Source organism: Achromobacter sp. D10, assembly GCF_035282245.1.
Classification (GTDB): Bacteria; Pseudomonadota; Gammaproteobacteria; order Burkholderiales; family Burkholderiaceae_B; genus Achromobacter; species Achromobacter insolitus.
In genome coordinates this window covers 1-228662 of record NZ_JAYJLE010000002.1, presented here as the reverse complement: position 1 = coordinate 228662, position 228662 = coordinate 1, and the positions used below count along the sequence as shown (strand labels likewise).

Sequence of the window (228662 nt, the reverse complement as noted above, 5' to 3'; positions counted from 1 at the left end):
GTCGTACCAGACGGGATAGAAGCGCACCGCGCAGAACAGGCTGATGAGCGCCAACGCGGTCACCAGCCAGGCGTGGCGCCGACCCAGATACCACCAGTGCGCGCCTACCGCGCCGAACAGGCAGGCCAGCAGGCCCACCGTGACTTTGCCGCGCGGACGGCGGGCGGGTGCGGCGGACAGCGGGGAGGAAGCCTGGAGCTGCGTCATGTCGGTCGACCGGAAAAAGGACCACGGCGCCAAGAAGCGCCGGCTGCTGCGGATTGTAGTGGACGGTTAAAATCCGGTCATGACTTCATCCGCCTTCGACATAGCGATACTAGGCGCCGGCCCGGTGGGCCGCGTGCTGGCCCTGATGCTGGCCCGTGTGGCGCCGGACCCGGCGCGCATCGCGCTGCTTGCGGGCAGCCCGCCCGCCCCGGTCGCGCCGTCGGCGGCGGCGCCGGCCACGGATCCCCGCGTGCTGGCCATGAACCACGGCAGCCGGGTATTGCTGGAAGCGCTGCATGCCTGGCCCGACCGCTCGGCCGACATCCGCAACATCCATGTATCGCAACGCGGCCGGCTGGGCCGCACCCTGATCCAGAATACCGATTTCGGCGTGCCGCAGCTGGGCAGCGTGGTCGCGTATTCCGGGCTGCACGCGAAGCTGGACGAATGCGTGGCCGCCTGTGGGGTTACTGTCCTGCCGGGTCCGCCCGCCAGGATCGGCCTGCAGGATGCCGATGGCGTGCGCGTCCACCAAGGCGATACGACGCTGCTGTGCCGGGTCGCTGTGCAGTCCGATGGCGCGGGCGCGAACGACGTGCGGCGCGACTACGACCAGCACGCCGTGCTGACCACGGCCCATGCCACCCTGCCCCGCCGCGGCTGGGCGTGGGAACGCTTCACCGCCGAAGGTCCGCTGGCGCTGCTGCCGCACCCGCAGACCCCGGACGCCTATTCCGTGGTCTGGTGCTGCACCCCCGAGCGAGCCGCCGAAGTGGCCGCGTTGGACAATGCCGCCTTTTCGCGGGCGCTGTCGCAGGCTTTCGGCGACCGCCTGGGCCGGCTTTCCAGCCAGGCGCCGCGGCATGTCTTTCCGCTGGCGCTCAGCGCCCGCCGCGCCCAGGTGCATGGCCGCGTGGCGGCGATCGGCAATGCCGCGCAAACGCTGCATCCGGTCGCCGGCCAAGGCCTGAACCTGGGGCTGCGTGACGCGGCCCGCCTCGCCCAGACGCTGGGCGGCTGGCTGCCCCATCCCGAGGTCAACCCGGCGTTCGCCCTCGCGGAATTCGCCGGGGCTCGCCATGTGGACCGGCTCATCACCGCTGGCCTGACGGATCTGATGCCCCGAATCTTCTCGACCGGCCTGGCTCCCGTGGAGCATGCTTGCGGCCTGGCCTTATTGGGGATGGATCTGGCTTCTCCTCTGCGCGCGCCACTGGCGCAGCATCTGCTGCAAGGTTTCCGCGCCTGATTTCCCCTGAATCCGTCCCCGAACAAGGGCTGGATTGTCTGTTTTCGCCTTCCCTTGTTACGAAGTGTTCTCCAGGTGACAAAGGGGGCACGATTGAGCCGGTTAAAATGTGAGCATGCGCATAGGTCAATGGACCCTTCCCAACAACGTGCTGGTCGCGCCCATGGCGGGCGTGACCGACCGTCCTTTCCGCCAGCTTTGCAAGAAGCTGGGGGCGGGCTACGCCGTGTCGGAAATGGCCGCAAGCAACCCGAGGCTGTGGGATAGCGTCAAGACTTCCCGCCGCCTGAACCATGACGGCGAAATCGCCCCCATTTCCGTGCAGATTGCCGGCGCCGACCCCGCCATGATGGCGGAGGCGGCGGCGTTCAATGCCGGAAAGGGTGCGCGGATCATCGACATCAACATGGGCTGCCCGGTCAAAAAGGTCTGCAACGTGGCGTCCGGGTCGGCGCTGCTGCGCCACGAAGACCAGATCGCCCGCATCCTGGACGCCGTCGTATCGGCCTGCGCGCCCCTGGGCGTGCCGGTAACGCTGAAGACCCGGACCGGCTGGGACCGCGAAAGCCGCAACGCCTTGCGGGTGGCGAAAATGGCGGAAAACGCCGGCATCGCCGCCCTGACCTTGCACGGACGCACCCGCGCCGACCTCTATACGGGCGAGGCGGAATATGACACTATCCGCGCCGTCAAGGCCGAGCTGAAAATCCCCGTTGTCGCCAACGGGGACATCACCTCGCCAGAAAAAGCCAAGTACGTCCTGGATTACACTGGCGCCGACGCGGTCATGATCGGCCGGGCGGCACAAGGCCGTCCCTGGATTTTCCGCGAAATCGACCACTACCTGCGCACGGGCGAAACACTGGCCCCTCCCTCCTATGGGGAAATGCGCGAGCTGCTGCTCGAACATCTCGACGACCACTACCGGTTCTATGGCGAGCACACTGGCGTACGCACAGCGCGCAAGCACATAGGCTGGTATCTGGACGGCCTGCCGGGCGCAGACTCGTTCTGTGCCCGCATGAATCTGATCGACAATACCCGCGACCAGTGGCGGGCCGTGTCGGACTGGTTCGATCTCATCTCGCGCGACGGCGGATCCCATCCGGCGCCGGTCGCAGAAGCCCTGCTGGCGGCATAACCGCCTCAACACCAACATAAAAATATCTGTACTCAAATGAGCAAGAAAGATGTCCTGGAAGAATGCGTGCGCGCCAGCCTGGAGCGCTATTTCGAAGACTTGGGCGAATCCGAGCCCCACGACATGTGGGACATGGTGATGCGCTGCGTGGAGCGCCCGGTGCTTGAAGTAGCGTTGGAACGGTCGGGCGGCAATCAGTCGCGGGCATCCGAAATGCTGGGCATCACCCGCAACACCCTGCGCAAGAAGTTGCTGGCGCACAATATCCAGGTATAGCTTTCGCGCGCGGGCGGCGTGCGTATCGCCTCGCCCGCACCCCAGATTTCCCATCAGACCTGAACGAGAAAGGCGCCCCCGCCCCACTCCCGTCCCTCACCATGAAAATCGAAACCGCCCTGCTTTCGGTGTCCGACAAGACCGGCATCGTTGAATTTGCCCGCGCCCTCGCCACGCGTGGCGTGCGCCTGCTGTCCACCGGCGGCACCGCCAAGCTGCTGGCCGACTCCGGCCTGACCGTCACCGAAGTGGCGGCCCACACGGGTTCGCCTGAAATTCTCGATGGCCGCGTCAAGACGCTGCATCCGAAGATCCACGGCGGCCTGCTGGCGCGCCGCGACAGCGCCGAACACATGGACACCATCAAGGCGGCGGGCATCGACCGCATCGACATGCTGGTGGTGAACCTGTACCCGTTCCGCGAAACCGTGGCCAAGCCGGACTGCACCTTCGCCGACGCCGTTGAGAACATCGACATCGGCGGCCCGGCCATGCTGCGCGCGGCGGCCAAGAACCACGGCACCGAAGCCGGCGGCGTGACGGTGGTGATCGACCCCGTCGATTACTCCCGCGTGCTGGCTGAAATGGACAAGGGCGGCAACACCTCGTACGGGCTGCGCCTGGAACTGGCCTCCAAGGTCTACGCCCATACCGCCGCATACGATGGCGCCATCGCTGCCTACCTGACCAGCTTGGCGGAAGCCGAGCCCAAGCAGGAAGCCGTACCCGCCCGCAATGAATGGCCGGGCACCCTGACCCTGCAGGTCAAGCAGGAACAAGCGCTGCGCTACGGCGAGAACCCGCACCAGACCGCCGCCTTCTACGTGGATGCGCAGCGTCCGGCCGGCCTGTTGGGCAACTACCGCCAATTGCAGGGCAAGGAACTGTCCTACAACAACATCGCGGACGCCGACGCCGCCTGGGAATGCGCGCGCAGCTTCGAAGCGCCCGCCTGCGTCATCGTCAAGCACGCCAACCCCTGCGGCGTGGCGGTCGCAGCCGACACGCTGGGCGCCTACCAACAAGCCTTCAAGACCGATCCCACTTCGGCTTTCGGCGGCATCATCGCTTTCAACCGCCCGGTGGACGCCGCCACGGCCGAAGCCGTGAGCGCCCAGTTCCTGGAAGTGCTGCTGGCTCCCGCCTATGACGGCGCCGCGCTGGCCATCCTGGCCGCCAAGAAGAACGTGCGCGTCCTGGAAGTGCCGATGGGCACGGGCCAGAACGCTTTTGACGTCAAGCGCGTGGGCGGCGGCTGGCTGGTGCAGAGCCCGGACGCCTACAACGTGCCGCGCGACGCGCTCAAGGTGGTCACCAAGCGCCAGCCCACCGAAGAGGAAATGAACGATCTGGCCTTCGCCTGGAAGGTCGCCAAGTACGTCAAGTCCAACGCCATCGTGTTCGTCGGCGGCGGCATGACCCTGGGCGTGGGCGCCGGCCAGATGAGCCGCATCGACTCGGCCCGCATCGCCTCGATCAAGGCCGAGAACGCCGGATTGACCCTGAAGGGCTCGGCCGTGGCGTCCGACGCCTTCTTCCCGTTCCGCGACGGCCTGGACGTGGTGGTGGCCGCGGGCGCGACCTGCGTGATCCAGCCTGGCGGCAGCGTGCGCGATGACGAAGTGATTGCCGCGGCCGACGAGCACGGCATCGCCATGGTGCTGACCGGCACCCGCCACTTCCGCCACTGATGCGCGTCCTCGGCATCGATCCCGGCTTGCGCCGCACCGGCTTTGGTGTGATCGATGCCGACGGCCCGCGCCTGCGCTACGTGGCCAGCGGGACCATCGTGGTTCCGCCCGCGCTTACGCTGCCCGAACGTCTCAAAGTCATCCTGGACAATCTGCGCCAGGTGGCGCGCGACACCCAACCGGACGTGGCGGCGCTGGAAATCATCTTCCTGAACACCAACCCCGCGTCCACGCTGCTGCTGGGCCAGGCGCGCGGCGCCGCGCTGTGCGCGCTGGCCGACAGCTCGCTGCCCGTGCACGAGTACACCGCGCTGCAAATCAAGAAGGCCGTGGTCGGCACGGGCCGCGCCGCCAAGGAACAGGTGCAGATGATGGTGCAGCATCTGCTGGCGCTGGACGGCTCGCCCGCGCCCGATTCGGCGGACGCCCTGGCCTGCGCCATCTGTCATGCCCATGCCGGACCATTGCAGGACAAGCTGGAGCGCCTGGGCGCCTCCTTGCGCATGAGCGGCAAGACCCGCATCCGCAACGGGCGCCTGATCGGCTGACGCGCTGCTGCGCGACGGTTTGCCGCCAGGCGGGCCGGGTTCCCGCCGATTGCACGCCCGCGCGTATAGAATCCCCGCATCCGCCGCGCTTTCAGCGGCCTCACTCTTGCCAAGCCTACCTCGCCATGATCGGACGCATCACAGGAACCCTGATCGAAAAACTCCCGCCCACCATCTGCGTGGATGTGGGTGGTCTGGGTTATGACATCGACGTGCCCATGAGCACGCTGTACTCGCTGCCCGACACGGGCGCCCGCGTCACGCTATACACGCACCTGACGGTGCGCGAAGACGCCCATATCCTTTATGGATTCGCCACGGCCGGCGAACGCAGCGCTTTCCGCGAATTGATCAAGGTCAGCGGCATCGGCGCGCGCACCGCCCTGTCGGTGCTGTCGGGGCTGTCGGTGGCGGACCTGGCGCAAGCCATCACCTTGCAGGAATCTGGCCGCCTTACGCGCGTGCCCGGCATCGGCAAGAAAACCGCCGAACGCCTGCTGCTGGAAATGCGGGGCAAACTGGGCGCGGACATCGGCGCATCGCCGCATGCGGCGCCCGACAACCAGTCGGACATCCTCAATGCGCTGCTGGCGCTGGGCTACTCCGAGAAGGAATCGCTGTCGGCACTGAAGACGCTGCCGGAAGGCGTAGGCGTGTCCGACGGCATCAAGCAGGCATTGAAGGCGCTGGTGCGCTGAGCGGGCCTACAAATAACGGGGCGCCACGGCTTCCAGGCCCGTCGGCACCACGTGCAGTTCGGGCGCGATCGGCCCGGTACAGATGTTGTCGCGCCGCAGGGAATCCAGGTTGTCGCGAGACATCAGCGGCGTGCCGGGCAAGCATTCGAACAGCCTTGCCTGCATGCGGCCCACCCCCATCGGCATGTTGATCACGGGCCTGGGATGCCCGCCCCAGGCGGCGCACAGGCGGGCGATCTCACCCAGGGTGTAGACCTGGGGCCCCCCCAATTCATAGGTCTTGCCGCAAGTGTGCGTATTACCGAGCGCCGCCACGATGGCGGCGACCACGTCGCCCACATAGACCGGCTGCATGCGCACGTGCGCGCCCGCCAGCGGCAACACCGGCAGCCAGCGCGCCAGGCCGGCAAACATATTGGTGAAGCGGTCGTCGGGCCCGAACACCACGGACGGACGGAAAATGGTCCAGCCGCCCTCCTGCCGGCCTTGGAATTCCTGCTTGATGGCGGCTTCACCATCGCCCTTGGAACGTTGGTACATGCTGTCGCCATTGGAGTCGGCGCCGAGCGCGCTGACGTGCAGCAGCCGCTGCGTGCCCCGCCGCAGGCAGGCTTGCGCGATACGCTGCGGCAACAGCACGTGTGCCCGAGCGAAATCCGAGCCATAGGGCCGGCCAAAATTGCCGTGCAGAATGCCGACCAGATTGATGACGGCAGTGCAGCCATCCAGCAGGCCGTCCAGCGTGGCATCGTCATGCACATCGCATTCGAGCAAGGTGACCGTGGGAAGAATCTGCAAATCGCGCCCGCGGCTGTAGAGCCGGGTGGGAACGACGATCTGATGCTGATCGGCGGAAAGCCGCGCTACCAGATGGCGGCCGATGAAACCGGTGCCGCCGATGACAAGGATACGCATGTCGCAGCCCCTGTTCGTCAGGATTCAGTCCCGATTCTGCCTTGCACGCGCTACATCCGCAAGCGCGTATCGGCGGCCCCGAAAAGGGGCCGCCTGCGGTATCAGGCCGCCAACAGCTTGGCGTAGTTCGGAAGGTCGACGTTGCCGCCGCTGATGATGACACCCACCCGCGCGCCGCGCACCGGCACCACGTTCTGCATGACAGCGGCCGCGCCCAGGCAGCCGGTGGGTTCCACCACCATCTTCATGCGCTCGGCAAAAAAGCGCATGGTGCTGACCAATTGCTCGTCCGTCACCGTGACGATGTCGCGCACATGCTTCTGGATGAGCGGGAAGGTGAGGTTGCCCAGGTGCGTCGTGGCAGCGCCATCGGCCAAGGTCTTGGGAGCGGGAATACGGACGATTTCACCCTTGCGCAGGGACTGCTGGCCGTCGTTGCCGGCTTCCGGCTCGACGCCATAGACCAGGCAGCGCGGGCTCAGCGCGAAGGCGGACAGGGCCGATCCCGACAGCAGGCCGCCGCCGCCCAGGCATACGAACAGGTAATCCAGTTCGCCCACTTCCTCGAACAGTTCCTTGGCGGCCGTGCCCTGGCCAGCGATCACGTCTTCGTGGTCGTAGGGCGGGATCAGCGTGGCACCGGTTTCCGCCTGGATACGGCGGGCGATCGCCTCGCGGTCTTCGGTGTAGCGGTCATACGTGACGATCTTGCCGCCATAGCCTTCCGTGGCGGCGCGCTTGGCGGCCGGCGCGTCCAGCGGCATGATGATGGTAGCCTGCACGCCCTGCAGCTTGGAAGCCAGGGCGATGGCCTGCGCGTGGTTGCCCGATGAGAACGTCACGACGCCAGCGGCGCGCTGCTCCGGCGTCAAGCGCGCGATGGCGTTATAGCCGCCCCGGAACTTGAAAGCGCCCATGCGCTGGAAGTTCTCGCACTTGAAGAAGACCGACGCGCCGCTGATCGCATCGGCGGTGGCCGAGGTCAGTACGGGCGTGCGGTGCGCGTTGCCGGCCAGGCGCTCGCTGGCGCGCACGATGTCGTCATAGGTGGGCAATTCGGGCTGCATGGGGTGAGGTCCTTTGATCGCGGAGAAGAATCAAAACCTCCGGATGATAAACCCGCGGCGCCCGGGGCGCGCGCCGCCTACTTGCCGAAAAGGTCGCCCGACCCGGCCGTGGCGCCGGCCGGCGGGGTCAGGCCCAGGTGGCGCCAGGTAGTCAGCGTGGCGGTACGGCCGCGCGGCGTGCGCTGCAGATAGCCATGCTGGATCAGGTAGGGTTCGATCACGTCCTCGATCGTGTCGCGCTCTTCGCCTATGGCCGCCGCCAGGCTGTCCACGCCGACGGGGCCGCCGTCGAACTTGTGGATGATGGCCTCGAGCAGCTTGCGGTCCATCAGGTCCAGGCCTTGCGGATCCACTTCCAGCATGGCCAGCGCGCGGCCCGCGACCTCGGCGTCGATAGTGCCGCCGGCCTTGACCTCGGCATAGTCGCGCACCCGGCGCAACAGCCGATTGGCGATGCGCGGCGTCCCGCGGGCGCGCCGCGCCACCTCGGCCGCGCCATCCGGCGTGATGCCTGCGTTGAGCAGACCGGCGCTGCGCGTAACAATGTGGCCGAGATCGGTGGCGTTGTAGAACTCCAGCCGCGACACGATGCCGAAGCGGTCACGCAGGGGATTGGTCAGCATGCCGGCGCGGGTGGTGGCGCCAACGAGGGTAAAGGGTTGCAGGTCCAGCTTCACGCTGCGCGCGGCCGGCCCTTCCCCGATCAGGATGTCGATCTGGAAATCCTCCAGCGCCGGGTAGAGGATTTCCTCGACCACAGGCGACAGGCGGTGGATTTCGTCGATGAACAGGACGTCGTTCTTTTCCAGGTTGGTCAAGAGCGCCGCCAGGTCGCCAGGGCGTTCCAGCACCGGCCCGGAGGTCTGGCGCAGCTGCACGCCCATTTCATGGGCAATGATGTGGGCCAGCGTGGTCTTGCCCAGGCCCGGCGGCCCGAACAGCAGCACGTGGTCCAGCGCTTCGCCGCGCTTCCTCGCGGCGGCGATGAAGATCTCCAACTGTTCGCGGGCGCGCTGCTGGCCAACGTACTCGTCCAGCGCCTTGGGCCGCAAGGCGCGTTCGATCGACTCCTCGTTGGGCGACACCGGCTGCGGCGCCACGATACGGGGGGCGTCGGGACGGGAGGAAAGTGAATCGGACTGGATGGCCATGGTGCGGAAACGACAAAGTACTGAGCAGGATGCATCGTACCGTAGCGCGGCCCGCCCCGGGGGGCGGGCACGCCGGCGCGGGGCGCCCTAGGGCGTTTCGGACAGCGGCAGCCTGACCCGCACGCACAGCCCGCCTGACGCCGCCTCGAGCAGCTCCAGCGAACCGCCATGCGCGCGCGCGATGGCCTCGGCCAGCGCAAGGCCCAATCCCACGCTGCCGGTGCGCGTACGCGCGTCGTCCAGGCGGCTGAACGGGCGCAATGCCTCCAGGCGCCGTTCCGGCACGATGCCCGGGCCATGGTCGGCCACGTCCAGCACCGCATGCCGTCCCTCGTGCCGCAGACTGACCTCGACTGGCGGGGCGCCATGGTTCAAGGCATTGCCGATCAGGTTGTCCAGCAAGCGGCCCAGCGCCACCGCGTCCGCCTGTACCACCAGGGCTGCGGCGTCATCGCCGGATCTCAGGCTGATGTCGGTGCCGGCCCCCTGCCATGCGCCCACGCGCTCGGTCAGCCAATCGGAAAGATTCATGGAGGCGTAGCGGTAGGCGGCAGGGTCGGTACCGCGCACGAAGCCGATGAACTGATCAACCATGTGCTGCATATCCTGCAGGTCCGCGCGCAGCCCTTCCTTCAGCTTGGAATCATCCGCCAACTCGATCCGCAGCCACATCCGCGACAGCGGCCCCTTCAAGTCGTGCGGCAGGCCCGACAGCAGGGTGCGGCGCACCGAGTCGGATTCCGACAGCGCGTCCAACATGGCGTTGAAGCGTTCGCCCAGCACCCGGGTCTCATGTGGCCCCGAGGGTTCGACCCGCTGAGGTTGCCCGGCGGCCAGGCGGTCGGCCGCATCGGCCAGCCGGGTAATGGGACGCGTGATGTGCCACGAAAAGCCCACCGCCAGCAATAGCAGCAAGCCCAGGCCGCCCAGCCAGGCGGCGATGAACGGCGTGGCAACCGGCGGATCCAGGCGCTCCAGCGGGATGACCAGCCACTCGCGCAAGCGCGGCACGTCTTCGCTGGCGGAATTGGGCGCCAGCGAAATGAAGATCTCCGGCGTGGGACCGCGAGACAGCGCCACCCGCGTGCCATCGTTCAGGCGTTCATTGAGCTGCTGGACCAGCACCCGCAGATCGCGGCGGATGTCGTCCGGTTCGGGTTGGTAGCGGCGGCCGTGTTCCTCGCGGTCGCGGGCTCGCTCGCCTTCGCGCGCGCTCGCGCGCTCATCGCGTCCATTTCCGTGATCGTCGTCGCGCACTTCGGGCGGGGGTGGTGCCGGCGGACCGTGGATCTGCGTTTCCGACGCGGGCGGCGGCGGGGGCCGCGGAGCCGCCTTGGGCGGAGGACGGCGGCCATTGAAGCGCTGCAGCTTGGCCTCGGCCGGCAGCACCCGCGACCAAAGCCGCCATTGGTTCTGCGAGGCCGTGCGCACAAACTCCGCACGTTCTTCCGCAGGCACCTGCGACACGGCGGCGCGCAGCGTGCGGATGGTCGTGACGATGTAGCCGATGGCTACGTCTTCCATGAACTTGTGCCGAAAGTACGACACCGTCACCAAGGTGGCCGCCTGCGTCAGCAGGACCGAGCCCAGGATCAGCAGGATCAGCCTTGCCCGCAGCGATCGCGGTACCAGAAAACCGGGGGAAAGGCGCATCAGGGCGAGAACCGGTAGCCGATGCCCCAGACGGTCTGGATCCAGCGCGGCTGCTTGGGATCGTCTTCGATGACCCGGCGCAGGCGCAGGATGGCGATGTCGATGGCGCGGTCATTGCGCTCGCCCGCATCGTCGTCGCGCGCCAGCGCCAGCAGGCGTTCGCGCGACAGCGGCTTGCCGGCGTTGCGCACCAGCGCCTCGAGCAGGTTGATCTCGCCTCCGGTCAGCTTGACCACCGTGCCATCGCGCGACAGTTGGCGGGTGGAGGGATCGAAAATGAAGGGACCGAACGCGACCGGCGCGTCCTTGGTCAGCGCGGAGGGACCGCGCTTGCGGCGCAGCACGGCCTCGATGCGGGCCAGCAGCTCGCGCGGGTCGAACGGCTTGCCGACGTAATCGTCCGCGCCGGCTTCCAGGCCGATGATGCGGTCTACCGCTTCGTCGCGCGCCGTCAACAGGATGACGGGGATGTCCTCGCCCTGCTCACGCAGGCGGCGGCAGGCGTCCGCACCATCGCCGCCCGGCAACATGCGGTCCAGCACCAGGAGGTCGGGCGCGTAGCGGGTAATGCGGGACGACAGGTCGGTGGCGTCCGGCGCCAGCAGCGTGTCGTAACCGTGGCGGTTGAGGTAGTCGGCCAGCAATTGCCGTAAGGCGGGGTCGTCGTCGACGACCAGCAGCTTGGTGTGGGGATTGTCCATGGATGCCATAGTGCGGCCCGTCGCGCCCTGCCGCAAGAGGCAGGAAATCAACTGAAATATACCTGTTGCACGATGTTGGACCCGTTTTCCAGCGCTTTCCGGCCAGGGCCCGCCGCCCGCGCCGCGTGGCTCTAAAATGGAAGCCGCCCCGTCTTCTGTCCGAGTTGCTAAAAATCGTTTACAGGCAAGGCGGCGCTCCCTTTCTACACTGTGTCTATGATCGCCCCTGCAATCATCTGGCGAAACCGGCTGTTGCGCGCCGCGCTGGCGGCGGCCCTGGCCTGCCCGCTCGCCCCGGCCGTGGGCGACCCACTTGCTACGTCCCCATATATGCCAGCATTGTCCGCGGGGCGCGGCATCGGGGTGCTGTCCTCGGTCCAGCCCATTCCCGTGCGCCCTGCCCCGTCCATGGAATCGCGCGCGGTGCCACTGGACCCGGCCCCCTGCGAGATGCAGACCATGGAACCGGCGTTGGATACCAGCGTGCGCGGCACGGGCGCGCGCGAAGCCGACCTGATCCCCGGCACCGGCCTGGGCCTGTCGGGCGACGCCCAGCCCGCCCCGGTACCGCTGGATTGCGGCGTGCTCGCGACGCCCGAGGAACCCACGCCCGATTACGTTTTCGCCCTCCAGGACGGCGACCTGCCCCGCGTGCCGGTGGTCGTGATTTCTGGCGTGTCGCGCGCTTCGCGGCCCTGGTTCGCCTCGGCCAGCAGCCAGGAAGGCCTGCGCTACGGCGGCAACCGCAACTGGGTCTACCGCAACACTTCGGGTCCGTCCGTCGCCGTCGGCAATGTCGACGCCCGGGCCCCGGCCTGGGGCAGCAGCGCGCCAGTGGGCGGCCTGCAGATCTCGAACTGGGCCGGATCCGGCGCCACCGCCCCCGAAGGCAGCTTCGGCTATTCGTCATCGCTCGGCAGGCTGAACCGCATGGATCCCGCCGCCAGTTCCGGAGCCGTGGACTACGGCGAGGCGGTGGGCAGCGGCAGCGTGCGTTACGGGCTGACTCCGGCGCTGACGCTGGAAGGCCAGATGCAGAGCGCGCCTTCGCTCACCACACGTGGCATGGGCACCACCTATGCCGCCGGCGAGTACGGCACGTTCCGGGCGGGCGCCACGCAAAGTTCGTTCGACGCCGCCAGCGCCTGGCGTTATCGCTTCGACTACAACGTGGACGTGGCCGACAGCGTGAACCTGGGCTACTCCAACGAGCAGGTCGGGGCGGGTTATGGCGACCTGTCCAGCTACTCGGGCGGCGCGGCCTCGACGGCGCATACCCGCAACACGCTGTCGGCCGGCGTCCCCATCACCGGCTGGGGCGTGCTCAGCGGCACCTACTCGGGCTTGCGCGAGGGTTCGGAGCTGGCCGAGCAGCGCGTGGGCCTGTCCCACAGCATGTTCGTCGCACCCAAGGTCAAGCTGGCGGTGGGCGCCGACCGCGACATCCTCTCGGGCAATTATGAATGGCGCGCCAACCTCAGCATGCCGGTGGACACGTTCATGCGCGGGACCTGGCTGAGCTGGTAGGCGCACTGCGGCAAGGACGGAAATCTCCCCTCGGAAGGGGCCGGCCAAAATTGCGGCTTAAAATCCCTGCCATGATGCTCCCGGCCTACCCCCATGTCTGACGCGCGCGCCCTCGGCGTGTTGCAGCGCGTTTTCGGTTACGAATCCTTCCGCGGCGACCAGCAAGCCATTGTCGAACAGGTGATCGACGGCGGCGACGCGCTGGTCCTCATGCCCACTGGCGGCGGCAAGTCGCTCTGTTACCAGATCCCGTCGCTCGTCCGCGAAGGCACCGGCATCGTCGTGTCGCCGCTCATCGCGCTGATGCAGGACCAAGTCGACGCCCTGACCGAACTGGGCGTGCGCGCGGCCTTCCTGAACTCGACGCAGGAGTGGCGCGTTGCCCGCGGCGTAGAGCAGGCTTTCCTGGCTGGCGAGCTGGACCTGCTGTATGTCGCGCCCGAACGCCTGTTGACCGACCGCTGCCTGCAGCTGCTCGAACGCGGCCGTATCGCACTGTTCGCTATCGACGAGGCGCACTGCGTGTCCCAATGGGGCCATGACTTCCGTCCCGAATACCTGGGGCTGTCGATGCTGCACGAGCGCTGGCCAGACGTGCCGCGCATTGCGCTGACGGCGACCGCCACCGCCGATACCCGTCGCGAGATCGCCCAACGCCTGTCGCTGGACGACGCGCGCCACTTCGTTTCCAGCTTCGACCGTCCCAATATCCGCTATCGGATCATTGAAAAGAACGAGGTGCGCAAGCAGTTGCTGGAGATGATCCAGGCCGAGCACGAAGGCGAATCGGGCGTGGTGTATTGCCTGTCGCGAGCCCGCGTGGAAGAAACCGCGGAGTTCCTGTGCAACCAGGGCATCGACGCCATGCCCTATCACGCGGGCCTCAGCGCACAGGTGCGCGCCGCCAACCAGGCGCGCTTCCTGCGCGAGGACGGCGTGGTCATGGTCGCCACCATCGCGTTCGGCATGGGCATCGACAAGCCCGACGTGCGCTTCGTGGCGCACATAGATCTGCCCAAGTCCGTGGAAGGCTATTACCAGGAAACCGGCCGCGCCGGCCGTGACGGACTGCCGGCCACTGCCTGGCTGGCCTACGGACTGCAAGACGTGGTGCAGCAGCGCCGCATGATCGACGAATCCCCGGGCGAAGAGTCCTACCGGCGGCGCCTGGGCCAGCAGCTGGATGCCATGCTGGGTCTGTGCGAAACCGTGGAATGCCGCCGCGTGCGCCTGTTGGCCTACTTCGGCCAGCAGATCACGGCCTGCGGCAATTGCGACGTCTGCCTGGATCCGCCCCAGGCCTGGGATGGCACGGTCGCCGCGCAGAAAGTGCTGTCCGCCGTCTATCGCCTGTGGAAAGAACGCGGCCAGCGCTACGGCGCGGGCCACATCATCGACATCCTGCGCGGCAAGGTCACCGACCGCACCAAACAGCACGGCCACGACACGCTCAGCGTGTTCGGCGTAGGGGCGGACCTGAGCGACACCGCGTGGCGCGGCGTGCTGCGCCAATTGCTGGCGCAAGGCTTGCTGACGGTGGACCACGAAGGCTATGGCACCCTGGCCCTGACCGAAGGCAGCCGGGCCGTGCTCAAGGGCGAGCGTCAATTGATGCTGCGCCGGGAATCCGAGAAAAAGCCGCGCTCTGGCAAGAGCGGCACCGGTCGTCCCAAAGCGGCGACGATCGACCTGCCGGCCGAACTGCAGCCCGTGTTCGAGGCCTTGCGCGCCTGGCGCGGCGAGGTCGCCAAGAGCCATGGCGTGCCCGCATACGTCATTTTCCATGACGCCACGCTGCGCGAGATTGCGCTGGCCCAGCCCGAATCAATGGACGAGCTGAGCCACATCAGCGGCGTGGGTGCACGCAAGCTGGAAGCGTACGGCGAAGAAATCCTGCAGCGCGTGAGCAAGCCGGTCTTGTGATGGCTGCCCTTCGGGGCAGCCACGGCCAAATCAGCCCGGTGGCGGCAGCAGCGGCACCGGGGCGCGCTCCTTGCCGAACACCGAGCGGTAGGCCAGGATGTTGAACACCAGCACCACTGGAATGCCCACGACGGCGCCTGCCAACACCAGACGCATGGAGCCCAGCGCGCCCGCGCCGTCCCACAAGGTCATGTCGTCCAGGATCAGGTAGGGAAACAGGCTGTAGGCCAGCCCGCTAAGCATCAGCAGGAACAGCGCTACGCACAGCACGAAGGGCAGCCAGCTGAAGCGGTCGGCCTTCCCGGGCAAGCGGGCCAGCAGCATTTCAGCCGCCACGAAGCCCGCCAGCATCATGACCCAGACCGTGGCGGCCAGGCTCAGATGGGCGATGTTGCTCCATTTGTAGAAAATGCCTGCGTTGGCCAGGCCCAGCGTAACGGCGATCGCCACCATGCCCACCGCCGTCCAGCGGATGGCATGGCGGGCCCAGTTTGCGGCGCGGCGCTGCAAGTCGCCGTCCACTCGCATGACAAGCCAGGATGCGCCCAGCAGCACATAGGCGGCCACCGCGCACAAGCCCACGAACATGGAGAACCAGCCGTAGCCGGCGTCGGACTGGTAGCCGGTCGCGATGCGGCCCAGCAGCATGCCCTGGCCAAAGGCGGTGATCAGCGACCCTGCCCAGAAACCGAAAATCCAGCGCGGCTTCATTTCGTTGCGCGCGCGGATGCGGAATTCGAAGGACACGCTGCGCAGCACCACGCCCAGCACCATGCAAGTCAGCGGCCCGTAAAGCTTGCCCAGCACCGCGCCCCAGGCGAAGGGGAACGCGGCCGCGAACAGCCCCATGCCCAGCAGCAGCCAGAATTCGTTGGCGTCGCGCCATGGGCTCAGCAGGCTCATCATGCGGCCGCGCTCGTGTTCGGGCGCCAGTTGCAGCAGGATCCCGACGCCAAGGTCGAAACCGTCCAGCACCATGCCCGCGGCAATCACCACGAACAGCAGCGCCATGAAGGCCAGCGGCATCCAGAATGAAGGATCGTCGGGATTGAGGCCTTGGGAGGCGGCGAGCATGGCGATCATGGCGTACCTCCGCCCAGTTTGCGCACAGGCACCACGCCGTAGCGCGCCGCGTGGAACAGCATGCCAACGAACGCCGCGAGCAGCAGCACGTACAGCACGCCGTAGCCGATCAGGCCGTACAGCACAGTGCTGGAAGCCACGATGCCCAGCACTTCGGATTGCGTGATGGTGCCGTTCACCGCGAACGGCTGCAGGCCGAGTATGGACACCCACCACCCGGCCACGACGGCGATGGCGCCCGAAAACATCATGCCGCACAGGACCCGCTGCCACCAATGCGGCAACGTGGACGGGTCCAAGCCGCGCCGGAAGGTCCACAGGAAGGTCACGCAGGCCACGGCCAGCATCAACAGCCCCAGGCCGGCCGCCACGCGCAGCGACCAGAATGTCAGCGCCACGGGGGGCAACATGCCGGAATACTTGTCCAGGCCGCGGTAGGTACCGTCCTGGTTGCGGTGCAGCCACATGCCGCCCATGTTGCGCAGGGTGAGGTCGGCTACATTCGTATGGGAGCGCGCGTCGGGCCACGCAAACAGCACCAGTTGCGGTTCGGTGCCGCTTTCCCAGTAGCCCGCGGCGGCGGCGGCCTTGGCGGGCTGCAGCTTGGCGATCATCTGGCCGGCGCCGGTGGCGACCGGCAATTGCATGAAGGCCGCTACGACGGCCACCACCAAGGCGGTCTTGAACGCATTGCGCTCGCCATCGCCCAAGGGGCGCCGCAAGGCCTGCAACGCTGTCACGCCCATCATCAGGAACGAGGCGGCCAGGGCCGCGCCCACCACCACCACCGCCATGCGCCAGCCCACCGACGGATTCAGCACCACGGCCATCCAGTCATAGACCTGGTAGCGCCCATCCACCAGCAGCGCGCCGTCCGGCGTCTGCATCCAGGATTGCAATGCCAGCACCCAGAACACCGCCACCAACTGCCCCACCGCCACCATCAGCACGGCCAGCGTATGGGCGCCGTCCGACACGCGGCGCTGGCCGAACAGCATGACGCCGAGAAAACAGGACTTGAGGATGAAAACCGAAAGAATGCCGTAGCCGAGCAAGGGACCGGCGACATTGCCGATCTTGTCCATGAGGCCCGCCCACAGGCTGCCCAGCTGGATCAGCACGGGCACGCTGGCCGCGAGAGTCAGCACGAAGGCCAGGGCGAATATCCGCACCCAGAAGCGGTAGGCGGCTGTCCAGCCGCCATGGCCCGACCAGCGCGCCCGGATCTTGAAGAACAGCAGCACCCAGGCAAGCGCCAGGGAGAAGGCCAGGAAAAACGCCAGGAAGCTCAGACTGGCCACGAACTGCGCGCGGGCCAGGGATAACGTGGATATGTCCATGATGGCCCGTAGTGTAGAGCCAGTTACATGACCGTGGGGACAGTTTGAAACCGGTTGCACCGGCCGCTAAAAGGCCTCGCCTGCGGAACGTGGCAAAATTGACTCTTTGTCGCTGCTTTTTCCTATTCTTTCAAGAATGACCTCCGCCACGACGCCGACCCCTGCCGCATCCAATTTCCTGCTCAACATCGTTCAAGACGACCTCGAAGCCCAGCGCTTCGCAGGCAAGCGTTGGGCGGGCAAGCCTGGCCCGGCGGCCCTGCAACAACAAGGCGGAATGGATCCGGCCCGCATCCGCACGCGCTTTCCGCCGGAGCCCAATGGCTACCTGCACCTCGGCCACGCCAAGAGCATCTGCGTGAACTTCGGGCTGGCGCGCGACTTCGGCGGCGTCTGCCACCTGCGCTTTGACGACACCAATCCGGAAAAGGAAGACCAGGAATACGTCGACGCCATCATCGAGGCCGTGCACTGGCTGGGCTTCGACTGGAAGGCCGACGGCAATGACAACCTGTACTTCGCCAGCGACTACTTCGGCTACATGTACGAGTTCGCCGAGGCGCTGGTCGAGGCCGGCCACGCCTACGTGGACGAACAAAGCCCCGAAGAAATCCGCGCCAACCGCGGCACGCTGACGGAACCCGGCACCGACTCGCCCTGGCGCAACCGCCCCGCCGCCGAGTCGTTGACGCTGCTGCGCGAAATGCGCGACGGCAAGCATCCCGACGGCAGTCTGGTGCTGCGCGCGAAGATCAACATGGCTTCGCCCAACATCAACCTGCGCGACCCGGTCATGTACCGCGTGCGCCATGCCCACCACCACCGCACCGGCGACCAGTGGTGCATTTACCCGATGTACAGCTGGGCGCACCCGGTCGAAGACGCGCTCGAAGGCATCACGCACAGTGTCTGCACGCTGGAATTCGAAGACCAGCGCCCGTTCTACGACTGGATCCTGGCGCGCCTGGCCGAACTCGGCAAGCTGGCCCAGCCGCTGCCGCACCAGTATGAATTCGCCCGCCTGAACGTCAGCTACGTCGTCACCAGCAAGCGCAAGCTGCTGCAGCTGGTGCGCGAAGGCCACGTGGACGGCTGGGACGATCCCCGCATGCCGACCATCTTCGGCCTGCGCCGGCGCGGCTACACGCCCTCTTCGATCCGCCTGTTCTGCGACCGCACCGCCGTGTCCAAGTCCGATTCCCGCATCGACTACAGCCTGCTCGAGCAGGCGGTGCGCGACGACCTGGACCCCGTCGCGCCGCGCTCGGTGGCCGTGCTGGATCCGCTCAAGCTGGTCATCACCAACTACCCGGAAGGCCAGACCGAGATCTGCACCGCGCCGCGCAACCCGCACGACCCCGAAGCCGGCGTGCGCGAGTTCCCGCTGTCGCGCGAGCTCTGGATCGAACGCGACGACTTCCGCGAAGAAGCGCCCAAGAAATACTTCCGCCTCTTCCCGGGCAACACCGTGCGCCTGAAATACGGCTACGTGGTCCGCTGCACCGGTTTCACCAAGAACGAGGCCGGCGAGGTCGTCGAGGTCCAGGCCGAATACCTGCCGGAAACCAAGAGCGGCACGCCCGGCGCCGACAGCGTCAAGGTCAAGGGCAACATCACCTGGGTCAGCGCGGCCCACGCGGTGCCCGCCCAGATCCACCTGTACGACCGCCTGTTCGCCGACCCGCGTCCCGACGGCGGCGACAAGGACTTCCTGGCCTGCCTGAACCCGAACTCCAAGCAGACCGTCACGGCCTGGCTGGAACCCGGCACCGTGGCCACGCCGGGCGCCACCTGGCAGTTCGAACGCCTGGGCTACTTCACGGCCGACCTGAAGGAATCCACCGCGGAGAGCCCGGTGCTCAACCGCATCGTGACCCTGCGCGACTCCTGGGCGCAAGGCTGACGCGCCGCGTCCGCATTGCAGGGAAAAGGCGCCGAAAGGCGCCTTTTTCTTTGGGTCCGCCCCCTGCGCATGCCGCCCCTGGGCGGGTTATCATCCCCCGAACCCCGCAGCCGGTCGAGCGCGCCGTTTCCGGCGCCCCAGACCGCCAGCCACAATCAAGATGAACACTGAATCCCTAGCCCTGGACTTCAAAAGCGCCACCCTCTATGCCATCCGGGTGGTCCTGCACAGCGCCGATCCCGAACGCCTGACCGCCGCCCTGGCCAAGCGCATGGCCGATGCCGGCAGCTTCTTCGAAAACGAACCCGTGGTCATCGACGCCAGCCGCGTCGAGGAAAAAATCGATTGGACCGCCCTGGTGGCGGCATTGCGCGGCCACAACCTGCCCCCCATCGGCGTCGTGGCCGAGGGCGCCAACCTGGAAGCCGCTCGCGCAGCCGGCCTGACGCCGGTGGAACTGTCCACGCCCGCGGCCCGGCCCGCGCCGGTGATCGACACCGCGCCGCCCAACGACGTGTCCACGCCGGTACCCTCGGTGCCCGCCGCCGCGGTCGAGACCGCGCCCGCGCCCACTGAAGTCTCCGCCGAACCTGAAACGCCCGCCGCGGAAACGCCCGCCGACAAGCCCGCGGCCGAGCCGCTGCCGGCGCGCGCGGCGAGCAGCACCACCTCTGCCCCCAGCCCCACGCCTGCCGCCCCGCACTCGTCGTCGGCACTGGTTATCACCAAGCCGCTACGCTCCGGCCAGCGCGTCTATGCGCGCCACACGGACCTGGTGGTGATCGGCATGGTGAGCCAGGGCGCGGAAGTCATCGCGGACGGCAACGTCCACGTCTACGGCCCGCTGCGCGGCAAGGCCATGGCCGGCGCCCGCGGCGACACTTCCGCGCGCATTTTCACGACGCACCTGGATGCCGAGCTGCTGGCCGTGGCGGGCGTGTACCGCGTGGTCGAGGATAAGCTGGACCGCACGCTGCAAAATCAGCCCGCGCTGGTCCGCCTGGACGGCGATACGCTGCGCATCGAGGCGCTCAAGGCCTGAATGGGTTGTGTGCCCCCACGCTGCACCCGCTTGCGCGGGCTTGCTGCCCCCCGAGGGGGCGCTCTTGCCTTGGGGCGGCCCGGCGGCAAGAGGGCCCCCACGCTGCACCCGCTCGCGCGGGCTTGCTGCCCCCCGAGGGGGCGCTCTTGCCTTGGGGCGGCCCGGCGGCAAGAGGGCCCCCACGCTGCACCCGCCTGCGCGGGCTTGCTGCCCCCCGAGGGGGCGCTCTTGCCTTGGGGCGGCCCGGCGGCAAGAGGGCCCCCACGCTGCACCCGCTTGCGCGGGCTTGCTACCCCGCCGAGAGGCGGCTCTTGCCTTGAGGCGGCCCAAAGATTTCAACACATCCTGTAAGAAGCCTTACAAGGGCTTTTTGCTTTACGATAACGCGATTTATTCGAACATAAGGGTTTGATCGTCATGACACGCATTGTTGTGGTGACTTCCGGCAAAGGCGGCGTGGGCAAAACCACGACCAGCGCCAGTTTTTCTGCAGGACTCGCGATGCGGGGCCACAAGACCGCTGTCATCGACTTCGATGTCGGCCTGCGCAACCTCGACCTGATCATGGGCTGCGAACGCCGCGTGGTGTATGACTTCGTCAACGTGATCCAGGGCGAAGCAACGCTCAACCAGGCGCTCATCAAGGACAAGCAGCTCGAAAACCTGTTCATCCTGCCCGCCTCGCAAACGCGCGACAAGGATGCGCTGACGCAAGAAGGCGTGGAAAAGGTCATCAACGACCTCAAGGGCATGGGCTTTGACTACATCGTCTGCGACTCGCCCGCCGGCATCGAGACGGGCGCGCTGATGGCCGCCTACTTTGCCGACGACGCGCTGGTGGTGACCAACCCGGAAGTCTCGTCGGTGCGCGACTCCGACCGCATTCTGGGCATCCTGGCCGCCAAGTCCAAGCGCGCCGTCGAAGGCGACGAACCGGTCAAGGAATATCTGCTGCTCACGCGCTACAGCCCCAAGCGCGTCGTCGACGGCGAAATGCTGTCGCTGGGCGACATCGAGGACATCCTGCGCATCAAGCTGATCGGCGTGATCCCCGAGTCGGAAGCGGTGCTGCAGGCGTCGAACCAGGGCCTGCCGGCCATCCACCTGAGAGATACCGACGTGTCTGAAGCGTACAAGGACGTCGTGGCCCGTTACCTGGGCGAAGACAAGGCCCTGCGCTTTACCGATTACGAAAAGCCCGGTTTCCTGAAACGCCTGTTCGGAGGCAAGTAAGCAATGTCCTTCCTGTCGTTTCTGCTCGGTCAAAAGAAAACTTCCGCATCCGTCGCCAAGGAACGGTTGCAGATCATCCTGGCCCACGAGCGGGGCCGCGGCGATTCGCCCGATTACCTGCCGCAGTTGCAGCAGGAACTTATCGCCGTCATTTCCAAGTACGTGAAGATCAACCCCGAAGACATCAAGGTGCACCTGGAACGCCAGGACACGCTCGAGGTGCTGGAGGTAAAGATCGAAATGCCGCAGAACGAGACCTGATGCGGCTGTGCGTGCCACGACCAAGAAGAATGCCCCTGCGGGGGCATTCTTGTTTTGCAGGGCAACGACCCAAAAAAATGCCCGGCGTTGCCGGGCATTTGCCTTTTGGGGCGGGAGCTTAGCGCTTGCCGACCTGATCGCCGATGACACCGCCGATCGCCGCTCCGCCCACCGTTCCGAGGATGCCGCCATTGGTGATCACGGCGCCTGCCACGCCGCCCAACGCAGCGCCGCCCACTGCGCTCTTTTGGCGGTGGCTCATGCCATCCCAGGAAGAGCAGCCAGCCATGGCGGCGGTCATCGCCAGCGCAACACAGATTTTGGAGAGAGATGCGATTTTCATATTTGTGGTTCCTATTCTCGTACCCGGGGCCGCGCATGAAACTGGATGCGAGCACGCGGCGCCCATAAGGGCCTGGAACCTTCAGGATCGCAAAATATCGTTGCCCTGGCTGTTAGGTTTGCCCATGAATTGTGTCAAAGGGCGAGAGGATCTTTGCACGCCCCAGGGACTTTGTTGCAACGGGTGCGCGCTATTTGACCAGACGTAACACCTCGCGGAAGCGCGGGTGCTCGCAAGTACGCATCCATTCAAATATCGCCATTTCGGACGTGACGATTTCAGCGCCGTGCGCACGCGCGCGGCGCAGCGCCGCATGATGGTCCGCAGGCTTGCGGGATCCCGCCGCATCCGACACCAGCACGGCGTGGTAACCCAGATCGATCAAGCCGATCACTGTCTGCAGCACGCAAATGTGCGCCTCGCAGCCCGCCACCAGAATGGTTTTGCGCGCGGCGGGAAGCCACGCTTCGAATCCCGGCTCCAGCGCCGAAGAGAAGTGCATTTTCTGGAAGGTCGTCTGGACCTGCTCGCGCAACGGCTCCACGGTAGCGCCCAGCATCTTGGCGTGATGCTCGGTGGCGGCCACCGGCACATCCAGCAGGCGCGCAGCCTGCGCCAGCTTGTGTGCGGCCTGGAGCACGGCTTCGTTGTCGTGGATGACCGGCATCAAGCGACCCTGCATGTCGACGATCAACAGGGTGGAATCGGAAGCGGACAGCAGCATGGCATGGAACTCCTGGTAGAAGTCCTTAGCATACCTCCGGCAAAAAAAATCCCGGCGCGGGGCCGGGATTCCTTCAGGCGCTGATTACTTCAGGGCCTTGTAGCGTAGGCGCTTGGGCTTGGCGCCCTCTTCGCCCAGGCGGCGCTTCTTGTCGGCCTCGTATTCCTGGTAGTTGCCGTCAAAGAAGACGACTTGCGAGTCTCCTTCGAAAGCCAGGATATGGGTAGCGATACGGTCCAGGAACCAGCGATCGTGGCTGATGACCATGACGCTGCCGGGGAACTCCAGCAGCGCGTCTTCCAGGGCGCGCAGCGTTTCGACGTCGAGGTCGTTGGACGGTTCGTCCAGCAGCAGGACGTTGCCGCCGGCGATCAGCGTCTTGGCCATGTGCAGGCGGCCGCGTTCGCCGCCCGACAACTGGCCCACGACCTTGTTCTGGTCGCCGCCCTTGAAGTTGAAACGACCCAGATAGGCGCGCGACGACATTTCGAACTTGCCCACGGTAAGCAGGTCCGCGCCATCGGCCACCGCGTCGAACACGGTCTTCTTGTCTTCCAGCGCGTCGCGCGACTGGTCCACGTAGGCCAGCTTCACGGTCTGGCCGATCTTGACCTCGCCTGAATCCGGCTGCTCGCGGCCCGCGATCATGCGGAACAGCGTCGACTTACCGGCGCCGTTGGCGCCGATGATGCCGACGATGGCGCCCGGCGGCACCTTGAAGCTGAGGTTGTCGATCAGCAGGCGGTCGCCATAGGCTTTGCTGACGTTGTTGAATTCGATGACCTCGTTGCCCAGGCGCTCGCCCACGGGAATGAAGATTTCCTGGGTTTCATTGCGCTTCTGGTATTCGTAGGACGACAGTTCCTCGAAGCGGGCCAGACGCGCCTTGGCCTTGGCCTGACGGCCCTTGGGGTTCTGACGCACCCACTCCAATTCCTTCTTGATGGTCTTCTGGCGGGCGGATTCCGAGGCCTCTTCCTGCTTCAGGCGGTCTTCCTTCTGCTCCAGCCACGAGCTGTAGTTGCCCTTCCAGGGAATGCCGTAGCCGCGGTCGAGTTCGAGGATCCATTCAGCCGCGTTGTCCAGGAAGTAGCGATCGTGAGTCACGCCCACCACGGTGCCGGGGAACTTGTGCAGGAACTGCTCAAGCCATTCCACGCTTTCGGCGTCCAGGTGGTTGGTAGGCTCGTCCAGCAGCAGCATGTCGGGCTTGGACAGCAACAGGCGGCACAGCGCCACGCGGCGCTTTTCACCGCCGGAGAGCTTGCCGACGATGGCATCCCAGGGCGGCAGGCGCAACGCATCGGCGGCAATTTCCATCTGATGCTCGATATCGTCCGCGCCGCTGGATGCGGCGGCGGCAATGATGGCTTCCAGTTCGGCCTGCTCGGCGGCAAGCGCGTCGAAATCGGCGTCCGGTTCGGCATAGGCCGCGTAGACTTCGTCCAGGCGCTTCTTTGCGGTGACCACCGCGCCCAGGCCTTCTTCGACGGCCTGGCGCACCGTGTGCTCGGGATTGAGCTGCGGTTCCTGCGGCAGGTAGCCGATGTTCAGGCCCGGCATGGGGATGGCTTCACCTTCGATTTCGCGATCGACGCCGGCCATGATCTTCAGCAGCGTCGACTTGCCCGAGCCGTTCAGGCCCAGCACGCCGATCTTGGCGCCAGGAAAAAACGAAAGCGAGATGTCGCGCAGGATCTGCCGCTTGGGCGGCACGATCTTGCCGACGCGATTCATGGTGTAGACGTATTGGGCCATGGGCTCGTATGAGAGATATAGCTGATAAACCGCTGATTGTAGGCCGGAACCCTGACCGGCGTATGTCCGAGGCCGAATCGCCCGCGCGCGCTTGCCGCCCGGGGTTTCAGGCTGCCTTGGGCCGCGCCGGCCGGGCGCCGGAACGCATCTGCGCCAACATGACGCCAGCCAGCGCCATCGCGCCGCCGACGATATGGAAGAGGTGCGGCTTTTCGTCCAGGAAAACGGCCGCGATCGCTACCGTGGCCACCGGCATGATGTTCAGGAAAATGCTGGCGCGGTTGGGCCCCAGGTGCTTGACGCCCTGCATCCACAGAAAGGGCGCGAAAAGCGAGGGGAACACCGCCGCATACAGCACCAGCGGGAGGTTGTCGCTATTGAGCGGTGACGGCGGCGCCAACAGGAAGGCCGGCAGCTGGAACAACACGCCGAAAGCCACCTGCACATACAGCGATTGCCATGGCCCCACCGGCAGCGCCCAGCGGCGCAACAGCACGCCGTACAGCGCATAAGCCAGCGCGCCCACGCCCATCAGCAGGTCGCCGCGATTGGCGCCCACCTCCAGCAGGCGGGCGGGATCGCCCTCCCCGATCAGCAGGGCCAGGCCCGCCAGCGACAACAGGCCGCCCAGCATCGCCGTGGCCGAAGGCAGTTCACGCAGCAACACCGCCACGATTGCGATGGTCATCAACGGAATCATCGCGGTGATGATGCCCATATTGGTCGCCGTGGTGCTGGCGGCGGCCACGTAGGCCAAACCTTGATAGAGGGCCATGCCCAGCCCGCCCAGCACCGCCAGCTTGGGCAGGTTGGGCAGGATCTGGCGGCGTTGCGCCCAGACGCCCGGCAGCGCGAAGGGCGTCAGGACGACGCCGGCCAGCGCCCATCGGTAGAAGCCGATGGCGGCCGGCGCGATGGCGCTGGCCGCCATCTTGGTGACGATCATGTTGACCGACCAGATCAGGGCCGCCAGCAGCGGAAACAACAGATAACGGGCGGGAACATGCGGGGAGGAAACACGCGTCATAGGGGATACAGCATAGGTATAGAGAAGACTGGGGCAGTGTAGGCTCTGTCCGACATGATGTATATAATTAAAAACAGACAAAACCAGACGAAGTTCCGACATGTCCGCCGACGACATCGCCCCCTCGCTGGCCAGCCACCTGCCCTATCCGCTGGCCTGCCGCATCCTGCATTTCACGCCCAACTCGCGCATGAAGCGCCACAGCTCGCCCTGGGCAGAGCTGAACTTCGCGATCTCCGGCATCATGGAAATCGGCGTCGGCGGCATCACTTATCTGTCGCCACCGCAGTACGCCATCTGGATTCCTCCGCATGTCGAACATTGCTGCCAGAACGATGGCGAGGTGCACTACGCCTGCATCGACATTCCCGCCGCGGCCTGCGCCGGCCTGCCCAAGGAACCGTGCACGCTCGAGATCAGCCCCGTCATGCGGGCCATCCTGGCTGACTTCGAACGGCGTGGCATCAGCTATCCGGATACGCCGGAAGACCGGCGCATGGCGCAGATCGTCATCGACCAGGCGCGCCAGGCGCGCGCCTACGCAAGCTACCTGCCCTCTACCTCCGACCCACTGCTGGCGCCCATCCTGTCGGCGCTGCAGCACAGCCCGGGCGACAAGCGCGGCGCCGCGCACTGGGCCGCCACCGCAGGCATTACCGAACGCACGCTGCTGCGCCACTGCCAACAGCACCTGGGCATGTCGTTCAATGAATGGCGGCAGCGGCTACGAGTGGTCAGCGCGCTGGGCATGCTGGACGCGGGCCAGTCCGTCCAGTCCGTCGCGCGAGAACTGAGCTACAGTACGCCGTCCGCGTTCATCGCCATGTTCCAGCGGCTGACCGGCCAATCGCCGGACAGCGCGCGCAGGCGCTGCCTGGGCGGCTCCCCGCCGGCCTAGCCCGGGAAAATCGCGTCGTCCAAGCGTCCGATGCGGCGCCGAGCCGATCGCGAGACAATACGCCTGACTTTCAATTTGCTTTCATCCGACTTTGCCGTGCCGCCGCGGCCTCATCGCGCCCAGGAATTCCCCATGTCTGCCTCCGCAACCCCCCCAGCCTCCCTGACCCATTTCAGCGCATCCGAACTGGACATGCTGGCCAAGACGGCAGACGCCCTGAGCGCCTACCTGGGCAAACCCGTACTGGCGGAGGTAGTGCTGGGCGACGACGGCACCGAATGGGTGACCTATGGCGTGCCCATGGATGAAAACGCCAAGCCCGACGAAGACCAGACCCACGTCCAGCTGGGCGGACCCGGCGCCCGCTTGCTGGGCAACCGCGGCGGCTTGCCCCAGTCCGATGACGACACCTACGATTGCCTTTATCTCTGGGCCATCGAGATCTCGTTGAACGAAGGCGAACGCTTCATCAAGCTGGATCACGACGGCGAGGAGTCCGCCTGGTCCGACAATCTGGAAGACGTGCTGCCGTTTGCCTTGACGGAAGAACCCGTGTCCGAGGATCCGGACGCGGAAGACGACGAGGATGAAGAGGACGAAGAGGATGAGGATGATGAAAATGGCCACGGCCACGATCATCCTCACGACCACAACCACCGCCACTGAGGCGGTACCGGACGGCGGGCGACGGCTGGCGTAGCGCCGCAGCCGCGCCGTCCGCGGTTCAGGCGGAGATCCGTCCTTCCTCCACGGCGTGGCACGCCACCACCGTCACTCCCGCCATGATTGCGGACGGGGCCTCGGCCTTGCAGCGCTCATTCGCGTGCGGACAGCGCGGATGGAAGGTGCAGCCGGAGGGCGGATTCAGCGGGTTGGGCACTTCGCCCGCCACCGCCGTGCGCGGCTTGCCCGCGCCGTTGATGTCGGGAATGGCCTCCAGCAGCATGCGCGTATAGGGATGACGCGGCCGCGCGAACAACTCGTCGCGCGGGGCCACCTCCACCATGCGGCCCAGGTACATCACCCCCACCCGGTCGGCCACGTGATGGACCACCGCCAGATTGTGGGAAATGAACAAATAGGTAAGCCCCAGGTTGCGCTGCAGATCCTTCATCAGGTTCAGCACCTGCGCCTGCACCGACACGTCCAGCGCCGAAGTCGGCTCGTCGCACACCAGGAATTCGGGATTCACCGCGAGCGCCCGCGCAATCGAAATACGTTGACGCTGGCCGCCCGAAAACTGGTGCGGGTAACGGCCCTGGTCGGCCGGATCCAGGCCCACCTGTTTAAGCAGCTCGCCCACGCGCGCGGTCCGCTCGTCGGCCGTCATGGTGGTGTGGGTCAGCATGGGCTCGGCGATGATGCGGCCCACGCGCCAGCGAGGATTCAGACTGGCGTAGGGATCCTGAAAAATCATCTGCAGGCGCTTGCGCAAGGCGCGGCCGCCCGGCTCGGACATGCGCGACAATGGCTGGCCGTCGAAGCGGATGTCGCCGCGGGTCAGGCCGTACAAGCCCACCAGCATGCGCGCCACGGTCGATTTTCCGCAGCCCGATTCACCGACCAGCGCCAGCGTTTCGCCGCGCGCAATGTCGAAAGACACCCCGTCCACGGCGCGCAGCATCACCCGCGGTTTGCCCGCGAGCTTGCGTTCCAGCCAGGGCGGCGACACATCGAACCAGCGCGCGGCGTCCTTTACTTCTACCAAGGGCGTCGTCATGCGGCCACCTTATCGTTATTGTCATGCAGCCAACAGGCCGCGCGGGAAGTGCCAGCCGCCATCAGCTCGGGGCGCTCTACGCCGCAACGCGGCATGCGCTGGCCGCAGCGCGGGTTGAAGGCGCAACCCGCCGGGATGGCGTTCAGGCGCGGCATGCTGCCATCGATCTGCACCAACCGTTCGGCATGGCCCTCCAGCGACGGAATCGATCCCATCAGCCCCGTCGTGTAGGGATGCCGCGGCTTGTGGATCACGTCCGCCACCGGACCGATCTCGGCCACGCGGCCGGCGTACATCACCGCGACGCGGTCGGCAGTCTCTGCGATGACGCCCATGTCGTGCGTGATCAGCATCACGGCCGTGCCGTTTTCACGGCACAGGCGCTTGAGCAGCTCAATGATCTGCGCCTGGATGGACACGTCCAGCGCGGTCGTGGGTTCGTCCGCCACCACCAGCTTTGGCTCGGCGGCCAGGGCCAGCGCGATCACCACGCGCTGGCGCATGCCGCCGGAAAACTGGTGCGGGTAGTGGTCGATGCGCTCGCGCGCGGCCGGGATGCCGGTCGATGCCAGCAGCTCCACCGCGCGCTCGCGCGCCTGGGACCAGCTCAGGTCCAGATGCGTCACGATGGTTTCCGCCAGTTGCCGGCCCACCGTGTACAGCGGGTTCAAGGATGTCAGCGGATCCTGGAACACTGCGCCGATCTCGCGGCCGCGCACGCGGCGCATCTGCTCGTCGGGCAGGTTGTCGATACGGCGGCCCGCCAGCAGGATCTCGCCCGCGGCGATGCGCCCGGGTGGTTCCAGGAGACCGATGATGGATGCGCCGGTCAGGGATTTGCCGGCGCCGGATTCGCCCACTACGCCCAGGACTTCGCCAGCCTGGATGGAAAAGGACACGTCGTCCAGGGCGCGCAGCGTGCCGCGGCGCGTGGGGAACTCCACGCGCAGATTGCGGACTTCTAGAAGTGCGCTCATGTAAACCTCAATTCAGCCGGGGGTTGAGCGCATCGCGCAACCAGTCGCCTAACAAGTTGACCGATAGCACCAGCAGCACCAACGCCGCGCCGGGGAAGATGGTGATCCACCATTCCCCTGAAAACAGGAAGTCGTTGCCGATGCGGATCAGCGTGCCCAGCGACGGCGCGGTCGGCGGTACGCCCACACCCAGGAACGACAGCGTGGCTTCGGTGATGATGGCCGTGGCCAGGTGCACCGTGGCCAGCACCAGCACCGGGCCCAGCACATTGGGCAGCACGTGGCGGAACATGATGACGGGCGAGGCCACCCCGATCACGCGCGCGGCCTGCACGTACTCGCGGTTCTTCTCTACCAGCGTGGAGCCGCGCACGGTTCGCGCGTATTGCGGCCAGCCCGCCAGCGCGATCGCGCCGATCAGCACGGGGAATGCGATCAACTCGTGCATGTCGCGCGGCACCGCCGCCCGCGCCACGCCATCGATCAGCAATGCGATCAGGATGGCGGGGAACGACAGTTGCACGTCGGCGATACGCATGATGAACGCGTCGATGCGTCCGCCCGCGTAACCCGAGATCAGCCCCAAAACAATGCCGATCGCCATGGACAGCAGCACCGAAGCCAGGCCAATCAAGAGCGACACCCGGGTGCCGTACAGGATGGCCGAGTACAGGTCGCGGCCCTGGCTGTCGGTGCCCAGCAGATAGGTCGGCTGGCCGTTGGCCTCCCAGGCGGGCGGCAATAGCGCGTCCAGCAGTTCCACCTTGGTCAGGTCGAACGGATTATGCGGAGCCACCCAGCCAGCCCCGAAGGAGCCGATCAGCAAGGCTGCCAGCAGCACAGTGGCCGCAATGGCCACGGGCGCCCGGCGCCAGGCCCAGGCAATATCGCTGTCCCACCAGCGTTTGAGTACGGCGCGCATCAGTGAGCCCCCCCGCCGCGGGTCAGCCCGGAACGCAGGCGCGGGTCCACGACAAAATACAGAAGATCGACGATCAGGTTGATCACCACGAATACCAGCGCGATCAGGCACAGGTAGGCCGCCATGACAGGCACATCGGCGAACTGCACCGCCTGGATGAACAGCAGGCCCATGCCCGGCCACTGGAACACGGTTTCCGTGACGATGGCAAAGGCAATGATGCCGCCCAGCTGCAGGCCGGTAATGGTAATGACCGGCACCATTGTGTTCTTCAGCGCATGGCCGAAGTGGATGGCCCGGCGCTTCAGGCCGCGGGCGCGGGCAAACTTGATGTAGTCCGAACGCAGCACTTCCAGCATCTCCGAGCGCACCAGGCGCAGCACCAGGGTCATCTGGAACAGCGACAAGGTGATGGACGGCAGGATCAGGTGCTTCCAGCCCGTGGCGGTGAACAGCCCGGAGGACCACCAGCCCACGCTGACGGTGTCGCCGCGCCCGTAGCTGGGCAACCAGCCCAGCTGGACCGAGAACACCAGGATCAGGAGGATGCCGATCAGGAAGGTGGGCAGCGACACGCCCAGCAGCGAGCCGGCCAGCAGCAGCTGGGACAACAGGCTGTTGCGCTTGAGCGCGGTATACACGCCCAGGGGCACGCCCACCAGCAGCGCCAGCAGGGCAGCCACCATGGAAAGCTCCAGCGTCGCCGGCAAACGGGATTTCAGCAATGTGGAAACGGGTTCGCTCTGGCGCAGGGATATGCCGAAATTGCCCTGCACGGCGTTGGCCACGAAATGGCCGAATTGGACAATGGCGGGCTCGTTCAGCCCCAGGCGCTCACGCAATTCGATGCGCTCGGCATCGGTGGCGTCCTGCCCCAGCATGATGGTGACGGGGTCGCCGACGTATTGAAAAAGCACAAAGGCCAGTAGCGAGACGGTGAGCATCACCGCTACGGCCTGCAACAGGCGACGCAGTATGAAAGCAAACATAGGCGGGAAAGGCGTAACGGCGGGGACTGGAGCGCCCCCGCCGTTTGATTAGCCTGGATCAGTCAACCTTGACCCAATCGGCAACGAGGCGATTGTCGGCACGGTGGATGACCGTGACGTTCTTGCGCATGGCCCAGGGAATGACCTGGTCGTGCAGCGGGATGTGGCCGAAGTCCTTGGCGTGCCCTTGCAGCACGGTAATGATGTCCGCGTCGCGCTTGGCCGGGTCGGTTTCCGTCTTGATCCGGTCGATGATGACGTCCAGTTCCTTGTTGCTGTAGTTGCCCAAGTTGTACATGCCGTCCGCGCCCTCGCCCTTGGTGCGGATCAGGTTCTGCAACGTGTACATGGCGTCGAACGTGGGCACGCCCCAGCCGAACAGGAAGGCGCTGGTGTCGAACGACTGCACCTTGGGGAAGTAGGTGGAACGGGGCATGGCGTTCAGCGTGGCCTTCACGCCCACCTTGGCCCACATGCCGACCACCGCCTGGCAGATGGCTTCGTCGTTGATGTAGCGGTTGTTGGGGCAATCCAGCGTGAAGTTCAGGGTGCCGTCGTAGCCGGCGTCCTTAAGCAGGGCGCGGGACTTTTCGGGATCGTAGGGCACGCGCGCTTGCAACTGCTGCGCCCAGCCGTGCACCTGCGGTGCGATCATCGTGCCGGTGGGCGCGGACAGGCCGCGCATCACGGCGCGCTTGATCGCGTCCACGTCGATCGCGCGGTACAGCGCCTCGCGCACGCGGATGTCCTGGAACGGGTTCTTGCCCTTGATGTTGGAGTACTGCAGTTCCGGACGCTTCTGGTCCAGGCCCAGGTAGATGGTGCGGTACTCGTTGCCTTCCACAACCTTGGCGGACTGGCGCAGGCGATCCAGGTCCTGCGCGGCCGGATCCAGCACGAAGTCGATTTCGCCGGACAGCAGCGCCGCGGTACGGGTGGCGTTCTGCTTGATCGGGGTGAACACGACTTCGGTCACGTTGCCGACCTTGCCGGCCTTGTTCCACCAGTCCTTGTTTTCCTCGAACACCGTGCGCACGTCCACTTCGCGCGACTTCAGCTTGTAAGGGCCGGTGCCGTTGGTGTTGCGCGCGGCGTAGGTCTCTTCCTTGTTGACGAAGTCCTGCGGCTTGGCGACATTGTTCTTTTCCGACCAGGCCTTGTTCATGATGAACACGTTGGTCAGCTGGCGCAGCAGCACCGGGTTGGGCGCCGAGGTCTCGATCTCGACCGTCAGGTCGTCGATCTTGCGGGCTTCCTTGATGCCGGTGGTGTAGGCCTTGTAGTTCGAGGTGGGCGCCATGGCGCGGTGGATCGAAAACACCACGTCGTCGGCGGTGAAGGCGGCGCCGTCATGGAACTTCACGCCGGGGCGCAGCTTGAAGCGGTACAGCGTGGGCGAAACCTGCTCCCATTCCGTCGCCAGGCGGGGGTTGACCTTGAAGGACTTGTCATAGTCCACCAGCGGTTCGTAGACGTAGCTGTTGGCGGCGATCGTCATGCCTTCGTTCTGCGAGTGCGGGTCGAAGGTGAGGATGTCGCCCTGGGCAGCCCAGCGGAAGGTCTTGGCCTGCCCGATCGAGGGCACGGCGACGGCGGCGGCGATCGCGATAGCAATCAAAGTGCGGCGCATAGGTTTACTCCTGACTGTAATCTGAATACCGGCGCGATATTGCCTAGGCGCAAGACCTCCGTCAATTGAGGGTTTATGCGTACCGTAGGCGGTTTTCACAGAGGGAGAACCAATTGGGGACACATAAGCTTGTAACAAAATAATCGAAGTAAACAGTGTTGGGCATGCGGCCCGCCCCCGCCCGGGCTACTCCTCGTCCGGCGCCGCCAATTCCAGCGGCACGTGCTCCGTCATCAGCACCTCCAGCATGTCGATCAACATCGCGGCCTTTTCTTCGCCAAAAGGAGCGAGCACGGCCTTCTGATGCTGCAAGGCCTGGTCGCACAGCGAGGCGATCAGGTTGCTGCCCTTGGCGGTGATGCAGACCCGGGTCTGCCGCCGGTCAGCCCGCACGCCGGTACGCGCCACCAGCCCTTCGGCTTCCATGCGCTGCACCACCTTGCTCAAGGTGGGCTGCTTGGTGATGGCCAGCACCGCCAGCGTGCCTATGGTTTCGCCCGCGCTGCCCTGCAGGCTGGCCAGCACCCGCCATTCGGTCACCGACAGGCCGGCCGCCTTCACCTGCAGATGGAATTCCGCCGAAATGCGCTGGCTGGCCTGCGCCAGCAGGTAGGCCAGATAACCATCGACGAAGCGCGCGTTGTGCACCGCCCCGTCCGTGTCCCGCTGCTTGTCCAACCGCATGTTGCTTTGCTCCCACGCACCGGAATACAGGGCCTGTGCCGGCCCGACGAAATGCGCATTGCACCACGGTGGCGCAACCGCGCGCCATGATGTGTCGCAATGCTGTTGCGCAGCACAGGGTATACCCCGAATCGCAACCCCTTTTTGCACCACCACAGCGCCGCCGGGGCGCTGTGAACTAGAGAACAACGAGTATATACGTCATTGTTTTAGCGTGATATTTTTTGTTTTCCATGAAATTTCATCTTTTTTGTTGACAGCTAAAACGTTGACTCCTAAAGTATTTTTAAGACGAGATTTTCCTGACGTGACGATGCTGCGCAGCAGCAACCATTGAGGACCCGCAGGCCGGGCCGCGAAGGAGTGCCAGATGGCTGAAAGGTCTTTCAAGAAAGAAGTCCAGCAGTTGCGCATCGGCGCGGGCGAAGAGTTCCGCGGCGAAGGCATTCTTGCGGTCACCAAGGCCTTGCTGCAATCGGGCGTGGGTTACGTCGCGGGCTACCAGGGTTCGCCGATCTCGCACCTGATGGACGTGCTGGCCGACGCCAACGACATCCTCCAGGAACTGGGCGTGCACTTCGAGGCCAGCGCCTCCGAAGCCACGGCGGCGGCCACGCTGGCGGCCTCGGTCATGTACCCCATTCGTGGCGCCGTCACCTGGAAGTCCACCGTGGGCACCAACGTGGCGTCCGACGCCCTGGCCAACTTGGCCTCCGGCGGCGTCACGGGCGGCGCGCTCGTCATCGTGGGCGAAGACTATGGCGAAGGCTCGTCCATCATGCAGGAACGCTCGCACGCGTTCGCCATGAAATCGCAGATCTGGCTGCTGGACCCTCGCCCCAATCTGGAAAGCATGGTCAAGGCGGTGGAAGACGGCTTCGAACTGTCCGAGGCCAGCAAGACGCCGGTGATGCTGCAGCTGCGCATCCGCGGCTGCCACGTGCACGGCCGCTTCGTCGCCAAGGAAAACAAGCGCCCTGCCTTCACGTTGGCGCAGGCCCTGGAAAGCCCGGCGCGCGACACCAGCCGAATCGTGCTGCCGCCGGCCTCCTTCCTGCACGAGCAGGAAAAAATCAAGGACCGCTGGCCTGCCGCCATCCGCTACATCAAAGAGCACAAGCTCAACGAACACTTCGACGGCGACCAGGACGATATCGGACTGATCCTGCAGGGCGGACTCTACAACGGGGTGATCCGCGCACTGCAATTGCTGGGCCTGGCGGACAATTTCGGCAACAGCCGCATTCCCCTGTATGTCATGAACGTGACCTACCCGGTCATCGAGGACGAAGTCATCGACTTCTGCCGCGGCAAGCGCGCCGTGCTGCTGCTGGAGGAAGGCCAGCCCGACTACATCGAGCAGAACCTGCACGCCGTGCTGCGCCGCGCCGGCATCGATACCCACCTGTCCGGCAAGGACGTCCTGCCGATGGCGGGCGAATACACCACCCAGGTCATGCGCGACGGCCTGCGCGAATTCCTCAAACGGCAGCGCCCGGAATCGCTGCAAACGCACCCAGCCGCCGCAGCCGACGCCCCGGCGGAACGCCAACTGCAGATCACCGAGGTGGCGCGTCCCAAGCCAGCCCGCCCTGCCGAACAGCCCATTACCTTCCACAAGCATGTCGAGGGCCTGGCCGCCGTGGTGCCGCCGCGGCCCGCCGGCTTCTGTACGGGCTGTCCGGAAAGGCCGATTTTCTCGGCCCTGACCCTGGCGCAGGAAACACTGGGCCAGCACCATATTTCGTGCGACATCGGCTGCCACCTGTTCTCGATCCTGCCGCCCTTCAACCTGGGCGCCACCACCATGGGCTATGGCCTGGGGGCCTCGAGCGCGGCGGCCTTCAACGTGCCGGCCGCCAAACGCCCCATCTCCATCATGGGCGACGGCGGCTTCTGGCATAACGGCCTGTCTTCGGGCATCGGCAACGCGGTATTCAACAAGTATGACGGCGTCATCGTCATCGTCGACAACTTCTACGCCTCGGCCACCGGCGGCCAGGACATCCTGTCCTCGCGCGCCGAAAACCCGGACCGATCGACCAACAACCCCATCGATCAGGCCGTGCGCGGCGTGGGCGTGAAGTGGGTGCGCACGCTGGACCGCACCTATGACGTGGCCAAGGTGCGCGCCACCATCGAAGAGGCCCTGACCACCGACGTCAAGGGTCCCAAGGTCATCATTGCGCAGTCGGAATGCATGCTGAACAAGCAGCGCCGCGTCAAGCCGCTGTTCAACAAGGCAGTGAAGGAAGGCAAGCGGGTGGTGAAGGAACGTTTCGGCGTGGACCCGGACGTGTGCACGGGCGACCACGCCTGCATCCGCCTGTCGGGCTGCCCCTCACTGACGGTCAAGGACAGCGGCGATCCCCTGAAGGAAGACCCGGTGGCGCACGTGGAAAGCAGCTGCGTGGGCTGCGGCAATTGCGGTGAAGTCGCCCATGCCGCCGTGCTCTGCCCGTCTTTCTATCGCGCCGACATCGTCCACAACCCCACGGGCCGCGACCGCTTCCTGGCTCGCGTGCGCACCGCGGTCATCGGCTTCCTGCAACGGCGCCGCGCCGCGCGCCTGGCTCACCACGCCCTCTGAGGACACCAGTTCCATGAACCCGGCCGTTATGCAACAAGGCAACCCGATCAAGATCGCCATTCTCGCCATGGGCGGCCAGGGCGGCGGCGTGCTGGCCGACTGGATCGTCGACATGGCCGAGCACGCCGGCTGGTGGGCCCAGACCACCTCGGTGCCGGGCGTGGCCCAACGTACCGGCGCCACCATCTACTACCTGGAACTGCTGCCCGAAGCCGAAGTTCGGCGCGCGGGCAAGCAGCCCGCGCTGGCTCTGATGCCTACGCCGGGCGACGTGGACCTGGTGGTGGCGGCCGAACTGATGGAGGGCGGCCGCGCCATCCAGCGCGGGCTGGTCACGCCAGAACGCACCGTGCTGCTTACCTCTTCGCACCGCAGCTACGCGGTGAGCGAAAAATCCGCGCCAGGCAATGGCATCGCCGACCCGAACAAGGTGCTGGAGGCGGGCCGCGCCGCGGCCAAGCGCTTTCTGTGCTTCGATCTGCAAGACCTGGCCGACCGCGCCGGCAGCGTCATCAGCGCCAGCCTGTTCGGCGCGGTGGCCGGCAGCGGCGCCCTGCCGTTCTCGCGCGACGATTTCGAAGCCACGGTGCGGCGCGCCGGCCTGGGCGTGGAAGCCAGCCTGCGCGCCTTTGCGCTGGGCTACGAGTCCGCAGACCAGGCGCCCGCGCAGCCTGCCCCCATCGACCTGGCGCGCCCGGTGCCCGCGGTGCCTGAGCGCGCCGCCAGCCCCAAGGCGCAAGCCCTGCTGGATACGATCAAGCGCGACTTTCCGGCCTGTGCCCAACCCATGCTGGCCGTGGGCGTGCGCCGCCAGATCGAATTCCAGGACCTGGCCTATGCCACCGAATACCTGCGCCGCATGAAGGCCATCCGCGACCTGGACGCCGCCCATGGCGGGGAAGCCCGGCAATGGGCCCTGACCTGTGCCGCCGCGCGCTATGTGGCCACAGCCATGGCCTACGACGACGTAATCCGCGTCGCCGACCTGAAAACCCGCGGCGCGCGTTTTGACCGCGTGCGCCAGGAAGTGGGCGCACGCGCGGACCAACTGGTCTACACCACCGAGTTCATGCACCCGCGCCTGGAAGAGATCTGCGGCACCTTGCCCGCCGGACTGGGACGCTGGCTCGAAGGTTCCAAGGTGTTCGGCGGCTTCGTCGAACGTCGCCTGGGCCGTGGCCGCCGCATGCAGAGCGGCACGCTGGGCGGCTTCCTGATGCTGTACACGCTGGCCGGCATGCGGCGTTTCCGCCGCAGTACGCTGCGCCATCAGGCAGAGGCCGCCGGCCTGGAACAGTGGCTGGACCTGATCGCCAGGCTGGCTCCGCGCGATTACGCGCTGGCCGTTGAAACCGTCAACTGCCGCCGCCTGGTCAAGGGCTACAGCGACACGCACGTGCGCGGCGGCGGCAAGTACCGCCAGCTGATTGCCGCGGCGGAACAACTGGCAGGCAGGCCCGACGCCGCCGACACGCTGCGCTCGCTGCGCGAAACCGCGCTGGCCAATGAGAAATGCGGTCCCATGGAACGCCAGCTGGCTGAAAAGCTGGCGGCCTGAGACCAATACAGATAGGGACAAACGCCGTGCAGACATTGAAACTCATCGTCCGGGAAGTCCGGCAGGAATCGCCATTGATCCGTTCGTTCCGGCTGGCGCGCGAGGACGCCGGCCCGCTGCCCGCCTTCGGCCCGGGCGCGCACCTGAAGGTAACGGTGCCGGGCCTGCGCGAACCGCGCTGCTACTCGCTGGTGCAGCTGGCGCCGGAGGCAGGAAAGTTCGCGCAGCCGGCGGAGTACCGGCTGGGCGTGCGCCTGGAGGAAACCAGCCAGGGCGGATCGCGCCACATGCACGCGCTGGCCGAAGGCGACACGCTTACGGTCGAAGGCCCGAAGAACGACTTTCCGCTGCACGAATCACCTGCCGGCGACGAACCCGTGGTGCTGATCGCGGGCGGCATCGGCATCACGCCGGTCGCCTCCATGGCCGCCGCGCTGAAGGCGGCCGGCCGCGCCTTCCACCTGCACTACTGCGGCCGCAGCAAGGACCAACTGGCCTTCCTGCCCGAGCTCCAGGCCCTGGCCGGCGACGACCTGAGCCTGCATGCCGACGATGACCCCTCCTGCCGCTTCGACCTGCAGGCGCTGCTGGCGGCGTCCTCGCCGCGTCAGCATCTGTACGTATGCGGCCCCAAGGGCTTGATCGACGCCGTCATCCAGGGAGCCCGCGCGCGCCACTGGCCCGATGCGCACATCCATTTCGAACTCTTCGCCACGGCCGCGCCGCAAGCGGGCGACCAGCCCTTCGAGGTCGAGCTGCGCCAGTCCGGCCGGGTGCTGACAATCCCCGCGGACAAGACCATCGTCGACGTGATGGAAGAGGAAGGCTGCGATCCGATGTTCGACTGTAAACGCGGCGAGTGCGGCGTCTGCCAAGCCACCGTGCTGGAAGGCGAACCCGACCATCGCGACTACTACCTCTCGGATACCGAGAAGGCCAGCGGCAAGATCATCCAGATCTGCATCTCGCGCGCGAAGTCTGCGCGCCTGGTGCTGGACCTGTAGCCCGGAAGAAAGCGCAATCATGAGCAAATACCGCGACAATCCCGACGCCATCCGCGCCCTGCTGCGCGACACCGAAGTGCACAAGGATCTGTTCATCGACCAGGAACTGTTCGACCTGGAGATGGAACGCCTGTACGCCAACACCTGGGTCTACGTGGGCCATGACAGCCAGGTTCCCAACCCGGGCGACTACATCACCACCACGGTCGGCAACCAGCCGGTAGTGATGGTGCGCCACAGCGATCGTTCGGTGCGGGTGCTGCACAACCGCTGCCCGCACAAGGGCACCATGGTGGCGGGCGATGCCTGCGGCAACACAGGCAAGTTCTTCCGCTGCCCCTACCACGCCTGGACCTTCAAGACCGACGGCAGCCTGCTGTCCATCCCGCTGAAAAAGGGCTATGAGAACACTGGCCTGGAAAACTGCGAAGCCAGCCAGGGCATGGCCGCCGTGAAGGACGTGAAGAACCATCGCGGCTTTGTGTTCTGCCGCCTGAACCCCGAGGGCCAATCCTTCGAGGATTTCTTCGGCGAATCGCTCTCCACGCTGGACAACATGGTGGACCGCTCTCCCGAAGGCCGCCTGGAAGTCGCCGGCGGCGTGCTGCGCTATATGCACCGGTGCAACTGGAAGATGCTGGTCGACAACCAGACCGACACCTGCCATCCGATGGTGGCGCACGAGTCCTCGGCGGGCACGGCAGTGAAGGTCTGGGAACAGGCTCCCGAAGGCACGCCCAAGCCCATGGCCGTGGAGTTGTTCGCGCCGTTCATCTCGCCCTACGAGTTCTTCGAAAACATGGGCATCCGCGTGTGGGAGAACGGCCATGGCCACACGGGCGTATCCGACTCCATCCATGCCTCCTACTCCGGCATTCCCGGTTACTGGGACTCCATGGTTGCGGCCTACGGCGAGGAACGCGCCCACCAGATCCTGGGCGACGTGCGCCACAACACCGTGTACTTCCCCAACATCATGGTCAAGGGCCCGATCCAGACGCTGCGCGTCTTCAAGCCCATTGCCGCGGACCGCACGCTGGTGGAATCCTGGACCTTCCGCCTGGTGGGCGCGCCCGATCTGCTGCTGGAACGCACACTCATGTACAACCGCCTCATCAACGCACCGACCTCGGTCGTCGGGCACGACGACCTCGAAATGTACGAGCGCGCGCAGGACGGCCTGCAGTCACGCGCGCGAGACTGGGTGAACGTGGGCCGTTTGTACTCGCCCGACGAAGTCGGCCAGAAGAACGTCGCCACCAATGGCACCAATGAATGGCAGATGCGCAACCAGTACCGCGCATGGGGCCGCTATATGACCGGACCGGAGTCGGTATGAGCGCAAGCGACCGCGAGTTGATCGATTTTGTCTACGCCGAGGCGCGCATGCTCGACGAGCTGCGGTTCGAGGATTGGCTGAACCTGTACACCGACGACGGCTACTACTGGATGCCGCTGGCCCATGGCCAGACCGACCCCAGGCTGCATGCGTCCCTCATGTACGAGGACAAGCTGCTGCTGCGCGTGCGCGTGGAACGACTGGCGGGCCAACGCACTTTCTCTCAACAGCCCAAGAGCCGCTGCCATCACCTGCTGCAGGCGCCCACGGTAGAACACGGGCATCCCGACGCCGCGCCTGCCGAAGGCCGCCACGTGGTCCGCACCGCCTTCCATTACGTCGAAACGCGTCAAGACTCGCAGACGCTGTACGCCGGCTGGGCCACCCACCATCTGGTGGAGCACGAGGGCGGACTGCGTATCCGCCTCAAGCGCGTGGACCTCGTCAATTGCGACGCGGCCTTCGGCAATATCCAATTGTTCATGTAGGAGCGGCTTGTGAGCACCACGGTCCATCAGGCATTCCGCGACACCGCGGCCCGCTACGGCGCCCAGCCCTTCCTGTGCATCCTGCCGGAAACGGCGCAGGCCTATGGCATCGCCGCCGGCGAATTGACCTACGCCCAGGCCGCCGACGCCATCGAAGCCTTGCGCGCGGCCTATACCCGCGCCGGCTACGGCCACGGCCATCGCGCCGGCCTGCTGCTGGAGAACCGCCCCGCCTTCTTCCTGCACTGGTTTGCGCTGAACGCGCTGGGCGTATCGGTGGTGCCTATCAACCCCGACCTGCGCGCCGCCGAACTCGAATACCTCACAGGACACTCGGAGATTGCGTTGGCCGTGGCGCTGCCCGAACGCCACGCGGACCTGCTGGCCGCAGCAGAGCGCGCCGGCCGCGAATTGCGAGTGATGGGGCCAGACGACGCGCCGCCCGCCGCGCCCTTTGCCGCGCCGCTGGCCGGCGAGGAACCCGGCGTACTGACGGAATGCGCCCTGCTCTACACCTCCGGCACCACCGGCCGGCCCAAGGGTTGCATCCTGCCCAACCGCTATTTCCTGCACGCGGGCGGCTGGTATGCCCGCATCGGCGGACTGTGTGAACTGCGCCCGGGCCAGGAACGCATGCTGACGCCCCTGCCGTTGGTCCACATGAACGCCATGGCGTACTCGGCCATGGCCATGGTGCTGACCGGTGGCTGCCTGATCCCGCTGGACCGCTTCCATCCCAAAACCTGGTGGGACAGCGTGCGCGACTCTGGCGCCACGGTACTGCACTACCTGGGCGTCATGCCCGCCATCCTGATGAAGGCCGAGCCATCCCCGAGCGACAAGCAAGCGGCGATCCGCTTCGGGTTCGGCGCCGGCGTGGACCGCAAGCTGCATGAGCCCTTCGAGGCGCGCTTCGGCTTTCCGCTGCTGGAAGCCTGGGCCATGACCGAGACCGGCGCAGGCGCCGTGATCATCGCCAACCGCGAGCCGCGCCACATCGGCAGCAGCTGCTTCGGCCGCGAGGAAGACGATGTGCTGGTGCGCATCGTCACCGATGCAGGGACCGAGGCCGCCGCGGGCGAGCCGGGCGAACTCCTGGTGCGGCATGCCGGCGAGGACCCGCGCTATGGCTTCTTCGCCGGTTACCTCAAGGACGAGGAAGCCACCTCCCAGGCCTGGGAAGACGGCTGGTTCCATACCGGCGACCTCGTGCGCCGCGATGCCGATGGCGCGCTGCGCTTCGTGGATCGCAAGAAGAACGTCATCCGCCGCAGCGGCGAAAACATTTCCGCGGTGGAAGTGGAAAGCGTGCTGCTGCAGCATCCGCTGGTGAAGGCCGTGGCGGTCGCCGCCGTGCCCGACGCGGTGCGCGGCGACGAGGTGCTGGCCTGCGTGGTGGCCGAGAGCCTGCCGGCCGAGGGCGCCGCCATGGCCGAGGCCGCCCGCAGCATTGTGCAATGGAGCCTGGAACAGCTGGCTTATTACAAGGCGCCCGGCTACGTGGCCTTCGTCGACAGCCTGCCGCTGACCACCACCAACAAGATCCAGCGCGGCGAAATGAAAGCCCTGGCGCCCACGCTGCCCGGCACGGCCCGCTGCGTGGACACCGGCCACATGAAGAAACGCCAGGAGCCCGCGCGATGAGCCGCCAAGGCTACGACGGCGTGGTGGCGGCCTTGCCCGTCACCATTCCGTATGAACGCTATTCCACCCACGCCGCCCATTGGTGGCTGGGGCGAGCGCTGGGCGCACTGATCCGACAGGCAGGCATCGCCAAGACCGACGTGGACGGACTCTGCGTTTCCAGCTTCACGCTAGCGCCAGACACCGCCGTCGGGCTCGTGCAGCACCTGGGCATGAGCCCGCGCTGGCTGGACCACATTCCCATGGGTGGCGCCAGTGGCGTGGCCGCGCTGCGCCGCGCGGCCCGCGCCGTGCAGGCCGGCGATGCGGACATCGTGGCTTGCCTGGCCGGCGACACCAACCACGTGGACTCGTTCCGCAACACCGTGAGCCAGTTTTCCCGCTTTGCGCAGGACGCGGTCTACCCGTATGGCGCGGGCGGCCCCAACGCCAGCTTCGCGCTGCTGACCGCCAACTACATGCGCGCGACCGGCGCCACCCGCGAGGACTTCGGCAAGCTTTGCGTCGCTCAGCGCGACAACGCCCTGCGCTTCCCGCACGCGCTGATGAAAAAGCCGCTGACCCTGGCGCAATACCTGGACGCGCGCGTCATCACCGACCCGATCCATCTTTTCGATTGCGTGATGCCCTGCGCCGGTGCCGACGCGTTCCTGGTCATGAGCCGGGACCGCGCGCGCGCGCTGAACCTGCCCTATGCCCGCATTCTCTCCACCATCGAACGCCACAATGCCTGGATCGAGGACCCGATCCAGACGCGAGGCGGCTGGACCATGGATCTGGACGAGCTTTACGGCCAGGCCGGCACGCAACCCGGCGACATGGATTTCCTGCAAGCCTATGACGACTATCCCGTCATCAACCTGATGCAGATGGAAGACCTGGGCTTCTGCCCGAAGGGCTCGGCGCCCGACTTCGTGCGCAACCATAGTTTCACCGTGGACGGCAGCTTCCCGTTCAACACCAACGGCGGCCAGTTGTCGGTCGGCCAGGCCGGCGCTGCCGGCGGCTATCTTGGACTGGTCGAGGCATTGCGCCAGCTGAGCGGCACCGCCGGCGGCACGCAGGTGGCCGGCGCCCGCCTCGGCATGGTCAGTGGTTTCGGCATGATCAACTACGACCGCGGGCTTTGCACCGCCGCGGCCATTCTGGGGAGCGACGCATGACCGAACCCTTGGCCAAGCCTCCCCGCAAGAATCCGATCGCCCGCACCCGCCAGCCCACCTTGCCGCCAGCTTGGCGCAGCCGCAGCGCGTTGGGGCTGACCGCCGCCGCCGCCGAAGGCCGCTTCGAGCTGCAGACCTGCGCCGACTGCGGCGAGGTCCAGTATCCGCCTCGCGAGGTCTGCGGCAACTGCCTGTCCGAACGCTTGCCATGGCGTCCGGCCGACCCCGGCGGCGTCTTGCTGGTCAGCACCACCCTGCACCACAGCAATGACCTGTATTTCCGCGAACGCCTGCCCTGGCGCGTGGGCACGGTGCGCATGACGGCCGGCCCCTCGGTCGTGGCGCATGTGCACCAGGACTGCGTTGATGGCGGCCGCGTGCGCCTGGCGCTGAAGCTGGACCGCAGCGGCCAGGCCGTGATGATCGCCCTGCCAGAAAGGAACACTCCGAACATGGAAGACGACAAGACCCTGCGCGAAACCTCGTGCGATCCGAAGTTCCGCCGCGCGCTCGTCACCGACGGCAAATCGGCGGTGGGCCAGGCCGTGGCGCGCGCCCTGCTGGAAGCAGGCTGCCCCACCGTGTTCCTGGGCGATCCGCAAGCCTGGAAGCGCGACGCCGCCTTCGACGCGCTGGCGGCGGACCCGCGTGTGCAGACGGTAGTGCTGGACGTGACCGATACCGACTCTGTCGAGCGGGTGGCGGCCTCCATCGGCGGCAAGGTGGAGATCCTGGTAAATACCGCGGACCAGGAGCGCGAGGGCGGCTTGCTGAACCGCAAGGACGTCAACACGGCACGCGATGCCCTGGACGTGAACGTGCTGGGGTTGATGCGCCTGGCGCAAAGCTTCGGCCCGGCCCTTTGCGGACGCGCCGCGGACGGCGTGAACAGCGCCACGGCCTGGGTCAACGTACTGTCGATCTATGCGCACATGAACCTGCCGTCGCGCGGCATGTGGTCGGCGTCCAAGGCGGCCGCGCTATCCCTGGCGCAATGCCTGCGCGCCGAGATGCGCGGCGCGGGCGTGCGGGTGGTGAACGTGTTCCCGGGACCCGTGGACCACGAATGGGAACAGCGCACGCCGCCCCCGCGCGTGGCGCCCGCGGCGATCGCAGCCGCCATCGTGCGCGCGCTGAAGGAAGGCATCGAGGACGTTTACGTCGGCGATGTCGCGCAGGAATTCCGCGCCCGGCTGGCGGAGAACCCCAAAGGACTGGAACGGGAGCTGGGAGCCTGACGGGCCGCCCATCCCCCGATAACGCACGAATCTAGAGGAACAGCACATGAGCCAGAACATTCTTGCCCAATTCATGACCGAACTGGTGTCCGGCCGCATCCGCCTGGTGGACCTGACCGAGACGCTCACGCCCGAATTCCCCACCATCGTGCTGCCGCCGGAATTCGGTCAGGCCTGGCCGTTCCGCATCGAGGAGATCTCGCGCTATGACGAGCGCGGCCCCGCCTGGTACTGGAACAATTTCTCGTGTTCCGAGCACACCGGCACCCACTTCGACGCGCCGGCCCACTGGGTCACCGGCAAGGACCAGCCCGACAACACCGTGGACACGATCCCGATCGAGGCCTTCATCGCCAGCGCCTGCGTCATCGACTGCTCGGCCGAGGCACGCGACAACCCGGACTTCCTGCTGACCATAGACTTCGTGAAGAAATGGGAAGAGCGGCATGGCCGCATTCCGGCGCGCTCCTGGGTGTTGATGCGCACCGATTGGTCCAAGCGCGCCAAGCCCGCCGAATACCTGAATCTGCAGGAAGACGGCGCGCACTCGCCCGGTCCGGACGCGGAAGTGGTGCCCTGGCTGATCAAGGAACGCGACGTGCACGGCTTTGGCACCGAGTCGGTCGGCACCGATGCCGGCCAGGCGCAACACCTCGATCCTCCCTACCCCTGCCACTATTACATGCACGGCAATAACCGCTACGGCCTGCAGTGCCTGACCAACCTGGACCAATTGCCGCCCACCGGCGCGGTGGTCTTCTCGGCGCCGCTCAAGATCCGCAGCGGCTCGGGCAGTCCGCTGCGCGTGCTTGCACTGGCACCCAAGGCCTGAGCCGGCCGCACAACAACGACAACAGGGGGATATCCATGACGCACTCCAACGTCGCTATCGTGACCGGCGGCAGCGCCGGCATCGGCGCGGAAATCTGCCGCAGCATGCTGGACGCGGGCTATGAAGTGATTTCCATGGCGCGCCGCGCGGCCGACTTCAGCCATCCGCGCCTGCACAACGTGCAGGTGGACCTGCTGGACGCCGAAGCCACCGCGCAGGCGGGCGCCGAAGCCGCGGCCAAGTTTCCCATCAGCCACGTGATCCATAACGCAGGCGTCATCTGGCCCAACCTGCTGCCCCAGGTCACGCAGGAAGAATTGCACGGTTTGACGCAGATTCATCTGGGCGCGGCAATCAGCCTGGTGCAAGCCGCGCTGCCCGGGATGCAGGAACGCAAGTTCGGCCGCATCGTGATGATGTCCTCGCGCGGCGCCCTCGGCTTGCCCACCCGCACGGCGTATTCGGCCACCAAGGCGGGCATGGTAGGCATGGCGCGCACCTGGTCCCTGGAACTCGCGCCCTATGGCATCACGGTCAACGTGGTGGCCCCTGGCCCGATCCAGACCGACATGTTCTACGAAGTGATCGAACCCGGCAGCGAACGCGAGAAACAGCTGGCCGCCGGCATACCGGTCAAGCGGCTGGGCCGCTCGGACGATGTGGCGCGCGCCGTCATGTTCTTCGCCGATCCCGCCAACAGCTTCGTTACCGGCCAGACGCTGTTCGTCTGCGGCGGCGCCAGCGTCAGTTCCATCACTATCTGAACGCATACCCTTCAGCCCGCTTCGGGTTTTGACGGATAGGTAAGCACTGCGGACCAGGTCTACAGTGCGAGCCTGCGCACAGAAAGTTTAAGTAACAAGTATCAGAGCAAGCCCAGCAATTTCCGCAGTACCTGTTTTCTCCGTTTTCCAGCCGCACCCCCACCCTGCTCCCTATCCGGAGGTTTTGCCATGCTGTCGAAGAAACTCCCCCTGGCCGCGGCCGCCGCGGTAGCCGCGCTGTTCGCCCTGCCCGCCCTGGCCCAAGTCAAGGTCGGCGTCGTCACCTCGTCCACCGGCCCCACGGCGCTGGTGGGGATCCCCCAGAAGAACACCGTGCCGTTGCTGCCGAAGAAGATCGGCGACCTGACCGTGGAATACATTTCGCTGGATGACGCCAGCGATTCCACCAACTCGGTAACGGCCTTCAAGAAGCTGATTTCGGAGCAGAACGTCGATGCGTTGATCGGCCCCTCGGGCTCGCCCAATGCCATGGGCGTGATCCAGTTCGCGGCCGAGGCCGGCGTGCCCATGCTGGCGCCGGTAGGCACCGCCGCGGTCGTGCTGCCCATGAACGACCAGAAGAAATGGGTGTTCAAGACCACGCAGAACGACGACATCATCGCGCGCGCTCTCGTCGACCACATGGCCAAGACCGGCATCAAGACAGTCGGGTTCATCGGCCTGAACGACCCGTACGGCGAGAACTGGTACAAGGTCTTCTCCGGCCTGGCTGCCGAGAAAGGCATCAAGATCAGCGCCAACGAACGCTATCTGCGCTTTGACAGCTCGGTCACCGGCCAGGCATTGAAGATCCTCGCCGCCAAGCCGGATGCCGTGCTGGTGGCTGCCCCCGGCGCCGCCAGCGTGCTGCCGCAGACGACCCTGTTCGACCAGGGCTACAAGGGCAAGTTCTACCAGACCCACGGCGCGGCCCTGCCCGACTTCCTGAAGCTGGGCGGCAAGAAGGTGGAAGGCACGGTGCTGGCCGCCAGCCTGATGCTGGTACTGCCGGAAATGCCGGACAGCAACCCTTCCAAGAAGGTCGCTGCCGACTACATCGCCGCTTATGAAAAGCTCAACGGCTCCAAGCCCGCTACCTTCGGCGCCAACGTCTATGACGCCGGCCTGCTGCTGGAAAAAGCCGTGCCCCTCGCCGAGAAGGCCGGCAAGCCGGGCACCAAGGAATTCCGCAGCGCGCTGCGCGATGCGCTGGAACAGACGAAAGAGCTGGTCGGCACCCAGGGCGTCTACAACATGACGGCCGCCGACCACAGCGGCTTTGACGACCGTGGCCGCGAACTCATCACCGTCAAGGACGGCGCCTGGACGCTGGTGAAGTAGTCCCCCCAAAGCGCTGCGCGCTCCCCCCCAGGGGGGCATGCCTGCGGACCGGCAAAGCTGGATCCGCGGCATCCCGCCAGGGATGCACAGAGCCGGCTTCGTGGCATCCCGATAGGGTGCGCAGAGTCTGTTCCGTAGCATCCTGGCGGGCGCGCGTGGATAGGGGGTGATGTGCCCGACGTGCTTGTCTGTCTTACCCGGAATTTCGCATGAATGCTCAGATTGCCCTGATTCTTGGGCAGGACGGCATCACCAACGGCGCCATCTATGCGCTGCTGGCTTTGTCCATCCTGCTGGTCTTTACCGTCACCCGCGTGCTGTTCATCCCGCAAGGTGAATTCGTTGCGTTCGGCGCGCTCACCATGGCTGCGCTGCAGGCTGGCAAGCCGGTGCTGCTGGTGTGGCTGCTGTTTGCCTTCGCGGTGGCCGAAGTGATCGCCGACCTACTCGCGCGCCGCAAACGGCCGGGGCGCAATCGTGGCGCCTGGCGCATGGCCGTCAAGCTCATCTATCCGCTGGTGCTGGCCGCGCTGTTCTACAACCTGCCGCTGGCGCAATTGCCCATGGCCGCGCAGGCGCTGCTGACGCTGCTGCTGGTCGTGCCGATGGGGCCGCAGCTGTACCGCCTGTTCTATCAGCCCATCGCGTCCGCCTCGACCCTGGTGCTGCTGATCGTCTCCATCGCCGTGCACCTGGCGCTGGTCGGCCTGGGATTGCTCGCCTTCGGCGCGGAAGGCGCCCGCACCGCGCCGTTCAGCGACGCCAGCCTGAGCCTGGGGCCGCTGAACGTCAACAGCCAGGCGCTGTGGGTAGTGGCGGTGTCCGCCCTGCTGATCATCGTGCTCTACCAATTCTTCGAACGATCGATGTATGGTAAGGCGCTGCGCGCGGCGGCATTCAACCGGCTGGGCGCGCGGCTGATGGGCATATCGCCGATCTTCGCAGGCAAGGCCACGTTCTTCCTGGCCGCGCTGATCGGCACGGTCTCGGGCATCCTGATCGCCCCCATCACCACCATGTACTTCGACTCGGGCTTCATGGTCAGCCTGAAGGGCTTCGTGGGCGCCATTATCGGCGGCCTGGTGAGTTACCCGCTGGCCGCGGCCGGCGCCATCCTGGTCGGCCTGATCGAAGCGTTCTCCTCGTTCTGGGCCAGCGCCTACAAAGAAATCATCGTGTTCACGCTGATCATCCCCGTGCTGCTCTGGCGTTCACTGAAAAGCCATCACGTCGAGGAAGAAGACGAATGAATCCGCGCCACATCCTTCTCGCATTCCTGGCGCTGCTGGCCCTTGCCCCGCTGGTGCTGCCGCCGTTCTACGTGACGCTGCTGAACTATATCGGCCTGTACGCCATGGTGGCGCTGGGCCTGGTGCTGCTGACCGGCGTCGGCGGCCTGACGAGCTTCGGGCAGGCTGCGTTCGTCGGCGTGGGCGCCTATACCACGGCGCTGCTGACCACCCGCGCGGACACCCTGCCGTCCTGGCTGGCATGGCTGGGCGCCTCGCCCTGGCTGACCTTGCTGGCCGGACTGGCGCTGACCCTGGCCATCGCCTACCTGCTGGGCGCGATCACGCTGAAGCTCTCGGGGCATTTCCTGCCGCTGGGCACGATCGCCTGGGGCCTGTCGCTGTACTTCGTCTTCGGCTCCGTCGAAGGCCTGGGCGGCCACACCGGCATCCCGGACATACCCGCCATCAATCTGTTCGGCTGGACCCTGAACCAGGGCGACAACATCTACTACCTGATCTGGGCCTTCCTGCTGGTGGCCGTGTGGTCCACGCAAAACCTGCTGGATTCGCGCGAGGGCCGCGCCATCCGTGCGCTCAAGGGCGGCCGTGTGATGGCCGAGTCCATGGGCGTGGACACCGCCCGTTCGCGCATGGTGATCTTCATTATCGCGGCACTGCAGGCCTGCGCGTCCGGGTGGCTCTATGCGCATATGCAGCGCTTCGTGAATCCCAACCCCTTTGGCTTGCAGATGGGCATTGAATACCTGTTCATGACCGTCATCGGCGGCGCGGGACAGGTCTGGGGCGCGCTGGTCGGCGCCGGCGTCTTCACCGTGCTCAAGCAATGGCTACAGGACTGGATGCCCAAGCTGCTGGGCCAGACCGGCAACTTCGAGGTGATCGTGTTCGGCTTCGGCATGGTGCTGCTGCTGCACCGCGCCCGCAGCGGACTGTGGCCCGTCCTGACGCGCTGCGTGCCGCTGAAAAAGCAGCAGCGCAAGCTGGACATGAGTGCCGAGCCGTTGCCGCGCAAGCCCATGCCGCCTCGCGGCGAAGTGGTGCTCAAAGCCGTGGACGTGACCCGCAAGTTCGGCGGCCTGGTCGCCAACAACGCCATGAACCTGGAAATCCGCGCGGGTGAAATCCTGGCGCTGATCGGACCCAACGGCGCGGGCAAAAGCACCATGTTCAACCAGATTTCCGGCGTGGACACGCCGACTTCCGGCACGGTAACGCTGCTGGGCCATTCGGTGGCGGGCGCCGGTGCCCGCCGCATTGCGCGCCTGGGCCTGTCGCGCACTTTCCAGCACGTGCGCCTGCTGGGCCGCATGAGCGTGCTGGAAAACGTGGCCATCGGCGCCCATCTGCGCGGCCACCGCGGCGTGCTGCCGGCCGCCTGGCGGCTGGACCGCGCCGAGGAAGCGCGCCTGCTGGCCGAGGCTGCCCGCCAGGTGGAACGTGTGGGCCTGGGCAAGCATCTGCACGACGAGGCGGGCTCCTTGGCCCTGGGGCAGCAGCGTATCCTGGAAATTGCCCGCGCGTTGGCTTCCGATCCCTGCATCCTGCTGCTGGACGAGCCCGCCGCCGGTCTGCGCTACCAGGAGAAATGCGAGCTTGCCGAGCTGCTGAAGAAGCTGCGGGCCGAAGGCATGGCCATCCTGCTGGTGGAGCACGACATGGACTTCGTGATGGGGCTGGTGGACCGCGTGGTGGTCATGGACTTCGGCGAGAAGATCGCCGAAGGCCTGCCGGCCGAGATCCAGAACAATCCCGCGGTGCTTGAAGCCTATCTGGGCGGAGTGGAATGATGAGCGCGAAATTGCTGGAAGTACGCGACCTGCGCGTGGCCTACGACAAGGTCGAAGCTGTCTCGGGGGTCAGCCTGGAAGTCGGCGAAGGCCAGATCGTCACCGTGATCGGCCCCAACGGCGCAGGCAAGACAACCCTGCTGTCCGCCATCATGGGCGTGCTGCCGTCCAGCGGGCAGATCGTCTTCGGCGGCAAGCGGCAGGAACACGCCGAGATCGAGGAAATGGTGGCCGCGGGAATGAACCTCGTGCCAGAAAAGCGCGAGCTGTTCGCCGAGATGACGGTGGAGGACAACTTGATGCTCGGCGCATTTCATCGCTTTCGCAGCGGCTTGCGCGACCAGGACCAGACGCTGGCCGAGGTCTACGAGCTGTTCCCGCGCCTGAAGGAACGCCGCGCCCAGTTGTCCGGCACCTTGTCCGGCGGCGAACGCCAGATGCTGGCGGTGGGCCGCGCCCTGATGGCCAAGCCGCGGTTGCTGATGCTGGACGAGCCCAGTCTGGGCCTGGCGCCGCGCATCGTGCGCGAAGTGTTCCGCATCGTCGCCCGCCTGAGGGAAATGGGCGTATCCATCCTGCTGATCGAGCAGAATGCCCGCGCCGCGCTGCAAGTGGCCGATTACGCCTATGTGCTGGAGACCGGCGCCGTCACGCTGGAAGGCCCGGCTGCGCAGGTGGCGGAGGATCCGCGCGTGGTCGAGATCTATCTGGGACTCGGCCACGGGGCGCCCGCCGCGGCACCCGCATGACCTGCCGGCGCGGGCCCTAGGCCACGCCGCGGCGCCTGTCGCGCCGGTACATGGCATACCCCAGCGGCCACATGGCCGCAACCATGAACTTCGCCACGGGGTTCGTGAGCTTGTAGGCTTGCACCGCCGTGGGCACGCCAGAGTGCTTCAGGTGCAGGCGAAAGCGGGTATAGCGCGCCGCCGCCATGATGAATTCACGCGGCCGGTAGCGGAAGAATTCCAAGTGGTGCTGCAACATGTCCCAGGCCAGCAGATAGAGGCCCTGGGCGTTGTTGCCCACCGAAACCGCGCCCTGGCTCAGGCCGCCCGGCGTGTCGTGGTAGGTGCGCACCACGCGGTTGATGAAGCGGCTGAGGTAGCCCGCGCGCGCGATCGCCCACCACACCAGGCTTTCGGGCACGAAGCCTGCGACATCCTCCGGAAAGGGGTACTTCCTGAGGATGTCGGTGCGCATACAGCCGAATTTCTCGCCCTTGATGCGATAGCGGAAATAAACATCCACGGCCGTGCTGTCAAAGACGTCCTGTGGATAACGGTCGCCGACGATGCTGCCATCCGGACGCGCGCACAAGCCCGTCACCGCAACGTAGGATTCGCGCCGGGCCGGCGGAATGGCGTCCCACGCGTCCTTGAACGTGGCCAGGGCATCGGGCGGCATTTCGTCGTCGCTGTCCAGCCCCACGATCAGTTGGCCGCGCGCCTCGCGCACGCCACGGTTGAACGCGGTTTTCTTGTGGCGGTTGTTCTGCCAGAAATAACGGATCGGAAAATCGGCGCGCGCCTGCCAGTCCAGGATGGATTCGTGGGTATTGTCGGTAGAACCATCATCCACCACTACCCATTCGAAATCCCGGAACGTTTGCCGGGAAAGGGATTCATATACCCGGTGCAGCGTGCCCGCCCGATTATAAGTGGGCGTCAAAACAGTGAAAAAAGTTGGTGTGTCGGTCATGCCCACTGAGCCCCTTTGCGATGCGTCATGCAAGCGCTGCGGTCTTGGTTTTCGTGTTTTCGCCTGAAGTTTAGGGGATATGCCTGCGCGAACCTGCCCCGCGCGGCGCAAATTTGCAATCAAATCTGACAAAACGACAATTCGAAGCCCCCTGCAGCCCCGCCTATCTTGGGAACGCGCGTCGTAGTGGCGTACACTCGGGCGGCCAAATTCGGAATGCCTATGGAAGCTTCGACCGTCCAGCTCAATGACATCGCCTTGTTCGTGGAGGTTGCCAAGCGCAAAAGCTTCAGCCTGGCGGCTCGCGCGCTGAACATGCCGACCTCGACGTTGTCGCGCCGCATCAATGAGTTGGAACGCGCAATCGGCCTGCGCCTGATCAACCGCAACACGCGCCGCCTGGATCTCACCGAAGCTGGCGCAGCCTATATGCGCCGCTGCCAGGGGCTGATCGACGAAGCGCGGCTCGCGCACGAGCAACTGCTGTCGCTGTCGGGCGGTCCTTCGGGCAATCTGCGGGTCTCCATGCCGTATAGCCTGGCGATCTGGCTGCTGCCCGAAACCATCAACGATTTCACGGATCGCTATCCCGAAGTGGAATGCGAATTCGACCTGAGCATGCTGACGGCCTCGGACGCGCAGGGCACGCCGTTCGACATCGTGCTGCGCTTTGGCAGCAACGCCGACTACCCCCTGGCGGCGGCAAGCGCCGCCGACATGAACGGCAACCGCGCCATGCAAGGCGGGGCCGTCGTGCAAGAACTGGTATCCCTGGACAACTATCTTTATGCCTCCGACCGCTACCTGGAACGCCACGGCGAACCGAAGACGCCGGCGGATCTCACTCAGCACCAGTGCCTGCGCACTACGATCGACGAGGCGCATTCGCATTGGACCCTGCGCCGCGGCGCGGTCAGCGAACGCGTCCCGGTCAGCGGCCATCTGGCGGCCAACAACATGAGCATCGCGGGCACCCTGGCCGGCCTGGACCTGGCGATCACCCGCATGCCGCACTGCCTGGCGCTGGAGCCCATCATCAAGCGCAATTCCCTCAAACGGGTACTGCCGGGCTGGTCGGTGGATCCGATCTCGATCTATGTGGTGTATCCGTCCAGCATCCAGCCAGCGAAAACCCGCGCCTTCATGGATTTCATCCTGCCCAAGCTCGGCCCGCCCGAGGCCGGGAAGTAGGCCGCGCCCGCACAGGACGAAAAAAAAACCCGCTCGGCGAACCGGCGGGTTTTTTTGATCGGGCCGGAGCGGGCTCCGGCCGGACGCGTCACTTAGACGCGCTTGATCTTTTCCAGCATCTTGAAAACGCCCTTGGGCGACGTGACGAACAAGCGCTTGAAAGCCTTGCCCAGGCAACGGCGTTCCAGGGTGTTGCGACGCACGCGTTTGCGTTCAGCCATGTTGATTCTCCTGTTGAATATGCGGAAATCTTTGCGGGGATCGACGACCGCACAACCGGATACCGGGCTGGCGGAAAATTCGGGTAACTTGGCATTTTAGCCTGAAATTCCCGCACTGCGCCAACCAGGGCGTTTTCGGCAGGCATCCCGCCGCAGCCAGCCTGCCACGTAGAAATATGGGACAGATCCCCTCCCCGCTTGCCAGGATTCAGGCGGACAGGCTTTTCAGCCTTTCCAGGACCTGCTCCTTGCGGGGCAGCGGATCGACCGCGCCATAGCCCAGGGTGGACAAGGCCGCCGCGGCATTGGCGTAGCGCACCGCGTCCTCCCAGGAGTCTCCCTGGCAGCGGCGCGCCAGCAGGCTGCCAGCGAAGCAGTCGCCCGCCCCGGTCGCGTCCACCGCGTCCACGCGCAGGGCTGCCACCGGAATACGGCGACGGCCGTCGTCGATGATGGAACCCTCCTTGCCCAGCTTCAGCACCACCACCCCGGCAGCGCCTGCGTCGCGTATCCAGTCCAGCGTGCGCTCCGGGTCGTCGTTGCCGGTGAGGTGCTGCATGTCGTCCATGCTGGGCAGGAACAGATCGGCCATGCGCATGGTCTCGCGCAGAATGGCGCGGGCGCGGTCCACTGGCCAAAGCCGCAGCCGCAGGTTCGAATCCAGGCTGACCTGCGCGCCGGCCGCGTGCGCGCGCTCGATCGCGGCGAACACCGTATCGCAGGCGCTGGTGCTGATCGCCAGGCTGATGCCCGAAACGTGCAGGTAGCGGGCCCGTTCGATCAGCCCCGAATCCAGGCTGGCCGGCGTCATCAAACTGGCGGCGGAGCCGCGGCGCAGATAGCTGAAGGCGTGGCCGTCCGGGCCGTGCTGTACGAAGTACAGGCCGGTATGCGCCTGTTCGTCCACCTGAACGCCAGAGGTGTCCACGCCTTCGGACCGCCACAAGTCCAGGAACTGCTGGCCAAAGGCGTCATTGCCGACCCGGGTCAGATAGGCGCAGCTTGCTCCCTGCCGCGCCGCCGCAATGACGGCATTGGAGGTGTCGCCGCCGAAGCCCTGCAGATACTGGCGCTGGTCCTGGTGCGTCTGGTTGAGTTCAACCAGCGGTTCGCCCAGCGCGACGATGTCGAAATCAGCCATGGGCAGCCTCCCGCGTGCGCACGATCTGCGCCACCAGCGCGGGCGTGTCGCGGGCGGCGAACGCCGCCTTGTCATAAAGGTTGCTGCCGATGCCCACGATGGCGGCGCCCGCCGCGAAATACGATCCCATATTGTCCTGCGTGACGCCCCCGGTCGGGCAGAAGATCGTGTCCGGGTACACGGACTTGAGCGCCGCCAGGTGCTTGGGACCGCCCGTGTCGGCCGGGAAGATCTTCACCACGTCCACGCCGGCACGGCGCGCAGCCAGCACTTCGGTGGGGGTGAATGCGCCCAGCAGGCACAGCGCGTCGGCCGCGTGCGCCAGATCGACGATCTCGGTGGCCAGCGCCGGCGACACCAGGAAGTCCGCGCCCGCGACCAGCGCCTCGCGCGCCTGGTGCTCGTCCAGGACCGTGCCCACGCCCAGCAGCAATTCGCTGCCGTGCTTGTCGCGCAGCGCCCGCAGCAGGTCGGTGACCCCGGGAATGGTCCAGGTCAATTCCAGCGTGGTGCAGCCGGCGGCCACGGCGACCTCGGCCGCGTAGGCGGCGGTGGCTGCGTCCGTATAGCGCAGCACGGGAACGACTCGGGAGGCCAGCAGGGCCGAGAGCTTGGAGGCAAGAGGGGCAGCAGATGCGGTCATGGCATTCCTTGGAGGCAGACGGTCAGGCGCCGCCGGGCGATACCGGCAGTACGGCGAGTTTGGCCGCGGCGGCATCGCGCAGCCGCAGCAAGGGTTCGATATAGGCGAATTGCGGGTCTTCGCGCCGCCGGAACAGCAAGGTGCTGACGCTGACGCCGGCGACTGGCCGTCCGGCGGCATCGCACAGGGCCACGCCATAGCAGACGATACCGGCTTCGTTTTCCTCGTCGTCGGTGGCGTAGCCGCGGGCGGCGGCCACGTCCAGCACGGCGCGGAGTTCGGCCAGGCTGGTCACGGTGCGGGGCATGCGGGCGGTCAGCGGAAGCGAACGCAACAGATGTTCACGAGCGGCTTCGTCCAGGGCCGCCAGGTAGGCCTTGCCGACCGCGCTGGAATGCAAGGCCACGGACGCCCCCACGCGCGACGCCATGCGCACCGGACCAGGACTTTCCAGCTTATCGATATAGGTCATCTCGTGCCCGGCGGGCACGGCCAGATGCACGGTTTCGCCGGTTTCGTCGCGCAAGGCCTGCAGGTCGGGCGCCAGCGCCGCGCGCAGGTCGAACTGCGACCACGCCCGGCTGGCCAGCGACATCAGGCGCGGCCCAAGGCGGTAGGCGCCGCCGGTTTCGGCCACCATGCCCTGCTCGGCCAACGCCGCGACTATGCGGTAGACCGTGGGCCGGGGATAACCGCAGCTGCGCGCCAGCGAGGCCGCCGTGGGCGGTTGGGGCGCATCCGCCACCGCCTGCAGCACCGTCATGAATTTGGCGAACGCCGCGGCGCCCGGGACCTTGGTTTCCAGCAAGTATGTCTCCAACTAAGGGCGGCATGCCTTTAGCAACGAATCAGCAGAACACGCAACACGGACAGCGCGAATTTCAGACGAATCTGCGATACTGTTTATTTGTACAGCTAGTGGGTACGCTTATTGTCCATATTTTGGACACGTGACTCACAATATAGTCAATTATTCCATATCGCCGCGCTCGGAACCAGCGATGGGTTGTCGCTCGGGCAGGCCTCTCCCCTCAGGCTACGATACCGTCCATGAGCTCCCAAATTCGCATCGTTGGCGCCCGCCAGAACAATCTCAAGAACCTGGACCTGACCATCGCCACCGGCGAACTGGTCGTCGTGACCGGCGTGTCGGGGTCCGGCAAAAGTTCGCTGGCCTTTGACACCCTGTACGCCGAGGGGCAGCGCCGTTACGTGGAAACCTTCTCGCCCTATGCGCGCCAGTTCCTGGACCGCATGGACAAGCCGCAGGTAGACCGCATCGAAGGCATATTGCCCGCCATCGCCATCGACCAGACCAACCCGGTGCGCAGCTCGCGCAGCACGGTCGGCACGATGACGGAACTGAACGACCACCTGAAGCTTCTGTTCGCGCGCGGCGCCAAGCTGTACTGCCGCGGCTGCGGCAAGGTAGTGCGGCGCGATACGCCGGATTCCATTTACCACTCGCTGGCCGAACGCGCCGCTGTTGCCGGCGACCCGCGGCTGGTGGTGACCTTCCCCATAGCCGTGCCTTCCAATTTCACCGAAGAAGAAGTGCGCGGCTTCCTGGAGCAACAGGGCTACACCCGCGTGCACGCGGAGGAAAACGCCGCCCCGCGCGCGGCCGCTCCGGCCAAGGGCGCCAAAAAGGCCAAGGCGGCCAAAAGCGCCACGGAATCGCGCCGCATTCTCCACGTTATCCAGGACCGCTTCCGCTTCGCCGGCACCGAACGCGAACGCGTCATGGAAGCGCTGGACACCGCGCTGCGCATGGGCGCCGGGCATCTGGCCGTGTACGTCATGGACGCCGAAGGCGGCAACGCGCATATCTGGAAATACAGCGACCGCCTGCATTGCGCCGATTGCGACATCGAATACACCGATCCGCTGCCCAGCAGCTTCTCGTTCAATTCGCCGCTGGGCGCGTGTGAAGCCTGCCGCGGCTTCGGCCGCGTGATCGGCATCGATTTCGGCCTGGTCATCCCGGACGAGAACAAGACATTGCTGGAAGGTGCCATCAAGCCGTGGACGACGCCGTCGTACAAGGAGTGTCAGGACGAGCTGCAGAAATACGCGCCCAAGGCCGGCGTCCCGCTGGGCGTGCCCTGGAAGAAAATGAGCGAAGAGCACAAACGGTGGGTGCTCTACGGCACGCCCGACTGGAAGGGCGGCAACGACGCCTGGAAGCACCAGTGGTACGGCGTGCAGCGCTTCTTCGACTGGCTCGAGACCAAGGCCTACAAGATGCACGTGCGCGTGCTGCTGTCGAAATACCGCAGCTACACGCCCTGCCCCACCTGCAATGGCGCGCGGCTAAAGCCCGACGCGCTGCTATGGCGCCTGGGCACCAAAGAAGAAGCCGATACCGTGCTGCCGCCCGATGACGGCCGCTACAAGCGCTTCATGCCGGTCGGCGCCAACTGGAGCCGCGAGCAGCTCGACGGCCTGGGCGGCCTGTCCATCCATGACGTGATGCTGCTGCCCATCGAACGGGTGCGCCTCTTCTTCGACACGCTGTCGTTCTCGGGCGCGCTGGACGCCGCCACCGACCTGCTCATGACCGAAGTGCGCGCGCGGCTCAAGTTCCTGTGCGACGTGGGCCTGGGCTACCTGACGCTGGATCGCCAGAGCCGCACGCTCTCCGGCGGCGAGGTACAACGCATCAACCTGACCACGGCGCTGGGCACCTCGCTGGTGAACACGCTGTTCGTGCTGGACGAGCCGTCCATCGGCCTGCACCCGCGCGACATGCACCGCGTCGTCGAAGTCATGCACCGCCTGCGCAACGCCGGCAACACGCTCGTGGTGGTGGAACACGATCCGCAGGTCATGGTGGCCGCGGACCGCATCATCGACATCGGCCCCGGCCCCGGCGAACGCGGCGGCCAGATCGTCTTCGATGGCACGCCAGCCAAGCTGCGCACCGCGCGCACACTGACGGGCGATTACCTGGGCGGCCGCCAGCGCGTGGAAGCGCCGCGTCCCATGCCGGTGGCGGCGAACACGCCGCGCCTGCTCCTGGAAGGCGTCAGCGCGCACAATCTCAAGAACGTTTCCGTCGAACTGCCGCTCGGCCGCCTGGTCTGCGTAACTGGCGTGTCCGGCTCCGGCAAGTCCACCTTGGTGCAGGACGTGCTGTACCCCGCCCTGCTCAAGCAGAAGGGCAAACCATCCGAAGCGCCGGGCGCCTTCGAACGTCTGCTGGGCGCCGAACAGATCGCCGACGTGGTCATGGTGGACCAGACCCCCATCGGCAAGACCGCCCGTTCCAATCCGGCCAGCTATGTCGGCGCGTTCGACGCCATCCGCAAGCTGTTCGCCCAGGCGCCGCTGGCGCGCGAGCGCGCCTACACGGCGGGCACGTTCAGCTTCAACGGCGGCGATGGCCGCTGCCCCACTTGCGGCGGCACCGGCTTCGAACACGTGGAAATGCAGTTCCTGTCGGACGTCTACCTGCGCTGCCCGGACTGCGACGGCAAGCGCTTCCGGCCGGAAGTGCTGGAGGTGCGCGTCGAGCACCTGGGCAAGAGCGCGTCCATCGACGAAGTGCTGGAGATGACCGTCAGCGAGGCGCTGGACTTCTTCAAGGGCCTGCGCGATGTGCAGACCGGGCTGGCGCCCCTGGCCGACGTGGGCCTGGAATATGTGCGGCTGGGCCAACCCGTGCCGACGCTGTCGGGCGGCGAGGCGCAGCGCCTGAAACTGGCCGGCCACCTGGCCGAAGCGGCGCGCAGCGGCATTTCGACCGCCAAGGTCGCCAAGAAAGGCAGCCTGTTCCTGTTCGACGAACCCACCACCGGCCTGCACTTCGACGACGTGGCCCGGCTGATGCGCGCGTTCCGCAAACTGCTGGCCGCCGGCCACACGCTGCTGGTCATCGAACACAACCTGGACGTGATCCGCGCGGCCGACTGGCTGATCGACCTGGGGCCGGAAGGCGGTGACGCCGGCGGCATGGTCATCGGCACCGGCACGCCGCAGGACCTGATGGACAATCCCAAGTCGCATACCGGCGCAGCCCTGCGCGACTACGATGTCAGCATCCTGCCGGCCGACGTGGTCGTAAGCACCGACGCCGATGCGCAAGAGGTCGAACAGGCCGGACTGACCGCGCGCATCGCCGAACCGGGCGAAACCTATGCCGCGGATGTGGGCAAGCCGCTGCAATCCATCATGCGTGAGCGCCGCCAGGCCAATATGGCGATCGAAATCCGCAACGCGCGCGAGCACAACCTGAAGAACGTCAGCGTGGAAATCCCGCGCGACAAGTTCACGGTCATTACGGGCGTGTCCGGCTCGGGCAAGTCCACGCTGGCCTTCGACATCCTGTTCAACGAAGGGCAACGCCGCTATCTGGAATCGCTCAACGCCTACGCGCGCGCCATCGTGCAGCCGGCCGGCAAGCCGGACGTGGACGCCATCTTCGGCATCCCGCCCACCGTCGCCATCGAGCAGCGCACCAGCCGGGGCGGGCGCAAGTCCACCGTGGCCACGATGACGGAAATCCACCACTTCCTGCGCCTGCTTTACGTCAAGCTGGGCACCCAGTACTGCCCCGACTGCAACGTGGCGGTCGAACCCCAGAACACGGACCAGATCGTGGCGCGGCTGCTGCGCGAACACAAAGGCGAGCACATCGGCCTGCTGGCGCCGCTGGTCACCGCCCGCAAGGGCTATTACACGGATCTGGCCAAGTGGGCCGGATCCAAGGGCCACTCGCACCTGCGCGTGGACGGCGAATTCATTCCCGTCGCTCCTTGGCCGCGCCTGGACCGCTACAAGGAACACACGATCGAATTGCCCATCGCCGACGTGGTGGTGGATCCCGCCAACGAGGCCGACCTGCGGGCGGCGGTGAAGAGCGCGCTGGAAAACGGCCAGGGCGTCATGTCCGTGGTCTGGCCGGTGAACAAGCTGCACGAGGCGCTGGACAGCGATTTGCAGCAACAGCACTTCTCGGTCAAGCGCGCCTGCCCGTCCTGCGGCACCAGCTTCCCCGAACCCGATCCGCGCCTGTTCTCGTACAACTCCAAGCATGGCTGGTGCACGGGCTGCTACGGCACGGGCTTGCAGTTGCAAGGCTTTGACGAAGAACAGACCGGCGAAGAAACCGCCTGGAACGCGTGGTACGAAGGCGAAGCCAAGGTATGCACCCAGTGCAACGGCGAGCGCCTGAACCGGGTGGCCCGCGCCGTGCGCTGGCGTGACAAGTCCATCGCCGAACTCGCCTCGCTGCCGGTGTCGGACGCGCATACCTTCTTCACCGGGCTGGTGGCGCGCGGTCGTGAAGGCGAGATCGCCCGCGACATCCTCACGGAAATCCGCGGACGCCTGAACTTCATGCAAGAGGTGGGGTTGAACTACCTGGCGCTGGACCGGGCCGCTCCCACGCTATCCGGCGGCGAAGCGCAGCGCATCCGCCTGGCCGCCCAACTGGGCTCCAACCTGCAGGGCGTCTGCTACGTGCTGGATGAGCCGACCATCGGCCTGCACCCGCGCGACAACCGCATCCTGCTGGACGCGTTGGCGCGCCTGGAAGGCAACGGCAACACGCTGGTGGTGGTGGAGCATGACGACGACACCATCCGCCGCGCCTCGCACATCATCGATATCGGTCCGGGCGCGGGCATCCGCGGCGGCCGCGTAGTCGCCCAGGGCAGCGCGCAGGACCTGATCGAAGCGCCGGAATCGGTAACCGGCCGCTACCTGGCCAAGCCCTTGCAGCATCCGCTGCAAGGCCGCCGCCCGGTCGAAGCCGACACGCCCATGATCGAAATCAAGGGCGCCCGCCTGCACAATCTGCGCAGCGTGGACGCGAAGATTCCGGTAGGTCGCCTGAGCGTGGTGACCGGTGTATCGGGCTCGGGCAAATCCACCCTGGCGCGCGAAGTGCTGCTGGACAACCTGATGCAGGCCGTCTCGCAAGGCAAGGCGCCTGGCTGGGCAGGCTGCGACAGCATCAAGGGCTGGGAAGCCATCGATCGCGTGCTGGAAGTGGACCAGACCCCTATCGGCAAGACACCGCGCTCCTGCCCGGCCACCTACGTGGGCTTCTGGGACGACGTGCGCAAGCAGTTCGCGGATACGCGCGAAGCGCGCATGCGCGGCTGGACCGCGGCGCGCTTCTCGTTCAATACCGGCGACGGCCGCTGCCCGATCTGCGAAGGCCAGGGCATGCGCACCATCGAGATGAACTTCCTGCCGGACGTGAAGGTGCCTTGCGATGCCTGCAACGGCGCGCGCTTCAACAATGACACCCTCAGCGTGCAGATGCGCGGCAAGAACGCGGGCGAGCTGCTGGCCATGGAAGTGGACGATGCCATCGGCTACTTCGCGGCCCATCCCAAGATCCACCGCCCGCTGCAGCTGATGCAGGACGTGGGCCTGGGCTACCTCACGCTGGGACAGCCCTCCCCTACCCTGTCCGGCGGCGAAGCCCAGCGCATCAAGCTGGTGACCGAGCTGTCCAAGGCTCGCCTGACCGACGGACTGATCAAGACCGGCCGCGCCTCGCGCATCCCGCATACGTTGTACGTGCTGGACGAGCCCACCGTCGGCCTGTCGATGGCCGACGTGGAAAAGCTGATCCACGTTCTGCACCGCCTGGTGGAAGCCGGCAATACGGTGGTGGTGATCGAACACAACCTGGATGTGATCGCCGAAGCCGACTGGCTCCTGGACTTGGGTCCGGAAGGCGGCACGGGCGGCGGCAAGCTGGTGGGAGAAGGTTCTCCCGAACACGTCATGACCCTGAGCGACTATTCCCATACGGGACGGGTCCTGAAGGAATTCCTGGCACATCAGCAGCAGTAAGAAGCATGGAATGTCGTTTTGAAGACCGGCTGGCCGGCCGCGCGCTGCGATTCGAGGGCTTGTGCTCGCGAATCGAGGCGCGCTCCGCCGCCGAGGTCGCCCCCGCGCTGGACGCCATCGAGGCGCAACGGCGGCAGGGGCGGTGGATCGCCCTGTTGCTGGACTACGAACTGGGCGAATGGCTGCTGCCCGAGGCGGCCATGGCGCCGCCCGCGGGTCCCTGGACGCCACCGCGCGATGACGGCAGGCCGCGCCTGACGGCGCTGGCATTCGAACGCAAGCACAACGAAGCGCCCTGGGACGCGCCGGATGCCGGCAGCGCGCCCGCCGCCATCAGCCTGCCCGCGCCACGCATGACCGAAGCCGAGTATGTGCGCCAGATCGACGCCATCCGCTGCCTGATAGGCGACGGCGAGCTCTATCAGGTCAACTACACCCAGCCGCTGGACCTGCAGTTCCAGGGCGACGCGGCCACGCTGTATCGGCGCATCGCCGCCCGCAATCCGGTGGCGCATGGCGCATTCATCCAGGACGGCGACCGCACGGTGCTGTCGTTCTCGCCCGAGTTGTTCGTGCGCCGCGACGGCCCGCGCCTGACCACTCGGCCCATGAAGGGCACCGCCCCGCGCCATGCGGATCCGGCTGAGGACGAACGATTGGGGCAGGCGCTGCTCGCCAGCGAGAAAAACCGCGCCGAAAACCTGATGATCGTGGACCTGTTGCGCAACGACCTGGGCCGGCTGGCGGAACCGGGTTCGGTGCGGGTCGACGCCCTGTTCTCGCTGGAACGCTATCCCACCGTTTGGACCATGACGTCCACCGTATCTGCGCTGGCGCCGCAGGCCACGCTCGAGGATGTGCTGCGCGCGCTGTTTCCCTGCGGCTCCATCACCGGCGCCCCCAAGGTGGCGGCCATGCGCCGCATTCGGCAGATGGAGGCATCGCCCCGCGGCCTGTATTGCGGCAGCATCGGCTGGCTCGCGCCCGACGGCGACTTTTCCCTGAACGTCGCGATCCGCACCCTGGTGCTGGACCGTGCCGGGCATGGCGTGTACAGCGTGGGCGGCGGCATCGTGCACGATTCCGACCCGGCCGAGGAATGGCAGGAATGCCACTGGAAGGCCCGTATCCTGCGGGCCTGACCCCGCAATTCCAGCTATCCGGCACCCTGCGCGCCGGCATTCATCGGTAGTAGGATAGAGCGCGGCCGCAGCGCACTTTTATCCCAGGAGAGTCCCATGCAACCCGAACTGATCGAGACCATCCTGGTCGATGCCGAACGACGCGTGCCGCTGCTGGCGCGCCATCTCAAACGCCTGGAAGCATCCTGCAAGGCGTTGGGCTATGGCTGGGGCGGCCGGGCCGTCGAAGCGGACATCATGATCACCGCGCTCGGCGTGTCGACGCCTGGGCCGCACCGCCTGCGCCTGCTGGTGGCGCGCGACGGCAGCCGCAACATCCAGACCGCGCCCCTGCCGCCCCTGCATCCCGGGCAGGAAGCGATGCTTGCGCCCGAGGCGCTGCGCTCGTCCGAGCCCCTGCTGCGCTACAAGACCACGTACCGCCCCTGGTACACCAAGACCATAGAATGGCTGCCCTCGCATCCGCACATCTTCGACCTGCTCTACCTGAATGAACGCGGCGAACTCTGCGAAGGCAGCCGCAGCAACATCTATCTGCGCCTGGACGGCGACTGGTACACGCCGCCCGTGGACAGCGGCTGCCTGCCCGGCGTGCAGCGCGCCGAATTGCTGGACACCGAACAGGTTGAAGAACGCGTCCTGACCCTGGCCGACCTGCATGCCGCCGAGGAAATCCGGCTGTCCAATGCGCTGCGCGGCTGGTTCCCCGTGGTCCTGCGCGACGCCTGAATCCGGGCTCAGTCGGCAAATTCGTCGACCACCACCTGCCGCAGCCACTGGTTGGCGGGCTCGCGGTGGTTGCGGGCATGCCAGAACACGTTGATGACCGACTCCGGGATTTTCACCGGACAGGGCGCGGTCGCGAGCCCGAACGGGCCGCAGGCGCAATCGGCGAAGCGCTGCGGCACCACGGCGATCATGTCGGTCGCGGCCAGCACCGGCCCCACCGCAATGAAGTGCGGCACCGTCAGTCGCAAGCGCCGCCGGATACCGGCCTGCCCTATCACCTGGTCCACTACGCCATGGCCCGTGCCTTCCGATGCAATGGCCACGTGTTCGGCCGCTCGGAACTGGCGAGGCGACACGCCGGTGCGTGCCAGGGGATGGTCGCGACGGAAGATGCACACATAGGGCTGGCGGAACAGCAGGCGCTGGAAAAAACCGCTTTTCAGGTCGGGCAGGAAGCCCATGGCCAGATCGATCCTGCCGCGCTCCATCTCGTCCTTCACGTCGATCGAGGTCGTGCGCACGGTACGCACCGTGACGCTGGGCGCGGCGCGGTCCAGCGCGCGCATCAGCCGAGGCAGGAAATAGGTTTCGCCGACATCGTTCACGCCGATCACGAAGGCGCGGCCGCTGTGCGCGGGGTCGAACGCGGCGCGGGCATTCAAGGTGCTGTGCAGCGCCTCCAACGCGGCGGCGATGGGCTGCGCCAGGTCCTGCGCGTAGGGCGTGGGCACCATGCCGCGCGAGGTGCGCAGGAACAGTTCATCGCCCAGCAGCTTGCGCAGCCGGCCCAGCGCGTTGCTGACGCCTGGCTGCGAAATACCCAGGCTTTCGGCCACGGCGGATACTCGGCCGTGCTTGCGCAATTCATTGAAGACAACCAGCAGGTTCAGGTCCACGTCTTGCAAGTTCATGGTTCGTCTCCACCAATATTGATTTGGGTGATTTATCTCATCATTCAGATTCTATTTATTTATTTCACCGCCTGCCCGATGATGCGAAAAACGCCTGCGCCCATGCCGCGCAGGCTCTGCCGGACCGCCCCCTGCGGACCGCCGAACCAAGGAGACTAGCCATGCGTGCCTGTACGCGACTCGCCGCCGCGCCCTGTAGCCGGAGCGGCTCATGAACGCCCCCGAACAGCCCGTCCAATTCACCCCCCGTTGGCAGGACGACGGATCCCACCGCATCCCCTTCGGCGTGTATACCGACGCCGCCCTGCATCAGCGCGAAATGGAGCGGTTCTTCTACCGCGGGCACTGGAGCTATGTGGGCCTGGAAGCCGAGATTCCCAAGCCGGGCGACTTCAAGCGCACCGCCGTCGGCGAACGCTCGGTCATTCTGCTGCGCGACAACGACGGCCACGTCCGCGTGGTGGAAAACGTGTGCGCGCACCGGGGCGTGCAGTTTTGCCGGGAACGCGCCGGCAACCGCAGCGAATTCGTCTGCCCCTACCACCAGTGGAACTACGACCTGCAGGGCAACCTGATCGGCGTGCCATTCCGCCGCGGCGTCAAACAGGACGGCAAGATCAACGGCGGCATGCCACCCGACTTCAAGCCGGAAGAACATGGACTGACGAAGCTGGCCGTGGCCTGCCGCAACGGCGTGGTCTTCGCCTCGTTCGACCACGACGTGGAGCCCCTGGAGGACTACCTCGGCCCGGACATCCTGCACTATTTCGACCGTGTTTTCGACGGTCGCGAACTCGTGATCCACGGCTACAGCCGCCAGCGCATTCCGGGGAACTGGAAGCTGATGCAGGAAAACATCAAGGATCCCTACCATCCGGGCCTGCTGCACACCTGGTTCGTCACCTTTGGCCTGTGGCGCGCCGACAATCGATCCGAGCTGAAGATGGACCGCCATTTCCGCCACGCCGCCATGATTTCGACCCGGGGCCAGGGCGGCAAGGGCAGCGTCACCAGCGGGGTGTCCAGCTTCAAGGAGCAGATGTCGCTGAACGACGATCGCTTTCTGGACATCGTGCCGGAACCCTGGTGGAACGGTCCCACCGCCGTGCTGATGACGCTGTTTCCCAGCGTCATCATCCAGCAGCAGGTGAACTCGCTGTCCACCCGTCACATCCAGCCGGTGGGGCACGACGCCTTCGACTTCGTCTGGACGCACTTCGGCTTCGCCGACGACACGCCCGAAATGACCCGCCGCCGTCTGCGCCAGGCCAATCTGTTCGGCCCCGCTGGCTTCGTGTCCGCGGACGACGGCGAAGTCATCGAATTCTCGCAATCGGGCTTCGAGCAGAAGCCCTGGCACCGCAGCGTGGCGGAACTGGGCGGCAAGACCGCGGAGAACACCGACCACATGGTCACTGAAACGCTGATCCGCGGGATGTACGCGTATTGGCGGCGGGTCATGGAGGCCTGACGATGCTGGACTTTCCCCTCTACTACCAACTGACCTGCCTGTACAACGACTACGCCGCCGCGCTGGACGCAGAGGATTGGGCGAAATGGCCGGATTTCTTCCTTGAAGATTGCGTGTACAAAGTGCTGCCGCGCGAGAACCACGAACGCGGCTATCCGCTGGCGACCATGTCCTTCGAAAGCCGCGGCATGCTGAAGGACCGCATCTACGGCGCCACCGACACCATCTTCCACGACCCCTATTACCAGCGCCACGTGGTCGGCGCGCCGCGCGTGCTGTCGGTGCAGGGCGACCGCATCGAATCCGAGGCCAACTACGCCGTGTTCCGCACCAAGCCCAACCAGCTGACCACCGTATTCAACGTAGGCCGCTATCTGGACGTGGTTCAGCGTGGCCCGGACGGCCTCAAGTTTGAATCGCGGCTATGCATTTTCGACAGCGAACTGGTGCCTAATTCGCTTATCTATCCCATCTGAGAAAGGACACGACAGCAATGAGCACGGAATGGATCAAGGCGATTGCGCGGGACGAGGTGCCTGAAGAAGACGTCATCGCGGTGCAGGCCGGCGGCCGCGAGATCGCGCTTTACGGCGTGGACGGCGAGGTCTATGCCACCGCCAACCTCTGTACGCACGGCAATGCGCGGCTGTGCGACGGTTTTCTAGAGGGGCACGAGATCGAATGCCCGCTGCATCAGGGGCGTTTCGACGTGCGCGACGGGCGCGCGCTCTGTTCGCCGCTGCGCGAGAACCTGGCCACCTACCCGGTCAGGATCGAGGATGGCATGGTGTTCGTGGCGTTGTAGCGCCATTGTCAGACCGCGAGGCGCAACGCCTCGTTGGCCGCCGCCATGCCCATGGCGGCCGTGACGGTCACGACCGAGCCATAACCCGCGCAGGACAGGCCTTGCGGCGCCAAGATTGCTCCCGAGGCGCCCATGTCATCCTCGCCCTCGGTGGGGCGGGTCCAGGCGTCGGGAAGGATGGCGGGCTGGTCGAACCACAGGGCATGGATTCCCATTTTCGGCACGCGCTTCAGTGCCTTGCCGTTCTGGTCGGAGGCCCTGGGAAAGCCGTGTTCGCGGCGCAGCTTGTTGCGTAGCTTGGACAGCAGCGCGTCGTTGACCGCGGCCGACAGGTCGCCGGCGCGCAAGGCCAGAGGATCCGTCTTCCCACCCGCGCCGCCGCACAACAGCATCGGGACGCGGATTTCCCGCGCATGCAGGATCATCGCGATCTTGGCCGCGGCCTGGTCGGTGCAATCGATAATGACGGAGTACGGGCCGGGCAGGACCTCGGCGACATTCTCGGGCGAAACAAAATCATCCACCCGTGTCAGCCGGCATTCCGGATTGATCGCCAGCACGCGCTCGGCCATGGCATCGACCTTGGATTGGCCCAGCGTCGCGGTCAGCGCGTGAATCTGCCGGTTGACGTTGGATTCGGCGATATGGTCCAGGTCGATGAGCGTCAACGCGCCCACCCCGCAACGCGCCAGGGCTTCGACGGTCCAGGAACCCACGCCGCCCAGGCCGGCGACTGCCACGTGCGCGTTGCGCAGGCGGGTCGGGGCTTCGGGGCCGTAGAGGCGGGAAAGACTGCCGAAGCGGCGATCGAGGTCGGCTTGGGGTTCTGGGGTGTTCATGAGGGCGTATTTTATTGCAGGCAGGTGTTGCGGGAGGGGGTGCTGGTTCTTGAGACGCCTGGCACGGCATCGCCCTGGCTGGCGCGGGGCAACGATTCCTGTTCGTGCACAGCTCATCATCAGCGCGCAGCGCCATCACCAACCGCAAGACGCCGCGTAAGCCCCAAAAGGCCGCCCGGGCGGCCGGCCTGGGGCGGGCCCCGTAAGACCATCGCCCACCTCCACCGTCGGCGAGAACCCTACGAAGACCAATCGCCCCAGCTGACGTCAAACTTCAAAAGCGGAGCCTGGCGCGCCAGGCGCCTTAAGAACCCACTCCGACGCCAGCAGCAGATCCAGCAGCCACGTCAACAACATCATCCCCACCGAGCGCCTGATAAACCGTCACCTGATTCACCAGCCGATTCAACATATTCTCATCCCGGGAAACCTCAGCCACCCGACGCTTCTCCTGCGCATCCAGCCAGTCCCGCAACGGCACGGCCCCGGCCCGGTAGCGCACTTCGTACAGCCGCTCGGCTTCGCGGGCCGCCCGCAGCGACGCGTCCAGCTGCTCCGCCTGCAAACGCAGCTGGGTACGATTCGACAAGGCATTCTCCACGTCCGCCATCGCCTGGTACAGCGCCTGCCGGAAATTCACCACGCGCTCTTCGTAGTCGGCCTTGGATATCTTGATATTGAGCTGCATCTGGTTCCATTGCAGGAACGGCAGCGTCAGCGCCGCCCCCAACGAACCTACCGGGTTCTTCAGAACGTCGGACAGCGAGGAACTCGAGCTTCCCAAGGCGCCGGTCAACGTCAACGGCGGATAGAAGCTGGCGCGGGTCGCGTCGACGGTGGACAGGGACTGGCGCAGGCGCAGCTCGGCGGCGCGCAAGTCGGGACGGCGGCCCAGCAGGTCGGCCGGCACGCCGGCTCGCGCTTGCGGCAAGGGGTAGCCCGGCAGCCGCGCCGGGTCGGCCATCATGCGGTCAGGCGGGCCATCGAACAATATGGCCAGCGCGTTTGCGTATTCCACGCGCTGCTGCACCAGCAGCGTATGAGCGGCTTCCTGGCTGGCCACGGTCTGTTCGGCCTCGGCCATTTCCAGCGCCGACGCGCCGCCCGCCGCGTACTGGGCGCGCACCAGGTCTTGCGTCTTGCGTGCGTAAGCGATGCTCTCGGCGCTGCTGGCGATGCGCTGGTTGATGAAGGCGGTCTGCCAGTACAGCGTGGCGGTGGTGCCCACCAGGGACAGCGCGGCGCTCTGGCGGTCCTGCTCAGTCGCCAGCGCATCCCACTGCGCCGCGTCGCGCTGGCTGGACAGTTTGCCCCACAGATCCGCTTCATAGCTGACGGTCAGCTGCACCGCGTTGGTCCGGGTAATGACGCGATCGCCATACAGATTGCGGTTGCGCGTCACATCGGCGTTGCCGCCCAGTTGCGGCAGCAGCTTGTCCTCGGTGATTCCAGCCTGGTATTGCGCCCTGCGCACGCGGATCGCGGCGGCGGCCAGGTCGTTGTTGCGCGCCAGCGCGGCGTCGACCAGGCCGTTGAGCGTCGGGTCGTTGAAATTGCGCCACCACTCGCCGCCCTCGGCCAGCGGCCCCGCCTGGAAGTCGCCAGCGGGCGCGTGGGTCCAAGCCGCAGGGATGGACGTCAGCGGCCGCTCGTAGTCGGTATGCAGCAGGCTGCCGCAGCCGCCCAGGGCCAGCAGCAGCGCCAGGGCTGCGGGTTTGATCAGGGAAACCGCGTTCATCGTCCTCATTCCCGGGCCAGAGCCTCGACGGGATCCAGGCGCGCCGCGTTGCGCGCCGGCAAATAGCCAAAAAGCACACCGATCAGCGTCGAACAACTGAATGCCGCCACCATCGATGCCGTGGAGTAAATCATCTGGAACGAACCGTGCGTGGCCTTGGACACCAGCACGCCCAGCCCCAAGGACAGGACGATGCCGATCGCGCCGCCTATCAGGCATACCAGCACCGCTTCTATCAGGAACTGCTGCATGATGTCGCTGCGCCGCGCTCCCACCGCCATGCGCACGCCGATCTCCCGCGTGCGCTCCGTCACCGACACCAGCATGATGTTCATGACGCCGATACCGCCGACCATCAGCGAAATCAGCGCGATCATGGACACCAGCAGCGTCATGGTGGCGGTGGTGCGCTCGATGGTCTTGCGGATCGCATCCGTGTTGAACACAAAGAAATCCTTCGTCACGTGGCGCCGCGTCAGCACGCGCACGATGGCCTGTTCCGCCGCTGCGGGCGGCGAGGCATCGTTGACGCGCACCGTGATGCTCTTCAGGTGCTGTTGGCCCAGCACCCGGGACAACGCCGTGGTGTAGGGTATCCACACGTTCAGCGTATCGTTGCTGCCGAAGACGGTGTCTTTCTTTTGCGTCACTCCGATCACGCGCGCAGGCATCGATCCCAGGAACACCACCTGCCCGATCGGCTCGGTATGGGAACCAAACAGCTTGCGCCGGGTGGCGTCGTCGATCACCACCTCCTGCGCGCGCCGCAGCACGCTGGTGTCGTCGAAGAACTTGCCCTGGGCCAGCTTGATGGCGCGCACACGGAAATACTGCTCGCCCACGCCCTGGATCACGCCGTTGACCGAAACATTGCGAAAACGCAGCGTATTGCTGGTCGAGACTTCCGGCGTCACGCTGTCCACATAGGACTCGCGCGCCAGCGCCTCCGCGTCGGCTGGCACCAGCGTGCGGATATTGACGGCCTTCTCGTCGCCGAAGTCCTTGCCGGGAAAGATTTCTACCGTGTTGGTGCCGATTTCGCTGATGTCGTCCAGGATCTTGCGGCGCGAGCCTTCGCCCAGCGCAACCACCGACACCACCGCCGCAATGCCGATGATGATGCCCAGCATCGTCAGCGAGGTGCGCAGCCGGTGCGCGTTCATGGCCAGGAGCGCCATGCGCAGGGCCTCGCGGCAACGGTCCAGATAGGCCTGCCAGACGGGGCGCGCGGCCAGCGCCGGCGCCTCTTCCTTCAGCCGTTCACGCCGTGGCGCGTCGGGATTGCGCTTGTCCGAGACGATCTCGCCGTCGCTGATCTCGATGATGCGCTGGGCGTGGCGGGCCACGTTCATATCGTGCGTGACGATGATGATGGTGTGGCCTGCCGCGTTCAGTTCTTCCAGGATGCGCAGCACTTCCTGGCCGGTGTGCGTATCCAGCGCGCCGGTCGGCTCGTCGGCCAGGATGATGTCGCCGCCGTTCATCAGCGCCCGCGCGATACTGACGCGCTGCTGCTGGCCGCCGGACAATTGCCCGGGGCGGTGCTCGGAGCGCTCGCCCAGGCCCAGGCGCTCGAGCAGTTCATCGGCGCGCGCCAGGCGCGCCTCGCGCCGCTTGCCGGCGTAGACGGCCGGCACCTCGACGTTGCCTTGCGCGGTCAGGTCGGACAGCAGGTGATAGCGCTGGAAGATGAAGCCGAAATGCTCGCGGCGCAGTTCGGCCAGTTCGTCCGGATCCAGCTCGCCCGTGCTGCGCCCGTCGACCCGGTACTCGCCTCGGGTCGGCCGGTCCAGGCAACCCAGGATGTTCATGAGAGTGGACTTGCCCGACCCGGACGCGCCCACGATCGCCACCATCTCGCCTGCCTCGATGGCCAGGTTGATGTCCTTCAGGACCGCAATGGTCTGCTCGCCCGCGGGAAACTCACGGCGCACGCCCGTCAGCGAGATCAGAGGCCCGCTCATGTCAGGCCCCCGGGGCCGCGGCGGCGGGCGCGGCATCCGCCGACACGACGCGCTCGCCCACCTCCAGCCCTTCCAGCACCTGCGCCTGGACGTTGTTGTTCATGCCGATCTTGACCTGGCGCGTCTCCGTCTTGTTGTCCTTCAGGACCACTCGGACTGCGTAGCGGCCGTCCTCGCCGCGCTTGCCCAGCGCCGAGGACGGCACGACGACCGTGTCCTTGGCTTCGCCCAGCACGATGAAGACCTGGGCGGTCATGGAAATGCGCAGCTTCTCGTCCGGGTTGGGCACGTCGAAGAGGCCGTTGTAGTAGACCGCGGCGGTGGTGGAGCTGCCGCTGGCGGAGCCAGTCAGCGAAGAGGCCGCATCGTCCTTCTGCACCGAGTCGGGTGCCGGCTCCACCGCGCGCAGCTGGGCGCGGTAGCGCTGGTCGGGCTCGCCCAGGATGGTGAAGTAGACCGGCAGGCCCGGCTTCACGCGAGTCACGTCGGCTTCCGAAATCTGCGCCTTGATGGTCATGGTGTCCACCTGCGCCACCTTGATGATGGTGGGCGCGCTCTGAATCGAGTTGACGGTCTGGCCTTCCTTGGTGACCACCGCGACCACCATGCCGTCGATGGGCGAGACGATGCGCGTGTAGCCCAGATTGACGCGGGCGGTGTCGACCTGGATCTCGGCTTGCGCGATCTGCGCATCGAGCGAGGCGATCTCGGCGCGCGTCACGCCCAACGTCGCTTCGGCGCTCTCGTAGGCCTCGCGCGAACTGGCGTCGGCCGCCAGCATCTGCCGCTGACGGCGGAAGGCGAGTTCGGCCTGCTTCAGCATGGCTACTTTGGCGGCCCGCTCGGCCCGCCGGGTCTGCAGGGCGGCCTCGGCGTTGCGCAGCTCGTTCTGCTGGGTCATATCGTCGATCTCGGCCACCAGTTGACCCTTCTTGACGCGGTCGCCCAGCGCCACTTTCAAGGACTTCAACTGACCGGTGGCCTGAGCGCCCACGCTGACGCGCTCGATGGCATCGATGGTGCCGCTGGCCAATACACTGTCTTCAAGGTTGGCGCGAGTGACCTCGGCCACCGCGAAACTCGGCGGAGGGGGCGCCGAAAAAAAGGCGGCGCGCACGCCGAACACGACGAGCAGAAGGAAAACAGCGACCAGGGAATAGCGCTTGAACTTGCTGCGAGACTTTTTCATTGAACCTGCCGGATGCGGCGCCGGATATCGGACGGGCGCCGGTATTGCGAATTGCGGACCAGGCAAAGACGCATTGCCCACGATGCCTGCACATCCTAAACGTGCCAACCGTCCGAACCATCGACGATCTGTGGCGAAACGGTGAAAAACAGTAAAGCGGGGCGGAACGTCAAGGTCCGCGCGATTGTTCCGTTGCACGAACGATACAACGCTTTGTCCGACGCGCCTGCAATCGCCTGCCCGCAGATGCGGCGAACGTGCCGCCATCTTGCGCCATAAATATGCGAGTTCGCCCCTAGATGGCGCCTATCCTGCGATTGGCGCCAATCTGGCTTTGCGGCACTGCAAAACAGCATCGCCTCGACATAGCGCGACGATATGGCCAGAATGAACGCAGTTACGCCGTATCCGTGTCCACTTCTCATAGATCCCCCTCTTCGTCACCCAGTTCCCCGGAATTTTCCGGGGCGGTGCTTTTGTGCCTGCTGGCCATGATGAACCACGTGGCGCTAACAGGGGGACGGATCACGGTATCGCTCACTGCGCTGCAAATGGGCCTGTCCACCTTCAAGGTGGGCACGCTCGTCGCGGTGTTCGCGGTGCTGCCCATGCTGTTTTCAGTGCGCGCCGGGCGGTGGGTCGACCGTGTCGGCATCGTCCGGCCGCTGGTCATCGGCACGGCGCTGGTAGCCCTGGGCACCGCGCTACCCTTTATTTCGCAGACACAACTGGCCCTGCTGATTGCGTCCTGTTGCATCGGCATCGGCTTCATGTTGCACCAGGTTGCCACGCAAGACCTGCTCGGCCATGCCGAACCGGCGCAGCGGCTGCGCAATTTCTCTTTCATGTCGCTGGCGCTCGCGGGGTCCGGATTCTCGGGTCCGCTGATCGCCGGCCTGGCTATCGATCACCTGGGCACCCGCCTGGCGTTCGGCCTGCTGACCCTGGGCCCCCTGCTGTCGGCCGGCGGGCTTTATGCGTTGCGTCACCAATTGAAGGCCGTGGATTCGCAGCTATCCGGCAAAAAAGAGGCCGAAAAGCGCCGCGTTGCCGAACTGCTGGCGGTACCGGCATTGCGCCGCATCCTCATGGTCAACACCATTTTGTCCGGCGCCTGGGACACCCACCTGTTCGTCGTGCCTATTTTTGGGGTGGCAATCGGCCTGTCCGCCACCACGATCGGCGTCATTCTTGCTTCCTTCGCGGCGGCAACTTTCGTCATTCGACTGATATTGCCCTTCATCCAGCGCCGCGTGCGGTCCTGGACGCTGGTGCGCGTAGCCATGGCGACGGCGGCCATCGATTTCATGTTTTATCCGCTGTTCACCGACGTTACCGTCCTGATCGTGCTGTCTTTCATCCTCGGACTGGCGCTGGGTTGCTGCCAGCCGAGCATGCTCTCCCTGCTGCACCAGCATTCGCCCCCGGGCCGCGCCGCCGAAGCCGTAGGCCTGCGGATGGCCCTGATCAATGGCTCGCAGGTTTCCCTGCCGTTGACCTTCGGCGCGCTCGGTGCGGTAATTGGCGTAGCTCCCCTCTTCTGGGCCTATTCCGTCGCTCTGATGGCCGGAGGCTGGGCCAATCGCAACCCCCCGATCGAATCTGACCGGAAACCGTAGCCGTGAACATGCAGTCCTCTCCTCCCGCCGCCGGCAACTCCGGCGCCAGCCTGCCCTTTCGTCTCTGGACTCCGCAAGAGCGGCAGGAATCGCTGGACGAGGCCCTGCGCCACTGGCAATCGGGCGAAGACGTATGGGTATACGGGTATGGATCGCTGATCTGGCGTCCCGATTTCGACTTCGTGGAACGCCGGCTGGCGACCCTGCGCGGACATCACCGGGCGCTGTGCCTGTGGTCGCGGGTCAACCGCGGCACTCCGGAGTGCCCGGGGCTGGTGTTCGGGCTGGACCGGGGCGGCTCCTGCCGCGGCGTGGTCTACCGCCTGGCGGGCGACCAGGTGCCCACCTACTTCCCTGCGCTTTGGGAACGCGAAATGTCCACCGGCGCCTATCTGCCCCGCTGGATCAACTGCTCGACCGACACGGGCACCGTCCGGGCGCTGGTCTTCATCATGAATCGGGACAACCCCGCCTATATCCGCGCCCTGCCGGAAGCCGAGCTGCTGGCCATCGTGCGCCGCGCCGCCGGACGCTACGGTCCTTGCACCGAATACGTAATGCAGACTGCCCAGGCGCTGCGCGCCGCTGGCATTCATGACGCCCGCCTGGACGCCATCGCCCGCCGGCTGGAACTGGATGCGCAGACGCTGCCCGAAAGCCCATAAGGCGCGCGTCCGGGAAATCTTGCCTGCGACCTGAGCGGGGTCAATAGGGAGGCTGCCGCCCAGGCGGTATAAACTCCTTGTTATCAACGCTGAACTCTACGCCCCATGTCCGTCTCAGATCTGCGTCAAAGCTACGACAAGAACGTGTTGCTCGAAGGCCAGGCCTCGGCATCCCCGTTCGAGCAATTCACCCGCTGGTTCGACGAGGCCCTGGCCGCCAAGGTCCCCGAACCCAACGCCATGACCCTGGCCACGGTGGACGCCAGCGGCCAGCCCAGCGCGCGCATCGTCCTGATCAAGGGCTTTGACGAGCGCGGGTTCACGTTCTTCACCAACTACGAATCCCGCAAGGGCCTGGACCTGCAGGCCGAGCCGCGCGCCAGTCTGCTGTTCTTCTGGCAGCCGCTGGAGCGCCAGGTCCGGATCGAGGGTGTGGTCGAAAAGGTGCCGGCCGACGAATCGGACGCCTACTATCACAGCCGGCCCGCGGGTTCGCGCATCGGCGCCTGGGCCTCACGCCAGAGCCAGCCCATCACCCGTGAAGAGCTGGAAGCCCGCGAACAGGAATTCCGCGAGCGCTTCGGCGAGCAGCCGCCGCGCCCGCCGCACTGGGGCGGCTACCGCCTGAAGCCCACCGCCTTCGAATTCTGGCAAGGCAGGCCTTCGCGCCTGCACGACCGCCTGCGCTATGTTGCGGACGGCCAGGCCTGGAAGATCGAACGCCTGTCGCCTTGATGCCGGGCGCCGCGCGCGCCCGCCCCAATTAACAATTGCATGACCGCCTCCTCCCCTGATTTTGACGCTGCCTTTTTCCGTACCGCGCTGGGCCGTTACGCCACGGGCGTGACCGTCGTGACGGCCGCCGGCCTCGATGGCGCGCCCATCGGACTGACGGTCAGCTCCTTCAACTCCGTGTCGCTGAACCCGCCGCTGATCCTGTGGAGCCTGTCGCGCAGTTCATCGTCGCTTGCGGCTTTCGAACAATGCGAACGCTATGTCGTCAATGTGCTGGGCGCGGAGCAGATCGCGCTGGCGCGCCGCTTCGCCACCGGCAAGACGCCGGACCGCTACGCCGGACTGACGGTGCACCATGCGCCTGGCGGCACGCCCATGCTGGACGGACATTGCGCCGCCTGGTTCGAATGCCACAACCGCAGCCGCTACGTCGAGGGCGACCACGTCATCATGGTGGGCGAAGTGGAGCGCTGCGGCCATAGCGGCGAACCTCCGCTGGTCTTCCATGCCGGCGGTTTCGACCTGACCCCGGCCGGCGCAAAGTCGGAAAGGAAAGCACCATGAGCGTGGATGTGGATTGCGTCGTCATCGGCGCGGGCGTGGTGGGCCTGGCGATTGCGCGCGCCCTGGCCCAGTCCGGACGCGAAGTGCTGGTGGCGGAAGCCACCGAAGCCATCGGCACGGGCACCAGCTCCCGGAATTCCGAGGTCATACACGCCGGCATCTATTACCCCGCAGGCAGCCTCAAGGCGCGCCTGTGCGTGCGGGGCAAGCACCTGCTGTATTCCTATTGCGCCGAGCGCGGCGTGCCGTACAAGCGGCTGGGCAAGCTCATCGTCGCCACCAACACTGAGCAGGCCGCGCAGCTGGAGGGCATCGCCCAGCGCGCCCGCGCCAATGGCGTCGATGACCTGCAGTTCATTTCCGGCGAAGACGCCATGCGCCTGGAGCCGGCGCTGCGCTGCACCGCGGCGCTGTCTTCGCCATCTACCGGCATCGTGGACAGCCACGCGCTGATGCTGTCATTCCAGGGCGATGCCGAAAATGCCGGCGCGCAGTGCGTCTTCCATACCCCGCTGGTGTCGGGCCGCGTCCGTCCGGAGGGGGGCTTCGAGCTGCAATTCGGCGGCGACGAGGCCATGACGCTGAGCTGCAACGTGCTGATCAATTCAGCCGGCCTGCATGCGCCGGCGCTGGCACGGCGCATCGATGGCCTGCCGGCATCCAGCATCCCCACCGATTACCTGTGCAAGGGCAGCTACTTCACGCTGTCCGGCCGCGCGCCGTTCTCGCGCCTGATCTACCCAGTGCCGCAGCATGCGGGCCTGGGCGTGCACCTGACCCTGGACCTGGGCGGCCAGGCCAAGTTCGGCCCCGATACTGAATGGGTCGGCACCGAGGACTACACGCTGGACCCGGCCCGCGCCGAGGTCTTCTATGCGGCGGTCCGCAGCTATTGGCCTGCCTTGCCCGACGACGCGCTGGCGCCCGGCTATACGGGGATCCGCCCCAAGATTTCCGGTCCCCACGAACCGGCCGCCGATTTCGTCATCGCAGGCCCGGCCGCGCATGGCGTGCCCGGCCTGGTGAACCTGTTCGGCATCGAATCCCCCGGATTGACGTCCAGCCTGGCCCTGGCGGAAGAGACCCTGGCCCGACTGGATGGATAGCCCCAACGCCACGCACGCTGCGCTTGCTTGCTGCCCCCCGGAGGGGGCCGCCCTCCCTTCTCTGTTTTTTCTCCTGACCCCTGAACCATGCAACACAACGACTACATCCTGACCCTGTCCTGCCCCGACCGCACGGGCATCGTTTACCGCGTCAGCGGTTTGTTGTTCGAATTGGGTTGCAACATCCTGGACTCGCAGCAGTTCGGCGACGAAGAGACGGGTCGTTTCTTCCTGCGTGTGCACTTCGATGCGCCCGCCGGCGTTTCCGCCAGCGACCTGCGGTCTCGCCTGGACGGCATGTCCGCGGAGTACGGCATGGAGCTGAAGCTGCATGACGCCCGCCGCAAGGAGCGCCTGCTGATCATGGTCAGCAAGCAGGGGCACTGCCTGAACGATCTGCTGTTCCGCGTGCACAGCGGTCATCTGCACGCCGAAGTGGCCGCGATCGTCTCGAATCACAACGACTATGCCAGCCTGGCGGCGTCCTACGGCATCCCGTTCCACCACTTGCCGGTCACCGCCGACACCAAGGCGGCACAGGAGAAGCAGGTGCTGGCCCTGGTCGAGCAGGAAGGCATCGATCTGGTGGTGCTGGCCCGCTACATGCAGATTTTGTCGGAAGACATGTGCCGCGCGCTGAATGGCCGTGCCATCAATATCCATCACAGCTTCCTGCCCAGCTTCAAGGGCGCGCGTCCGTACCACCAGGCGCATGCCCGCGGCGTCAAGATCATCGGCGCCACCGCCCACTACGTAACCTCGGACCTGGACGAGGGTCCCATCATCGACCAGGACATCGAACGCGTGGACCATACGATGACGGCGCAGGATCTGACCCAGGTCGGTAGCGACATCGAGTCCCTGGTGCTGTCGCGCGCAGTGCGCAGCCACGTGGAGCACCGTATCCTGCTGAACCGCAACAAGACCGTCGTCTTCCGCTAGGAAAAGGCGGCCCGCGCGGGCCGCCCTCTTCCGTGCACGCTAGGCGTTTCCGTCCATTTGCGCCAAAGCCAGCGCGGCAACCGTGGCGCTCGCCACATCGGGCTGCAGCTGAGCCTGCAAGCGTTTGTACAGGCCGATGCGGCGCACGATATCCAGCGGCTGCCCCATCAGGCCGGAAACGATGAGCGCCACCCGCCTCTTCTCGCATGCCTTGCTCAGCGCTTCAAGCGCCTCGGCGCCAGTCGAGTCCACGTAGATCACATTCTTCAGGTCCAGCACCAGCGCGCGCGCGGGCAGGCGGTCTTCCAGCGATTCCACCAGCTTGGTGGCGCCGAAGAAGACGGTGCCGTACAGGCGCCAGACCGCGACGTTGCGCTCCTGCCCGGCCAGCAGAGGCTGGTCGGCGGCCGTGATGCGTTCCGCGCGCGACAGGCTGGAAATACGGTAGATAAAGGTCAGGCAGGCAGCGAAGATGCCGAATTCCACCGCGACCGTCAGATCGAAAATCACCGTCAGCAGGAATACGGACACCAGCGTGACCCGGTAGGGCAGCCGGTAGGTCTTGAGCCGCGAGAACTCGCGCCACTCGCCCATGTTCCAGGCCACGAACACCAGGATGGCCGCCAGCGTAGCCAAGGGGATCGAGGCCGCCAGCGGCGCGGCCGCCAGCATCACCAAGAGCAGCACCAGCGCATGCACCATGCCCGCCACGGGGCTGGTGGCGCCGCTTTTCACATTGGTCACCGTGCGCGCGATAGTGCCCGTGGCCGGCATGCCGCCGAAAAATGGCGTGACGAAGTTGGCGACGCCTTGCGCCATCAGCTCCTGATTGGGATCGTGCCGGTCGCCAATCATGCCGTCGGCCACGCGCGCGCACAGCAAGGACTCGATCGCGCCCAGCGCTGCCAGCGTGACCGTGGGCATGAGCAGAAACCGGGCCGATTCCCAGCTAAACGCGGGCAGCGTAAAATCCGGCAGCGCCGCAGGTATGCCGCCAAAGCGGGTGCCGATGGTTTCGACGGGCAGGCCGAACGCGGCTACCGCAGCCGTCGCCAGCACCAGTGCAACGATGGAGCCCGGCACCCGGGCGAGCCTGGCCGTCCGCTGGCCGCCCCGAGCCGGCAGCCAGCGCTGCCAGCCGACGATCACCGCCAGCGACACCAGCGCCACGCCGGCGGCCCAGGGATTGAGGGTGGACAGGTGGCTGCCCAGCGCCCCCAGGATGCCGAAGAAATCTCCCGGCATCTTCGGAATTTCAAGTCCCAGGAAATCCTTCACCTGCGACAGCGCGATCAGCACCGCAATGCCATTGGTGAAGCCGATAATCACCGCCACCGGGATGAAGCGCACCAGCGTGCCCAGCCTGAGCAGCCCCATCACGAACAGCAGCACGCCTGACAGCGCCGTGGCGATGATCAGGTTGGCCACGCCGTACTGCTGCACGATGTCATAGACGATGACGATAAAGGCGCCCGCCGGCCCGCCAATCTGTACCCGGCTGCCGCCAAGCAAGGCAATCAGGAAGCCCGCGATGATGGACGTAAACAGCCCCGCCTCGGGCTTGAGGCCCGACCCGATCGCAAACGCCATGGCCAGCGGCAGCGCGACCACCGCCACCGTGAGGCCGGCCCCCAGGTCCTGCAGGAAGCGGCCACGGTCGTAACCGCGCAACGCGTCGACAAGACGCGGATGAAACGAAAAGGGAATTTCCACGAATGACTCCGGAGAAGTGGAACCGAAACACCCAGCCAGGGGTTCAGTACTTCGCCGGAGGGCCGCAATGGCGCAGCCTGGTAATGAAACGCCTGCGGCGCGTCAGCGGCAGGACAGGTCGGTAGGACATGGCAAAAACCCGGAATGCGCGTTCGTATGAGCGGTTCCCACCCAGGCCGGACATCATTGGCGGCTGGATACCGCTAACGATAAGCCTTCGGCCGGTTTCTGCCTACCCGCATTGCGCGCTTCACGGCGCCTTAGCGTTCTCCCAGTCATGCCGCGCCGCCATTTCCACCGCTTTTTCCTGCAACGGTGAGCGCGGCGCCTCGGGCCAGATCATCTGGCTGACCGACCGGGCCGCGTGCTCGAAGGCAATGAATCGCGTTCCCGCCAGGCCGCTGCGCGACAGGCAGGCAGGCACGATGGACACGCCCAGCCCCTGGGAAACCAGCGACGCCACGCTCAGCCAATGCCTGACCTCATGCCGGATCACCGGCATGAAGCCCGCCGACACGCACATGGACAGCACGGTTTCGTAGTAGCTGGGCGAGGCTGCCCGCGCAAAGAAGACGAAATCATCGCCCGCCAGCTCCGCCAGCCGCAGGGACTCCCGGCCGGCCAGGGGATGCGCTTGCGGCAGGCACACCATGAAGGGCTCGGCCATCAGATCGCGCGCCAGCACGCCATTCGGCACCGGATTGGCGTGGATAAAGCCCAGATCCTGCTCGCCGCGCCGCACTGCCTCGATCTGGTCGTGCGAATTCAGCTCGGTCAGCACGTGTTCCACGTCCGGCAGCTCGGCGCGCATGGCGCTGAGCAGAGCGGGCAGGCCGCGGTACAGCATGGAGCCCACGAAGCCGATGCGCAGCCTGCCGCGCAGGCCCGCGTCCACGCGTTGCACCAGCGTGCGCACCTCCTCCGCCTGCCGCAACAGTGTCAGGGCCTCCCGATACAGCACCTGCCCCGCATCGGTCAGCTCCACATGGCGGCTGGTGCGCGTCAACAGCCGCGCGCCGACGTTGTCCTCCAGCTGCCGGATGGCATAACTGAGCGGCGGCTGCGAAATGTGAAGCCGCGTGGCGGCGCGGCTGAAATGGCGCTCTTCGGCCACGGCGATGAAATAGCGCAACAGGCGCGGATCCAGGTCCATCTGTCATCCTCGGCGGCTGTGATCCATATTTTTTTTGGATTGTTCTACACCAAAACAGTATTTGTATAGATTAATCCATGCAAGCACCATCACAGGCATCGTTCCCGTCTCCAGCAGGATGCCGCCATGGATACCCCCATCAAGACCGCGCCCCCCGCCGCCACGCCCGTCCCGGACTCCCGGGGACAGAACCTGTTCAGCGCGGACCCTTACGCCGAGGCCTTGAGCCGGCGCTATCTGCCCCCCGCGCTGCATGCCCATCTGCTGCCTCACCTGGAACGTCTGGGCGCGCTGGCCGGCGGCGTCATGGACGAACTGGCCGCCACGGCCGACAAGAATCCGCCAACGCTGTCCGTGCGCAGCCGCGCCGGCACCGACGAGTCGCGCATCGACAAGCACCCGGCCTATGTCGAACTGGAACGCCTGGCCTATAGCGAATTCGGCCTGGCCGCGCTGTCGCACCGCGGCGGTGTGCTCGGCTGGCCCGAGCCCATGCCCGCCGCCGCCAAGTACGCGCTCAGCCACCTGTTCGTGCAGGCGGAGTTCGGCCTGTGCTGCCCGGTCAGCATGACCGACTCACTGGCACGCACTCTGCGCAAATTCGGCGACCCTGAACTCGTCGAACGGGTCTTGCCCGACGTCACCTCGCAAGATTTCGACACCCTGCGCCAGGGCGCCATGTTCATGACCGAACAGGGTGCGGGCTCGGACGTCAGCGCTACCGAGGTCACCGCCACCGCGCAGGACGATGGCACCTGGCTCATCCTCGGCGACAAGTGGTTCTGTTCCAATCCGGACGCCGGCTACGCCATGGTGCTGGCGCGCAGCGAGCCCGAGCCCGGCCTGAAAGGGGTGTCGCTCTTCCTGCTGCCGCGCGACCTTGCCGACGGCACCCACAACCACTACCGCATCCTGCGGCTTAAAGACAAACTGGGCACACGGTCGATGGCCAGCGGCGAAATCCGCCTGGAAGGCGCAGTGGCCTGGCTGGTGGGCGAGCGCGGCCGCGGCTTCAAGCACATGGCCGACATGATCAACAACTCGCGCCTGTCCAACGGCATGCGCGCCGCCGGCCTGATGCGCCGGGCAGTCACCGAAGCGGTCTACGTCTCGCAACACCGCCGCGCCTTCGGCAAACGCCTGATCGACATGCCGCTGATGCAGCGCCAGCTGGTCAAGATGACGGTCTGGGCGGAACAGGCCCGCAGCGTGATGTTCCAGACCGCGCGCGCCTTGGCCGGCGCGGACCAGGGCTCAACCGATCCGGCCCTGGCACGCATCCTCACGCCACTGATCAAGTTCCGCGCCTGCCGAGATGCCCGCAAAGTGACCGGCGACGCCATGGAGGTGCGCGGCGGCTGCGGCTACATCGAAGAATGGACCGAACCGCGGCTGGTGCGCGATGCCCACCTGGGCTCCATCTGGGAAGGCACCAGCAATATCGTGGCGCTGGATGTACTGCGCGCCATCACCCGGGAAAACTCGCTGCCGGCGCTGCGCAGCCACATCGACGCGCTGCTGGCCGAAGGCGTTCCCTGCCCGTCCGCGCTGGCGGATATGCAGGCGCGCGCGCTGGAGCAGACCTACGCTTTCGCCGAACATGCCGCACAGGCGGACCGTCCGGAGCTGGCCCGCCAGGCGGCTTCGCTGCTGTACCACGCGGTGTCCATGGCCGCCCTGCGCTGGGAAGCCACCGAACCGGGGCTGGCCAGCCGCGCGTTGCTGGCCGATCAGGTATTGCAGCACCGGCTGGGCCCCCGCGATCCCTATTCCATCCCGGCCGACGAAAGCGCGGCATGCCGGGCCATCCTGCAATACGCGCTGTAAAAGCCGACGCCGGCGGCACAGCCGGCGCGCAACCACTGGAGACAAGCATGAACCGATACCTCGCCCCCCTGCTGCTGGCGGCCGCCGCAATCGCTCCCTCGGCGCCCGCGCTGGCCGCGGACGCCTATCCCGCGGCCCGTCCCGTGACGCTGATCGTGCCCTTCCCGCCCGGCGGCCCGACCGACGCCCTGGCGCGCAGGCTGGCCGACAAGCTCCGGCAGCCGCTTAACCAGAATGTCATTGTCGAGAACCGCGCCGGCGCGGGCGGCAACATCGGTTCGGAATACGTGGCAACGGCCAAGCCGGACGGCTACACCCTGTTGTTCGGCACCTCCGGTCCGCTGGCGATCAATGTCAGCCTGTACAAAAAGCAGGGCTACAACCCTGAAACCAGCTTTGCCCCCATCATCCGCATCGGCCACCTGCCCAACATCCTGGTGGTGAACCCTTCGGTCCCGGCCAACAACGCGCAGGAACTCATCGCCTACGCCAAGAAAAACCCGGACAAGCTCAGCTATGCCTCGTCGGGCAATGGCGCCTCGTCGCACCTGGCCGGCATTCTCTTCAACAACATGGCCGGCACGCAGATCATGCACATCCCCTATAAGGGCACGGGTCCGGCGCTCAACGACCTGCTCGGCGGGCAGGTGTCGATGTCGTTCACCGACATCCTTACCGCGCTGCCGTACATCAAGGCGGGCAAGCTGCGCGCCATCGGCCTGGCCAGCGCCCAGCGCTCGGACGCTCTGCCTGACCTGCCCACGCTCTCCGAACAAGGCCTCAAGGGCTACGACGTCAGTGTGTTCTTCGGCATCGTGGCCCCCAAGGGCACGCCTGCCGACGTCGTCGACACTCTGAACCGCGCGTTCAAGACCGCATTGTCCGATCCCGAGGTCGCGCAGACGTTGCGTAGCCAAGGCATCGTCGAAGCCCAGGACCAGACCCCGCAGGGCTTGTCCACTTTCATCTCGGCCGAAGTGCCGAAATGGCGCGACGTCATCAATAGCGCCCACGTTTCCATCGACTGAACGGACCCCACATGGCTGCAACCCTGCCCAACGCTGGCGCCCTCGCCGGCTGCAAAGTGATAGACCTGTCGCGCGTGCTGGGCGGCCCGTACTGCACGCAGATCCTGGCCGACCATGGCGCCGACGTGCTGAAGATCGAGCCGCCCGGTGGCGACGAAACGCGGGGCTGGGGCCCGCCCTTCCTGGGCGACACCGCGTCCTACTTCATCGGCGTGAACCGCAACAAGGACGGCATGACGCTGGACCTGTCGCAACCCGCCGGCCAGGAACTGCTGCGCCATCTGCTGGCGGATGCCGACGTGCTGGTGGAGAACTTCAAGCCAGGCACGCTGGAAAAATGGGGCCTGGGGTATGACACCCTCAGCCGCGACTTCCCCGCGCTGATCCATTGCCGGGTCAGCGGCTTCGGCTCGGACGGCCCGTTGGGCGGCTTGCCGGGCTACGACGCCTGCGCCCAGGCCATGTGCGGCCTGATGAGCGTAAACGGCGAAGCGGACGGCGAAGCCACCCGCGTCGGCTTGCCGGTAGTGGACATGGTGACGGGCCTGAACGCGGCGGTCGCCATTCTGCTGGCGCTGAATGAGCGCGTCCGCAGCGGGCTGGGGCAATTCCTGGACATCACGCTCTACGACTGCGCCTTGTCGCTGCTGCATCCCCACGCGCCCAATTATTTCTATAGCGGCAAGGTGCCTGGGCGCAGCGGCAACGCGCACCCGAACATCGCTCCCTACGAAACGCTGCCCACCGCCAACGGCCCGATCTTCCTGGCGGTCGGCAACAACCGCCAGTTCACGCTACTGGCGCAGGTCCTGGACACGCCAGGATTGGCCGAGGACGCGCGCTACGCCACCAACGCGGATCGCCTGCGCAATCGCCAGGCCCTGCGCGACGACCTGTCGGCGCTGCTGGCGGGGCATGACGCCGCCGTGCTGGCCGACCATCTGCTGCGTTGTGGCGTGCCGGCCGCCGCCGTGCAGACCGTGGACCAGGCGCTGGCGCATCCACATACCCGCCATCGCGGCATGGTGCTGGAACAAGGGGACTACCGCGGCGTAGGCTCGCCGATCAAGCTCTCGCGCACGCCAGCAACGCTGCGCAAGCTGCCCCCGGCGCTACGGCCCACCGGCACGGCCGAATAAGCCTGCGCGGCCTCAGCCGCCCTGGGCGGCCCCTTCGCGGCGCGGATCGGCGCCCCCCTGCAGTCCGTCAGCCCCGATCACGATGCCGTGGATGCCGCTCGGGAATTCGGTGATGCGCACCGGATGCCCCATGCGCTCCAGCGCTGGCGCCAGCGCTTCCAGCGGGGTGCCCTTCTCTAGCTCGGTTTCCTTGTTGCGGCTGCCCATATTGGGCAGATCGATAGCCTGCTGAATATCCAGGCCCCAATCGAGCACACCCACAATGGTCTTGGCCACGTAGTTGATGATGGCGCTGCCGCCCGGCGATCCCACCAGCAAATAGGGCTTGCCATCGCGCAGCACGATCATCGGCGCCATCGAACTACGCGGACGCTTGCCTGGCTCGATGCGGTTGGCGACGAGACGGCCTTCGGGATCCTTGTAGGACGACGCGAAATCCGTCATTTCGTTGTTCAAAAGAAAGCCGCGCACGAAGATCTTGCTGCCGAATTCATTTTCGATGGTGGTCGTCATGCTCAAGGCATTGCCCTGCGCGTCCACCGCCACCAGATGACTGGTCGAGGGCAGCGCCAGCGAGTCGTCCTTGCCCAGCGACAGGAGCTTGCCTTCCGGATCCCCGGGGAGCGCGACCTTCATGCTCCGGTCCGGTTGAATCAAGGCGCCGCGGGCGCGCAGGTAAGCCGGATCCAGCATGGCGCGCACCGGCACCCGCACGAAGTCCGGATCCGCAACATAGAAGTCGCGGTCCGCGAACGCCAGCCGGCCAGCCTCGGAGAAGTAATGCACCGCCTCCAGGCTGCCCGGCGCATAACGCGCCAGGGGGAACTGTTCCAACTCGCCCAGCATTTGCAGCACCGCAATCGGGCCGCTGCTGGGGGGCCCCATGCCGCACAACTGGTAGCCACGATAAGCGCCACAGACGGGATCGCGCGTCTTGGCGCGATAGCCGGCCATGTCGTCCAAGCTGAGGTCTCCCGGCACGGCATGGCCGCGCACCGCGGCGACGATGTCCCGAGCGATGTCGCCTTGGTAGAACGCGTCCGCGCCGTGTTCCGCGACCGCGCGCAGCGTGCGCGCGAATTCGGGGTTCTTCAGCATGTGGCCCACCGGCCAGGGCGCGCCGTCCGGCGCGTAGAAATAGGCCGCAGCCGCGCCTTGCGCGCGCAGCTCTTTGTTGCCGGCCAAAAGCTTGTGCAGGCGCGGCGACACGGCGAATCCCTGCTCGGCCAGCCGAATGGCGGGCTGGAACAGATCGGCCCAAGGCAGCACGCCCTGTTCTTTATGTGCCAGCTCCAGCCCGCGCAACAGGCCTGGCACCCCCACAGCCAGCCCGCTATTGACGGCGCGGGCGAAAGGAACCGGCTTGCCATCCTGATCCAGGAAGCGTTGCGGCTGGGCCGCGGCCGGCGCGGTCTCGCGGCTGTCGTAGGTTTGGATGCGGCCGCTCTTGGCGGAATACACCACCATGAAAGCGCCGCCGCCGATGCCGGACGATTGCGGCTCCACCAGGTTGAGCACAAGCTGGGTGGCGATGGCGGCGTCCACCGCGCTGCCGCCGCGGCGCAGCATTTCGTCGCCGGCCTGCGTCGCCAGCGGGTTGGCCGACGCCACCATGAAATGCGGCGCGCGCACCAATTTGCGCGTCTGCGTGCCGCTGGCGGCCTCTGGATTCAGGTCTTCCGCGGCCTGTGGCGTGCGCGCCCATGCGGCAGGTATTGCGGCGAGCAAGGCGGCGAGCATGAGGGCAGCGGCGTGACGGGGTGCGCGCATGGGAAGCTCCTGTGTGCGCCGGCTTTCCGGCAGGGGTTCATGATAGTCAAGGCGGCGGAGGCTGTCGCGCCGTCAGCCGCAATAGCCGCGGCCCTCCCAGCCTCGTGGCCTGCATACGGCTTAGAATCGCGGTTTCCGCCTACGTCCCTCATCGTGCCATGCGTTTGCGCCATATCGAGATTTTCGAAGCGATCCGCCGTACCGGATCCTTGACCGAGGCCGCGGCCGCGCTGCATATCTCGCAGCCGGCAGCCAGCAAGCTGTTGGCGCATGCCGAAACCCAGTTGGGCTTCAAGCTGTTCGAACGCGTGAAGGGCCGGCTCGTTGCCACTCGCGAGGCCGAGATCCTCACCCCCGAGGTCGCGCGCCTGAACCAGGATCTCAACAGTGTGCGCCGGCTGGCCGCGAGCCTGCGCGATCATCCCAACGGCCATTTGCGGCTGGGCTGCGCGCCCGCGCTGGGGCTGGGGCTCTTGCCCGGCGTCGTGCGCGATAGCCGCGAGGCGCAGCCCGGCATTACCTTCGATATCCATACCCATCACAGCACCGAGCTGGTGCAGGGGCTGCTGACGCGCGAACTGGACCTGGCCATTACCTTCGACACCAACGACTACCCGGGTCTCACGCGCATGGGTCTGGGCCATACCGAGCTCGTGCACCTGAGCCGCAAGCCCGGGACGGGCCCTCTGCCGCTGGCGGAACTGACGGCCATGGCTGGCGATACGCTGATCGTGCTGGACGCGGCCGACGCCTCGGGCGCCTTGCTGCAGATGGCGCTGGACGCGCAGGGCCTGGATCCCCAGGTCGCCATCCAGGTGCAGACGCACTACGTGGCCTGTGCGCTGGTCGACGCTGGCTGCGGCGACGCCATCGTGGATGCAATCACCGCCCAGGCGATGCTGCGCCCCGGCATGAACCTGCGCCGCCTGGAACCGGCGCTACGCGTGCCGATCAGCATCATGGTGCGCAACCAGGATCCCTTGTCGGCGCTGCACCGCGACTTCATCGAACGCTTGCGCGCGGCCTGCGAAGCCTTGCAAGCCGGGCTGGACGCCACGGTCTGACGCCGTATCGACGGAAAACACGACGGGCGCCCGAAGGCGCCCGTCATCGCTTGCAGAGCCGGGCAGGCTATGCCTGCCCATGCCGCATCAGTCCAGCTTGATGTTCTGCTTTTTCACGACGTCCTTCGCCCAGTCATACTGCTCTTTGATTTCCTTGGCGAATTCTTCCGGGGTATTGCCCGACGGAGCCGAGCCCTGATCATCCAGCGCCTTGATGACCTTCGGGTCCTTCAGGGCCACGACGGCAGCGTCGCGCAGCTTGTTCACGACTTCCATCGGCGTGCCCTTGGGGGCCAGCAGGCCGTACCAGACAGGCTGGTTCAGCACCGGGAAGCCGGCGTCCTTAAAGGTCGGCACGTCCTTGATGGCTTCAATGCGGTCCGGCCACGCGATGGCCATGGCGCGCAGCTTGCCCGCCTGGATCTGCGGCATCGACGACGGCAGGTTGTCGAACAGGATTTCGATCTGGCCGCCGACGGCGTCGGCCACGGCCGGGCCCGATCCCTTGTACGGCACGTGCACGATGTCCGTGCCCGTGGCCATCTTGAAGGATTCGCCCATCAGGTGCAGCACGCCGCAAGTGCCCGAACTGCCATAGGAGTACTTGCCCGGGTTCTTCTTCAGCTCTTCCAGGAAGCCCTTGAAGTCCTTGGCGGGGAACTTCGGGTTCACGGCCACGACGTTGGCGGTGTTGGCGAAATTGGTGACCGGCTGGAAGTCCTTGATCGGATCGTAGGGCAGGTCATTGGGGCGGCAGGCGGGGTTCACGGCCATCGTGGACACGGTGGCGATAGACAGCGTGTAGCCGTCGGCGTCGGCGCGCGCGGCTTCGGATGCGCCGATGGCGCCGCCAGCGCCGCCCTTGTTTTCCACAACCATGGGCTGGCCCAGTTCCTGGCTCATGCGCTGCGTCACCAGGCGCGCGATGATGTCGGTCGAGCCGCCAGGCGCGAACGGAACAATCACGCGGATCGGCTTGCTCGGGTACTTGTCGGCAGCGTGAGCGGCGGAGGCGCCGAGGGTGCCGGCAGCGCCGGTGGCCAGGGCGAGGGCCACGGCCAAGGAGCGGACTTTATTCATAGGTGTGTTTCCTCCAATATGCGAGCCCGTGTGTGTACGGACCGTTGTGTGATGCGCCTGCCTGTAGACAGGTCCGCAATGAACGGCGGAGGGCGCATGGTCTGTGCGCAGGGTGAGCACTTTTTATAGGTTGCTTGTGGCACACGCGCCCGCCAGAATGACGGAGAATAGCAGCAAATGCTTACAGACGCATAGCGCAGCGATCCCCGTCTGACGCGCATCAAATACGTACTTGCACATGTCGGTCGCCCTTCTGGTTTTCCCTGATTTCATGCTGGTTGCGCTGGGCTGGGCGCTGCGTCACAAACTGAATTTCTCCCGTGAATTCTTCGCCGGCACCGAGAGGCTGGTCTACTTCGTCCTGTTCCCCGCGCTGCTGTTCCAGTCCATCCTGCGCACCCCCATCACGGCCGGCAACGCCGCCATGCTGCTGCAGGCGTCCGCAGCCCTCATCGCGGCTGGCGTGGCGCTTTCATGGCTGGCGGGCCTGGCGCTGCGGCCCTCCCCCGTCAGCCTGGCCTCGTCCGCGCAATGCGGCTACCGTTTCAATACCTATATAGGCCTCGCCCTCTCGGCCAGCCTGGGCGGCGCCCAGGGCCAGACCATCATGGCGCTGATCGTCGGCTTTGCCGTGCCCATGGCGAACATTGCCGCGGTCTACGGCCTGGCCCGCCACAGCGGCGGCAGCCTGCTGCGCGAGCTGGCCCGCAATCCGCTGGTCGTATCCACACTGGCAGGGCTGGCCTGCAACCTGGCCGGCGTGCAACTGCCCGGCCCGCTGGACACGGTGCTGGCCCGGCTGGGTGCGGCGGCCCTCGCCCTGGGCATCATCTGCGTGGGCGCCAGCCTCTCCTGGGAGGGTGGCAAGGGACATGGCCCCCTGATCGCGTGGATGCTTGCCGTCAAGCTGGCGGCGCTGCCCGCCGTGGCATTGCTGGTCGCCCGCCTGCTGGCGCTGCCGCCCCTGGAGTCGCGGATGCTGCTGCTGTTCGCGGCCCTGCCCACCGCGTCCGCCGCCTATGTGCTGGCCATGCGCATGGGCGGCGACGGCCGCATGGTGGCCGTACTGATATCGCTCGGCACGCTGTTTTCAGCGCTGACGATCCCCTTGTGGCTGATGCTCACCGCTGGCTGATGCTCACCGCTGGCTGATGCTCACCGCCGGCTGACGCAGCTTCCGCCTCAAACGAAAAAAGACCGCCGCAGCGGTCTTTTTCATGCGCGAGGCAGTCGTTATGAAGACTTGTGCGCGTTGGTCATGGAGGCCGGCACCACCCATTCGGCAAACTGCGCCTCGGTCACGTAACCCAGCGCCAGCGCCGATTCCTTCAGCGACAGGCCTTCCTTGTGCGCCTTCTTGGCGATCTGCGCGGCCTTGTCGTAGCCGATATGCGGATTCAACGCCGTCACCAGCATCAGCGAGCGGTCGACCAGCTCGGCAATGCGCTCGCGATTGGGCTCGATGCCCGCGGCGCAGTGCTCGTTGAAGCTAGCCATGCCGTCGGTCAAGAGGCGCACCGATTGCAGGAAGTTGTGGATCACGAGCGGCTTGAACACGTTCAGTTCGAAGTTGCCGCTGGCGCCCCCGATATTGATGGCCACGTCATTGCCCAGCACCTGCGCGGCCAGCATCGTGATGGCTTCGCACTGCGTTGGATTGACCTTGCCCGGCATGATCGAACTGCCCGGCTCGTTTTCGGGGATGCTGATCTCGCCCAGGCCCGAACGCGGACCGCTGGACAGCCAGCGCACGTCGTTGGCGATCTTCATCAGTCCGGCCGCCAGCGACTTCAGCGCGCCGTGCGCGAACAGCAGCGCTTCGTGCGAGGCCAGGCCCTGGAACTTGTTGGGCGCCGACACGAAGGCGGTGCCCGTCGCGTGCGCCAATTCGGCCGAAACCTTGGCGCTGAACTGCGGGTGCGCATTCAGGCCGGTGCCCACCGCGGTGCCGCCGATGGCCAATTGATGCAGGCCCGGCAAGGTGGCGCGGATCTGCTGTTCGGCCAGGTCCAGCTGGGCCACATAGCCCGATAGTTCCTGGCCCAGCGTCAGGGGCGTGGCGTCCTGCAGGTGGGTGCGGCCGATCTTGACGATGTCGTAGAACTCGGCGCTCTTGGCCGCCAGCGTGGCGCGCAAGGCTTTCAACGAAGGCAGCAGATGGTGTTCGACCTGAACCGCGGCCGCCACGTGCATGGCGGTCGGGAATGTGTCGTTGGACGATTGGCCGCGGTTGACGTGATCGTTCGGGTGGACCTTGCGCTCTTCGCCACGCACGCCGCCCAGCAGTTCCGAAGCGCGGTTGGCCAGCACCTCGTTCATGTTCATGTTGCTTTGCGTGCCGGAGCCGGTCTGCCAGACCGACAGCGGGAACTCGTTGGGCCATTTGCCGGCGATCACTTCATCGGCCGCGCGAATGATGCCGTCGGCGATCTTCGGATCCAGCTCGCCCAGATCGGCATTGACCTTGGCGGCCGCGCGCTTGAGCCGCGCCATCGCGTCGACCAGCGGAACCGGCATCTTCTCGGTCGAAATCGCGAAAAAATGCAGCGAACGCTGAGTCTGGGCGCCCCAGAGGTGATCTTCCGGGACTTCGATGGGACCAAACGTGTCTTTTTCAATGCGGGTCTTCATGGCGCGTGCTACTCCGTGGCGACGTCGGTTGTGGCTGGCGGCATTGCGCCAGCCACGAGAAAGTTGAGAATGAAAATCAGTTCTAGGTTAGCAGAAACCCGCATTCCTATAATTGCGCAAACATCCGTGCTCCCTCCATCGTTTTTACCACTCGCCCCGCGCCATGTCCGCCCCTCTTTGCAGCCTGACCTTGCACCTGCCCGATGAAGCCGCCACGGAATCGCTGGCAAGGCAACTCGCCCCCCTGGTTTCCGGCGGCCGGGCCGGTCCCGCGGGGGGACATATCCATCTGCAGGGAGACCTGGGCGCGGGCAAAACGGCGTTCACGCGGGCCCTGTTGCGGGAAAGCGGCATCACGGGACGGATCAAAAGTCCCAGCTACGCGCTGCTTGAATCCTATAAAGTTTCTAACTTATACTTCTATCACCTTGATTTTTATAGATTTAGTGATACGCGAGAATGGTTGGACGCAGGATTCCGGGATTTACTGCGTGACGACGCAGTCGTTTTGATCGAATGGCCGGAGCGGGCCGGGGGTCTTTTGCCCCCTCCCGACCTGCTGATTTCCCTAGCCTATGCAGGCGACGGACGCGACGCCACCCTGACCGCGTACACCGCTCGAGGACAAACATGGTTGAACGCGATTGTCCCCCCGCCCCAGTCGGCGCCCTCCCCTCGGCAGGCGCCACCCGGCGCCGCCTGATCAGCGTCGCCGCCACCCTGCTCGTCCTGCCGGTCCTGCCGCGCCTGGCGCAGGCAGCGACGATCCTGGCCGTGCGTACCTGGCCGGCCGATGAATACACCCGCGTCACGTTGGAGCTGGACAGCGAACTCAAGGCCGAACAGTTCACGCTTGAAAACCCCCATCGCCTGGTGGTGGACATTGAGGGACTGACCATCAGCGCGGCCCTGAACGACCTGGTTTCCAAGGTCCGCCCCGACGACCCCTATATCCAGAGCCTGCGGGTGGCGCAGAACCGCCCGAACGTGGTCCGCCTGGTGTTCGACCTGAAGCAGCCGGTGGCGCCGCAGGTCTTCACGCTCAAGCCCGTGGCCGACTACCAGTACCGCCTGGTGCTGGACCTGTATCCCAAGATCGCCCAGGATCCGCTGGTCGCCATCCTGAACAAGCAGAGCGGGCCCGACGTGGACGATCCGCTGGCGCGCATCCTGGAAGACATCCAGCGCAACCCGGTCACCCGCGCCGACCCGCCCGAGCCGCCCCGCGTGCGCGGCCAGCAGCCGGCGCCTCCGCTGCCCACCGCGCCCAAAGCCTCCCCGCCCCCCACTGCCAGCCGAGGCAAGCAGCGCATGCTCACCATTGCGCTGGATCCCGGTCATGGCGGCGAGGACCCGGGCGCCATCGGCAGCAGCGGCCTGCGCGAAAAAGACGTAGTGCTGCGCATTGCCCGGCGCCTCAAGGCGCTGATCGACAGCCAGCCCTACATGCGCGCCTACCTCACGCGCGACGACGACTACTTCGTGCCCCTGCACGTACGCGTGCAGAAGGCCCGTCGCGTGCACGCGGACCTGTTCATCTCGATCCACGCGGACGCCTGGGTCAAGCCGTCGGCCAATGGCTCGTCGGTGTTCGCGTTGTCGCAACGCGGCGCCACCAGCGCGCAGGCTCGCTGGATGGCGGACAAGGAAAACGCGGCCGACCTTATCGGCGGCGTCAACCTCGGAAGCCACGACCGCCAGGTGGCGAAGGTGCTGCTGGACCTGTCCACCACCGCGCAGATTAATGATTCGCTCAAGGTCGGCAGCGCCTTCCTGGACGAAATCAAGAAGATCAATCGCCTGCACAAGAACAGCGTCGAACAGGCCGGCTTCGCCGTCCTGAAAGCGCCGGACATTCCCTCCGTACTGGTCGAAACCGCCTTCATCAGCAATCCGCAGGAAGAAGCCCTGCTGCGCAGCGCCGCGCACCAGGACAAGCTTGCGCAGGCCATGATGACGGGCATCCAGCGCTACTTCACCGCCAATCCGCCGCTGGCCCGCCTGGGCGACGTAAGCTGACGCCAATCGCCGGCCCCGCATGAAAAAAGGGCGTTGCGCTTCACGGCGCAACGCCCTTTTTGAATGGTCTGGAGTTTTTGCGGCGACACGCGCCGCCTCCGGTCTTACGCGCCGCGCCTGGCCTTGATCAGCTTGAACAGGCCGGCCCCGACCACCGGCACGATGGCGGCTGCCAGGCCCAGCAGCACTATCGTATTCAGGTGCTCACGCACCAGAGGGATGTTGCCGAAGAAGTAGCCCGCGGCCACCAGGCTCACCACCCACAGCAGCGCCCCCAGGATGTTGAACAGCTGGAAGCGGGACAACGGCATGTCGGCGACGCCCGCGACAAAAGGCGCAAAGGTACGCACCACCGGGATGAAGCGCGACATCACGATGGTCTTGCCGCCGTGCTTCTCGTAGAACGCGTGCGTGCGCATCAAGGCGCCGCGATCCAGGAAGCGCAGGTTCATCGAAAACACGCGCGGCCCGATATAGCGTCCGACGGCGTAGTTCACCGTGTTGCCGGTGATCGCCGCGACAATCAGCAGCCCCGCCATCAGGAAGGGGTCGATGTGCCCGGTGGCCCCGAACGCGCCCGCGATGAACAGCAGCGAATCGCCCGGCAAGAAGGGCAGCACGACCAGCCCCGTTTCCGCGAAAACAATCAGGAACAGCACCAGATACACCCACACGCCATACTGTTCGACCCAGACACCCAGTGTCTGATCGATGTGGAGCACCATATTGAAGAATTCGAGCATTGAAGCGACCCTGCCGTCGAAATGGGATATTTGTCCGCGACTATAGCCCACCCGCCCATGACGCTAAAATCATCCGCATAGCCATACCTGACCGCCAGCCACATGACCGAACGCCGCTCCATTCTTGCGCTTCCCGACCTGCTGATCAGCCAGATCGCCGCCGGCGAGGTGATCGAGCGGCCGGCATCAGTGCTCAAGGAAATCCTTGAAAACGCCATCGACGCGGGCGGGCGCGCGATCGAGGTGCGCCTGGAGGGCGGCGGCATACGCCGCATCGCCGTGACCGATGACGGCGGCGGCATCCCGCCCGAGGAACTGCCGCTTGCGCTGGCGCGCCACGCCACCAGCAAGATCCGCTCCCTGAACGAACTGGAATCGGTGGCATCCATGGGGTTCCGCGGCGAAGCCCTGGCGTCCATCGCGTCCGTGGCCCAGGTCACGATCATTTCCCGCACCCGCGACGGCGAACACGCCTGGCAGATCGATGCGGGCAGCATGCAGGTCAGCCCCGCGTCGGGTCCTCCGGGAACCACGGTGGACGTGCGCCAGCTGTTCGATGCCGTGCCGGCCCGCCGCAAGTTCCTGCGCTCCGAAGCCACCGAGTTCGGCCATTGCGTCGACGCCATGGAGCGCATCGCGCTGGCGCATCCGCAGATCGCCTTCCGCCTGTTCCACCACGACCGCGCGCAGCGCCAATGGCTGCCTGCCGAACCCCCGCAGCGCATCCGAGACGTGCTCGGCGCGGAGTTCGCCGAGCATGGCCTGCTGCTGTCGCACTCGGTTGGCACGGTCAGCCTGGCCGGCATGATCACGCGCCCCACCGCCGCCCGCGCCCGCGCTGACCGCCAGTATCTCTACGTGAACGGCCGCTATGTGCGCGATCGCACCGTCAGCCACGCCCTGCGCGCCGCCTACGCGGATGTGCTGCACGGCGACCGCCAGCCCGCTTACGTACTGTTCCTGGACATCGACCCGGCCGCCGTGGACGTGAACGTCCACCCGGCCAAACACGAGGTCCGCTTCCGCGACAGCGGCGCCGTGCACCGTTTCGTCTCTCATGCGGTCAGCCAGACGCTGGCGCAGACCGGCGGCGCATCCGCGGTGTCCGCCGCAACGCAGGACGATGAGGCGGATGAGGCCGGCTTTGAAACCGTGGCCCGGCCAGCCGCCACCGCCGAGGCCGCCCCGCAAGCCGCCCCCTACGCCCCTGCCGGCAGCCCTCGGGCCCTGGCGGACACGCCCAGGCCCGCCGCCTACAGCGGCGGCGGCAGTTCGTCGTCCTACGGCTTGCATCCCTCGCCCGCGCCACAGCGTCCGCACACGCAGGTGCCCTTCCGGCTTCACGCCGAACCGGCAGGCATCCCGGCCGCGGACTGGCAGTCGCTCTACCGCCCGCTCGATGACGACACGGCCGCCAAGACGACGCCGCTGCGTGAGCCCGCTCCGACGCCGGCCATGGCCCTGCCTGCCGACGAGGAACATCCGCTGGGCATGGCGCTGGCACAGCTGCATGGGATCTACATCCTCGCGCAGACACGCCGCGGCATCGTGCTTGTGGACATGCACGCCGCGCATGAGCGAGTCGTCTACGAACAACTCAAGCAGGCCCTGGACGCGCGCAGCCTGCCGCGTCAGGACCTGCTGGTGCCCGTGGTGTTCCACGCCCAGGAAAAGGACGTGGCGCTGGTCGAGGAGTTCGAAGATCAGTTGAACGAACTCGGCTTCGAAATGCGGCCGTCCGGGCCCACCTCGATCGCCGTGCGCTCCGTGCCGGCCATCCTGGCCCGCGGCGACATCGAAACGCTGGCCCGCGCCGTGCTGCGCGACCTTGGCGCGGTGGGCGTTTCGCGCCTGCTGACCGAACAACGCAATGAACTGCTGTCCACCATGGCCTGCCACGGATCGGTGCGCGCCAACCGCAAGCTCACCATCGAAGAGATGAACGGCCTGCTGCGCCAGATGGAAGCCACCGAACGCGCCGACCAGTGCAACCACGGCCGTCCCACCTGGATCCAATGGTCGGTGTCCGACCTGGACAAGCTTTTCCTGCGCGGACAGTAAGCTTGGCTCCGTCCTCCTCCCCCAATGCAACGCCGCTGGTCATCTGCCTGGCCGGCCCCACCGCGGCCGGCAAGAGCGCATCGACCCTCGCGCTGGCCGAACGCTGGCCGCTGGAAATCGTCAACGTCGATTCGGCCACGATCTACCGCGGCATGGACATCGGCACGGCCAAGCCCTCGCCCGAGGAGCAGGCTCTGGTGCCGCAGCACCTGCTGGATATCCTGGACCCCATCCAGTCGTACTCCGCCGCCGAATTCGTGGCCGATGCGCTGCGCCTGATCGACGAAATCCGCGCGCGCGGGCGCATTCCGCTGCTGGCGGGCGGCACCATGATGTACTACAAGGCGCTGCGCGACGGCCTGGATGATCTGCCGCAGGCCGACCCGGCGCTGCGCGCCGAGCTGGAAGCGCGCGCCGCCATCCAGGGTTGGCCCGCGCTGCATGCCGAACTCGCCTTGAAGGATCCTGCCACCGCTGCGCGCCTCGCCCCCAACGACAGCCAGCGCATCCAGCGCGCGCTGGAGATCTGCATGCTGTCCGGCCAACCCATGTCCGCCCTGCTGCAGCGCGACCAGCGCCCCCGGGACGACCAGGGTAATCAGTACCTCACGATCAGCCTGGAACCGTCCGACCGCGCCGCCTTGCATGCCCGGATCGAGCAGCGCTTCGACGCGATGCTGGAGCGGGGCCTGCTCGATGAAGTGCGGACCTTGCGCGCCCGGGGCGACCTGCACACCGGCCTGCCCTCCGTGCGTTGCGTGGGCTACCGGCAGATGTGGGCATACCTGGACGGCGAAGTCGACCTGGCCACCGCCCGCGAACAGGGCATTGCGGCGACGCGCCAGCTGGCCAAGCGCCAGATCACCTGGCTGCGTGCGCAACCCGAGCGCGTCATTGTGGACTGCCTGGCGGCGGACGCCGTGGCGCAGACCATCGACGCGATGGCCAACGCGCTGGCGGGGCGCGCCTGAACAACCGCAGCCAGATTGCGGTGCCAAAGGCCGGACGTTAAAAGCCAGACAAAAAAACCGCCACGAGGGCGGTTTGTGTACTGCCGAGGACGGACCGCGCTTACACCACGAAGGTCTGCGCCATGCCTTCCTTCTGCTCGACGATTTCGCCCAGCATGCTGACGGTTTCGCCTTGTTCGCGCAGCGTGGCCGCAATGGCTTGCGCCTGCGCCGGATCCACCACCAGCACCATGCCGATACCGCAGTTGAACACGCGGTACATCTCGGTGTCTTCCACCTGGCCTTGCTGCTGCAGCCACTGGAACAGCTTGGGCATCTCCCAGTTGGCGCGGTGCAACTTGGCCGAAAGGCCAGGCTGAAGGATGCGCGGCACGTTGTCCAGCAGGCCGCCACCCGTGATGTGCGCCAGGCCCTTGATGCTGGTGCCATGCTTGGCCAATGCGGCCAGCACCTGCTTCACGTAGATGCGGGTCGGCGCCATGACCACATCGACCAGCGGCTGGCCGTGGAAATCGTCGTCCGGCTTGGCGTTGGCGCGCTCGAGGATTTTGCGCAGCAGCGAATAGCCATTGGAGTGCGCGCCGCTGGAAGCCAGGCCCAGCACCACGTCGCCCGTCTTGATCGACTGACCGGTGATGATGGCGGACTTCTCCACCGCGCCCACGGCGAAACCGGCCAGGTCGTATTCGCCGTCCGGATACATACCCGGCATTTCGGCGGTTTCGCCGCCGATCAGCGCGCAGCCCGACAGCTCGCAGCCCTTGGCGATACCGCCCACCACCGCCGCCGCCGTATCCACCGAGAGCTTGCCGCAGCCGAAATAGTCAAGGAAGAACAGCGGTTCCGCGCCTTGCACCAGGATGTCGTTGACGCTCATGGCGACCAGATCGATACCCACGGTGTCATGGCGGTTCCAGTCGAAGGCCAGGCGCAGCTTGGTGCCCACGCCGTCGGTGCCCGAGACCAGCACGGGCTCCTTGTACGACTTCGGCACTTCGAACAGGCCGCCAAAGCCGCCGATACCGGCCAGCACCCCGGGACGCATGGTGCGCGCCGCAAGCGGTTTGATACGGTCCACCAGGGCGTCGCCTGCGTCGATGTCGACACCGGCATCGCGGTAGGTCATAGGGGCGGTAGGTTGATTCGTCATGAGAAATGCCGTGGGATATGTAACAATTGCTGGGATTTTGGTGGAACGCCCTGCATTTTACGATGTTGCGGGCCCAAGCAGGGATCGCCCCCGCCGCCGGGCCGCCAAAACGGCCCGGCGGGGACGGCTCCGGCCCGTCCCGCCGAGGGCCGGAACGCGACACCCGGGCCCCAGGTGGTTTAAAGTGTAGGGTTGGCCGGTATTGATTTTGGCGAGTCTGGCGGTTCAATCCGGGGATCCCGCCAAAAGCGGGCATCAACCCCCGAGGATTCAACCCCCCCGAGGATTCAACCCCCCCGAGGGTTCATCCCCCCGAGGGTTCAAACCCGCTGGAACCCCAGCCCGGCCATACCCGCCCTGATTTTGCTGTATTGATCCGTAGTTGTTGACCTGTACTGCCCGCCTCGTTTCGGCACTCCGTAAGCTCCCATGAACCGCCAGCTGCTGCTCGACGTTCTCCCCGCGCCAGCGCCATCGCTGAACAACTATATCGCCGGCCCCAACGGGGAAGCGCTGGCGGCGGTGCGCGCGCTGCTGCCGGGCCGCGCCCTGTATATCTGGGGCGCCGCGGGCTGCGGCCGCACCCATTTGCTGCGCGCGCTGACCGCCCGCTCCGACGCCGTCTACATCGACGCCGCCAATGGCGAGAACATGCTGCGCCGCCTGGCCGAAGCCGACTCCAAGTCGCCGATGCCCAAGTTCGTGGCGGTCGACGACGTGCACCGCATGAATGACAGCCGCCAGGCCGCCCTGTTTGCGCTCTACAACCGGTGGCGCGAATCCGCCGCCACCGGCCGCGCCTTTGCGCTGGCGCTAGCAGGAGACCGCGCCCCCCTGTCGATGCCGCTGCGCGAGGACCTGCGCACGCGGCTGGGCTGGGACCTGGTGTTCCGCCTGGACCCGCTGTCGGACGCCGACAAGCTGGCGGCCCTGTCTGCCCAGGCGGCCGAGCGCGGCATGCACCTGGCGCCGGAAATCATCAACTGGATGCTCACGCACCACGAGCGCGACATCCGCAAGCTGGCGGCGCTGATCGACGCGCTGGACCGTTATTCCCTGGCCACCGGCCGTCCCATCACCCTGCCTTTGCTGCGGGCCATGCTCGCAGACCCTGATTCACAACGCACATGACCTCCCGACGTCTCGCCCTGTTCGACCTGGATCACACCCTGTTGCCGCTGGATAGCGACTATCAATGGGCCGACTATCTGGCACGCACGGGCCGCGCGGGGGATCCTGCCGAAGCCCGCCGCCAGAACGACGACCTGATGGATCGCTACAACCGCGGCGAGCTCACCGCGGAACAAGCCGCCGAATTCATGCTCGGCCTGCTGGCCGCGCACACGCCCTACGACCTGGCTGCCTGGCACGAAAACTTCATGGAAGAGGTGATCCGCCCATCCATGACGCCCGCCGCGCGCGACCTGGTGCAATCCCACCTGGAAGCCGGCGACCTGTGCGCGGTGGTCACGGCCACCAACAGCTTTGTCACCGCCCCCATCGCACGCGCCTTCGGCGTGCCCCACCTTGTGGCGACCGACGCGGAATACCTGCGCGGACGCTATACCGGCCGTATCCTGGGCACGCCCAGTTTCAAGGAAGGCAAGGTGGTGCGTGTCAACGATTGGCTCGCCGGCATGGGATTGGGGCTTGCGGATTTTCCCGAATCGTTTTTCTATAGCGATTCGGTGAACGATGTGCCGCTGCTGGAGAAAGTGACCCGCCCGATCGCAGCCAACCCCAGCCCCACCCTGCGCGGTATCGCCCAGGAACGCGGCTGGCAAGTGATCGACTTGTTCGACCACATGGAAGATTCGAAGTCCTAAATGATCACTGAAACCATAAGAAAATTCGTCGGCCGACTGTTCGCGCCGGCAGTCCGGGGGCCGTTGCGCATCACGCGCGACAAACACGGCATCGACCGCCGCAATGTCTCGCGCCATGCGATCAAGGTCTGCGAAGTTCTGCGCCAGCATGGCTATGAGGCCTACATCGTGGGCGGCGCCGTGCGCGACCTGATCGTGGGGCTGGAGCCCAAGGACTTCGACGTGGCTACCAACGCCACGCCCGAACAGATCCGCCCGCTGTTCCGCCGCGCCCGCATCATCGGCCGCCGCTTCCAGCTGGTGCATGTGGTCTTCGGCCAGGAAATCATCGAAACCTCCACCTTCCGCGCTCCGGCCTCGGAAGACCAGGAAACCGACGAACACGGGCGCATCCTGCGCGACAACGTGTTCGGTTCGCACGAAGAAGACGCGGCCCGCCGCGACTTCACCATGAACGCGCTGTACTACGACCCGCACAGCGAGGAAGTCATCGACTTCCACAACGGCGTGGCCGACCTGAAAAAGCGCCAGGTCCGCATCATCGGCGACCCCGTCAAGCGTTACCGCGAAGACCCGGTCCGCATGCTGCGCGCCGTGCGCTTCGCCGCCAAGCTCAACGGCACGATAGACCCGTCCACGCGCCAGCCCATCAGCACCATGGCCGAGCTCATCGAGAACGTGCCGGCTTCGCGCCTGTTCGATGAAATGCTCAAGCTGCTGACCTGCGGCCATGCCATGGACTGCCTGCGCCAGCTGCGCGCCGACGGCCTGCACAAGGGCCTGCTGCCTTTGCTGGACGTGGTGCTGGAACAGCCTGGCGGCGAACACTTCGTCGAGCTGGCGCTTGAACGCACCGACGCACGCGTGCGCTCGGGCAAAACCATCAGCCCCAGCTTCCTGTTCGCCGCGTTGCTGTGGCAACAGGTGGAGGCGCGCTGGAAGCAATTGCGCGCCCAAGGCGAACACACCATCCCCGCGCTGTCGCAGGCTGCCGATTCGGTATTGGACGAACAGACCGAAAAACTCGCTATCCAGCGACGCTTCTCGTCGGACATGCGTGAAATCTGGTTCATGCAGCCGCGCTTCGAGCGCCGTATGGGCAAGACCATCTACCGCATGATCGAACAGCCGCGTTTCCGCGCCGCCTGCGACTTTCTGCAGCTGCGCGCCGCGGCCGGAGAATTCGACAGCGTGCTGGCGCAATGGTGGATGGACCTGGCCAACGCCGACGACGTCACCCGCGCCGAGATGATCGAGGAAGTCGCCCGCCAACCGCGCGATGCCGGAGATGCGCCTTCCGCCCCCCGCAAGCGCCGCCGTCCGCGCCGTTCGCCGTCGCGCAACACGCCCAGCGCCGGCTAACCATGCCTTCCACATTGGTCCGCGCCTACGTCGGCCTGGGCGCCAACCTGGGCGACGGCGCAGCCACCCTGCGCCAGGTACTGACCGAATTGCAGTCAACCGAGGGCATCACGGCGGTAACCGCCTCGCCCTTCTACCGCAGCGCGCCGGTGGAAGCCACCGGCCCGGACTTCGTCAACGCGGTGGCGGCACTGGACACGCAACTGGCGCCGCTGGCCCTGCTGGATGCGCTGCAGGCCCTGGAAAACCAGCATGGCCGCCAACGCCCCTACAAGAACGCGCCGCGTACGCTGGACCTGGACTTGCTGCTGTATGGCGACACCATGCTGAACCATGAACGGCTGGTGCTGCCCCACCCCCGCATGCACCTGCGCGCCTTCGTGCTGCTGCCCTTGCGCGACCTGGCGCCCGGACTGACGCTGCAAGGCGAACCGATCGATGACTGGATAGGCGCAATCCGCGACCAGCCCATCGAACGAATCTCCAGCAGCTAGGGCGAGCGCTTATTCCTTGGGCGCGAAGGCCATCATCGCGCGTTCCACGTCCTCGACCCGCGGCAGGCCCGCTTCATTGCCCAGATGCTGGATCTTGTGGGCCGATGCCGCGCGCGCGAACGTGAAATGTTCCGCCCAGGGCAGGTCCGGACGATTTAGGTAGGACCAGACGTAGGCACCGTGGAACACGTCTCCGGCGCCGGAGGTATCGACGATGCAGGAAGCCGGCACGTCCAGCGAAGGAAGCACATCCACTTTTCCGGTTTCGTCGTACCAGAGCATGCCGCGCTCGCCCATGGTGACGGCGCCTATGCGGCACCCACGAGCCTTGAGCAGATCCAGCAGCCCTTGCGCAGAGAGCCCGAGCTGTTCGCACAGGCGCTCCGCGCAGACCGCCACGTCGATGTAGCGCAGCAGTTCGTCGGTGTTCTCGCGCAGCCCTCCTCCATCCAGCGAGGTCAGCACTCCGGCCTGCCTGCACGCCTGCGCGTAATGCATGGCGGCGTCGGGCTGATGGCCGTCCAGGTGCAATGCGCGGTATGCGCCGATGTCCAGCCGCGGAAAATCATTCTGGTAGTCCACGTCGCGCGCGCGCACGATGGCGCGCTTGCCATGATTGGGCATGATGAAGGACAGGGACGAACGGCTCACCTTGCGCGCGTGCAGCGACACGCCATGCGCCGCCGCCATGTCGGTATACATGTGCCCCAGCCAGTCCGAAGCCAGCGAGCAGATCAGCTCAGGCGGCGTGCCCAGCCGCGCGCAGGCGAACGCGGCCGTCACTGCGTTGCCACCGAAGGACACGGCGTAGTCGCGGGCCACGCTTTTTTCGTCGCCCGTGGGCCATTCGTCCGCCAGCACGGTGACGTCGATGTAGGTATGTCCGATGAAGAGCGCTTCGCCCATAGACCTGCCGCAGTGAAGTGATCGATGCCGGAGCGGGCCAGTTGGAGGCCCCTAGACGCCGGTGGTTTCTCCCGCCCGCGCCAACACCAGCCGGGCGCGCGCAATGACGGGCGCGTCGACCATCTTGCCGTCCAGCATGAAGGTGCCCGCGGAAGTGTCGCGGTGCGTGGCGATGACTCGGCGCGCCCAGGCCAGTTCCTGTGCCGCAGGCACGAAGGCCGCGTGGATTACGGGAACCTGCGCGGGATGGATGCACAGCATGCCACCGAACCCCATCTGCTGCGCGCGGCTGGCGGCTAGCGCCAGGCCGGCCTGATCCTGGACGCCCGGGAACACGCCATCCAGCGCGGGCGGCAGGCCGGCGGCGCGGCTGTGCAGCAGCACCTGTACCCGCGCCTGGTCCAGCACGGTGGCGGCGCCCGGGGTATCGGGCGTCAGACCCATGTCCAGGGCGTAGTCCAGGCTGCCGAAGGCCAGGCGCTCGACGCCCGGCGTGCCGGCGACTTCACCGGCGTTGAGGATGCCCTGGGCGGTTTCCAGGATGGGAATCACCCGCAGGCCCGCCTGGACCACGTGCCGCACCTGCGCCAGGCTTTCGGCCTTGGGCAGCAGCACGCCGGCAACCCCAAGCTTGCCGCGGCATGCCTTAAGGTCGTCATCGTGCCAGGAAGTGGAAGCATCGTTGATCCGCACCCACAGCCGGACCCCCGGGTTCGTCCCCAGGAAATCGCACAGCGCTTCCCGGGCGGAGGCCTTGGCCAGATGCTCGACCGCGTCTTCCAGATCGACGATGACAGCGTCGGCTGCGGCGGCCAACGCCTTGGGAATGCGTTCGGGGCGCGACGCCGGCACAAACAGCGCGGTACGGACAACGGGATGCGTCACACGACCTCCGATGCATGGAATTGCGCCACCTGATCGGGCGCGTATCCCAATGATGCTAGCACCGCATCCGTGTTTTGGCCCACTGCGGGCACGGGCGCCATGCGCGGCGCAAAGGCGTTGCTGCTGGCCGGCGGCAGCAAGGCGGGCAATTCGCCCGCGGGGCTGTCGACGCGGCTCCAGCGGCCACGGGCCTGCAGCTGCGGGTGAGCCCACACACCAGCCATGTCGTTGACACGCGCATTGGCGATCTGCGCGTCCTCCAGCCGCTGCGTCACCTGTTCGATGGACAGGTCTGCGAACGCGGCCACGATCAACGCCCGCAGGTCATCGCGGTTGGCGGTGCGCAGCGAATTGGAAATGAACCGCGGATCTTCCGCGAGCTCGGCCTGGCGCAGCACCTGCGCGCAAAACACGCGCCATTCGCGTTCATTCTGCAGGCCCAGCATGATGGTGGCGCCACCACCCACGGGGAATGGACCGTAGGGGTAGATGGACGCGTGGGCCGCGCCCGCGCGCACGGGCGGCGTGGCGCCCTCGAACGCGTAATACATGGGAAACCCCATCCACTCGACCATGCTCTCCAGCATGGAGACGTCCAGGCGGCTGCCCAAGCCGGTTTTCTGGCGCAGCAACAAGGCGTTCAGGATCGCGGAATAGGCATACATGCCAGCCGAGATATCGGCTATGGAGCAGCCGGCCTTGACCGGATCGTCCTTGGTGCCGGTCACCGACAGGAAGCCGCTTTCGCTCTGGATCAGCAGGTCGTAAGCCTTTTTGTCCTGGTAGGGACCGCCCTCGCCGTAGCCCGAAATGTCGCAGACGATCAGGCGCGGATACTTTTTGTGCAAGGCGTCAAAAGACAGGCCCAGGCGCGCGGCAGCGCCCGGCGCCAGGTTCTGCACCAGCACGTCGGCGGTTTCAAGCAGGCGTTCCATGATGCCGCCCGCCTCCTCGCGCTTGAGGTCCAGCGTCAGGCTTTCCTTGGAGCGGTTGGTCCAGACGAAATGCGAGGACAGGCCGCGCACGCGCTCGTCATAGCCGCGGGCGAAGTCGCCGCCGCCAGGACGTTCGATCTTGATGACGCGCGCGCCCATGTCCGCCAGCTGGCGGGTGCAGAACGGCGCCGCGATGGCGTGCTCCAGGCTGACGACGGTGATGCCGTCCAGGGGACGGGGGGCCTCTGTGCTCATTCGGTAAACCTCAGTTCGGCTTGGTGGGCCAGCGTGCCGTCCTGCTCAGCCCACAACTGGGCCACGCCCGGCTCGGTCAAGCGGCCGGCCACCTGGAAGGGCGTGGGCGAAATCAGCGGGCGCAAGCCGCGATATGAAAGGTGCGTCAGGCGCGCCGCGGGGTGGGCGCGGGTAAACGCGGCGACCATTTCCGTGGCGATGAGCGGGCCGTGCACCACCAGGCCGGGATAGCCCTCGGTGCCGGTCACGTAGGGATGGTCGTAGTGAATACGGTGGCCGTTGAAGGTCACGGCCGAATAGCGGAACAGCAGCACGGAAGAGGGTTCGACGGTGTCGCGCCACTGCGCTTGCGGCGCGGGTTCGCTGCCAGTGAGCTTGGGTGGCGTCGGCTGGCGGTAGACGATGTCCTGTTCTTCGTGGATGGCCACTTCGCCCTCCTGGCGGTACTCGTGGCGCACCGTCACGAATAGCAATGCGCCGGTGCGTCCCGTCTTCTCTTTGACGTCGATCACGGTGGATTCGCGTTCAGCGGGCACGCCGACCTTCAGCGGCCGGCGGAACTCGACCCTGCCGCCCGCCCACATGCGGTTGCGGTCCTGGGCCGGCGGCAGGAAACCTCCGCGGGCGGGGTGGCCATCCGTCCCCAGTCCGTCCATATCCACCGCGGAGATGAAGAACGCCCATTGCCACAACGGCGGCAAGGCATCGCCCTGGCCCGGCACGGGGCCGCCCAGGGTGGCCGCGATGCGCGCGGCATGGCCGGGATCCATGGCGTCCGCCTTGCGTTCACCGCTGCCGATCCACGCGGCCGGATCTGTAGATGTCATGCCGATATCCTCTGCTGGGGTTTTTACAGCCTGAAGCATGCCCGCAAGCCGTCCCCCTTGTGAATTCGTTTTTGCTCAAGGCGGGGTTTGCCCCGCCTGAATCGACCGGCCCGGCCTCCCGGTGCGCCGTCCCGCGCCGTAATATATGGCCCATGCACTTCGACCTCGCCGACCTACGCCTGTTCATCCACATCGCCGAATCCCCCAGCCTGACTCAGGCTGCCAAACGGGCGCACCTGTCCCTGGCAGCCGTCAGCGTGCGCATCAAGGCGCTGGAGAACCAGCTCAACTCCCGCCTGCTGTACCGCGACAGCCGCGGCGTGGAAATCACGCCCGCCGGCCAGAAACTGCTGCAGCATGCGCGGGTCATCATGCGCCAGGTGGATCACCTGAAACATGACTTCCAGGAGCAGGCCGACGGCGATGCGGGCCATATCCGCATCTTCGCCAATACCACCGCGGTGACGGAATTCATGCCGGACATCCTGGCGCACTTCCTGTCCGGGCACCCCGGCGTCACCGTGGACCTGCAGGAACGCCTGACCCGCGACATCGTGCGCGGCGTGCTGGATGGCACCACCGACCTGGGCATCGTGGCCGGCCCGGTCGACGCGCCCGAATTGCAGACCATCCATTTCAGCACCGACAAGCTGGTGCTGGTGGTGCCCAATGGACATCCGCTGCAAGACCAGGCAAAGATCAAGTTGGCCGAGGCCGTGCGCTATCCCTTCATCACCATGCACGAAGGCTCCACGCTGGTCGCATTCCTGCGCGACCAGCTGGAACAGGTTGGGCAACGCCTGCCTCAGCGCATCCAGCTCTACAGTTTCGATTCGATCTGCCGGATGGTGCAGGCGGGAGTCGGCGTGGGCGTCATACCCGACTCCGCCGCGCGGCGCTATGGCTCTGACATGAAACTGCGCGTGGTCGAGCTGGACGAGCCCTGGGTAGTGCGCGAACGCAAGCTGCTGGTGCGCGACATCGACGCCCTGCCGGGCTGCGCTCGCGAACTCATCGAACAGATCCAGGCTGCGCGGACTCCCTGAACTCGAAGCGTCGCCAGCGCCATTCAGGTGCCGGTGAATGCCGGCGCGCGTTTTTGCGCGAACGCCCGCATGCCTTCCAGGTAGTCGTCGGTGTAGCCCAGCTCACGCTGCAAACGGCATTCCAGGTCGAACTGCTGCGCCAGCGTGTTGCCGCTGGAGGCGTGCAGCGCAGTCTTGGTGGCCGCGTAGGCGCGGGTGGGCCCGGCCGCCAGCGTGTCGGCGACCTCCGCCAAAGTGTCGGCCAGCGCGCCATCCGGCACCACCCGCCAGATCAGCCCCCACGCTTCCGCCTGCCTGGCGCTGAGCGCTTCGCCGAACAACGCGGCGCCCATCGCTCTTGCTGATCCCACGAGGCGCGGCAGGAACCAGGTGCCGCCGGCATCCGGCAGCAGGCCAATCTTGCTGAAAGCCTGCACGAAGCGCGCCGACTCCACCGCAAATACCACGTCGCAGGCAAGCGCCAGGCTGGCGCCCGCGCCGGCGGCGACGCCGTTCATCATGCACACCACCGGCACCGGCAGCGCATGCAGCCGGCTGATGAGGGGCCGATAGCATTTCTCCAGGATCAGGCTCAGATCGCGGCGCGAGCCGTCTTCGGCGGGCTTGCGCTCGCCGAGGTCCTGTCCCGCGCAAAACCCGCGTCCCGCGCCCGTGATGATGAGGCCTCGAAGCCCGCTATCGGCTTCCAAGACATCCAATGCGCGAGCCAGCTCCGCATGCATGACTTCCGTGAAACTATTCAGCCGGTCAGGCCGGTTCAGCGTGATGACGCCCACGCCCCGTTCCAGGGTGAAGCGGATCTGTGTATAGCCCCCGCCGACCGCTTGCGCTGCTGCCGCCGCGTTCATGCCACTTCCTCCAGCACGGCCAGTTGTTCGGCGCTATCGCCCAGCAGCTGATCCACAATAGTGAGCCGCTTGAAGTAATCGCCCACCTCCAGCTCGTCAGTCATGCCCATGCCGCCATGCAGCTGCACCGCCATCTGCGCTACCAGGCGCCCGGCGCGCGCGGCTTCCAGCTTGGCCGAGGCGATCATGCGGCGGCGCTGCGCCGTATCGGTTTCGGTCAGGGCCGCCACCGCCACATAAGCCATGGACAAGGCCAGTTCCTTGGCCACCAGCATTTCCGCCAAGCGATGCTGCAAGGCCTGGAACGACGCCAGCGGCTGCCCGAACTGCTTGCGCGCCTTCAGGTAGTCGACGGTGATCTCCAGCAGCCGCTCCATCGCGCCTGCCGCGTGCGCGCAAAGCGCGGCCGTGCCCCAATGCAGGGCCTGCGCCAACGCCCCCTCCGCCGCGGCGCCTTCGGCAAGCAAGGCATCAGGCGGCAGGCTGACTGCATCCAGATCCAGCCGCGCGCAACGCGCGCCGTCCAGCGTGGGCGTATCGGTAACCTGCACCCCCGCCGCATCAGCCGGCACGGCGAGCAGCAAGGTCTGCCCGTCATCGCCGCGCGCGCTCAGCAACCAGGCCGTGGCAGCTCCACCGTGCCAGACCAGATGTTTGACGCCGTCCAACCGCCAGCCTTCGGCGGTCCTGGCCGCGCGACAGTCGCGCGGATCGACGTCATAGCGGCGGCCGGGTTCCTGATACGCCACGCTGACGATGGCATCGCCCGAGGCGATCGCGGGCAGCCAGAGGCCACGCGTCTCCCCGCCGCAGGCCTCGAGCAGCGCCGCGCCCATGACCGCGCTGGGAATGACCGGTTCCGAAACCAATCCGCGCCCCAGTTCCACGTGGACTGGCAGCAGGCTGGCAGGCACTTCGCCAAAACCGCCAAAATCCTGTGGGATGGTCAGGCCCAGCACGCCCAGTTCCGCCAGCGCGGCCCAGGCGTCGGCATCCAGCCTGCCCGCCGCCTGGCGCGCGCGGCGGCGGGAATGCGTCCACTCCTGATCCACCAGGCGGCGCAGGCTGTCGGCCAGCATGCGCTGTTCTTCGGTATAGATGAAATCCATGCGTCGTCTTCCTGTCGGGGTTGCGCGGGAACGGGGCCTACAGGCCCAACACCAGGCGGGCGATGATGCCCTTCTGCACTTCGGTGGTGCCGCCATAGATCGAGGTCTTGCGCATATCGGCATAGCCCGCGCCGGCCGCGGCTGCCATTTCCGGTCCGGGACCGCTGTAGCCGTTGTCAGCCTGCAGCCAGTCGGGGTCATAGGGCCAGGCGTCGGGCCCCGCGACTTCCATCTGCAACATGGCCAGGTCCTGCTGGATCTCGGAGCCCCGGATCTTCAATACGGAAGCTTCCGGTCCGGGCGTGCCATCGTTGCTGGACGCCACGCGCAACAACAGCATTTCCAGGGCCATGATGTCTACCTCGATGCGCGATATGCGATCGCGAAACCGGCTGTCTGCCAACAAGGGCCTGCCGCGGGAATTCGCCCGCGCGGCCATATGCTTGAGCACGCCTAGTTCGCGATGGCAATGACCCAGGCCCGCGATGCCCGTGCGTTCGTGGCCCAGCAGGTACTTGGCATAGGTCCAGCCCTGGTTCTCCACCCCCACCAGATTGGCCGCCGGTACGCGCACGTTTTCCAACCAGACCTCGTTCACGTCGTGCCCGCCATCCAGCGTGCGGATCGGCCGCACGGTCACGCCGGGAGACTGCATGTCCAGCAGCAACATCGAAATACCGCGCTGCGCGCGGGCCTCGGGATCGGTGCGGACCAGACAGAACATCCAGTCGGCATACTGTGCCAGCGTGGTCCAGGTTTTTTGTCCGTTGACGATGTAGGTGTCGCCGTCGCGCACCGCACGGGTGGAGAGCGAAGCCAGATCGGATCCGGACCCCGGCTCGGAATAGCCTTGGCACCACCAGTCCTCCACGCGGATGATGCGCGGCAATAGACGCGCCTGCTGCTCGGCGCTGCCGTACTTCATCAAGACCGGACCGATCATGGACAGGCCGAACGGCAACAGGCGCGGCGCGCCGGCCTTGAAGCATTCGACCTCGAAGATCAGCCGCTGCAAGGCGTTCCAACCGGTGCCGCCGTGCTCCACCGGCCAGTTCGGCGCGCCCCAGCCCCGGTCGGCCAGGATGTTGTGCCAGCGCACGTAGTCGTCGCGTTCCAGGCGCTGGTGTCGCAGCACTTTGTCGCGTATGTCCTGCGGCAGCTTGTCCGTCGCGAAGGCGCGCACTTCTTCGCGGAATTGGCGCTCTTGCGGCGTCCAGGTCAGGTTCATGGTCGGGCTCCTTTTGCCAGTATCTAGCCACGGGCCGGCACGCCCGGCAATCTGCCTCTTCCGAAGACGGGCTTCGCGCTGGACGTAGGGCACCCCACTACGGACGGACGGAAGCCCTGCTTCAGCAATGAAGAATGGCCGAACGCACCGCCAGTGCCGACACTTGCAAGCGTCATCCACTGGAACCCCTACGCATCATGACCGTTCCCGACTTCACGGACACCGCGCCGCAAGGCGCCGAGGCGCAATACCGCCAGGCGCTGGACCAAGGCCGTTTCCTCATCCAGCATTGCGCCGGCTGCAACCGCCCGGTGTTCTATCCCCGCATGATCTGCCCCCATTGCGGCGCGGATGATCTGACCTGGATCGAGCCCGACGGACGCGGCGCGGTCTACTCCACCACCGTGGTGCGCCGCAAGCCCGAGGCGGGGGGAGACTACAACGTCGCGCTGATCGACCTGCGGGAAGGCGTCAGGCTGATGAGCCGCGTGGAAGGCGTGGCGCCTGACGCCGTGCACATCGGCATGGCGGTGCGCGCCCAGGTAGCGCTGCAGGACGGCCGAGGCCTTGTGGTCTTCGTTCCCACCAAGGAGGCGCCATGAAGCTTAACGATCTGCGAGGCGCCGTTGCCGTGGCGGGCGTGGGCCACGCGGGCCTGGGCCAGGCCCCGGGCCATACCGAAATGGAAATTCTCGTTCAGGCAGCGCAGCGTGCCGTGGCGGACGCCGGCCTGAGCATGCGGGATATAGACGGCATCTGCACCGCCAGCGTGGCGGCCCCGATGTGGGCCATGCCGGTCATCGAGCACCTGGGCATCCGCCCTGCCTTCATCGACAGCACCATGCTGGGCGGATCCAGCTTCGTCGCGCACCTGCTGCCCGCGCTGCATGCGCTGGCGTCCGGCCAATGCAATGCGGTGCTTGTCTGCTATGGCAGCACGCAGCGCACTTCCACCCTGAGCCGTGCCGAGATCGGCCGGGTCCGCAAGCAGTTCGATCCGCAGCCGTATGAAACCCCCTACGACCCGCTGAGCCCGCTGTCGTCCTACGCACTGGCGGCCGCGCGCCACATGCACCAATACGGCACCCGTCGCGAGGACTTGGCGCAAGTGGCGCTGGCGGCCAACCAATGGGCCCAGCTGAATCCCGAAGCGCAACTGCGTGAACCGGCGACGTTGGAGCAGATCCTCTCGGCCCGCATGGTGTCCGACCCCCTGAGCGTGCGCGATTGCTGCCTGGTCACCGATGGGGCCGGCGCGTATGTGCTGGTGCGCGCCGAACGCGCCCGCGACCTGCCGCGCCCGCCGGTCTATGTGCTGGGCAACGCCACTGCCGTCTGGAACCGCCAGATCTCGTCCATGGAGGACCTGACCGTCACCGCCGCCGCCGAGTCCGGCGCTCGGGCGTTCGGCATGGCGGGGGTGTCGCCCAAGGACATCGACGTGGTGGAGTTGTACGACGCCTTCACCATCAACACGTTGCTGTTCCTGGAAGACCTGGGTTTCTGCGCCAAGGGCGAAAGCAAGGATTTCATCGCCAACGGCGCCATCGCCCCGGGTGGAACCCTGCCTGTCAACACCAACGGCGGCGGCCTGTGCTGCGTGCACCCCGGCATGTACGGCGTTTTCATCATGATCGAAGCCGTGCGGCAGTTGCGCGGCGAATGCGGCGCCCGTCAGATCGCCGATGCGCACCTGGCGCTGGTGCATGGCAACGGCGGCACCCTGTCCAGCCAATCCACCGCAATCCTCGGCACCCAGGCCACGCTTTGAACGACGCAATCGCTACCATGTCCCCGGCCACTCCCCTCACCCGCATTCATCACCTGCTGGCGCAGCAAGCCGGCCAACGGCCCGACGCCACCTTTCTGCATGAAGAAGGCGGAGGCAAGCTGAGCTACGCGCAATTCTGGCGGCGTGTGCAGGCCGCTGCGGCCTGGCTCGACCAGCAGGGCGTGCAGCCCGGGCACCGCGTGCTGATCGCTGGTGAAAACTGCACCGCAATGATCGCGGCACTGTTTGCCTGCAGCCTGGCGGGCGCCTGGCCGGTGGGCGTGAACGCACGCCTGTCGCCGCGTGAGCTCGACACCATCCGCGACCATGCCCGGCCCGAACTGCTGCTCTACACCAGCGGCATTTCCGCCGCCGCTGCCGCACACGCGGCGCATGCGGGCGCCACGGATGCCGACCCCGAGGTCTGGGGACCCGGCCTGCAGGCCGCAAGGGCGGCCAGTCCCACGCAGCCCGAGGCAGGCGATACCGCGGCCGAAGTGGCAACCGTGATCTACACCTCCGGCACCACCGGCGCGCCCAAAGGAGTGCTGGTACCGCACCGCGGCCTGCTGCATTTCGCGCGCGTATCAGCAGCGTCGCGCCGCCTGACGCCGCAGGACATCGGCTACGCCGCGCTCCCCATGTCCCATATTTTCGGCATCGCCACCGTGTTGATGGCCACCGTGCACGCGGGTGCCAGCCTGGTGTTGCGCAGCCGCTTCGATGCGGCGGATGCCTTCAAGGCACTGGCCCATCCGGGCGTCAGCATCCTGCAGGGCGTGCCCACCATGTTCAGCCGGATGATGGCCATGGCGCCGCCGCGCGCGGAGCTGCGGGCCCCGGCCCTGCGTTACCTGTATACCGGCGGCGCCGCGCTGGACCCGACGCTCAAGCGCGAGACCGAACGCTACTTTGGGGTGGCCATGCACCACGGCTATGGCATCACCGAGTATGCGGGCTCGATGTTCGTCACCCGGATCGACGCGCCCCGAGACGACTGCTCGGCCGGCCATGCGGTGGACGGCGTGGAACTGCGCATCGGCAATCCCGACAACGGCACGCCCGCACCTGGCGAACGCGGCGACATCCTGATCCGGGGCCCTGGCGTCATGCTGGGCTACTACCGCAACCCCGAACAGACCGCGCAGGCCCTTTTGCCTGGCGGCTGGCTCAACACAGGCGACATCGGATACCTCGACGAACAAGGCGCTCTGTTCATCGCCGGCCGTTCCAAGGACCTGATCATCCGCTCCGGCTTCAACGTCTATCCGTTGGAAGTCGAATCGGTCATCAATGCGTTCCCCGGCGTGCGCCTGTCGGCCGTGGTGGGCCGCCCCACCGCAGACCAGAACGAAGAGGTCATCGCCTTCGTCGAGCCTTTGCCCGGCGCCACGGTGGACACCAATCTGCTGATGCTGCATCTGCGCGCACAGTTGGCCCCCTACAAACGGCCCGCTCGCATCATCCCCATTGAAACCATTCCCACGACCATCAGCGGCAAGATCCTCAAGCAGCCGCTGAAAGAAAGGCTGGCGTAGCCGCGGCCAGTTGCTCCGCTGCACGACCCGCTACTAGGGCCTGGACAGGCCCTGAACCACAAGGAGACAACAGCGTGAACATCAAGACCCTGCTCGCCGCGGCCATTGCCGCCACCACCTTCGCCGCGGCCTCAAGCGCCCACGCGGATGCCTATCCCGAACGCCCCATCCGGTTGCTGGTGGGCTATGCCCCCGGCGGTCCCGTGGACACCACCGCCCGCGTCTTCGCCAAGTATCTGGGCGACAAGCTGGGCCAATCCGTCGTGGTCGAGAACCGCGCCGGCGCCAGCGGCATGATCGCATCGGATGCCACCGCCAAGGCGTCGCCCGACGGCTACATGCTGGGCTTTGCGGCCAGCCCCACGCTCACCATGTCTCCGCTGGTCCAGCGGAGCACGCTATTCGATCCGCGCAGAGATTTCTCGCTGATCGGGCTGGTCGTGGACTATGCCAATGTCCTGCTGATCGGCCCGCAGATTCCCGCAAGCAACGTCACCGAACTCGTCACCTACGCGCGCGCCCATCCCGATGCCGTGTCGTTCGGCTCCGCCGGCATCGGTGCCTCCAACCACCTGTCGGCGGAGCTTCTGAAAAAGCAGGCGGAAGCGCCCATGCTGCACGTCCCTTACCGCGGCAACTCGCCAGCCATGGTGGACGTGATCAGCGGCAAGATCACGTTCATGTTCGACATCACCAGCACCGCCATCCCCTTCGTCAAGAGCGGCAAGGCCCGCGCCCTGGCCGTCACGTCCAAAACCCGCAATCCCGAACTGCCCGACGTGCCCACCATGATCGAAGCCGGCATGAAAGACTACGAGGTCGTGGGTTGGTATGCGCTGGTGGGGCCGAAGAAGCTGCCCGATGCGGTGGCAGCGCGACTGACCCGCGCGCTGCAAGAGGTTTCCAGCGATCCAGCCTTCCGCCAAGCCATGACCGACGGCGGCTACACCATCAACACGGGCGACTCCAAGGCATTGCAGGCGCGCATCGACCGCGAATACGCCTTGTGGTCCGACGTCATCCAAAGCGCCAACATCCAGGCCAATTGAGAATCACCGGAGCATCCAGATGAGTCCCCCGCTCGCGCTGCACGCCCAGACCCGCCTGCCCGTCATCGGCGCTCCCATGTTCCTGGTCTCGGGGCCGGACCTGGTGGTGGCGCAGTGCGCGGCGGGAATCATCGGCACATTTCCCTCGCTCAATGCCCGTCCCCAGGAGCAGCTGCACGATTGGCTGACGCGCATAGAATCGGGGCTGGCCGCCAGACGCCAAGCGGACCCCGCGGCCAGGATTGCGCCCTATGGAGTCAACCTGATCGTTCACCCCAGCAATCCACGCTGGCAGGGCGATCTGGCCATCTGCGCAGAACGTCGCGTGCCGTTGCTCATTACTTCGCTGCATGCGCCTGAAGCAGTGGTGAAGGCCGCGCATGGCTACGGAGGGCTGGTATTCCATGACGTCACGAACGTGCGGCACGCCAAGCGCGCGCTGGACGCCGGGGTCGACGGCCTGATCCTGGTGGCCGCGGGCGCGGGCGGCCATGCGGGGCAGATCAACCCGATCGCCCTGGTCAACGAGATCCGCGCGTTCTACGACGGACCACTGGCGCTGTCCGGCTGCATCAGCCACGGCAAGGACATCCTGGCGGCGCAGGTGCTGGGCTGCGACTTCGCCTACATGGGCACGCGCTTCATCGCCACGCAGGAATCGCTGGCCGGCGATGGGTACCGCGAAATGGTGCTGCAGGCCCAGGCGGGCGACGTCACCTATACACCCTACTTCTCCGGCGTGCCTGCCAACTACCTGTCGGCCAGCATCCAGGCGGCTGGCCTGGATCCTCATGTACTCGCAAAATGCAACGAAGCGCCCCCCGCGAACATGGACAAGAGTTCACGGCCCAAGGCCTGGAAGGACGTGTGGAGCGCGGGCCAGGGCGTGGGCGCGGCGCAGGAAGTGCTGCCCACCGCCATGCTGGTGGATCAGCTGGAATCCGAGTACCGGGCAGCCCGAGAGGGCTTGCGCCGGCTCTAGGGCCCGTGCAACGCGCCATGTGGCGCGAACAGGGCCTAATCCAGCTTGATGTTGGCCGCCTTGATGACATCGCGCCACTTCGCGATTTCGTCGCGCACGAACTCCCCGAACTGCTCGGGCGTGCCGGGCTTGGGCTCGGCGCCCGCGGCAATCATGCCCTGGGCAGTGGCCGCATCCGACAGCACCTTCACCAGGTCCGCGTTCACGCGTTTGACGATGTCGGGCGGCGTGCCCTTGGGCGCCATGACTCCGCTCCATGAATACGCTTCGTAGCCCGGCAGGCCGGATTCGGCGATGGTCGGCACATCGGGCAGCATGCTCGAGCGCGCGGGGTTGCCCACGCCCAGCGCTCGCACCTTGCCGCCCTTGAGATGCGGCACGGCCGAAGGGCCGTCAGCGAACATCACCTGCACCTGTCCGCCCAGCAGGTCCTGCATGGCGGGCGCGCTACCCCGATAGGGAACATGCTGGATGCGCACGCCGGCCATGGCGTTGAAGAGTTCGCCGGCCAGATGCGTGCCGCCCCCCGTTCCTGAAGAACTGAACGACAGCTTGCCCGGATTCGCGCGCGCGTAGGCGATCAGTTCGCTCACCGAATTCACGGGCAGCGCCGCGTTCACTACCAGCACGATGGGGAAGACCGCCGCCATGCCGACCGGCACGAAATCGCGGGTGATGTCGTAGCTGAGATTGGCGCGCAGACTGGGCAGCACGGCATGATGGATGGAAGCAAAGAAGAAGTTGTAGCCGTCTGGCTCGGACTTGGCCGCGAACTGTGCGCCCACGATGCCGCCAGCGCCCGACTTGTTGTCCACGACCGTGGGCACCGACCACAATTGTCCCAGCGGCTGCGTGGTAAAGCGCGCCGTCGTGTCCACCGGACCGCCGGCGGGAAATGGCACGATGAAGTTCACGGCGTGCGCAGGCCAGGCCGCGGCCCGGGCAAGCGTAGGGAACAGCATAGGCATCGCGGCTGCGGCGCACGCAGCGCCCAGCCCCGCAACGGCGCGGCGGCGTAGTAGATCGGTCACGGCAGTCTCCTGGTTCTCGGTTTTATCGGTCGCCAAGCCCGAGGACTGCTGCCCGGCGCCTTTTTTATTATTTTCCGAACCGGCGGAACCGCCGCTACATATTTGCAAAAGCCCCTCTTCCGGGCTTGCTATAGGCCGCGCGCGGCGCGCTGCACATGCTCGATGAAGCACTCCGCGAAACTGGGCAGATCACGCCCCCGTTGGCGGCACAACAGGCGGTCACGCAGCGCCCAGGGGTCTTCCAGTTTCAGCACATGCAGCGCATCCGGACGGCTGTAGCGCGCGGCGCAGGCCCGCGGCACCACTGCAATCCCCGCGCCTGCCTCCACCATCCGGCACACAGCCTCGAAGCTGCCTACGTGCACACGCTGGCAGATCCGCTTGCCCAGGCCGCTGGCGATGTCTTCCAGGAAGGTCTGGATGGCGCTGTCGGGATGGATGCCCACGAATTGATAGGCATCCAGCAGATCGGCGAAATGCGCGGACTCGGACGCTGCCAGCGGATGCTCGAGCGAGGTGACCACGGTGAGCTCGTCGCGGAACAGCGGCGTGACGTCCAGGCCGGACACATCGATATTGCCCGCCACCAGCCCAAGGTCGCCCGCGCCAGCGCGTATCGCAATCACGATATCGCCAGATATTTTTTCTTCGAGCTCCACGTCCACGTCAGGGTTTTCCGCAAGAAACGTGGACAACGCATCAGCCAGGAATGAGTTGGTGGCCGTGGTGTTGGCCAACAGACGCAAGCGACCCTTCAAGCCGCTGGCATAGGGTTGCAGGTCCGCATTCAGGCATTCAAGTTGGCGGAATACCGCGTTCGCGTGCTTGAGCAGCACTTCGCCGGCCGGCGTCAATGCGACGCCCGTGGCCATGCGCACCAGCAGCCTGGCCTTGAAGGCCTCTTCCATGTTCTTCACCCGCGCGCTTGCCGCCGGCAAGGAAAGGAAGGTGCGTTCTGCAGCCCGGGTCAGATTGAGTGTTTCCCCCACGTTCAGAAACAAACGCAGGTCGGTCAGATCGTGTCTCATGTTCCACCACGCAGAAGGGGGGCATTTCTAATTTTGAATTCTTCACATGCCTTGTCGAATCTACCATGGTGCATCCCCTCAAACCAGACCGTTTGATGCGGAACTGTTTTCCACATACGGCGCTCGCGCCGCAGCACAGGAGTCAGCTTCAATGAGCGGCATCGTTTCCGGAAAAGTGGTGATCGTTACCGGCGCGGGAGGCGGCATCGGCCGCAGCATCGCGCTAGCCATGGCGCAGGCCGGGGCCAAAGTGGTCGTGAATGACATCGGCGTGTCGCTCACTGGTGAAGGTGGCGCGCAAGGCCCTGCACAGGCCGTCGTCAAGGAGATCGTCGCGGCCGGCGGGCAAGCGGTGGCAAACACCGACAGCGTGGCCGCTTACGACAGCGCCAGCCGCTGCGTGCAGACGGCAATCGATGCCTTCGGCCGCATCGATGCCGTGGTCAACAATGCCGGAAATCTGCGCGACCGGGTTTTCCACAAGATGAGCGAAGAAGAATGGAGCCAGGTGCTGGGCGTGCACTTGAACGGGTCCTTCTTCATGAGCCGCGCCGCCGCGCCCTACTTCCGCGAACAGGAGTCCGGCGCATTCGTCCACATGACTTCCACTTCCGGCCTGATCGGGAATTTCGGCCAGGCCAACTATGCGGCGGCCAAGCTGGGCATCGTGGCCTTGTCGAAATCCATCGCGCTGGACATGGCGCGCTACAACGTGCGCTCCAACTGCATCGCGCCGTTTGCCTGGAGCCGCATGACGAGTTCCATTCCCGCCGAGACGGACGAAGAAAAGGCCCGCGTCGAAAAGCTGAAGAAGATGGAAGCGGGCAAGGTCGCCCCCATGGCCGTCTACCTCGCCAGCGACGCCGCCAGCGAAGTCACCGCGCAGATCTTCGCGGTGCGCGCCAACGAGATCATGCTGATGAGCCAGCCGCGCCCGTTGCGTACGGTGCATCACGGCGAAGGCTGGACCCCCGAACGCATTGCCGAGATCGCCGTGCCTGCCATGCGCAAGCACTTCTATGCGTTGGAGCGTTCGCCCGACGTGATCGATTGGGACCCCATCTGAGACCGCCGCCATGCCCCTGGACTACGACACCGTGAAGAACTGGCGCTTCGACGAGGTGCGCCAGCGTTACGACGAAAAGGACACCATGCTGTACGCGCTGGGCATCGGCCTGGGACAGGATCCCGAGGACGCCGGCCAGCTGCGCTACGTGTACGAAAAAGGCTTGCGGTCCTTTCCGACCATGAGCGTGGTGCTGGGCTATCCTGGCTTCTGGGTCCGGGACCCGCGTGCCGGCATAGACTGGGTGCGCGTCGTGCACGGCGAGCAACGGCTGACCATGCACGCGCCTCTGCCAGCCGCGGGCGTGGTCACGGGTAGAAGCCGCAACACGCATGTGATCGACAAGGGCGCCGACAAGGGCGCCATCGTCATTACCGAACGCACCTTGCACGACGAAGACGGCGCCTGCCTGGCCACCTTGCGACAAAGCACGTTCTGCCGCGGTGACGGCGGCTTCGGACAGGGAGACGACAGCCCCGAAGCCCTGCCTGCAGCGCCCGATGGCGCCCCGGACCTGCGCTGCGAGATCCGCATTCCCGCCAGCGCGGCGCTGCTTTACCGGCTTAACGCGGATCGCAACCCGCTGCACGCGGACCCCGAGGTGGCGCGCCAGGCCGGCTATCCGCGCCCCATCCTTCACGGGCTGTGTTCCTACGGCGTGGCGGCGCATGCCATCGTGAAAAGCTGCTGCGACTACGACGCTTCCCGCCTCGTGAGCCTGAACACACGATTCTCGGCGCCCGTGTATCCCGGCGAAACCCTGCAATGCGACATCTGGCGCATGCCGGATGGCCAGGTACGCTTTCTGGCCCGCACGCTGGAGCGCAACGTCGTCGTGCTCAGCAACGGCACGGCGGAGCTGAAGCCATGACGCGGCCCGCCGCCCTGACCGGCATCCGGGTGCTGGACCTGTCGCGCATCCTGGCCGGGCCATGGTGCACGCAGAACCTGGCCGACCTGGGCGCCGACGTCATCAAGATCGAACGCCCCGGCGTGGGTGACGACACGCGCGCCTGGGGGCCGCCGTTCCTCAAGGACGGCGACGGCCAGGACACCGAGGAATCCGCCTACTATCTCAGCGCCAACCGCAACAAGCGTTCCGTCGAAGCCGACATGGCAACGCCCGAAGGCGCGGCGCTGATTCGCGAACTCGCGGCCGCCAGCGACATCCTGGTCGAAAACTTCAAGGTGGGCGGCCTCGCCAAGTACGGCCTGGACTACGCCAGCCTGAAGCAGATCAACCCACGCCTGATCTATTGCTCCATCACCGGTTTCGGTCAGGACGGCCCCTACGCGCAACGCCCCGGCTACGACTTCATGATCCAGGGCATGGGCGGCCTGATGAGCATCACCGGCGAACGCGACGACCTGCCCGGCGGCGGTCCGCAAAAGGCCGGCGTAGCAGTGACCGACATCGTCACCGGCATGTACGCCACCGTGGCGGTGCTGGCGGCCTTGCAGGAACGCCATAACAGCGGACTAGGCCAGCACCTGGACATCGCCCTGTTGGACAGCCATGTCGCCATGCTGGCCAACCAGAATTCCAACTACTTCAACTCCGGCGTGGCGCCGCAACGCGCCGGCAACGCGCATCAGAACGTCGTGCCCTACCAGGTGTTCGCCGCCAGCGATGGCCACCTGATCGTGGCCACAGGCAATGAAACGCAGTACCGGGCGTACTGCCGCGCCATCGGCGCGCCCGAACTGGGCGACGACCCGCGCTTTGCCACCAACCGCATGCGCCTGGCCAATCGAGAACTGCTGGTCGGCCTGCTGACCGAGATCATGCGCCAGGGCAAGCGCGACGACTGGATCGCCAAGCTGGAAGCCGTGGGCGTGCCCTGCGGACCGATCAACGATATCGCCCAGGCCCAGGCGCATCCGCAAGCACAGGCGCGGCAGCTGCGCCGCGATATGCCGCATCCGGCTGGCGGCGTGGCTGCAGTGACGGCCAGCCCGTTGCGGCTGTCGGCCTCGCCGGTGGAGTACCGTCGCGCACCGCCGCTGCTGGGGGAGCACACCGAGGAAGTGTTGCGGGAGGTGCTGGGGAAGACGCAAGAAGAGATCGCGGCGTTCTGCGCAGAGCTGGAAAACAGCAACTAAGCCGCAGGCAAACAAAATCACCATCACACTCAAGTGAATCATGTATGTCATGTCCGGCCGCGCGGGCGGCCTACGAAGCACTAGGCACTAAAGCCAAAAAAAAACGGCCACCAGTCCACTGGCAGCCGTTTTTCTCACAGCCTACGGAATCAAGCCACAGCGACCGGAATCTTCCCGATCTTGGCCTGCCATTCCTTCGGGCCCGTGGTGTGGACCGAAGTGCCCTGAGCGTCAACCGCCACGGTCACCGGCATGTCCTTCACGTCGAACTCGTAGATGGCTTCCATGCCCAGGTCGGCAAAGCCCAGTACCTTGGCGCCGCGGATAGCCTTGGACACCAGATAGGCAGCACCGCCGACAGCCATCAGATAGGCCGAGTTGTGCTTCTTGATGGACTCGATCGCGACCGGGCCGCGCTCGGACTTGCCGATCATGGCGATCAGGCCGGTCTGCTCCAGCATCATGTCGGTGAACTTATCCATGCGGGTGGCGGTGGTGGGGCCGGCGGGGCCGACCACTTCGTCACGCACCGGATCGACCGGACCCACGTAGTAAATGACGCGGTTCTTGAAGTCCACCGGCAGCGGCTCGCCCTTGGCCAGCATGTCCTGGATGCGCTTGTGCGCGGCGTCGCGGCCCGTGAGCATCTTGCCCGACAGCAACAGGGTCTGGCCCGGCTTCCAGCTAGCCACTTCTTCCTTGGTCAGCGTGTTCAAGTCGACCTGCTTGGACTTGTTGTAGTCCGGCGCCCAGTGCACTTCCGGCCATTCGGACAGCGACGGCGGATCCAGGCGCGCGGGGCCCGAGCCGTCCAGTTCGAAGTGAGCGTGACGCGTGGCGGCGCAGTTCGGGATCATGGCCACGGGCTTGGAGGCCGCGTGGGTCGGGAAGGTGCTGATCTTGACGTCCAGCACGGTCGTCAGGCCGCCCAGGCCCTGTGCGCCGATGCCCAGCGCGTTGACCTTTTCGTACAACTCGATGCGCAGTTCTTCCAGCTTGCTCTGCGGACCGCGGGCCAGCAGTTCATACATGTCGATGTCTTCCATCAACGACTGCTTGGCCATCAGCATGGCCTTTTCGGCGGTGCCGCCGACGCCGATGCCCAGCATGCCCGGCGGGCACCAGCCGGCGCCCATCGTCGGGACCGTCTTGAGCACCCAGTCCACCAGCGAATCGCTCGGATTGAGCATGGCGAATTTGGATTTGTTTTCCGAACCGCCGCCCTTGGAAGCGATCTGCACGTCGACCTTGTCACCCGGGACCAGTTCGACGTGCAGGATACAGGGCGTGTTGTCGCGCGTGTTCTTGCGCGCGAACAGCGGGTCGTCCAGCACCGAGGCGCGCAGGGGATTGTCCGGATTCAGATAGCCGCGGCGCACGCCTTCGTCACAGAGTTCCTGCAGGGTGCGCTTGGTGTCGAAACGCACGCCCATGCCAACCTTCAGGAACACGTTGACGATGCCGGTGTCCTGGCACAGCGGGCGCTTGCCTTCCGCGCACATGCGCGAATTCGTCAGGATCTGAGCCATCGCGTCGCGCGCTGCAGGGCTTTCCTCACGCTCATAGGCGCGGGCCAGATGGCGGATGTAGTCGACGGGATGGTAGTAGCTGATGAACTGGATGCCATCGGCTATCGACTGGATGAAGTCTTCTTCTTTGATGATGACTGACATGGCGATATGCGGGTGTGGATGGATAACGTAAAAACGCGGCCGGCGTGACCGGCCGCGCGCGGGTGCTTGAAGCCTATTTTATTTCCCTTGCCAGACCGGCTTGCGCTTCTCGGCGAAGGCCGTCGCGCCTTCCTTCGCGTCGGCCGACGAAAAGATGTGCGCGATCAGCGGACGCTGCTGGTCGAACATGCTGGCCTGGTCCCAGTCCCCCGACTGCGCCACGATGCTCTTGGCGGTCTGCACCGCCAAGGGGCCGTTCTCGACGATGGCGCGTGCCAGCTCCAGCGCGCCGGCCAGGGCGGCGCCCGGTTCGGTCAGGCGGTTGACCAGGCCGAAAGAGTGAGCGCGTTCGGCGGTCAGCATTTCGCCCGTCAGGATCACTTCCATGGCGATGTGGTACGGCAGGCGACGCGGCAGGCGCAGCATGCCGCCCGCGCCCGCCACCAGGCCGCGCTTGACTTCGGGGAGGCCGAACTTCGCATTGCTGGCGGCCACGATCAGGTCGGAAGCCAGCGCCATTTCGCAGCCGCCAGCCAGCGCGTAGCCTTCCACCGCGGCAATCAGCGGCTTCTTGGGCGGGCGTTCGTTCAGACCGGCGAAACCACGGCCTTCCACATAGGGGCGCTGCCCGGACTTGGCAAAGGCCTTCAGGTCCATGCCCGAGGAGAACGTGCCGCCGCCGCCCGTCAGGATGCCGATGCGGATGTCGTCGCGGCTGTCCAGCTGGTCCAGCGCCGCAGCCATCGCTTGCGCGGTTTCCAGGTTGATGGCGTTCTTGGCCTCGGGACGGTTGATCGTGATGATCTGGATGCCGTCGGTGACTTCTACCTTGATCAGGTCTGACATGGGACTGCTCCTTCCGGGAATTCTCGGAATCGGGGTTCCGGGTTTTATATAAGACTTGGTGCGTAACCTGGAATCATACGATCATTGGTTTCCAGGCGCAGGGCAGGCCCCCGGGCGGCGTCCACCAGTGGCACACTCGCCCAGGGGAGAGCCGCCCGGAATGGCCTAGATGTAACCGTGGTTCAGGGCTCCGGGAGCCGGGCCGCCCCAGGCCAGTTAAAATGCCGGGTTTCCCACGCCCAGGGCAAGCCTTGCCCGGCGGCCGAATTCCAAGAATCCTATGCTCACCTTTCAGCAAATCATCCTTACGCTCCAGGAATACTGGGACAAGCAGGGTTGCGCCCTGCTGCAGCCCTACGACATGGAAGTCGGCGCCGGTACCTCGCATACCGCCACGTTCCTGCGCGCGATCGGCCCGGAGCCCTGGCGCGCCGCCTACGTGCAACCTTCGCGCCGTCCCAAGGATGGGCGCTACGGCGAAAACCCCAACCGCCTGCAGCACTACTACCAATATCAGGTCGTGCTGAAGCCCGCGCCCCCTGAAATCCTGGATCTGTACATCGGTTCGCTCAAGGCGCTGGGCATCGATCCGGCCGAGCACGACATCCGCTTTGTCGAGGACGACTGGGAAAACCCCACGCTGGGCGCCTGGGGCCTGGGCTGGGAAGTCTGGCTGAACGGCATGGAAGTCACCCAATTCACCTACTTCCAGCAAGTGGGCGGCCTGGATTGCACGCCAACCACGGGTGAAATCACCTACGGCCTGGAACGCCTGGCCATGTACCTGCAGGACGTGCAAAGCGTGTACGACCTAGTCTGGACCGAAGGCGCGAACGGCAACCGCGTGCTGTACCGCGACGTGTTCCACCAGAACGAGGTGGAGCAGTCCACCTACAACTTCGAGCACTCATCGGCCGAAATGCTGTTCTCGCACTTCAACGACTATGAAGCCGAGGCCAAGCGCCTGATGGACGTGCCGCTGGCGCTGCCCGCCTACGAGGCCGCGCTGAAGGCCGCGCACACGTTCAACATGCTGGACGCGCGCGGCGCGATCAGCGTCACCGAGCGCGCCGCCTACATCGGCCGCATCCGCAACCTGTCGCGCGCCGTCGCACAGGCCTACTACGATTCCCGCGAACGACTGGGCTTTCCCATGCTGGGCCGCGACAAGGCCGCCGGGGAGGCAGCATAAATGACGACGAACATCCGCCCGCTGCTGGTCGAACTGCTGACCGAAGAACTCCCGCCCAAGGCCCTGCAGAAGCTGGGTCAGGCCTTTGCCGAAGGCGTGCGCGCCACGCTGGAGCGCCATGGCTTGCTGGCCGCCGGCTGCGCCGCGACCGCGTATTCCACGCCGCGCCGCCTGGCCGTGCACCTGTCCGCCGTGCTGGCGCAGGCGCCTGACCAGCCCTACGCCGAAAAACTGATGCCGGTGAAGATCGGCCTGACCGATGACGGCCAGGCCACGCCCGCGCTGCAGAAGAAGCTGGCCGCCAAGGGCCTGGAAAACATCGACCTGTCGACTCTGGAACGCGAATCCGACGGCAAGCAGGACTACCTGGTTGCCCGGGGCACGGCTGCGGGCTCGCAACTGGCGGCCGGCTTGCAGGAAGGCATCGACGCCGCCATCAACGGCCTGCCCATCCCCAAGGTCATGCGCTACCAGTTGGCCGACGGCGTCACCACCGTGAAGTTCGTGCGTCCGGCCCACGGCCTGGTGGCCCTGTTTGGCGCCGACATCGTGCCGGTGTCCGCATTGGGCCTGGCCGCCGGCCGCGACACGCTGGGCCATCGCTTCATGAGCACGGGACCGGTGTCCTTCGCCGATGCCGACGCTTATGCCGCCACCCTGGCTGAAAAGGGCCGCGTGGTGGCGTCGTTTGAAGGCCGCCGGGACGAAATCCAGCGCCAGTTGCTGGATCACGCCGGCCGCCTGAATGCGACGCTGGGCGACGACCCGGAAGTTGCCGCGCTGCTGGACGAAGTCACGGCCCTGGTCGAACACCCGACTGTCTACGTCGGCCAGTTCGAAGAGCAATTCCTGCAAGTGCCGCAGGAATGCCTGATCCTGACCATGCGTCTGAACCAGAAGTACTTCCCGCTGTTCGATCCGACCTCCGGCCGCCTGACGCACCGCTTCCTGATCGTCAGCAATATGCACGCCGCCAATCCGATGAACATCATCGAAGGCAACCAGCGCGTGGTGCGTCCCCGCCTGGCAGACGCGCAGTTCTTCTTCGAAACCGACCGCAAGACGCCGCTTGCGGCGCGCGTCGAACAATTGGGCACGATCGTCTACCACAACAAGCTGGGTACTCAGCTCGAGCGGGTGGAGCGCGTGCGCGCCATCGCGCGTGGCGTGGCCGAACAGCTGGGCGGCGACGTGTCCGCCGCCGACCGCGCGGCCATGCTCGCCAAGGCCGACCTGGGTTCCAACATGGTGGGCGAATTCCCCGAGCTGCAGGGCGTCATGGGCGCGTACTACGCGGCCGGCGACGGCGAACCCGACAGCGTGGTGCAGGCCCTGCGCACGCAGTACCGCAACCGCTATGACACGCCGGTCACCAACGATACGTTGACCGCGGCCGTCCTCTTCATCGCCGAGCGCGTCGAAACCATGGTCGGCATCTGGGCCATCGGTCTGGCGCCCACCGGCGAACGCGACCCCTTCGGCCTGCGCCGCGCCGCGCTGGGCCTGATCAGCGCGTTCGAGCAATTGGCCGCGGGCGGCTGGCTGAAGATCAGTGAAGCCGGTCCGCTGTCGCTGGACGGCCTGCTGGAAATGGCCGCGGGCACGTTCCCGGCTGGCAAGATCCCGGCCGATACCCTGGCCGAGGTCCGCACCTTCATCTATGAACGCTACCGTAACCAGCTGATCAATGAATTCGACCGCAATGCCGTCGAAGCCGTGATCGCGCTGACCCCGCCGCTGCATCAGGTGGCGGAGCGCGTGCGCGCCGCAGCTGCCTTCGCGCAACTGCCCGAGGCCGCCAGCCTGGCCGCTGCCAACAAGCGTATCGGCAACCTGCTGAAGAAGGCCGAAGGCGAGATTGGCGCGGTCAACGATGCCGCGCTGGTGGAGCCGGCCGAAAAGGCCCTGGCCGCCGCCGTATCCGCGCTGCGTCCGAAGGCCGAGGCGCAACTGGCCGCCGGCGACTTCGCCGGCAGCCTGTCCACGCTGGCCCAGGTCCGTGAACCCGTTGACGCCTTCTTCGCCGACGTCATGGTCATGGCCGAAGACCCGGCCGTGCGCGCCAACCGGCTGGCCCTTCTGGGCCAGCTGCATGGCCTGATGAACCAGGTCGCTGACATCTCCAGGCTGGCACAGTGAAACTCATCATCCTAGACCGCGACGGCGTCATCAACCAGGACAGCGATTCGTTCGTCAAGAACCCCGACGAATGGATCGCGCTACCCGGCAGCCTGCAGGCCATCGCCCGGCTGACGCAGGCGGACTGGAAGGTGGTGGTCGCCACCAACCAGTCGGGCCTGGCTCGCGGCCTGTTCGACATGGACACGCTGACCGCCATCCACACCAAAATGCGGCGCGAGCTGGCGGCCGCGGGCGGCAGCGTCGACGCCGTCTTCATGTGCCCGCACGGTCCGGACGACAACTGTTCCTGCCGCAAGCCCAAGCCCGGCATGTTCGAGCAGATCGGACACCGCTACGATATCGATCTGGCCGGCGTGCCGGCGGTGGGCGATTCGCTGCGCGATCTGCAAGCCTCGTCCTCGGTCGGCTGCTCGCCCTGGCTGGTGCTGACCGGCAACGGCAAGAAAACGCTGGCCAAGGGCGGCCTGCCCGACAACACCCGCGTGTGCGACGACCTGTCGGCCGTGGTCGACGCCTTGCTGCAGGACCATTGATCCAATGGCCCGGCTACGTTCACTGCTGTACATCCTGTTCCTGACCGTCACGGTCATTCCCTACGCATTCGCCTGCATTCTGTGGGCGCCATTGCCCCTGCACTGGCGTTACAAGCTGACCGTGGGCTGGCCCCGCCTGGCCATCTGGGGTGCGCGCTTCTTCTGCGGCATCCGCTGGCAGGTCAAGGGCTGGGAAAACCTGCCCGACGGGCCCGCGGTGCTGCTGTCCAAGCACCAGTCGGCCTGGGAAACGCTGTTCTTCCCGGCCTATATGCCGCGCGAAGTCTGTTTCGTCTACAAGAAGGAACTGCACATGGTGCCGTTCTTCGGCTGGGGCCTGGCGCTGCTGCGCATGATCGCGATCGACCGTTCGAAGGGCCGCGATGCCTTCGAACAGGTGGTCAAGCAAGGCCAGACCCGCCTGGACGAAGGCCGCTGGCCGCTGCTGTTCCCCGAAGGCACCCGCGTCGCGCCCGGCAAGACGGGCCGCTTCAAGATGGGCGGCGCGCTGCTGGCGTCGCGCACTGGCGCCATGGTCATCCCGGTAGCGCACAATGCCGGCGAATGCTGGCGCCGCAACGCCTTCGTGAAATATCCGGGCCTGGTCACCGTGTCCATCGGACCCGCGATAGAATCCAAGGGTCTCTCCCCCGAGGAACTGAACCAGAAGGTCCAGGACTGGATCGAAGGGGAAATGCGGCGTCTCAATCCAGAAAGGTATGGCCAGCACTGATCAGCTCGAACTCCTGTTCGACGAACAGCAGCACGACGCGCCCGTGGGCGCGCCGCCGCTGAGCGCCGCGCCAAAGCCCCCGGTCCCGCCTCGTGCGGCCCGGCCTGAGGCGGAACCGCCTGACCCGGCCCGGCCTAAGACGGCCCCGCCCCAACCCCTCTTTCCTGATTTGTCGGCCGCCGCCCCCGCGGGCGAACCGCTGTTGACGCTGTCGCCCAACGCGGCCTCGCGCGTCCCGACGCCCTGCCCCGATCCCCTGCCGCCCGGCGCGCGCTGGCGCGAAGTCTCGACGGACCAGCAGCCCATCGGCTTCGTGTTGCTGCGCTCGCGCCGCCGCAGCATCGGTTTTGTAATCACCGACGACGGCCTGCGCGTCACCGCCCCGAACTGGGTCACGCTGACGCAAGTGGACGACGCCGTGCGCGAGAAATCGCGCTGGATCCTGACCAAGCTGCGCGAATGGCATGCCCGCAAGCAGCAGCTGGCCATGGCGCACACGCGCTGGCAGGCAGGCGGCGAGCTGCCCTACCTGGGCAAGCGCATCGTGATCGGCGTGGGCGGCGACAGCCGCCAAGCCCGCTTGTCCGGCGACGCCGACGCGCCCCAGGATGGCGACACGCTGTGGCTGGCGCTGCCGTCCTCGGCGGACCAAAGCCGCATCCGCGATTCGGCGCAGGCCTGGCTGCAGCAGCGCGCCGGCGCCTGGTTCGGCGCGCGCCTGGCCCATTTCCTGCAGGTGAGCGGGCTGAAGATCCGGCGCTGGCGTCTGTCTTCGGCCGCCACGCGCTGGGGTTCGTGCACCAGCGACGGCAACATCATGCTGAACTGGCGCCTGATCCATTTCGCGCCGGCCATCATCGATTACGTCATCGCGCACGAGCTTGCCCATTTGCGTGAAATGAACCACAGTCAGGACTTCTGGCGCGAAGTCGGCCAGATCCTGCCCGACTTCGAAGACGCCAAGAACATCCTGCGGCGCCACGACCCCGCATCCCTGCCCCAGTTCTGAGTGCGCAAGCACCTTGGAGACCAGAAAATGTTGCTGCTGATTCCGGGCCCGGTCACGACCGACGCGCGGGTAAAGGCCGCCATGGCGCAAGACTACGCGCCATGGGACAACGATTTCCGCCAGACCTACCGGCAGGTCTGCGCTGGCGTGCTGCGCGTGGCGCAAGCATCCCCGGACGAGTACGCCGCACTGGCGCTGCCTGGCTGCGGCCACTTCGCCGTCGAAGCCGCGATCCGTACCTTCGTGCCCGCAGGCGGTCGTCTGCTGGCGCCCTCCACCGGCGCCTATGCCGCCCGCCTGCAGAGATTGGCCAGCGACGCGGGCCGCGTCGCCGTGCCCCTGCCTGTCGGCCCGGTCGAACGGATCGACCCCCAGGCCGTCGCGGCAGCGCTGGAACAGGATCCCACCCTCACGCACCTGGCGCTGGTCTATAGCGAGACCGGCAGCGGCATCTGCCACGACGTGCCTGAACTGGCGCGCGTCGCGCACGCGCTCGGTCGCCGCGTCATCGTCGACGCCGTGTCCGCGTTCGGCGCCCTGCCTTTGGACCTGGGCGCCCTGCCCGCCGTGGAAGCCGTGATCCTGACGGCCAACAAATGCCTGGAAGGCACACCCGGCGCCGCCTTTGTGGTCGCTCGGCGCGACAGCCTGGAGGCCGCCGGCGGCACCGCCGGCAGCTGGTCCCTGGACCTTGCCGACGTCTACCAGCTAAGCCTGCAGCCCAATGCCGGCCCGCGCTTCACGCCGCCCGCGCCCACGCTGGCGGCATTGGCCGTGGCGCTGGACCTGCACCTCGAGGAAGGCCGCGAGGCCCGCCTGGCGCGTTACACGGCGAACATGCGCACGCTATATGATGGCGTCAAGGAACTGGGCCTGACTCCGTACCTGCCGCCCGCCCTGCAGGGCCCCATCGTCGTCAACGTCCGGGCGCCAGATGCGCCAACCTGGAACCTGCAATTGTTCGTGGACGCCCTCAAGCGCCGCGGCTACGTGCTCAGCAACTTCTACAACACCGAACAACCTTCGTTCCGGGTCGGCTGCATCGGCGCCTTCGGGCCTGGCCAGATGCAGCAGGCAGTCGACGCCATGGGCGGCGCGCTGCGCGACATCGGCATCACCCGGGAAACCGCCGGCAACGGCGGATTTTTCCCGCTCCCTCTCACCGCTTAAGGAAACATCCCATGCGTATGCTCCACACCATGCTGCGAGTCGGCAACCTCGACAAGTCCATCGACTTCTACACCAACGTGCTCGGCATGCGCGTCCTGCGCCGCAACGACTACCCCGACGGCAAGTTCACGCTGGCCTTCGTGGGCTATCAGGACGAATCCGAAGGCGCCGTCATCGAGCTGACCCATAACTGGGACACGGACAAGTACGACCTGGGCACCGGCTACGGCCACATCGCCCTGGAAGTGGACGACGCCTACGAAGCCTGTGCCAAGGTCAAGGAAAAAGGCGGCAAGGTCACGCGCGAGGCCGGCCCGATGAAGCATGGCAAGACCGTCATCGCCTTTGTCGAGGACCCCGACGGCTACAAGATCGAGTTCATCCAGAAAAAAGGCCGCCAGGACTAAGTCCCGGCCCATCCGGAAGCTCGCTCGGCCAACGCCAGGAAGACCCCCCATGATCCACACCATCCTGAAAATGGGCGACCCGCGGCTGCTGCGCGTGGCCGCGCCCGTGGAACGCTACGACACGCCCGAGCTGCACGCGCTGATCGACGACATGTTCGAAACCATGGCCGCGGCGCAAGGGGTGGGTCTGGCTGCGCCTCAGATTGGCGTGGACCTGCAACTGGTGATCTTCGGCTTCGACCGCAACGAACGCTATCCGGATGCGCCCGCGGTGCCCCAGACCATTCTGTGCAATCCCGTCATCACGCCGCTGTCGGACGAGATGGAAAATGGCTGGGAAGGCTGCCTGTCGGTGCCGGGCCTGCGCGGCCTGGTGCCGCGCTACCGCCGGATCCGCTACAGCGGGCGCGACCCGTACGGCCAGATGATCGAACGAGAGGCCGACGGCTTTCACGCCCGCGTGGTGCAGCACGAGTGCGACCACCTGATCGGCCGCCTCTACCCGTCGCGCATCCAGGACTTCACCAAGTTCGGATTCACGGAAATCCTGTTCCCGGACATGGATCCGAACCAGGACGACTAGGCGGCAGCTTCCGCCATGCGGTAGCGTGGGCCCCGCCTAGGCCTCCTCGGCCCCCACGGCGGCCGCCTTCGCGGCCTGCGGCGACAATGCTTCCGGCGCGAAGTCATCCACCTGCAACACCTTCGACACCAGGGCTTCCGCCTCTTCCAGTTCCGCCGCCTGCGCGTCGGTGATGGCGCCGCGCTGGTGGGCCTCGCGCCAGTCGCGCACGCCAGACTGGCGCAGCCGGTCACGCAGGGGCTGCACGGCATCCGCCAGCGCAAACGCCCGCGTCAACAGCCCCACCGGATCGTCGCCCGCCGCGCCCGCTTCGCGATGCAGGTCCGCCGCCAGCCGCGCGTGCGTGGGTGAAGGCTTGAGCAGCAACTCCGCGCATTCGCGGGTCAATGCGTCGCCCGGTCCCTTGGCCAGCCGCAGCGGCAGAATGGCCGCACGCAGCCCCCAAGCCAATACGCGGCCCGGCAGGTTGCGCAGGACCTGGTCCATGCTTTTCTCGATGCTTGCGTAGCCTTGCTCCAGGCACCAATGCACCAGCGGCAGGTCATCGTGCTTGCGGCCCTCGTCCTCCCAGCGCTTGAGCACGGCAGACAGCAGGTACAGCTCGGACAGGATGTCGCCCAGGCGCGCCGAAATCATCTCGCGGCGCTTGAGGCCTCCGCCCAACTGCGCCAGCGTGGCGTCGGCCAGGAGCGCAAAGCCGGATGCGTACCGCCCCAGCCGCCGATAGTGTCCCGCCACCGGCCCGGATGATGGCGCGGGCGCGAGCACCCCGCCGGTCCAGGCCCGGCCGATGGCGCGCAGGGCGTTCAAGCCCGTGTGGCGCAGATGGCGCCAGAACACGTCATGGAAGACCTCCATGCCGCGGTCTTCGTCGGGATTGCCCAGCGCCAGGATTTCCGGCATCAGGTACGGATGCGCGCGGATGGCTCCCTGGCCGAAGATGATCAGGTTGCGCGTGAGGATATTGGCGCCCTCGACCGTGATGGCAATGGGCACGGCGCGGTATAGCGCACCCAGGTAATTGCTGGGGCCGTCGATGACCGCGCGTCCGGCATGGATGTCCATCGCGTCATTGACCGAGCCGCGCATGCGTTCGGTGGCGTGGTACTTCATGATGCCCGACACCACCGCCGGCTTGACGCCCAGGTTCAGCGCGGCGCAGGTCAGGCGCCTGGCGGCTTCCACCAGATACGCATTGCCCGCAAGCCGCGCCAGCCCTTCCTGCACGCCCTCGAACTTGCCGACGGGAATGCCGAACTGTTCGCGCACGCGCGCATACATGCCGGTGGTGTGCGCGCACATCGCCGCGGCGGCGGCCGACAACGACGGCAAGGAAATGCCCCGCCCCGCCGCCAGCGCACTCATCAGCATCTGCCAGCCGTGGCCGGCGCGCTCGGCGCCGCCGATCAGCGCGTCCAACGGCACGAACACGTCACGTCCGCGGTTAGGGCCGTTCTGGAAAACCTGCATGGCGGGAAGGTGGCGACGCCCGATCTCCACACCCGGCGCTTCGGTCGGCACCAGCGCGACCGATATGCCGATGTCCTTGGAACCGCCGAGTATGCCGTCCGGATCCGACAGTTTGAAAGCCAGGCCCAACACTGTCGCGACCGGCCCCAGCGTGATGTAGCGCTTGTGCCAGTTCAGCCTGATACCGATCAGTTCACGCCCGTCGACCACCTGGCGGCAGACCACGCCGGTGTCCACCATGGATGCGGCGTCCGACCCCGCTTCGGGGCTGGTCAGGCCGAAGCAAGGGACTTCGCGGCCATCCGCCAGTCGCGGCAGCCAATAGTCCCGCTGCGCCGGCGTGCCGAACTGCATCAGCAATTCGCCGGGGCCCAGCGAGTTCGGCACCATGACGGTAACGCCCGCGGTGATGGAATAGGCGGAGATGCGGCGCACCACCTCGGAATGCGCGTAGGGCGAGAAGCCCAGGCCGCCGTAGCGCCGCGGAATGATCATGCCGAAGAAGCGCTCGGCCTTCAGGAAATCCCACACTTCCGGCGGCAGGTCGCGGCGGTTCCAAGTGATGTCCCATTCGTCCAGCATGGCGCACAATCGGGCCAGCGGGCCATCGATGAAGCGCTGTTCGTCCGCGGTGAGCGTAGCCGCCGGCACGGCGAGCAATTTGCGCCAATCGGGGTTGCCGGTGAACAGGTCTGCGTCCCACCAGGTGTCCCCGGCCTCGATGGCTTCGCGCTCGGTCGCCGACATGGCCGGCAGCGCATTGCGCGCCCAGCGGTAAGCGGGTTCCGAAATGCGGCGTCGGCGCCAGGCATTGAAGTCCATGAGTTTTCCTCACTGTTATGGCCCCAGACCCCAGGGCGTATCAGGTCAAAGTACCAGAATTGGCGGCGCCGGGCCAAGCTGTGGCTTACCGACTCTGCGACAATGGGCGACGGCGCGCAGCGCGCAATCCATCGCTATCCGGGCAGTCTCCGCATGCTGAACAAACTCTGGCTGGGCTTTTTCCTTACCGCGGCCGCGGCGGCGCTGTACCGCTGGCTGATCATCGGCGACCCTGACGTCTTCCGCCTTATGGTGGCCAGTCTGTTCGACATGGCCCGCGTGTCGGTGGAAGTGATGGTGCTGCTGTTCGGCACGCTGACGCTGTGGCTGGGCTTTTTGCGCATCGCCGAAGGCGCGGGGCTGGTGGAAAAGCTCGCCCGCGTGTTGGGGCCGCTGTTCGCCAGGCTGATGCCGGGGGTGCCGCGCAACCATCCGGCCATCGGGTTGATCACGCTGAACTTCGCCGCCAATGGCCTGGGGCTGGACAATGCCGCCACGCCCATCGGGCTGCGCGCCATGCGCGAATTGCAGTCGCTGAACCCCACGCCCGAAACCGCCAGCAATGCGCAGATCCTGTTCCTGGTGCTGAACGCCTCGTCGCTGACTTTGCTGCCCGTGACGCTGTTCATGTTCCGCGCGCAACAGGGCGCCCCGGATCCGACGCTGGTGTTCCTGCCCATCCTGCTGGCCACCAGCGCGTCGACCTTGGCGGGTTTCCTCGCGGTGGCGGCTTGCCAGCGGCTGCGCCTCATCGATCCGGTCGTCATGCTGTGGCTGGGCGGGGCGGCGCTGCTCATGGGTGGATTCATGGCGCTGCTGGCCAGCATGTCGGCAGCCGCGATCGCCTCGCTGTCCTCGTTGCTGGGCAACCTGGTCCTGTTCGGCATACTGATCGCCTTCTTGATCGCGGGCGCCTGGAAGAAGGTGCCGGTCTACGAGGCCTTCATCGAGGGAGCCAAGGAAGGCTTCGACATCGCCAAGAGCCTGCTGCCCTATCTGGTTGCGATGCTGTGCGCGGTGGGCGTGCTGCGCGCCTCGGGCGCACTGGACTTCCTGCTGGACGGCATCCGGTGGCTTGCGGTGCAGGCCGGCTGGGATACGCGTTTCGTGGACGCGCTGCCCACGGCGCTGGTCAAGCCTTTCTCGGGCAGCGCGGCGCGCGCCATGATGCTGGAGACCATGACGCATTTCGGCGTCGATAGTTTTCCCGCGCTGCTGGCCGCGGTGGTGCAAGGCAGCACCGAGACCACCTTCTACGTGCTGGCGGTGTACTTCGGATCCGTGGGCATCCTGCGCGCCCGCCACGCGGTGGGCTGCGCCCTGGTCGCCGACCTGGCCGGCGTGCTGGCGGCCATCGGCGTGTGCTACTGGTTCTTCGGCTGAACCGTTCCGTGCCTGACGAGGGCGGCCGGCGTGCGGCGCCCTCGCCCCCCGCGGGTCAATCCACCAGCAGGATCTTCATGCCGTTGGTGCCGCCGCTGTCGCGGTAAAAGTCGCCCTTGGTCAGGATCACCCAGTCGCCGGTCTGCACCAGGTTGCGTTTGCGCAGTTCGTCGATGGCCGCGTTGCTCAGGTCGGCGGGCTCGTAGTCCGACGGCGCGAACGGAATGGTGTACACCCCGCGGAACATGGCCACGCGGTTCTGCGTGATGCTATGCGGGCTGTAGCAATAGATCGGCACGCCCGAGCGGATACGCGACATGATCAGCGGAGTGTGGCCGCTTTCGGTCAGCGAAATGATGGCCTTGACGCCAGGAAAGTGATTCGCTGCGTACATCGCCGCCAGCGCGATGGTCTCGTCGCAACGCGTGAAGGTCTCGCCCAGGCGGTGATGAGACTTGGTCGACGTGGGGTGCTTTTCCGCGCCCAAGCAAACGCGGGCCATGGCCTGCACGGTTTCCACGGGATACTGGCCCGAGGCGCTCTCCGCCGACAGCATGACGGCGTCGGTATAGTCCAGCACGGCGTTCGCCACGTCGGAGACTTCGGCGCGCGTGGGCATGGGACTGGAGATCATCGACTCCATCATCTGCGTGGCGGTGATGACGACCTTGTTCAGGGTGCGGGCATGCTGAATGATGCGCTTCTGAATGCCTACCAGCTCGGCGTCACCCACTTCCACGCCCAGATCGCCGCGCGCCACCATGACGCCGTCGCTCGCGCGGATCAGCGAGTCCAGCGCCTCGTCGTCGGCCACGGCTTCGGCGCGTTCGATCTTGGCAATGATCCAGGCCTGGCTGCCGGCGGCTGCCAGCAGCGTGCGCGCCTCGTCGATGTCGCTGCCGTAGCGCGGGAAGGACACCGCCACATAGTCCAGCTCCATTTCGGCGGCGAGCTTGATGTCGACGCGGTCCTTGTCGGTAAGGCTGGGAGCGGACAGGCCGCCGCCACGGCGATTGATGCCCTTGTTGTTCGACAGCGGGCCGCCCACGGTCACGGTGGTGCGGACCTCGTCGCCCTCGACGCTATCCACCACCAGCACCACGCGGCCGTCATCCAGCAGCAGCTCGTCGCCGACGCGGCAGTCCTGCACCAGTTCGGGATAGTCGATGCCGACGATGCTGGCCGTGCCGGCCTCCTTGGGATGGACGCGCGACAACGTGAACGGCTGCCCGACCTGCAACTGGACCAGCTTGTCCGTGAAGCGCGCGATGCGGATTTTGGGCCCTTGCAGGTCGCCCATGATGGCGACGAAGCGCCCTTGCTTGGCAGCGATCTCGCGCACCATGCGGGCGCGTTCGCGGTGGTCGTCCGCGCTGCCATGCGAGAAGTTCAGGCGGGCCACGTCCAGGCCCGCGCGGATCAGCGCTTCAATGCGTTCAGGCGTCGAAGTCGAGGGTCCCAGGGTGGCGACAATTTTGGTGCGGCGCAATACGGGCATGACGATCCACTCTCGCTAAAACAACAAAAACGCTATGGTACGCCGGCCGCGCGCGCGCAGGTATCATGGACATCATCTCAACCGCAAAACCTACCTCGACCGAACCCGTGAAAATCGTCATCGCCCCTGATTCGTTCAAAGAAAGCGTTTCCGCGCCCGATGCGGCGGCAGCCATTGCACGCGGCGTGACGGCCGCCTTCCCTGGCGCCCATACGGTGTGCATTCCGATGGCCGATGGCGGCGAAGGCACGGTGGAAGCCGTACTCGCCGCAACCGGCGGCAAGGAACAGTTGCTGACGGTGAACGACGCGCTAGGCTATAAGGTCGACGCCGTATGGGGCTTGTTGGAAGACGGCACGGCGGTCATTGAAATGGCGGCGGCAGCTGGCCTCGAACTCATCGCGCCATCCAAGCGCGATCCAATGCGGGCCAGCAGCCACGGCGTGGGCGAACTGATGCTGGCCGCCTTGAACGCGGGCGCCAAGCGCATCATCCTGGGCCTGGGTGGATCGGCCACCAATGATGCGGGCGCCGGCATGCTGACGGCCCTGGGCGTGCGGCTGCTGGATGCCGACGGCCGCAGCCTGCCGCCTGGCGGCGGCGCGCTGGGCAAGCTGGCCAGCATCGATACTCAAGGCCTGGATCCGCGCCTGGCCGGAATCCGCATCGACATCGCCTCGGACGTGGACAACCCCTTATGCGGGCCGCAGGGCGCTTCGCACGTGTTCGGTCCGCAAAAAGGGGCGACGCCCGAGCAGGTGTCTGCCCTGGACCAGATGCTGGCAAATTTCGCCGACGTGTGCGCGAAGCACCTGGGGGCTGACCATCGCAATGAGCCCGGTGCGGGTGCTGCGGGTGGCCTGGGATTCGCGGCCAAGGCCTTCCTGAACGCCAGTTTCCGTCCCGGCGTGGAGATCGTGGCGGAACTGGGCGGTCTGGCCCAGGCGGTCGAAGGCGCGACCCTGGTGTTCACCGGTGAAGGCCGCATGGACGCACAGACGCTGCGTGGCAAAACACCGGCCGGAGTGGCGAAGATCGCGCAACGCGCGGGCGTACCCGTGGTGGCGCTGGCGGGGTCGCTAGGCCCGGGCTATGAAGCGTTGCATGCCTGCGGCATCAGCGCCGCCTTCAGCCTGGCACCCGGCCCGATCACCTTGCAGCAAGCGCTTACCGACGCCGAGAAATTGCTGGCTGACCGCGCCCGCGACATCATGCAACTCTGGATGGCCGCTCAAAAGCGCATGCTGTAGATGCCGATTTGAACCTGCCTGCCAATTGAAAAAGCCCGCATCCGCGGGCTTTCATTTTGGCGATCGGGGCGCGATCCAAAGGGGCAAGTTCATTCGCCCTGCAACACGCCAGCCGCTACCAGCGCATCCGACAAGCGGATATACCGGTCCACCGAGATATCCTCGGCGCGTGCCGTGGGCGCGATATCCAGCGCTTCCCAGGGCACGTGCGCGGCCCAGTCAGCCAGCACCCGGCGCAACATCTTGCGGCGCTGTGAAAACGCGCGCGCCACCACAGTCTCGAAGGCACGATCACTGACCGGACGCAGCCGATCCCCAGGCAGGGGGACCATGCGCACGATGGCCGAGACCACCTTGGGCGGCGGATCGAAAGCTTCCGGGGGCACGTCGAACAGCTTGTGCATGCGATAGCGCGATTGCAGCATCACCGACAGGCGGCTGAAGTCGCCGGAACCCGGTTGCGCAACCATGCGGTCGATCACTTCACGCTGCAGCATGAAATGCTGGTCGCGGACGTTATCGGCCCAGGTCATCAGATGAAACAGCAGCGGGCTGGAGATGTTGTAAGGCAGGTTGCCCACCACGCGCAGCGCGCTGCCGAACTGGGAAAAATCCACCGTCAACGCATCCGCCTCGACCACGGTGAGGCGGCTGGCGTCGAACTGCTTGCGCAGGCGCGCCGCCAGGTCGCGGTCGATTTCGACCGCCGTGAGATGATCCAGGCGTTCCAGCAACGGCCGGGTAAGCGCGGACAAGCCCGGGCCGATCTCGACCACGGCATCGTCACGGGCGGGCGAAACCGCCCGGACGATAGACTCGACGACGCTTTCGTCGGTCAGGAAGTTCTGGCCAAAACGCTTGCGCGCCTGGTGTTGGGACATGTAAAGCCTGTAATGCGTTTAGCGGTTGTTCTGCTGGATCTTCTGCTGCTTTTCCAGGCGATTGTCGATGTACGCCTGGGCGCGCAACTGCTCGAGCCAATCCTCGAAAGCGGGCTGGGCGCGGCGCTCGAACAGGATCTGGCGGGCCTTCATGCGAGCCATGTCGTCGGTGGCGTCGTGCTGGCGGCGTTCTTCAACCTCGATCAGGTGCCAACCGAAAGGCGACTGCACCGGCTGGCTGATTTCGCCCGGCTTCAGGGCGTTCATGGCGGCCTCGAACGGCGGCACGGTTTCGCCCGGGTTCAACCAACCCAATTCGCCGCCCTGCGGAGCGGTGGCGTCCTGCGAATACTGGCGCGCCATGTCCTCGAACTTGGCTCCGCCGCTCACCAGACGCTGACGCACCTGCTCCAGGCGCTGACGCGCCATTTCGTCGCTCATGACGGTAGAGGTCTTGATGAGGATGTGGCGGGCGCGCGTCTGCATCACTTCCACCGGACCTTGGTGCGCAGGCGCTTGCGCCGGCGCGGCGGCAGGCTGCGGCGCCTGGGCCGGCGCCGGGGCGCGAGCCGTGCGGGCAGGCGCCGGTTGGGCGGTGCCGCGGTCCATCACCTTGATGATGTGGAAGCCATTGCCGCTCTGGATCAGGCCGCTGACCTGTCCCTTCTGCAAATTGCCGATGGCCTGTACGAACAGGTCGGGCCAGCCGTCCAACGGACGCACGCCCATGACCCCGCCCTGCAGGGCTTCGGGGCCGTCCGACGCTGCGGCAGCCAGGCTGGCGAAGTCGTCGCCGCGCTTGGCCTGCGCCAGCAGGCCTTCAGCCTTCTTGCGCAGCACCGCCAGTTGATCGGGCGACGAGCCCTCGGGCACGCGCACCAGGATCTGGGCCAGGGCGTACAGCATCGGGCCGGACGGCGCGGCAGCCTGCTGGGGTTCGGGCTGCGGCTGGGCTTGCGGTTGCGGAGCCGCTTGCGGCGCGGCGCCGAACGCCGGGTTGCGGCGCTGGTCTTTCAGGAAGGCATCGACTTCGGCATCCGAAATCACGATAGTGGAATCCACTGCGCGCTGGCGCAAGCGATCCGTGCGGATCTCGTCGCGCAGCGACTTGCGGTAGCTATCCCAGTTCGTGCCGGATTTTTCGATTTCCTGGCGCAATTGGGCCACGGATATCTTGTTGCGGGCGGCGATGGTCTGGATGGCCTGGTCAATTTGCGCGTCGTCGACGCGGATGCCCAGGCGATCGGCTTCGTGACGCTGCACGCGCTCCATGATCAGGCGTTGCAACACCTGGTGCTGCAGGGTCTGGTCGTCGGGCACCTGGATGCCGCGGGTCTTGAGCTCGCCCGAAATACGCAGCGACGCGTCGCGCAGTTCGCGCAGCGTAATCACGTCCTTGTCCACGACCGCGGCAATACCGTCGACGAATTGCTCGCCCTTCGGCGCCGGCGCAGAGTTCTTCTGCGCGGCGGAACTCGCCTTGGCGCCACTATTCGCGGCCTTGCCGCCCTGTTCGGCCGCATGGGCGACGGGCAAGCTGGCGCACACGGCCAGCAGCAGCGCATTGCCGGAGAGGCGGCGCAAAGAGTGCAACCTACGCATCATTCATACCTTTCAAATGTGGTCCCGGTGGGCACTGGCGGCGTAATGCGCGAGTAGCCGGGGATACTTCTGTTCAGCAGGTTCATCGGATCGGTTCCCAGGGAACCAAGGCCCGTCAGCTCAAGCTGGAAGAACAGTGCCGAGTTGGCGTCGGTGGCGGACACCGCGTACCGCTGGTAGACCACGCGGCCCACCCAGCAGCAATCTCCCTTGTACTCCAGGCCGGCGATGGCCTGGGTAACCCGGGGCGAATCGGTCGTGCCGGCCACCGTGCTGGACGGACCGCTACGCAGCGAATAGTCCACCCGGCCCACGCCATACCAGCGCTTGGAGAACGGCCATTGCATCGCCAGGCTCACCTGGTTCTGCCCCTGCGCCTGATACTGGACGCCAGGCTGGGGATCACGCTGGTACCGGTAGGACACCGCCACCGTCGTCAAACGTTGCGGCGACCAGCGCGCGCTGATCAATCCGCGCGACCAGTTGCTGTCGTAGGGATTGTATTGCGCGGCGATATCGGTGCTGAGCGTATCGGTCAGGGCGGCGCTGGCGCCCAGCAGGAAGTCGGAGCGCACGTTCTCGCGCGGCGTCTCGCCAGGCAGCGTGACCTTCTGATCGGCAAAGTACAGACGCTGCGCGACCCCGAGCGACATGCGCTCGAAACCGGTGTTGGCATCCAGCCAGCGCGTCGTCAAGGCGGCAGTCAGCTGGTTGGCGTTAGCGATACGGTCCCAGCCGCCCGTGTAGATGTTCTCTTCGAACGCCTGCGAAAAGCTGAAGTCCGCCAGGGAGGTGTCAAAGACGGGCAGCTTGGACTGGTCGCGGTACGGCACATACAGGTAGTACAGGCGAGGTTCCAGGGTCTGCGTGGACGCCTTGCCGAACAAGGTGGTGTCGCGCTCGAAAACCAGGCCGGAATCCAAGGACAGGATCGGCACCGTGCGAGACTGCGAACGCGGCATGTCCGGGTTCAGGTTATACCAGTCGGTGTCGTACTGGGTGTAATTGACGCCGGCCTTGGGGACGATGAACCAGCCCGGCTTGACGATGGGATAGGAAACCGTGGGATAGGTCTGGAAACGGTTGCCATCGGGTCCCAGGCGTTGGCCTTCGAACAGCGAGCGGCGGAAACGGACGGCGGTGGACGTCCAGTCCACATCGAAACCGCCCCAGTCATAGCGCGCGCCGCGGAAATAGAGTTCAGGCTCCTTGTCGTAAGGAGGCGCCAGCGGAGCGTCGGGATCCTGCAGCGTCTGGTACTTGTAGACCTGCGCGTAACCGCTCCAGTATCCGGACGCCGACGCCCAGCCCACCCGCGCGCGTTGCGGCAGATACGTGGTGGAAGCCTGGTTCAGGCCCAACTGGGAAATATCGCGGAAATAGTTGTCGTCCGAGACCTTCGCGACATCCCAGTCCGCATAGAACCCATAAGGCAGAAGCTGCTGGTGGCGCCACCAGTACATCCAACGGTCGCTGTCGGTCAGCTTGTCGTTGGGCAGGTAGGTGCCATCCAGGATGCCGCTGTAGCCATTGCCCAGGTAGCGGAACTCTCCGCCCAATTGGAGGCCGCGCTTGGAGAAGTAGCGCGGCTGCACCGTCATGTCGTAGTTGGGAGCCAGATTCAGGTAGTACGGGATCGAAAAATCGAAACCGCCCTGGCTGGTCGTGCCGTAAGTGGGCATCAGGAAGCCCGACTTGCGCTCCCGCTTGACCGGGAAAGTCATGTAAGGCGATGCCAGGATGGGCACGTCCTTGAAGTACAGCACGCCGCTGCGCGCCACGCCTTCGTTCTCGTCGAAGTCGATGTCGACGGTCTTGGCCTTGATGTACCAGGACGGCGTTTCGCAAGCGCAACCGCTATATGTCACCGTTTGCAGCCGCATCTGCGACCGGCTGAAAATGTCCGCGTGCTCGGCGACGGCAAAACCGCCGTTGGCGCCCATCCAGAAATTGGGCTTTTCGATCTGGCCCGAGGACTTGTCCACGTTGAACGTGGCGTTCGGTCCGATCACCAGGGTGCCGTCGCGCATCATGCGCGCGCTGCCCTGGACGTCGACTTCGCCCGTGTCCTTGCGGTAGTTGATGCGGTCGCCCTTGATGACGCTATCGATGCGGCGCACCTGGGCGTTGCCGGTCAGGGTCAGGTCGGAATCCGGATCCCCATCGATGGTGTCCGCTTCCATGAAAGCGGGGATGCTGTCGTCCGGCAGGCGGTGGATCCGCAGGCCCGGCGAGGTGCGCAACACGGGGGTCGCCGAGGTCGACGACGCGGCGGGAGCACTGCCCGGGCTACCTTGAGCCTGGACGGCTCCGGCGGCAACACTGACAGCAGAGAGGATCAACCATCGAACCTTGCGCACGAGTGAAAACAGCCCTTTTTGACGATGGTGGGAACGCGACACCGGCACCCACGAAGGGCCAATGCTAACGGAAACGAGCCGGTATTATAGAGAAGCCGCGCCATAGGCCCAGACTTATGTGCTCGGGACACGAATCTCAGCAACATTGCCTTTCTGACACGGATCTTCCTTGAAAAACGATCACGACCCCCGCCTGGAGCAGATCCGCGCCTGGCTGGGCAACCTGCCCGCCGCCCTGAATCTCGCCGTCGACACGCTGCGCCCGGCATCCGCCGACGCCAGCTTCCGCCGCTACTTCAGACTGGATGCCGGCGACCGCACTCTGATAGTCATGGACGCGCCGCCCGCGCACGAGGATTGCCGCCCCTTCCTCCACGTGGACCGCTTGCTGGCGGACGTAGGCCTGAACGTGCCCGCGGTGCTGGAACAAGATCTGGACCAGGGCCTGCTGCTGCTCTCCGACCTGGGTGAGCAGACCTATTACCAGCGTATCCAGGCCGGCCTGCCGGACAGCCAGCTCCAGACGCTGTACCGCGAGGCCCTGGCCGCCCTGGTCCGCCTGCAGCAGGCGTCCACCGCCGGCCTGGGCACCTATGACACCACCCGCCTGGCCGACGAACTCAAGCTGTTCCCCGAGTGGTACGTGCAGAAGCACCACGGCGTCACGCTGGACGACAAGACCGCGAACGGCCTGGACAAGATCTTTGCGCTGCTGTCGACGAGCAATGGCGGCCAGGCCCAGGTGCTGGTGCACCGCGATTACCATTCGCCCAACCTGATGGTCTGCGACCAGCCCCAATATGGCCCCAACCCGGGCATCATCGACTTCCAGGATGCGCTGGCGGGCCCCATTACCTACGACCTGGCTTCGCTCGTGACGGACGCCCGCACCACCTGGGAAGAACCCCAGCAACTGGACTGGGCCATCCGCTACTGGGAAATGGCACGCGCCGCAGGCCTGCCGGTAGACGCGGATTTCGCCGAATTCCACCGCGCCTATGAATGGATGGGACTGCAACGCAACCTGCGCATCCTGGGCGTATTCGCCCGCCTGCACCACCGCGACGGCAAGGCGCACTACCAGGCTCACATGCCGCGCGTGAGCGGCTACGTCCGGCAGGTGGCCCAACGCTATGGCGTCTTCACGCCGCTGCTGCGTCTGCTGGACCAGCTGGACAACCGCCAGGTCAGCGTCGGGTACACGTTCTGATGCGCGCCATGATACTTGCGGCGGGACGCGGCGAACGCATGCGCCCGCTGACCGACCGCCTGCCCAAGCCTCTATTGTCCGTGGGAGGCCAGCCACTGATTGTCTGGCACCTGCGACGCTTGGCGGCCGCAGGTATACGCGACATCGTCATCAATCACGCCTGGCTCGGCCACGAAATCGAGCGGGCGCTGGGCGATGGCAGCGCACATGGCGTGCGCATCCGCTATTCCGCGGAGGCCACCGCCCTGGAAACCGCCGGCGGCATCGCCCAGGCGCTGCCCCTGCTGGGCGACGCGCCCTTCCTGGTTGTCAACGGCGACGTCTGGTGCGACTGGGATCCCGCCGCGGCCGCAGGCCGGGCCCGCGCCCTGCGCGATGGTGGCGCCTGGCTGCTGCTGGTGGACAACCCGCCCCAGCATCCCGCTGGCGATTTCCGGCTCGAGGCCGACGGCACCGTCCATGCCCAGGGGGAACCGCGTTTGACCTTTGCGGGCATCGGCGTCTACCATCCCTCGTTGTTCGCCGACGTCCCTCGGGGCGCGGCGGCGCCTCTGGCGCCTTTGCTCCGGCAGGCCATGGCCCGCAATCTGGTGCACGGCGCGCGCCATGAAGGCAAGTGGACGGATGTCGGCACGCCGCAGCGGCTCGCGGACCTGGATGCAGAACTCGACGCTCGGCCGCGCTGATGTCCACATATTTCACAATATCAAGGTGCGCAACCAGGCTTGTCCGCGCACCCAACGGCCCCGGCTAACGGGGTATTCTCTAGCGCTTTGACCTGCGCGCGCTGCGCGCGGGCGAGCAAACACACAGGAAGTTTTCTAGGAATGGGGATGTTTGGAAGATCGCAACGGGCTGTATTCAAGCCCTCCGTGTACCAGCCCGGCCAACGCACGCGCCGCATGCCGCGCTGGCTGGTCCTGCTGCTGGTGGGCATCGCCCTGGGCGCCGGCGGCGTGCTCTTCCTGCAGACAAACTACGGCCCGCAACGCCTGACCGTGGAGCAATCCGAGCAACTGCATAGCGAGCTCAGCACGGCCAACCTGGAACGCCAGCGCCTGCAAAGCCAGCTCGAGGAAGCCACGCAGCAGCGCGACGCCAACAAGGCCGGCCATGAAAAGCTGACCTCTGACCTGGCCGAGGCCCGCAGCAAGATCGAAACCCTGAACAAGGAACTGGTGCTGTTCCAGGACGCCATGCCCGCCGATCCCCGCGGCGGCAACCTGGGCATCCGCTCCGCCACCTTCAAGCGCGCCCCCGGCCTGCTGGACTACCAAGTGCTGGTCATGCGCGAAGACCGCCAGGGCGCGCCGTTCAAGGGCACACTGACCTTCTCCATCGACGGCACCTACCCCAATGGGCGCGCCGCCACCGTCACGCCGGAAGGCCCCGCCCTGAACGTCGACCGCTATGACTACGCGCTGGGCCAGTTGAAGCTGCCCGACGGCTTCACGGCCAAGGTCGTGGTGCTGCGCGTGCTGGACGGCGCCCAGAAACAGCAAGCGATGCGTATCTATTACGTGCGCAACTGATACCGGTTCGCGCCCCAAGACCCGCCCTGATCCGGCGGGTTTTTTTTGCCTGTCGAATATGGTTGCGTGCGCAACCTCTTGCGCATATAGTTGCGCAAACAACCAATTATTGGAGACATCATGCCGCTCCCCGCGCACGTCCCCGTCCTGATCGCCGGCGGCGGCCCCGTCGGCCTGACACTTGCCGCCCTGCTGGCCGAATACGGCATCGCCTCGCTGACGCTGGAGGCGGACGACGACTATTGCAGCGGCAGCCGCGCCATCTGCATTTCGCGGCGCTCGCAGGAAATCATGGGTTGGGTCGGCGCCGACGCCCCGCTGACGGCCACGGGACTGCCCTGGACCGGCGGCCGCAGCTACTTCCGCAATAGCGAAGTCCTGCATTTCGAAATGCCGCACGATCCGCTGCAGCGGTACGCTCCCATGGTCAATATCCAGCAGTACGCCGTCGAGGAGTACGCCCACCAGGCCATGCAGCGGCATCCGGAACTGGCCGCGCTGCGCTGGTCCGCGCGGCTTGTCGGCCTGCGGGCGACTGCCACGGGCGTCAGCGCGGAGGTGGACGCCGAAGGCAGCCGCCAGACCGTGCGCGCCGACTGGCTGATCGCCTGTGACGGCGGCCGCAGCACCGTGCGCGAGGCCATGGGCCTGAAGCTGGAAGGCATGCAGTACGAAGGCCGCTATGTCATCGTCGACATCGAACAGGAATCGACCCGCCCGGTGGAGCGCCTGGCCTGGTTCGACCCGCCGTCCAACCCCGGCTCCACGCTGCTCATGCACCGCCAGCCCGGCAATGTCTGGCGGGTGGACTATCAGATCCGCGACGACGAAGATCCGCAAGAGGCCGTCAAGCCGGAGAATGTACTGCCTCGCGTGCAGAGCCATCTGGACATGATCGGCGAAACCGCGCCCTGGAAGCCGCTATGGATTTCCATCTACAACGCCAAGTGCCTGACGCTGGACCGCTACCGCCACGGACGCGTGCTGTTTGCCGGAGACGCCGCCCATCTGGTGCCGATTTTCGGCGTGCGGGGCCTGAATTCCGGACTGGACGACGCCGGCAACCTGGCCTGGAAGCTGGCCTGGGTAATGCGCGGACTGGCACCCGCCAGCCTGCTGGACAGCTATAGCGTCGAGCGCGTCCATGCCACCCGCCAGAATCTGGCCTATGGCGCCAAGAGCACGGAATTCATGGCCCCGCCAGACTTCGGCTTCCGCCTGATGCGCGAAGCCGCCCTGCGCCTGGCGTTATCGGACGAGCGTGTGCGCCCGCTGATAAACCCGCGGCAATCCGCGCCCATTTCCTATGACGCCTCGCCCCTGAACCTGGAGGATGGCGCGCCGCAAGCGGGCGCCGCCGCCGCACCCGGCCAGCCCGCGCCCGAGGCGCTGCTGGAGGATGCAGGCGCGCCGCTGTACCTCAGCGCCTGCTTCGGTGCTGGCTTCGTGGCGCTGGCGTTGGATCCGGACGCCGGGCTGACGGCGGAACTGGACGCCCTGGCAGCCGCCACGCACGGCGCCCTCCGCCCGCTCCGCGTGCTGAAGGCCGGCAACGGCGCCTTGCTGGATGCCCACGGACAACTTCGGAAGCGCTATGGCGCGCAAGCCGGCACCGTCTATCTGTTGCGGCCCGACGGCTACGTACTGGGACGCTGGATCGCGCCTGCGGCCGCAACCCTGCGCGCCGCGCTCGCGCCCTACTACCCTTCGATCACTCTGGATGCGCGGAAGGAAGAACAAGCATGAACCACGACGAACTGGACCAGGTCTACACCGCCATGGCGCAGACCTTGACGCGCGTGGGCGAAGCGCAGACTTCGCTTTTCCTGTCGATCCTGAGCCTATCGCTGATCGCGCGATTGACGGACACGCGCGACGCGGCCGCGCTATTGGCGCAGGCGGAAGCCGCCTGCCTCGCCAATGGCGCTGTGGCAAACTATCCCGCCTCCGATCCTCTCCCGCCCACGTGAACCCTCCCGCTCTCGAACGATTCCTGACCTACCGCCTGCACGTGCTCAACAAGATCACGGATCGGGACACGAATCGAGCCTATCTGGAAGACTGCGGTATTCCGCTAGGCGAAGCGCGCTGCCTCGCGGCCATCGGCCGCTACGCGCCCTTGTCCGTCAACGACCTGGCGCGCGCGGCCAACCTGAACAAGGGTCAGGCCAGCCGTTCCGCGCAGGCGCTGGTCGACCGCGGCCTGGTCGAGAAAACCCTGTCCGCGACCGACGGACGCGGCGTGGTGCTGGCGCCTACCCAGACCGGGCTGGCGCAGTACCGACGCATCATCGACCTGATTGCCCGCCGCAACGACGAAATATTCGGCTGCTTAAGCGCCGACGAACAGCGCCTGCTGGGCAATCTGCTGGATCGCCTGATCGACCATCTGCAGCCGGATGCCGGCGCAGACGACTAGGCGGCCTGTCCCGGGACGGAGCGCGCCCGGCCCTAGGACTTGGGCGCGGTGGCGCCCATCTGCGCGGCGGCTTCGTCCATGAACTGCGCCATGCGCACGTCCAGTTCGGTCACGCCGCCGGCGTCATGGGTGGTCAAGGTCACGTCCACGCGGTTATAGACGTTGGTCCATTCGGGATGATGGTTCAGCTTCTCCGCGAACATGGCGACGCGCGCCATGAAGCCGAACGCCGCATTGAAATTGGGGAAGCGGAAGCGCTTTTCAATGGCATCGCGCATCGCTACCGCCTGCCAGCCGGACAAGGCGGCCACGGCGGTATCGGTGCCGATGCGGGCGGGAGGAAACATGCTCATGACGGACTCCGGAAAAAAAGGCGGCGGCGCATTGCGCCAGCCGCCTCGTACACTGGGCTGGCCCAGGCTTACTGCTGCACTGCGTACAGGTAGATTTCCACCCGGCGGTTCAGCGCGCGGCCTTCGGCGGTCGCATTGTCGCCGATAGGATCGTTGGGCCCGCGACCCTCGACCGTCAGACGCGTGGCGGCGACACCCTGCTTGCTCAGGTAGTCCGTCACGCTCTTGGCGCGGTTGACCGAAAGCGTCTGGTTGTGCGCCAGCGCACCGGTGCTGTCCGTGTGGCCGACGACCTTGGCCCGCAGTTCAGGATGCTGGTTGAGCGAACGCGCCACGCTGTCCAACACGGGCAGCAAGGCCGGCTTGAGCTGCGTCTTGTCGGTATCGAACGACACGCCGCTGGGAATGTTGACCTTCAGGCTGCCATCGGGCATTTCCACCACGTCGATACCCAGCGACGAAGCGCCCGATTTCTGCACGTCTTCCTTGACGACCTTCCAGTTGTAGCCGACCAGGCCGCCCGCCACCGCGCCAATACCGGCCCCAATGGCCGCGCCCTTGCCATGGCCGATCAAGGCGCCGATACCGGCGCCTATCGCCGCGCCGGCGCCCGTACCTACGGCAGTATTGGTCTGCTGCTGCGTGGCGCATCCCGCCAGCAGCGCCCCCGCTGCCGCAACCACTGCGATCCGGTTGAATATTGTTCTTGAGCTCATGGCAACCTCCACTTAATCCGTCGGTGTGCCGGATGATTCCGGCCAGAACATGCTAGCAAGCGCGGGACGCAAGACCGGCAACATTTTGTACTTCCGGAAGGGCTGCAGAGATAGCGCGGCCGCTCACCGAAGTGGCTAGCGGTCCACCGCGCAACAATAGGCTACATTCCTGCGGTCACGGCAGCCGGCCTGCGGGGTGGAGGCCGGCGCCGGTCCCTAGCGCTGCTGGAACGTCCGGCGCGCCACGTTCAGCGACACCATGGCCATGAGGGCCATGGCCAGCAGGTAGTAACTGGGCGACAGCTTGGAATCGGTGGTGGCGATCAGCCAGGTCAGGATGAACGGGGCGAAACCGCCAAAGATCGTCACCGCAATGTTGTAGCCCAGGGACAGGCCGGTGGTGCGCACCTGCACCGGGAAGATGGCGGACATCAGCGCCGGCATGGGCGCGAAGTATGCCGTCGCCAGCAAGCCCAGAATGACCTGGACGATCATCAACATGCTCACCGTGGGATACGAAACCAGCAGATAGAACAAGGGGTAGCACAGCACTGCCGTCAGCAGGGCCGCGGCCGTCATGATGCGCGCCGGTCCGATCCGGTCGGCCAACGTGCCGACGAAAGGCGCGCCGGCGGTCATGATGACGCCCGTGACCAGCGTTGCCAGAAAGCCGATGGTGGGCGGCAGGCCCAGCTGGCGGATCGAGTACGTGGGCATGTACAGGGCCAGGTAGTTGCCCACCGAGCCCAGCGCCACGAAGCCCACCGTGACCAACAGGCGCAGCTTTTGTCCGGCGAACATGTCGCTCAGCGGCGAAGCCGATGCCTGCGCCGCGCTGAACTCCGGCGTTTCATCCATATGATGGCGGATGTAGTAGCCCACAGGGGCGATCAGCAGGCCGAAAACGAACGGAATGCGCCAGCCCCAGCTTTCCAGCTGCGCCTGGGTGAGCGTCGCGTTAAGCACCGCGCCAAACAGGGCGGCCAACAAAATCGCCGCCCCCTGGCTGGCGACCTGCCAGCTCGCGTAATAGGCCCGGCGGTCCGGCGCGTACTCGATGAGAAACGCCGTCGCGCTGCCGAACTCGCCCCCCGCAGAAAAGCCCTGGATCAGCCGGGCGACCAGGATGATGATCGAGGCGGCCACGCCGATCTGCGCGTGCGTGGGCACCAGAACGATGATCAGCGTGCCCAGCATCATCAGGAAAATGGATGCCGTCAACGCCGCCTTGCGGCCCGCCCGGTCGGCATAGCTGCCAAGCACGATGGCGCCCAACGGACGCATCAGGAATGACACGCCGAACGTGGCCAAGGCCAGCAACAGCGAGGAACTCTCGCTGGCGGACGGAAAGTAGAGCTTGGCGATGATCAGCGCAAAAGTGCCATACGCGATCATGTCGAACCATTCAAGCGCGTTGCCTATGGACGCCGCGATCACCGCGCGCCGTGCCTGGGCGCGCCGGTCGGTTGATGGCGCCGCCTGGTTGCGGCCAACGGCCGCCGCGTTCCACGTTGTCTTCTCCGAGTAAGCCATTTTTCCCTCTGTTTTTTTGAAGAATAACTATCGATCAATGCTCGGGCCGGCTATCGCCAGATGGCCCGCCAGCTTTTCCATGAACTGTTCGCACAGGCTGATCTGAGCCAGCGCGACATACTCGTCGGGCCGGTGCGCCTGCTGCAGGTTGCCCGGTCCGCAAATGACGGCCGTCATGCCTGCCCGCTGGAACAAGCCGGCCTCGGTGCAATACGCCACCTTCTCGGTGCCGCGCGACCCGGTCAGCGCCTGCGCCAATTGCGAGATTTCGGCGGCCGCGGCGGTATCGAAGCCGGGAACCTCGGCCAGCGCCTCCAGCTCGATGTCGGCCTGCGGGTTCTCCGCCTTGATGCGGTCGCGCAGTTCGCCGGTGATGTAGCGGCGCAAGCCGCCGATCACGTCTGGCGCCAGCACGCCTGGAATGGTGCGAAATTCGAATTCGAACTGGCAGCGGTCAGGAATCGTATTGACGGACAGGCCGCCGGAGATCGTGCCAGTGTTTGCCGTGGTGTACGGCACCTCGAAATCATGGTCGAAGGGGCCGCTCTGCCGATGGCCATCGGCCATGTCGCGGATGTGGCAGATCGCCCGCGCGGCATATTCGATCGCGTTCACGCCACGCGGGGTCAACGATGAATGCGCGGCATGCCCGTGCACGGTGCAGCGGTACAGATTGCTGCTCTTGTGCGCGGAGATGACCCGCATTTCGGTGGGCTCGCCGACGATGCAGCTGTCGGGCCGGATCTCCAGCCGCGCCAGCTCGCGCAGCATCGCGTCCGCGCCCAGGCAGCCGACCTCTTCGTCATAGCTCAGCGCCAGATGCAGCGGCACGCGCAGCCGTCGCGACGTGAAGGCCGGCAGCATGGCGAGCGCCGTCCCGATAAAGCCCTTCATATCGCAAGTGCCGCGTCCATACAGCCGGCCATCGCGCACTTCGGGCGCGAACGGATCGCTGCTCCAGGCCTGGCCGTCCACCGGCACGACGTCGGTATGGCCCGACAGCACCACGCCGCCCTGGGTGCCGCCGTCGTGGGCAGGCACGGTCACGAAAAGGTTGGCCTTCTTGCCATCGGCGTTGTAGATGAGCCTGGGCGCCAGCCCCACCGAGACCAGGTGGTCGCGCACCGTTTCGATCAGGCCAAGATTGGACAGGCGGCTGGTCGTGTCAAAGCGCACCAGCCGTTCTATCCATTCCAGGGAACGGGGAAGCTCTGCAGTATTCATGAGTCGTACCTAAGGTTGAGGTCTGGCGCCGCCGTTCAGGCTGTCTTGCTCCGGGCCGCGTCCAGAAAGCGCGATAGTCTAGCCACGCCTTCGTCCAGGCGGTCGTGCGCGCTGGCGTAGCACCAGCGCAGATAGCCCTCGCCCTCCGGACCGAAAGCCGTTCCCGGCGCCAGGCCCAAGCCGCCTCGCACGACCAGGTCCTTGCAGAACGCGAGGCTGTCCGAGACGCCGCGGATGCGGAAAAACGTGTACATCGCGCCGGGCGCGGCGCCAGCGAGCTCGACGCCGGGCACCGCCCCCAACTTGGCGGCCAGGTGGTCACGCGCCAGCCGCAAGCGCGCCGCCGTGCGCGCGATTACGGGCTCGCCCCGTTCCAGCGCGCACAACGCGGCGGTTTGCACAAAGCCGGGCGTGCACGTATTGCTGTATTCGATGAGCTTGCCGATCTCCGGCAGCAAGCCTCGCGGCACCACGACCCACCCCACGCGCCAACCCGTCATCAGCCAGGCTTTGGAAAAAGAGTTGCAGCTGACCACACGGTCATCCGGCGCGGCGATGTCCAGGAAGGTCGGCGCCACGGCGCCTTCGTAGTAATAGCGTTCGTAAACGTCGTCGGAAATGATCCAGATGCCATGCTTGCGGCAATGCTCCAGCACGACGCGCTGCTGCTCCGCCGTCATCACCCAGCCCGTGGGGTTGTTCGGCGAATTCACCAAAAGCGCCTGCACATCCGGCGTCAACGCACTGAGCAAAGCGTCCAGGTCCAGCCGCCAACCGCTTTCGGAAAACGACAGTGCAACGGTAGTCACCTGCGCGCCCAGCACCTTGGGCATTTCCACCAGGTTGGGCCACAGGGGCGTCACCGCGACGACGTGGTCTCCCGCGCCCACGATGGCTTGGACCACGGTCATGAGCGCCGACGTACCCGAACTGGTGATGGCAATGTTGTCGACCTCGCGCTGGCCGTGCAAACCGCTCACGTAGGCGGCCAGGCGCTCGCGCAGCGCAGGCACGCCCAGCGTCTGGACGTAGAACGTCTGCCCCGAGGCAATGTGGGCAATGGCGGCCTCGCGGAACTCGGCCGGAGTCTGCTCGTCGGGCTCGCCGAACCAGAATGGCAGCACGTCGGCGCTGCCCATGCCTGCATTGGCGACCTCCCGGATTTGCGACGAACGCAAAGTCTGCACGCTGGCGCGCGCCGTCGCACTGAAGTCGCTGGAAGATACTGCTGTGTTCATGCCTGTTCCTATTCCTGTCGCCTTGGACGTTGGGGGTTGCGCTGCCCGCTCAGAGGCATGCCGTGTCGAACTGCGCGCGCGCCTGGCGGGCGCCACGGGCCAGCCAGGCCACATCGGAGTGCAAGGCAATGAACTGCACGCCCAGCTTGCGGTAGCGCGCCGCCTCGTCGGGATCGTTGGCGAAGATGCCGACCGCCTTGCCCGCCGCCTTGCCGGCCTCGATCACGCGGGCGACGGCATCGCGGACGTCTGCATGGGTCATATCGCCCAAGCGGCCGAGACTGGCCGCCAGATCGGCCGTGCCGACGAAGAGGCAGTCCGCTCCGTGCAAGGCCGCAATGGCCTCCACGTTGCGCACCGCCTGCGCCGACTCGATCTGCAGGATCGCGCAAGCCTGCTCATTGGCCTGCGTGACGTAGGAAGGGTCCATTCCGTAGGTGCCGGCCCTCACCAGTCCCGCCACGCCGCGCACGCCGCCATTGCCCTCGAAGGGAAAACGCATCGCGGCGATGGCATTGCGCGCATCGTCGGCGGTGTCGATATTCGGGAAAATGACGGTCCTGGCGCCGCAATCCATGGCGCGCTTGACCAGCGCCGGATCGTTCGTCGTCACGCGCACGATCGGATGCGCGGCGGCGCCATGCGCGCGCGCGGCATCGATCGCCTGTAATTGCGCTGTCAGGCCCGCCACGTCGTTAGGCGCATGCTCCATGTCGACGACCAGCCAGTCGAAGCCGCAATGCGCCATCGCCTCGGCCACCGCGGGACTTGCGAGGGTCAGCCAGCAACCCTCGGAAGGCTCCAGGGCGCGCAGCGCCGCGCGTATCGGATTCGGATCTTTCATGTCTGCTCCATAGTGATCAAACGGGGAGCATTTCCAGTGCCGATGCCCCCTCAAATGGCCAAACAAAGATACCGGAGCAGAATCGCGAAGATTTCCGATTTTTCAACGCAAATGTGTAATATTTTGGATTGAAATTATCAAAACTCTCAATTTCTTGGAAAAATTGTGCAGAACAAGAATTTCGACCCTACTGACCTCCAAATCCTGGCCGCTTTGCAGGTCGACGGAAGGCTGTCCAGCGCCGATCTGGCCGAACGCGTGTCGCTGACGCCCTCGCCCTGCTGGCGGCGCGTCAAGCGTCTGGAAGACGAAGGCGTCATCCGCGGCTATCGGGCCGAAGTCGACGTCAAAAAGCTCGGCTTTGGCGTAACCGCATTCGTGTGGATTTCTTTGGATAAAAAAGGCGCCGAACACGTCAAGGCGTTCGAGGACGCCATCCGGCATGTGCCGGAAGTCCTGACCTGCCATTGCGTGTCAGGCCGCTACGATCACCAGTTGACGGTCATCGCCCGCGACCTGGATGCTTTCGGCGATCTGGCGCGCTATGTCCTTGGCGCCTTGCCGGGCGTGAAAGAGGTATACACCTCTTTCGTGCTGAAGGAAGTCAAGGGACTGGGCGACGCGATTTCCTTGCCGGCGGATTGACGGATCGGGTAGCACCGGGACTCGGCTCAGCCAAAGCGCTGCAACCATGGCAGCGCCGCGTCCAGCTGGGCGGATTCGACTTCCGGCCGCGGCGCGCCTTCCGGTAGCGTCAGTCCGATCCGGTTGTGCCAGTAAGTGCGCAAGCCCACCTTGCTGGTGCCGAACATGTCGTACCCGGAACCGGCGACGAACGCCGCTTGTGATGGCTCCACCCGCAGCTGCGACAACGCCAGCGCATAAGGGCGCGGGTCGGGCTTGTAGAAGCCAGCCTCCTCCGACGTCACCACCACATCCCAGTCCACACCAAGCAAATCGGCGGCGCGCCGCCCCAGGCGGGCGGAACAGTTCGTGACCACGGCCAGGCGGCAATGCGGCCGCAGCGCCGACAACAGCTCACGGGCACCGTCCCACGCAGGCAGCTCGTCCCAGCAGGCCTCCAGCGCAGCAGGCGCGGCTGCCGGCAGACCAACCGCCGTTGCGGCTTCCTGCACCAGGCGCTCATAAGGCTGATAGGCGCCGCAACCATAGGTGCGCCGCAAATACTCCGCGCGCCAGGCCCGTCCTGCAGCCTCGGACCCGGCGGCGCGGTTCCATACGGTCCAGGAATCGAGCAAGGCAGTCAGCAGATCGAACAGCACGGCACGGGGATAGGCGGGAACAGCGGAGGGACTGGACATGCGTGGCTCTCTGGGATGGCAGTCAGACCACTATAAAGAGGCTTGCATCCGCTGTGGTTCAGCGATGGTTTACCCAGAATTAAGCTCGGGCTTAACCGGGCGAGATTCCATACAGCGTGCCAGAGATATTTCCATGCCCGGTGCTGGGCGCGGCGCGTTGCACAGGCCCCGAAGCGGGGAACAGAAACGAAAACAAAAAGGCCGTTGACGATGTACGTCAACGGCCTTTGAATTCTGGTGGGCTGTGAGTGGCTCGAACACTCGACCTACGGATTAAGAGTTCTAAAGGCCGCTTTTTTAGCAAATTTGAAGCAGCAATACCAACACCATAAGGCATTGATAAATATAAATTTCCACATAGAATAGCATCGCACGGCATACATCAACACACACGCCAACTGCTTACATGGCGTTTACACGACTCTGCGATGACTAACGATCCGCGGTTGACCAAACGCCTAATAGACAGCCTCGATGAACCTGGCCTGTATTGGGACAGCCAGCTCCGAGGTTTCGGATTGCAGATCAGCGGAACAACGAAGACGTACGTAGTTCAAGCGCGGATCAACGGCAAGAGCAGCCGGCAAAAGATCGCCCGCCACGGAGTACTCACCCCCGAACAGGCTCGCGACGAGGCACGGCAACGTTTGGCCCAAATGGCAGCAGGGATCGACCCCAGGCAGGCGCGCCGCGCGCTTTCCCCGCAAGGTGTCACACTCAAAGACGCCCTAGACGCCTACTTTGCCAACAGGGAGCTAGCGCCCAGGACACAGGCTGACTATCGGAAGGTGCTAGCCGATCACTTGTCATGCTGGCAATCAACGCCGCTCACATCGATCAGCCAAGATATGGTCGAGCTTCAACACGCGAAACTTGGTGAGAGTCACGGACACGCGCAGGCCAACATGGCAATGAGACTGCTCAAAGCCGTATTCAACTTTGCGGAGGGGAAATATCAGCGAGCCGATGGCTCTCCCCTCGTCACAACGAACCCGACGAAACGCCTAAATGCACTTAGGCGCTGGTACAAGACGCCTCGACGCGAGAACTACATCCGCGAGGAACAACTCCAGGCTTGGCACGCTGGCGTGCTCGCCATGAGCGATGCGTCTCCTACGGAGGGTACGCGAATCATCCAAGACTATTTGCTATTTGTTCTATTCACCGGCCTGCGACGCACGGAAGCCGCGAGCATTCAGTGGTAATCCCCCCATTTTTAGCGATTGGCAGAAGTAGGAACGCTACGCGGCCATGGCTAACCGCTGTTTTGGGGTAAATCCGCCCAGAGCCATATTTGGGCGCTCGTGATTGTAGGACCACATCCATTGCGTGGCGACGCGCTGTACGTGGTCCAGATCTTCCCAGTGATATTGGGACAGCCATTCGTAGCGCACGGTCCTGTTGAACCGTTCGACGTAGGCATTCTGTTGTGGCTTGCCCGGCTGGATATATTCGAGCTTTATGCCCCATGCCCCGGCCCAGTCGACAATTGCCGCGCTCAGGTATTCGGGCCCGTTATCGCACCGAATGGCCAAGGGCTTTCCCCGCCAGCCGATGATCTGCTTGAGCGTGCGGATCACGCGCTCGGATGGCAGCGAGAAGTCAACCTCAATGCCCAGCGCTTCGCGGTTGAAGTCGTCGATCACGTTGAACACGCGGATGCTGCGCCCATCGGCAAGCTGGTCATGCATGAAGTCCATCGACCATACCTGGTTCACGTTGGTCGGCACGGTCAGTGGCTCGGGCGTCTGCCGAATTAGCCGTTTACGCGGCTTGATCCGCAGATTCAGTTCGAGCTCGCGATAGATCCGGTACACACGCTTATGGTTCCAGCCGAAGCCTCGAACATTGCGCAGATACAGGAAGCACAGACCAAAGCCCCAGTTGCGGTGGTTGTCTGTCAGACGTAGCAGCCAGTTGGCGATCTCCTCGTTCTCGGCGTCCGTCTTGGCGACATACCGATAGCAAGTCTGGCTGACCCGGAACGCCTCGCAGGCCATCCGGATCGATACGCCACGATCCTGCACGGCACGTTGGGCCATCTCGCGGCGGCGAGATGGCCTCACCACTTTTTTTCTAGCGCCTCCGTCACGATCTCGGCCTTGAGCTTCTCCTCGACGTACATCTTGCGCAGCCGGGCGTTCTCGGCCTCCAGCTCCTTCATGCGCGCCATCAGCGATACGGCCATGCCGCCATACTTGGAGCGCCACTTGTAAAACGTAGCCGAGCTGATGCCCAGTTCTCGGCACAGCTCAGGAACGGCAAGACCAGCCTCCACGCGCTTGATGGCTTCAATGATCTGGCTATCCGTAAATCTCGACTTCTTCATGCGGTAGAACTCCTCAACGAGAAAATTCTACTTCTGACCTCATCGCTTTTGCGGGGGGATTACCAACCCACCGACATCTTCAATCGCGCAAGAAAAAACCCTCCGAAGGAGGGTAGAGGAAAACACTGCAAATTTAATAATGGCAGTTATTGCTTCATCTCTCGCAAGAATGACTGCACATCGTCTCTGTCCAATTTGACCCCATGCACTCTATCTGGATCGCCGCCGGGTCGAGCTTTTACTAACATGTCTCCGTAGCCCAGAAGCGCTTCAGCTCCGACTTCATCCAAAATTATGTTGGACTCTGTACTTTTCTGAACAGTTAAAGCAATTCTTGCTGGAACATTGCTCCGCACCAATCCAGAGAAGGTCTTTGCATCCGGCCTTTGCGTAGCCAAAACTAAATGCAAGCCCGAAGCTCTAGCCTTTTGTGCAATACGAACGATCAGATCTTCAAGATCTTTATCCATAAACAAAAGATCGGCTAGCTCCTCAATAAAGATGACAATGTATGGCATCTTCATGCCTTTACGATGCGCCTCAGAAATATTACTAACCTGATAATCTGAGAACGCCTTGTAACGCGATTCCATTTCATTTACGAGGGATACAAGCATTTCCCGTGCTGATTTGGCATCATTTGCCACGCGCCCCTTGTACAAGTAAGAACTATCTTTGTACACCGAGAACTCAACCTGCTTGGGGTCAATAAGAGCCAATTGCAAATTACCGGGACCCTTTGCACTGATTAATGACAGAATCAATGCATGCAAGCACACACTCTTTCCACTACCCGTTGTGCCGCCAACAAGGAGATGGGGAGCCGCAGCCAAATCGAAGGAATATGGAACCCCACTCACATCAACTCCGGGGTAAACCTCCAACCCACTATTATTCTTTATCGATCCAACCCACTCCCGGAATTGCTCGAGGCCGGAATAAACCCAACTTTCTCGAGACCGCGGAACATCGATAAATATTGTCTTAGACTCGTCCCCCCTACTGATAGAAGGCATTGACTTTTGAAGACTAAGTGACAGTGCAAGTCGTTCGAGACCTCGCCGCAACTTATCAAACTGATTAATCTCTGGCAAGTAAACCTTGTACCGTGTCACGCGCGGCCCAGAGAACGAATCCCGAACTTCGCCGTTAACGCCAATATCGGCCATTGCGGCAATCAGTTGTTCAGTCATATCCTCGCCCAACTCCGGCACGGGACTTGACGTGTCTGGCTTTTCTGCTCGAGGGGTAACATCGGGCAAATCCGCTCTACGCACTATCAGCGTCTCAAGGAAACGGTCATAATTTTCACCGGTTGTAAGCCAATCCTCTTGCAAGAGCTTGGCGCCACGATGCCAGTGACGCCGAACGGCTGTTCGAAAGTCATCCATTGAGCGAATAGGGGTGGGAGTAGTACGCGAGTGCGTAACAATTAGCCCAACCCAGGCAGCCATATCCTCTTGCGTAAACAATATCGAAGCGGGAATCTCTGACCCCTTCGCGTCGACGTGCTCATCGTTGAACGGACCGAATGCCAACGAACGACCAATCGCCAGCCGAGCCATATTTGCCTTGGTCGAAAGAGCAAGATTCGACATCAATGCCGTTGTTATGCGATCCGCCTCCAAACTAGTTCGAAAGCGGATGGACGCAACCTGCTGCAGTGTAAACATGCTCACTTCCGCCCCTTCGAAAAATAGCTTCCAGCAACGCCAGTGGTGCGACCGATTCCCTCTCCCACATCTTCATGCTTGAGAAGGTAGGTCTTACCAACATTCGGCGCTATTTTCTGATAGAAGGTATAGTCGATTTCCTCATCCTGAGACAGCAAGATTACTTGGCGATTTGGGTCTGACGTCCAATATGCCAAGATATTTTCACGATGCTGACTATCCAGCCGACCCAGAGGAGTATCAACTACCAGGGGCGCACGAATCCCTGACACCTTCGCCAAGCCTGCAATGAGAGCCGTTGCAAAAATCTGATTTTCGCCAGCTGATCGATCAAAATCGAGCTCATTACCAGTGACACCCAAAATTCGTGCGGAGCCATCCTCAGCTATTTCGATCTTCGAAACTTGGGTTTTGTGAGCCAACCGCTTATATACGTCCGTCATCGCACGACCAAGCGCTTTAACCTTTAACGGGAATAGCGCCGGAATAAGCTCATCAATTACTCGCCTCACTCGCTCCGATTTCTCGATCAAAGCACGTACAGGGCTTGAGGCGTCCAATTTCTGCTTCTCACGTTCATAGTCTGCTCTGAGCGAATGAACCCGGGTCTCTGTTGCAGTAATTGCTCTATCGTCAGCCCGCGCGCGGTCTATTACTTGATCGATTTTTTGCTGAACCTCATCCAAGCGGCGCTTAAGGTCAATGAGAGTTCCATCCCGATCAACCCCCTCAAGTCGCGAGATTTTTCTTCCCAGCTCATCTGAGCGCTGAGACAACTCATTTTGCTCGCTCAATACTTCCTGAATTTCTTTTTGTCCCAAGCCCAACCGCCCCAAGAAGCTCAGCGTCTTAGCTCTATCTCCATCATGAAGGTATTGATGCACAATTTCAGAGGCGCAATTATCCGGGGGAGGATAGAACAAAGCCTCCCATGCTGACTGCATACGCACCTTTAACGCATCGCGCTGACCTGAGGACAATTCCGGTTCGAAGCACGGAGTCAATTGCCGATCAAAGGCCGCTTCAAACTCTACTTTTCTAGGCTCTAATGAGCGTTTCTCGGCTTCCCATATATACCATCTCTGCTCGGCTTCGAGCTGCTGCTTCAATGCATCAAGCAGCTGGCGGGGAGCGAGATGAAATGGCAAACGACCGCTCAGTATCTCTTCTAGTGCCTTCTGAGTTTCACGTATCCGAGCTCTGACTTGCTCGCGCTCCTCAACTAACTCCTTCACCGTGGCGATCCCGCCACCTCCTCCGCCCAAAGAAGTAATCCGGTCCAGAAGCGTCTGCTGCTCAGTACGCAATTGAAGCTTTTCAACATCGTGATCAGCAACGTGTTCTAGCAGTGTCGCGAGCTGCGTCTCCGCCAAAGCAAGATCTTCTGCTAGCGCACCAAAACGCCTCTCATCAACATTGGTGACTTCCTGGCGTTTTCCTGCTTCGTAGTTGCGCAAACGATCAGCCAACGAACGAAGCAATACAACACCAAGCAGACCTTCCAGCCCCTGCTTCACCTGCTCCAAGCGAGATTGGTCAGCAAGCTTCTTAACCTCTTCACCATCAAAGAAGAAAAACGGTGCGACGTGCGCGGGTACAAATAGCTCGTCAAGCATCTCAGAGAGATAGAATCCTCCCTTCCCATCAAGACGAGGGGGGCCGGGTTGATCGCGCGAGATTTCTCGGACAACGGCCTCTTCTTCGCCTGTCCAAGCTCCAGTACTGCTTTTAAAAAACCATTTGCGCGCGATATCGACCGCTTTTGTCTTTGTCCGATGTATCGTAATTCGAACAATCATCGTGTCCAAACCTTCCCGACGAGCCTCGCCATTAAAGGCTCGCTCAAGAAATGTGGGATAGCCTTTACGATCATCAGCCGTCAAACCGGCACGAGCCAAGTGGACTATGGCATCTTTACCAAACAAGCCAAGATACAGCGCTTCCAAAATGGATGTTTTTCCAAATCCATTCATTCCGCCTATCAGGACAATATTTTTGCCGTCCTCAGGTTGGGGAAACTCAAATACTTGCCTTTGATAACTTTTGAAACACGTGAGCTCAAGCTTAGAGATCCACATTGACCTCGTCTCCTTTATTAGTCAATGAGGGCCAGAATTTCTTCAAATCGCTTCATGATTCCATGTGCGCGTTCCTGATGCTGCCTTTCCCTCTGGACAGTCACCAGCTCAGCCAACACATCTACTGGCACGGAATGTTTCTCGCAAATACTTTCGAGAATCGTCCTAGCATCCTCATCAGACCATAAAGGAAGGTCGTTCAAATAGCCGTTCTCTATAAGTTCGTCAGCCATCTGCAAGCCCCTTCTCCTGTTGTAAGTCAGTTGTCCAATGTTGATAAATAAGATCAAGTTCAGCTTCGCTTATGAGCCGCTCACCGTATTGATCCTGCACCGAGAGCAAGCGATCCAGAATTATCTTCCTGGCTTGAATAGTAAAGGGCCCAGGAATGTGCTTGCCCGTAAGGTCAAACGCTAGACGTCCGTTACGACGATACCCCTGTCTAAATCCTGGCTCGTTACGTATTGCCTTCAGCCAGTCACGCATCTCCACCAGCGGCTGAAACTGATGATTGCCTACATCGATAAATCCTTGAAGACTTTTATCTTTTTCAACTACTGTACATGTCCAGCAACCGAATCGACTATTAGGTGTACCGCATCCGGGGGCCTCGTCTTTACTGAGTACGACAGGGCATTCGCCGCCTTCACCATCACGATAGAGCTGAAACAAATCTCCATGACTCCCGCCCCACGGGGGGGACTCGGAGCCTAATATTTCCCAGACATCATCCGTATTAAGCTTCAGGATCGGGCGATAGATTAATGCGCCCTGCAAAGAGCTGTGAGGAGACAAATTTGAAGCACGTAGATTTCGATGCCGCGATATTGATTGATCACGGCTATCGCTCTCTCCCTGACGGACCCCAAGAACCACGATAGCGGCCCCAGACTCAGACACATACTTTTTTATATATTCACTGGTAGGCTGAATTTTCAAACGATCAGTGCACCAGCGCATACTCTGATTGGGACTTGGGTAACCTTTCCCAATCAAGAGCACCCAGAACGATTTATCAATCGGCGGAGTAGTTCGGGCGACATGCACGGGCAAGCCCAAATTTTCCGTGGTCGATGATATGCGCGCGCTAACCGCATCTAAATGCGCGACTACTACCGGGCTCTCGACTAGGGTGTCGTTTGACACCACGTGCACAGTCCTTGTACGCCTAGATGGAGGAATGCTCATAAGCGCCTCCAGCACGGCATGTACGACTAGCGTGCTGTCTTTTCCACCGGAAAATCCAATGATCCAGGGGTAATGCTGGCTTTCGTCAAGGTACTCTCTCCTGACATTAGCTAGCACTTCGCTCCATTTCTCGTGTGCACCCAACTCTAGGGAGTCCGGCACCTCGCCAAATCCGTAATCAGGCTTGATTGCCAAGTCAGACGCCAATTCCTCACTCCTTGCCACACACTACTAAGCGACGCCACACCCGAGCAGAGGCGATTGCCTGTGCATCACGCATCAACAATTAGATACGAACGTTAACTCTGGCCGCCATCGCATGCAAACCGAAATTATAGGCCTCCCCGGGTACGAAGCCGCATTGCCAGAATTGCCTGAACGTTTACATAGCGCTTAGAAAGCAAAAGGCCGTTAGCGATTACTATCGCCAACGGCCTTGGAAATTCTGGTGGGCTGTGAGTGGCTCGAACACTCGACCTACGGATTAAGAGTCCGCTGCTCTACCAACTGAGCTAACAGCCCTGCAACTTCACTCAGTTTCGATTCGCTTTATGGGGCGTTTTTTAGTCCGCTGCCGGTGCGTTTCGTTATGTGTGTAGTGCGAAGAAGCAAGATTATATGCAGCTTTTTTGGTTTGTGCAAGCCGCCCCGAAAAAACTTTGCGGCAGGCTCGCACCGTGTAGCGTCAGGCGGCGTAACCGCCGTCCACCGACAGGCTCGCGCCGGTGATGTAGCGCCCTTCCGGACCAGCCAGGAATGCCACCGTGCCGGCGATGTCGCTGGTTTCGCCATAGTGTGGCAACGACAGCACGGCCACGAGGTCCGCAGCGTGCGCGCCGTCGGCAGGGTTCATGTCGGTGTCGATCGGGCCGGGGTGGACCACGTTGGCCGTGATGCCGCGGCTTCCGAGGTCGCGCGCCAAGCCCTGGGTCAGGCCGACAAGCGCGGACTTGCTGGCGGCATACAGCGCCACGCCGGCACGGCCCGCGCGGCCGGCCAGGCAACTGCCGATGTTGATGATGCGGCCGCCATCCGGCATGGAGGCCTGGGCCGCCTGGATGGCGACAAAGGGCGCGCGCACATTGACGTCCATGGTGCGCTCATAGTCGTCGAGGCTGGTCTCGCCGATCGCGCCGGTGAGGAAAATGCCGGCATTGTTCACCAGCACGTCTATCGGGCCTAGTTCGCCAATGGCCTGCTCGACCGCGGCGCGGACTGCGGCCGCGTCCGCGGCGTCCGCCTGGATGGCGCGCGCGCGGCGGCCATCCACGGACAGTTCCGCCGCCAGCGCCTGCGCGGTCGCCGCCGACGCGGGGCTCACATATGTAAAGGCCACATCGGCGCCGTCGGTCGCCAAACGCCGCACGATGGCGGCGCCAATGCCCCGGCTGCCGCCAGTCACGAAGGCCACTTTTCCAGTCAGATTTCGCATGGATAAACCCATATTTGTAGTGATCAGTACAAATATATTCGCCTGCCGCAACCTCGCTCGTCAATAATTTTTTTATCGATCACCACAAAAATCGCCGGCGAGTAAAATCATGCGCATGGCAGAACGTGGGCGCCCCAGGAACTTCGACCGGGCCCAGGCCTTGCGCAAGGCCATGGACGTCTTCTGGTCGAAGGGATATGACGGAGCATCGCTGACCGACCTCACGGCGGCGATGGGCATCAATTCGCCCAGCCTGTATGGCGCATTCGGCTCAAAGGAAGGACTATTCCGCGAAGCCGTGGAGCTTTACCGCGAAACCGAGGGCGGCTCGGCGCGGCGCGCGCTTCAGGAAGCGCCCACCGCCCGCGAAGGCGTCCAATCCATGCTGCTCACCTCCGCCGAACGCTTCACCGCCAGCGGCACACCGCCTGGTTGCCTGATCGTGCTGGGCGCGCCGGCAGGCTGCGTGAACCCGGCCGGCGTAGGCGACTTCCTGGGTGACAACCGGCGCGAAATGCAAAGCCGCATCCTGGCCCGCCTGCAGGCCGGCGCATCCAACGGCGAACTGCCCGCCGGCACGGACCTCAAGAGCCTGGCCGCGTTCTACACCACCGTGCTGCACGGCATGTCGATCCAGGCGCGCGACGGCGCCACCCGCAAGACTTTGCAGTCCGTGGCCAAGCAAGCGATGTGCGCCTGGGATGCGCTGACCGGGAGCGCGCCTCCCTCTGGCTTGCCGCCGGGCCGGGCCCGGGCCTGACGGATCGCGTCATGTTCCGTATCGATCTGCGGCGTCTCATCCTGTGGATCAGCCTCTTTTCGGTCATCCTCGCCCTGGCGGGCAGCCTGCATGCCAGCTACCTGGTGCAGCGCGATCTGCTGCTGCGCAACGCGCTGGAACTGAATCGCGCCTATGCCTCCAAGGTCGCATTCGCGACCGATGTTTTCCTGATCGATCTGCGGCGCTATCTCTCGTACAGCGCCGAAATGCTGGCCGACATGGAAGCCCACCCCGAACACATGGAGGGAGAGACACTGCGGCAGAGGCGGCAGTTCGGCCACTTCAACTCCACCTTCGTGGTGTCGCCACAAGGCAAGGTGCTGGCAACGTCGACCACGAACCATGACCTGCTGGGCCAGCAGCTGCGCAGCGAGGCCGCCAGGGATGCACTGGCCAGTCAGCGACCGACGGTCAGCCCTCCGTTCATGGGCCGCAACGAGCGCTGGATGATTCTGTACACGTATCCCATTTTCTCGAAGGACGACCGCTATCTCGGGTTTCTTGGCGGCACGCTCTACCTGCACGAGCACAATGCGCTGGACCACCTGCTGGGCCAGCACTTCTATCTGGGCGAGTCCTCGCTGTACGTGGTGGATCGCAATGGCACGCTGATCTACCACCCCGACCGCAGCCGCCTGGGCCGCACCGTCCCCGACCGCAGCGCCTTCGCCTCCGCACTGCGCGGCGAAACCGGCGAGATGCATTTCGCCGATGAACAGGGCCGCGAAATGCTCGCCGGTTACGCGCCTGTGCCCAGCATGGGGTGGAGCATCATTGCGCAGCGCCCAGTGGACGCCACCTTGCAGCCCTTGAGCAATCTGTTGCTGGCCACGGCCCGCCATACCCTGCCGCTGCTGCTGCTTTCAGTGGCGTCCATCTGGCTGCTGTCGCGCTGGATCGCGCGTCCGCTGGGCGAGCTGGCCGGCATCGCCAAGCATATGCAGAACCCGGACTCTGCCGACCGTATTCGTCATGTGCGTTCATGGTATTTCGAAGCCGCGGAACTCAAGCGCGCACTGTTGATGGGGCTGGCCTCCATCCATCACAAGATCCGCGACCTGCGCCGCGAAACCACCACGGACACGTTGACGGGTCTTTTGAATCGGCGGGGCCTGGACGAAGCGGCCGCGCTGCTGCAGGCAGAAGAGCAGCCGGTGGCGATAGTGGCGATCGATATCGACCATTTCAAGACCGTCAACGACCGCTACGGCCACGCGGCGGGCGACCGCGCGCTGCAGGCCTTGGCGAAATTGATGAGCGAGGGCTCGCGCAGCGGCGATACGCTGGCACGCGCCGGCGGCGAAGAGTTCGTCATGCTGCTGCCCGGCGCGCCGCTGGAGGCTGCGATCAGCCTGGTGGAGAGGTTGCGCCTGCGCATGGCCAGCGAGCCCGCCGCCGTGGCCGGGCCTCTTACCATTTCGGCTGGCGTGGCCGCCTATCCGGAACATGGCGCAACGATGGACGCGGCCCTGCAACGCGCCGACCAGGCGCTTTACTACGCCAAGAACCACGGCCGCAACACGGTCTGCGTCGCGGACGACAACACCCGGGCCGGCTCGCGCATGGCGTCTACGGGCTGAGTCCCCTACTTGCCTTTGGCCGGCGCAGGCGCCTTGGGCGGCTTGCGCATCTGTTCAAGCAAGGGGCCGCAAGCGTTCTCTTCGGTGGTGCTTGGCGCGACCAGCGCCAGCAGACCGGCAGCCGGCGTCAGCAGCACGCCCAACGCCACCATGCCGGCGCCGCGCGCCGCCAGGGGCAGCACATGCACACCTACGTCCGGCGAGCCGAAAGTGCCCCGCACATACAACGGCGAGCGCAGCGAGAATATCCGGAAGCCCTTGCTGCTGGGGGTGATGTCCATGTCCACCGTCTCGTTCTTGAAATCGGCCGTGCCGGTAATGCTGATCAGCGCGTTCTCGGTATCGAATACGAACACCCGCGGCGTCATGACCCCGTTCTTCATTTCGAGGTCGGCCGCGCCGCAATTGATCTTCACCTCATCGTCGCCGAACAGCTTGGACACCACGTAATTGCCGACATTGAGCCCCGCGATCTCCATCAGGCTGCGGCTGATCACTCCGTCGTTGACCAGCATCTTCACGTCGCCGGTGGCCGTGCCCAGCAATGCCGCGACCGAGTTGCCCGTGCCGCTCACCGCCATATCGCCATTCAGTTCACCCAGCGTCTTCTGCATGGCGGGGGTAGCGGGAAAAAGCTGCTTGAGCCGCAGGCGGCGCGCACTGATGTCGACACGCCCGGTCAGGGTCGCGCTGGAGCCATCCAGCCGTATCGTGGAATTGATGGTGCCGCCTGCCATTCCGAAGCGCAGAGGTTCGAGAGTCAGCTTGCCGTCCTGCAACACCAGGTGCACGGACAGGTCCGATAACGGCAGTTTGCTGTCGTGCACGATGCGGCCCGCATCCAGGGCGACGTCCGCGTCCATGTCGCGCCAGCGGTCGGTGCGGAATGCCTGCGTGGGCAGCACCTTGCCGCCCTTGGGCTTGGCCGGCGCGTCCTTAGCCTTGTCGGTTTCGGCGCCCGCAACCTTGCCCGACGGCACGCCGATCAGCGGCCCCAGGTCCACCATCCGCAGCTGCCGCGAAGAAAGCTTGCCCGTCAGCTTGGGCCTGGGCTGGCCCAATGCGAAGGTGATGTCGCCATGCAGATCGCTGTTGCCCACCTTGCCGTTGAAGTCCTTGTACTCGAACACCGCGCCCCCGGGATTGCGCAGCTTGGCAACCAGATGGCCGTCAGTGGAATACGGCGGCGTGTCTGGCAATGTGACGCCAGTCAGCGGATACAGCTGCGCCATCGACGCACCCGCCAATTTCAACCGCAGGTCCAGCGCGCCCAGGTTGACGGGATCGGTCAGGGTGCCCGTAATCGACGCCTTGGTGCCGCCTATTGCCACGTCGGCCTGCACCGGAAAGGGCTGTTTGGCGTCCTGCAAGGCCAGCATGCCGCCGACCTTGCCTTCTCCCTTGGTGGCCAGGCCCTTGTACTTGCCTTCCACCTTCCAGCCAAAAACGTAGTCGCGCGGCGAGGGCGCCGCGCCGCCCTCCTCTGCCGCGAAGGCTGCGCCGGCCACGTCGGCGAATGGCACCGGCTTGCCCAGCGGATCCACCTGCACGTTCAGGTCCGCCTTGAGAACTTCATCGACCAGCCCCACACGGCCCTTGTCGAAGCCGATCTCGTTGATATCCAGCACCCAGGGAGAAGGTTCGCCGGTTTCGGGCAGGGTGACCTCCCAATTGGCCCGGCCGTCGGCCAGCCGCTCAAGGTTGGCTGCGGGCTCGGTCAGCTGGATGCGGCGGATGACGACGCGTTGACGCAGCAAGGGCAAGGGGGCCAGGCTGAATTCCCCACGTTTGAGCGTGGCGAACTGGGGCGCCTTGGCCCATGGCGCATTGCCCACCGAGATATCGTTGGCGATGACGTGCGGCCATGGCACCCAGGCGCGCCAACCGCCCTCGTCGGGCTCGCGCGTCCATTTGACGCTAAGGTCCCCATTGATGGCGAAAGGACGCCCGATGGCGGCGCTGGCTCGCTCGTTTATGAAGGGTTTGGCGCGATTCCAGTCAAAGGTGGCGATCACCACTACCAGTATCGCCACGAGGAGCGCCGCTCCCCCTACAATCCCGATCGCTATTTTTCTTGAGCGCGTCATGGTTATTATCCTTGGCATTGCGGCCGGCGTACCGCTGCCGGCTTCCGTTACCTCCAAGGGTATCGCGGCCCGCGGCCCTGGCCGGACTTGCCGGCCCCATAATGTGTGCGGATTTTTCCAGGCTCTGCATCCCTCGCGATGCCGCGCGGCACGTGTCGCCCGGGGATTGCGCAGCATGGCGCGTGCCCGGCCCCGCAGCGGCCGGTTACAAAGCGAAATGGGTGCAGGCCGCGAAATGGGGCCCGAACGCCGACGCACAACGAATTTTTGGCGCCGGCGCAGCTCAAATGCCTGAACGACAATAACCGGCCCCGGGGCCGGAAAGCAGAACAACCTGGAGGCCCGATGCGGCATTCGACCTTGATTTTCGTGGTGGCGGCATTTGCGCTGCTGACGCTCAGCCGCCTGGCGCTGGCCGCCTGGCAGTCCAAGCGTGTGCGCGATGCCGGGGGGCTGGTCCCCCTGCTGCTCGGCGGGCTGCGCATTGATGCGCACCAGATCGCCGTGCTGGCCGCATTGCCGGCCGTGCTGTCACCCTTGTTCGGCCACATTCCGCTGGCGGCCACGCTTGCCGGGTACTGGTATCTGGTCGCGTTCGTTCTGCTGGCATTCCTGGAAGTAGCCACGCCGCCCTTCATCCTGGAATACGACTCCCGCCCCAACCGACTGTTCGTCGAATACCTGAAGCATCCCCGCGAAGTCTCCGGCATGCTCTGGCGCGGCTACAAGGGCGCGCTGGTGGGAGGCCTGGCCGTCGTGGCGCTCATTGCCTGGGGTGCCTACGGCCTGTTCGGCCACACCCAGCCCGATGCACAGCTGAGCTGGTGGCAGATGCCGCTGGCCAGCCTGGCGATCCTCGCCATCGTCATCCTGGCCATCCGCGGCACGCTGGGCCATCGTCCGATCAACCCGTCCTCGGTCGCGTACAGCTCGGACGGCATGCTCAACACACTGGCGCTGAATTCGCTCTACAACGTCTTCTATGCCGTCTACAGCATGAAGAACGAGAAGTCCGCCTCTGCCGTCTATGGCGGCATGGACGACGACAAGATGCATGGGCTGGTACTGGCGCAGGCCGGCCTGCCCAACCCGCCCTCCAACCCCGACTATCCAAGCCTGCACCGCCAGTTGGCCACCCGCAAGACTGCGCGGCCCCTCAACCTGGTGATCATCCTGGAAGAGAGCCTGGGCGCGCAATATTGCGCCGGCCTGGGCGGCGCGGACCTCACGCCGGAACTGGATGCCCTGGCGCGCGAGGCCTGGACCTTCACCCGCGCCTACGCCACCGGCACCCGCTCGGTGCGCGGACTGGAAGCGGTGGTCACCGGCTTTCTGCCCACTCCCGCCCAGGCGGTGCTGAAGCTGCCGCGCTCGCAGCGCGGTTTCTTCTCGCTGGCCGACCTGCTGGGCCGCCACGGATACCACTCACGCTTCATCTACGGCGGTGAGTCGCACTTCGACAATATGAAGGGCTTCTTCCTGGGCAACGGTTTCAAGCAGATCGTGGACCGCGCCGACTTCGTCGACCCGGCCTTCGTCGGCACCTGGGGCGCTTCGGACGAAGACATGTTCAACCAGTTGGACCGGCTGCTGCGCGAAGACGGCGACCAGCCCACCTTCACGCTGGCCTTCAGCGTATCCAATCACTCGCCCTGGGAGTACCCGGCGGGCCGCATCCAGACCGACGGCAACCCCGCCACCGTGGAGAACACCGTGCGCTATGCCGACTGGGCGCTGGGCCGGTTCTTCGAACGTGCCAAGGCCTCGCCGTACTGGGAAAACACCGTATTCCTGGTGGCGGCGGACCATGATTCGCGCGTCTTCGGCGCCAGCCTGGTGCCGGTGCGCCACTTCCATATTCCGGCCGTGATCCTGGGTGCTGGCATCGAGCCGCGGCGCGACGACCGCCTGATCAGCCAGATCGATCTGGCCCCGACCCTGCTGTCGCTGATCGGCGTGGACACCGAACATCCCATGATCGGCCATGACCTCACCCGCAGCACGCCGGGCCGGGCGATCATGCAATACGACAGCACCTATGGCTATCTGAAGGAAGACTCGCTGCTGGTGATGGCGCCCAACAAGACGCCGCTGCAATACCGCTATACGGCGCCCGAGGAATACACGCCCGCGCCGCTGGATCCGGACCTGGCCGCCGAAGCGCTGGCGCATGCGCTATGGCCCAGCTGGGCCTATCGCGAAGGCCGGTACAGCCTGCCGGGCCAGACGCCCGAATCCACCAGCACAGGCGAGCGGCCCACCGCCTGAAGCCCGGGCCGGCGGCCGCTACGCCGGCCGCTTGAACGCCTTGCGGGCCTTTTCGCTGGCAGCGTGGCAGTGGCAGTCGGGGCTGTGATCGTTCACCATGCCCACCGACTGCATGAAAGCGTAGACGGTGGTCGGCCCGACGAACTTCCAACCCAGTTTCTTCAATGCCTTGGAAAGGGCTTCGGATTGCGCCGAGGTGGACGCGCCGCGCGTCGATGGCGCGCCGTCTGGGGCCTCGAAACGCCACAGATAGGCGCCCAGCGAACCTTCGCGCTCGATCATTTCGAGCGCGCGGGCCGCATTGTTGATCACGGCCTCGATCTTGCCGCGATGGCGCACGATGCCCGCATCCGCCAGCAGCCGCTGCACGTCTTTTTCCCCGAAGCGCGCCACCTTGGCTGGCTCGAAATTGGCAAAGCCGCGGCGAAACGCATCCCGTTTGGTCAAAATGGTGCGCCAGCTCAACCCCGACTGGAATCCCTCAAGGCACAGTTGCTCGAACAGCGCGCGGTCATCGCCTTCCGGGTAGCCCCACTCGGTGTCGTGGTAGGCCATGTATTCGGCGGACGCGTCCACCCAGCCGCAGCGGACCAGGCCGTCGGAAGATTCGGAATTGGCGTTCAAGGCAGGCTCCTGGCGACATTCGGGCTACCGATGCTACCGCAGCAACGTCCCCGATAAAAGACGGTAGCCGGACAAAAAAATCATGGCGGCCGCGGATCATATCCAGCTAATATTTGCAGCCCTGATCCCGCGCCGGCCGTGTCCGCGCGCGTCCCGGCGCTGTACGGGGGGCCTGCGTGGACGCGGCCCGTTTTGCGAGTTTGCCGGGCCTTGGACAGGTTTCCAGCCTTTCGCGCTCCATGACCCTGTTAGAGTCTTCTCTCGTCTCATTCGTCTCGCCCGCCGTCCTGGCAGGAGACGACCCGGCCGCCAACCCCTGTCTGGACTGCGGCGCATGCTGCGCGCATTTCAGGGTGTCGTTCTATTGCGGAGAGTTGGCCGGCGAAAACGGCGGCCACGTGCCCGTCGAACTGGTCACACAACTTAGTCCGCTGCGCGCCTGCATGAAAGGCACGGAAAAAGGCGGCGGCCGCTGCATTTCGCTACGAGGCGAGCTCGGCCAGCCAGGCATCCATTGCGCCATCTACGAAAACCGTCCCACGCCCTGCAGGGAATTCGATATCTGGATGCCGGACGGCTCGCCCAATCCCGATTGCCAGCGTTTGCGCGTGTCGCTGGGCCTGGCCCCGGTCCCGCCCCGGCCGGACGCCGAGAACGATCCGCAAGGCCCCTTGCATCCCAACCAACCCGCCGCGGCCTGAAGCGCGAGGATTTCAGCCCGCGCAGGAATGGCCGGCGTGCGCCAGCATTGCGGGTGCGGAACGGGCATCAGCGGCGGGCGCCTGCACGCGTTTGCGCACCCGCACGATATCTGGATCCTTGCCCAGAAAACCCAGGACGTTGCGCATGACGCGCTCGCGCTCCTGATCCACGCAGATCATGTGATAGCTGTCCTGCAGCATCACCAGCGTCGCGTGGGGAATGCGCTGCTCCAGATAGCGGGCCGAACGCGGGCTGGTCAGCTCGTCTTCTTCCGCGTGCATGATCAGGGTAGGACAACGCATCCGCTCCAGCCCCCGCCGGACCATGCCGCGCAACCGATCGACCTGGCGCACGCAGGCCAACGGCACCCACTGGTAGTGGAATCCGTCGCCGCGGGCAAAGCCCGCCTTGATGAACGCGCGAACCAGTTCGCTCTTCACGCCATAAGGATCTTCCTCGCGCACGCGAATATGCCGCCGCACGCCAGGCAGGCGATAAGCTAGATAGCGCACGACCCGGTACCAGGGCATGCTCCAGCCATCCAGGAATACCGGCGCGGCCAGCGACACCAAGGCGCCGCGCGTATGCGATTCACGCTTGCAGACCTCGACCGCCAGCAAGGCGCCCAGACACATGCCTATAACGTGCAACACGTCATACTGCGCGCATAGTTCGCGATAGCGTTGCGTCACCACCGCCATCCAGTCCTCGACCCGCACGTCCAGCAGGTCTTCCGGACAACCGGCATGGCCGGGCAAGGTCACGCCGTGGGGTTCGACCCCGGCGCGCGCCAGCACCTTGTGCAAGGCGCCCATGTCGAATTCGGTGCCGCCCAAGCCGTGGATGAGCAGCGCGCCCACACGTTGCTGGCTCACGGCGCGCTCCTGGCCGGCGCCAACGCCAGATAAAACTGATCATTCATGAAACACCCCTGAAGCATGGCGGGCAGGACGAAATAGCCTGTCCGACCCTGGCGTCATACTAGGCAGGGGGTGCCTTGGAAGATCGGCAAAACTGTCGGAGAACCGTGAAAATCCGTAAAGCCCGGCAGGGGCCGCGCTACTCGCGTTCCGCCAGATAACGGGTGGGCGTCACGCCGAACGCGGCGCGGAAGCTGCCGATGAAGGCGCTGGTGCTCTCATAGCCGACCGACAGGCCGGCCTCCGTGACCGAGCCGCCGCGGCACAGGAGTTCCAGCGCGCGCAGCAAGCGAGCCTGCTGGCGCCACTGTCCCAGCGTGACGCCGGTTTCCTGGCGGAAACGGCGCATCAGCGTGCGGGAAGACATATTCAGGCGCTGTGCCCATTCATCGATTCCGGCGGTGTCCTCGGGCCGATCCAGCAGCGTATTGGCCAGATCCTGCAGGCGCGGATCGGCGGGCATGGGCAACAGGACGGGTTCGTGCTCGCGCTGCTTGAGCTCTTCCAGCAGCACGTCGAACAGTTGCTCCTGGTAGGCAGGAGACAAAACCGTGTTCGGTTGGACCGAGGTAAAGCGGTCCATCAGGGCCTCGATCAACCGGGATGCCGGCCAGGACCGGCAACGGTCCGGCAGGCGGGCGCAGGCATCGCGTCGCACATACAGGAACGAGCCGCGTGCCTCGCCGAACCAGCGGGCGCCGTGCTGCACCCCCGGTGGAATCCAGCCCAGGCTGCCAGGCATCACCGTCCACACCTGCACGCCCGCCTGCACCACCACCAGGCCCTCGTGCACCAGCACCAGCATGCCCTCGTCATGGACATGAGAGGGCACGGCAATGCCTTTGGATTCACGCCGCCCCCGGACGCTGAACGGCGTCAGCAATACGTCTGGCAGGGGGGGCGCAACGGCCACGTGGAGCATGGTTGGCAGGTTTGAGCTACAGGTTGACGGTTTCCGGCGAGCGGATCCAGTTGGAAATGTACATCATTCTCACCTGGATATCAGCCCCAAAAGGAGAACCCCAATGGACCACTCAAGGCTGCGCCATGCGGGCATCAAGGCCACCTTCCCACGCATGAAGATCCTGGATCTTTTCTATCAGCGCGCGGGCCTGCACATGAGCCCGGCCGATGTGTACCGCAACCTGCTTTCGGACAGCAGCAATATCGGCCTGGCCACGGTTTACCGCGTCATCACGCAACTTGAAGGCGCCGGTTTGCTCAAACGTACTCAGCTCGACACCCACACCACGGTGTACGAGCTCAATGACAAAGGACACCACGACCACCTGGTCTGCACCGATTGCGGACGGATCCTGGAGTCCAGCGATCCCGCCGTGGGTCAACTGGTCAGGAAGATCGCCAAGCGCAGCGGCTTCCTGCTGGACTCCTACACCCTGGTGCTTTACGGCCACTGCGGCTGCGGCAAAACCGCAGCAGCCCTTCCTCACGGAGAATTCGAATGAACCCCGAAAAATTTTTCTTCCACGACCTTTCCCAGTTTCCCATCGTCACCTCCAAGCATGGCGGCGCGCCCGACGGCTATTCGGCCAGTTGGATACGCGAAATGGAGATGCTGGTGGACAACCCCCAGAGCTTCGTCATGGTGGTGCCCGACATGCGGCAGGAAGCTGGCCAGGCCGACCGCAAGGCAATGATCGAATGGCAGACCGCCAACATGCCGCGCCTGAAAGCGCGCTGCCGCGCGTTCATCGCCGTGGAGGGCAACGCCGATGCGCTGGACAAGATCCGCAAGCGCGGCGAAAAGATGACCCGGGCTTTCGGCGTGCCATTCCTGGCCGTGGCCACTGTCGGCCAGGCCGCGCAATGCGCCCGAGAACTGTTGGGCCAGTCCGGCCCTGGCGGCTTCGTCGTGGACTAAGGCCCGTGACTTAAGAGTTGGCCTCCCGCGCCGTTGTCTATGGTGTCATCGCGCGGATACCTGCTGGGTCCGCGCTCTCGCCCACACCAGGACCGGCCGCCTCAGCATGAACCGCGCACTTGCCTGCATCTTTTGCCAATCGACGCTTGCGCAAGGCGCCCCGCTGCTCGAAAAGAACGGATCGGCCATCTGCAAGACTTGCGCCGACAACTTCTCGGCCTTGTTCGCCGAGCGCGCCTGGCTCATGGCGGCCACCCTGCAAGAGCAGCTGGACGTGCTGCTGGAAGAAAGCAGGCGCGCGCTGGCACACAGCGAATCGCTGTCCGAGCGCGCCCGCAGCTGCGGCCTGAGCCTGCACGATCTCTCGGCCATGCCGGCCCGCACCCTGTCCTGACGTTCACCACATCGCTCGCCATTGATCTCGATGCGCAGGACCGGCCGGCAAGATGACAGGCTCCGGCCGCGTTGTTCGTAGCCCCGTTGTCCCGTTGTCCCGCTGTCCCGTTTTTCCGTTTTCCCATTTCCCCGTCCCCCGTCCCCGTGCTGCCTCGGTGAATGCAGGAAACACAGCCAACGGGCAGCAACAAAACGCAGACGAAAAAAAAGCACCGCGATCACTCGCAGGTGCTTGATTCTCTTACCGCCTTCGCAAAAAGGCGGGGGGTGGTGGGCTGAGCGAGACTCGAACTCGCGACCAACGGATTAAAAGTCCGCTGCTCTACCGACTGAGCTATCAGCCCGACCGAAGCCAGAAATTATGGCCGATTTGGCGCCGTTTGTCAAAATTAGATGCTAACAGCCCCATGCAACGGCGCTTGGCTGCAACAAAAACGGCCGCTTGTAGCGGCCGTTTTCCGGGCTGACGGTCCTGGACTTACCAGGCGGCCACCACGGCGCCCTTGTACTTCGTCTCGATGAACTGCTTCACAGCCGGGCTGTGATAGATGCTGATCAGCTTGGCGAACTCGGGCCGATCCTTGTCCTTTTCACGCACGACCAGCACGTTGGCGTACGGCGAATCGGGCGATTCCTTGGCGATGGCATCCGTGGCCGGGTTCAGGCCCGCTTCCAGCGCAAAGTTGGTGTTCACGGCCGATGCATCGGTGTCATCCAGCGAGCGTGGCAGTTGGGCGGCGTCCAGCTCGATGAAGCGCAGCTTCTTGGGGTTCTCGACCACGTCGATCGGGGTCGCCTTCAAGCCGACGTCGGGACGCAGCTTGATCAGGCCATTGGCTTGCAGCAAAAGCAAGGCGCGACCGCCGTTGGTCGGATCATTGGGCAGCGCAATGCGAGCGCCTTCCTTCAGCTCCGACAGCGACTTGATCTTCTTGCTGTAGATGCCGATGGGGAAGATCACCGTCTTGGCGATGCTGACCAGCTTGTAGCCGCGGTCCGCATTGGCGTTATCCAGGTAGGGCTGGTGCTGGTAGCTGTTGGCGTCCAGGTCGCCCGAGGACAGCGCCACGTTGGGCTGGACGTAATCGGTGAACTCGATGACCTGGATGTTCAGGCCCTGCTTGGCCGCTTCCTGCTTCACCACATCAAAGATCTGGGCGTGCGGGCCGGCGGTCACGCCGATCTTCAGCGGCTTGTCCTGGGCCAGCGCCGGTTGGGCGAATACGGCGGCGCCGAGTGCGAACGCGGCCAGCGACTTCAAAACCTTGATGCTCATGTTGCGATATCCCGAATGTCGGAAGTGAGGAGAAAATGTAGCGGCGCCGGCAGGATCAACGATGCGAGATGCGGCGCACGTAGCGGTCGCCCAGGCTCTGTATGACCTGAACCAGGACGATCAGCACGATGACCACGGCGGCCATCACGTCGGATTGGAAACGCTGATAGCCGTAACGGATGGCCAGGTCGCCCAGGCCGCCTCCACCGATGGCGCCCGCCATGGCCGAATAGCCGATCAGGCTGACGACGGTGACGACGGTGGCGGCGATGAGGCCGGGCAACGATTCAGGCAGCAGGACCTTCATGATGATCTGCATCGGCGACGCGCCCATGGCCCGCGCGGCGGTAATCAGCCCCGGATCCACCTCGCGCATGGCGTTCTCTGCAATACGCGCCATGAAGGGAATCGCAGCGACCGACAAGGGCACGATGGCGGCCGTGGTTCCAATGGAGGTCTGGGCCACCAGGCGCGTGAAGGGGATGATCGCCACCATCAGAATGACGAACGGCACCGAGCGCGTGGCGTTGATGACCGCCCCCAGCACGTGGTTGACGGACTGGTTCTCGAGCATGTTGCCGCGCGCCGTCACCGTCAGGATCACGCCCAGCGGAATGCCGATCACCACCGCGATGGCGCTGGCCACGCCCACCATCAGCAGGGTGTCAAGCAGCGACGTAATAAGCAGGTCGATCAGTTGCGGACTCATGAGCTATTTCTTCAACGGTAATGTCACGGGCGGCCAACGCGGCAATCGCGTCCTTGACCGCGGCGGGCGCGCCTTGCGCCAGCACGAACATCGTGCCGACGGCCACGCCCTGGATGTCTTCCACGCGCGCCTGGATCAGGCCCACATCCAGGGAATACTGCTTATACAGGTCGGACAGGAACGAGCCCGACGCGTCGGTGCCGGTCAGCGACAGGCGCAGCAGGCGCACCGCCTGGCCCGGCTGAGCCGCTGCCAGCGCCTGGATGCGTTCCTTGACCGCGGCCAGCGTGGCGTCGGTGAGGTCGGACGCGGTGGCGGCCGACACCATGGCGCGGGTCACTTCGTGGCGAGGCTGCGCGAAGACTTCGCGCGTACTGCCCATTTCGACCACCTCGCCCTGCGACAGCACGGCAACACGGTCGCAGACTTCGCGCACGACTTCCATCTGGTGCGTGATCATGACGACGGTCACGCCGGTCTTGCGGTTGATGTCTCGCAGCAAGGCCAGGATGTTGTGGGTGGTTTCAGGATCCAGCGCGGACGTGGCTTCGTCGCTGAGCAGCACGTCCGGGTTGTTGGCCAGGGCGCGCGCAATGCCGACGCGCTGCTTCTGGCCGCCACTGATCTGGCTGGGATATCTGTCTCGCAGATGCTCCAGGCCCACCAGCGCCAGCAAGCGCTCCACGCGGGCCGGGATCTCGGCCTTGGCGACGCCGGCGATTTCCAGCGGCAGCGCGACGTTGCCGTAAACGGTCCGGCGCGACAGCAGGTTGAAGCCCTGGAACACCATGCCGATGCGGCGGCGTTGTTCCCGCAGCTGCGCTTCGTTCAGGCCGGTCAGCGACTGGCCGCCGATGGAGATCGAGCCTTCGTTGGGCCGTTCCAGCAGGTTGATGCACTGGACCAGCGTGCTTTTACCGGCCCCGCTGGGGCCAATGATGCCGAAGACCTCGCCCTGCTGGATGTGCAGGTTGATGCCCCGCAGCGCCTGGAATTGTCCATGCGGCGTGGCGTAGGTCTTGGATAGGTTCTCGATCTGAATCATGGCAAGCGATTTTGTATCTTTTCTCTTCTACAGAGAACGACTGTTTCTTTCATTTTTTATAACTACAAGTAATATAAAACCCCGAACCCGTGCATGGCCGCCCTCTATCGGGAGATACGTCATAACGCGGAAAGGGCAGTCAGGAAGGAAAGCCTTCCTGACTGCCCATTTTTTTTGCCGACCGGCCGCAGCCGGTTCGTCAGCGTGCGCGCGAGATGCGGACTTCCGCGCCGCGGCGCTTGACTTCCAGGCCCTCGGACGGAGAAATGCGCAAGCCTTCCAGCCCCTTGATGTAGCTGGAACCCTGCATCTGCATGACGCGGATCTTGTTGCGCATGACGACCGGATTATGCACAGGCATGCCAAACATCCAGACCTCGTCCAGGATGCGGGCCGAGTTGAATTCGCCCGTATGCTGCGCCGCCGGTCCGAGACAGAGCATGTGCCCTTCGCGGCCAAACACCGGGAACTGGCCCAGTTCGCAGTCGATGGTCCAGGTGGTGCCGCCCTCGTAGCGGTGCCCCGTGTTCAGGTCCCACCAGGCTTCGCCCTTGGGCAGGTACACGCGCACCTGCTTGCCGGGTTCAGTGATGGGGGCCACCAGCAAGGCCGGCCCCAGCAGGTACTGCAGGTCCCAGTCGTGCGCATGGGGATCGTTCGGGAACGACATGGCCATGGAACGCTGCACTGGCAGGCCGGTGCGCGCCGAATCCTCGATGGCGCCCAGCACGTAGGGCACCAGGCGGTAGCGCCACTGCATCCAGGTCTTGGCGTGCGCAAGGGTTTCTTCACCGAAGTCCCAGGGCATCAGGCCGTCCACACCCTGGAAGGCAAAGTTCGACGAGAACACGCCGGCGGTCAGCCAGCGCAGGTAAAGCTCGGGCGTCATGCCAGCCCGATCGCGCGTGGCTGAGCCTATGCCATGCACTTGGACGGGCAAACCGCTGGCGCCGATCGACAAGGCGGTGCGCAGTGTGTGGCGCAGACCTTCCCAGGTGTTCTCGGCCTGCGGGCCCACCTGCCACGGCAAGCGCTGGGCGGCGGGGAACAGGTCGGAACTCGGCACCACGCCTTCCGGCGGGACCTTCAGGCCCGCGACCGCGTCGAACAGCGCGCGGCGCACCAGCAGCGGATACATGCTGCGCAGCGCAGGGCCGGTTTCGCCGTTGCGGGCGGTGACGCCGTCGGGAATGGCGATCTGGGCGTCGCATGCGGGCGCATCCAGGCCGTCTTCCACCAGTTGGCGATGACGCTCCACCCACAGGTTGTAGATGTCGCGGTAGGTCAGATCCAGCAGGCCGTAGGGCTGGCCCGAGGTGGCGGCATTGCCGTCGAACACCTGTGCCGAGCCGTCGTCCTTGGCCAGCAGCCAGCCACGATCTTCGAGCTCTTCGAACAGCGGGCTGGTCTTCAGCACGCCCGGGAAGCCCGAGGCGGCGACGTGCACATGGTGCTTATGGAACAGCGCCAGCATCTGCTTGGCGTCCGGGTAGCGTTGGGCATCCCATTCGAAAACCGTCTTGTCCGACTGAAAGCCCCAGGCCGCCGGCTGCGCCAGCGTCACGGCATCCACCGGAATCTGGTTTTCACGCATGCGCGCCACCAGGGCCACGGTCTGCGTGGGCATTTCGCCCGGGGCCTGCTGCAGCCATGCGCCCATCGCCCAAAGCGACGGCTGGCCGGCGCGGCCCGTTAGAGCGGTGTACTGATTGAGGATTTCACCCGGTTCGCCAGCGAACAGGAAGATATCCAGCACGGCGTCGTCCACGGTCAGCACGTAGGCGGAATCCGCGGGGGCCACACCCACCGAATGCTCCACACGCCGCATCGTGTTGACATAGACGCCCCAGCCACGCGGGCTCCATGCCAATGGCAGGGCGCGGTGCTCGGGATCGTCGGAAACCACGGATTCTTCGCGGCGGTTCAGGTCGCCCGGAGTCTCGCCCAGGCCGTAGACGCGCTCGTCGGGCTGTAGCGTGAATCCTGCCGTCCAGACGGCGTCGTCGGCCTGGCCCAGCGCGTTATGCCCGAATGCGGGCGTATGCGCGGAGACCTCGGACTCGAACACCCGCTCGTCGTTGCGATGGATCGCAATACGCACGGGGTTGGACTGGACTTCCAGCACGACGTCGCCCTGAGCGATCCGCCAGCCGTCCCCGCCTTCCACGGGAGCGATGGTGGCCTCGCCCACGGCCTCTTGGCGCGCGAGCAGCATCTCCGCCACGGCGCGAGCACGCGCGCCGGGCTTGTCATCGTTAAGGTGATTAGCCTCGCCGCAGCGCAGGCGAAAGACGCCCGGCGCATGCGCCTCGACTACCAGGTGCAACCCATCGCCCGCGTCGAAATCGATGCGACTGGGGCGGGACGTCAGCAGCTCGATGTTTTCGAGCTGGGTAGTATGGGCAAAGTCGAACTTGGGCGGCACAGAGCATCCCCCGGCTTAAGCCAAAAACCATCAAAAGACGCTATTTTGACGGATTTGGGCTTTGAAATAAACTCGGTCCCTCTTTTGGACTGCGATCTCATCCATAAAAGGGGTCTAAAGCCTTCGGCCAACGCCCTCGGGGCATGAAGGCCTTCTAACCGCCAAAAAGCCAGGTTCGCGGCCAACTCGGCCCGATTTGGCGCCAAATCCTGGCAATTCCTGCCATTCTACGCCACCCGCGACCAGTCTCCGGCCCCCGTTCCCTGCTTTTTTCATCGTGGTGCAATAAGTTGCGCCAAGTCCGTTTCCAGGGGTTGAGGTTCGCCGTTCAGGCGCGCTGCGATCAGGTCACCCATGAGCGCGGACCACGACAGGCCCCGCGATGCATAACCCACGGCCAGCCACAGGCCCGGCGCCTGCGGCACTTCGCCCACCGCCGGCAAGCGCCCCGGCAACACGGCCCGCCAGCCAGCCCAACCCGGCAAACTGCCGGGCTCCAGCGAATCGAAGTCCGGAAAGCTGCCGCCCAGCAGGCCTGCCGCCTTGTCCAGGGTGACACGCTGGCCTTCGGCGCCTATCCGCGCCTGTTCCGCGCCGTGCACATAGGTGCTGCCCACCACGCATGCCGCGGCGACTTCGGGCAGCAGGTAGCCCTCGCCGCCGACAATGCAGCGAGGGCCGCCGCCCAGCGCCTGCGCCGGCACCAGCGTCACCTCTCCCGCGAGCGCATGCATCTGTGCCACGCGCGGCAAAAGATCCAGCAGGCCGCTTTCGGCCAGCACGGCGCGGGCGCCGAACGCATTGGCCAGGATGACGGTATCGGCACGCGCCAGCTCGGCGCCGGCCTGGTCGCAAACGCGCCAGCCCGGACCGGCCCGATCGACCTTCGCCACCTTGCCAGGCAGAATCGTCACGCCATCCGCCGCCAGCAAGGTTTCTATCAGCAGGTTCGGCCGCAGCAACATGCCCTGCCCGAAATACACGCCGCCCCGCGCCAGCGGCAAACCCGCCAAGGCGCTGGCTTCATCACGGTCGACCTGGCGCACCCAGTGTTCGGGAAAGGCCAGGGTCTCCAGGGTGCCCGCCAACGCGGTGGCCCGCCCCTCGTCCCGCTCCAGCTGAACAGTGCCGCAAACGCGAGGGGCCGCGCCCGCGGGCAGGCCTTGCCAACGCGCCAGCGCGCGCTGGCTGCCGGCTCGCGACAAGCGCGCCCGCGCGTTGTCATCGCGCGCCACGACGGGCGTCAACGCCGCCGCGGCATGTCCTGCGTGCGCCGGCGCGTCCTGCGCCCGGCCTGCATCGATCACCGTCACGCGCCAGCCGCGCGCGACCAGCGCCTGGGCAATGCCCGCGCCGGCCAGCCCCGCCCCCACCACGACCGCGTGGCGAACATCCCCGCCGGGAATGCCCGGGGCCGCGCGGCCCGGCGCGGTGGCAGCCCCCACCGTCATATGCCATTTGCCCCCGTAGCCCGGCGCGCGCCGGGCATCAAAACCCGCCGCCCGCAAGGTCTGGCGCAGTTCGCCCGTGCAGGCCCAGGTGGCCAGCGTGGCGCCTGGCGCCGCCAGCTTCGCCAGGTTGCGCATCAGCGGCAAAGCCCACATCTCGGGATTGCGTTCGGGCGCGAAGCCGTCCAGGAAGAACGCGTCGACCGCGACGCTCAGGCGGGACGCCAGGACCTGCGCGTCGCCGAAACCCAGGGTCAAGGTCACGGCGCCGCCCTCGAACTCCAGACGATGCAGGCCAGGTAACAAAACCGGCCATTGGGCCGCTAACTGCCGCCCCAGTTCAGCCAGGGGCTCGGGCGCGTAACGCGCCAGCAACCCCGCCAGGTCTTCTCGTTCGAAGGGGTGCCCTTCCAGGGATACCACATGCAGCGCGCCGCTACGCTGGGGATCGTCCCGCCAGGCTTTCCAGAGCGCCAGGAAGTTCAATCCCAGGCCAAACCCCGTCTCGCAAACCGTAAAGGCCCCACGTCCGCGCCAGCGCTCGGGCAGGCCGTTACCGCGCAGGAACACGTGTTCCGCCTGTCCCAGCGCGCCGGACGGCGAGTGGTAGACATCGCCATAGACGGGACTGTAGAGCCGGCCGTCGGCGTCGAATTCCGTCGTGGCGGGGATCAGGGGAGCATAAGTGAAGGACATGGGGACGGCGGCAACAGGCAGGACGGAGAATAGGAATCAGCGTGGATAGTCGGACGTGGCCGCGTTGGATGGACGCCACGCGGCGGGGCGGTTTCCGGGTTCCGCCACGGATTTGACGCATACATGGGCTTACACTGGTTTCATGGATACTTACGATAAGTCCCGTTCGCAGACCTCGCCCATCGACCTGTGCGCCGCCATCGACGCGGCAGTCACGGCAGCCCATGCCGGCGCAGCCATACTGCAATCCTACGCGCATCACCGCGCGGATCTCGTGATCGACCGCAAGGCGCGCAATGATCTCGTATCCCAGGCCGATCGCGAAGCGGAGGCTGCCATTATCCAGGAGCTGCAGGCGCGCACGCCCAAGTTCGGCATCGTCGCCGAAGAGACCGGCGGCAAGCCCCAGGGCCACGCCACCTGGTACATCGACCCGCTGGACGGCACTACCAATTTCCTGCACGACATCCCGCATTACGCGGTGTCGATCGCGCTGATCGCACACGCGGGTACTCCCCTGTCGGCCACCGAAACGCTGGCCGAGGACACGCCCGTGGTGGGCGTCGTCTATGACCCCAGCCGCGAAGAACTCTTTACCGCGGTCCATGGCCTGGGCGCGTGGCTCAATGGCCGCCGCATCACGTGCTCGCGCACGCAAACCATCGAAGACGCAGTCCTGGCCACGGGCTTTCCGTTCCGCGACTTTTCATTCGCCGCGCAATACATGCCCATGCTGCACGACGCGATCAACCGGGCCCGCGGCGTGCGCCGCATGGGCGCGGCCGCGCTGGACCTGGCATGGACGGCTTGCGGCCGCTATGACGGCTATTGGGAAATGGGCCTCGCGCCGTGGGACGTGGCCGCTGGCACGCTGATCCTGCGCGAAGCGGGCGGCGCATGTTCGGACATGCACCAGCAGGACCCCTGGCCCATCGGCGGGCGCGTCGTGGCGGGCAACAAGCTCATCGAACGCGCCTTGCACGAGATGATCGCCCCGCACCTCGACAAAAAGGACTGACGCCCTCCTACGCCGCCTTGCTTCCGGGCGTGCCCGCGACGGCATCCGGACGCAGTTCCCGGCGCAAGATCTTGCCTACATTGCTCTTGGGGAGTTCGTCGCGGAACTCCACGTAACGCGGCCGTTTGTAGCCGGTGAGCTTTTCCCGGCACCAGTCCTGGATCTGCGCCTCGGTCAGCGTCGGATCCCGCCTCACCACGAACACCTTGACCGCCTCGCCCGAATGCTCGTCCGGCACGCCGATGGCCGCGCATTCCAGCACGCCGGGGTGCTGCGCCACGGCGGCCTCGACTTCGTTGGGGTAGACCTTGAACCCCGACACCGCGATCATGTCCTTCTTGCGGTCGACGATGCGCGTATAGCCCTGCTCGTCCATGATGCCGATGTCGCCCGTGCGGAAATATCCATCGGCGGTCATGGAATGCCGGGTTTCCTCGGGCTTCTGCCAATAGCCCAGCATGACCTGCGGCCCGCGGATGGCGACCTCGCCTCGCTCGCCCAGTGGCACTTCACGGCCTTCGTCATCGAGGATGGCCACGTCGGTGGAAGGCAAGGGCAGCCCGATGGATCCGGAATACGCGGTCGCATTGGTGGGATTTACGGTGGCCACCGGCGAGGTTTCCGACAGGCCATAGCCTTCGATCAGCGGCCTGCCAGTAATCTTGAGCCAGCGTTCGGCGACCTGCTGCTGGACCGCCATGCCGCCGCCCAACGTCAGCCGAAGGCCGGAAAAATCCAGGCGCGCAAAGTCCTCGTTGTGCGCCAAGGCGTTAAACAGCGTATTGACGCCGGGGAACACATTGATGGGCACCTTGCGCCACGCATTGATGAGCGAGGGTTGGTCGCGCGGGTTGATGATGAGCACGTTGCGCATGCCGGCATGCAGGCCATACAACCCGCATACGGTCATGGCAAACACGTGGTAGAGCGGCAGCGCGCTGATGATGGTGAGCTGCTGGTCAGCAAGGTCGTGCACGACGGGCTGCGCCACCGCTTCCGTCTGCAGCACGTTGGCCACGAGATTGCGATGGGACAGCATCGCGCCCTTGGGCACGCCGGTCGTGCCGCCCGTGTACTGCAGCACGGCCACATCATCCATCGACAGCGCAGGCGGCGTGAAGCGCTGGCGCGCGCCGTCGCTCAGCACGTCCGGCAGCATGCGGGCACCATCAATCCGCCACGCGGGAACGATCTTCTTGACATAGCGGGCGGCCAGGTTGACCAGCGGCGCCTTCAGGCCGCCGAGCAGATCGCCCGGCCCCGTGACGACGATGTGCTTGAGCTGTCCGCGGTCGGTGACGCGCTGCAGGGTGTGAGCGAAATTCTCCAGGATGACGATGGCCGACGCGCCGCTGTCCAGCAATTGCCGCTGCAGTTCTTCGGCGGTGTAGAGGGGATTGACGTTCACCACGACCAGGCCCGCGCGCAGCGTGCCCAGCATGCTGACCAGATAGGCTGGCACGTTCGGCATCATCAAGGCTACGCGTTCGCCTTTGGCGAGGCCCACGCTTTGCAGCCAATTGGCGAAAGCCTGCGCATGAGCGTCGAGTTGCGCGTAGGTGATGTCGCTGCCCATGGCGGTGCATGCGATGCGTGATGCGTACTGCTTGCAGGCCCGGTCCAGCAAGTCAGTCAGGGAGGCATAACCCTCTGTGGATATTTCCGCCGGAACCCCCTGCGGATAATGGGCAAGCCACGGACGCGTCATGGTATTTGTCTCCATTAAATTGGTTTTTGATTGATGATACCCTTGTTGCGTTCCCTTTTTTCGCCCGAGAGCTCCATGAAACTGCTCGAACCCATCGTCGCGTGGCATCACGACATTTCCAAGATCCGACGCGACATTCACGCGCATCCCGAACTGGCTTTCGAAGAATTCCGCACCGCTGATGTCGTGGCGGCAAAGCTCGAAGAATGGGGCATAGAAATCGACCGCGGCCTGGGCGGCACGGGCGTGGTCGGCATCATCCGCGGCAACCAGCCGGGCAATCGCGCGGTGGGCCTGCGCGCCGACATGGACGCCCTGCCCATGCAAGAGGCCAACACCTTCGAACACGCCAGCACCCATGCCGGCAAGATGCACGCCTGCGGCCATGACGGCCATACGGCCATGCTACTGGCCGCGGCGCAATACCTGTCGCAGCACCGTGATTTCGCCGGCACGGTCTACGTGATTTTCCAGCCTGCGGAAGAAGGCGGCGGCGGCGCCAAGCGCATGATCGACGATGGCTTGTTCACGCGCTTCCCCATGGAAGCCGTATTCGGCATGCACAACTGGCCCGGCATGAAAGCCGGCCAGTTCGGCCTGACCGCCGGCCCCATCATGGCCTCCAGCAACGAGTTCTCCATCGTCGTGAAGGGCAAGGGCACGCACGCCGGCATGCCCAACCTGGGCATCGACCCCGTCATGGCAGCGGTGCAACTGGCGCAATCCCTGCAGACCATCATTACCCGCAACCGCAACCCGCTGGACGCGGCGGTGCTCAGCATCACGCAGATCCACGCTGGCAGCGCCGACAACGTCGTGCCCAACCATGCTGAACTGCGCGGCACCGTGCGCACCTTCACGCTGGAAGTGCTGGACCTGATCGAACGCCGTATGGAAGAAATCGCGCGCCACACCTGCGCCGCGATGGACTGCGAAGTGCAGTTCACGTTCCAGCGCAACTATCCGCCCACCATCAATCACGCCGAGGAAGCTGCGTTCTGCGCCGACGTGCTGCGCGACATCGTCGGCGAAGCCAACGTCAACGATCACGTGCAGCCCACCATGGGCGCGGAAGATTTCGCCTTCATGCTGCAGGAACTGCCAGGCTGTTATGTCTGGATCGGCAACGGCACCGGCGAGCACCGCGACAGCGGTCACGGCCTGGGTCCCTGCATGCTGCATAACGGCAGCTACGACTTCAATGACGAACTGCTGCCGCTGGGCGGCACCTACTGGGTACAACTGGCGCTCAAGCGCCTGGCCAAGGCCTGAGCTTCACACGCCTTCCGCCGCCCCGACCGCCAGGCACATTGCCAGAAAGCGTTCGGCGGCGCGGGCGGCGGCGTCCGCATGCGGCACCAGAATGCTCAAGGTCCGCGTCAGCGGCTTGGGCAACAGGCGCAAAGCCGCCAGCGCGCCATCCTCGTGCCGCATCGACATAACCGACACGAAACCCACGCCCAGGCCGGCCCGCACCGCCTGCTTAACCCCTTCCACGCCGGCCAGTTCCAGACCCACCGACGGTGCCAGGCCCGCATCCGCAAAAGCCCGCTCCACTAACCGGCGCACACCCGAACCAGGCTCGCGCATGATCAGTGGCGAGGTGGCCAGGTCGCGGAGCGTTACCGCCCCCTTCCCTGCCAGCGCGTGGTCCGCGCGCACCACCGCCACGACCTCGTCCTGGCGCCAGGCGTGCACCGCCGTGTCCGCGGGCAGGCCAGCCGGCACATCGCCTTCGATGAACGCCAGATCCAGAGCCGGCAGGCGTTCGACGATCTCACGCGTGTTGCCGTCGGACAGATGCAGGCTGACCGACGGAAACGCATGTCGGAAATCCGCCACCAGGCTGGGCAGCAGATAGCTGGCAGGCGTGGTGCTGGCGCCCAGGCGCAGATCGCCGGTTTCCAGTCCGCGCCAGGATTCACGCACCGCCTGCGCCTGTCGATAGACCTGGCGCAACTGCCGGGCCTGCTCGGCCAAGCGCTCGCCGGCCTCGGTCAGTGCGATGCCATGTCCGCTGCGGCGATACAGAGGCTCGCCGAACCATTCCTGCAACATCCGCAGTTGGCCCGAAACGGCCGGCTGGGACAGATTCAGCAGTTGCGCAGCGCGGCTGATGTTGCCAGCGTCGGCCACACTGGCGAAGGTAAGCAGTTGGTCAGGGGTCATGAGGGCATAAATATCAGAATTTTGGATATTACATATCCGAAATAAAGATTTTTCAAATAGTAGGGGAGAAATTAATATTTCGTGAAGTTATTTAGATATGCCTCCCCCAAAAGGCCAGCCCATGAGTACCTCGTCCAGCACCGCCGTCCCCCTGCCCGCCGCCCCGGCCTCGCCGGCCTCCGCTCCCGCCCCCACGCCCTGGCGCGACAAGCTCAATGGCGTGCTGTTCGTCGGCCTGATGGCGGGCGCGGTGATGCAGTTGGCGGATCTGCCCGCCATCCGCCAGCTGGGCTTCTCGCCGCTGGTCGTGGGCATCGTCTGTGGCATGCTCTACGGCAACTTCCTGCGCGGCACGATGCCTGCAGATTGGGGGGTAGGCGTGAACTTCACGGCGCGGCGCCTGCTGCGCATCGCCGTCGCCTTCTACGGCCTGAACATCAGCATCCAGCAGATCGCGGCGGTGGGCCTGCCCGGCCTCGCGGTCTCGGTCGCGGTGGTGGTGGGTACCCTGCTGATCGGTACGGTAGTGGGCCAACGGCTGCTGGGCCTGGATCGCGACACCGCCATGCTGACCGCCGCGGGCAGCGCCATCTGCGGCGCCGCAGCCGTGCTGGCCTTCGAACCCACGCTGCGGGCCGCGCCCCACAAGAGCGCGGTGGCCGTGGCCACCGTGGTGCTGTTTGGTACCTTGTCGATGTTCCTCTACCCCGTGTTCTACCACGCAGGCTGGCTGAACTTCGACACGCAGGCGCTGGGCATCTACATCGGCGGCACCATCCATGAAGTGGCCCAGGTGGTCGGCGCGGCCAGCAACATCGACCCAGCCACCACCGAAGTCGCCACCATCGTGAAAATGACCCGCGTGGCCCTGCTGGTGCCGGTCCTGCTGATCCTGGGCATGTACCTGCGCAGCGCAGCCTCGCATGCCGCCGGCGGCCAGTCCAAGGGCGCAAAGCTCCCCATTCCCTGGTTTGCGGTGGGCTTCCTGGTGCTGGCCATCATCAATTCGCTGAATATCATCCCCGCGGACTTGGTGGCTGCCATCCGCCGCCTGGACGTTTTTGCCCTGACCATGGCCATGACCGCCCTCGGCATCGAAACGCGCTTCGCCCAGATTCGCAAGGCCGGTCCGCGCGTGATGGCGCTGGGCCTGATCCTGTACCTCTGGCTGCTGGTTGGCGGCTACGGCATCGTCAAGCTGGCCTCCTGATCCCGGCCCGCCGCGGCCCGGCGGCCGCGGCGGGCCTTGCACATGCACGCCGCTGTCTCGTTTTTCCTGCATAATCGGCTGGTTCCCTAGCAGTGGAGTCGGCCGCATGACCTCCAGCACCAAAACCCCGTTTACGACTTTGCCCGCCGATCGCGACGCGGTATTGCGCGTCATGCCGATGCCGGCGGACGCAAATATCCACGGGGACGTCTTCGGCGGCTGGATCATGTCCCAAGTCGACATCGCTGGCTCGATCCCCGCCGCGCGCCGCGCCGCCGGACGCGTGGCCACCGTGGCGGTCAATGCCTTCCAGTTCAAAGAGCCGGTCTTCGTGGGCGACCTGCTCAGTTTCTATGCTTCCATCATCAAGACAGGCACGACGTCGGTCACGGTGTCCGTCGAGGTCTACGCGGAGCGCCAGCGGCTGGACGCCGAGATCGTCAAGGTCACCGAGGCCACGCTGACCTACGTCGCTACCGACGAAGCCCGCCGCCGCCGCCCCCTTCCCACCCTTTGAGCCGTAACGCATGACGCAGTCCGCCGCCGCGCAGAAACCGCCCGCGACGCCCCGCCGCCTCGACCCGGAAGACGCCCAACACGCCCTGGCGGAAGTGCAGGAACGCCTGCGCCGCCAGCAACTGGTTGCCGACCTGGTGCATCGCCAGGAAGAAGGCGATTCCAAGGCCTCGCTGGTCGAGGACCTGGTGCATCGCCAGCACGAAGCCGAACTCAAGACATTGCTGGATGGCCTACATCCGGCCGACATCGCCTTCATCCTGGAGTCGCTGCCCAAGGACGAACGGCAGGCCATCTGGAAGCTGGTCAGCCCCGAGCACGACGCGGACGTGCTCCTGGAAGTCGAAGACTGGGTACGGGAATCGCTGATCGAAGCGATGGACCGCCAGGACCTGGTTGCCGCCACCGGCAACATGGATGCCGACGAGCTGGCCGACCTGGCGCCCGACCTGCCGCCCGACGTGGTGGCCGAGGTCCAGAAAGGCCTGACCGAAGAAGAACGCGCGCAATTGCTGGAAGCCATGGGCTATCCGGAAGACAGCGTGGGCGCGATCATGGACTTCGAGATGGTGCGGGTGCGCGAGGACGTGACGCTGGAGGTGGTGCTGCGCTATCTGCGCCGCCTGCACGAACTGCCCGACCACACCGACCAGATCTTCGTGGTGGACCGCCAGGACAAGCTGCAGGGCATCCTCCCCCTATCGAAGCTGCTGGTCAGCGAGCCTGAAACCGAAGTGCGCGCCGTCATGAATTCCGATTTCCTGACGCTCAACCCGCTGGACTCCGACGCGGACGCCGCCGGCGCCTTCGAACGCTACGACCTGGTCTCGGCGCCGGTCATGGACGACCAGGGCCGCCTGATCGGCCGCGTGACCATCGCCGACGTCGTGGACGTGATGCGCGAAGACTCCCAGGAACAGGCCCTGTCGCGCGCCGGTCTGCAGGAAGAGGACATCTTCGCCCCGGTTTCCACGGCCTTGCGCAACCGCGCCCCCTGGCTGCTGTTCAACCTCTGTACCGCCGCCACGGCGTCTTTCGTGGCCTCCCAGTTCGAAGGCACGGTGAGCCAGATCGTGATCCTGGCCTTCCTGATGTCCATTGTGGCCGGCATCGGCGGCAACTCGGGCAACCAGACCATGACCCTGATCATCCGGGCCCTGGCCATGGGCCGGATCACCGGCCGCAACCTCTGGCAACTGGTCAAGCGCGAGCTTTTCGTCACCCTGATGGTGGGGCTGTGCGGCAGCCTGGTGGCCGCCCTGTTCGCCTGGGTCATTTCGCACTCCGTATCCATCGCGCTGGTGATGATGGCGGCCATGGTCTGCAATATGCTGGTCGGCGCATCCGTGGGGGTGCTGGTACCAATGGTCCGTGCCCGGTTTGGCAAGGATCCCGCGATGGGCTCGTCGGTGCTTTTGACCTTTGCCACCGATTCGCTCGGCTTCTTCATCTTTCTGGGGCTGGCGACAATTTTCCTGCTGTAGCCCGGATACAACAGCAAAATACGCCCGCTTCCCTCTAGCGGCGCAAGCTTGACAGCTAGCTGACAGGGTGGATGACGACTGTTCCATTACAGTAATGGAATTGTCATCTCCCCTTTTTCAGTGCCCACAATGACCGCAAGATTCCGGGCAGCAATTTTCAGCCTGCTGCTCGCCACCTTCGCCGCCACCGCCCAAGCCTGTGACAGCATGCCCTCCTGGGCCAAGTCCGCCTGCAACCGCCTGGACCAGATCTGGACCGAGGGCGGCAATGACCTGTACCTGACCGGCTACTCCTGGCACAACCGTGCCACCTACAGCAAAGAAAAGATCGACAGCTTCAACGAGCTGGCCTGGGGCGGCGGCTACGGCCGCAGCATCTACGACGAAGATGGCGACTGGCAAGGCCTGTACGCCATGGCCTTCCTGGATTCGCATAGCAAGATCGAGCCCATCGCCGGCTATGGCTTCCTGAAGATCGGGCATGTCAGCGAGAACTTCCGCCTCGGCGCGGGCTATACCGTCTTCCTGACGGCGCGCCACGACATCATGAGCTACGTGCCGTTTCCCGGCATCCTGCCGCTGGTAAGCGCGGGCTACAAGGACGCGATGCTGTACGCGACCTACATCCCCGGATCCGCCGGCGCCGGCAACGTGCTGTTCATGTTCGGCCGCTGGAGCTTCTGAAGCCCCCTGGCCTCAGAAGGCCTGGCCCAGCCTGCGCACCAGATCGCCCAAGCGCCAATCGTCTATGCCATGCGCGCGCAGAGCGCGCTCGGTTTCCATGACGTAGTCCAGGCAAGGCCCCGAGTGGCCCACGGCGTTGCGCACCGACGCCAAGAGGCGGTCGTCGGTAATGCCCGCCGCGTATTCCTGGCAGGCACGGTTCAACAGGAACACCAGTCCGCGTACCGGCGCAGCTTCGGTATGACAGGTCAGCCAGCGGGGCGTGTAGGCCCCGGTGACCATTTCACGTCGCCACAGTGCGTTGAAGACCGCGGGCACGTCGTCGGCGGCGATCTGGAAAACCACGCCGCGACAGCAGCCCCCGCGGTCCAGGCCAAACACCAGCCCCGGATTGTCGGGAGATCCGCGATGGTCGTGCGACCACAGGCACAAGGACCGGTGGTAGCCGCGCACCGTCGCCAGCCGGCGCTCGCGCCAGGCGAAACCCGGATGCCAGATCAAGGACCCGTAGGCGAATACCCACAGATCGTCGACGCCGTTCCAGCCGACCAGCAGGTCATCCACCGAAAGCGCGCGCCGCGAATTTTCCGTACCGGCGCAGCCGGCGGGTACTGCCAACGACATAGGGTCCTCTGATGTCCCGATTCATCCCATGCTGGGAGTGAGGAATATCCTACGCCGTAGCCCGCGCAAAAGAATTGCGTGATGGGGGCTGGCCGAAGCGTCGAATGGAATTTGCATCCCCGGCGGCCCCCGCCATGGAAAAAAAATTGCGCGCGCCCGCCTACACCGCATCAAGCGGCAGTTCGGTGGTGCTTTTTATGACTTCCATCGAGAAGCTGGCGCTGACGTCCAGCAGGTCCACGGCGGCAATCAGGCGCCGGTAGAAACGGTCATAGGCAGCCATGTCCTCGACGACGACCTTGAGCAGGTAATCGACGTCGCCGGCCATGCGGTGGAACTCCACCACATTGGGCAAGGCCATCACGGCGTTGATCAGGCTTTGCGTCCATTTCTCGTTGTGCTGGCTGGTCTTGATGGACACGAAGACCGTCAGGTTCAACCCGAGCGCGCAGGGATCCAGCAAGATGGCGTTGCGGGCAATCACGCCGTCATCCTTCAGCTTCTGGATGCGGCGCCAGCACGGCGTGACGGACAGATGGACCTGCTCGGCGATCTCGGCGACCGAACAGGTGGCGTCCTTCTGCAGCAAGGCCAGTATCTTGATGTCCGTCTGGTCCATGGGTTTCCTCGGCTGGATCGGCACCAATGTTGCCTGTTCCGCCTGGCGGCGTCCAGCCTCGTCCCGCGCCGGGTCCCCCGCCTCAGTACGTGCCCGGGTAGCCGCCGCCGTCGATCAGGATGTTCTGAGCGGTCATGTAGCCGGCCTGCGCGGAACAGACATAGGCGCACAGGGCGCCCAACTCCTCTGGCTGGCCATAGCGGCCCGCCGGATTCGCCCGGCCCCGCTCGTCCCAGAGTTGTTCGAAACTCTTCCCGCCAGCCTGATCCAGCATGCCCTGGATGTGCCGGACCTGCGCGTCCGTGGCGAACGCGCCCGGCAGGAGGTTATTGATGGTGACGTTGTGGCGCACGGTCTGGCGCGCCAGGCCGCTCACGAAGCCGACCAGGCCGGAACGCGCGCCGTTGGACAGCCCAAGCTCGGCGTGCGGCGCCTTCACGCTGCGCGACACGATGTTCACAATGCGCCCGAAGCGCCGCTCCACCATCCCGTCCACGACCCGCCGGATCATATCGATGGGACCCAGCATCATGGCGTCCAGCGCGGCGATCCAGTCGTCGTGGCTCCAGTTGCGGAAATCCCCTGGCAGCGGCCCGTCCGCGTTGTTGATCAGGATGTCGGGATGCGGGCAAGCGGCCATGGCCGCATCCCGCCCCTGGGCCTGGGTCAGGTCGGCCGACACCCAGCCCACCCCTATCCCGGTTTCGCGCGATATCTCGGCGGCGGCCTGCTCCAGTGTCGCGGGGTTGCGGGCCGCTATCGTGACCGCCACGCCTTCCCGCGCCAATTGCATGGCGCATGCCCGGCCCATGCCGCGGCTGCCGCCGAATACCAGTGCCGTCTTGCCGCTGATCCCCAGATCCATGCCTGACTCTCCTGTCATTGCGCTGCCCGGCGGAGCGCTCCGCCCAAGCGGACCAGTATAGGATTGCCGGACGTACGGGTGGGATGGAATTTTTTTCCAATCCGCGCCACACACACGCCGAATTTGGCAATGGCATTCCAGCGCAAGCTCCTACCATGGAAGCTCTGCCTGGAGACCTGTGCCATGCCTTCCATTCCAGTTGCCAGCGGCGGCCTGCAATCGCTTTGCGCGTCGGTTCAAGCTGCCCAGATGAATGCGGCGCGCGCACTCCTGCGCGAGCTGGCCGCCAGCGTCGCCCAGGCGGGCGACATGCTGCAAGGCCTGCCGACCGATCTGCGCGCGGGGCGGGCCGAGTCCTACACCCGCCATGTCGCCTATGCCGATCCGCATGGCGCCTTCACGATGGTCTATCTGATTTGGCGACCGGGCCAGTTCAGCCCGGTGCATGGCCACAAGACCTGGTGCACCTACCAGGTGCTGCAGGGCGAACTCACCGAAACCCATTACCGCTGGGACCATGAGTCCGCCACCGCCCAGGCCTGCGGCGTGGTTGCCCGCCGTCCGGGCGACATCGTCACCGCCACGCAGGGGCTGCGCCAGATCCACCGCCTGGGCAATGCCGGCACGGAAATCGCCGTGTCACTGCATATCTACGGCGTGGCCCAGGGCGACCTCTGCACCGGCATCAACCACCTGGTAGACCGTATCAGCCCATCCACTGGCTGACCGGCGCGGCCGCATCCTGCAAGGGCTGCGCCACCACGTCGATCAGGGCCGGACCATCGTGTTCCATGGCAGCCTTGATCGCGGCGTCCAACTTGGCGGGATCCTCCACCCGCCATGCCTTGACCCCGTAGGCTTCGGCAATGCGGGCGTGGTCGGTGCGATTGAAGTCCACGCTGTAATAGCGCTTGTCGTAGCCCGCCTTCTGGCTGGCCTTGATCCAGCCATAGACCGAGTTCGAGAACACCACCATCAGCAGCGGCGCCTTGTGCCTCACGATGGTTTCCAGTTCGCCCACGGTAAAGCCGAAGCTGCCGTCGCCCATCACCGACACGCATTTGGACTGGGGCCGGCCCACCCAGGCACCCAGGGCCGCCGACATGGAAAAGCCCAGCGCACCGTGCGCGCGGTTGGTGATGAAGTGCCGGCCGGGACGCGACACGTCGTAGTAGGCCGAGAAATACGGGCAAGGCGTGCCGGGGTCGGCGCAGACTACCGCGTCGTCGGGCAGCAGGCGGTTCAAAGACTGCACCACGCGCTCGGGACGAATGGGCGCGTCCAGGCTGTTGGCCAGCGGCTCCAGCTGCGCCCGGCGCGCCTCCTTGGCGCGGCCTGCGAGCACCGCGCCGTCTGCGGCATCGGACGGACGGTGCGCCAAGCGCGCCGCCACCTCGGCGCCCAAGGCTTCCAGCGCCAGCTTGGCGTCGCCCACCATGCCCACTTCGGTCAGGTAGTTGGCGCCGATCACCATGGGATCGATGTCGATGTGCAGGATGGGCACATTGCGGTTGGGGAAACGCCAGTGCTCGGTCGAGGTCGAGCCAGCGCGGCAGCCCACGAACAGCACCACGTCCGCGGCCGCGACCACGTCGCGCGTCGCCATTACGCCGCCGTTGGAACCAACCACGCCCGCGTTCAGCGGATGGGTGTCGGCCAGGCTGCCCTGCCCGCTCACGGTCACGCATACCGCCGCCTTGAGCGATTCGGCCAGTTCCTGCAATGCGCCGCAGGCGCCTGCAATGACCACGCCGCCACCGCAGATGATCACCGGCGCCCGGGCGCCGACCAGCCGCTGCGCGGCGCGGGCCACGTCCTGGGGATCCGGCGCATAGCGCATCGCCGGGAAACGTCCGTGCTCGGGTTGGGCCCAGACATCGGAGGCGTCCACTTGCTGCTTCATGACGTCATACGGGAAGCATAGATGGGCAGCGCCAGGCTTGCCGGTCGTCATGGCGCGAAAAGCGGCTCGCACCATGCCGGGAATCTGGTCCGCGCGATCAATGGTGCGGTTCCACTTGGTCAGCGGGCGGTACAGCGCTTCCTGGTCCAGTTCGGTCAGGGGATACTTGCCGCGCGATCCCACCGCCACGTCGGACGTGATGCCAAGCACCGGAACGGAGGACTCATTGGCCTCCACCAGGCCCGGCAGCAGATAGGTGGCGCCGCCGCCACTGGGGCCTTCGCACACGCCGACCTTGCCGGTGACGCGGGCGTAGGCGTCCGCCATGTAGCCGGCGCTGCGCTCATCGCGCGTCAGCACGTGCTGCATGCCGTGATCCAGCCGGTACAGCGCGTCGTAAAACGGCAGGCTGGTGTCGCCGCACAGGCCAAAAATGTGCTTGACGCCATTGTGCTGCAGCATGCGCACCATCGCTTCGGCGCCGGTCATGTTTTCCATGTCATCTCCACTTGTGTTGCACGCGCCGCGGCCGGCCGGCATTGCCGCTGGCCGCGCGTCGCTCAGTTATCCAGATTGATGTTGCTGCTCTTGATGAAGGCGCTCCAGCGGTCGTATTCCGACTTCACGTACGCATCCAGCGCCGGGCCGTCGGAGGCCACGATCTCGAAGCCCGCGTCCGTAATCTTCTTGCGGATCTCCGGGTCGGCCAGCACGGCCTGGAAATCGCCGGTCAGCTTTTTCACGGTCGCTTCCGGCGTGCCCTTGGGTGCGAACATGCCGCTCCAGGAATAGGCGACAAAACCGGGGAAACCGGATTCCGCCACCGTGGGCACATTGGGCAGATCGGGCAGGCGCTTGTCGCCTGCCACCGCGAGCGGCTTGATCTTGCCGGCCTGGATCTGGCCGCGCAGCGCCGCGAAGCTCAGCCAGGTCATGCTGGCCTGGCCGCCCACGACCGCCTGGATGGCCGGTCCGCCGCCGCCATAAGGCACATGCAGCAACTCGACTTTGGAAAGGCGCTTGAGCTCTTCCGGCGCCAGATGGTTCAAGGAACCCACGCCGGTCGAGGCGTAATTGAATTTGTTGGGCGGCTGCTTGGCGGCCGCGGCCAGGAACTCCTTCAGGTTATCGCCCGGCACGCTGGGATTGGCGCCCAATACCAGCGGAAAGCGCACGGTCTGCGAAATGGCGACGAAGTCCTTGAACGTGTCGTAGGGCAGCTTCGGCTTCACGGCGGGGTTGATGCCGTGGTTATCGAAGCTGACCAGCAGCGTGTTGCCGTCGGGCTCGGCGCGCGCCACGAAGGCCGTGGCGATCTGGCTGGCGGCACCCGGACGGTTTTCGACCACAACCGCGCGGCCGCCCAACTGCTGGGACAAGCGCGGCTGCAGAATGCGGGCCAGGATGTCGGTGCTGCCACCGGGCGGATAGGGTACGACCAGCACCAACGGCCGTTCTTCCGCGGCGGCAGCAGGCGCCGCGACGAAAGCGCCTGCCGTGGCCGACAGCATGCATAGCGCAGCCAATCCGCGCTTTATCCCGTGATTCATAGTTTTTCCCCTGCTTGTATGGTGTTGGCCGGCGCTGCCAAAGCGGGTTCGGCCTGGTCCCGCATGTAAATCGTCGAAAAACCCGTGCGTATGACGTCGGTAATCTGATCCAGGCGGCGGCCGATGTGCGCGCTCATCAAGTCCGGCAAGGCGCCAATGTCGCGCCGCTCCAGCGCCTCGACGATGCGCAGATGCTCGCCCTGGGTATGACTGCGCCGCCCTTGCTGCATGTCGATCCAGCGCACGAAGTGGATGCGCGCGTTGACACTCTCCAGCGCGCGCACGAACTCCTCGTTGCGCGAGTAACGAGCCAGCGTCAGATGAAAGGCCTCGTCCAGCTCCAGCAGGCGCGTGGCGTCGCTGTCTTCGGGCTCATCCCGCGACCGTTCCACGAACTTTCGCAGGCTGGCCAGCTCCTCGTCCGTTGCCCTTTCGCAGGCCGCCCGCACGATGCCCGCCTCCAACACGGCCCGGTACTCGTAGAGACTGTGGATCTGCTTCGCGTCGAGCAGCCGCGCAATGAATCCGCGGTTGACCGAACGGGTCAGGAAACCCTCGACCATCAATTGATTCAGCACTTCGCGCAGCGGCGTACGGCTGACGTTCAACCTGCGGGCCAGCTCGACCTCGTTGATGCGTTCGCCGGGCTTGAATTCGAAGCGCACGGCCATTGCCTTGACCGCGCCATACAACTCCGCCTGCGCTTCCTTGGTGCGCGCCGCGGGTCGGATTGCGATTGAGGATTGCGTCATGCCGGATCGCCTGGGTTCGGTTTGATCATCGGGAATGAAGTGCATACTAAAGTGCATACACTTTGATCAACAACCCGGGTTTCCCCGGACGCAGGCCAGCGCACGCCCGTCCCGCGCAGGGACAACGACAGGAACGGAGCAAAAAAAAGCCCGCAACGATGTCTGCGGGCGGTACTCGTGACGCGGCGCCAGCCGTTCAGCGGGAGAACTACAGGCCGGTATCCAGCGTGTAATGCGCGCCGTCCTTGTTTTCCAAGGTCAGGGTGGATAGCGTGGGTCCAGCAGCTGCCGCATCCTGGCTCACATGGATGCGCAGGTTGGCCAACGGCACGTCCCAGCCGCCGTTGGCGGCGGCTTCAGCGTCCACGCCGGCTACCAATGCCAGGCGTTCGGCTACCGCCCGCGCATCGGGCGCGCGGGCATCGATGCGTTGCAGGCTACGCGCGCCGTTGGGATGCGCCATGAGCTCGGGCGACCAGACGCACTCGGGCGTCAGATGGCGGCAGAAATACATACGGATGCCCGGCAGTGGTTGCTCGGCAAAACGCACGGTGTGGAAACGGGCCTCGACTTCCTGGCCGTCCAGCATGGCGGGCCGCCTCAGTTCCTGGACCGGATTGACGGCAAACCCCGCCGCCAGCAAGCGCTCGCGGGTGGCTTCGGCGTCATAGGTGCGAAACACCAGCGCTTCCAGCCCGAACGGTGAATCCGCGATTTCCTTGCGGGCGGGCGGCGCGCCGGGCGGCCAGCCCAGCAATTCGACATACGTGCCTTCCAGCACGATCAGACGGTTGCACGATCCGAGGTTGTGCACCGCCTTGTCGCTGAGGTGAAAGCCCTGGCGTTCAAAATGCGGAGCCAGCTCATCCAGCCGGTCACGCACCATGACCACGGCATGGTCGAATTCTGTGCGGCCGACGGAATGCAGCATGGATGTCTCCTAGGGGATCAGACGAGCTTGCCGTGGCACTGCTTGTACTTCTTGCCACTGCCGCAGGGGCACGGATCGTTGCGGCCAACCTTGGGCATGGCGTTGCGCATGGGTTGCGCGCCGCCTTCCGGTTCGGACTGGGCCAGCGCTTCGTCGTAGTCGGAATGGTGGTATTGCACGTTCTGCACGTGCGGCTGAGCCGCTTCGGCCTCGGCCTGCTCGACCTGTTCCTGCGACTGCACGCGCACCGTCATCAACACGCGCACGACGTCGTCGCGAATGCGATCCAGCATGCCCGAGAATAGCTCGAAGGCTTCGCGCTTGTACTCCTGCTTGGGGTTCTTCTGCGCATAGCCGCGCAGGTGGATTCCTTGACGCAGGTAGTCCAGCGCCGACAGGTGTTCGCGCCAGTGGGTGTCGATGGCCTGCAGCATGATCGAACGCTCGAACTGCGACCACGACTCCGTGCCCACCTGGTCGACCTTGGCCTGGTAGGCGTCGCGCGCGGCGCTCACCACGCGCTCGCGCAGGTCGTCGTCGGTCAGGTTGGATTCCTTTTCCAACATTTCCGTCAGCGGCAGCTGCACGTGCCAGTCGGCCTCCAGCGCTTTTTGCAGCGCCGGCACGTCCCACTGCTCTTCCACCGATTCCGGCGGCACGTAGGTGTTGAACATCTCGGTCACGGCAGCGTCGCGCAGGTTCTGCACGGTAGCGCCCACGCTGGCTGCTTCCAGTACGTCGTTGCGCTGCGAATACAGCACCTTGCGCTGATCGTTGGCGACGTCGTCGTACTCCAGCAATTGCTTGCGGATGTCGAAGTTGCGGCCTTCCACCTTGCGCTGCGCGGTCTCGATCGAACGCGTGACCATGCCGGCCTCGATCGGTTCGCCTTCGGGCAGTTTCAGGCGTTCCATGATGGCGCGCACGCGGTCACCCGCGAAGATGCGCATCAGCGAGTCTTCCAGCGACAGGTAGAAACGGGACGAGCCCGGATCGCCCTGGCGACCGGCGCGGCCGCGCAGCTGGTTGTCGATACGGCGCGATTCGTGGCGTTCGGTGCCGATGATGCGCAGGCCGCCAGCGGCCTTGACCTGCTCGTTCAGCGGCTTCCATTCAGCGCGCACCTTTTCGATGCGCGCGTTCTTTTCGGCTTCCGACAGCGATTCGTCGGCGCGGATCAGATCGACCTGCTTGTCGACGCTGCCGCCCAGCACGATGTCGGTGCCGCGGCCCGCCATGTTGGTGGCGATGGTGATGTGGCCAGGCTTGCCGGCTTCGGCGACGATCTCGGCTTCACGGGCGTGCTGCTTGGCGTTCAGCACTTCATGCGGCAGCTTGGCCTTCTTCAGCAGGCCCGACAGCAACTCGGAGTTTTCGATGCTGGTGGTGCCCACCAGCACCGGCTGGCCGCGTTCGTGGCAGTCCCGGATGTCTTCGAGAATGGCGTTGTACTTTTCGCCGTCGGTCTTGAAGACCTGGTCGTTCTGGTCCTTGCGGACCATGGGCTTGTTGGTCGGGATGATGACCGTTTCGAGCCCGTAGATTTCCTGGAACTCGTACGCTTCCGTATCGGCCGTACCGGTCATGCCGGACAGCTTTTCGTACATGCGGAAGTAGTTCTGGAACGTGATCGACGCCAGCGTCTGGTTCTCGTGCTGGATCTTCACGCCTTCCTTGGCCTCGACCGCCTGGTGCAGGCCGTCGGACCAGCGGCGGCCCACCATCAGGCGCCCCGTGAACTCGTCGACGATGACCACTTCGCCGTCCTGCACCACGTACTGCTGGTCGCGGAAGAACAACGTATTGGCGCGCAGCGCCACCATCAGATGGTGCATCAGCGCGATATGGCGCGGGTCGTACAGCGATTCGCCTTCGGGCAGGATGCCCAGGCGCGTCAGGATGCCCTCGGCGTTCTCGTGTCCGGCTTCGGACAGGTACACCTGCTGGCTCTTTTCGTCGACCCAGTAGTCGCCTTCGGGTTCCGGCTCCTGCGGCTTGGGCTCGTGAGCCATGCGCTTGAGCAGGGGCGGCACCGCGTTCATGCGGACATAGAGTTCGGTATGGTCTTCGGCTTGACCGGAGATGATCAGCGGCGTGCGGGCCTCGTCGATCAGGATCGAGTCCACTTCGTCGACGATGGCATAGAACAGGCCACGCTGGCGACGGTCTTCAACACGGTATTCCATGTTGTCGCGCAGGTAGTCGAAGCCGAATTCGTTATTGGTGCCGTAGGTGATGTCGGCCAGATAGGCCGCCTTCTTTTCTTCGTTGGGTTGCTGCGGCACCACCACGCCCGTGCTCATGCCCAGGAAGCGGTACAGGCGGCCCATCCATTCGGCGTCGCGGCGCGCCAAGTAGTCGTTCACCGTGACCACGTGGACGCCCTTGCCGGCGATCGCGTTCAGGTAGACCGGCAGCGTAGCCATGAGGGTCTTGCCTTCGCCCGTGCGCATTTCAGCGATCTTGCCGCTGTGCAGGGCGATACCGCCCAGCATCTGCACGTCGAAGTGGCGCATGCCGAACACCCGCTTGCCGGCTTCGCGCACGACGGCGAAGGCTTCGGGCAGCAGATCGTCCAGGGAAGTGCCCTGGGCGTGGCGGGAACGGAATTCCTCGGTTTTGGCCGCCAGCTCCGCGTCGGAGAGCGCGGAGATCTTGGGTTCGAGCCCATTGATCTGGGTTACCAGCTTGCGATACTGCTTAAGCAGCCGGTCGTTGCGGCTGCCTATGAGTTTTTTGAGCAGAGAAACCATGCGTATGTCGGCCGCACGAGCCACGCCGCGCCCACGAAAGGCCGGAGCAGCGTCACCCGTGACTTGATGTTATTGGTTGAGCGGGGGTCCGCTGGGAAACGAACCAGTTTAACGCACCTGGAGCGCAATAGCCTGGACCTATGGCCAGGGTAGCACTGCCGGGCCGGTTTGACCGGCGCGGGCGGCCCAGGTTCACTGGGCAGCGTGAGCCACGGTGGAAGGCGGGGCGGTTTGCTGGGGGCCAAGGAACAGGCGCGGATCCAACGGTTGCCCAGCCAGGCGGACTTCAAAGTGCAGATGGGGGCCGGTGGAACGGCCGGAGCTACCCACTCGGGCAACTTGCTGGCCGCGCTCGACCAGTTGGCCTTGCTTCACCATCAGTGAGGACGCATGGGCATAGCGGGTAATCAGGCCATCGCCGTGATCGATTTCTACCATATTGCCGTAGCCCGGCTGGAATTTGGATTCCAGCACGACGCCGCCCGAGGCCGCCAGGATGGGCGTGCCCGGCGGGGCGGCGAAATCCAGGCCTTCGTGCATGGCGGTGCGGCCGGTCACCGGATTGCGGCGCCAACCATAGGAAGAACTGAGATAGGGATAATCGGTAATCGGCATGGCGGTCGGCATGCGCGCCTGGTCTGCCGAACGCTTGGTCAGCGCCGCATCCAGCAGCTTCAGGTTGTCCGTCTGTTGGGCCAGCCTGGCCTGGATCTCGTCAAGCTGCCGGCCCAGGGCCTCGGCCGAGGCCGCGCTGGGAGGCGGGTGGTCCGTGAACAGATCATCCATGACCTGGGTGGCTTCGGGCTGGGTCAGCGCCTCGGGCTGCGCCACGGCCAGTTGCTTGGCCAGCTCGGGATCGGTGTAGGCCACGCCAGCCACCTTGGCCACGCGCTGGCCCAATCCGTCGATGCTTACCAGCTTGGCCTGCAGCGCCCCGACCTTGGCAGCCAGCAGATTCATGTTTCCGCGCAGGAAATCGGCGTCTCGCCCCGGCTGGCCCGCCAGCGGCCAGCCCACGGTATGTACGGCCGGCAGGATCGGAGTAAGGTATCGTTGTAACGCGGCGCCAAAGATGGCGGCCGTGATCAAGGCGCCCCCCAGAATCAGCGCAAGGCGTGCGCCGCCGAGGGTGAAATGCCCGTCCTGCCCGTCGCGGGCGTGCATAATCACGATTTTCAAGGTTTGCTTCCTAATTCTTAAGCCGGGATGAATAGACCCACTTCATACCGTCAACGTTCCAGTTCCAGCCGGCAGCAGGAAAATACCGCCCTGGGATGGCTGGGTCATGACATGCGGGGCGCCGGCGTTCTAGCGACCGCCCGCAAGCACTTGCAAATTCAGTACGCGGTGGCGGCGGTTCTGCCCGCCCCGCTGGGCGCCGTGTGCCAGGTGGGCAAGCTGGAAAACCAGTGCCTCCACCTGGTGGTGCCGAGTGCCGCGCATGCGGCCAAAATGCGTCAATTGGCACCGCGCATCGCGCGGTCCCTGGCAGACCAAGGCTGGAACCTTAACGAAATCGCCGTCAAGGTACAAGCGGGTTTGCCCAAGCCCGGCGCCCGCCAGCCGCGCCCTCCCAAAGAGGCGCAACCGCTGGGCAATGCCGCCCTGGGCGCGTTCGAGACACTGCACGACAACCTGCGGCCCGGGCCTCTGGCCGACGCAGTGGCCAAGCTCCTGAAGCACCACAAGAGTAGCTGAAGCCGCCCGGGTTGTCCTTGATCCAGGGCCCCCGGAAACGAAGCGAAACCAAGTTCTCGGACGGATCCGTACTACGGTTTGCCGCTGGTTTACGCCTTAAGCGCTAGAGGATGACGACCACAGCCATCCGCTGGAAGCCAGCCCGGGGAAATTACCACGAACGATCAGGAATCAACCCAGCCGCGCAAAATGATAGCGCGGACGTCGCGGAGCCGGCTCTGCCGGTCCGCAGACGTCGCCCCTTGAGGGGACGCGCGTCAGCGGGTAGGGGGTGGGACTGACTCTAAGCCAGCTTCCACTCGTGGCGAAACGCCTGCGGTGCTTCTGCCTGCGATTCGTAGGTGATCAATTCCCAGGCATCGCGCTGCTCCAGCAGCGCGCGGGCCAGTTGGTTGTTCAGGCCATGGCCCGACTTGCACGCAACGTAGCGCGCGACCAAAGGCTTGCCGAGCAGATACAGGTCGCCGATGGCGTCCAGGATCTTGTGTTTTACAAATTCGTCGTCATAGCGCAAGCCGTCGCTGTTCAGCACGCGGTACTCGTCCATGACGATGGCGTTATCCAGGCTGCCGCCGCGGGCCAGGCCCATGGAGCGCAAGGCCTCGACTTCATTGACGAACCCGAAGGTACGCGCGCGCGCGATTTCACGCACATATGAGTGCGTGGCGAAATCGATTTCCGCGAAATTGGCCGTGGAGTCGATGGCGGGGTGGCGGAAATCAATCGAGAACGCCAGCGCATAGCCCTCATGGGGTTCCAGGCGGGCCCATTTCTCGTTGCGGCCTTCGCCTTCGCGCACTTCGACCGGTTTCAAGACACGGATGAATTGCTTGGGTGCGTTCTGCTCGACGATGCCTGCCGAGCGCAACAGATAGACAAACGTGGCCGCACTGCCGTCCATGATGGGGACTTCTTCGGCGGTGAGGTCGATATGCAGGTTGTCGATGCCCAGGCCGGCCAACGCCGACATCAGGTGTTCCACCGTGGACACGCGGACATTACCCTGCTGCAGCACCGATGCCATGCGCGTATCGCCCACGCCGGTGGCCTGCGCAGGCAGGTCCACGACCTGAGGCAGATCGACGCGATGGAAAACGATGCCCGTATTCGGTTGTGCCGGGCGCAAAGTGAGCTCGACCCGCCGTCCAGAGTGGACGCCGACGCCTGTCGTGCGGACGAGATTCTGAATGCTGCGCTGTCGGAACATGAGACTTGGGGTGTTTGAGCCAGGAAGCCGGCAAGATGACGAACAGATTGCCGGCGTAACTGACGTATTGTAACTCTGTCCGATCCCTGGCGCCATTTGGCGTCCGGATCGACCGATACCTCCGTCCCTTATTGAAACCGTGCAAGGGAAACACGGACCGCTCCGCCTCCGGCCGCCTGTGGGGACAGGCGGCCGGAGATGAGGGAGTGCGTTTAGAGCCTGAAGCAGGCTCTTTGGTTCAATCCGCCTGCTTGCGCAGGAATGCCGGGATGTCGAAGTGATCCATGCCCGAGCTTTCCAGAGCACGCACCTGGGCCGACGCCTGGCTGCGCGGGTTGCGCATGACCGACGGCATATCCAGGTTGCGGTAATCGCCTTGACCGCCAGCCGGCATTCCACCCATGGGCAGGTTGTCGGTGCCGGTACGCAGCACTTCAGCGGTGTTCTGCACCAGTTGCGGACGCGCTTGCGCACGGCCCAGGCCGGTAGCAACCACGGTCACGCGCAGGTTTTCACCCATGGACTCGTCGTAGGCGGTGCCGAAGATCACGGTCGCGTCGTCCGAAGCGTAGCTGCGGATCGTTTCCATGATTTCGCGCGTTTCGCGCATCTTCAGCGAGCGGCTGGCGGTGATGTTGACCAGCACGCCGCGAGCGCCGTTCAGGTCCACGCCTTCCAGCAGCGGGCAAGCAATGGCGTGCTCGGCGGCCACGCGGGCGCGGTCAGCGCCCGAAGCCGACGCCGTGCCCATCATGGCCTGGCCCTGCTCGCCCATGATCGTCTTGACGTCTTCGAAGTCGACGTTGACGTTGCCTTCGACGTTGATGATTTCGGCGATGCCTGCGCAGGCGTTGTGCAGGATGTCGTCGGCGGAACGGAAGCAGTCTTCCTGCGTCGCGTCCTCGTCCATCAGTTCATAGAGGTTCTCGTTGAGCACCACGATGAGCGAATGCACGTGCTTGGCCAGTTCGGAAATACCGTCTTCGGCCATCTTCAGGCGCTTGTTGCCTTCGAAGGAGAAAGGCTTGGTGACCACGCCCACCGTCAGGATGCCCAGTTCCTTCGCGACCTCGGCCACGACCGGACCTGCGCCGGTGCCGGTGCCGCCGCCCATGCCGGCGGTGATGAAGACCATGTGCGCGCCGTTCAGGGCGGCACGGATCTCCTCGCGCGCGGTTTCAGCCGACGCGCGCCCTTGCTCGGGCTTGGCGCCCGCGCCCAGGCCGGTACGGCCCAGACGGATCTGCACCGGGGCGTTGGTCGCCGCCAGTGCCTGCGCATCGGTGTTGGCGCAGATGAAATCCACGCCGTGCACGCCGCTGCGAATCATGTGCGCCACGGCATTGCCGCCCGCACCACCCACACCAACGACCTTGATAACGGTCCCTTTGGTGTTGTTCTCAAGCATCTCAAAGTTCATCATGATGACTCCCTCACAAGTCCGATTTCGCAAATCACAAAAATTCCCCAACAACCTATGTTTTGTGAATCGCCTCAAACTCGTCGCCGGACGGGCCCGCAACGGGTTTGAAGCGCCTCCCCTCTTCTGGCCCGGCCCGCGCTACCACCGCTGACCGCACCAAGGACAGGCCCCAACCTGCCCCTTTACAACTCAGTTCATGAACCATTCCTTCATGCGCGCCAGCAGGCTCTTGAAATTGCCGGTCTGGGCAGCGACCTTGCGGCCGCGCACGCGCTGCATCCGCGCTTCCTGCAACAAGCCCATCACCGTCGAGAAGCGCGGATTGCGCATCACGTCAGCCAGGCTGCCTTCGTATTCGGGTACCGCCACGCGCACCGGCTTGAGGAATACGTCCTCGGCCAGTTCGATCATGCCGGGCAATTGCGCCGAGCCGCCGGTCAGGACCACGCCCGAGGCCAGCAGGTCCTCGTAGCCCGAGTCGCGCACGACCTGCTGCACCAGCGTGAACAGTTCTTCCACGCGCGGTTCGATCACGGCGCCCAGCGCCTGGCGCTTGACTTGCCGCGGACCGCGGTCACCCAGGCCCGGCACTTCCACGGACTCGTCCGGACTGGCCAGCACCTGCTTGGCCACGCCGTAGCGCAGCTTGATTTCCTCGGCATCGGGCGTCGGCGTGCGCAGCATTGCCGCGATGTCATTGGTGATCTGGTCGCCGGCGATGGGCAGCACGGCGGTGTGGCGGATGGCGCCGCCGGTGAAGATGGCCACGTCAGTGGTGCCGCCGCCGATATCGACCAGAACGACGCCGAGTTCTTTTTCGTCGGCGGTCAGCACGGCCAGGCTGGAGGCCAGAGGCTGCAGGATCAGGTCCTGCACTTCGAGGCCGCAGCGGCGCACGCACTTCACGATGTTCTGGGCAGCGCTGACCGCGCCCGTCACGATGTGCACGCGCACTTCCAGGCGCAGGCCGCTCATGCCGATGGGCTCGCGGATGTCTTCCTGGCCATCGACGATGAACTCTTGCGTCAGCACGTGCAGCACCTGCTGGTCGGTCGGGATGTTCACCGCCTTGGCGGTCTCGATGACGCGGGCAACGTCGGTGGCGGTGACTTCCTTGTCCTTCACGGCGACCATGCCGCTGGAATTGAAGCTGCGGATATGGCTGCCGGCAATGCCGGTATAGACGTCGCGAATCTTGCAATCTGCCATCAGCTCGGCTTCTTCAAGCGCGCGCTGAATGGAATTCACAGTGGTCTCGATATTGACGACCACGCCCTTGCGCATGCCGCGCGATTCGTGCTGGCCGAGGCCCAGCACTTCGAATCGCCCTTCAGGCAAAATTTCAGCCACCACAGCCACCACCTTGCTGGTGCCGATATCGAGGGCGACGATAAGGTCCTTGATGTCACGGGTCATGGCGTTAGCGTTTCTTGGGAGGTTTCGGTGTGGATTTGGATTTGGTTTCCGACGGCGGCAACGGAGCCAGCGCCAGGGCGAAACCATTGGGATAGCGCAGGTCGGCCTGCGTCACGGTGCGCCCTTCCAGGCGTCCGGCAACGGCGGGCCACGCCTGCACAAAGCGTTGAATGCGGGCGGCGAACGGCAAGGCGCCCGGCAGGCCATGCGGATCCGGCGCATCGGCGCCCGGATCGCGGCCCAGGTCCAGCGACATGCCGTTGGACAGCACGACGCGCCACGCGTATCGCGGACTCAGGTCCAGCTGCGTCACGTGCATGTCCAGCGGAGCGAACCAGCGGGCCAGTTCGGCGTAGCGCTGCACCACCAGGGATTCCGTGCCCTCCGGGCCAGAAAACTGCGGCAGCACGGTCTCGTCGTCCACCTCGCCCGTGTTGGCCGTGAACGCCTCGCCCCAGGTGTTGATCATCTGGTTCTCGTTCCACAGCGCCAAGGGCTGCTGCTCTTCGATGCGCACACGCAGCACATTGGGCCAGATCCGCCGCACGGTGGCGTGGCGAACCCACGGCACCGACTCGAAGATCTCGCGCGCTTCGTCCAGGTCCACCGTGAAGAAATTGCCCTTGAAGCGGCCCGCGATCGCCGAGCGCACCGCCCCCGTGGACACGTAGTGCAGCTCGGTGTCCGGCATCGATTCCAGCTCGATGGCCGACAGCGTGAAGAACGGGCGTTGCGCCACCCACACCACGCCCGCGACGAGCATGGCGCAAACCGCCAGCACGGCCAGCGTGTTGGCGATCAGGTTGGTGGTGCGAGCGTCGTTCCACACAGAGTATCCGGGTCAAGCGTTGCGGGCCGGGCTGCGCACTTTGCACGCGGCCTCGGACAATATCGCCACGCACAGATCGGCGTAGCTGATTCCCACGGCCTTGGCGGCCATGGGAACGAGTGAGTGACTGGTCATGCCAGGCGAGGTGTTCATTTCCAGCAACCACGGCCGGTTGTCGCCGTCGAGGATGAAGTCCGCGCGGCCCCAACCCTCGCAGCCCAGGGCGCGATAGGCCTTGACCGCGATCTCGGCAACTTCCGCGGCGACCTCGGGCGGCAGCGTGGCCGGGCAGAAATACTGCGTGTCGTCGGAAAAGTACTTGTGCTCGTAGTCGTAATTGCCGCCAGGGGCCGCGATCTCGATGACGGGCAGCGCGCGCGCAGTCTTGCCTGCGCCCAGCAGCGCCACGGTCAGCTCGCGGCCGGTGATGAATTGCTCGGCCAGCACTTCGGCGTCAAAACGCGCGGCCGCGGCATAGGCTTCCTTCATGTCGGAATAGCCCACCACCTTGGTGATGCCCACCGTCGAACCCTCGTGCGGCGGCTTGATGATGAGCGGCAGGCTCAGGCGATCCGGCACCAGGCGCAGTTCGGTATCCGCGTCCAGCAACTCGAAATCCGGGGTGGGCAGGCCATGCTGCAGCCACACGCGTTTGGTCATGGTCTTGTCCATGGCCAGCGCGGAGGCCAGCGGGCCGCTGCCGGTGTAGGGAATGCCCAGCAGTTCCAGGGCGCCCTGGATCGTCCCGTCTTCGCCATAGCGGCCATGCAGGGCGATGAACACACGGTCGAAATTCTGCTCGGCCAGTTCGGACAGGCTGCGTTCGGCCGTGTCGAACAGGTGCGCGTCCACGCCGGCGCTGAGCAACGCCTGGTGCACGCCGGTGCCTGACATCAGGGACACCTCGCGCTCGGCGGAACGTCCCCCGTACAACACCCCTACCTTGCCGAATTGCGTGCTCATGCCAGTTCTCCTACTTGGGCGGGGACCTTGCTGATCGAACCCGCTCCCATCACTATCACCACGTCGCCATCGCGCACGAAATCCACGATGGCCTGCGGCAGCTCCGCCACATCCTCGACGAACACCGGCTCGACCTTGCCAGCCACGCGCAATGCGCGCGACAGGGCGCGGCCGTCCGCAGCCACCAGCGGCGGTTCGCCCGCGGCGTAGACCTCGGTCAGCAGCACGGCGTCGGCCGTGCCCAGCACGCGCACGAAGTCCTCGAAGCAGTCGCGGGTGCGCGTATAACGGTGCGGCTGGAACGCCAATACGATGCGGCGGTCGGGCCAGGCGCCGCGCGCGGCGGCCAGCGTGGCGGCCATTTCCACCGGGTGATGGCCGTAGTCGTCGATCACCGTGAAGGTGCCGCCGCCATGACTGGCAGGCACGGGAAATTCGCCCGTCTGCGTGAAGCGGCGCCCCACTCCGCGGAACGACGACAGCGCCTCGCAGATGGCCTCGTCAGCCACGCCCAGCTCGGTCGCCACGGCGATCGCGGCCAGCGCGTTGCGCACGTTGTGCAGGCCCGGAAGATTCAGTTCCACCTGCAACGGCGGCAGCAGCGTGTCGCGGTGCGTGCGCTGGACGTTGAAACGCATGCGCGTGCCTTCCGGCTGCACTTCGTAGGCGCGCACTTGCGCCTCTTCATTCAGGCCATAGGTCGTGATGGGCCGCGACACGAAGGGCATGATCTCGCGCACATTGGCGTCGTCCGAGCACAGCACGGCGCTGCCGTAGAACGGCAGGCGCTGCGTGAATTCGATGAACGCGCTCTTCAGGCGCGCCACATCGTGCCCATAGGTGTCCATGTGATCGGCATCGATGTTCGTAACGATGGCCATCACCGGCAACAGGTTCAGGAACGAGGCATCGGATTCGTCCGCCTCGACCACGATGTAATCGCCCTGTCCCAGACGCGCGTTGGCACCCGCGGAATTCAGGCGGCCGCCGATCACGAAGGTCGGATCCAGGTCTCCTGCGGCGAGCACGCTGGCGACCAGGCTGGTCGTGGTCGTCTTGCCGTGCGTGCCGGCGACGGCGATGCCGCGCTTCAGGCGCATCAGCTCGGCCAGCATGATGGCCCGCGGCACCACCGGAATGCGCGCCGCGCGCGCCGCGATCACTTCGGGGTTGTCGCCCGCCACGGCCGTGGACGTGACGATGGCGGCGGCGCCGGTGACGTTGCTGGCCACGTGGCCGATCGCGATCTTCATGCCCAGGCCAGCCAGGCGGCGCGTCACGGCCGACTCGTTCAGGTCGGACCCGCTGATGGTGTAGCCCAGATTGAGCAGCACTTCGGCAATGCCGCTCATGCCCGAGCCGCCGATGCCTACGAAATGGATATGTTGAATTCTATGTTTCATGATGAACGCCCCGCTGCTTGTTCACAGACGTCGGCGATATGAGCCGCGGCTTCCGGACGCGCATGCGCGCGGGCCCGTTCGGCCACGGCTTGAAGTTCTTGTCGGGTGCGCTGGCCCAGCCACTGCGCCAGCCACTCGGGCGTCAGGCCAGTTTGCGGCTGCAGCCAGGCGGCCTGCGCGTCGCTCAGGAAGCGCGCGTTGGCAGTCTGATGGTCATCGATCGCATGCGGGAACGGCACGAACAACGCCGCGACACCCGCAGCGGCCACTTCGGACACCGTCATGGCCCCCGCGCGGCAAATCAGCAGGTCGGCGTCGCCCATGGCGCCCGCCATGTCGTCGATGAAGGCGCGGCAATCGGCCGCCACGCCCGCTTGGGCATAGGCCTGCTGCAGCGCGGGCAGATGTTGCTCGCCAGCCTGGTGCACCACCACCGGCCGGCCTTCCTGCGGCAGGCGCGCCAGCGCCTGCGGCAATGTGGTGTTCAGCGCCTGGGCGCCCAGGCTGCCGCCCACCACCAGGACGCGCAACGGACCGCTGCGGCCGGCGTAGCGCGCCGCCGGATCCGGCAATGCGCACAAGTCCGCGCGCACCGGATTGCCCATGGCCTCGCCCTTGGGCAGCACGCCAGGAAAGCCGCTGAGCACGCGGCGGGCCATCCTGGCCAGCCACTTGTTTGCCGTACCCGCCACGGCATTCTGTTCATGCACGACCAGTGGCGTGCCGCGCAGCGCAGCGATGACGCCGCCCGGGAATGCCACATAGCCGCCCATGCCCAGCACCACGTCGGGCCGCACATCGGACAAACGCGACCAGGCTTGTCCGAATGCACGCAGCAACAGGAACGGCAGCTTCAGGAGCGCCGACGCGCCCTTGCCGCGCACGCCCTGAAAGCGCAGCGGAACCAGTTCGATGCCGCGGGGCGGCACCAGCCGGCCTTCCATCTTTTCGGGATTGCCCAGCCATAGCACGCGCCAGCCGCGCTCGCGCAGCACGTCGGCCACGGCCAGGCCCGGCATGATGTGTCCGCCGGTGCCGCCAGCCATGATCAGGATGGTGCGAGAGGCCGTCATACCCGCCCTCCACGCATCATGACGCGGTTTTCCACGTCGACCCGGATCAGCATGGCCAGCGCGCACAGATTCATCACGATGCCCGAACCGCCATAGCTCATGAGAGGCAGGGTCAGACCCTTGGTAGGCAGCAGGCCCAGGCAGACGCCCATGTTGATGAAGGCCTGCACGCCGAACCACATCGCCACGCCATGCGCGACCAGGCCCGCGAAAGTGCGTTCCATGGCGATGGCCTGGCGGCCGATATCGAAGCCGCGATAGACGATGATGGCAAACAGGGTGATGACCAGCATCACGCCGGCAAAACCCAATTCTTCGCCCACCACCGCCATCAGGAAGTCGGTGTGCGCTTCCGGCAGGTAGTGCAGTTTCTCGACGCTGGCACCCAGGCCCACGCCCAACCACTCACCACGCCCCAGGGCGATCAGCGAATGCGACAGCTGGTAGGCGCTGCCATAGGCGTTGTCCTCGTTCCAGGGATCCAGGTACGCGAACAGCCGCGCGCGCCGCCACGGCGACAGCCAGATCAGCATCAGGAAGGTACCCACCAGCACGGCCAGCAGACTGCTGAAATACTTGCCGTTGATACCGCCCAGGAACAGGATGCCGATGGCGATCGCCACGATCACCATGAAGGCGCCCAGGTCGGGTTCCAGCAACAGCAGCATGCCGACGCCGGCCAGCGCGAATGCCATGGGCAGGAAGCCGCGGGCGAAAGCCTGCATGTGTTCCTGCTTGCGCACGGTGTAATCGGCGGCGTAGAGCAGCGCGGCCAGCTTCATCAGCTCGGAGGGCTGGAAGTTCAGCGGACCCAGCGGAATCCAGCGATGCGCGCCGTTGACCTCGCGGCCAATGCCGGGAATCAGCACCGCCACCAGCAGCACCATGGCCACCACGAACAGCGGCACCGCCAAACGCTGCCAGACGCGGATCGGCACGGCCAACACCACGGCCGCGCCCACCAGCCCGGCACTGATGAACAGGCCGTGGCGGATCACGAAGTAGTAGCGGCCATACGACGCATAGCGCGGACCGTCGGCCAGCGCGATAGACGCCGAATACACCATCAGCAAGCCGAGCAGCAGCAAGGTCGACGCCGCGATGACCAGCGGCAGATCGAAATTGCGCATGCGGGTACGGCCGGGCCGTACGGCGTTGACGCTGGCGGTGAGATCGGCGATCAGGCTCATGCGATCTCTCCACGGTCGCGGGCCAGGTCTTCGACCTCTTCCACGAACACCTGTCCGCGATGCGGATAGTTGCGGAACATGTCCATGCTGGCGCAGGCGGGCGACAACAGCACGGCATCGCCCGGCTGGGCAATTTCGGCGGCGCCGCGCACCGCGTCGCGCAGCGTTTCAACCGTGATGCACTGCACGCCGGTCGGCGCCAGCACGCGGCCGATCTCCGGGCCATCCTGGCCGATCAGCATCACGGCTCGCGCATGGCGCGCCACGCCCGGAATCAGCGGCGAGAAATCCTGGCCCTTGCCCAGGCCGCCGGCGATCAGCACCACCTGCTGGCCCAGGCCTTCCAGCGCGGCGACCGTAGCGCCCACGTTGGTGCCCTTGCTGTCATTGATATAGTCGACGCCGCCGATCGTGCGCACGAACGCGGCGCGGTGGGGTTCCCCGGTGTACTCGCGCAGCGCCCTCAGCATGGCGCCCCAGCCCAGGTCCAGGCAGCGCGCCAGTTGCAGCGCGGCCAGGGCATTCAAGGCATTGTGGATGCCGCGGATGCGCAACGCGTCCACCGGCATCAGGCGGCTCATGCGACCCTTGGCGCGGACGGGCTCGGGTGCATCCTTCTTGCGGCGCACCGGCGGCGCGGGCTCATCGAAATCGTTGGGTTCGCAGGCCACCAGCCAAGCCACGCCCTGGCCCAGCTCGAGGCCCATGTCGCCGACCAGTTCCGGCACGTCGCGGCCGAAGCTGCGTACATTCAGCCCGTTCAGCGTTGCGACCATGTCGACGGTGTACGGATCGTCACGGTTGACGATGGCCACGCGGGCCATTTTCAACAGACGCGCCTTGGCCTGTGCGTAGGCCTCCATGCCGCCATGCCAATCCAGATGATCCTGGGTGACGTTCAGCACGACGGCCGCGTCGGCCATCAGCGAACGCGTGGTTTCCAGCTGGAAGCTGGAGAGTTCCAGCACCCAGACCTGCGGCAGCGATTCCGCATCCAGCGCGTCCATCAGCGCGGCCAGCGCCGCAGGACTGATGTTGCCGGCCGCCACGGCCGACAGGCCGCTGGCCTCGACCAGCTGGCGCGTCAAGGCGGTAACGGTGGTCTTGCCGTTGGTGCCGGTCACGGTCAACAGGCGCGGCCGGTACTCGCGCGTTTCGGCCAGGTCGGCCAGCGCGCGCGCAAACAATTCGATTTCGCCGACGATCTCGATGCCACGGGCCTCGGCCTCGCGCAGCAGGTCCGCGGCGGGCGGTTGAGCAGGCGCCAGGCCAGGGCTCAGGACCACTTGGCTTACGCCGTCCAGCAGCGCCGTGTCGAACGACTCGTCACAACCCAGACGGTATTCCGCCTCGCTTTGGGCCAACGATTCGCGCAACGCGGCCAATCCGCCCGGCTCGGCGCGCGTGTCGGCCACGCGCAAGCGGGCGCCCTGTCGGGCGCACCAGCGAGCGGCGGCGACACCCGTCTCGCCCAATCCGAGGATCAGGACGAGCGGCGCGTCTGCGCGGGAGGTTTCCATCGTATTCATCGCAACTTCAGGGTAGAGAGGCCAATCAGCACCAGCATCATGCTGATGATCCAGAAACGCACGACCACCTGGGTTTCTTTCCATCCACCCACTTCAAAGTGATGATGCAACGGAGCCATGCGAAAAATGCGTCTACCTGTTCCATAACGTCGCTTCGTGTACTTGAACCAAGTCACTTGCATCATCACGGAAAGGGTCTCGACCACGAACACACCGCCCATGATGAACAGCACGATTTCCTGGCGCACGATGACCGCGATGGTGCCCAGCGCGCCCCCCAGCGCCAACGCGCCGACGTCGCCCATGAAGACCTGGGCCGGATACGCGTTGAACCATAAAAATGCGAGGCCGGCGCCGCCTATCGCAGCACACAGCACCATGAGTTCGGCCGCGCCAGGTATGTAAGGAAAGAGCAGGTACTTGGAATAGTCGACGCGGCCGACCACGTAGGCGAAGATGCCTAGCGCGCTGCCCACCATGACGGTAGGCATGATGGCCAGGCCGTCCAGGCCGTCGGTCAGGTTGACGGCATTGCTGGTGCCGACGATGACCGCCCAGGTCAGCGCCACGAAGCCCAGCACGCCCAGCGGGTAGCTCACGCTCTTGAAGAACGGAACGATCAAGTCCGCGCGCGTCGGCAGGGACATCGTGAAACCGCTGCCCACCCAGGCCTTGAAAAGCGGCCACAGTTCGGTATTGGCCGGCGCCGACACCGCGAACGCCAGATACACCGCGGCCACCATGCCGATGGTGGCCTGCCAGAAGAACTTCTGCCGCGCGGGCATGCCTTCGGGATCGCGATAGACCACCTTGCGGTAGTCATCCATCCAGCCGATCCAGCCGAAGCCGAAGGTCACCAGCAGCACCACCCAGACGAAGCGGTTGGTCCAATCCGCCCACAACAGCGTGCTGATCGCGATGGAAATAAGAATGAGCACGCCGCCCATGGTGGGGGTGCCGGTCTTGACCAGATGGGTTTCCGGGCCGTAGGAGCGCACGGCCTGGCCGATCTTCATTTCGGTCAGTTTGCGAATCACGCGCGGACCGGCCACCAGGCCGATCAGCAGCGCGGTCGCGCATGCCAGAACAGCGCGCAAGGTGATGTATTCGAACACCCCCAGTGCGCGCACATCGTCAGACAGCATGCGGGCGATTTCAAGCAGCATTCTGCTCTCCCTGCCCCTTGGCCGCCGTACCGTCATTCAAAGAAAAAGCCGTCACTACCCGCTCCATGCGCATAAAGCGCGATCCCTTTACCAATACGCAGGACGGGCGCAAGCCGCGCAATGCGGCAACCACTTCGTCTACCGATGCGCAGGCGTGCGCGCCCACACCGAATGCGGCCGCGGCCGCCCGGCTGGCTTCGCCTAGCGTGATGAGCGCGTCGAGCCCTTGCTCACGCGCGTAATTGCCCACCTCGACATGCATGGCGGGGCCGTTGTCCCCGACCTCGCCCATGTCACCCAGCACCAAGATGCGCATGCCGGCCATGCGGGCGAGCACATCCACGGCCACGCGAACCGAGTCGGGGTTGGCATTGTAAGTGTCATCAATGAGCAACGTTCCGTCACTCATACTCTTGTGCTGCATGCGGCCCGCAACAGGGCTGAAACTGGCCAAGGCTCGCACCGCGCCTTCCAGCGGCGCCCCCGCAGCGATCGCACTGGCGATGGCCGCCAGCGCGTTGCGCAAGTTATGCAGGCCGGGCACGGGCAGCGCCAGGTCGGCCACGCCCACCGGCGTGACCACGCGGCAGCGCGTGGCGTTCACGTCCGCAATGATCTGCTCGGCGTACACGTCCAGACCGGGCTGAAGGCCGAAGCGCAACACGCGGCGAGGCTCGGCCAGCGCATCCCAGATAGACGAATACGGCTCGTCGCCGGGATATACCGCCACACCATCCTCGGGCAGCGCCGAAATGGCTGCGCCATTTTCGCGCGCGACCGCCTCCACGCTGTGCATGAATTCCTGATGCTCGCGCTGGGCGTTGGTCACCAGCGTCACCGTGGGCGCCGCGATGGCGGCCAGCTGCGCGATCTCGCCGGGATGGTTCATGCCCAGTTCGAACACCGCAGCGCGGTGCTCCGGCCGCAGGCGCAGCAAGGTCAGCGGCACACCGATGTCGTTGTTCAGGTTGCCCGCCGTCGCCAGGCGGTTCCCTTCGCCTTGCCACTCGGCCAGCATGGCCGAGACCATTTCCTTGGTCGTGGTCTTGCCGTTGCTGCCGGTCACCGCCACCACGGGCAGCGCGAACCGCGCGCGCCAGGCGGCGCCGATGCGCATCAGCGCAATGCGGGTGTCGCCCAGCACCAACTGCGGCAGCCTGGCTTCAGGCATGGCATGCGCCACCACGGCCGCGCATGCGCCGCGCGCCTCGGCCTGGTCCAGATAGTTGTGGGCGTCGAAGTTTTCGCCCACCAACGCCACGAACAGTTCGCCTTCGCCGATGCGGCGCGTGTCGGTGGATACGCCCTTGACCTGCGGCAGCAGCAACGCCAGCCGCGCCCATTCGCGGTCATCGAAGGGCAACTTCTCGCCCCCGATGTCCTGATACGTTTCATGTCCCTTGCCGGCCAGCAGCACCACATCATCGGGCGCGGCTGCCCAGATGGTCTGCATGATGGCGCGCGCTCGATCCACCTGCACGTCGGGACGCACGGTGTCGGGAATGCCGGTCAGGATCTGCTCGACGATAGCTTCGGGGGACTCGGTGCGAGGGTTGTCGCTGGACACGACCACGTGATCGGCGAGGTCCGCGGCAATGCGGCCCATCACGGGACGCTTGCCCGGGTCACGCTCGCCGCCGCAACCGAACAGGCAGACCAGGCGGCCGGCACGTGCGGTTGCCACGGCGCGCAACGCGGACAGCGCCCGCGACAACGCATCGGGAGTATGGGCGTAGTCCACGACCACCAGCGGGCCGCGGCCTGCGTCGGCCTGGGTGCTTTGCGCCACCGGCTCGACCGTCTGCAAGCGGCCGTCGACCGGATCCGTCGCGGCCAATTCGCGTGCAATCTGTGCGAACGGCAGGCCCAGTTGATACAGCACGCCCGCCACCAGCAGCAGGTTGGACACGTTGTGCGCACCCAGCAAGCGGGTGACGATCTGGGCCTCGCCGTGCGGGGACACCAACGTGAAAATCTGGCCCTGGGCAGTGGCCTGGAGTTCGCGCGCTCGCATGCCAGCGGGAATCTCCGGGTCTTCGCTCAGGCTGTAGCCCATCGCCATGCCGGCGGGAAGATCGGCGATCAGGCGGCGACCCGCCTCGTCGTCGGCGTTGATGACCGCGGCGGTCAGGCCCGGCCAACGGAACAGGCGCGCCTTGGCGGCTTCGTACCGTTCCATCGTGCCGTGATAGTCGAGATGGTCGCGCGTCAGATTGGTGAAGGCCGCCAGCGCAACGCGCACGCCATCCATCCGCCCCTGCTCGATGCCGATGGAGGATGCCTCCATGGCCACGGCCTTGGCGCCCGCGTCGCGCATGGCGGCCAGCGTGCGGTGCACGGTCAGCACGTCGGGGGTCGTCAGGTCACCGCCCAGCGTGCGGCCGTCGGGCAGCACGGCGCCCAAGGTGCCGATCGTGCCGCAAGGCTTGTCATTGCGGCTCAGCGCATGAGCGATCCACTGCACCGACGACGTCTTGCCATTGGTACCCGTCACCGCCACGACCGCGAGCGCTGCCGACGGACGGCCATACCAGGTGTCGGCCAGCTCGCCCAGCAGGGAACGCAGGCCGGTCACCGGCAGCATGGGCGCGTGGTCCGCCACGGCCTGGACGGCTTCGTTCGCGGGAGCTTCAAACAACACAGCGCTCGCGCCCAGCGCCAGCGCCTTCTCTATATAGAGACGTCCGTCGCTGGACAGCCCCGGGCAGGCAACGAAAACATCGCCCGGCTCGATATCGCGCGAGTCCAGCTTGAGGTGCGCGGTCAACGACACGCGCGAATGCAACCACGCCACGGTTTCGGCAACCGTGGCGACAGGATTGGAGAGGAAGCCTTTGGCGCTCATCTGCCTGGCTCCTTAAGACCAGCAACAATTGTGGATTCGAAGGGTGCGTCCGGGCGCACTCCCATCAGCCGCAAGCTCCCCCCCACGATCTGGGAGAACACGGGCGCGGCGATAGCGCCGCCGTAGTAGCCGCCAACCGTCGGCTCGTCGATGGACACCGCCACGACGATCTTGGGATCCGACACCGGAGCGAAGCCCACGTACGAGCTCCGATAGCGCTGCATGCTGTACTTGCCGTCGACGATCTTGCGCGCCGTTCCGCTCTTGCCTGCCACGCGGTAGCCCTGCACCTGGGCGGCCTTGGTACCTTCAGGACCGGCGGCGGCTTCCAACATGCCGCGCACCATTTCGGTGGTCCGGGGCGTATAGATCTTGACGCTGGTGGGATCGCTGTCGCGCTTGACCAGCGTCAGCGACACCATGTCGCCATTGCGCGCAAAAACGGTATAGGCGCGCGCCACCTGAAGCAACGACACCGACAGGCCATAGCCATAGGCCATCGTGGCCTTTTCGATCAGGCGCCAGCGATCCCAGGGGCGCAAGCGCCCGGGTGCAGCGCCGGGAAATCCCACCTGGGGCGCCTGGCCCAGGCCCAATTCCGTGAAGCGGTCCCACATCTCCCGGGATTCCAGCTTCTCGGAAATCATGGTCATGCCGATGTTGCTGGACTTGCGCAGCACGCCCGCCACGTCCAGCGTGCCGTTACGGCTCACGTCGCTGATCGTGCTGCCCTGATACTGAAAGCGGCCATTGCCGGTCTCGAACAGAGTTTTGGTCGTGATGCGGCCCAGGTCCAGCGCCAGCGCGGCGGTGAACGGCTTCATGATCGAGCCGGGCTCGAACGTATCGGTGATGGCCTGGTTGCGCAGCTTGGAACCGTGGAAGGTTTCGCGCTTATTGGGATCGAAAGTGGGCACGTTGGCCAGGGCCAGGATCTCGCCCGTGTGCACGTCCACGACCACGGCGGTGGCGCCCTTGGCCTGGTGCTTGTCCATGGCGTCTTTCAAGGCCTTGAACACCAGATACTGCAAACGCGTGTCGATGGACAGGCGCAGGTCGCGGCCGTCCACCGGCAGGGTCACGGCCTGCACGTCCTCGATCACGCGGCCCAGCCGGTCCTTGATGACGCGGCGACTGCCCGGGCGGCCGGAAAGCTGCTGGTTGAAGGTGAGTTCGACCCCTTCCTGTCCCTGGTCCTCGACGCTGTTGAAACCCACCACGTGGGCCATCACGTCGCCGTCCGGGTAGTAGCGGCGGGTCTCTGGCTGCTGGTGCACGCCGGGCATGCCCAGTTGCTTGATCTTGTCGGCCACGTCCATGGAGACCTGGCGCTTCAGGTAGACGAAGTTCTTGTCTTCGTCGACGAGACGGTGGCGCAGATCGGCCACAGGCGTCTCCAGCAGCTTCGCCAACGTTTCCAGCTGCGCCGGCGTAGCCTGCTTGGCGTCTTCGGGAATCGCCCAGATGGCGCGCGCCGGCACGCTGGATGCGAGCACGGCGCCATTGCGGTCCATGATCTTACCGCGCGTGGCGGCCAGCGTCAGCGTGCGCTCGTAGCGCCGCTCACCCTGCTGCTGCAGGAATTCGGTGGACAGGCCCTGCAGGAACAAGGCGCGGCCGGCCAGCACGGTGAATCCGCCGAACAGCAGGATCAGCACCAGGCGCGCGCGCCATGTGGGCAGTTGCCCGCGCAGCACCGGGTTGTCGAAGAAAGGGACGCGTTTCATTGCGCGCCTCCGGAGGTGGAGGCGGAAGGCTGATTCAGATACAGCGTGCGGTCCGGAACGATGGAGATCATCTTCAGGCCGTCACGCGCAATGGCGTCGACCCGCGCATTGCGGGCCAGTTCGGCGCGGTCCAACTGCAAGCGCCGCCAATTGGTTTCGAGGTCGCGCGCCTGCGCCTGATCACGACCCAGCTCGATAAAAAGCTGGCGCGACTGATACCGGCTGGTGACCAGGGAAATGGCCGACAGCATCAGCAAAGCCGCAACGATCAGATTGACGCGACCCATTAGCGGCGCCCTCCCTTGCCGCGGCGCGGCGGCGCAGCCAGATCGCTGCCCGGCAGCGAACCGATCTTCACGAACGCGAAGCCGCCCTCGGGGGGCAGCGGCGTTTCAGTGCGTTCGGCGACACGCAGGACGGCGGAACGGGCGCGCGCGTTGGCCGAGACTTCTTCGTCTTCGGCCAGCACGCGCCCGAGCGAACGCAGGACCGGCTGGGGCATTTCGCTTTCCCGCAAAGGCAGGCGCGCATGCGCGGCGGCCGGACGTGCCGCCGCCGCGATGCATTGCTTGACCATGCGGTCTTCAAGCGAATGAAAGCTGATCACCGCCAACCTCCCTCCCGGGGCGAGCAGGTCTAGAGCTGACGCGAGGGTGCGCGCGAGCTCTTCGAGTTCCCGATTGATGTAAATCCGTAAAGCTTGAAAGGTGCGTGTGGCCGGATGTTGCCCCTTTTCGCGCGTGCGGACGGCGCTGGCGACGCACTCGGCAAGTTCGAGCGTGGTGCGCAGCGGCCTTGTTGCGCGGCGAGCAGCAATCGCCTTTGCAACCTGAAAAGCAAACCGTTCTTCGCCATAATCCGCTATGACCTCCCGCATCTCATCCACACTGGCTTGCGCCAGCCAATCCGCCACCGTGGGACCACGAGTGGTGTCCATCCGCATGTCGAGCGGGCCGTCTCGCATGAACGAGAAACCGCGCTCGGCATCATCGATCTGAGGCGAGGAAACGCCCAGATCCAGCATCACGCCATCGACCTTGCCGATGCCGAGTTGCGCCAATTCTTCGGCCATGGTGGCAAAGCCGCCATGGACCACTGTGACCCTCGGGTCCGCTGCCGCCAGTTGCCTGGCTACGGCGATCGCCTCCGGATCCTTGTCGAACACCACCAGCCTCGCGGCCTTGCCCAAACGGCCAAGCAGCTCGCGGCTGTGCCCGCCACGCCCGAAGGTGCCGTCGACGAAAACGCCGCCTTCCGCTCGCGTAGCCGCATCCGGCCCGGCCTGCTGATGCGACCGTGCCGCGCCCTTGCCGCCGAAGTCGGGCAGCAACAGCGCGTCCACCGTCGGCTCCAGCAGAACGGGCCGATGTTCGAATTCCATAACTTTTTCAGAACGAAAACTGATTCAACACATCCGGCATACCCTTGGCCAGGTCCTCAGCCTCGCGGCTGGCCAGGGTAGCGGCGTCCCACAGCTCGAAGTGCGCGCCCAGACCGAGCAGCATCACATCGCGCGTCATACCGGAAGCGTTGCGCAGTTCAGGAGCGATCAAGACCCGGCCGGAGCCGTCCAGTTCCACGTCCTGAGCGTTGCCCAGCAACAGCCGCTGCAACGCGCGCGCCGTCATGGGAAAGGCGGCAATCTGCTCGCGCTTCTTTTCCCACTCCGGCCGCGGGTAGACCAGCAAGCAGCCGTCAGGGTGGCGTGTCAGGGTCAGCCGGCCATCGGCCTGCGACATGAGCGCGTCACGGTGCCGGGTCGGAATCGAGATCCGTCCCTTGGCATCCAGCGTGAGCGCGCTGCTTCCCTGAAACACCACTTTTACCCCACTTAATTGCACAATTTCCTACTATTTCCCACTCTACGGTATGGGATCGGGGCGGTCAAGCGCGTGGTTGCAATTTTTTCAATCACAACAAGGACTTAGATCAATATGTAAAACCGCAAAAAGAAAAACCTCCCAATAAATCAGGAGGTTGCGGCACTATCTAAAAGTCCTTCTTCAGAAGTGGCGGCTAACAATGGCTTTGCATTGTTTTACGGTCGGTCGATTGCTCCGGTTGGCAAGGCTTCCAGCCGAGCCCGCCGCTTTGAGCGATCGAAAAAATGTCCGAGCCGGCCAGCGCGGTGCCAGATTCCAGTTGGAACCTCGCCCGCGTTGAGAATGAGTTGCAAGACGGATCTATAGGCCGGATTCTGTACACCAGGTTTCCCTGGCGGACGATCATTCCTCTGGGCGGCTCATTGCTGAGCCGCTCTAGCCACCTACCCGCATGCTTGGACGGGCCGCCCTTCGCGGTCCGAAGACCGCACGCATGCCTATTTGATGTTGCTCCGGATAGAGGTTGCCGCGTTTCACCCTGCGATGCCGCCGCCCGTTGCCGGACGGCGCGATACGGAGATGGCCGTATCTGTGCGCGCGACGCGCGCCCGCCCCGCAGACTCGTCTCTGTGGCCCTATTCCTCAACCGCGCCCGAGGACGCGGCCGGACGGCCGTTAGCCGTTACCCTGCCCTGTGGAGTCCGGACCTTCCTCGATGGATATGCATCCACCGCGATCGCCCGACCCGCCTTGCGGTCCGTATTCTATTACACGCGGCGACTCTGTCCCCGAAGCGCGCTGGAGCAAGCGGCCCAAACGGCGTTCCGGGGTTCCTGCGACAATACGCCTTGATTCGCTCAGACGCCGTAGAAATTACTCACCACATGGCCCTTGCTACCCTCATCACCCTTACCGATATCCAGCTGGCCTATGGCCACCACCCACTGCTGGATCACGCCGATTTCGCCATCCAGGCCGGCGAGCGCATCGGACTTATCGGCCGCAACGGCGCCGGCAAGTCCTCGCTGCTGAGGTTGCTGGATGGCAGGACCCAACCCGACGATGGCGATATCGCCCGCAGCTCGGGGCTGCGCGTGGCCACGGTCGAACAGGAACCCGAGCTCGACGAGAACGCCACGGTCTTCGATGTCGTCTGCAACGTCGAGGGCGACCACGAAGACTGGCAGCGTCCGTCGCGCGTGCGGTCGGTGCTCGAAAAGCTCGGCCTTCCCGCCGACGTGCAAATCGCCGGTCTGTCCGGCGGCACACGCAAGCGGGTCGCCCTGGCGCGCGCCTTGGTCGACGAACCCGATCTGCTGCTGCTGGACGAACCCACCAACCACCTGGACTTCGAGGGCATCGCCTGGCTGGAAGACATGCTGCGCGCCTGGAAAGGCGCCGCTGTCATCATCACCCACGACCGCCGCTTTCTGGACGCCGTCGCCACTCGCATCGTCGAGCTCGACCGCGGCCGCCTGCTGAGCTTCCCCGGCAACTTCTCGCAATGGCAGGAACGCAAGGCGCAATGGCTCGAATCCGAGCGCCTGGAGCAAGCCCGCTTCGACAAGCTGCTTGCGCAGGAAGAAGTCTGGATCCGCAAGGGAGTGGAAGCGCGCCGCACCCGCAATGAAGGACGCGTGCGGCGTCTGGAACGACTTCGCGTCGAGCGCGCCGAGCGTCGTGAACGGGTTGGCGACGTGTCGCTCGCGCTGGCGGAAGGCCAGCGCTCTGGCAAGCTGGTCGCCGAACTCGATCACGTGCACAAGGCCTTCGGAGACAAGACCGTGGTGGACGACTACTCCACCACCATCCTCCGTGGCGACCGCATTGGCATCATCGGCCCCAACGGCGCCGGCAAGACCACCCTGCTCAAGCTGATCCTGGGCGAGATGCAGCCTGATAGCGGCACGACTCGGCTGGGCACCAACGTCGCAGTTGCCTATTTCGACCAGATGCGCGCGCAGCTGGATGAAAACGCCACGCTCGTCGACATCATCAGCCCGGGCAGCGAATGGGTCGAAATCGGCGGCGCCCGCAAGCACGTCATGAGCTACCTGGGCGACTTCCTTTTTTCGCCCGCCCGCGCGGGCTCTCCGGTGCGCAGCCTGTCCGGCGGCGAGCGCGCCCGCCTGTTGCTGGCGCGCCTGTTTGCCCGCCCCGCCAACGTGCTGGTGCTGGACGAACCCACCAATGATCTCGACATCGAAACGCTCGAGCTGCTGGAAGAGTTGCTGCAGGAGTACTCGGGCACGGTGCTGCTGGTCAGCCACGACCGCGCCTTCCTGAACAACGTGGTCACGCAAACCATCGCCTACGAAGGCGACGGTCGCTGGCGCGACTATGTGGGCGGCTACGACGAATGGGTTGCCCAGCGGCCCGCCCCGGTAGTATCCACCGAAGCCGCCGCCCCGGCAGCCCGGCCCGCCGACGATGCCGCCGCGCGCGCCAAGGCCGCGCGGCCCAAGCCAGCCAAGTCCGCCAAGATGAATTCCTGGGAACTGCGCGAACTGGAAGGCTTGCCGGACGCCATCGCTGCTCTCGAAGCACAACAGGCCGAGCTAGCCGGCAAGCTGGCGGACGGCAGCCTGTATCGCGATGCCCCCGCCGAGGTAGAACGCATCAACAGCGAGCTCGCCAAGCTGGAAAGCGAGCTCGAAGAACGCTTCGCCCGCTGGGAACTGCTGGAAGCGCGCCGCGAAGGCACGCTGTAATCAGGGTGTCTCTATATACATATAGAGGCACATGAAAAAAGCCCTCGGAATCGAGGGCTTTTTCTTGCCGCGGTTGACCCGCCCGATTTCAGGCCGCTCAGGCGCGCGCGCGCCAAGCCAGAGCCTCACCCGCGGCCAGCGGCACCAGCGTCGTGCCGCCAAACGGCACTTCTTCAGGCACCTGATAAGCCTCGCGCGCCAGCGTCAGCGTACCCGTGTTGCGAGGCAGCCCGTAGAAATCCGGGCCATGGAAGCTGGCGAAACCTTCCAGTTTGTCCAACTTGCCGACCGCATCGAAAGCAGTCGCGTACAGCTCCATGGCGTGCAACGCCGTGTAGCAACCGGCGCAGCCGCAGGCATGCTCCTTCAAACCGCGCGCATGCGGCGCGCTATCGGTGCCCAGGAAAAAGCGCGGGCTACCGCTGGTCGCCGCCTCGACCAGCGCAAGCCGGTGCGTCTCGCGCTTGAGGACGGGCAGACAGTAGAAGTGCGGCCGCACGCCGCCCTGGAAAATCGCATTGCGGTTGTACAGCAAATGTTGCGGCGTGATCGTGGCGGCGATGGGGCCTTCGGCATCCCGCACATATTCCGCGCCGTCTTTCGTCGTGATGTGCTCGAACACCACCTTCAAGGCGGGGAAAGCGCGGCGCAGGGGCTTCATTACGCGCTCGACAAAGATCGCTTCGCGGTCAAACAGGTCGATCGAAGGATCCGTCACTTCGCCATGCACCAGCAAGGGCATGCCGCACTTCTCCAACGCCTCCAGCGCCTTCGTGCACTTGCCCAGCAGATCGGTCACGCCAGCGTCCGAGTTGGTCGTGGCGCCCGCGGGATAAAGCTTCACGGCGTAGACCTGGCCGGATTCGTGAGCGCGAAAGATCTCTTCCGACGACGTATTGTCGGTCAGGTACAGCGTCATCAACGGCGTGAAGGCATCGACGTTCCCGCCCGCTTTCTTCAAGGCTTCCAGAATGCGGCCGCGATAGGCCAGCGCCTGCTCGGTAGTCGTCACCGGCGGTTTCAGGTTGGGCATGATGATGGCGCGCGCGAATTGGCGAGCGGTATCCGCCACCACGGCCTCCAGCGCAGCGCCGTCGCGCAGATGCAGATGCCAGTCGTCCGGCCGGGTGATGGTGAGCTGAGTCGTATTTTGAGTAGACATGAAAGGCTTCTTAATCTGCCAGCGGCATGCCCCGCTCGGCCAGCGCGCTGAACATCGCGCTGCCCAAGGGGATGACCGCATCGTTGAAATCGAAATGCGAGTTGTGCAGCACGCAGCCGGAATCCGCTCCGCCCTGACCCAGCCGGAAGTATGCACCGGGCTTGCTCTGCAACATGAAAGAAAAATCTTCGGAGCCCATCGACGGCGTCAGATCACGCACGACGTTTTCCTTGCCGATCATCTCGGTGGCAATGTCGGCCACCAGGTTGGCGTGCTGCGGCGTGTTCAGCGTCGCAGGATAAATCCGTTCATAGGTGACCTCGGCCGTGCCGCCGAAGGCGCCCGCGATCGCGGACACCAGCTCGCGCATGCGGGTCTCGACCATCTCCTGGACGGACTTGCGGAAGGTGCGCACCGTGCCCACCATCCTGGCTTCGCGCGGAATCACACTCATCGCGCCAGGATGGCCGGCCTGCAGGGATCCGATGGACACCACAGCGGAATCCAGCGGATTCACATTGCGCGACACGATGGTCTGCAGTGCAGTGATGATCTGCCCCGCGATGGTGACGGGATCGATGGTCTGATAAGGATGAGCGCCGTGACCGCCGCGTCCCGTGATCAGGATCTCGAAGCGGTCCGCAGCGGCCATCATCGGCCCGGGATTGATCCCTATCGTGCCCGGCTTCAGGCCAGGCCAGTTGTGCAACGCATAGATGGCGTCACAAGGGAAGGTATCGAACAGTCCGTCCTCCAGCATCGCGCGCGCGCCGCCGCGCCCCTCTTCGGCGGGCTGGAAAATCAGCACTGCGGTGCCGTCGAAATTACGTGTCTGCGACAGATACTTCGCGGCGCCGATCAGCACCGCCGTGTGGCCGTCATGGCCGCAACCGTGCATCAGACCGGGCTTGGTCGACTTGTGCGCGAAGTCATTGTCCTCCGTCATGGGCAAGGCATCCATGTCGGCACGCAGCCCTATCATGCGCCCGCTGTCGCAACGCTTGCCGCGTATGACGCCCACCACGCCGGTCTTGCCGATGCCACGATGCACCTCGATTCCCAGCGCCTCCAGCGCGCCGGCCACGATACCGGAGGTCCTGACTTCCTCGAAGCCCAATTCGGGATGCGCGTGCAAATCGCGCCGCAGCGCCGTCAATTCGTCATGAAAGAGTCGAATTGATTCCAAAGGAGATCGTGCGTACATAGGAGGTTACAGATTGACGATATAGAGGGGACAGTCTGTGCATTTTAGTTGCTACAGAGGATAAATGCCTTTGTCTTTACGGGAGAGACACGTTATGCTCCGGCCGCAGGACAATTTTTCCAACAGCCAGAGAAGGAGCGCCGCATTATGGCCACAACCTCCAAACCCGCGACCGCGCGCAAGCCGAACGCTGCATTCATGAAGCCCCTGACCCCCAGCGCCGAACTGGCTGCTGTCATCGGCTCGGAAGCCGTGCCGCGTACCGAGGTCACCAAAAAGATCTGGGAATACATCAAGAAGCACAACCTGCAAGATGCCAGCAACAAGCGCAACATCAACGCCGATGCCAAGCTGCGCCCGATCTTCGGCAAAGATCAGGTCACGATGTTCGAATTGACCAAGCTGGTCAACGCGCATCTGAAGTAAGCAGGCAAAGGGCGTACCCCGTACGTCCCTGCCTTCATATCGTCGCGACGCCCTGGTTCATCCCTGGGCGAGCTCGCCTCCCCAGCGCAGCCCTACTTATCGCGACAGCCTTGCCGCCCTCTCACCGGCACGGTTCGATCTCCCACATCAGCCTTTCCCGAAAGCCAAGCCTGGCGCGCCTCTGCAGGCAATCGGCATAGTTCGAAGCTGCATCGCATGCCGGCAACGCTCGCTTGTGTGGGCGTGCTTGCACGCCTATCAACGCTGCACATGTATGCATGCCCCGATGCCTGAACTAGCGTGTGACCCGCACGCATGCATGCACGCTGGAATGGGGGCATCTTCTTCGCATCCCGCCCCTGTCTCCTCGCCATCATGTACGCCGTTGCCATCTCGCCTAAGCGTGCTCATCCATGTCGCCACACATGCAGACAGGGCCAGGCCCAGAATGCAAAAAGCCGGCATATGCCGGCCTTTTGTCATTGCGCACGCACTCAGGCGTAGCTTGTCGGTGCAGTGCCTTCCAGCAAGGCCAGCCAGCCCTTGATCAGACGATACAGCACCCAGATCACGGTGGCGGCCAGTCCGATCCAGCCGATGAAGATGAGCGTCGCAATGGCGCTGATGGCCAGCCACAGCAGGGCCCACCAGAAGGTCCGCAGCAACCAGTCGAAATGAGCGGCGTAGACGGTGCCTGCGGCGTCCGAGCGCTTGAGATACATCAGCACGACGGCCGCCAACGTGGCGATGCCCAGGAATCCACTCGTCAAGAAGCCCAGGGCGTACAAGCCATAGGCCACGTGTGTCAGCGTGCGCAGGTCTAACGTCGTTCCGGGCACGGGGGTCTGGGGATCACTCACGATAACGCTCCAACGAATTGACTCGGTCAATCTTACCGCACAAAGCTACCCCGCCCACGGCCGTTGTTATTTGGGCACATTCAATGCTGGCGCGGCTTGCAGCCTGATTGGCGGTCTCATGCTGGCGGTCTCATGCATCTGCAGAAATCCTCAATGCCGGCGCCGCGCCCGCCCGCCTCCAAGCCGCACATGCCTCCAAGAAGCTGCCCCTTCAAGTGCCTCGCACCGCATGCCAAGCATACGACGCCCGCTCCAGTGCACGGCTTCTGTTTCCGAGTCCGAGTAGCTCCGCCTCGAGAGCTGGGGAGCTGCAATAGAAAAGACCCCGCAGCGCAAGCTGCGGGGTCTCTGGAATCAAAGCCTGACAATGACCTACTTTCACGGACGTCCGTCCACTATCATCGGCGCAAAGGCGTTTCACTGTCCTGTTCGAGATGGGAAGGAGTGGGACCACCTTGCTATGGTCGTCAGGCGTAACTGCTTGAGTCCCTGCCCTGTGTCGGCAGGTACTCCAATCCTGGAATACGGCACTGAGGCTGATGACTGCACCCGGAGTGTTCTCGACAGGCGCCAGCCATAAGGCTCTCACAAAGACAAAACCCCACAGGGGTTACCTGTGGGGTTCTGCGGAATAAAAGCTTGACGATGACCTACTTTCACAGACGTCCGTCCACTATCATCGGCGCAA

The 228662-nt window shown here is 65.3% G+C and carries 201 protein-coding genes, 3 tRNA genes, 1 rRNA gene and 1 other RNA gene (1 of these 206 running past the window's edge); 98 read left to right on the top strand and 108 right to left on the bottom strand.

Annotated elements, in window-relative coordinates:
- Nucleotides 1-207 carry the 5' portion of a hypothetical protein gene (locus tag VCS63_RS07865; protein ID WP_063642202.1) on the bottom strand. Its footprint begins 258 nt before the window's first position, so 207 of the gene's 465 nt are visible here — the first part of the coding sequence; it begins with the start codon at nt 205-207; the stop codon falls past the left edge of the window.
- A gap of 79 nt (nt 208-286) precedes the next feature.
- Between VCS63_RS07865 and VCS63_RS07860 the strand changes: the two genes are divergently transcribed.
- From VCS63_RS07860 to ruvA, 6 genes are all read left to right on the top strand, one after another.
- Nucleotides 287-1456 (top strand): UbiH/UbiF/VisC/COQ6 family ubiquinone biosynthesis hydroxylase, encoded by a 1170-nt coding sequence (locus tag VCS63_RS07860; protein ID WP_323879216.1) that lies wholly within the window; start codon nt 287-289, stop codon nt 1454-1456.
- Between the two features lie 115 nt (nt 1457-1571).
- Nucleotides 1572-2597, top strand: coding sequence for a tRNA dihydrouridine synthase DusB (gene dusB, locus VCS63_RS07855; protein ID WP_063642204.1), 1026 nt, complete (start codon nt 1572-1574; stop codon nt 2595-2597).
- A 36-nt stretch (nt 2598-2633) separates the two neighbouring features.
- Entirely contained in the window at nt 2634-2873 is a 240-nt protein-coding gene (locus VCS63_RS07850) for a helix-turn-helix domain-containing protein (protein WP_006217670.1), read from the top strand.
- A 101-nt stretch (nt 2874-2974) separates the two neighbouring features.
- On the top strand, nt 2975-4564 hold the full coding sequence (purH, locus tag VCS63_RS07845) for a bifunctional phosphoribosylaminoimidazolecarboxamide formyltransferase/IMP cyclohydrolase (RefSeq protein ID WP_042796540.1): 1590 nt from the start codon (nt 2975-2977) through the stop codon (nt 4562-4564).
- Entirely contained in the window at nt 4564-5112 is a 549-nt protein-coding gene (gene ruvC / locus VCS63_RS07840) for a crossover junction endodeoxyribonuclease RuvC (protein WP_323879200.1), read from the top strand. The genes purH and ruvC overlap by 1 nt, the downstream gene beginning before the upstream one ends.
- Before the next feature lie 125 nt (nt 5113-5237).
- Nucleotides 5238-5810 (top strand): Holliday junction branch migration protein RuvA, encoded by a 573-nt coding sequence (gene ruvA, locus VCS63_RS07835; RefSeq protein ID WP_042796538.1) that lies wholly within the window; start codon nt 5238-5240, stop codon nt 5808-5810.
- Nucleotides 5811-5816: 6 nt separating this feature from the next.
- Here the strand turns inward: ruvA and VCS63_RS07830 are convergent, their stop codons facing one another.
- The 5 genes from VCS63_RS07830 to VCS63_RS07810 all read right to left on the bottom strand — a co-directional run bounded on the left by VCS63_RS07830 (nt 5817) and on the right by VCS63_RS07810 (nt 11297).
- Nucleotides 5817-6725 (bottom strand): complex I NDUFA9 subunit family protein, encoded by a 909-nt coding sequence (locus tag VCS63_RS07830; protein WP_042796537.1) that lies wholly within the window; start codon nt 6723-6725, stop codon nt 5817-5819.
- 101 nt (nt 6726-6826) lie between these two features.
- Nucleotides 6827-7792 (bottom strand): threo-3-hydroxy-L-aspartate ammonia-lyase, encoded by a 966-nt coding sequence (locus tag VCS63_RS07825; protein WP_323879195.1) that lies wholly within the window; start codon nt 7790-7792, stop codon nt 6827-6829.
- 77 nt (nt 7793-7869) lie between these two features.
- Complete coding sequence (ruvB, locus tag VCS63_RS07820) at nt 7870-8943, bottom strand: Holliday junction branch migration DNA helicase RuvB (RefSeq protein WP_063642208.1); 1074 nt, start codon at nt 8941-8943, stop codon at nt 7870-7872.
- 87 nt (nt 8944-9030) lie between these two features.
- Nucleotides 9031-10596 (bottom strand): sensor histidine kinase, encoded by a 1566-nt coding sequence (locus VCS63_RS07815; RefSeq protein WP_323879192.1) that lies wholly within the window; start codon nt 10594-10596, stop codon nt 9031-9033.
- Complete coding sequence (locus VCS63_RS07810) at nt 10596-11297, bottom strand: response regulator (protein WP_042797571.1); 702 nt, start codon at nt 11295-11297, stop codon at nt 10596-10598. Before VCS63_RS07810 ends, VCS63_RS07815 begins: the two co-directional genes overlap by 1 nt.
- A gap of 216 nt (nt 11298-11513) precedes the next feature.
- Between VCS63_RS07810 and VCS63_RS07805 the strand changes: the two genes are divergently transcribed.
- Together VCS63_RS07805 and recQ are read left to right on the top strand one after the other, a co-directional pair.
- Complete coding sequence (locus tag VCS63_RS07805; RefSeq protein ID WP_323879189.1) at nt 11514-12824, top strand: fimbrial protein; 1311 nt, start codon at nt 11514-11516, stop codon at nt 12822-12824.
- Between the two features lie 93 nt (nt 12825-12917).
- A complete protein-coding gene (recQ, locus tag VCS63_RS07800) occupies nt 12918-14747 on the top strand; it encodes a DNA helicase RecQ (RefSeq protein ID WP_323879187.1) in 1830 nt (609 codons plus the stop codon).
- A 30-nt stretch (nt 14748-14777) separates the two neighbouring features.
- On the opposite strand, the gene VCS63_RS07795 is transcribed toward recQ, so the two are convergent.
- A complete protein-coding gene (locus VCS63_RS07795; protein ID WP_042796535.1) occupies nt 14778-15830 on the bottom strand; it encodes a cytochrome d ubiquinol oxidase subunit II in 1053 nt (350 codons plus the stop codon).
- Nucleotides 15827-17170 carry a cytochrome ubiquinol oxidase subunit I gene (locus VCS63_RS07790; protein WP_042796534.1) on the bottom strand — a complete coding sequence of 448 codons (1344 nt, stop codon included), beginning with the start codon at nt 17168-17170 and terminating at the stop codon, nt 15827-15829. The genes VCS63_RS07795 and VCS63_RS07790 overlap by 4 nt, the downstream gene beginning before the upstream one ends.
- Nucleotides 17171-17306: 136 nt before the next feature.
- On the opposite strand from VCS63_RS07790, the gene VCS63_RS07785 reads away from it, so the two are divergent.
- The 4 genes from VCS63_RS07785 to minE all read left to right on the top strand — a co-directional run bounded on the left by VCS63_RS07785 (nt 17307) and on the right by minE (nt 21609).
- Entirely contained in the window at nt 17307-19073 is a 1767-nt protein-coding gene (locus tag VCS63_RS07785; RefSeq protein WP_063642211.1) for a glutamine--tRNA ligase/YqeY domain fusion protein, read from the top strand.
- A gap of 160 nt (nt 19074-19233) precedes the next feature.
- Nucleotides 19234-20115, top strand: a complete 882-nt coding sequence (minC, locus tag VCS63_RS07780; protein ID WP_063642212.1) for a septum site-determining protein MinC — start codon at nt 19234-19236, stop codon at nt 20113-20115.
- A 417-nt stretch (nt 20116-20532) separates the two neighbouring features.
- Nucleotides 20533-21348: a septum site-determining protein MinD gene (gene minD / locus VCS63_RS07775; RefSeq protein WP_041652327.1), complete on the top strand. Its 816-nt coding sequence runs from the start codon at nt 20533-20535 to the stop codon at nt 21346-21348.
- Between the two features lie 3 nt (nt 21349-21351).
- Nucleotides 21352-21609, top strand: a complete 258-nt coding sequence (gene minE / locus VCS63_RS07770) for a cell division topological specificity factor MinE (protein ID WP_006217654.1) — start codon at nt 21352-21354, stop codon at nt 21607-21609.
- 118 nt (nt 21610-21727) lie between these two features.
- On the opposite strand, the gene VCS63_RS07765 is transcribed toward minE, so the two are convergent.
- From VCS63_RS07765 to VCS63_RS07750, 4 genes are all read right to left on the bottom strand, one after another.
- On the bottom strand, nt 21728-21952 hold the full coding sequence (locus VCS63_RS07765) for a glycine zipper 2TM domain-containing protein (protein WP_042796532.1): 225 nt from the start codon (nt 21950-21952) through the stop codon (nt 21728-21730).
- 190 nt (nt 21953-22142) lie between these two features.
- Nucleotides 22143-22676: an isochorismatase family protein gene (locus VCS63_RS07760; RefSeq protein WP_042796531.1), complete on the bottom strand. Its 534-nt coding sequence runs from the start codon at nt 22674-22676 to the stop codon at nt 22143-22145.
- A gap of 84 nt (nt 22677-22760) precedes the next feature.
- A complete protein-coding gene (gene ettA / locus VCS63_RS07755; protein ID WP_042796530.1) occupies nt 22761-24434 on the bottom strand; it encodes an energy-dependent translational throttle protein EttA in 1674 nt (557 codons plus the stop codon).
- 106 nt (nt 24435-24540) lie between these two features.
- Nucleotides 24541-25461: a DMT family transporter gene (locus VCS63_RS07750; RefSeq protein ID WP_082900535.1), complete on the bottom strand. Its 921-nt coding sequence runs from the start codon at nt 25459-25461 to the stop codon at nt 24541-24543.
- A 100-nt stretch (nt 25462-25561) separates the two neighbouring features.
- Here VCS63_RS07750 and VCS63_RS07745 point away from each other — a divergent pair, with 100 nt between their 5' ends.
- Both VCS63_RS07745 and VCS63_RS07740 read left to right on the top strand, forming a co-directional pair.
- Nucleotides 25562-26359, top strand: a complete 798-nt coding sequence (locus VCS63_RS07745) for an AraC family transcriptional regulator (RefSeq protein ID WP_042796529.1) — start codon at nt 25562-25564, stop codon at nt 26357-26359.
- Between the two features lie 132 nt (nt 26360-26491).
- Complete coding sequence (locus tag VCS63_RS07740) at nt 26492-27025, top strand: hypothetical protein (RefSeq protein WP_149065128.1); 534 nt, start codon at nt 26492-26494, stop codon at nt 27023-27025.
- Between the two features lie 58 nt (nt 27026-27083).
- Here the strand turns inward: VCS63_RS07740 and VCS63_RS07735 are convergent, their stop codons facing one another.
- The 7 genes from VCS63_RS07735 to VCS63_RS07705 form a co-directional block, all read right to left on the bottom strand.
- Entirely contained in the window at nt 27084-28079 is a 996-nt protein-coding gene (locus VCS63_RS07735) for an ABC transporter ATP-binding protein (RefSeq protein WP_042796527.1), read from the bottom strand.
- The gene (locus tag VCS63_RS07730; RefSeq protein ID WP_063642216.1) at nt 28076-29056 is read right to left on the bottom strand and encodes an ABC transporter ATP-binding protein; all 981 of its coding nucleotides are present in this window, start codon (nt 29054-29056) and stop codon (nt 28076-28078) included. The genes VCS63_RS07735 and VCS63_RS07730 overlap by 4 nt, the downstream gene beginning before the upstream one ends.
- Nucleotides 29057-29063: 7 nt before the next feature.
- Nucleotides 29064-29978: an ABC transporter permease gene (locus VCS63_RS07725; protein WP_063642217.1), complete on the bottom strand. Its 915-nt coding sequence runs from the start codon at nt 29976-29978 to the stop codon at nt 29064-29066.
- Nucleotides 29978-30967: an ABC transporter permease gene (locus tag VCS63_RS07720; RefSeq protein ID WP_042796525.1), complete on the bottom strand. Its 990-nt coding sequence runs from the start codon at nt 30965-30967 to the stop codon at nt 29978-29980. The genes VCS63_RS07725 and VCS63_RS07720 overlap by 1 nt, the downstream gene beginning before the upstream one ends.
- A gap of 58 nt (nt 30968-31025) precedes the next feature.
- A complete protein-coding gene (locus VCS63_RS07715) occupies nt 31026-32597 on the bottom strand; it encodes an ABC transporter substrate-binding protein (RefSeq protein ID WP_042796524.1) in 1572 nt (523 codons plus the stop codon).
- A 186-nt stretch (nt 32598-32783) separates the two neighbouring features.
- The gene (locus tag VCS63_RS07710) at nt 32784-33281 is read right to left on the bottom strand and encodes a MarR family winged helix-turn-helix transcriptional regulator (RefSeq protein WP_323879179.1); all 498 of its coding nucleotides are present in this window, start codon (nt 33279-33281) and stop codon (nt 32784-32786) included.
- Nucleotides 33282-33482: 201 nt separating this feature from the next.
- Nucleotides 33483-33671 (bottom strand): hypothetical protein, encoded by a 189-nt coding sequence (locus tag VCS63_RS07705; RefSeq protein WP_126389659.1) that lies wholly within the window; start codon nt 33669-33671, stop codon nt 33483-33485.
- On the opposite strand from VCS63_RS07705, the gene VCS63_RS07700 reads away from it, so the two are divergent.
- The 14 genes from VCS63_RS07700 to VCS63_RS07635 all read left to right on the top strand — a co-directional run bounded on the left by VCS63_RS07700 (nt 33652) and on the right by VCS63_RS07635 (nt 51031).
- The gene (locus VCS63_RS07700) at nt 33652-35871 is read left to right on the top strand and encodes an indolepyruvate ferredoxin oxidoreductase subunit alpha (protein WP_042796522.1); all 2220 of its coding nucleotides are present in this window, start codon (nt 33652-33654) and stop codon (nt 35869-35871) included. The genes VCS63_RS07705 and VCS63_RS07700 overlap by 20 nt on opposite strands.
- A 13-nt stretch (nt 35872-35884) precedes the next feature.
- Nucleotides 35885-37429, top strand: a complete 1545-nt coding sequence (locus VCS63_RS07695; protein WP_042796521.1) for an indolepyruvate oxidoreductase subunit beta family protein — start codon at nt 35885-35887, stop codon at nt 37427-37429.
- Between the two features lie 26 nt (nt 37430-37455).
- Nucleotides 37456-38433 carry a PDR/VanB family oxidoreductase gene (locus VCS63_RS07690; protein WP_063960008.1) on the top strand — a complete coding sequence of 326 codons (978 nt, stop codon included), beginning with the start codon at nt 37456-37458 and terminating at the stop codon, nt 38431-38433.
- Nucleotides 38434-38452: 19 nt separating this feature from the next.
- Nucleotides 38453-39772, top strand: a complete 1320-nt coding sequence (locus VCS63_RS07685; RefSeq protein ID WP_042796519.1) for an aromatic ring-hydroxylating dioxygenase subunit alpha — start codon at nt 38453-38455, stop codon at nt 39770-39772.
- Nucleotides 39769-40260, top strand: a complete 492-nt coding sequence (locus VCS63_RS07680; RefSeq protein WP_042796518.1) for an aromatic-ring-hydroxylating dioxygenase subunit beta — start codon at nt 39769-39771, stop codon at nt 40258-40260. The genes VCS63_RS07685 and VCS63_RS07680 overlap by 4 nt, the downstream gene beginning before the upstream one ends.
- A gap of 9 nt (nt 40261-40269) precedes the next feature.
- Nucleotides 40270-41904, top strand: coding sequence for an AMP-binding protein (locus tag VCS63_RS07675; protein WP_323879176.1), 1635 nt, complete (start codon nt 40270-40272; stop codon nt 41902-41904).
- On the top strand, nt 41901-43067 hold the full coding sequence (locus VCS63_RS07670; protein WP_042796516.1) for a thiolase family protein: 1167 nt from the start codon (nt 41901-41903) through the stop codon (nt 43065-43067). Before VCS63_RS07675 ends, VCS63_RS07670 begins: the two co-directional genes overlap by 4 nt.
- On the top strand, nt 43064-44305 hold the full coding sequence (locus VCS63_RS07665; RefSeq protein WP_042796515.1) for an SDR family NAD(P)-dependent oxidoreductase: 1242 nt from the start codon (nt 43064-43066) through the stop codon (nt 44303-44305). Before VCS63_RS07670 ends, VCS63_RS07665 begins: the two co-directional genes overlap by 4 nt.
- 46 nt (nt 44306-44351) lie before the next feature.
- Nucleotides 44352-45137, top strand: coding sequence for a cyclase family protein (locus VCS63_RS07660; RefSeq protein WP_042796514.1), 786 nt, complete (start codon nt 44352-44354; stop codon nt 45135-45137).
- Nucleotides 45138-45172: 35 nt separating this feature from the next.
- Nucleotides 45173-45901: an SDR family NAD(P)-dependent oxidoreductase gene (locus VCS63_RS07655; RefSeq protein WP_063960006.1), complete on the top strand. Its 729-nt coding sequence runs from the start codon at nt 45173-45175 to the stop codon at nt 45899-45901.
- 189 nt (nt 45902-46090) lie between these two features.
- The gene (locus tag VCS63_RS07650; protein ID WP_042796512.1) at nt 46091-47242 is read left to right on the top strand and encodes an ABC transporter substrate-binding protein; all 1152 of its coding nucleotides are present in this window, start codon (nt 46091-46093) and stop codon (nt 47240-47242) included.
- A gap of 209 nt (nt 47243-47451) precedes the next feature.
- Nucleotides 47452-48492, top strand: a complete 1041-nt coding sequence (locus tag VCS63_RS07645; RefSeq protein WP_063960005.1) for a branched-chain amino acid ABC transporter permease — start codon at nt 47452-47454, stop codon at nt 48490-48492.
- Complete coding sequence (locus tag VCS63_RS07640) at nt 48489-50282, top strand: ABC transporter permease subunit (protein ID WP_042796510.1); 1794 nt, start codon at nt 48489-48491, stop codon at nt 50280-50282. Before VCS63_RS07645 ends, VCS63_RS07640 begins: the two co-directional genes overlap by 4 nt.
- Nucleotides 50282-51031: an ABC transporter ATP-binding protein gene (locus tag VCS63_RS07635; RefSeq protein WP_042796509.1), complete on the top strand. Its 750-nt coding sequence runs from the start codon at nt 50282-50284 to the stop codon at nt 51029-51031. Before VCS63_RS07640 ends, VCS63_RS07635 begins: the two co-directional genes overlap by 1 nt.
- A gap of 16 nt (nt 51032-51047) precedes the next feature.
- Here the strand turns inward: VCS63_RS07635 and VCS63_RS07630 are convergent, their stop codons facing one another.
- Nucleotides 51048-51983 carry a glycosyltransferase family 2 protein gene (locus VCS63_RS07630; protein WP_063642227.1) on the bottom strand — a complete coding sequence of 312 codons (936 nt, stop codon included), beginning with the start codon at nt 51981-51983 and terminating at the stop codon, nt 51048-51050.
- Between the two features lie 222 nt (nt 51984-52205).
- On the opposite strand from VCS63_RS07630, the gene VCS63_RS07625 reads away from it, so the two are divergent.
- The gene (locus tag VCS63_RS07625; RefSeq protein ID WP_063960003.1) at nt 52206-53174 is read left to right on the top strand and encodes a LysR family transcriptional regulator; all 969 of its coding nucleotides are present in this window, start codon (nt 52206-52208) and stop codon (nt 53172-53174) included.
- Nucleotides 53175-53266: 92 nt separating this feature from the next.
- Here VCS63_RS07625 and VCS63_RS07620 read toward each other — a convergent pair whose 3' ends face one another.
- From VCS63_RS07620 to VCS63_RS07605, 4 genes are all read right to left on the bottom strand, one after another.
- Complete coding sequence (locus tag VCS63_RS07620; protein WP_255423380.1) at nt 53267-53395, bottom strand: hypothetical protein; 129 nt, start codon at nt 53393-53395, stop codon at nt 53267-53269.
- Between the two features lie 208 nt (nt 53396-53603).
- Entirely contained in the window at nt 53604-54536 is a 933-nt protein-coding gene (locus tag VCS63_RS07615; protein ID WP_042796507.1) for a sugar kinase, read from the bottom strand.
- Entirely contained in the window at nt 54529-55179 is a 651-nt protein-coding gene (locus VCS63_RS07610) for a bifunctional 4-hydroxy-2-oxoglutarate aldolase/2-dehydro-3-deoxy-phosphogluconate aldolase (RefSeq protein ID WP_042796506.1), read from the bottom strand. Before VCS63_RS07610 ends, VCS63_RS07615 begins: the two co-directional genes overlap by 8 nt.
- Nucleotides 55180-55201: 22 nt before the next feature.
- A complete protein-coding gene (locus VCS63_RS07605; protein WP_323879169.1) occupies nt 55202-55987 on the bottom strand; it encodes an IclR family transcriptional regulator in 786 nt (261 codons plus the stop codon).
- Nucleotides 55988-56229: 242 nt separating this feature from the next.
- Between VCS63_RS07605 and uvrA the strand changes: the two genes are divergently transcribed.
- From uvrA to VCS63_RS07590, 3 genes are all read left to right on the top strand, one after another.
- A complete protein-coding gene (gene uvrA / locus VCS63_RS07600; protein ID WP_076816164.1) occupies nt 56230-61992 on the top strand; it encodes an excinuclease ABC subunit UvrA in 5763 nt (1920 codons plus the stop codon).
- A 5-nt stretch (nt 61993-61997) separates the two neighbouring features.
- Nucleotides 61998-63134, top strand: coding sequence for an aminodeoxychorismate synthase component I (locus VCS63_RS07595; protein ID WP_042796504.1), 1137 nt, complete (start codon nt 61998-62000; stop codon nt 63132-63134).
- A 96-nt stretch (nt 63135-63230) separates the two neighbouring features.
- On the top strand, nt 63231-63863 hold the full coding sequence (locus VCS63_RS07590) for an aminotransferase class IV family protein (protein WP_042796503.1): 633 nt from the start codon (nt 63231-63233) through the stop codon (nt 63861-63863).
- 8 nt (nt 63864-63871) lie between these two features.
- Here VCS63_RS07590 and VCS63_RS07585 read toward each other — a convergent pair whose 3' ends face one another.
- Nucleotides 63872-64774: a LysR family transcriptional regulator gene (locus VCS63_RS07585; RefSeq protein ID WP_323879167.1), complete on the bottom strand. Its 903-nt coding sequence runs from the start codon at nt 64772-64774 to the stop codon at nt 63872-63874.
- 211 nt (nt 64775-64985) lie between these two features.
- Here VCS63_RS07585 and VCS63_RS07580 point away from each other — a divergent pair, with 211 nt between their 5' ends.
- The 3 genes from VCS63_RS07580 to VCS63_RS07570 are packed head-to-tail and all read left to right on the top strand — an operon-like array spanning nt 64986 to nt 67050.
- A complete protein-coding gene (locus VCS63_RS07580; RefSeq protein ID WP_063642234.1) occupies nt 64986-66245 on the top strand; it encodes an aromatic ring-hydroxylating dioxygenase subunit alpha in 1260 nt (419 codons plus the stop codon).
- A gap of 2 nt (nt 66246-66247) precedes the next feature.
- On the top strand, nt 66248-66721 hold the full coding sequence (locus tag VCS63_RS07575) for an aromatic-ring-hydroxylating dioxygenase subunit beta (RefSeq protein ID WP_042796501.1): 474 nt from the start codon (nt 66248-66250) through the stop codon (nt 66719-66721).
- A gap of 17 nt (nt 66722-66738) precedes the next feature.
- Entirely contained in the window at nt 66739-67050 is a 312-nt protein-coding gene (locus VCS63_RS07570; RefSeq protein ID WP_042796500.1) for a non-heme iron oxygenase ferredoxin subunit, read from the top strand.
- Between the two features lie 8 nt (nt 67051-67058).
- Here VCS63_RS07570 and VCS63_RS07565 read toward each other — a convergent pair whose 3' ends face one another.
- The 4 genes from VCS63_RS07565 to VCS63_RS07550 form a co-directional block, all read right to left on the bottom strand.
- Entirely contained in the window at nt 67059-67889 is an 831-nt protein-coding gene (locus VCS63_RS07565; RefSeq protein WP_042796499.1) for a ThiF family adenylyltransferase, read from the bottom strand.
- Between the two features lie 304 nt (nt 67890-68193).
- Nucleotides 68194-69627, bottom strand: coding sequence for an efflux transporter outer membrane subunit (locus VCS63_RS07560; RefSeq protein ID WP_164793401.1), 1434 nt, complete (start codon nt 69625-69627; stop codon nt 68194-68196).
- Nucleotides 69628-69632: 5 nt separating this feature from the next.
- Nucleotides 69633-71591, bottom strand: coding sequence for a MacB family efflux pump subunit (locus VCS63_RS07555; protein ID WP_063642355.1), 1959 nt, complete (start codon nt 71589-71591; stop codon nt 69633-69635).
- A gap of 1 nt (nt 71592) precedes the next feature.
- Nucleotides 71593-72780, bottom strand: coding sequence for an efflux RND transporter periplasmic adaptor subunit (locus tag VCS63_RS07550; protein ID WP_063642236.1), 1188 nt, complete (start codon nt 72778-72780; stop codon nt 71593-71595).
- A 410-nt stretch (nt 72781-73190) separates the two neighbouring features.
- Here VCS63_RS07550 and VCS63_RS07545 point away from each other — a divergent pair, with 410 nt between their 5' ends.
- The 6 genes from VCS63_RS07545 to purU all read left to right on the top strand — a co-directional run bounded on the left by VCS63_RS07545 (nt 73191) and on the right by purU (nt 78411).
- Nucleotides 73191-74399, top strand: a complete 1209-nt coding sequence (locus VCS63_RS07545; protein ID WP_104654159.1) for an MFS transporter — start codon at nt 73191-73193, stop codon at nt 74397-74399.
- A gap of 2 nt (nt 74400-74401) precedes the next feature.
- Entirely contained in the window at nt 74402-75064 is a 663-nt protein-coding gene (locus tag VCS63_RS07540; protein WP_063959995.1) for a gamma-glutamylcyclotransferase, read from the top strand.
- Between the two features lie 105 nt (nt 75065-75169).
- Nucleotides 75170-75799, top strand: a complete 630-nt coding sequence (gene pdxH, locus VCS63_RS07535; RefSeq protein WP_063959994.1) for a pyridoxamine 5'-phosphate oxidase — start codon at nt 75170-75172, stop codon at nt 75797-75799.
- Between the two features lie 39 nt (nt 75800-75838).
- Nucleotides 75839-76363, top strand: a complete 525-nt coding sequence (locus VCS63_RS07530) for a flavin reductase family protein (protein WP_042796496.1) — start codon at nt 75839-75841, stop codon at nt 76361-76363.
- A complete protein-coding gene (locus VCS63_RS07525; RefSeq protein ID WP_063642239.1) occupies nt 76360-77469 on the top strand; it encodes an NAD(P)/FAD-dependent oxidoreductase in 1110 nt (369 codons plus the stop codon). Before VCS63_RS07530 ends, VCS63_RS07525 begins: the two co-directional genes overlap by 4 nt.
- An 87-nt stretch (nt 77470-77556) precedes the next feature.
- Nucleotides 77557-78411 (top strand): formyltetrahydrofolate deformylase, encoded by an 855-nt coding sequence (gene purU, locus VCS63_RS07520; RefSeq protein ID WP_042796494.1) that lies wholly within the window; start codon nt 77557-77559, stop codon nt 78409-78411.
- A 39-nt stretch (nt 78412-78450) separates the two neighbouring features.
- On the opposite strand, the gene VCS63_RS07515 is transcribed toward purU, so the two are convergent.
- Together VCS63_RS07515 and VCS63_RS07510 are read right to left on the bottom strand one after the other, a co-directional pair.
- Nucleotides 78451-80124 (bottom strand): SulP family inorganic anion transporter, encoded by a 1674-nt coding sequence (locus VCS63_RS07515; protein ID WP_323879161.1) that lies wholly within the window; start codon nt 80122-80124, stop codon nt 78451-78453.
- A 250-nt stretch (nt 80125-80374) separates the two neighbouring features.
- On the bottom strand, nt 80375-81277 hold the full coding sequence (locus VCS63_RS07510) for a LysR family transcriptional regulator (RefSeq protein WP_076816179.1): 903 nt from the start codon (nt 81275-81277) through the stop codon (nt 80375-80377).
- Nucleotides 81278-81403: 126 nt separating this feature from the next.
- On the opposite strand from VCS63_RS07510, the gene VCS63_RS07505 reads away from it, so the two are divergent.
- Genes VCS63_RS07505 through VCS63_RS07495 form a run of 3 tightly spaced genes read left to right on the top strand, consistent with a single transcriptional unit; the run spans nt 81404 to nt 85271 of the window.
- Entirely contained in the window at nt 81404-83104 is a 1701-nt protein-coding gene (locus VCS63_RS07505; protein WP_323879158.1) for an acyl-CoA dehydrogenase family protein, read from the top strand.
- Between the two features lie 47 nt (nt 83105-83151).
- Nucleotides 83152-84132: a Bug family tripartite tricarboxylate transporter substrate binding protein gene (locus VCS63_RS07500; RefSeq protein ID WP_063642243.1), complete on the top strand. Its 981-nt coding sequence runs from the start codon at nt 83152-83154 to the stop codon at nt 84130-84132.
- 11 nt (nt 84133-84143) lie between these two features.
- Nucleotides 84144-85271, top strand: coding sequence for a CaiB/BaiF CoA transferase family protein (locus VCS63_RS07495; protein ID WP_063642244.1), 1128 nt, complete (start codon nt 84144-84146; stop codon nt 85269-85271).
- Nucleotides 85272-85283: 12 nt separating this feature from the next.
- On the opposite strand, the gene ggt is transcribed toward VCS63_RS07495, so the two are convergent.
- Entirely contained in the window at nt 85284-87041 is a 1758-nt protein-coding gene (ggt, locus tag VCS63_RS07490) for a gamma-glutamyltransferase (RefSeq protein WP_175199995.1), read from the bottom strand.
- 158 nt (nt 87042-87199) lie between these two features.
- Here ggt and VCS63_RS07485 point away from each other — a divergent pair, with 158 nt between their 5' ends.
- On the top strand, nt 87200-88105 hold the full coding sequence (locus VCS63_RS07485) for a LysR family transcriptional regulator (protein WP_042796489.1): 906 nt from the start codon (nt 87200-87202) through the stop codon (nt 88103-88105).
- A gap of 87 nt (nt 88106-88192) precedes the next feature.
- On the opposite strand, the gene VCS63_RS07480 is transcribed toward VCS63_RS07485, so the two are convergent.
- Nucleotides 88193-89185: a tripartite tricarboxylate transporter substrate binding protein BugE gene (locus VCS63_RS07480; RefSeq protein WP_042796488.1), complete on the bottom strand. Its 993-nt coding sequence runs from the start codon at nt 89183-89185 to the stop codon at nt 88193-88195.
- A gap of 238 nt (nt 89186-89423) precedes the next feature.
- Between VCS63_RS07480 and VCS63_RS07475 the strand changes: the two genes are divergently transcribed.
- Nucleotides 89424-90320 (top strand): AEC family transporter, encoded by an 897-nt coding sequence (locus VCS63_RS07475; RefSeq protein WP_042796487.1) that lies wholly within the window; start codon nt 89424-89426, stop codon nt 90318-90320.
- Between the two features lie 98 nt (nt 90321-90418).
- Here VCS63_RS07475 and fumC read toward each other — a convergent pair whose 3' ends face one another.
- Nucleotides 90419-91816 (bottom strand): class II fumarate hydratase, encoded by a 1398-nt coding sequence (gene fumC / locus VCS63_RS07470; RefSeq protein WP_042796486.1) that lies wholly within the window; start codon nt 91814-91816, stop codon nt 90419-90421.
- Between the two features lie 163 nt (nt 91817-91979).
- Here fumC and tsaE point away from each other — a divergent pair, with 163 nt between their 5' ends.
- A complete protein-coding gene (gene tsaE, locus VCS63_RS07465; RefSeq protein WP_149065138.1) occupies nt 91980-92519 on the top strand; it encodes a tRNA (adenosine(37)-N6)-threonylcarbamoyltransferase complex ATPase subunit type 1 TsaE in 540 nt (179 codons plus the stop codon).
- Complete coding sequence (locus tag VCS63_RS07460) at nt 92447-93835, top strand: N-acetylmuramoyl-L-alanine amidase (RefSeq protein WP_063642247.1); 1389 nt, start codon at nt 92447-92449, stop codon at nt 93833-93835. Before tsaE ends, VCS63_RS07460 begins: the two co-directional genes overlap by 73 nt.
- A 104-nt stretch (nt 93836-93939) precedes the next feature.
- Here VCS63_RS07460 and VCS63_RS07455 read toward each other — a convergent pair whose 3' ends face one another.
- Complete coding sequence (locus VCS63_RS07455) at nt 93940-94578, bottom strand: VTT domain-containing protein (RefSeq protein ID WP_082884712.1); 639 nt, start codon at nt 94576-94578, stop codon at nt 93940-93942.
- A gap of 102 nt (nt 94579-94680) precedes the next feature.
- Here VCS63_RS07455 and mutL point away from each other — a divergent pair, with 102 nt between their 5' ends.
- Entirely contained in the window at nt 94681-96639 is a 1959-nt protein-coding gene (gene mutL / locus VCS63_RS07450; protein WP_149065139.1) for a DNA mismatch repair endonuclease MutL, read from the top strand.
- Nucleotides 96640-96641: 2 nt separating this feature from the next.
- On the top strand, nt 96642-97610 hold the full coding sequence (miaA, locus tag VCS63_RS07445) for a tRNA (adenosine(37)-N6)-dimethylallyltransferase MiaA (protein WP_042796483.1): 969 nt from the start codon (nt 96642-96644) through the stop codon (nt 97608-97610).
- A gap of 100 nt (nt 97611-97710) precedes the next feature.
- Here the strand turns inward: miaA and purM are convergent, their stop codons facing one another.
- Nucleotides 97711-98760, bottom strand: coding sequence for a phosphoribosylformylglycinamidine cyclo-ligase (purM, locus tag VCS63_RS07440; protein ID WP_042796482.1), 1050 nt, complete (start codon nt 98758-98760; stop codon nt 97711-97713).
- Between the two features lie 429 nt (nt 98761-99189).
- On the opposite strand from purM, the gene hda reads away from it, so the two are divergent.
- The 4 genes from hda to VCS63_RS07420 are packed head-to-tail and all read left to right on the top strand — an operon-like array spanning nt 99190 to nt 102442.
- Nucleotides 99190-99891, top strand: coding sequence for a DnaA regulatory inactivator Hda (hda, locus tag VCS63_RS07435; RefSeq protein ID WP_042796481.1), 702 nt, complete (start codon nt 99190-99192; stop codon nt 99889-99891).
- Nucleotides 99888-100586, top strand: a complete 699-nt coding sequence (locus VCS63_RS07430; RefSeq protein ID WP_063642249.1) for an HAD family hydrolase — start codon at nt 99888-99890, stop codon at nt 100584-100586. The genes hda and VCS63_RS07430 overlap by 4 nt, the downstream gene beginning before the upstream one ends.
- Nucleotides 100587-101948, top strand: coding sequence for a polynucleotide adenylyltransferase PcnB (gene pcnB, locus VCS63_RS07425; protein WP_149065140.1), 1362 nt, complete (start codon nt 100587-100589; stop codon nt 101946-101948).
- Between the two features lie 2 nt (nt 101949-101950).
- The gene (locus VCS63_RS07420) at nt 101951-102442 is read left to right on the top strand and encodes a 2-amino-4-hydroxy-6-hydroxymethyldihydropteridine diphosphokinase (protein WP_149065141.1); all 492 of its coding nucleotides are present in this window, start codon (nt 101951-101953) and stop codon (nt 102440-102442) included.
- A gap of 9 nt (nt 102443-102451) precedes the next feature.
- Here the strand turns inward: VCS63_RS07420 and VCS63_RS07415 are convergent, their stop codons facing one another.
- The 4 genes from VCS63_RS07415 to VCS63_RS07400 are packed head-to-tail and all read right to left on the bottom strand — an operon-like array spanning nt 102452 to nt 106250.
- Nucleotides 102452-103348, bottom strand: coding sequence for a sugar kinase (locus tag VCS63_RS07415; RefSeq protein ID WP_076816194.1), 897 nt, complete (start codon nt 103346-103348; stop codon nt 102452-102454).
- 51 nt (nt 103349-103399) lie between these two features.
- Complete coding sequence (locus tag VCS63_RS07410) at nt 103400-104233, bottom strand: HpcH/HpaI aldolase/citrate lyase family protein (RefSeq protein ID WP_149065142.1); 834 nt, start codon at nt 104231-104233, stop codon at nt 103400-103402.
- Nucleotides 104230-105423: a CaiB/BaiF CoA transferase family protein gene (locus VCS63_RS07405; protein WP_042796476.1), complete on the bottom strand. Its 1194-nt coding sequence runs from the start codon at nt 105421-105423 to the stop codon at nt 104230-104232. Before VCS63_RS07405 ends, VCS63_RS07410 begins: the two co-directional genes overlap by 4 nt.
- Entirely contained in the window at nt 105420-106250 is an 831-nt protein-coding gene (locus VCS63_RS07400) for an FAS1-like dehydratase domain-containing protein (RefSeq protein WP_063642252.1), read from the bottom strand. Before VCS63_RS07400 ends, VCS63_RS07405 begins: the two co-directional genes overlap by 4 nt.
- A 152-nt stretch (nt 106251-106402) precedes the next feature.
- Here VCS63_RS07400 and VCS63_RS07395 point away from each other — a divergent pair, with 152 nt between their 5' ends.
- Nucleotides 106403-107296 carry a LysR family transcriptional regulator gene (locus VCS63_RS07395; protein WP_149065143.1) on the top strand — a complete coding sequence of 298 codons (894 nt, stop codon included), beginning with the start codon at nt 106403-106405 and terminating at the stop codon, nt 107294-107296.
- Between the two features lie 23 nt (nt 107297-107319).
- Here the strand turns inward: VCS63_RS07395 and paaG are convergent, their stop codons facing one another.
- From paaG to VCS63_RS07380, 3 genes are read right to left on the bottom strand one after another with little or no spacing between them, the layout of a single operon-like run.
- Entirely contained in the window at nt 107320-108144 is an 825-nt protein-coding gene (gene paaG / locus VCS63_RS07390; protein ID WP_063642253.1) for a 2-(1,2-epoxy-1,2-dihydrophenyl)acetyl-CoA isomerase PaaG, read from the bottom strand.
- Nucleotides 108141-109253, bottom strand: coding sequence for an acyl-CoA dehydrogenase family protein (locus VCS63_RS07385; protein WP_149065144.1), 1113 nt, complete (start codon nt 109251-109253; stop codon nt 108141-108143). The genes paaG and VCS63_RS07385 overlap by 4 nt, the downstream gene beginning before the upstream one ends.
- Nucleotides 109254-109290: 37 nt before the next feature.
- Nucleotides 109291-110481 (bottom strand): acyl-CoA dehydrogenase family protein, encoded by a 1191-nt coding sequence (locus tag VCS63_RS07380; RefSeq protein WP_149065145.1) that lies wholly within the window; start codon nt 110479-110481, stop codon nt 109291-109293.
- A gap of 197 nt (nt 110482-110678) precedes the next feature.
- On the opposite strand from VCS63_RS07380, the gene VCS63_RS07375 reads away from it, so the two are divergent.
- The 5 genes from VCS63_RS07375 (at nt 110679) to VCS63_RS07355 (ending at nt 115821) form a co-directional block, all read left to right on the top strand.
- Nucleotides 110679-111083: a Zn-ribbon domain-containing OB-fold protein gene (locus tag VCS63_RS07375; protein ID WP_042797559.1), complete on the top strand. Its 405-nt coding sequence runs from the start codon at nt 110679-110681 to the stop codon at nt 111081-111083.
- The gene (locus tag VCS63_RS07370) at nt 111080-112252 is read left to right on the top strand and encodes a thiolase (protein ID WP_042796472.1); all 1173 of its coding nucleotides are present in this window, start codon (nt 111080-111082) and stop codon (nt 112250-112252) included. Before VCS63_RS07375 ends, VCS63_RS07370 begins: the two co-directional genes overlap by 4 nt.
- 17 nt (nt 112253-112269) lie before the next feature.
- Nucleotides 112270-113790, top strand: a complete 1521-nt coding sequence (locus tag VCS63_RS07365) for a class I adenylate-forming enzyme family protein (protein WP_323879147.1) — start codon at nt 112270-112272, stop codon at nt 113788-113790.
- 74 nt (nt 113791-113864) lie between these two features.
- The gene (locus VCS63_RS07360) at nt 113865-114839 is read left to right on the top strand and encodes a tripartite tricarboxylate transporter substrate binding protein (RefSeq protein ID WP_323879144.1); all 975 of its coding nucleotides are present in this window, start codon (nt 113865-113867) and stop codon (nt 114837-114839) included.
- Nucleotides 114840-114858: 19 nt separating this feature from the next.
- Nucleotides 114859-115821, top strand: coding sequence for a nitronate monooxygenase family protein (locus VCS63_RS07355; RefSeq protein ID WP_323879142.1), 963 nt, complete (start codon nt 114859-114861; stop codon nt 115819-115821).
- 35 nt (nt 115822-115856) lie between these two features.
- On the opposite strand, the gene VCS63_RS07350 is transcribed toward VCS63_RS07355, so the two are convergent.
- Both VCS63_RS07350 and VCS63_RS07345 read right to left on the bottom strand, forming a co-directional pair.
- On the bottom strand, nt 115857-116852 hold the full coding sequence (locus VCS63_RS07350; RefSeq protein ID WP_323879140.1) for a tripartite tricarboxylate transporter substrate binding protein: 996 nt from the start codon (nt 116850-116852) through the stop codon (nt 115857-115859).
- Between the two features lie 128 nt (nt 116853-116980).
- Nucleotides 116981-117880, bottom strand: coding sequence for a LysR family transcriptional regulator (locus VCS63_RS07345; protein WP_076816216.1), 900 nt, complete (start codon nt 117878-117880; stop codon nt 116981-116983).
- 151 nt (nt 117881-118031) lie between these two features.
- Between VCS63_RS07345 and VCS63_RS07340 the strand changes: the two genes are divergently transcribed.
- The 3 genes from VCS63_RS07340 to VCS63_RS07330 are packed head-to-tail and all read left to right on the top strand — an operon-like array spanning nt 118032 to nt 121049.
- Nucleotides 118032-118946 (top strand): SDR family NAD(P)-dependent oxidoreductase, encoded by a 915-nt coding sequence (locus VCS63_RS07340; RefSeq protein ID WP_063642256.1) that lies wholly within the window; start codon nt 118032-118034, stop codon nt 118944-118946.
- Nucleotides 118947-118956: 10 nt separating this feature from the next.
- Nucleotides 118957-119817 (top strand): MaoC/PaaZ C-terminal domain-containing protein, encoded by an 861-nt coding sequence (locus tag VCS63_RS07335; RefSeq protein WP_063642257.1) that lies wholly within the window; start codon nt 118957-118959, stop codon nt 119815-119817.
- On the top strand, nt 119814-121049 hold the full coding sequence (locus tag VCS63_RS07330) for a CaiB/BaiF CoA transferase family protein (RefSeq protein WP_063960616.1): 1236 nt from the start codon (nt 119814-119816) through the stop codon (nt 121047-121049). The genes VCS63_RS07335 and VCS63_RS07330 overlap by 4 nt, the downstream gene beginning before the upstream one ends.
- Before the next feature lie 149 nt (nt 121050-121198).
- Here VCS63_RS07330 and VCS63_RS07325 read toward each other — a convergent pair whose 3' ends face one another.
- Together VCS63_RS07325 and VCS63_RS07320 are read right to left on the bottom strand one after the other, a co-directional pair.
- Nucleotides 121199-122722, bottom strand: a complete 1524-nt coding sequence (locus VCS63_RS07325) for a fumarate hydratase (protein WP_042796468.1) — start codon at nt 122720-122722, stop codon at nt 121199-121201.
- A 78-nt stretch (nt 122723-122800) separates the two neighbouring features.
- A complete protein-coding gene (locus VCS63_RS07320) occupies nt 122801-123568 on the bottom strand; it encodes a crotonase/enoyl-CoA hydratase family protein (protein WP_042796467.1) in 768 nt (255 codons plus the stop codon).
- Between the two features lie 280 nt (nt 123569-123848).
- Between VCS63_RS07320 and glyQ the strand changes: the two genes are divergently transcribed.
- Genes glyQ through def form a run of 8 tightly spaced genes read left to right on the top strand, consistent with a single transcriptional unit; the run spans nt 123849 to nt 131337 of the window.
- Nucleotides 123849-124760 (top strand): glycine--tRNA ligase subunit alpha, encoded by a 912-nt coding sequence (glyQ, locus tag VCS63_RS07315; RefSeq protein ID WP_042796466.1) that lies wholly within the window; start codon nt 123849-123851, stop codon nt 124758-124760.
- On the top strand, nt 124761-126899 hold the full coding sequence (gene glyS / locus VCS63_RS07310) for a glycine--tRNA ligase subunit beta (RefSeq protein WP_149065151.1): 2139 nt from the start codon (nt 124761-124763) through the stop codon (nt 126897-126899).
- Nucleotides 126896-127435, top strand: coding sequence for a D-glycero-beta-D-manno-heptose 1,7-bisphosphate 7-phosphatase (gene gmhB, locus VCS63_RS07305; RefSeq protein ID WP_042796464.1), 540 nt, complete (start codon nt 126896-126898; stop codon nt 127433-127435). The genes glyS and gmhB overlap by 4 nt, the downstream gene beginning before the upstream one ends.
- 4 nt (nt 127436-127439) lie before the next feature.
- On the top strand, nt 127440-128168 hold the full coding sequence (locus VCS63_RS07300; protein ID WP_042796463.1) for a lysophospholipid acyltransferase family protein: 729 nt from the start codon (nt 127440-127442) through the stop codon (nt 128166-128168).
- Complete coding sequence (locus VCS63_RS07295; protein ID WP_149065152.1) at nt 128155-129177, top strand: M48 family metallopeptidase; 1023 nt, start codon at nt 128155-128157, stop codon at nt 129175-129177. The genes VCS63_RS07300 and VCS63_RS07295 overlap by 14 nt, the downstream gene beginning before the upstream one ends.
- A 27-nt stretch (nt 129178-129204) precedes the next feature.
- The gene (locus tag VCS63_RS07290) at nt 129205-130347 is read left to right on the top strand and encodes a 2-aminoethylphosphonate--pyruvate transaminase (RefSeq protein WP_164793417.1); all 1143 of its coding nucleotides are present in this window, start codon (nt 129205-129207) and stop codon (nt 130345-130347) included.
- Nucleotides 130348-130358: 11 nt separating this feature from the next.
- Nucleotides 130359-130754 (top strand): lactoylglutathione lyase, encoded by a 396-nt coding sequence (gene gloA / locus VCS63_RS07285; RefSeq protein WP_042796461.1) that lies wholly within the window; start codon nt 130359-130361, stop codon nt 130752-130754.
- Nucleotides 130755-130803: 49 nt separating this feature from the next.
- Nucleotides 130804-131337 (top strand): peptide deformylase, encoded by a 534-nt coding sequence (def, locus tag VCS63_RS07280; RefSeq protein WP_042796460.1) that lies wholly within the window; start codon nt 130804-130806, stop codon nt 131335-131337.
- A 36-nt stretch (nt 131338-131373) separates the two neighbouring features.
- On the opposite strand, the gene VCS63_RS07275 is transcribed toward def, so the two are convergent.
- Nucleotides 131374-133629, bottom strand: coding sequence for an acyl-CoA dehydrogenase (locus VCS63_RS07275; protein ID WP_323879134.1), 2256 nt, complete (start codon nt 133627-133629; stop codon nt 131374-131376).
- A gap of 153 nt (nt 133630-133782) precedes the next feature.
- On the opposite strand from VCS63_RS07275, the gene VCS63_RS07270 reads away from it, so the two are divergent.
- Nucleotides 133783-135012 (top strand): nucleoside recognition domain-containing protein, encoded by a 1230-nt coding sequence (locus tag VCS63_RS07270; RefSeq protein ID WP_063960636.1) that lies wholly within the window; start codon nt 133783-133785, stop codon nt 135010-135012.
- A 55-nt stretch (nt 135013-135067) separates the two neighbouring features.
- On the opposite strand, the gene pyk is transcribed toward VCS63_RS07270, so the two are convergent.
- A complete protein-coding gene (gene pyk / locus VCS63_RS07265) occupies nt 135068-136510 on the bottom strand; it encodes a pyruvate kinase (RefSeq protein ID WP_063642262.1) in 1443 nt (480 codons plus the stop codon).
- A gap of 107 nt (nt 136511-136617) precedes the next feature.
- On the opposite strand from pyk, the gene VCS63_RS07260 reads away from it, so the two are divergent.
- Entirely contained in the window at nt 136618-137760 is a 1143-nt protein-coding gene (locus VCS63_RS07260) for a glycerate kinase (RefSeq protein WP_063642358.1), read from the top strand.
- An 89-nt stretch (nt 137761-137849) separates the two neighbouring features.
- On the opposite strand, the gene rsmA is transcribed toward VCS63_RS07260, so the two are convergent.
- The 3 genes from rsmA to VCS63_RS07245 are packed head-to-tail and all read right to left on the bottom strand — an operon-like array spanning nt 137850 to nt 142603.
- Nucleotides 137850-138641, bottom strand: a complete 792-nt coding sequence (gene rsmA / locus VCS63_RS07255) for a 16S rRNA (adenine(1518)-N(6)/adenine(1519)-N(6))-dimethyltransferase RsmA (protein WP_042796457.1) — start codon at nt 138639-138641, stop codon at nt 137850-137852.
- Nucleotides 138642-138659: 18 nt separating this feature from the next.
- Nucleotides 138660-140246: a peptidylprolyl isomerase gene (locus tag VCS63_RS07250; protein ID WP_278490661.1), complete on the bottom strand. Its 1587-nt coding sequence runs from the start codon at nt 140244-140246 to the stop codon at nt 138660-138662.
- The gene (locus VCS63_RS07245; protein WP_063642359.1) at nt 140243-142603 is read right to left on the bottom strand and encodes an LPS-assembly protein LptD; all 2361 of its coding nucleotides are present in this window, start codon (nt 142601-142603) and stop codon (nt 140243-140245) included. The genes VCS63_RS07250 and VCS63_RS07245 overlap by 4 nt, the downstream gene beginning before the upstream one ends.
- A gap of 169 nt (nt 142604-142772) precedes the next feature.
- Here VCS63_RS07245 and VCS63_RS07240 point away from each other — a divergent pair, with 169 nt between their 5' ends.
- The 6 genes from VCS63_RS07240 to VCS63_RS07215 all read left to right on the top strand — a co-directional run bounded on the left by VCS63_RS07240 (nt 142773) and on the right by VCS63_RS07215 (nt 147764).
- Nucleotides 142773-143813, top strand: a complete 1041-nt coding sequence (locus VCS63_RS07240; protein ID WP_308022307.1) for an aminoglycoside phosphotransferase family protein — start codon at nt 142773-142775, stop codon at nt 143811-143813.
- Nucleotides 143813-144499, top strand: a complete 687-nt coding sequence (murU, locus tag VCS63_RS07235; protein WP_063960622.1) for an N-acetylmuramate alpha-1-phosphate uridylyltransferase MurU — start codon at nt 143813-143815, stop codon at nt 144497-144499. Before VCS63_RS07240 ends, murU begins: the two co-directional genes overlap by 1 nt.
- Before the next feature lie 147 nt (nt 144500-144646).
- On the top strand, nt 144647-145345 hold the full coding sequence (locus tag VCS63_RS07230; RefSeq protein WP_063642263.1) for a DUF6776 family protein: 699 nt from the start codon (nt 144647-144649) through the stop codon (nt 145343-145345).
- Nucleotides 145346-145465: 120 nt separating this feature from the next.
- On the top strand, nt 145466-147091 hold the full coding sequence (locus VCS63_RS07225; RefSeq protein WP_323879129.1) for an FAD-dependent monooxygenase: 1626 nt from the start codon (nt 145466-145468) through the stop codon (nt 147089-147091).
- The gene (locus VCS63_RS07220) at nt 147088-147315 is read left to right on the top strand and encodes a hypothetical protein (RefSeq protein ID WP_323879128.1); all 228 of its coding nucleotides are present in this window, start codon (nt 147088-147090) and stop codon (nt 147313-147315) included. The genes VCS63_RS07225 and VCS63_RS07220 overlap by 4 nt, the downstream gene beginning before the upstream one ends.
- The gene (locus tag VCS63_RS07215; RefSeq protein ID WP_063960624.1) at nt 147312-147764 is read left to right on the top strand and encodes a MarR family winged helix-turn-helix transcriptional regulator; all 453 of its coding nucleotides are present in this window, start codon (nt 147312-147314) and stop codon (nt 147762-147764) included. The genes VCS63_RS07220 and VCS63_RS07215 overlap by 4 nt, the downstream gene beginning before the upstream one ends.
- A gap of 32 nt (nt 147765-147796) precedes the next feature.
- On the opposite strand, the gene VCS63_RS07210 is transcribed toward VCS63_RS07215, so the two are convergent.
- From VCS63_RS07210 to VCS63_RS07185, 6 genes are all read right to left on the bottom strand, one after another.
- Entirely contained in the window at nt 147797-148117 is a 321-nt protein-coding gene (locus tag VCS63_RS07210; RefSeq protein WP_042796450.1) for a 4a-hydroxytetrahydrobiopterin dehydratase, read from the bottom strand.
- Between the two features lie 68 nt (nt 148118-148185).
- The gene (locus VCS63_RS07205; protein WP_063642266.1) at nt 148186-148833 is read right to left on the bottom strand and encodes an OmpA family protein; all 648 of its coding nucleotides are present in this window, start codon (nt 148831-148833) and stop codon (nt 148186-148188) included.
- Nucleotides 148834-149049: 216 nt separating this feature from the next.
- Nucleotides 149050-150366 (bottom strand): MFS transporter, encoded by a 1317-nt coding sequence (locus tag VCS63_RS07200; protein WP_323879125.1) that lies wholly within the window; start codon nt 150364-150366, stop codon nt 149050-149052.
- 27 nt (nt 150367-150393) lie between these two features.
- Nucleotides 150394-151590 carry an acetylornithine deacetylase gene (argE, locus tag VCS63_RS07195; protein WP_063642268.1) on the bottom strand — a complete coding sequence of 399 codons (1197 nt, stop codon included), beginning with the start codon at nt 151588-151590 and terminating at the stop codon, nt 150394-150396.
- Between the two features lie 35 nt (nt 151591-151625).
- A complete protein-coding gene (locus VCS63_RS07190) occupies nt 151626-152828 on the bottom strand; it encodes a pyridoxal phosphate-dependent aminotransferase (RefSeq protein WP_323879122.1) in 1203 nt (400 codons plus the stop codon).
- 49 nt (nt 152829-152877) lie between these two features.
- A complete protein-coding gene (locus tag VCS63_RS07185) occupies nt 152878-153672 on the bottom strand; it encodes an HpcH/HpaI aldolase family protein (protein WP_042796446.1) in 795 nt (264 codons plus the stop codon).
- Nucleotides 153673-153837: 165 nt separating this feature from the next.
- Between VCS63_RS07185 and VCS63_RS07180 the strand changes: the two genes are divergently transcribed.
- Nucleotides 153838-154317 carry an Lrp/AsnC family transcriptional regulator gene (locus VCS63_RS07180; protein WP_042796445.1) on the top strand — a complete coding sequence of 160 codons (480 nt, stop codon included), beginning with the start codon at nt 153838-153840 and terminating at the stop codon, nt 154315-154317.
- 26 nt (nt 154318-154343) lie between these two features.
- On the opposite strand, the gene VCS63_RS07175 is transcribed toward VCS63_RS07180, so the two are convergent.
- Together VCS63_RS07175 and VCS63_RS07170 are read right to left on the bottom strand one after the other, a co-directional pair.
- The gene (locus tag VCS63_RS07175; RefSeq protein ID WP_175200013.1) at nt 154344-154994 is read right to left on the bottom strand and encodes an HAD family hydrolase; all 651 of its coding nucleotides are present in this window, start codon (nt 154992-154994) and stop codon (nt 154344-154346) included.
- 235 nt (nt 154995-155229) lie between these two features.
- Nucleotides 155230-155321: transfer RNA gene (locus VCS63_RS07170), tRNA-OTHER, on the bottom strand.
- Between the two features lie 101 nt (nt 155322-155422).
- Here VCS63_RS07170 and VCS63_RS07165 point away from each other — a divergent pair.
- Entirely contained in the window at nt 155423-156199 is a 777-nt protein-coding gene (locus tag VCS63_RS07165) for an Arm DNA-binding domain-containing protein (protein ID WP_323879119.1), read from the top strand.
- A gap of 36 nt (nt 156200-156235) precedes the next feature.
- On the opposite strand, the gene VCS63_RS07160 is transcribed toward VCS63_RS07165, so the two are convergent.
- The 7 genes from VCS63_RS07160 to VCS63_RS07130 all read right to left on the bottom strand — a co-directional run bounded on the left by VCS63_RS07160 (nt 156236) and on the right by VCS63_RS07130 (nt 163694).
- A protein-coding gene (locus tag VCS63_RS07160) for an IS3 family transposase (RefSeq protein ID WP_323879116.1) occupies nt 156236-157323 on the bottom strand; the annotation gives its coding sequence in 2 pieces (ribosomal slippage) (nt 156236-157071 and nt 157071-157323; 1089 coding nt in all).
- A gap of 146 nt (nt 157324-157469) precedes the next feature.
- Nucleotides 157470-158996 (bottom strand): FtsK/SpoIIIE domain-containing protein, encoded by a 1527-nt coding sequence (locus VCS63_RS07155; RefSeq protein WP_323879112.1) that lies wholly within the window; start codon nt 158994-158996, stop codon nt 157470-157472.
- Between the two features lie 2 nt (nt 158997-158998).
- Nucleotides 158999-161074: a DNA sulfur modification protein DndD gene (gene dndD, locus VCS63_RS07150; protein WP_323879110.1), complete on the bottom strand. Its 2076-nt coding sequence runs from the start codon at nt 161072-161074 to the stop codon at nt 158999-159001.
- A 17-nt stretch (nt 161075-161091) separates the two neighbouring features.
- Complete coding sequence (locus VCS63_RS07145) at nt 161092-161307, bottom strand: DNA modification system-associated small protein (protein ID WP_323879107.1); 216 nt, start codon at nt 161305-161307, stop codon at nt 161092-161094.
- Nucleotides 161300-162457, bottom strand: coding sequence for a DNA phosphorothioation system sulfurtransferase DndC (gene dndC, locus VCS63_RS07140; protein WP_323879105.1), 1158 nt, complete (start codon nt 162455-162457; stop codon nt 161300-161302). Before dndC ends, VCS63_RS07145 begins: the two co-directional genes overlap by 8 nt.
- A 251-nt stretch (nt 162458-162708) precedes the next feature.
- Nucleotides 162709-162784, bottom strand: a tRNA-Lys gene (locus VCS63_RS07135).
- A 163-nt stretch (nt 162785-162947) separates the two neighbouring features.
- A complete protein-coding gene (locus VCS63_RS07130) occupies nt 162948-163694 on the bottom strand; it encodes an SDR family oxidoreductase (RefSeq protein ID WP_323879102.1) in 747 nt (248 codons plus the stop codon).
- 115 nt (nt 163695-163809) lie between these two features.
- On the opposite strand from VCS63_RS07130, the gene VCS63_RS07125 reads away from it, so the two are divergent.
- Together VCS63_RS07125 and VCS63_RS07120 are read left to right on the top strand one after the other, a co-directional pair.
- Nucleotides 163810-164454: a TetR/AcrR family transcriptional regulator gene (locus VCS63_RS07125; protein ID WP_042797556.1), complete on the top strand. Its 645-nt coding sequence runs from the start codon at nt 163810-163812 to the stop codon at nt 164452-164454.
- Nucleotides 164455-164465: 11 nt separating this feature from the next.
- Nucleotides 164466-166055: a sensor domain-containing diguanylate cyclase gene (locus VCS63_RS07120; protein WP_323879099.1), complete on the top strand. Its 1590-nt coding sequence runs from the start codon at nt 164466-164468 to the stop codon at nt 166053-166055.
- A gap of 5 nt (nt 166056-166060) precedes the next feature.
- On the opposite strand, the gene VCS63_RS07115 is transcribed toward VCS63_RS07120, so the two are convergent.
- Nucleotides 166061-168142 carry an AsmA family protein gene (locus VCS63_RS07115; protein ID WP_323879096.1) on the bottom strand — a complete coding sequence of 694 codons (2082 nt, stop codon included), beginning with the start codon at nt 168140-168142 and terminating at the stop codon, nt 166061-166063.
- 345 nt (nt 168143-168487) lie between these two features.
- On the opposite strand from VCS63_RS07115, the gene VCS63_RS07110 reads away from it, so the two are divergent.
- Complete coding sequence (locus tag VCS63_RS07110) at nt 168488-170410, top strand: LTA synthase family protein (protein WP_042796441.1); 1923 nt, start codon at nt 168488-168490, stop codon at nt 170408-170410.
- Between the two features lie 18 nt (nt 170411-170428).
- Here the strand turns inward: VCS63_RS07110 and VCS63_RS07105 are convergent, their stop codons facing one another.
- The gene (locus tag VCS63_RS07105) at nt 170429-171034 is read right to left on the bottom strand and encodes a DNA-3-methyladenine glycosylase I (protein ID WP_308022321.1); all 606 of its coding nucleotides are present in this window, start codon (nt 171032-171034) and stop codon (nt 170429-170431) included.
- A 239-nt stretch (nt 171035-171273) separates the two neighbouring features.
- On the opposite strand from VCS63_RS07105, the gene VCS63_RS07100 reads away from it, so the two are divergent.
- Nucleotides 171274-171735, top strand: a complete 462-nt coding sequence (locus tag VCS63_RS07100) for a YkgJ family cysteine cluster protein (RefSeq protein WP_042796439.1) — start codon at nt 171274-171276, stop codon at nt 171733-171735.
- 12 nt (nt 171736-171747) lie between these two features.
- Here the strand turns inward: VCS63_RS07100 and VCS63_RS07095 are convergent, their stop codons facing one another.
- Together VCS63_RS07095 and VCS63_RS07090 are read right to left on the bottom strand one after the other, a co-directional pair.
- Nucleotides 171748-172611 (bottom strand): alpha/beta hydrolase, encoded by an 864-nt coding sequence (locus VCS63_RS07095; protein WP_323879094.1) that lies wholly within the window; start codon nt 172609-172611, stop codon nt 171748-171750.
- Between the two features lie 184 nt (nt 172612-172795).
- Entirely contained in the window at nt 172796-173578 is a 783-nt protein-coding gene (locus tag VCS63_RS07090) for a helix-turn-helix domain-containing protein (protein WP_104653998.1), read from the bottom strand.
- A 103-nt stretch (nt 173579-173681) separates the two neighbouring features.
- On the opposite strand from VCS63_RS07090, the gene VCS63_RS07085 reads away from it, so the two are divergent.
- The 3 genes from VCS63_RS07085 (at nt 173682) to VCS63_RS07075 (ending at nt 174932) form a co-directional block, all read left to right on the top strand.
- Complete coding sequence (locus VCS63_RS07085) at nt 173682-174122, top strand: transcriptional repressor (RefSeq protein WP_323879091.1); 441 nt, start codon at nt 173682-173684, stop codon at nt 174120-174122.
- Complete coding sequence (locus VCS63_RS07080; RefSeq protein ID WP_042796436.1) at nt 174119-174538, top strand: hypothetical protein; 420 nt, start codon at nt 174119-174121, stop codon at nt 174536-174538. Before VCS63_RS07085 ends, VCS63_RS07080 begins: the two co-directional genes overlap by 4 nt.
- A 106-nt stretch (nt 174539-174644) precedes the next feature.
- The gene (locus VCS63_RS07075) at nt 174645-174932 is read left to right on the top strand and encodes a hypothetical protein (protein WP_042796435.1); all 288 of its coding nucleotides are present in this window, start codon (nt 174645-174647) and stop codon (nt 174930-174932) included.
- 270 nt (nt 174933-175202) lie between these two features.
- Here VCS63_RS07075 and VCS63_RS07070 read toward each other — a convergent pair.
- The 6 genes from VCS63_RS07070 to mnmD all read right to left on the bottom strand — a co-directional run bounded on the left by VCS63_RS07070 (nt 175203) and on the right by mnmD (nt 182533).
- A tRNA-Lys gene (locus VCS63_RS07070) sits at nt 175203-175278 on the bottom strand.
- Between the two features lie 134 nt (nt 175279-175412).
- Nucleotides 175413-176210 carry a MetQ/NlpA family ABC transporter substrate-binding protein gene (locus VCS63_RS07065; RefSeq protein WP_042796434.1) on the bottom strand — a complete coding sequence of 266 codons (798 nt, stop codon included), beginning with the start codon at nt 176208-176210 and terminating at the stop codon, nt 175413-175415.
- A gap of 55 nt (nt 176211-176265) precedes the next feature.
- Entirely contained in the window at nt 176266-176919 is a 654-nt protein-coding gene (locus VCS63_RS07060; RefSeq protein WP_042796433.1) for a methionine ABC transporter permease, read from the bottom strand.
- Nucleotides 176876-177964 (bottom strand): methionine ABC transporter ATP-binding protein, encoded by a 1089-nt coding sequence (locus VCS63_RS07055; RefSeq protein ID WP_063642279.1) that lies wholly within the window; start codon nt 177962-177964, stop codon nt 176876-176878. The genes VCS63_RS07060 and VCS63_RS07055 overlap by 44 nt, the downstream gene beginning before the upstream one ends.
- A gap of 199 nt (nt 177965-178163) precedes the next feature.
- Nucleotides 178164-180389, bottom strand: coding sequence for a glycoside hydrolase family 31 protein (locus VCS63_RS07050; protein WP_063642280.1), 2226 nt, complete (start codon nt 180387-180389; stop codon nt 178164-178166).
- Between the two features lie 272 nt (nt 180390-180661).
- Entirely contained in the window at nt 180662-182533 is a 1872-nt protein-coding gene (mnmD, locus tag VCS63_RS07045) for a tRNA (5-methylaminomethyl-2-thiouridine)(34)-methyltransferase MnmD (RefSeq protein WP_323879088.1), read from the bottom strand.
- 142 nt (nt 182534-182675) lie between these two features.
- Between mnmD and VCS63_RS07040 the strand changes: the two genes are divergently transcribed.
- Entirely contained in the window at nt 182676-183551 is an 876-nt protein-coding gene (locus VCS63_RS07040) for an inositol monophosphatase family protein (protein ID WP_042797553.1), read from the top strand.
- 7 nt (nt 183552-183558) lie between these two features.
- Here VCS63_RS07040 and VCS63_RS07035 read toward each other — a convergent pair whose 3' ends face one another.
- Entirely contained in the window at nt 183559-185259 is a 1701-nt protein-coding gene (locus VCS63_RS07035) for an AMP-binding protein (protein ID WP_063960633.1), read from the bottom strand.
- 75 nt (nt 185260-185334) lie between these two features.
- Here VCS63_RS07035 and VCS63_RS07030 point away from each other — a divergent pair, with 75 nt between their 5' ends.
- Nucleotides 185335-186531, top strand: a complete 1197-nt coding sequence (locus VCS63_RS07030; protein WP_063642361.1) for a M20 aminoacylase family protein — start codon at nt 185335-185337, stop codon at nt 186529-186531.
- 3 nt (nt 186532-186534) lie between these two features.
- On the opposite strand, the gene VCS63_RS07025 is transcribed toward VCS63_RS07030, so the two are convergent.
- Complete coding sequence (locus VCS63_RS07025) at nt 186535-187428, bottom strand: LysR family transcriptional regulator (RefSeq protein ID WP_042796429.1); 894 nt, start codon at nt 187426-187428, stop codon at nt 186535-186537.
- A gap of 121 nt (nt 187429-187549) precedes the next feature.
- Here VCS63_RS07025 and VCS63_RS07020 point away from each other — a divergent pair, with 121 nt between their 5' ends.
- The 4 genes from VCS63_RS07020 to pagP all read left to right on the top strand — a co-directional run bounded on the left by VCS63_RS07020 (nt 187550) and on the right by pagP (nt 191322).
- Nucleotides 187550-188638 (top strand): YeiH family protein, encoded by a 1089-nt coding sequence (locus VCS63_RS07020; protein WP_323879083.1) that lies wholly within the window; start codon nt 187550-187552, stop codon nt 188636-188638.
- Between the two features lie 106 nt (nt 188639-188744).
- The gene (locus VCS63_RS07015) at nt 188745-189155 is read left to right on the top strand and encodes an acyl-CoA thioesterase (RefSeq protein ID WP_042796428.1); all 411 of its coding nucleotides are present in this window, start codon (nt 188745-188747) and stop codon (nt 189153-189155) included.
- A gap of 10 nt (nt 189156-189165) precedes the next feature.
- Nucleotides 189166-190638 (top strand): magnesium transporter, encoded by a 1473-nt coding sequence (mgtE, locus tag VCS63_RS07010; protein ID WP_054457586.1) that lies wholly within the window; start codon nt 189166-189168, stop codon nt 190636-190638.
- Nucleotides 190639-190767: 129 nt separating this feature from the next.
- Nucleotides 190768-191322, top strand: coding sequence for a lipid IV(A) palmitoyltransferase PagP (gene pagP, locus VCS63_RS07005; protein WP_042796427.1), 555 nt, complete (start codon nt 190768-190770; stop codon nt 191320-191322).
- Between the two features lie 12 nt (nt 191323-191334).
- On the opposite strand, the gene VCS63_RS07000 is transcribed toward pagP, so the two are convergent.
- From VCS63_RS07000 to VCS63_RS06990, 3 genes are all read right to left on the bottom strand, one after another.
- A complete protein-coding gene (locus tag VCS63_RS07000) occupies nt 191335-191946 on the bottom strand; it encodes a gamma-glutamylcyclotransferase (protein ID WP_323879080.1) in 612 nt (203 codons plus the stop codon).
- A 160-nt stretch (nt 191947-192106) separates the two neighbouring features.
- Nucleotides 192107-192565, bottom strand: coding sequence for an Lrp/AsnC family transcriptional regulator (locus tag VCS63_RS06995; RefSeq protein ID WP_042796425.1), 459 nt, complete (start codon nt 192563-192565; stop codon nt 192107-192109).
- 82 nt (nt 192566-192647) lie between these two features.
- A complete protein-coding gene (locus VCS63_RS06990) occupies nt 192648-193430 on the bottom strand; it encodes an SDR family NAD(P)-dependent oxidoreductase (protein WP_063642284.1) in 783 nt (260 codons plus the stop codon).
- A 183-nt stretch (nt 193431-193613) separates the two neighbouring features.
- On the opposite strand from VCS63_RS06990, the gene VCS63_RS06985 reads away from it, so the two are divergent.
- Nucleotides 193614-194156, top strand: coding sequence for a cysteine dioxygenase family protein (locus VCS63_RS06985; RefSeq protein WP_149065169.1), 543 nt, complete (start codon nt 193614-193616; stop codon nt 194154-194156).
- Here VCS63_RS06985 and VCS63_RS06980 read toward each other — a convergent pair.
- From VCS63_RS06980 to VCS63_RS06955, 6 genes are all read right to left on the bottom strand, one after another.
- Complete coding sequence (locus VCS63_RS06980) at nt 194137-195831, bottom strand: thiamine pyrophosphate-binding protein (RefSeq protein ID WP_082884714.1); 1695 nt, start codon at nt 195829-195831, stop codon at nt 194137-194139. The two genes, VCS63_RS06985 and VCS63_RS06980, sit on opposite strands and share 20 nt — an antisense overlap.
- Nucleotides 195832-195893: 62 nt before the next feature.
- Entirely contained in the window at nt 195894-196883 is a 990-nt protein-coding gene (locus VCS63_RS06975) for a tripartite tricarboxylate transporter substrate binding protein (RefSeq protein ID WP_323879078.1), read from the bottom strand.
- Nucleotides 196880-197635, bottom strand: coding sequence for a GntR family transcriptional regulator (locus tag VCS63_RS06970; RefSeq protein WP_042796422.1), 756 nt, complete (start codon nt 197633-197635; stop codon nt 196880-196882). Before VCS63_RS06970 ends, VCS63_RS06975 begins: the two co-directional genes overlap by 4 nt.
- A 208-nt stretch (nt 197636-197843) precedes the next feature.
- Complete coding sequence (locus tag VCS63_RS06965) at nt 197844-198566, bottom strand: VOC family protein (protein WP_076816275.1); 723 nt, start codon at nt 198564-198566, stop codon at nt 197844-197846.
- Between the two features lie 17 nt (nt 198567-198583).
- Nucleotides 198584-201319, bottom strand: a complete 2736-nt coding sequence (gene secA, locus VCS63_RS06960; RefSeq protein WP_042796420.1) for a preprotein translocase subunit SecA — start codon at nt 201317-201319, stop codon at nt 198584-198586.
- A gap of 192 nt (nt 201320-201511) precedes the next feature.
- Entirely contained in the window at nt 201512-202483 is a 972-nt protein-coding gene (locus VCS63_RS06955) for a M23 family metallopeptidase (RefSeq protein WP_063642362.1), read from the bottom strand.
- A 126-nt stretch (nt 202484-202609) separates the two neighbouring features.
- On the opposite strand from VCS63_RS06955, the gene VCS63_RS06950 reads away from it, so the two are divergent.
- Nucleotides 202610-203017, top strand: a complete 408-nt coding sequence (locus VCS63_RS06950) for a DciA family protein (protein ID WP_082884715.1) — start codon at nt 202610-202612, stop codon at nt 203015-203017.
- 283 nt (nt 203018-203300) lie between these two features.
- Here the strand turns inward: VCS63_RS06950 and lpxC are convergent, their stop codons facing one another.
- The 16 genes from lpxC to rnpB all read right to left on the bottom strand — a co-directional run bounded on the left by lpxC (nt 203301) and on the right by rnpB (nt 222363).
- Nucleotides 203301-204224: a UDP-3-O-acyl-N-acetylglucosamine deacetylase gene (gene lpxC, locus VCS63_RS06945; protein ID WP_008160097.1), complete on the bottom strand. Its 924-nt coding sequence runs from the start codon at nt 204222-204224 to the stop codon at nt 203301-203303.
- 238 nt (nt 204225-204462) lie between these two features.
- Complete coding sequence (gene ftsZ, locus VCS63_RS06940; RefSeq protein ID WP_063642288.1) at nt 204463-205647, bottom strand: cell division protein FtsZ; 1185 nt, start codon at nt 205645-205647, stop codon at nt 204463-204465.
- 189 nt (nt 205648-205836) lie between these two features.
- Nucleotides 205837-207063, bottom strand: coding sequence for a cell division protein FtsA (ftsA, locus tag VCS63_RS06935; RefSeq protein ID WP_006217473.1), 1227 nt, complete (start codon nt 207061-207063; stop codon nt 205837-205839).
- Nucleotides 207064-207067: 4 nt separating this feature from the next.
- A complete protein-coding gene (locus VCS63_RS06930) occupies nt 207068-207892 on the bottom strand; it encodes a cell division protein FtsQ/DivIB (RefSeq protein ID WP_042796418.1) in 825 nt (274 codons plus the stop codon).
- Nucleotides 207893-207904: 12 nt separating this feature from the next.
- On the bottom strand, nt 207905-208855 hold the full coding sequence (locus tag VCS63_RS06925) for a D-alanine--D-alanine ligase (RefSeq protein ID WP_042796417.1): 951 nt from the start codon (nt 208853-208855) through the stop codon (nt 207905-207907).
- Entirely contained in the window at nt 208852-210258 is a 1407-nt protein-coding gene (gene murC, locus VCS63_RS06920) for a UDP-N-acetylmuramate--L-alanine ligase (protein WP_063961754.1), read from the bottom strand. Before murC ends, VCS63_RS06925 begins: the two co-directional genes overlap by 4 nt.
- On the bottom strand, nt 210255-211331 hold the full coding sequence (gene murG, locus VCS63_RS06915) for an undecaprenyldiphospho-muramoylpentapeptide beta-N-acetylglucosaminyltransferase (RefSeq protein WP_323879073.1): 1077 nt from the start codon (nt 211329-211331) through the stop codon (nt 210255-210257). Before murG ends, murC begins: the two co-directional genes overlap by 4 nt.
- On the bottom strand, nt 211328-212521 hold the full coding sequence (ftsW, locus tag VCS63_RS06910) for a putative lipid II flippase FtsW (RefSeq protein WP_042796415.1): 1194 nt from the start codon (nt 212519-212521) through the stop codon (nt 211328-211330). Before ftsW ends, murG begins: the two co-directional genes overlap by 4 nt.
- Nucleotides 212518-214050, bottom strand: a complete 1533-nt coding sequence (murD, locus tag VCS63_RS06905) for a UDP-N-acetylmuramoyl-L-alanine--D-glutamate ligase (RefSeq protein WP_323879071.1) — start codon at nt 214048-214050, stop codon at nt 212518-212520. The genes ftsW and murD overlap by 4 nt, the downstream gene beginning before the upstream one ends.
- Nucleotides 214047-215216 (bottom strand): phospho-N-acetylmuramoyl-pentapeptide-transferase, encoded by a 1170-nt coding sequence (mraY, locus tag VCS63_RS06900; RefSeq protein ID WP_042796413.1) that lies wholly within the window; start codon nt 215214-215216, stop codon nt 214047-214049. The genes murD and mraY overlap by 4 nt, the downstream gene beginning before the upstream one ends.
- The gene (gene murF / locus VCS63_RS06895; RefSeq protein WP_323879070.1) at nt 215206-218061 is read right to left on the bottom strand and encodes a bifunctional UDP-N-acetylmuramoyl-L-alanyl-D-glutamate--2,6-diaminopimelate ligase MurE/UDP-N-acetylmuramoyl-tripeptide--D-alanyl-D-alanine ligase MurF; all 2856 of its coding nucleotides are present in this window, start codon (nt 218059-218061) and stop codon (nt 215206-215208) included. Before murF ends, mraY begins: the two co-directional genes overlap by 11 nt.
- On the bottom strand, nt 218058-219788 hold the full coding sequence (locus tag VCS63_RS06890; protein WP_063642294.1) for a peptidoglycan D,D-transpeptidase FtsI family protein: 1731 nt from the start codon (nt 219786-219788) through the stop codon (nt 218058-218060). The genes murF and VCS63_RS06890 overlap by 4 nt, the downstream gene beginning before the upstream one ends.
- A complete protein-coding gene (ftsL, locus tag VCS63_RS06885) occupies nt 219785-220075 on the bottom strand; it encodes a cell division protein FtsL (protein ID WP_042796411.1) in 291 nt (96 codons plus the stop codon). The genes VCS63_RS06890 and ftsL overlap by 4 nt, the downstream gene beginning before the upstream one ends.
- Nucleotides 220075-221169 carry a 16S rRNA (cytosine(1402)-N(4))-methyltransferase RsmH gene (gene rsmH, locus VCS63_RS06880; protein ID WP_042796410.1) on the bottom strand — a complete coding sequence of 365 codons (1095 nt, stop codon included), beginning with the start codon at nt 221167-221169 and terminating at the stop codon, nt 220075-220077. Before rsmH ends, ftsL begins: the two co-directional genes overlap by 1 nt.
- Before the next feature lie 7 nt (nt 221170-221176).
- Entirely contained in the window at nt 221177-221605 is a 429-nt protein-coding gene (gene mraZ, locus VCS63_RS06875) for a division/cell wall cluster transcriptional repressor MraZ (RefSeq protein WP_006226256.1), read from the bottom strand.
- Between the two features lie 353 nt (nt 221606-221958).
- Nucleotides 221959-222363: RNase P RNA component class A (gene rnpB / locus VCS63_RS06870), an RNA gene on the bottom strand.
- A gap of 132 nt (nt 222364-222495) precedes the next feature.
- Here rnpB and VCS63_RS06865 point away from each other — a divergent pair.
- The gene (locus tag VCS63_RS06865; protein WP_323879068.1) at nt 222496-224322 is read left to right on the top strand and encodes an ATP-binding cassette domain-containing protein; all 1827 of its coding nucleotides are present in this window, start codon (nt 222496-222498) and stop codon (nt 224320-224322) included.
- A gap of 97 nt (nt 224323-224419) precedes the next feature.
- Here VCS63_RS06865 and pyrC read toward each other — a convergent pair whose 3' ends face one another.
- Together pyrC and VCS63_RS06855 are read right to left on the bottom strand one after the other, a co-directional pair.
- A complete protein-coding gene (gene pyrC, locus VCS63_RS06860; RefSeq protein WP_076816288.1) occupies nt 224420-225484 on the bottom strand; it encodes a dihydroorotase in 1065 nt (354 codons plus the stop codon).
- Between the two features lie 10 nt (nt 225485-225494).
- A complete protein-coding gene (locus tag VCS63_RS06855; protein WP_042796407.1) occupies nt 225495-226688 on the bottom strand; it encodes a M20 aminoacylase family protein in 1194 nt (397 codons plus the stop codon).
- Nucleotides 226689-226835: 147 nt separating this feature from the next.
- Between VCS63_RS06855 and VCS63_RS06850 the strand changes: the two genes are divergently transcribed.
- Nucleotides 226836-227114 (top strand): SWIB/MDM2 domain-containing protein, encoded by a 279-nt coding sequence (locus tag VCS63_RS06850; RefSeq protein ID WP_006217453.1) that lies wholly within the window; start codon nt 226836-226838, stop codon nt 227112-227114.
- Between the two features lie 494 nt (nt 227115-227608).
- Here the strand turns inward: VCS63_RS06850 and VCS63_RS06845 are convergent, their stop codons facing one another.
- Nucleotides 227609-227974: a DUF4870 family protein gene (locus tag VCS63_RS06845; protein ID WP_042796405.1), complete on the bottom strand. Its 366-nt coding sequence runs from the start codon at nt 227972-227974 to the stop codon at nt 227609-227611.
- Between the two features lie 359 nt (nt 227975-228333).
- Nucleotides 228334-228446: ribosomal RNA gene (gene rrf, locus VCS63_RS06840) — 5S ribosomal RNA — on the bottom strand.
- Between the last annotated feature and the right edge of the window lie 216 nt (nt 228447-228662).

Bases quoted from the DNA above. Each gene is read 5' to 3' on its own strand.
- VCS63_RS07860 (WP_323879216.1), top strand. From the start codon at position 287: ATGACTTCATCCGCCTTCGACATAGCGATACTAGGCGCCGGCCCGGTG.
- dusB (WP_063642204.1), top strand. From the start codon at position 1,572: ATGCGCATAGGTCAATGGACCCTTCCCAACAACGTGCTGGTCGCGCCC.
- VCS63_RS07850 (WP_006217670.1), top strand. From the start codon at position 2,634: ATGAGCAAGAAAGATGTCCTGGAAGAATGCGTGCGCGCCAGCCTGGAG.
- purH (WP_042796540.1), top strand. From the start codon at position 2,975: ATGAAAATCGAAACCGCCCTGCTTTCGGTGTCCGACAAGACCGGCATC.
- ruvC (WP_323879200.1), top strand. From the start codon at position 4,564: ATGCGCGTCCTCGGCATCGATCCCGGCTTGCGCCGCACCGGCTTTGGT.
- ruvA (WP_042796538.1), top strand. From the start codon at position 5,238: ATGATCGGACGCATCACAGGAACCCTGATCGAAAAACTCCCGCCCACC.
- VCS63_RS07830 (WP_042796537.1), bottom strand. From the start codon at position 6,725: ATGCGTATCCTTGTCATCGGCGGCACCGGTTTCATCGGCCGCCATCTG.
- VCS63_RS07825 (WP_323879195.1), bottom strand. From the start codon at position 7,792: ATGCAGCCCGAATTGCCCACCTATGACGACATCGTGCGCGCCAGCGAG.
- ruvB (WP_063642208.1), bottom strand. From the start codon at position 8,943: ATGGCCATCCAGTCCGATTCACTTTCCTCCCGTCCCGACGCCCCCCGT.
- VCS63_RS07815 (WP_323879192.1), bottom strand. From the start codon at position 10,596: ATGCGCCTTTCCCCCGGTTTTCTGGTACCGCGATCGCTGCGGGCAAGG.
- VCS63_RS07810 (WP_042797571.1), bottom strand. From the start codon at position 11,297: ATGGACAATCCCCACACCAAGCTGCTGGTCGTCGACGACGACCCCGCC.
- VCS63_RS07805 (WP_323879189.1), top strand. From the start codon at position 11,514: ATGATCGCCCCTGCAATCATCTGGCGAAACCGGCTGTTGCGCGCCGCG.
- recQ (WP_323879187.1), top strand. From the start codon at position 12,918: ATGTCTGACGCGCGCGCCCTCGGCGTGTTGCAGCGCGTTTTCGGTTAC.
- VCS63_RS07795 (WP_042796535.1), bottom strand. From the start codon at position 15,830: ATGATCGCCATGCTCGCCGCCTCCCAAGGCCTCAATCCCGACGATCCT.
- VCS63_RS07790 (WP_042796534.1), bottom strand. From the start codon at position 17,170: ATGGACATATCCACGTTATCCCTGGCCCGCGCGCAGTTCGTGGCCAGT.
- VCS63_RS07785 (WP_063642211.1), top strand. From the start codon at position 17,307: ATGACCTCCGCCACGACGCCGACCCCTGCCGCATCCAATTTCCTGCTC.
- minC (WP_063642212.1), top strand. From the start codon at position 19,234: ATGAACACTGAATCCCTAGCCCTGGACTTCAAAAGCGCCACCCTCTAT.
- minD (WP_041652327.1), top strand. From the start codon at position 20,533: ATGACACGCATTGTTGTGGTGACTTCCGGCAAAGGCGGCGTGGGCAAA.
- minE (WP_006217654.1), top strand. From the start codon at position 21,352: ATGTCCTTCCTGTCGTTTCTGCTCGGTCAAAAGAAAACTTCCGCATCC.
- VCS63_RS07765 (WP_042796532.1), bottom strand. From the start codon at position 21,952: ATGAAAATCGCATCTCTCTCCAAAATCTGTGTTGCGCTGGCGATGACC.
- VCS63_RS07760 (WP_042796531.1), bottom strand. From the start codon at position 22,676: ATGCTGCTGTCCGCTTCCGATTCCACCCTGTTGATCGTCGACATGCAG.
- ettA (WP_042796530.1), bottom strand. From the start codon at position 24,434: ATGGCCCAATACGTCTACACCATGAATCGCGTCGGCAAGATCGTGCCG.
- VCS63_RS07750 (WP_082900535.1), bottom strand. From the start codon at position 25,461: ATGACGCGTGTTTCCTCCCCGCATGTTCCCGCCCGTTATCTGTTGTTT.
- VCS63_RS07745 (WP_042796529.1), top strand. From the start codon at position 25,562: ATGTCCGCCGACGACATCGCCCCCTCGCTGGCCAGCCACCTGCCCTAT.
- VCS63_RS07740 (WP_149065128.1), top strand. From the start codon at position 26,492: ATGTCTGCCTCCGCAACCCCCCCAGCCTCCCTGACCCATTTCAGCGCA.
- VCS63_RS07735 (WP_042796527.1), bottom strand. From the start codon at position 28,079: ATGACGACGCCCTTGGTAGAAGTAAAGGACGCCGCGCGCTGGTTCGAT.
- VCS63_RS07730 (WP_063642216.1), bottom strand. From the start codon at position 29,056: ATGAGCGCACTTCTAGAAGTCCGCAATCTGCGCGTGGAGTTCCCCACG.
- VCS63_RS07725 (WP_063642217.1), bottom strand. From the start codon at position 29,978: ATGCGCGCCGTACTCAAACGCTGGTGGGACAGCGATATTGCCTGGGCC.
- VCS63_RS07720 (WP_042796525.1), bottom strand. From the start codon at position 30,967: ATGTTTGCTTTCATACTGCGTCGCCTGTTGCAGGCCGTAGCGGTGATG.
- VCS63_RS07715 (WP_042796524.1), bottom strand. From the start codon at position 32,597: ATGCGCCGCACTTTGATTGCTATCGCGATCGCCGCCGCCGTCGCCGTG.
- VCS63_RS07710 (WP_323879179.1), bottom strand. From the start codon at position 33,281: ATGCGGTTGGACAAGCAGCGGGACACGGACGGGGCGGTGCACAACGCG.
- VCS63_RS07700 (WP_042796522.1), top strand. From the start codon at position 33,652: ATGGCTGAAAGGTCTTTCAAGAAAGAAGTCCAGCAGTTGCGCATCGGC.
- VCS63_RS07695 (WP_042796521.1), top strand. From the start codon at position 35,885: ATGAACCCGGCCGTTATGCAACAAGGCAACCCGATCAAGATCGCCATT.
- VCS63_RS07685 (WP_042796519.1), top strand. From the start codon at position 38,453: ATGAGCAAATACCGCGACAATCCCGACGCCATCCGCGCCCTGCTGCGC.
- VCS63_RS07680 (WP_042796518.1), top strand. From the start codon at position 39,769: ATGAGCGCAAGCGACCGCGAGTTGATCGATTTTGTCTACGCCGAGGCG.
- VCS63_RS07670 (WP_042796516.1), top strand. From the start codon at position 41,901: ATGAGCCGCCAAGGCTACGACGGCGTGGTGGCGGCCTTGCCCGTCACC.
- VCS63_RS07665 (WP_042796515.1), top strand. From the start codon at position 43,064: ATGACCGAACCCTTGGCCAAGCCTCCCCGCAAGAATCCGATCGCCCGC.
- VCS63_RS07660 (WP_042796514.1), top strand. From the start codon at position 44,352: ATGAGCCAGAACATTCTTGCCCAATTCATGACCGAACTGGTGTCCGGC.
- VCS63_RS07655 (WP_063960006.1), top strand. From the start codon at position 45,173: ATGACGCACTCCAACGTCGCTATCGTGACCGGCGGCAGCGCCGGCATC.
- VCS63_RS07650 (WP_042796512.1), top strand. From the start codon at position 46,091: ATGCTGTCGAAGAAACTCCCCCTGGCCGCGGCCGCCGCGGTAGCCGCG.
- VCS63_RS07645 (WP_063960005.1), top strand. From the start codon at position 47,452: ATGAATGCTCAGATTGCCCTGATTCTTGGGCAGGACGGCATCACCAAC.
- VCS63_RS07640 (WP_042796510.1), top strand. From the start codon at position 48,489: ATGAATCCGCGCCACATCCTTCTCGCATTCCTGGCGCTGCTGGCCCTT.
- VCS63_RS07635 (WP_042796509.1), top strand. From the start codon at position 50,282: ATGAGCGCGAAATTGCTGGAAGTACGCGACCTGCGCGTGGCCTACGAC.
- VCS63_RS07630 (WP_063642227.1), bottom strand. From the start codon at position 51,983: ATGACCGACACACCAACTTTTTTCACTGTTTTGACGCCCACTTATAAT.
- VCS63_RS07625 (WP_063960003.1), top strand. From the start codon at position 52,206: ATGGAAGCTTCGACCGTCCAGCTCAATGACATCGCCTTGTTCGTGGAG.
- VCS63_RS07620 (WP_255423380.1), bottom strand. From the start codon at position 53,395: ATGGCTGAACGCAAACGCGTGCGTCGCAACACCCTGGAACGCCGTTGC.
- VCS63_RS07615 (WP_042796507.1), bottom strand. From the start codon at position 54,536: ATGGCTGATTTCGACATCGTCGCGCTGGGCGAACCGCTGGTTGAACTC.
- VCS63_RS07610 (WP_042796506.1), bottom strand. From the start codon at position 55,179: ATGACCGCATCTGCTGCCCCTCTTGCCTCCAAGCTCTCGGCCCTGCTG.
- uvrA (WP_076816164.1), top strand. From the start codon at position 56,230: ATGAGCTCCCAAATTCGCATCGTTGGCGCCCGCCAGAACAATCTCAAG.
- VCS63_RS07595 (WP_042796504.1), top strand. From the start codon at position 61,998: ATGGAATGTCGTTTTGAAGACCGGCTGGCCGGCCGCGCGCTGCGATTC.
- VCS63_RS07590 (WP_042796503.1), top strand. From the start codon at position 63,231: ATGCAACCCGAACTGATCGAGACCATCCTGGTCGATGCCGAACGACGC.
- VCS63_RS07585 (WP_323879167.1), bottom strand. From the start codon at position 64,774: ATGAACTTGCAAGACGTGGACCTGAACCTGCTGGTTGTCTTCAATGAA.
- VCS63_RS07580 (WP_063642234.1), top strand. From the start codon at position 64,986: ATGAACGCCCCCGAACAGCCCGTCCAATTCACCCCCCGTTGGCAGGAC.
- VCS63_RS07575 (WP_042796501.1), top strand. From the start codon at position 66,248: ATGCTGGACTTTCCCCTCTACTACCAACTGACCTGCCTGTACAACGAC.
- VCS63_RS07570 (WP_042796500.1), top strand. From the start codon at position 66,739: ATGAGCACGGAATGGATCAAGGCGATTGCGCGGGACGAGGTGCCTGAA.
- VCS63_RS07565 (WP_042796499.1), bottom strand. From the start codon at position 67,889: ATGAACACCCCAGAACCCCAAGCCGACCTCGATCGCCGCTTCGGCAGT.
- VCS63_RS07560 (WP_164793401.1), bottom strand. From the start codon at position 69,627: ATGAACGCGGTTTCCCTGATCAAACCCGCAGCCCTGGCGCTGCTGCTG.
- VCS63_RS07555 (WP_063642355.1), bottom strand. From the start codon at position 71,591: ATGAGCGGGCCTCTGATCTCGCTGACGGGCGTGCGCCGTGAGTTTCCC.
- VCS63_RS07550 (WP_063642236.1), bottom strand. From the start codon at position 72,780: ATGAAAAAGTCTCGCAGCAAGTTCAAGCGCTATTCCCTGGTCGCTGTT.
- pdxH (WP_063959994.1), top strand. From the start codon at position 75,170: ATGTCCGTCTCAGATCTGCGTCAAAGCTACGACAAGAACGTGTTGCTC.
- VCS63_RS07530 (WP_042796496.1), top strand. From the start codon at position 75,839: ATGACCGCCTCCTCCCCTGATTTTGACGCTGCCTTTTTCCGTACCGCG.
- VCS63_RS07525 (WP_063642239.1), top strand. From the start codon at position 76,360: ATGAGCGTGGATGTGGATTGCGTCGTCATCGGCGCGGGCGTGGTGGGC.
- purU (WP_042796494.1), top strand. From the start codon at position 77,557: ATGCAACACAACGACTACATCCTGACCCTGTCCTGCCCCGACCGCACG.
- VCS63_RS07510 (WP_076816179.1), bottom strand. From the start codon at position 81,277: ATGGACCTGGATCCGCGCCTGTTGCGCTATTTCATCGCCGTGGCCGAA.
- VCS63_RS07505 (WP_323879158.1), top strand. From the start codon at position 81,404: ATGGATACCCCCATCAAGACCGCGCCCCCCGCCGCCACGCCCGTCCCG.
- VCS63_RS07500 (WP_063642243.1), top strand. From the start codon at position 83,152: ATGAACCGATACCTCGCCCCCCTGCTGCTGGCGGCCGCCGCAATCGCT.
- VCS63_RS07495 (WP_063642244.1), top strand. From the start codon at position 84,144: ATGGCTGCAACCCTGCCCAACGCTGGCGCCCTCGCCGGCTGCAAAGTG.
- ggt (WP_175199995.1), bottom strand. From the start codon at position 87,041: ATGCGCGCACCCCGTCACGCCGCTGCCCTCATGCTCGCCGCCTTGCTC.
- VCS63_RS07485 (WP_042796489.1), top strand. From the start codon at position 87,200: ATGCGTTTGCGCCATATCGAGATTTTCGAAGCGATCCGCCGTACCGGA.
- VCS63_RS07480 (WP_042796488.1), bottom strand. From the start codon at position 89,185: ATGAATAAAGTCCGCTCCTTGGCCGTGGCCCTCGCCCTGGCCACCGGC.
- VCS63_RS07475 (WP_042796487.1), top strand. From the start codon at position 89,424: ATGTCGGTCGCCCTTCTGGTTTTCCCTGATTTCATGCTGGTTGCGCTG.
- fumC (WP_042796486.1), bottom strand. From the start codon at position 91,816: ATGAAGACCCGCATTGAAAAAGACACGTTTGGTCCCATCGAAGTCCCG.
- tsaE (WP_149065138.1), top strand. From the start codon at position 91,980: ATGTCCGCCCCTCTTTGCAGCCTGACCTTGCACCTGCCCGATGAAGCC.
- VCS63_RS07460 (WP_063642247.1), top strand. From the start codon at position 92,447: ATGGTTGAACGCGATTGTCCCCCCGCCCCAGTCGGCGCCCTCCCCTCG.
- VCS63_RS07455 (WP_082884712.1), bottom strand. From the start codon at position 94,578: ATGCTCGAATTCTTCAATATGGTGCTCCACATCGATCAGACACTGGGT.
- mutL (WP_149065139.1), top strand. From the start codon at position 94,681: ATGACCGAACGCCGCTCCATTCTTGCGCTTCCCGACCTGCTGATCAGC.
- purM (WP_042796482.1), bottom strand. From the start codon at position 98,760: ATGACGAATCAACCTACCGCCCCTATGACCTACCGCGATGCCGGTGTC.
- hda (WP_042796481.1), top strand. From the start codon at position 99,190: ATGAACCGCCAGCTGCTGCTCGACGTTCTCCCCGCGCCAGCGCCATCG.
- VCS63_RS07430 (WP_063642249.1), top strand. From the start codon at position 99,888: ATGACCTCCCGACGTCTCGCCCTGTTCGACCTGGATCACACCCTGTTG.
- pcnB (WP_149065140.1), top strand. From the start codon at position 100,587: ATGATCACTGAAACCATAAGAAAATTCGTCGGCCGACTGTTCGCGCCG.
- VCS63_RS07420 (WP_149065141.1), top strand. From the start codon at position 101,951: ATGCCTTCCACATTGGTCCGCGCCTACGTCGGCCTGGGCGCCAACCTG.
- VCS63_RS07415 (WP_076816194.1), bottom strand. From the start codon at position 103,348: ATGGGCGAAGCGCTCTTCATCGGACATACCTACATCGACGTCACCGTG.
- VCS63_RS07405 (WP_042796476.1), bottom strand. From the start codon at position 105,423: ATGAGCACAGAGGCCCCCCGTCCCCTGGACGGCATCACCGTCGTCAGC.
- VCS63_RS07400 (WP_063642252.1), bottom strand. From the start codon at position 106,250: ATGACATCTACAGATCCGGCCGCGTGGATCGGCAGCGGTGAACGCAAG.
- VCS63_RS07395 (WP_149065143.1), top strand. From the start codon at position 106,403: ATGCACTTCGACCTCGCCGACCTACGCCTGTTCATCCACATCGCCGAA.
- paaG (WP_063642253.1), bottom strand. From the start codon at position 108,144: ATGAACGCGGCGGCAGCAGCGCAAGCGGTCGGCGGGGGCTATACACAG.
- VCS63_RS07385 (WP_149065144.1), bottom strand. From the start codon at position 109,253: ATGGATTTCATCTATACCGAAGAACAGCGCATGCTGGCCGACAGCCTG.
- VCS63_RS07380 (WP_149065145.1), bottom strand. From the start codon at position 110,481: ATGAACCTGACCTGGACGCCGCAAGAGCGCCAATTCCGCGAAGAAGTG.
- VCS63_RS07375 (WP_042797559.1), top strand. From the start codon at position 110,679: ATGACCGTTCCCGACTTCACGGACACCGCGCCGCAAGGCGCCGAGGCG.
- VCS63_RS07370 (WP_042796472.1), top strand. From the start codon at position 111,080: ATGAAGCTTAACGATCTGCGAGGCGCCGTTGCCGTGGCGGGCGTGGGC.
- VCS63_RS07365 (WP_323879147.1), top strand. From the start codon at position 112,270: ATGTCCCCGGCCACTCCCCTCACCCGCATTCATCACCTGCTGGCGCAG.
- VCS63_RS07355 (WP_323879142.1), top strand. From the start codon at position 114,859: ATGAGTCCCCCGCTCGCGCTGCACGCCCAGACCCGCCTGCCCGTCATC.
- VCS63_RS07345 (WP_076816216.1), bottom strand. From the start codon at position 117,880: ATGAGACACGATCTGACCGACCTGCGTTTGTTTCTGAACGTGGGGGAA.
- VCS63_RS07340 (WP_063642256.1), top strand. From the start codon at position 118,032: ATGAGCGGCATCGTTTCCGGAAAAGTGGTGATCGTTACCGGCGCGGGA.
- VCS63_RS07335 (WP_063642257.1), top strand. From the start codon at position 118,957: ATGCCCCTGGACTACGACACCGTGAAGAACTGGCGCTTCGACGAGGTG.
- VCS63_RS07330 (WP_063960616.1), top strand. From the start codon at position 119,814: ATGACGCGGCCCGCCGCCCTGACCGGCATCCGGGTGCTGGACCTGTCG.
- VCS63_RS07325 (WP_042796468.1), bottom strand. From the start codon at position 122,722: ATGTCAGTCATCATCAAAGAAGAAGACTTCATCCAGTCGATAGCCGAT.
- VCS63_RS07320 (WP_042796467.1), bottom strand. From the start codon at position 123,568: ATGTCAGACCTGATCAAGGTAGAAGTCACCGACGGCATCCAGATCATC.
- glyQ (WP_042796466.1), top strand. From the start codon at position 123,849: ATGCTCACCTTTCAGCAAATCATCCTTACGCTCCAGGAATACTGGGAC.
- glyS (WP_149065151.1), top strand. From the start codon at position 124,761: ATGACGACGAACATCCGCCCGCTGCTGGTCGAACTGCTGACCGAAGAA.
- VCS63_RS07300 (WP_042796463.1), top strand. From the start codon at position 127,440: ATGGCCCGGCTACGTTCACTGCTGTACATCCTGTTCCTGACCGTCACG.
- VCS63_RS07295 (WP_149065152.1), top strand. From the start codon at position 128,155: ATGGCCAGCACTGATCAGCTCGAACTCCTGTTCGACGAACAGCAGCAC.
- VCS63_RS07290 (WP_164793417.1), top strand. From the start codon at position 129,205: ATGTTGCTGCTGATTCCGGGCCCGGTCACGACCGACGCGCGGGTAAAG.
- gloA (WP_042796461.1), top strand. From the start codon at position 130,359: ATGCGTATGCTCCACACCATGCTGCGAGTCGGCAACCTCGACAAGTCC.
- def (WP_042796460.1), top strand. From the start codon at position 130,804: ATGATCCACACCATCCTGAAAATGGGCGACCCGCGGCTGCTGCGCGTG.
- VCS63_RS07275 (WP_323879134.1), bottom strand. From the start codon at position 133,629: ATGGACTTCAATGCCTGGCGCCGACGCCGCATTTCGGAACCCGCTTAC.
- VCS63_RS07270 (WP_063960636.1), top strand. From the start codon at position 133,783: ATGCTGAACAAACTCTGGCTGGGCTTTTTCCTTACCGCGGCCGCGGCG.
- pyk (WP_063642262.1), bottom strand. From the start codon at position 136,510: ATGCCCGTATTGCGCCGCACCAAAATTGTCGCCACCCTGGGACCCTCG.
- rsmA (WP_042796457.1), bottom strand. From the start codon at position 138,641: ATGTCCCAACACCAGGCGCGCAAGCGTTTTGGCCAGAACTTCCTGACC.
- VCS63_RS07250 (WP_278490661.1), bottom strand. From the start codon at position 140,246: ATGATGCGTAGGTTGCACTCTTTGCGCCGCCTCTCCGGCAATGCGCTG.
- murU (WP_063960622.1), top strand. From the start codon at position 143,813: ATGCGCGCCATGATACTTGCGGCGGGACGCGGCGAACGCATGCGCCCG.
- VCS63_RS07230 (WP_063642263.1), top strand. From the start codon at position 144,647: ATGTTTGGAAGATCGCAACGGGCTGTATTCAAGCCCTCCGTGTACCAG.
- VCS63_RS07225 (WP_323879129.1), top strand. From the start codon at position 145,466: ATGCCGCTCCCCGCGCACGTCCCCGTCCTGATCGCCGGCGGCGGCCCC.
- VCS63_RS07220 (WP_323879128.1), top strand. From the start codon at position 147,088: ATGAACCACGACGAACTGGACCAGGTCTACACCGCCATGGCGCAGACC.
- VCS63_RS07210 (WP_042796450.1), bottom strand. From the start codon at position 148,117: ATGAGCATGTTTCCTCCCGCCCGCATCGGCACCGATACCGCCGTGGCC.
- VCS63_RS07205 (WP_063642266.1), bottom strand. From the start codon at position 148,833: ATGAGCTCAAGAACAATATTCAACCGGATCGCAGTGGTTGCGGCAGCG.
- VCS63_RS07200 (WP_323879125.1), bottom strand. From the start codon at position 150,366: ATGGCTTACTCGGAGAAGACAACGTGGAACGCGGCGGCCGTTGGCCGC.
- argE (WP_063642268.1), bottom strand. From the start codon at position 151,590: ATGAATACTGCAGAGCTTCCCCGTTCCCTGGAATGGATAGAACGGCTG.
- VCS63_RS07190 (WP_323879122.1), bottom strand. From the start codon at position 152,828: ATGAACACAGCAGTATCTTCCAGCGACTTCAGTGCGACGGCGCGCGCC.
- VCS63_RS07185 (WP_042796446.1), bottom strand. From the start codon at position 153,672: ATGAAAGATCCGAATCCGATACGCGCGGCGCTGCGCGCCCTGGAGCCT.
- VCS63_RS07175 (WP_175200013.1), bottom strand. From the start codon at position 154,994: ATGTCCAGTCCCTCCGCTGTTCCCGCCTATCCCCGTGCCGTGCTGTTC.
- VCS63_RS07165 (WP_323879119.1), top strand. From the start codon at position 155,423: ATGACTAACGATCCGCGGTTGACCAAACGCCTAATAGACAGCCTCGAT.
- VCS63_RS07155 (WP_323879112.1), bottom strand. From the start codon at position 158,996: ATGTTTACACTGCAGCAGGTTGCGTCCATCCGCTTTCGAACTAGTTTG.
- dndD (WP_323879110.1), bottom strand. From the start codon at position 161,074: ATGTGGATCTCTAAGCTTGAGCTCACGTGTTTCAAAAGTTATCAAAGG.
- VCS63_RS07145 (WP_323879107.1), bottom strand. From the start codon at position 161,307: ATGGCTGACGAACTTATAGAGAACGGCTATTTGAACGACCTTCCTTTA.
- VCS63_RS07130 (WP_323879102.1), bottom strand. From the start codon at position 163,694: ATGCGAAATCTGACTGGAAAAGTGGCCTTCGTGACTGGCGGCAGCCGG.
- VCS63_RS07125 (WP_042797556.1), top strand. From the start codon at position 163,810: ATGGCAGAACGTGGGCGCCCCAGGAACTTCGACCGGGCCCAGGCCTTG.
- VCS63_RS07120 (WP_323879099.1), top strand. From the start codon at position 164,466: ATGTTCCGTATCGATCTGCGGCGTCTCATCCTGTGGATCAGCCTCTTT.
- VCS63_RS07115 (WP_323879096.1), bottom strand. From the start codon at position 168,142: ATGACGCGCTCAAGAAAAATAGCGATCGGGATTGTAGGGGGAGCGGCG.
- VCS63_RS07110 (WP_042796441.1), top strand. From the start codon at position 168,488: ATGCGGCATTCGACCTTGATTTTCGTGGTGGCGGCATTTGCGCTGCTG.
- VCS63_RS07100 (WP_042796439.1), top strand. From the start codon at position 171,274: ATGACCCTGTTAGAGTCTTCTCTCGTCTCATTCGTCTCGCCCGCCGTC.
- VCS63_RS07090 (WP_104653998.1), bottom strand. From the start codon at position 173,578: ATGCTCCACGTGGCCGTTGCGCCCCCCCTGCCAGACGTATTGCTGACG.
- VCS63_RS07085 (WP_323879091.1), top strand. From the start codon at position 173,682: ATGGACCACTCAAGGCTGCGCCATGCGGGCATCAAGGCCACCTTCCCA.
- VCS63_RS07080 (WP_042796436.1), top strand. From the start codon at position 174,119: ATGAACCCCGAAAAATTTTTCTTCCACGACCTTTCCCAGTTTCCCATC.
- VCS63_RS07075 (WP_042796435.1), top strand. From the start codon at position 174,645: ATGAACCGCGCACTTGCCTGCATCTTTTGCCAATCGACGCTTGCGCAA.
- VCS63_RS07065 (WP_042796434.1), bottom strand. From the start codon at position 176,210: ATGAGCATCAAGGTTTTGAAGTCGCTGGCCGCGTTCGCACTCGGCGCC.
- VCS63_RS07060 (WP_042796433.1), bottom strand. From the start codon at position 176,919: ATGAGTCCGCAACTGATCGACCTGCTTATTACGTCGCTGCTTGACACC.
- VCS63_RS07055 (WP_063642279.1), bottom strand. From the start codon at position 177,964: ATGATTCAGATCGAGAACCTATCCAAGACCTACGCCACGCCGCATGGA.
- mnmD (WP_323879088.1), bottom strand. From the start codon at position 182,533: ATGTCCTTCACTTATGCTCCCCTGATCCCCGCCACGACGGAATTCGAC.
- VCS63_RS07040 (WP_042797553.1), top strand. From the start codon at position 182,676: ATGGATACTTACGATAAGTCCCGTTCGCAGACCTCGCCCATCGACCTG.
- VCS63_RS07035 (WP_063960633.1), bottom strand. From the start codon at position 185,259: ATGACGCGTCCGTGGCTTGCCCATTATCCGCAGGGGGTTCCGGCGGAA.
- VCS63_RS07030 (WP_063642361.1), top strand. From the start codon at position 185,335: ATGAAACTGCTCGAACCCATCGTCGCGTGGCATCACGACATTTCCAAG.
- VCS63_RS07025 (WP_042796429.1), bottom strand. From the start codon at position 187,428: ATGACCCCTGACCAACTGCTTACCTTCGCCAGTGTGGCCGACGCTGGC.
- VCS63_RS07020 (WP_323879083.1), top strand. From the start codon at position 187,550: ATGAGTACCTCGTCCAGCACCGCCGTCCCCCTGCCCGCCGCCCCGGCC.
- VCS63_RS07015 (WP_042796428.1), top strand. From the start codon at position 188,745: ATGACCTCCAGCACCAAAACCCCGTTTACGACTTTGCCCGCCGATCGC.
- mgtE (WP_054457586.1), top strand. From the start codon at position 189,166: ATGACGCAGTCCGCCGCCGCGCAGAAACCGCCCGCGACGCCCCGCCGC.
- pagP (WP_042796427.1), top strand. From the start codon at position 190,768: ATGACCGCAAGATTCCGGGCAGCAATTTTCAGCCTGCTGCTCGCCACC.
- VCS63_RS07000 (WP_323879080.1), bottom strand. From the start codon at position 191,946: ATGTCGTTGGCAGTACCCGCCGGCTGCGCCGGTACGGAAAATTCGCGG.
- VCS63_RS06995 (WP_042796425.1), bottom strand. From the start codon at position 192,565: ATGGACCAGACGGACATCAAGATACTGGCCTTGCTGCAGAAGGACGCC.
- VCS63_RS06990 (WP_063642284.1), bottom strand. From the start codon at position 193,430: ATGGATCTGGGGATCAGCGGCAAGACGGCACTGGTATTCGGCGGCAGC.
- VCS63_RS06985 (WP_149065169.1), top strand. From the start codon at position 193,614: ATGCCTTCCATTCCAGTTGCCAGCGGCGGCCTGCAATCGCTTTGCGCG.
- VCS63_RS06980 (WP_082884714.1), bottom strand. From the start codon at position 195,831: ATGGAAAACATGACCGGCGCCGAAGCGATGGTGCGCATGCTGCAGCAC.
- VCS63_RS06975 (WP_323879078.1), bottom strand. From the start codon at position 196,883: ATGAATCACGGGATAAAGCGCGGATTGGCTGCGCTATGCATGCTGTCG.
- VCS63_RS06970 (WP_042796422.1), bottom strand. From the start codon at position 197,635: ATGACGCAATCCTCAATCGCAATCCGACCCGCGGCGCGCACCAAGGAA.
- VCS63_RS06965 (WP_076816275.1), bottom strand. From the start codon at position 198,566: ATGCTGCATTCCGTCGGCCGCACAGAATTCGACCATGCCGTGGTCATG.
- secA (WP_042796420.1), bottom strand. From the start codon at position 201,319: ATGGTTTCTCTGCTCAAAAAACTCATAGGCAGCCGCAACGACCGGCTG.
- VCS63_RS06955 (WP_063642362.1), bottom strand. From the start codon at position 202,483: ATGCACGCCCGCGACGGGCAGGACGGGCATTTCACCCTCGGCGGCGCA.
- VCS63_RS06950 (WP_082884715.1), top strand. From the start codon at position 202,610: ATGCGGGGCGCCGGCGTTCTAGCGACCGCCCGCAAGCACTTGCAAATT.
- lpxC (WP_008160097.1), bottom strand. From the start codon at position 204,224: ATGTTCCGACAGCGCAGCATTCAGAATCTCGTCCGCACGACAGGCGTC.
- ftsZ (WP_063642288.1), bottom strand. From the start codon at position 205,647: ATGATGAACTTTGAGATGCTTGAGAACAACACCAAAGGGACCGTTATC.
- ftsA (WP_006217473.1), bottom strand. From the start codon at position 207,063: ATGACCCGTGACATCAAGGACCTTATCGTCGCCCTCGATATCGGCACC.
- VCS63_RS06925 (WP_042796417.1), bottom strand. From the start codon at position 208,855: ATGAGCACGCAATTCGGCAAGGTAGGGGTGTTGTACGGGGGACGTTCC.
- murC (WP_063961754.1), bottom strand. From the start codon at position 210,258: ATGAAACATAGAATTCAACATATCCATTTCGTAGGCATCGGCGGCTCG.
- murG (WP_323879073.1), bottom strand. From the start codon at position 211,331: ATGACGGCCTCTCGCACCATCCTGATCATGGCTGGCGGCACCGGCGGA.
- ftsW (WP_042796415.1), bottom strand. From the start codon at position 212,521: ATGAGCCTGATCGCCGATCTCACCGCCAGCGTCAACGCCGTACGGCCC.
- murD (WP_323879071.1), bottom strand. From the start codon at position 214,050: ATGAATACGATGGAAACCTCCCGCGCAGACGCGCCGCTCGTCCTGATC.
- mraY (WP_042796413.1), bottom strand. From the start codon at position 215,216: ATGCTGCTTGAAATCGCCCGCATGCTGTCTGACGATGTGCGCGCACTG.
- murF (WP_323879070.1), bottom strand. From the start codon at position 218,061: ATGAGCGCCAAAGGCTTCCTCTCCAATCCTGTCGCCACGGTTGCCGAA.
- VCS63_RS06890 (WP_063642294.1), bottom strand. From the start codon at position 219,788: ATGAAACGCGTCCCTTTCTTCGACAACCCGGTGCTGCGCGGGCAACTG.
- ftsL (WP_042796411.1), bottom strand. From the start codon at position 220,075: ATGGGTCGCGTCAATCTGATCGTTGCGGCTTTGCTGATGCTGTCGGCC.
- rsmH (WP_042796410.1), bottom strand. From the start codon at position 221,169: ATGGAATTCGAACATCGGCCCGTTCTGCTGGAGCCGACGGTGGACGCG.
- VCS63_RS06865 (WP_323879068.1), top strand. From the start codon at position 222,496: ATGGCCCTTGCTACCCTCATCACCCTTACCGATATCCAGCTGGCCTAT.
- pyrC (WP_076816288.1), bottom strand. From the start codon at position 225,484: ATGTCTACTCAAAATACGACTCAGCTCACCATCACCCGGCCGGACGAC.
- VCS63_RS06855 (WP_042796407.1), bottom strand. From the start codon at position 226,688: ATGTACGCACGATCTCCTTTGGAATCAATTCGACTCTTTCATGACGAA.
- VCS63_RS06850 (WP_006217453.1), top strand. From the start codon at position 226,836: ATGGCCACAACCTCCAAACCCGCGACCGCGCGCAAGCCGAACGCTGCA.